This window comes from Streptomyces sirii (genome assembly GCF_045690365.1).
GTDB classification, from domain to species: Bacteria; Actinomycetota; Actinomycetes; order Streptomycetales; family Streptomycetaceae; genus Streptomyces; species Streptomyces sirii.
In genome coordinates this window covers 3,475,379-3,706,064 of the sequence record NZ_CP147982.1, presented here as the reverse complement: position 1 = coordinate 3,706,064, position 230,686 = coordinate 3,475,379, and the positions used below count along the sequence as shown (strand labels likewise).

General features: G+C 72.6%; 192 protein-coding genes, 6 tRNA genes, 1 other RNA gene, 4 pseudogenes and 1 riboswitch (2 of these 204 cut by a window edge). Of the genes and pseudogenes, 114 read left to right on the top strand and 89 right to left on the bottom strand.

All coding sequences use genetic code 11. From position 1 onward, the window contains the following. Positions 1-742, bottom strand: partial view of a YfhO family protein gene (locus tag WAB15_RS16580; RefSeq protein ID WP_407286729.1) — the 5' portion only. Its footprint begins 1,778 nt before the window's first position; 742 of the gene's 2,520 nt are visible here — the first part of the coding sequence; its start codon is at positions 740-742; its stop codon lies beyond the left edge, outside the window. Between the two features lie 271 nt (positions 743-1,013). On the opposite strand from WAB15_RS16580, the gene WAB15_RS16575 reads away from it, so the two are divergent. From WAB15_RS16575 to WAB15_RS16565, 3 genes are read left to right on the top strand one after another with little or no spacing between them, the layout of a single operon-like run. Continuing rightward, the gene (locus WAB15_RS16575; protein WP_399146997.1) at positions 1,014-2,627 is read left to right on the top strand and encodes a glycosyltransferase family 2 protein; all 1,614 of its coding nucleotides are present in this window, start codon (positions 1,014-1,016) and stop codon (positions 2,625-2,627) included. Positions 2,628-2,650: 23 nt separating this feature from the next. Continuing rightward, entirely contained in the window at positions 2,651-2,923 is a 273-nt protein-coding gene (locus WAB15_RS16570) for a DUF1876 domain-containing protein (RefSeq protein ID WP_399146996.1), read from the top strand. Positions 2,924-2,978: 55 nt separating this feature from the next. Next, the gene (locus WAB15_RS16565; RefSeq protein ID WP_407289235.1) at positions 2,979-3,644 is read left to right on the top strand and encodes a class I SAM-dependent DNA methyltransferase; all 666 of its coding nucleotides are present in this window, start codon (positions 2,979-2,981) and stop codon (positions 3,642-3,644) included. Positions 3,645-3,669: 25 nt separating this feature from the next. On the opposite strand, the gene galE is transcribed toward WAB15_RS16565, so the two are convergent. From galE to WAB15_RS16550, 3 genes are all read right to left on the bottom strand, one after another. After that, complete coding sequence (gene galE, locus WAB15_RS16560) at positions 3,670-4,647, bottom strand: UDP-glucose 4-epimerase GalE (protein ID WP_399146995.1); 978 nt, start codon at positions 4,645-4,647, stop codon at positions 3,670-3,672. Between the two features lie 45 nt (positions 4,648-4,692). Further along, entirely contained in the window at positions 4,693-6,342 is a 1,650-nt protein-coding gene (locus tag WAB15_RS16555) for a glycosyltransferase family 2 protein (RefSeq protein ID WP_399146994.1), read from the bottom strand. Between the two features lie 296 nt (positions 6,343-6,638). Next, positions 6,639-10,322, bottom strand: a complete 3,684-nt coding sequence (locus WAB15_RS16550) for a CDP-glycerol glycerophosphotransferase family protein (RefSeq protein WP_407286728.1) — start codon at positions 10,320-10,322, stop codon at positions 6,639-6,641. A gap of 250 nt (positions 10,323-10,572) precedes the next feature. Between WAB15_RS16550 and WAB15_RS16545 the strand changes: the two genes are divergently transcribed. Beyond that, entirely contained in the window at positions 10,573-11,298 is a 726-nt protein-coding gene (locus WAB15_RS16545; RefSeq protein WP_407286727.1) for a class I SAM-dependent methyltransferase, read from the top strand. A gap of 60 nt (positions 11,299-11,358) precedes the next feature. On the opposite strand, the gene WAB15_RS16540 is transcribed toward WAB15_RS16545, so the two are convergent. From WAB15_RS16540 to WAB15_RS16520, 5 genes are all read right to left on the bottom strand, one after another. Further along, a complete protein-coding gene (locus tag WAB15_RS16540; RefSeq protein ID WP_407286726.1) occupies positions 11,359-12,318 on the bottom strand; it encodes a class I SAM-dependent methyltransferase in 960 nt (319 codons plus the stop codon). A 416-nt stretch (positions 12,319-12,734) separates the two neighbouring features. Beyond that, complete coding sequence (locus tag WAB15_RS16535; RefSeq protein WP_407286725.1) at positions 12,735-13,652, bottom strand: carbohydrate ABC transporter permease; 918 nt, start codon at positions 13,650-13,652, stop codon at positions 12,735-12,737. Continuing rightward, positions 13,649-15,058 (bottom strand): carbohydrate ABC transporter permease, encoded by a 1,410-nt coding sequence (locus WAB15_RS16530; RefSeq protein ID WP_407286724.1) that lies wholly within the window; start codon positions 15,056-15,058, stop codon positions 13,649-13,651. Before WAB15_RS16530 ends, WAB15_RS16535 begins: the two co-directional genes overlap by 4 nt. 139 nt (positions 15,059-15,197) lie before the next feature. Next, on the bottom strand, positions 15,198-16,574 hold the full coding sequence (locus tag WAB15_RS16525) for an ABC transporter substrate-binding protein (protein WP_407286723.1): 1,377 nt from the start codon (positions 16,572-16,574) through the stop codon (positions 15,198-15,200). A gap of 669 nt (positions 16,575-17,243) precedes the next feature. Beyond that, entirely contained in the window at positions 17,244-20,645 is a 3,402-nt protein-coding gene (locus WAB15_RS16520; RefSeq protein WP_407289234.1) for an FtsK/SpoIIIE domain-containing protein, read from the bottom strand. Positions 20,646-21,121: 476 nt separating this feature from the next. Between WAB15_RS16520 and WAB15_RS16515 the strand changes: the two genes are divergently transcribed. From WAB15_RS16515 to WAB15_RS16500, 4 genes are all read left to right on the top strand, one after another. Beyond that, entirely contained in the window at positions 21,122-22,744 is a 1,623-nt protein-coding gene (locus WAB15_RS16515; RefSeq protein WP_407286722.1) for a protein kinase domain-containing protein, read from the top strand. Positions 22,745-22,958: 214 nt separating this feature from the next. Continuing rightward, positions 22,959-24,296 carry a serine/threonine-protein kinase gene (locus tag WAB15_RS16510; protein ID WP_399146986.1) on the top strand — a complete coding sequence of 446 codons (1,338 nt, stop codon included), beginning with the start codon at positions 22,959-22,961 and terminating at the stop codon, positions 24,294-24,296. 110 nt (positions 24,297-24,406) lie between these two features. Then, positions 24,407-25,513 carry a peptide chain release factor 2 gene (prfB, locus tag WAB15_RS16505; protein ID WP_399146985.1) on the top strand — a complete coding sequence of 369 codons (1,107 nt, stop codon included), beginning with the start codon at positions 24,407-24,409 and terminating at the stop codon, positions 25,511-25,513. A gap of 320 nt (positions 25,514-25,833) precedes the next feature. Then, a complete protein-coding gene (locus tag WAB15_RS16500; RefSeq protein WP_407286721.1) occupies positions 25,834-26,688 on the top strand; it encodes a hypothetical protein in 855 nt (284 codons plus the stop codon). A 146-nt stretch (positions 26,689-26,834) separates the two neighbouring features. On the opposite strand, the gene WAB15_RS16495 is transcribed toward WAB15_RS16500, so the two are convergent. Then, positions 26,835-27,029 (bottom strand): hypothetical protein, encoded by a 195-nt coding sequence (locus tag WAB15_RS16495; protein ID WP_407286720.1) that lies wholly within the window; start codon positions 27,027-27,029, stop codon positions 26,835-26,837. A gap of 249 nt (positions 27,030-27,278) precedes the next feature. Here WAB15_RS16495 and ftsE point away from each other — a divergent pair, with 249 nt between their 5' ends. From ftsE to WAB15_RS16460, 7 genes are all read left to right on the top strand, one after another. Next, a complete protein-coding gene (gene ftsE, locus WAB15_RS16490; protein ID WP_393499307.1) occupies positions 27,279-27,968 on the top strand; it encodes a cell division ATP-binding protein FtsE in 690 nt (229 codons plus the stop codon). A gap of 32 nt (positions 27,969-28,000) precedes the next feature. Further along, positions 28,001-28,912 carry a permease-like cell division protein FtsX gene (gene ftsX, locus WAB15_RS16485; RefSeq protein WP_399146983.1) on the top strand — a complete coding sequence of 304 codons (912 nt, stop codon included), beginning with the start codon at positions 28,001-28,003 and terminating at the stop codon, positions 28,910-28,912. A 90-nt stretch (positions 28,913-29,002) separates the two neighbouring features. After that, positions 29,003-30,217 carry a S41 family peptidase gene (locus WAB15_RS16480; RefSeq protein ID WP_399146982.1) on the top strand — a complete coding sequence of 405 codons (1,215 nt, stop codon included), beginning with the start codon at positions 29,003-29,005 and terminating at the stop codon, positions 30,215-30,217. Between the two features lie 18 nt (positions 30,218-30,235). Next, the gene (gene smpB / locus WAB15_RS16475) at positions 30,236-30,736 is read left to right on the top strand and encodes an SsrA-binding protein SmpB (protein WP_399146981.1); all 501 of its coding nucleotides are present in this window, start codon (positions 30,236-30,238) and stop codon (positions 30,734-30,736) included. Positions 30,737-30,872: 136 nt separating this feature from the next. Next, positions 30,873-31,242: a transfer-messenger RNA gene (gene ssrA, locus WAB15_RS16470) on the top strand. 111 nt (positions 31,243-31,353) lie between these two features. Further along, the gene (locus WAB15_RS16465; protein WP_407286719.1) at positions 31,354-31,551 is read left to right on the top strand and encodes a hypothetical protein; all 198 of its coding nucleotides are present in this window, start codon (positions 31,354-31,356) and stop codon (positions 31,549-31,551) included. Beyond that, positions 31,548-32,243 carry a hypothetical protein gene (locus WAB15_RS16460; protein ID WP_407286718.1) on the top strand — a complete coding sequence of 232 codons (696 nt, stop codon included), beginning with the start codon at positions 31,548-31,550 and terminating at the stop codon, positions 32,241-32,243. The genes WAB15_RS16465 and WAB15_RS16460 overlap by 4 nt, the downstream gene beginning before the upstream one ends. Here WAB15_RS16460 and WAB15_RS16455 read toward each other — a convergent pair. Further along, complete coding sequence (locus tag WAB15_RS16455; protein ID WP_407286717.1) at positions 32,224-33,618, bottom strand: MFS transporter; 1,395 nt, start codon at positions 33,616-33,618, stop codon at positions 32,224-32,226. The two genes, WAB15_RS16460 and WAB15_RS16455, sit on opposite strands and share 20 nt — an antisense overlap. Positions 33,619-33,739: 121 nt before the next feature. Between WAB15_RS16455 and WAB15_RS16450 the strand changes: the two genes are divergently transcribed. Further along, entirely contained in the window at positions 33,740-34,756 is a 1,017-nt protein-coding gene (locus tag WAB15_RS16450) for a LysR family transcriptional regulator (protein ID WP_399146977.1), read from the top strand. Here WAB15_RS16450 and WAB15_RS16445 read toward each other — a convergent pair. After that, entirely contained in the window at positions 34,713-36,716 is a 2,004-nt protein-coding gene (locus WAB15_RS16445) for an asparagine synthase-related protein (RefSeq protein ID WP_407286716.1), read from the bottom strand. The two genes, WAB15_RS16450 and WAB15_RS16445, sit on opposite strands and share 44 nt — an antisense overlap. Before the next feature lie 338 nt (positions 36,717-37,054). Between WAB15_RS16445 and WAB15_RS16440 the strand changes: the two genes are divergently transcribed. The 8 genes from WAB15_RS16440 to WAB15_RS16405 all read left to right on the top strand — a co-directional run bounded on the left by WAB15_RS16440 (position 37,055) and on the right by WAB15_RS16405 (position 47,289). Then, positions 37,055-38,491: a nitrate/nitrite transporter gene (locus WAB15_RS16440; protein ID WP_399146975.1), complete on the top strand. Its 1,437-nt coding sequence runs from the start codon at positions 37,055-37,057 to the stop codon at positions 38,489-38,491. A gap of 239 nt (positions 38,492-38,730) precedes the next feature. Next, on the top strand, positions 38,731-39,915 hold the full coding sequence (locus tag WAB15_RS16435) for a uroporphyrinogen-III synthase (RefSeq protein WP_407286715.1): 1,185 nt from the start codon (positions 38,731-38,733) through the stop codon (positions 39,913-39,915). Between the two features lie 219 nt (positions 39,916-40,134). Further along, the gene (locus tag WAB15_RS16430; RefSeq protein ID WP_407286714.1) at positions 40,135-40,803 is read left to right on the top strand and encodes a CGNR zinc finger domain-containing protein; all 669 of its coding nucleotides are present in this window, start codon (positions 40,135-40,137) and stop codon (positions 40,801-40,803) included. Between the two features lie 100 nt (positions 40,804-40,903). Continuing rightward, positions 40,904-41,443, top strand: coding sequence for a sigma-70 family RNA polymerase sigma factor (locus WAB15_RS16425; RefSeq protein ID WP_393499281.1), 540 nt, complete (start codon positions 40,904-40,906; stop codon positions 41,441-41,443). After that, positions 41,440-42,180: an anti-sigma factor family protein gene (locus tag WAB15_RS16420; protein ID WP_407286713.1), complete on the top strand. Its 741-nt coding sequence runs from the start codon at positions 41,440-41,442 to the stop codon at positions 42,178-42,180. Before WAB15_RS16425 ends, WAB15_RS16420 begins: the two co-directional genes overlap by 4 nt. Positions 42,181-42,311: 131 nt before the next feature. Then, a complete protein-coding gene (locus tag WAB15_RS16415) occupies positions 42,312-44,777 on the top strand; it encodes a HelD family protein (RefSeq protein ID WP_407286712.1) in 2,466 nt (821 codons plus the stop codon). A gap of 462 nt (positions 44,778-45,239) precedes the next feature. Beyond that, positions 45,240-46,673 carry an NAD-dependent malic enzyme gene (locus tag WAB15_RS16410; RefSeq protein ID WP_399146970.1) on the top strand — a complete coding sequence of 478 codons (1,434 nt, stop codon included), beginning with the start codon at positions 45,240-45,242 and terminating at the stop codon, positions 46,671-46,673. Between the two features lie 334 nt (positions 46,674-47,007). Continuing rightward, entirely contained in the window at positions 47,008-47,289 is a 282-nt protein-coding gene (locus tag WAB15_RS16405) for an HU family DNA-binding protein (RefSeq protein WP_006605312.1), read from the top strand. Positions 47,290-47,655: 366 nt separating this feature from the next. Here the strand turns inward: WAB15_RS16405 and murA are convergent, their stop codons facing one another. Further along, positions 47,656-49,002, bottom strand: a complete 1,347-nt coding sequence (gene murA / locus WAB15_RS16400) for a UDP-N-acetylglucosamine 1-carboxyvinyltransferase (RefSeq protein ID WP_393499270.1) — start codon at positions 49,000-49,002, stop codon at positions 47,656-47,658. A 317-nt stretch (positions 49,003-49,319) separates the two neighbouring features. Between murA and WAB15_RS16395 the strand changes: the two genes are divergently transcribed. The 11 genes and pseudogenes from WAB15_RS16395 (at position 49,320) to WAB15_RS16345 (ending at position 63,507) form a co-directional block, all read left to right on the top strand. Beyond that, positions 49,320-49,991: a YqgE/AlgH family protein gene (locus WAB15_RS16395; protein ID WP_399146969.1), complete on the top strand. Its 672-nt coding sequence runs from the start codon at positions 49,320-49,322 to the stop codon at positions 49,989-49,991. 178 nt (positions 49,992-50,169) lie between these two features. After that, positions 50,170-50,850 (top strand): hypothetical protein, encoded by a 681-nt coding sequence (locus WAB15_RS16390; RefSeq protein ID WP_407286711.1) that lies wholly within the window; start codon positions 50,170-50,172, stop codon positions 50,848-50,850. Between the two features lie 74 nt (positions 50,851-50,924). Next, positions 50,925-51,218: a DUF3039 domain-containing protein gene (locus tag WAB15_RS16385; RefSeq protein ID WP_026169910.1), complete on the top strand. Its 294-nt coding sequence runs from the start codon at positions 50,925-50,927 to the stop codon at positions 51,216-51,218. A 321-nt stretch (positions 51,219-51,539) separates the two neighbouring features. Beyond that, positions 51,540-51,731, top strand: a pseudogene (locus tag WAB15_RS16380) (carbohydrate ABC transporter permease); the annotation flags it as partial. Between the two features lie 4 nt (positions 51,732-51,735). Continuing rightward, positions 51,736-53,388: a beta-N-acetylhexosaminidase gene (locus WAB15_RS16375; RefSeq protein WP_407286710.1), complete on the top strand. Its 1,653-nt coding sequence runs from the start codon at positions 51,736-51,738 to the stop codon at positions 53,386-53,388. 263 nt (positions 53,389-53,651) lie between these two features. Continuing rightward, positions 53,652-54,548, top strand: a complete 897-nt coding sequence (locus WAB15_RS16370; protein ID WP_399146966.1) for an FAD binding domain-containing protein — start codon at positions 53,652-53,654, stop codon at positions 54,546-54,548. Positions 54,549-54,621: 73 nt separating this feature from the next. Beyond that, positions 54,622-56,718: a 2Fe-2S iron-sulfur cluster-binding protein gene (locus WAB15_RS16365; RefSeq protein WP_407286709.1), complete on the top strand. Its 2,097-nt coding sequence runs from the start codon at positions 54,622-54,624 to the stop codon at positions 56,716-56,718. Continuing rightward, positions 56,715-59,045 (top strand): xanthine dehydrogenase family protein molybdopterin-binding subunit, encoded by a 2,331-nt coding sequence (locus WAB15_RS16360; RefSeq protein WP_407286708.1) that lies wholly within the window; start codon positions 56,715-56,717, stop codon positions 59,043-59,045. Before WAB15_RS16365 ends, WAB15_RS16360 begins: the two co-directional genes overlap by 4 nt. A gap of 33 nt (positions 59,046-59,078) precedes the next feature. Beyond that, positions 59,079-59,582 (top strand): pyridoxamine 5'-phosphate oxidase family protein, encoded by a 504-nt coding sequence (locus WAB15_RS16355; RefSeq protein ID WP_407286707.1) that lies wholly within the window; start codon positions 59,079-59,081, stop codon positions 59,580-59,582. A 347-nt stretch (positions 59,583-59,929) separates the two neighbouring features. Further along, on the top strand, positions 59,930-61,981 hold the full coding sequence (locus WAB15_RS16350) for an ATP-binding protein (RefSeq protein ID WP_407286706.1): 2,052 nt from the start codon (positions 59,930-59,932) through the stop codon (positions 61,979-61,981). Next, positions 61,978-63,507 (top strand): ABC transporter substrate-binding protein, encoded by a 1,530-nt coding sequence (locus tag WAB15_RS16345; protein WP_399146961.1) that lies wholly within the window; start codon positions 61,978-61,980, stop codon positions 63,505-63,507. Before WAB15_RS16350 ends, WAB15_RS16345 begins: the two co-directional genes overlap by 4 nt. Before the next feature lie 193 nt (positions 63,508-63,700). On the opposite strand, the gene WAB15_RS16340 is transcribed toward WAB15_RS16345, so the two are convergent. After that, a tRNA-Cys gene (locus WAB15_RS16340) sits at positions 63,701-63,775 on the bottom strand. A 129-nt stretch (positions 63,776-63,904) separates the two neighbouring features. Beyond that, positions 63,905-65,524, bottom strand: coding sequence for a hypothetical protein (locus WAB15_RS16335; protein ID WP_407286705.1), 1,620 nt, complete (start codon positions 65,522-65,524; stop codon positions 63,905-63,907). Between the two features lie 204 nt (positions 65,525-65,728). Here WAB15_RS16335 and WAB15_RS16330 point away from each other — a divergent pair, with 204 nt between their 5' ends. The 4 genes from WAB15_RS16330 to WAB15_RS16315 all read left to right on the top strand — a co-directional run bounded on the left by WAB15_RS16330 (position 65,729) and on the right by WAB15_RS16315 (position 71,552). Continuing rightward, positions 65,729-67,195, top strand: coding sequence for an MFS transporter (locus WAB15_RS16330; RefSeq protein WP_407286704.1), 1,467 nt, complete (start codon positions 65,729-65,731; stop codon positions 67,193-67,195). Positions 67,196-67,826: 631 nt separating this feature from the next. Next, positions 67,827-69,623, top strand: a complete 1,797-nt coding sequence (locus WAB15_RS16325) for a DEAD/DEAH box helicase (protein WP_407286703.1) — start codon at positions 67,827-67,829, stop codon at positions 69,621-69,623. 333 nt (positions 69,624-69,956) lie between these two features. Next, positions 69,957-70,598, top strand: a complete 642-nt coding sequence (locus WAB15_RS16320; RefSeq protein ID WP_399146955.1) for an IclR family transcriptional regulator — start codon at positions 69,957-69,959, stop codon at positions 70,596-70,598. A 174-nt stretch (positions 70,599-70,772) separates the two neighbouring features. Continuing rightward, positions 70,773-71,552 carry a S16 family serine protease gene (locus WAB15_RS16315; protein WP_407286702.1) on the top strand — a complete coding sequence of 260 codons (780 nt, stop codon included), beginning with the start codon at positions 70,773-70,775 and terminating at the stop codon, positions 71,550-71,552. Positions 71,553-71,594: 42 nt separating this feature from the next. On the opposite strand, the gene WAB15_RS16310 is transcribed toward WAB15_RS16315, so the two are convergent. The 5 genes from WAB15_RS16310 to WAB15_RS16290 form a co-directional block, all read right to left on the bottom strand. Next, on the bottom strand, positions 71,595-72,587 hold the full coding sequence (locus WAB15_RS16310) for a glycine betaine ABC transporter substrate-binding protein (protein ID WP_407286701.1): 993 nt from the start codon (positions 72,585-72,587) through the stop codon (positions 71,595-71,597). Continuing rightward, the gene (locus WAB15_RS16305; RefSeq protein ID WP_407289233.1) at positions 72,584-73,381 is read right to left on the bottom strand and encodes an ABC transporter permease; all 798 of its coding nucleotides are present in this window, start codon (positions 73,379-73,381) and stop codon (positions 72,584-72,586) included. Before WAB15_RS16305 ends, WAB15_RS16310 begins: the two co-directional genes overlap by 4 nt. Positions 73,382-73,464: 83 nt before the next feature. Next, entirely contained in the window at positions 73,465-74,748 is a 1,284-nt protein-coding gene (locus tag WAB15_RS16300; RefSeq protein WP_399146952.1) for a betaine/proline/choline family ABC transporter ATP-binding protein, read from the bottom strand. Next, complete coding sequence (locus tag WAB15_RS16295) at positions 74,741-75,388, bottom strand: ABC transporter permease (protein ID WP_399146951.1); 648 nt, start codon at positions 75,386-75,388, stop codon at positions 74,741-74,743. The genes WAB15_RS16300 and WAB15_RS16295 overlap by 8 nt, the downstream gene beginning before the upstream one ends. A gap of 20 nt (positions 75,389-75,408) precedes the next feature. Further along, entirely contained in the window at positions 75,409-75,876 is a 468-nt protein-coding gene (locus WAB15_RS16290; protein WP_399146950.1) for an Lrp/AsnC family transcriptional regulator, read from the bottom strand. Between the two features lie 129 nt (positions 75,877-76,005). Here WAB15_RS16290 and hppD point away from each other — a divergent pair, with 129 nt between their 5' ends. From hppD to WAB15_RS16270, 4 genes are all read left to right on the top strand, one after another. Next, positions 76,006-77,163, top strand: coding sequence for a 4-hydroxyphenylpyruvate dioxygenase (gene hppD, locus WAB15_RS16285; protein WP_399146949.1), 1,158 nt, complete (start codon positions 76,006-76,008; stop codon positions 77,161-77,163). Between the two features lie 64 nt (positions 77,164-77,227). Next, positions 77,228-78,592 (top strand): FAD-binding oxidoreductase, encoded by a 1,365-nt coding sequence (locus tag WAB15_RS16280; protein WP_399146948.1) that lies wholly within the window; start codon positions 77,228-77,230, stop codon positions 78,590-78,592. A gap of 97 nt (positions 78,593-78,689) precedes the next feature. After that, the gene (locus WAB15_RS16275; RefSeq protein ID WP_399146947.1) at positions 78,690-78,980 is read left to right on the top strand and encodes a hypothetical protein; all 291 of its coding nucleotides are present in this window, start codon (positions 78,690-78,692) and stop codon (positions 78,978-78,980) included. 85 nt (positions 78,981-79,065) lie between these two features. Further along, entirely contained in the window at positions 79,066-80,511 is a 1,446-nt protein-coding gene (locus WAB15_RS16270) for a dihydrolipoyl dehydrogenase family protein (protein ID WP_407286700.1), read from the top strand. Positions 80,512-80,658: 147 nt separating this feature from the next. Here WAB15_RS16270 and WAB15_RS16265 read toward each other — a convergent pair whose 3' ends face one another. Next, on the bottom strand, positions 80,659-81,135 hold the full coding sequence (locus WAB15_RS16265; RefSeq protein ID WP_399147012.1) for an SsgA family sporulation/cell division regulator: 477 nt from the start codon (positions 81,133-81,135) through the stop codon (positions 80,659-80,661). A gap of 240 nt (positions 81,136-81,375) precedes the next feature. Here WAB15_RS16265 and WAB15_RS16260 point away from each other — a divergent pair, with 240 nt between their 5' ends. Both WAB15_RS16260 and WAB15_RS16255 read left to right on the top strand, forming a co-directional pair. Beyond that, positions 81,376-82,884 (top strand): RDD family protein, encoded by a 1,509-nt coding sequence (locus WAB15_RS16260; RefSeq protein WP_407286699.1) that lies wholly within the window; start codon positions 81,376-81,378, stop codon positions 82,882-82,884. Between the two features lie 149 nt (positions 82,885-83,033). Next, complete coding sequence (locus tag WAB15_RS16255; protein ID WP_407286698.1) at positions 83,034-83,747, top strand: RDD family protein; 714 nt, start codon at positions 83,034-83,036, stop codon at positions 83,745-83,747. 69 nt (positions 83,748-83,816) lie between these two features. Here WAB15_RS16255 and WAB15_RS16250 read toward each other — a convergent pair whose 3' ends face one another. Then, entirely contained in the window at positions 83,817-84,164 is a 348-nt protein-coding gene (locus tag WAB15_RS16250) for a hypothetical protein (RefSeq protein WP_399146943.1), read from the bottom strand. 386 nt (positions 84,165-84,550) lie between these two features. Between WAB15_RS16250 and WAB15_RS16245 the strand changes: the two genes are divergently transcribed. Then, a complete protein-coding gene (locus WAB15_RS16245) occupies positions 84,551-86,941 on the top strand; it encodes an immune inhibitor A domain-containing protein (protein WP_407286697.1) in 2,391 nt (796 codons plus the stop codon). Between the two features lie 123 nt (positions 86,942-87,064). Next, entirely contained in the window at positions 87,065-87,451 is a 387-nt protein-coding gene (locus WAB15_RS16240; RefSeq protein ID WP_407286696.1) for a hypothetical protein, read from the top strand. A 97-nt stretch (positions 87,452-87,548) separates the two neighbouring features. Here the strand turns inward: WAB15_RS16240 and WAB15_RS16235 are convergent, their stop codons facing one another. Beyond that, on the bottom strand, positions 87,549-88,145 hold the full coding sequence (locus tag WAB15_RS16235; protein WP_399146940.1) for an isochorismatase family protein: 597 nt from the start codon (positions 88,143-88,145) through the stop codon (positions 87,549-87,551). A gap of 328 nt (positions 88,146-88,473) precedes the next feature. Further along, complete coding sequence (locus WAB15_RS16230) at positions 88,474-89,802, bottom strand: nicotinate phosphoribosyltransferase (protein ID WP_399146939.1); 1,329 nt, start codon at positions 89,800-89,802, stop codon at positions 88,474-88,476. A 246-nt stretch (positions 89,803-90,048) separates the two neighbouring features. On the opposite strand from WAB15_RS16230, the gene clpS reads away from it, so the two are divergent. The 8 genes from clpS (at position 90,049) to WAB15_RS16190 (ending at position 96,293) form a co-directional block, all read left to right on the top strand. Further along, the gene (gene clpS, locus WAB15_RS16225) at positions 90,049-90,402 is read left to right on the top strand and encodes an ATP-dependent Clp protease adapter ClpS (protein WP_393500712.1); all 354 of its coding nucleotides are present in this window, start codon (positions 90,049-90,051) and stop codon (positions 90,400-90,402) included. Next, entirely contained in the window at positions 90,399-90,992 is a 594-nt protein-coding gene (locus WAB15_RS16220) for a DUF2017 domain-containing protein (protein WP_399146938.1), read from the top strand. The genes clpS and WAB15_RS16220 overlap by 4 nt, the downstream gene beginning before the upstream one ends. Positions 90,993-91,448: 456 nt before the next feature. Then, positions 91,449-92,900, top strand: coding sequence for an amino acid permease (locus WAB15_RS16215; RefSeq protein ID WP_399146937.1), 1,452 nt, complete (start codon positions 91,449-91,451; stop codon positions 92,898-92,900). 104 nt (positions 92,901-93,004) lie between these two features. After that, a complete protein-coding gene (locus WAB15_RS16210) occupies positions 93,005-93,430 on the top strand; it encodes a Mov34/MPN/PAD-1 family protein (protein ID WP_407286695.1) in 426 nt (141 codons plus the stop codon). Between the two features lie 176 nt (positions 93,431-93,606). Next, on the top strand, positions 93,607-93,780 hold the full coding sequence (locus tag WAB15_RS16205) for a putative leader peptide (RefSeq protein ID WP_399146935.1): 174 nt from the start codon (positions 93,607-93,609) through the stop codon (positions 93,778-93,780). Positions 93,781-93,912: 132 nt separating this feature from the next. Further along, on the top strand, positions 93,913-94,191 hold the full coding sequence (locus WAB15_RS16200) for a MoaD/ThiS family protein (RefSeq protein WP_399146934.1): 279 nt from the start codon (positions 93,913-93,915) through the stop codon (positions 94,189-94,191). Position 94,192: 1 nt separating this feature from the next. Beyond that, complete coding sequence (locus WAB15_RS16195) at positions 94,193-95,143, top strand: PLP-dependent cysteine synthase family protein (RefSeq protein WP_399146933.1); 951 nt, start codon at positions 94,193-94,195, stop codon at positions 95,141-95,143. A 397-nt stretch (positions 95,144-95,540) separates the two neighbouring features. After that, positions 95,541-96,293, top strand: a complete 753-nt coding sequence (locus tag WAB15_RS16190) for an MBL fold metallo-hydrolase (RefSeq protein ID WP_407286694.1) — start codon at positions 95,541-95,543, stop codon at positions 96,291-96,293. A gap of 215 nt (positions 96,294-96,508) precedes the next feature. On the opposite strand, the gene WAB15_RS16185 is transcribed toward WAB15_RS16190, so the two are convergent. After that, positions 96,509-97,780 carry a PTS transporter subunit EIIC gene (locus WAB15_RS16185; RefSeq protein ID WP_399146931.1) on the bottom strand — a complete coding sequence of 424 codons (1,272 nt, stop codon included), beginning with the start codon at positions 97,778-97,780 and terminating at the stop codon, positions 96,509-96,511. A gap of 298 nt (positions 97,781-98,078) precedes the next feature. Continuing rightward, entirely contained in the window at positions 98,079-99,392 is a 1,314-nt protein-coding gene (locus WAB15_RS16180; RefSeq protein WP_399146930.1) for a PTS transporter subunit EIIC, read from the bottom strand. Positions 99,393-99,639: 247 nt separating this feature from the next. Here WAB15_RS16180 and WAB15_RS16175 point away from each other — a divergent pair, with 247 nt between their 5' ends. From WAB15_RS16175 to rdgB, 4 genes are all read left to right on the top strand, one after another. After that, the gene (locus WAB15_RS16175; protein ID WP_018542266.1) at positions 99,640-99,873 is read left to right on the top strand and encodes a glucose PTS transporter subunit EIIB; all 234 of its coding nucleotides are present in this window, start codon (positions 99,640-99,642) and stop codon (positions 99,871-99,873) included. Positions 99,874-99,993: 120 nt separating this feature from the next. Next, positions 99,994-100,725 (top strand): ribonuclease PH, encoded by a 732-nt coding sequence (rph, locus tag WAB15_RS16170; protein WP_399146929.1) that lies wholly within the window; start codon positions 99,994-99,996, stop codon positions 100,723-100,725. Between the two features lie 220 nt (positions 100,726-100,945). After that, complete coding sequence (locus tag WAB15_RS16165) at positions 100,946-101,353, top strand: hypothetical protein (RefSeq protein WP_399146928.1); 408 nt, start codon at positions 100,946-100,948, stop codon at positions 101,351-101,353. 40 nt (positions 101,354-101,393) lie between these two features. After that, positions 101,394-102,029, top strand: a complete 636-nt coding sequence (gene rdgB, locus WAB15_RS16160; RefSeq protein ID WP_399146927.1) for an RdgB/HAM1 family non-canonical purine NTP pyrophosphatase — start codon at positions 101,394-101,396, stop codon at positions 102,027-102,029. Positions 102,030-102,084: 55 nt separating this feature from the next. On the opposite strand, the gene WAB15_RS16155 is transcribed toward rdgB, so the two are convergent. The 4 genes from WAB15_RS16155 to WAB15_RS16140 form a co-directional block, all read right to left on the bottom strand. After that, positions 102,085-102,159 (bottom strand) — tRNA-Leu (locus WAB15_RS16155). A 15-nt stretch (positions 102,160-102,174) separates the two neighbouring features. Next, positions 102,175-102,852 carry an HNH endonuclease gene (locus WAB15_RS16150; RefSeq protein ID WP_407286693.1) on the bottom strand — a complete coding sequence of 226 codons (678 nt, stop codon included), beginning with the start codon at positions 102,850-102,852 and terminating at the stop codon, positions 102,175-102,177. Next, on the bottom strand, positions 102,849-103,511 hold the full coding sequence (locus tag WAB15_RS16145; RefSeq protein ID WP_407289232.1) for an HNH endonuclease: 663 nt from the start codon (positions 103,509-103,511) through the stop codon (positions 102,849-102,851). Before WAB15_RS16145 ends, WAB15_RS16150 begins: the two co-directional genes overlap by 4 nt. 130 nt (positions 103,512-103,641) lie before the next feature. Next, positions 103,642-105,180: an MFS transporter gene (locus WAB15_RS16140; RefSeq protein WP_407286692.1), complete on the bottom strand. Its 1,539-nt coding sequence runs from the start codon at positions 105,178-105,180 to the stop codon at positions 103,642-103,644. A gap of 325 nt (positions 105,181-105,505) precedes the next feature. Between WAB15_RS16140 and WAB15_RS16135 the strand changes: the two genes are divergently transcribed. Continuing rightward, complete coding sequence (locus WAB15_RS16135; RefSeq protein WP_407286691.1) at positions 105,506-106,012, top strand: hypothetical protein; 507 nt, start codon at positions 105,506-105,508, stop codon at positions 106,010-106,012. Continuing rightward, on the top strand, positions 106,012-107,310 hold the full coding sequence (locus WAB15_RS16130) for a sensor histidine kinase (protein WP_407286690.1): 1,299 nt from the start codon (positions 106,012-106,014) through the stop codon (positions 107,308-107,310). The genes WAB15_RS16135 and WAB15_RS16130 overlap by 1 nt, the downstream gene beginning before the upstream one ends. Here WAB15_RS16130 and bcp read toward each other — a convergent pair. Then, the gene (gene bcp, locus WAB15_RS16125) at positions 107,291-107,758 is read right to left on the bottom strand and encodes a thioredoxin-dependent thiol peroxidase (protein ID WP_399146921.1); all 468 of its coding nucleotides are present in this window, start codon (positions 107,756-107,758) and stop codon (positions 107,291-107,293) included. The genes WAB15_RS16130 and bcp overlap by 20 nt on opposite strands. Positions 107,759-108,040: 282 nt before the next feature. Between bcp and WAB15_RS16120 the strand changes: the two genes are divergently transcribed. From WAB15_RS16120 to WAB15_RS16110, 3 genes are all read left to right on the top strand, one after another. Then, positions 108,041-108,358: a DUF3618 domain-containing protein gene (locus WAB15_RS16120; RefSeq protein WP_399147011.1), complete on the top strand. Its 318-nt coding sequence runs from the start codon at positions 108,041-108,043 to the stop codon at positions 108,356-108,358. A gap of 96 nt (positions 108,359-108,454) precedes the next feature. Further along, a complete protein-coding gene (locus WAB15_RS16115; protein WP_393500663.1) occupies positions 108,455-108,805 on the top strand; it encodes a GroES family chaperonin in 351 nt (116 codons plus the stop codon). Between the two features lie 63 nt (positions 108,806-108,868). Beyond that, positions 108,869-108,934, top strand: a riboswitch (guanidine-III (ykkC-III) riboswitch). A gap of 31 nt (positions 108,935-108,965) precedes the next feature. After that, the gene (locus tag WAB15_RS16110) at positions 108,966-109,286 is read left to right on the top strand and encodes a DMT family transporter (protein ID WP_393500660.1); all 321 of its coding nucleotides are present in this window, start codon (positions 108,966-108,968) and stop codon (positions 109,284-109,286) included. Between the two features lie 27 nt (positions 109,287-109,313). Here WAB15_RS16110 and WAB15_RS16105 read toward each other — a convergent pair whose 3' ends face one another. Next, entirely contained in the window at positions 109,314-111,563 is a 2,250-nt protein-coding gene (locus WAB15_RS16105) for a transglycosylase domain-containing protein (RefSeq protein ID WP_407289231.1), read from the bottom strand. Positions 111,564-111,804: 241 nt separating this feature from the next. On the opposite strand from WAB15_RS16105, the gene WAB15_RS16100 reads away from it, so the two are divergent. From WAB15_RS16100 to WAB15_RS16090, 3 genes are read left to right on the top strand one after another with little or no spacing between them, the layout of a single operon-like run. Then, positions 111,805-112,602, top strand: a complete 798-nt coding sequence (locus WAB15_RS16100; protein ID WP_399147009.1) for an ABC transporter permease — start codon at positions 111,805-111,807, stop codon at positions 112,600-112,602. Between the two features lie 52 nt (positions 112,603-112,654). Beyond that, entirely contained in the window at positions 112,655-113,419 is a 765-nt protein-coding gene (locus WAB15_RS16095; RefSeq protein ID WP_399147008.1) for an ABC transporter permease, read from the top strand. Positions 113,420-113,456: 37 nt separating this feature from the next. Beyond that, positions 113,457-114,440, top strand: coding sequence for an ATP-binding cassette domain-containing protein (locus WAB15_RS16090; RefSeq protein WP_399146920.1), 984 nt, complete (start codon positions 113,457-113,459; stop codon positions 114,438-114,440). A gap of 403 nt (positions 114,441-114,843) precedes the next feature. On the opposite strand, the gene WAB15_RS16085 is transcribed toward WAB15_RS16090, so the two are convergent. Next, positions 114,844-116,154, bottom strand: coding sequence for an SGNH/GDSL hydrolase family protein (locus tag WAB15_RS16085; RefSeq protein WP_399146919.1), 1,311 nt, complete (start codon positions 116,152-116,154; stop codon positions 114,844-114,846). 284 nt (positions 116,155-116,438) lie between these two features. Here WAB15_RS16085 and WAB15_RS16080 point away from each other — a divergent pair, with 284 nt between their 5' ends. Genes WAB15_RS16080 through WAB15_RS16065 form a run of 4 tightly spaced genes read left to right on the top strand, consistent with a single transcriptional unit; the run spans position 116,439 to position 120,432 of the window. Further along, entirely contained in the window at positions 116,439-117,791 is a 1,353-nt protein-coding gene (locus WAB15_RS16080; protein WP_407286689.1) for a DUF445 domain-containing protein, read from the top strand. Positions 117,792-117,851: 60 nt separating this feature from the next. Beyond that, positions 117,852-118,631, top strand: a complete 780-nt coding sequence (locus WAB15_RS16075; protein ID WP_407286688.1) for a class E sortase — start codon at positions 117,852-117,854, stop codon at positions 118,629-118,631. Between the two features lie 35 nt (positions 118,632-118,666). Further along, positions 118,667-118,912, top strand: coding sequence for a DUF3311 domain-containing protein (locus WAB15_RS16070; RefSeq protein ID WP_407286687.1), 246 nt, complete (start codon positions 118,667-118,669; stop codon positions 118,910-118,912). Continuing rightward, positions 118,909-120,432 (top strand): sodium:solute symporter, encoded by a 1,524-nt coding sequence (locus tag WAB15_RS16065; RefSeq protein WP_407286686.1) that lies wholly within the window; start codon positions 118,909-118,911, stop codon positions 120,430-120,432. The genes WAB15_RS16070 and WAB15_RS16065 overlap by 4 nt, the downstream gene beginning before the upstream one ends. Here WAB15_RS16065 and WAB15_RS16060 read toward each other — a convergent pair. From WAB15_RS16060 to WAB15_RS16050, 3 genes are all read right to left on the bottom strand, one after another. Further along, a complete protein-coding gene (locus tag WAB15_RS16060) occupies positions 120,413-121,375 on the bottom strand; it encodes an SCO0930 family lipoprotein (RefSeq protein WP_407286685.1) in 963 nt (320 codons plus the stop codon). The two genes, WAB15_RS16065 and WAB15_RS16060, sit on opposite strands and share 20 nt — an antisense overlap. A gap of 164 nt (positions 121,376-121,539) precedes the next feature. Continuing rightward, positions 121,540-123,078: an NADH-ubiquinone oxidoreductase-F iron-sulfur binding region domain-containing protein gene (locus tag WAB15_RS16055; protein WP_399146913.1), complete on the bottom strand. Its 1,539-nt coding sequence runs from the start codon at positions 123,076-123,078 to the stop codon at positions 121,540-121,542. Further along, a complete protein-coding gene (locus WAB15_RS16050) occupies positions 123,075-123,686 on the bottom strand; it encodes a hypothetical protein (protein WP_407286684.1) in 612 nt (203 codons plus the stop codon). Before WAB15_RS16050 ends, WAB15_RS16055 begins: the two co-directional genes overlap by 4 nt. Positions 123,687-124,442: 756 nt before the next feature. Between WAB15_RS16050 and WAB15_RS16045 the strand changes: the two genes are divergently transcribed. Next, positions 124,443-125,243: a PucR family transcriptional regulator gene (locus WAB15_RS16045; RefSeq protein ID WP_399146911.1), complete on the top strand. Its 801-nt coding sequence runs from the start codon at positions 124,443-124,445 to the stop codon at positions 125,241-125,243. Between the two features lie 209 nt (positions 125,244-125,452). Here WAB15_RS16045 and WAB15_RS16040 read toward each other — a convergent pair whose 3' ends face one another. Both WAB15_RS16040 and WAB15_RS16035 read right to left on the bottom strand, forming a co-directional pair. Next, entirely contained in the window at positions 125,453-126,580 is a 1,128-nt protein-coding gene (locus WAB15_RS16040) for a methyltransferase domain-containing protein (RefSeq protein WP_407286683.1), read from the bottom strand. A gap of 423 nt (positions 126,581-127,003) precedes the next feature. After that, a complete protein-coding gene (locus WAB15_RS16035) occupies positions 127,004-127,201 on the bottom strand; it encodes a hypothetical protein (RefSeq protein WP_407286682.1) in 198 nt (65 codons plus the stop codon). 635 nt (positions 127,202-127,836) lie between these two features. On the opposite strand from WAB15_RS16035, the gene WAB15_RS16030 reads away from it, so the two are divergent. After that, the gene (locus WAB15_RS16030) at positions 127,837-129,117 is read left to right on the top strand and encodes an XRE family transcriptional regulator (RefSeq protein ID WP_407286681.1); all 1,281 of its coding nucleotides are present in this window, start codon (positions 127,837-127,839) and stop codon (positions 129,115-129,117) included. Continuing rightward, positions 129,114-129,647, top strand: a complete 534-nt coding sequence (locus WAB15_RS16025; protein ID WP_407286680.1) for a GNAT family N-acetyltransferase — start codon at positions 129,114-129,116, stop codon at positions 129,645-129,647. Before WAB15_RS16030 ends, WAB15_RS16025 begins: the two co-directional genes overlap by 4 nt. Positions 129,648-129,803: 156 nt before the next feature. Here WAB15_RS16025 and WAB15_RS16020 read toward each other — a convergent pair. From WAB15_RS16020 to WAB15_RS16010, 3 genes and pseudogenes are all read right to left on the bottom strand, one after another. Then, a pseudogene (locus tag WAB15_RS16020) lies at positions 129,804-130,166 on the bottom strand (SAM-dependent methyltransferase); the annotation flags it as partial. A gap of 95 nt (positions 130,167-130,261) precedes the next feature. Further along, positions 130,262-130,810 (bottom strand): CchlQ, encoded by a 549-nt coding sequence (locus WAB15_RS16015; protein ID WP_407286679.1) that lies wholly within the window; start codon positions 130,808-130,810, stop codon positions 130,262-130,264. Between the two features lie 77 nt (positions 130,811-130,887). Then, positions 130,888-131,655, bottom strand: coding sequence for a hypothetical protein (locus tag WAB15_RS16010; protein WP_407286678.1), 768 nt, complete (start codon positions 131,653-131,655; stop codon positions 130,888-130,890). Between the two features lie 123 nt (positions 131,656-131,778). On the opposite strand from WAB15_RS16010, the gene WAB15_RS16005 reads away from it, so the two are divergent. Then, positions 131,779-133,230: a hypothetical protein gene (locus WAB15_RS16005; protein ID WP_407286677.1), complete on the top strand. Its 1,452-nt coding sequence runs from the start codon at positions 131,779-131,781 to the stop codon at positions 133,228-133,230. Positions 133,231-133,316: 86 nt separating this feature from the next. On the opposite strand, the gene WAB15_RS16000 is transcribed toward WAB15_RS16005, so the two are convergent. From WAB15_RS16000 to WAB15_RS15990, 3 genes are all read right to left on the bottom strand, one after another. Continuing rightward, positions 133,317-134,828 (bottom strand): DUF1996 domain-containing protein, encoded by a 1,512-nt coding sequence (locus WAB15_RS16000; RefSeq protein WP_407286676.1) that lies wholly within the window; start codon positions 134,826-134,828, stop codon positions 133,317-133,319. A 90-nt stretch (positions 134,829-134,918) separates the two neighbouring features. Continuing rightward, positions 134,919-135,566 (bottom strand): DUF4142 domain-containing protein, encoded by a 648-nt coding sequence (locus WAB15_RS15995; protein ID WP_393486537.1) that lies wholly within the window; start codon positions 135,564-135,566, stop codon positions 134,919-134,921. A 168-nt stretch (positions 135,567-135,734) separates the two neighbouring features. After that, positions 135,735-137,645: an AMP-dependent synthetase/ligase gene (locus tag WAB15_RS15990; protein ID WP_399146903.1), complete on the bottom strand. Its 1,911-nt coding sequence runs from the start codon at positions 137,643-137,645 to the stop codon at positions 135,735-135,737. A gap of 166 nt (positions 137,646-137,811) precedes the next feature. Here WAB15_RS15990 and WAB15_RS15985 point away from each other — a divergent pair, with 166 nt between their 5' ends. From WAB15_RS15985 to WAB15_RS15975, 3 genes are all read left to right on the top strand, one after another. Then, positions 137,812-138,117: a DUF6412 domain-containing protein gene (locus WAB15_RS15985; protein WP_407286675.1), complete on the top strand. Its 306-nt coding sequence runs from the start codon at positions 137,812-137,814 to the stop codon at positions 138,115-138,117. A gap of 138 nt (positions 138,118-138,255) precedes the next feature. After that, positions 138,256-139,068 carry a YidC/Oxa1 family membrane protein insertase gene (locus WAB15_RS15980; protein WP_407286674.1) on the top strand — a complete coding sequence of 271 codons (813 nt, stop codon included), beginning with the start codon at positions 138,256-138,258 and terminating at the stop codon, positions 139,066-139,068. Positions 139,069-139,205: 137 nt separating this feature from the next. After that, the gene (locus WAB15_RS15975) at positions 139,206-140,063 is read left to right on the top strand and encodes a fumarylacetoacetate hydrolase family protein (protein WP_407286673.1); all 858 of its coding nucleotides are present in this window, start codon (positions 139,206-139,208) and stop codon (positions 140,061-140,063) included. A gap of 366 nt (positions 140,064-140,429) precedes the next feature. Here WAB15_RS15975 and WAB15_RS15970 read toward each other — a convergent pair whose 3' ends face one another. Then, positions 140,430-140,672 carry a hypothetical protein gene (locus WAB15_RS15970; RefSeq protein WP_407286672.1) on the bottom strand — a complete coding sequence of 81 codons (243 nt, stop codon included), beginning with the start codon at positions 140,670-140,672 and terminating at the stop codon, positions 140,430-140,432. Further along, positions 140,669-140,914: a hypothetical protein gene (locus WAB15_RS15965; RefSeq protein WP_407286671.1), complete on the bottom strand. Its 246-nt coding sequence runs from the start codon at positions 140,912-140,914 to the stop codon at positions 140,669-140,671. The genes WAB15_RS15970 and WAB15_RS15965 overlap by 4 nt, the downstream gene beginning before the upstream one ends. 519 nt (positions 140,915-141,433) lie before the next feature. Between WAB15_RS15965 and WAB15_RS15960 the strand changes: the two genes are divergently transcribed. Next, the gene (locus WAB15_RS15960) at positions 141,434-142,762 is read left to right on the top strand and encodes an XRE family transcriptional regulator (protein ID WP_407286670.1); all 1,329 of its coding nucleotides are present in this window, start codon (positions 141,434-141,436) and stop codon (positions 142,760-142,762) included. Between the two features lie 3 nt (positions 142,763-142,765). On the opposite strand, the gene cutA is transcribed toward WAB15_RS15960, so the two are convergent. The 3 genes from cutA to WAB15_RS15945 form a co-directional block, all read right to left on the bottom strand. After that, positions 142,766-143,098, bottom strand: a complete 333-nt coding sequence (cutA, locus tag WAB15_RS15955) for a divalent-cation tolerance protein CutA (protein WP_399146896.1) — start codon at positions 143,096-143,098, stop codon at positions 142,766-142,768. A 211-nt stretch (positions 143,099-143,309) separates the two neighbouring features. Further along, positions 143,310-143,783 carry a heme-degrading domain-containing protein gene (locus WAB15_RS15950; protein WP_407286669.1) on the bottom strand — a complete coding sequence of 158 codons (474 nt, stop codon included), beginning with the start codon at positions 143,781-143,783 and terminating at the stop codon, positions 143,310-143,312. Further along, positions 143,780-144,919 (bottom strand): Gfo/Idh/MocA family oxidoreductase, encoded by a 1,140-nt coding sequence (locus WAB15_RS15945; RefSeq protein WP_407286668.1) that lies wholly within the window; start codon positions 144,917-144,919, stop codon positions 143,780-143,782. The genes WAB15_RS15950 and WAB15_RS15945 overlap by 4 nt, the downstream gene beginning before the upstream one ends. Before the next feature lie 56 nt (positions 144,920-144,975). Here WAB15_RS15945 and WAB15_RS15940 point away from each other — a divergent pair, with 56 nt between their 5' ends. The 12 genes and pseudogenes from WAB15_RS15940 to WAB15_RS15885 all read left to right on the top strand — a co-directional run bounded on the left by WAB15_RS15940 (position 144,976) and on the right by WAB15_RS15885 (position 156,050). Further along, a complete protein-coding gene (locus WAB15_RS15940; protein WP_407286667.1) occupies positions 144,976-146,106 on the top strand; it encodes an ROK family protein in 1,131 nt (376 codons plus the stop codon). An 84-nt stretch (positions 146,107-146,190) separates the two neighbouring features. Beyond that, entirely contained in the window at positions 146,191-146,961 is a 771-nt protein-coding gene (locus tag WAB15_RS15935) for a GntR family transcriptional regulator (protein WP_407286666.1), read from the top strand. 141 nt (positions 146,962-147,102) lie between these two features. Then, the gene (locus WAB15_RS15930) at positions 147,103-148,224 is read left to right on the top strand and encodes a TIGR03364 family FAD-dependent oxidoreductase (RefSeq protein ID WP_399146891.1); all 1,122 of its coding nucleotides are present in this window, start codon (positions 147,103-147,105) and stop codon (positions 148,222-148,224) included. Further along, complete coding sequence (locus tag WAB15_RS15925) at positions 148,218-148,931, top strand: phosphonatase-like hydrolase (protein WP_407286665.1); 714 nt, start codon at positions 148,218-148,220, stop codon at positions 148,929-148,931. Before WAB15_RS15930 ends, WAB15_RS15925 begins: the two co-directional genes overlap by 7 nt. Continuing rightward, complete coding sequence (locus WAB15_RS15920; protein WP_399146889.1) at positions 148,931-150,106, top strand: ABC transporter ATP-binding protein; 1,176 nt, start codon at positions 148,931-148,933, stop codon at positions 150,104-150,106. The genes WAB15_RS15925 and WAB15_RS15920 overlap by 1 nt, the downstream gene beginning before the upstream one ends. Further along, positions 150,096-151,028, top strand: a complete 933-nt coding sequence (locus WAB15_RS15915; RefSeq protein WP_407286664.1) for a 2-aminoethylphosphonate ABC transporter permease subunit — start codon at positions 150,096-150,098, stop codon at positions 151,026-151,028. Before WAB15_RS15920 ends, WAB15_RS15915 begins: the two co-directional genes overlap by 11 nt. After that, the gene (locus WAB15_RS15910) at positions 151,015-151,812 is read left to right on the top strand and encodes an ABC transporter permease (protein WP_399146887.1); all 798 of its coding nucleotides are present in this window, start codon (positions 151,015-151,017) and stop codon (positions 151,810-151,812) included. Before WAB15_RS15915 ends, WAB15_RS15910 begins: the two co-directional genes overlap by 14 nt. 39 nt (positions 151,813-151,851) lie before the next feature. Then, entirely contained in the window at positions 151,852-152,922 is a 1,071-nt protein-coding gene (locus WAB15_RS15905) for a 2-aminoethylphosphonate ABC transporter substrate-binding protein (protein ID WP_407286663.1), read from the top strand. 209 nt (positions 152,923-153,131) lie between these two features. Then, a complete protein-coding gene (locus WAB15_RS15900) occupies positions 153,132-153,911 on the top strand; it encodes an HAD-IIA family hydrolase (RefSeq protein WP_399146885.1) in 780 nt (259 codons plus the stop codon). Between the two features lie 133 nt (positions 153,912-154,044). Then, the gene (locus tag WAB15_RS15895; protein ID WP_407286662.1) at positions 154,045-154,419 is read left to right on the top strand and encodes a hypothetical protein; all 375 of its coding nucleotides are present in this window, start codon (positions 154,045-154,047) and stop codon (positions 154,417-154,419) included. Further along, a pseudogene (locus WAB15_RS15890) lies at positions 154,409-154,570 on the top strand (class F sortase); the annotation flags it as partial. The gene WAB15_RS15895 and the pseudogene WAB15_RS15890, both read left to right, overlap by 11 nt. Before the next feature lie 400 nt (positions 154,571-154,970). Further along, the gene (locus tag WAB15_RS15885) at positions 154,971-156,050 is read left to right on the top strand and encodes a glycoside hydrolase family 6 protein (protein WP_407286661.1); all 1,080 of its coding nucleotides are present in this window, start codon (positions 154,971-154,973) and stop codon (positions 156,048-156,050) included. A 273-nt stretch (positions 156,051-156,323) separates the two neighbouring features. Here WAB15_RS15885 and WAB15_RS15880 read toward each other — a convergent pair whose 3' ends face one another. From WAB15_RS15880 to WAB15_RS15870, 3 genes are all read right to left on the bottom strand, one after another. Further along, positions 156,324-158,285: a galactose oxidase-like domain-containing protein gene (locus tag WAB15_RS15880; protein ID WP_407286660.1), complete on the bottom strand. Its 1,962-nt coding sequence runs from the start codon at positions 158,283-158,285 to the stop codon at positions 156,324-156,326. After that, the gene (locus WAB15_RS15875; RefSeq protein ID WP_407286659.1) at positions 158,282-160,189 is read right to left on the bottom strand and encodes a glycosyltransferase family 2 protein; all 1,908 of its coding nucleotides are present in this window, start codon (positions 160,187-160,189) and stop codon (positions 158,282-158,284) included. The genes WAB15_RS15880 and WAB15_RS15875 overlap by 4 nt, the downstream gene beginning before the upstream one ends. 706 nt (positions 160,190-160,895) lie before the next feature. After that, a tRNA-Lys gene (locus WAB15_RS15870) sits at positions 160,896-160,969 on the bottom strand. A gap of 456 nt (positions 160,970-161,425) precedes the next feature. On the opposite strand from WAB15_RS15870, the gene WAB15_RS15865 reads away from it, so the two are divergent. From WAB15_RS15865 to WAB15_RS15855, 3 genes are all read left to right on the top strand, one after another. Further along, positions 161,426-161,845 (top strand): SsgA family sporulation/cell division regulator, encoded by a 420-nt coding sequence (locus WAB15_RS15865; protein ID WP_399146880.1) that lies wholly within the window; start codon positions 161,426-161,428, stop codon positions 161,843-161,845. Next, complete coding sequence (locus WAB15_RS15860; RefSeq protein ID WP_407286658.1) at positions 161,845-163,065, top strand: hypothetical protein; 1,221 nt, start codon at positions 161,845-161,847, stop codon at positions 163,063-163,065. The genes WAB15_RS15865 and WAB15_RS15860 overlap by 1 nt, the downstream gene beginning before the upstream one ends. A gap of 186 nt (positions 163,066-163,251) precedes the next feature. Then, positions 163,252-163,845: a lytic polysaccharide monooxygenase gene (locus WAB15_RS15855; RefSeq protein WP_407286657.1), complete on the top strand. Its 594-nt coding sequence runs from the start codon at positions 163,252-163,254 to the stop codon at positions 163,843-163,845. Between the two features lie 93 nt (positions 163,846-163,938). On the opposite strand, the gene WAB15_RS15850 is transcribed toward WAB15_RS15855, so the two are convergent. The 6 genes from WAB15_RS15850 to ehuB form a co-directional block, all read right to left on the bottom strand. Continuing rightward, positions 163,939-164,012: transfer RNA gene (locus WAB15_RS15850), tRNA-Lys, on the bottom strand. Between the two features lie 75 nt (positions 164,013-164,087). Next, positions 164,088-164,846, bottom strand: coding sequence for an IclR family transcriptional regulator (locus WAB15_RS15845; protein WP_407286656.1), 759 nt, complete (start codon positions 164,844-164,846; stop codon positions 164,088-164,090). Between the two features lie 436 nt (positions 164,847-165,282). Next, positions 165,283-166,110 (bottom strand): ectoine/hydroxyectoine ABC transporter ATP-binding protein EhuA, encoded by an 828-nt coding sequence (gene ehuA / locus WAB15_RS15840; protein WP_407286655.1) that lies wholly within the window; start codon positions 166,108-166,110, stop codon positions 165,283-165,285. After that, positions 166,100-166,717, bottom strand: a complete 618-nt coding sequence (ehuD, locus tag WAB15_RS15835; protein WP_399147006.1) for an ectoine/hydroxyectoine ABC transporter permease subunit EhuD — start codon at positions 166,715-166,717, stop codon at positions 166,100-166,102. The genes ehuA and ehuD overlap by 11 nt, the downstream gene beginning before the upstream one ends. Positions 166,718-166,749: 32 nt before the next feature. Further along, complete coding sequence (ehuC, locus tag WAB15_RS15830) at positions 166,750-167,481, bottom strand: ectoine/hydroxyectoine ABC transporter permease subunit EhuC (RefSeq protein WP_407286654.1); 732 nt, start codon at positions 167,479-167,481, stop codon at positions 166,750-166,752. Continuing rightward, on the bottom strand, positions 167,478-168,416 hold the full coding sequence (gene ehuB, locus WAB15_RS15825) for an ectoine/hydroxyectoine ABC transporter substrate-binding protein EhuB (protein WP_399146874.1): 939 nt from the start codon (positions 168,414-168,416) through the stop codon (positions 167,478-167,480). Before ehuB ends, ehuC begins: the two co-directional genes overlap by 4 nt. A gap of 129 nt (positions 168,417-168,545) precedes the next feature. Between ehuB and WAB15_RS15820 the strand changes: the two genes are divergently transcribed. Beyond that, positions 168,546-169,046, top strand: a complete 501-nt coding sequence (locus tag WAB15_RS15820; protein WP_399146873.1) for a DUF3830 family protein — start codon at positions 168,546-168,548, stop codon at positions 169,044-169,046. Between the two features lie 48 nt (positions 169,047-169,094). Here WAB15_RS15820 and WAB15_RS15815 read toward each other — a convergent pair whose 3' ends face one another. Both WAB15_RS15815 and WAB15_RS15810 read right to left on the bottom strand, forming a co-directional pair. Beyond that, entirely contained in the window at positions 169,095-170,510 is a 1,416-nt protein-coding gene (locus WAB15_RS15815) for an amidase (RefSeq protein WP_399146872.1), read from the bottom strand. A gap of 82 nt (positions 170,511-170,592) precedes the next feature. After that, complete coding sequence (locus WAB15_RS15810; protein WP_407286653.1) at positions 170,593-171,567, bottom strand: D-2-hydroxyacid dehydrogenase; 975 nt, start codon at positions 171,565-171,567, stop codon at positions 170,593-170,595. A gap of 207 nt (positions 171,568-171,774) precedes the next feature. On the opposite strand from WAB15_RS15810, the gene WAB15_RS15805 reads away from it, so the two are divergent. The 3 genes from WAB15_RS15805 to WAB15_RS15795 all read left to right on the top strand — a co-directional run bounded on the left by WAB15_RS15805 (position 171,775) and on the right by WAB15_RS15795 (position 174,781). Beyond that, positions 171,775-172,698 (top strand): decarboxylase, encoded by a 924-nt coding sequence (locus WAB15_RS15805; protein WP_399146870.1) that lies wholly within the window; start codon positions 171,775-171,777, stop codon positions 172,696-172,698. A gap of 138 nt (positions 172,699-172,836) precedes the next feature. Beyond that, positions 172,837-173,562: a decarboxylase gene (locus tag WAB15_RS15800; RefSeq protein ID WP_407286652.1), complete on the top strand. Its 726-nt coding sequence runs from the start codon at positions 172,837-172,839 to the stop codon at positions 173,560-173,562. 91 nt (positions 173,563-173,653) lie between these two features. Continuing rightward, complete coding sequence (locus WAB15_RS15795; protein WP_407286651.1) at positions 173,654-174,781, top strand: LLM class flavin-dependent oxidoreductase; 1,128 nt, start codon at positions 173,654-173,656, stop codon at positions 174,779-174,781. Positions 174,782-174,890: 109 nt separating this feature from the next. Here WAB15_RS15795 and WAB15_RS15790 read toward each other — a convergent pair whose 3' ends face one another. Continuing rightward, complete coding sequence (locus WAB15_RS15790; RefSeq protein ID WP_407286650.1) at positions 174,891-176,687, bottom strand: putative bifunctional diguanylate cyclase/phosphodiesterase; 1,797 nt, start codon at positions 176,685-176,687, stop codon at positions 174,891-174,893. Positions 176,688-177,047: 360 nt separating this feature from the next. Here WAB15_RS15790 and WAB15_RS15785 point away from each other — a divergent pair, with 360 nt between their 5' ends. Beyond that, entirely contained in the window at positions 177,048-178,286 is a 1,239-nt protein-coding gene (locus tag WAB15_RS15785; protein WP_407286649.1) for a M6 family metalloprotease domain-containing protein, read from the top strand. 98 nt (positions 178,287-178,384) lie between these two features. Here the strand turns inward: WAB15_RS15785 and WAB15_RS15780 are convergent. The 6 genes from WAB15_RS15780 to WAB15_RS15755 form a co-directional block, all read right to left on the bottom strand. Beyond that, a tRNA-Lys gene (locus tag WAB15_RS15780) sits at positions 178,385-178,458 on the bottom strand. A gap of 56 nt (positions 178,459-178,514) precedes the next feature. Then, on the bottom strand, positions 178,515-179,123 hold the full coding sequence (locus WAB15_RS15775) for a bifunctional DNA primase/polymerase (RefSeq protein ID WP_399146865.1): 609 nt from the start codon (positions 179,121-179,123) through the stop codon (positions 178,515-178,517). 255 nt (positions 179,124-179,378) lie between these two features. Continuing rightward, a complete protein-coding gene (locus tag WAB15_RS15770) occupies positions 179,379-179,705 on the bottom strand; it encodes a hypothetical protein (RefSeq protein WP_393486615.1) in 327 nt (108 codons plus the stop codon). A gap of 142 nt (positions 179,706-179,847) precedes the next feature. After that, entirely contained in the window at positions 179,848-181,212 is a 1,365-nt protein-coding gene (locus tag WAB15_RS15765; RefSeq protein WP_407286648.1) for an AAA domain-containing protein, read from the bottom strand. A 40-nt stretch (positions 181,213-181,252) separates the two neighbouring features. Continuing rightward, positions 181,253-182,803 carry a hypothetical protein gene (locus WAB15_RS15760; RefSeq protein WP_407286647.1) on the bottom strand — a complete coding sequence of 517 codons (1,551 nt, stop codon included), beginning with the start codon at positions 182,801-182,803 and terminating at the stop codon, positions 181,253-181,255. Next, the gene (locus WAB15_RS15755; RefSeq protein ID WP_407286646.1) at positions 182,794-184,056 is read right to left on the bottom strand and encodes a hypothetical protein; all 1,263 of its coding nucleotides are present in this window, start codon (positions 184,054-184,056) and stop codon (positions 182,794-182,796) included. Before WAB15_RS15755 ends, WAB15_RS15760 begins: the two co-directional genes overlap by 10 nt. A gap of 211 nt (positions 184,057-184,267) precedes the next feature. Here WAB15_RS15755 and WAB15_RS15750 point away from each other — a divergent pair, with 211 nt between their 5' ends. Further along, entirely contained in the window at positions 184,268-184,861 is a 594-nt protein-coding gene (locus tag WAB15_RS15750; RefSeq protein WP_407286645.1) for a histidine phosphatase family protein, read from the top strand. A 16-nt stretch (positions 184,862-184,877) separates the two neighbouring features. On the opposite strand, the gene WAB15_RS15745 is transcribed toward WAB15_RS15750, so the two are convergent. After that, positions 184,878-186,305 (bottom strand): tetratricopeptide repeat protein, encoded by a 1,428-nt coding sequence (locus WAB15_RS15745; protein ID WP_399146860.1) that lies wholly within the window; start codon positions 186,303-186,305, stop codon positions 184,878-184,880. A 214-nt stretch (positions 186,306-186,519) separates the two neighbouring features. On the opposite strand from WAB15_RS15745, the gene WAB15_RS15740 reads away from it, so the two are divergent. Then, complete coding sequence (locus WAB15_RS15740) at positions 186,520-186,990, top strand: hypothetical protein (protein WP_399146859.1); 471 nt, start codon at positions 186,520-186,522, stop codon at positions 186,988-186,990. Between the two features lie 45 nt (positions 186,991-187,035). Here the strand turns inward: WAB15_RS15740 and WAB15_RS15735 are convergent, their stop codons facing one another. From WAB15_RS15735 to WAB15_RS15720, 4 genes are all read right to left on the bottom strand, one after another. Continuing rightward, positions 187,036-188,346 carry an NAD(P)-binding domain-containing protein gene (locus WAB15_RS15735; protein ID WP_407286644.1) on the bottom strand — a complete coding sequence of 437 codons (1,311 nt, stop codon included), beginning with the start codon at positions 188,344-188,346 and terminating at the stop codon, positions 187,036-187,038. 65 nt (positions 188,347-188,411) lie between these two features. After that, positions 188,412-189,839 carry a glycosyltransferase gene (locus WAB15_RS15730; protein WP_407286643.1) on the bottom strand — a complete coding sequence of 476 codons (1,428 nt, stop codon included), beginning with the start codon at positions 189,837-189,839 and terminating at the stop codon, positions 188,412-188,414. 91 nt (positions 189,840-189,930) lie between these two features. Next, complete coding sequence (locus WAB15_RS15725; protein WP_407286642.1) at positions 189,931-191,433, bottom strand: sugar transferase; 1,503 nt, start codon at positions 191,431-191,433, stop codon at positions 189,931-189,933. A gap of 204 nt (positions 191,434-191,637) precedes the next feature. Next, positions 191,638-192,720, bottom strand: coding sequence for a hypothetical protein (locus tag WAB15_RS15720; RefSeq protein WP_399146855.1), 1,083 nt, complete (start codon positions 192,718-192,720; stop codon positions 191,638-191,640). Between the two features lie 266 nt (positions 192,721-192,986). Between WAB15_RS15720 and WAB15_RS15715 the strand changes: the two genes are divergently transcribed. Continuing rightward, positions 192,987-193,358 carry a chaplin gene (locus WAB15_RS15715; RefSeq protein WP_399146854.1) on the top strand — a complete coding sequence of 124 codons (372 nt, stop codon included), beginning with the start codon at positions 192,987-192,989 and terminating at the stop codon, positions 193,356-193,358. Positions 193,359-193,515: 157 nt separating this feature from the next. Further along, complete coding sequence (locus WAB15_RS15710) at positions 193,516-194,415, top strand: spermidine synthase (protein ID WP_407286641.1); 900 nt, start codon at positions 193,516-193,518, stop codon at positions 194,413-194,415. Between the two features lie 51 nt (positions 194,416-194,466). On the opposite strand, the gene WAB15_RS15705 is transcribed toward WAB15_RS15710, so the two are convergent. Beyond that, on the bottom strand, positions 194,467-195,030 hold the full coding sequence (locus WAB15_RS15705) for a hypothetical protein (RefSeq protein ID WP_407286640.1): 564 nt from the start codon (positions 195,028-195,030) through the stop codon (positions 194,467-194,469). Between the two features lie 118 nt (positions 195,031-195,148). On the opposite strand from WAB15_RS15705, the gene WAB15_RS15700 reads away from it, so the two are divergent. From WAB15_RS15700 to WAB15_RS15690, 3 genes and pseudogenes are all read left to right on the top strand, one after another. Then, positions 195,149-195,841 (top strand): response regulator transcription factor, encoded by a 693-nt coding sequence (locus tag WAB15_RS15700; RefSeq protein ID WP_393486639.1) that lies wholly within the window; start codon positions 195,149-195,151, stop codon positions 195,839-195,841. A gap of 180 nt (positions 195,842-196,021) precedes the next feature. Further along, positions 196,022-197,425 carry a sensor histidine kinase gene (locus WAB15_RS15695; RefSeq protein WP_399146851.1) on the top strand — a complete coding sequence of 468 codons (1,404 nt, stop codon included), beginning with the start codon at positions 196,022-196,024 and terminating at the stop codon, positions 197,423-197,425. A gap of 327 nt (positions 197,426-197,752) precedes the next feature. Next, positions 197,753-198,649: pseudogene (locus WAB15_RS15690) on the top strand (chitinase); the annotation flags it as partial. Positions 198,650-198,725: 76 nt separating this feature from the next. On the opposite strand, the gene WAB15_RS15685 reads toward WAB15_RS15690, so the two are convergent. After that, a complete protein-coding gene (locus tag WAB15_RS15685) occupies positions 198,726-199,664 on the bottom strand; it encodes an AraC family transcriptional regulator (RefSeq protein WP_399146850.1) in 939 nt (312 codons plus the stop codon). A 137-nt stretch (positions 199,665-199,801) separates the two neighbouring features. Here WAB15_RS15685 and WAB15_RS15680 point away from each other — a divergent pair, with 137 nt between their 5' ends. After that, a complete protein-coding gene (locus WAB15_RS15680; protein ID WP_407286639.1) occupies positions 199,802-200,452 on the top strand; it encodes an NAD(P)-dependent oxidoreductase in 651 nt (216 codons plus the stop codon). Between the two features lie 71 nt (positions 200,453-200,523). Here the strand turns inward: WAB15_RS15680 and WAB15_RS15675 are convergent. From WAB15_RS15675 to WAB15_RS15665, 3 genes are all read right to left on the bottom strand, one after another. Further along, positions 200,524-200,599, bottom strand: a tRNA-His gene (locus WAB15_RS15675). Positions 200,600-200,758: 159 nt separating this feature from the next. Next, the gene (gene orn / locus WAB15_RS15670) at positions 200,759-201,394 is read right to left on the bottom strand and encodes an oligoribonuclease (protein WP_407286638.1); all 636 of its coding nucleotides are present in this window, start codon (positions 201,392-201,394) and stop codon (positions 200,759-200,761) included. A 5-nt stretch (positions 201,395-201,399) separates the two neighbouring features. Next, a complete protein-coding gene (locus tag WAB15_RS15665) occupies positions 201,400-202,689 on the bottom strand; it encodes a GlxA family transcriptional regulator (protein WP_407286637.1) in 1,290 nt (429 codons plus the stop codon). 1,021 nt (positions 202,690-203,710) lie between these two features. Here WAB15_RS15665 and WAB15_RS15660 point away from each other — a divergent pair. After that, positions 203,711-204,232 (top strand): universal stress protein, encoded by a 522-nt coding sequence (locus WAB15_RS15660; protein WP_399146846.1) that lies wholly within the window; start codon positions 203,711-203,713, stop codon positions 204,230-204,232. A gap of 337 nt (positions 204,233-204,569) precedes the next feature. Here WAB15_RS15660 and glmS read toward each other — a convergent pair whose 3' ends face one another. Next, positions 204,570-206,396, bottom strand: a complete 1,827-nt coding sequence (glmS, locus tag WAB15_RS15655; RefSeq protein ID WP_399146845.1) for a glutamine--fructose-6-phosphate transaminase (isomerizing) — start codon at positions 206,394-206,396, stop codon at positions 204,570-204,572. 98 nt (positions 206,397-206,494) lie between these two features. Then, a complete protein-coding gene (locus WAB15_RS15650) occupies positions 206,495-206,785 on the bottom strand; it encodes a hypothetical protein (protein WP_384430972.1) in 291 nt (96 codons plus the stop codon). 202 nt (positions 206,786-206,987) lie between these two features. On the opposite strand from WAB15_RS15650, the gene WAB15_RS15645 reads away from it, so the two are divergent. Beyond that, complete coding sequence (locus WAB15_RS15645) at positions 206,988-208,598, top strand: beta-N-acetylhexosaminidase (RefSeq protein WP_407286636.1); 1,611 nt, start codon at positions 206,988-206,990, stop codon at positions 208,596-208,598. A gap of 118 nt (positions 208,599-208,716) precedes the next feature. Here WAB15_RS15645 and WAB15_RS15640 read toward each other — a convergent pair whose 3' ends face one another. The 4 genes from WAB15_RS15640 to WAB15_RS15625 are packed head-to-tail and all read right to left on the bottom strand — an operon-like array spanning position 208,717 to position 214,461. Further along, positions 208,717-209,874 (bottom strand): acyl-CoA dehydrogenase family protein, encoded by a 1,158-nt coding sequence (locus WAB15_RS15640; protein WP_399146843.1) that lies wholly within the window; start codon positions 209,872-209,874, stop codon positions 208,717-208,719. Positions 209,875-209,879: 5 nt separating this feature from the next. Next, complete coding sequence (locus tag WAB15_RS15635; protein WP_407286635.1) at positions 209,880-210,821, bottom strand: hydroxymethylglutaryl-CoA lyase; 942 nt, start codon at positions 210,819-210,821, stop codon at positions 209,880-209,882. Beyond that, entirely contained in the window at positions 210,818-212,803 is a 1,986-nt protein-coding gene (locus WAB15_RS15630; RefSeq protein WP_407286634.1) for an acetyl/propionyl/methylcrotonyl-CoA carboxylase subunit alpha, read from the bottom strand. The genes WAB15_RS15635 and WAB15_RS15630 overlap by 4 nt, the downstream gene beginning before the upstream one ends. 26 nt (positions 212,804-212,829) lie before the next feature. After that, positions 212,830-214,461, bottom strand: a complete 1,632-nt coding sequence (locus tag WAB15_RS15625; RefSeq protein ID WP_399146840.1) for a carboxyl transferase domain-containing protein — start codon at positions 214,459-214,461, stop codon at positions 212,830-212,832. Between the two features lie 134 nt (positions 214,462-214,595). Between WAB15_RS15625 and WAB15_RS15620 the strand changes: the two genes are divergently transcribed. The 3 genes from WAB15_RS15620 to WAB15_RS15610 all read left to right on the top strand — a co-directional run bounded on the left by WAB15_RS15620 (position 214,596) and on the right by WAB15_RS15610 (position 217,419). Next, positions 214,596-215,237 carry a TetR/AcrR family transcriptional regulator gene (locus tag WAB15_RS15620; RefSeq protein WP_399146839.1) on the top strand — a complete coding sequence of 214 codons (642 nt, stop codon included), beginning with the start codon at positions 214,596-214,598 and terminating at the stop codon, positions 215,235-215,237. Between the two features lie 123 nt (positions 215,238-215,360). Then, entirely contained in the window at positions 215,361-216,518 is a 1,158-nt protein-coding gene (locus WAB15_RS15615; RefSeq protein WP_399146838.1) for an acyl-CoA dehydrogenase family protein, read from the top strand. Between the two features lie 13 nt (positions 216,519-216,531). Further along, positions 216,532-217,419 (top strand): acyl-CoA thioesterase, encoded by an 888-nt coding sequence (locus WAB15_RS15610; protein WP_407286633.1) that lies wholly within the window; start codon positions 216,532-216,534, stop codon positions 217,417-217,419. 112 nt (positions 217,420-217,531) lie between these two features. Here the strand turns inward: WAB15_RS15610 and WAB15_RS15605 are convergent, their stop codons facing one another. Continuing rightward, positions 217,532-218,011 (bottom strand): pentapeptide repeat-containing protein, encoded by a 480-nt coding sequence (locus tag WAB15_RS15605; RefSeq protein WP_399146836.1) that lies wholly within the window; start codon positions 218,009-218,011, stop codon positions 217,532-217,534. Between the two features lie 150 nt (positions 218,012-218,161). Further along, the gene (locus WAB15_RS15600) at positions 218,162-218,959 is read right to left on the bottom strand and encodes a phosphatase (protein ID WP_407286632.1); all 798 of its coding nucleotides are present in this window, start codon (positions 218,957-218,959) and stop codon (positions 218,162-218,164) included. Between the two features lie 227 nt (positions 218,960-219,186). On the opposite strand from WAB15_RS15600, the gene speB reads away from it, so the two are divergent. Then, complete coding sequence (gene speB, locus WAB15_RS15595) at positions 219,187-220,170, top strand: agmatinase (protein WP_399146834.1); 984 nt, start codon at positions 219,187-219,189, stop codon at positions 220,168-220,170. 91 nt (positions 220,171-220,261) lie between these two features. Here the strand turns inward: speB and WAB15_RS15590 are convergent, their stop codons facing one another. The 4 genes from WAB15_RS15590 to WAB15_RS15575 all read right to left on the bottom strand — a co-directional run bounded on the left by WAB15_RS15590 (position 220,262) and on the right by WAB15_RS15575 (position 229,396). Beyond that, the gene (locus WAB15_RS15590) at positions 220,262-222,493 is read right to left on the bottom strand and encodes an SUKH-4 family immunity protein (RefSeq protein WP_407286631.1); all 2,232 of its coding nucleotides are present in this window, start codon (positions 222,491-222,493) and stop codon (positions 220,262-220,264) included. Between the two features lie 36 nt (positions 222,494-222,529). Further along, positions 222,530-227,083, bottom strand: a complete 4,554-nt coding sequence (locus WAB15_RS15585) for a toxin glutamine deamidase domain-containing protein (protein ID WP_407286630.1) — start codon at positions 227,081-227,083, stop codon at positions 222,530-222,532. Positions 227,084-227,204: 121 nt separating this feature from the next. Beyond that, positions 227,205-227,588, bottom strand: a complete 384-nt coding sequence (locus WAB15_RS15580; RefSeq protein ID WP_399146831.1) for a hypothetical protein — start codon at positions 227,586-227,588, stop codon at positions 227,205-227,207. A gap of 125 nt (positions 227,589-227,713) precedes the next feature. Further along, positions 227,714-229,396, bottom strand: a complete 1,683-nt coding sequence (locus WAB15_RS15575; protein ID WP_407286629.1) for a helix-turn-helix domain-containing protein — start codon at positions 229,394-229,396, stop codon at positions 227,714-227,716. A gap of 209 nt (positions 229,397-229,605) precedes the next feature. Between WAB15_RS15575 and WAB15_RS15570 the strand changes: the two genes are divergently transcribed. Beyond that, positions 229,606-230,686, top strand: partial view of a sodium:solute symporter gene (locus WAB15_RS15570; RefSeq protein WP_407286628.1) — the 5' portion only. It continues 434 nt past the right edge of the window; only the first 1,081 of its 1,515 coding nucleotides appear in the window; its start codon is at positions 229,606-229,608; its stop codon lies off the right edge, out of view.

Genomic DNA, 230,686 nt, shown 5'->3' with positions numbered 1-230,686 from the left:
GCGCCGCGAGCAGGATGCCGCACGCCGCCATGGACACCGCCCGGGCCAGCGCCCGCAGCCGGTCCGCCGCTGCCGTCCCCGGCGCCGTCAGCAGCCGCAGCCCGAGCACCATCGCCATCGCCAGGGTCGCCATCGCCGCCGTGTAGAAGTTGCCCGCCCAGGCCAGCGCGACCAGCCCGGTGCCGGCCACCCATCGGGTCCGGCGCAGGCACCACTCCGCCGCGATCCCGGTCATCGGCAGCGCGACCAGCCCCCACATCCACATCGGATCGGCGAACCCGTCGTTCAGCACCCAGGCGCACAGCCCGTACCCCACCGACACCAGCGCCCGCAGCACCCCGGGGCCCGGGTGCAGCCGCCCCAGGAAGACGGTCATCAAGGCGGCGGCCAGGCCGATGCTGAACAGCGTGACCAGGAAGACCGGCAGGTCGGTCAGCTCGCGGGGGAAGAGCCCGACCAGCCAGGAGAACGGGTTCATCAGATACGTGAAGAAGTCCGCGAGGAACGGAACGCCGTAGCCGCTGCTCCAGTTGAAGAACAGGTCCCCGGTGGTGTGGCCGTGCAGCAGGTCCCACAACCGGGCGTGGAACGGCACGAACTGGTTGCCCAGGTCGTTGACGGCCCGGGAGCGCGGCCCGAACGGATAGCTGCCGTACAGGGCCAGCGCCAGGCAGTACGCCCCCATGGACAGCGCCGCCGCGAGCCCCGGCGCGGCCAGCCGGCCCAGGGCCCCGCGTGCCACCGCCGGGTGTCCACTCGGGGGAAGGGGCCGGGTGACCTCCCGGGGCCGGAGGGCCTCTTGTGGGGTGGCGGGCGTCGGAGCCACCGGCAGTCCTCCACACTCGGCGAACATTCACCCAACGTTATATGTCTTAATAGTCCGTTTCGCTCCGCTGGGACGCGGGGCTTTCGGGGGATTGCTCCCACACGCGAGGCGGCACGGGACCACACGACGCGCTGCGCCGGGGCGGACCCCGGCCGACCGCGACGACACCGACCGAGGAAAGGGCGCCATGCCGGCATCCGACGACACCGCGGCCGCGGACACCGCCCCGCCGCCCACCGTCTCCGTGGTCATACCCGTGCACAACACCCGGCCCTACCTCGACCGCAGCCTCGGCTCGGTCTTCGCCCAGACCCTCGACCAGCGCCGCATCCAGGTGATCGCGGTCGACGACGGCTCCACCGACGGCAGCGCGCGGTACCTCGCCGAACGCGCCCGCCACCACCCCAACCTGACGGTCGTCCACCAGCCTGCCTCCGGCGGCGCCGGCCGCCCCCGCAACGTCGGCCTCGCCCACGCCACCGGCGACTACCTCTTCTTCCTCGACTCCGACGACCACCTCGGCACCGAGGCACTGGCCCGGCTCACCCGCATGGCCCTAACCCACGGGTCGGACATCGTCTACGGCCGCATCGTCGGCGCCGACGGCCGGGCCGCCCCCGTCGACCTGCGCACCACCGCCGCCGCCGTCACCCCCTTCGACTCCCCGGTCTACTGGACCCTGGCCGCCTACAAGCTCTTCCGCCGCTCCTTCGTCGAACACCACCGGCTGCGCTTCACCGAAGGCCGCCTCCTGGCCGAGGACCTCCCCTTCGGGATCACCGCCCTGCTGCGCGCCGAGACCGTCTCCGTCGTCGCCGACTACGACTGCTACTACCTCCACGGCCGGCCCGACGACAGCAACGCCAGCCGCCAGGACACCGACTGGTGCGAGTACCTCGACTACATCGGCGGCGTCCTCGCCGGCGTCGCCGCCGAAGTCCCGCCCGGCCCGCACCGCGACACCCTGATGGTCCGCCACTTCCACGGCGAGATCCTCATGCCCTTCGCGGCCCCCTACCTCGCCCGCGACACGGCCGGCCGCCGCGCCATGGCCGCCGCCGCCCGCCCCCTGGTCGACCGCTACCTCACCGACCGGGTCCTGGCCGCCCTTCCCCCCGGCCTCCGCCTGCGCGCCCACTGCCTGCGCCGCTCACTCGACGACGAACTGACCGCCGTCGTCCGCGCCGACACCGGCACCCGGCCCCGGCCCCCGCACATCGACACCGACGGACGGGTCTTCGCCCGCTACCCCTACTTCCGCGACCCCGCCCGGACCCTGCCCGACACCTGCTACGACCTCACCGACCGCATGGTGCTGCGCCAGCGGCTGACCGGCTGGCGGTGGAGCGGCGGCGCGGTCCGCCTGCGCGGCACCGCCGCCCTGCCCCACCTCGGCGGCGGCGCCGTCGAGGTCCTGCTGCACGGCAGCGGCGGCGACTACCGCATACCGGCCCGCTACGAGGGCGAGCACTGGCTGGCCGAGGTCGACCCGGCGACCGCGGCCGACGGCCGTCCGCTGCCCGACGGCACCTGGGGACTCAAGGTCGCCGTCACCGCACACGGCGGCGCCGGCACCACCGGACCCGCCCTGCGGCGCGAGGCCTGGCTCGTACCGGAGACACCGGCCGACCCGAAAGCCCCACCGGACGGCCGGGACGCCGCCGGCCTCGCACCGCGGACCGTCGCCCGCGGCCCGGCCGGCCCCGCCGTCGCCACCCTCTTTCGCTCCCGGCCGCACGGCCACCTCCACCTCCACCTGGGCACACCGTGCGCCGGTCCGCCGGTGGGCGCACTCTGGTAACAGCGGTTTCGGAGGTGATCGCGATGTTGCAGACCGCTGTCGGATGGCATGTAGAGCTGGAATTCGAGGAGGACACCCACCGCACCCGCGCCGCCGCGCTCGTACGGCTCCCCGACGGGAGCGAGGTCCGCGCGCACGGGTACGCCAGCCGCCACCCCGCCGACGCCAACCAGCCGAGGGTCGGCGAAGAGGTCGCGGGAGCCAGAGCGCTCAACGAACTGGCGATGAGGCTGCTGACGAAGGCACACGATGAGATCGACGAGGCGTCGGGCCGGACCTCGCACCCGCTGACCTGACCCACAAGGCCGCGGCACCCCGCCCGCGCCCCGCGGAGTAGGGTGCCCGGCCATGATCGAAGAGCCGGAGTTCCTGACCGACACCCGCACCTTCTACGACACCATCGCCACCGACTACGCCGAGCACTTCCGCGATCCCATGGCCACCAGGCACTGGGACCGGGCCGTGCTCGCCGCATTCGCCGACATCGTGCGGGCCGAGGACACCGGGCCCGTCGCCGACCTCGGCTGCGGTCCCGGATGGATCAGCGCCCACCTCGACGCCCTGGGGCTGCCCGTCTCCGGCGTCGACCTGTCCCCCGAGATGGTGGCCCTCGCCCGGCGGGAGTACCCCGGCCTGCGCTTCGACGTCGGGTCGATGCTCGACCTGGACCTGCCGGACGGCTCCCTCGGCGGCATCGTCGCCTGGTACTCGATCATCCACACGCCGCTGGAGCGGCTCCCGGAGCTGTTCGCCGAGTTCCACCGGATGCTCGCCCCGGGCGGCCATCTGCTCGTCGCCTTCCAGGCCGGCGACGAACCGCTGCGCCTGGCGCGGCCCTTCGGCCACCCCGTCTCGCTCGACTTCCGCAGGCGACAGCCCGACCGGATAGCCGAACTGCTGGCGGGCGCCGGGCTGGACGTACGGTCCCGGCTGCTGCGGGAGCCTGAGGAGGTGCTGGGGGAGTCGACCCCGCAGGCCTACCTCACCGCCCGCAAACCCGCCGCCGACGCCGGCTGACCGCACCCGGCGGCGGGCTGCCGCGTCAGCCCTGCGGGTGGTGGTGGCGCCACCCCGCCCACGCCGAAGTGATCATGTCGCGGACGTCGTGGTGCGCCTTCCAGCCCAGCTCCGCGGCGATCCGGTCGGCGGCCGCCACCACCCGGGCCGGGTCGCCGGCGCGCCGCGGGGTCACCTCGGGGACGACGCCCTCATAGCCGGTGATCTCGGTGATCAGGCCGATCAACTCGCGCACCGAGACGCCCTCGCCCCGGCCGATGTTCAGCGTCAGATCACCCACCGGGCCCGGCTCGGCGAGCTTGCGGGCGGCCGCCACATGGGCGTCGGCGAGGTCGGCGACATGGATGTAGTCGCGGATGCAGGTGCCGTCGGGGGTGTCGTAGTCGTCGCCGAAGATCCGCGGGGCGGCGCCCTCGGTGAGCTTCTCGAACACCATCGGCACGATGTTGAACACGCCGGTGTCGGCGAGCTCGGGGGTGGCCGCGCCGGCGACGTTGAAGTAGCGCAGACAGGCCGTGCCGATGCCGTGCGCCCGGCCCGCCGCACGGGCCATCCACTCGCCGACCAGCTTGGTCTCGCCGTAGGGGTTGATCGGCGTGCAGGGCGTGTCCTCGGTGACCAGGTCGACGTCCGGCATGCCGTAGACGGCGGCGGAGGAGGAGAACACGAAGCGGCCCACGCCGCCCGCGGCCATCGCCTCCAGCAGCGTCTGCAGGCCGTGCACGTTCTCCCGGTAGTACAGCAGCGGCATCTCCACGGACTCGCCGACCTGCTTCTTGGCGGCCAGATGCACCACATCGGTGACGCCGTGCGCGGCGATCGTCTCGTCGAGCAGGGCGCGGTTGAGGGTCGAGCCGACGACCAGCGGGACGCCCTCGGGCAGCCGGGCGGCCACGCCCGTCGTCAGGTCGTCCAGCACCACGACCTGCTCCCCCGCCTGCCGCAGGGCCCGTACGACATGGGAGCCGATATAGCCGGCACCACCCGTGATCAAGTAAGACATAGCGCCAATCCTAGGCTCGGGGTCGGACAACGAAAGGGGCGGCGGTCAGCGGCGCAGCCGGCGGGCGGCGATCCGCCACACGCTGCGCAGCCCCGACGCGACCCGCAGCGACAGTGCGCCGCCGGTCGTCGCGTACGGCTGCACCAGCAGCACCGCGTGCCGCCGGCTGGGCAGGACCCGGCGCCGCAGCCCCGGACCGGTGGCCCGCAGAGCGGCCCGGAAGCCGGCGCCGTCGGCGCAGCTGACCTGCGCCATCAGGTCCCACGGCTCGGGTTCGGCGCGGCCGCTGCCGCGCTCGGCCAGCGCCTCTATGTCCAGCACGACCTCGGCCGACCAGCAGGCCTCCGCCCCGGCGCCGCCCGCCGCGGGCGTCAGCGCCGCGGTGTGGACCGGACCGCGACGGTCGTCGCGCCGGCGCCGCAGCTCCACGTCGATGCTCTCCGGCCCGGCCGCCGCCAGCCGCCCGTACAGATCGTGGACACGCAGCCGCAGCACACCGCGGCCGGCCACCGCCGGCTCCGCGTCCACCGTCACCGGCAGCCGGTGCAGCGGTTTGCTGCCGATCGCCTCCAGCTCGATCCCCGGAAGGTCCGCCGACCACACCGCCCGCCCGTCGGCCTCCGCGTACGGCGGCAGCAGCCGGCCGGGCCGGCCCGCCAGCTGCGTGAGCCGGTCCAGGTCACGCGGGACGGGGGAGGCCAGCACGACCCGCGCCAGCCAGCGGGCCGGGGCCCGGGCCGCCCGCAGCTCCGCCTCGTCGAAGCCCGCCAGGTAGTCGCGGGTCAGCCGCCACCACTCCGCGCGGTAGTCGGCGCCGCGGGTGTGCAGCTCGCGGACGTACATCCGCAGATCGTGATCGAGGAACTTGGTGGCGGCGGCCTGCGCCAGCGCCTTGTGCCCGGCGTCCAGGAAGATCCGCACGCTGGTGCGGTGCGCCTCGATCCGCGCCTGCCAGTTGGCGACGTCCTTGCGGTCCAGGGAGATCGACTGCTTGGCGGCCGAGCGGCGCACATGCCAGACGTAGACGCTGTCGGGGATGGTCGCGATCCGCGGCGCGGCCGCCAGCACCCGGGCGGTGAAGACGAAGTCCTCGTAGGTGAAGCGGCCCTCGGGGAAGACGATGCCGTGCTCGGTCAGGAACGCCCGGTCGTAGAGCTTGTTGACGCAGAGGGTGTCGCGGACCAGCTGGGGACTGGACGCGGCCGACTCGTGCACCGCCGCCTCGCGGTAGAGCGCCGGCAGCCAGGGGATGTCCCGCCGCGCCGGCAGCTCACGGCGCACACAGGCGCCGGCCGCCACCGGGGCGTCGTGCTCCAGCGCGGCGGCCAGCAGCGCCCGCGCCGCGCCCGGCGGCAGCACGTCGTCGCTGTCCAGGAACATCACGAACCGCCCGGTGGCGGCGCGCAGACCGTCGTTGCGGGGAGTGCCGCAGCCGCCGCTGTTCTCGCTGCGGTGGATGACCCGCAGCCGCGGCTCGGTGCGGGCGAGGGCGTCCAGGGCGGCGCCGGTGCCGTCGGTGGAGGCGTCGTTCACCGCGATCACCTCGGTGACCGTCTCCCCGGGCGTCTCCTGCGTGAGCGCGGAGCGCACCGCATCGCCGACATGGACGGCATCGTTGAAGGCGATGACGACGATGCTGACCTGCGCGGATGGCGTGATGGTGGGCCCTGGCTGAGGCTCTAGGGCTTCTTTCACAGTCACTAAATCTACATTTCGTGTCGACAGCATCACTTGGCGCGAGCGGGATCCGTACCCATATCCGATGGGTCAGAGGGGGAATCCCGGCGCGCGGTTGCACCCGCCGCCTCGGTTTTCCGCCTCATTGCCATCCCATGACCGGACGGAGTCGGGAGCCGGGCGTGCGGACGCCCGCAAGGGAACCCGCACATGCTGTAACGACGCGAACGCCGTGCGATGCCGATCCGCGCGCCCTCACCTTGCCGCGCACCGGCCCGCCCACCGCTCCCTCGTGCCACCACCCCCTCGGAGCCTCACCGCTCCATCAGATCCGCGACCCGGCCGGCCGCCCCGCCGTCGTCCCGGTGGCAGAACGTCTCCCGGAAGTCCGCGTACGCGTCCGAGCCGGCCGCCGCGATCGCCTCCAAGTCGCCCAGCGCGTCGATCAGTTCACCGGTCGACGTCAGCAGCGGACCCGGCACCCGGGCCTCGAAGTCCAGCGTGAAACCGCGCAGCGCATCGCGGTAGTGCGGCAGATCGGGGGTCAGGAACAGCATCGGGCGGCCCGTGTTGGCGAAGTCCGCGGCCAACGAGGAGTAGTCGGTGACCAGGACGTCCGCGGCCAGCAGCAGCTCGGTGGCGTCCGGATAGCAGGAGACGTCCACGGCGAACGGCGCGTGATGGGCCGGCAGCCGGTCGGCGACCAGCGGATGACTGCGCACCAGCAGCACATGGCCGTCCGCCAGCTCCCGCCGCGCCAACTCCAGATCGAGCGGCAGATGCAGCCGGTGGTGCCCCGCGTCGTACGCCAGATCGTCCCGCGGCGTCGGCGCGTACAGCACCACCTTCCGGTCCGGCGCGATGCCCAGCCGCTCCCGCACCGCCGCCGCCCTCAGGTCGCGGTCGGCGGCGAACAGCGCGTCCGTACGCGGCAGACCGGTCTCCAGCAGCCGCCCCGAATAAGCCAGCGCCGACCGCAGCACCGGAGTGCTGTGCGCGTTCGGCGACAGCAGCACGCTCCACTGCCGGCTCACCCGCGGCCGCGGCGCCAGATGCGCCAGCCCCGCGCACAGCGTGCCCGCCAGATCCGCGCCGATCCGCTTCAGCGGAGTGCCGTGCCAGGTCTGGATGATGCGCTGCCCGCCGCGCCGGGTGAACCAGCGCGGCAGATGGGTGTTGGTGACCACCCAGCGGCTGTGCGCCAGCGCCCCGTGCCACTCGGCGCTGCCCACCACCACCGCCCGCGCCGTCTTCGGCACCGCGGCCTGCGCATCGCGCACCGCCCACAGATGCTCCACCTCCGCACCTCGGCGCACCAGCTCCTCGTGCACCGCACGCGGCGAGTCCCCGTACGCACGGCCCCCGAAACTGCTGTACAGGACGGTGTCCCGCAACGGGCGGGAGCGGTGCAGCGCATAGTGCTGCTCGCGCAGCACCCGTCGCCGGTAGGGGCCGCGGTCGGTGACCGGCAGCGCCGGACCCGCGATCACCAGCGCCTCGTCGTGCAGCTGCCGGTCCAGGGTCAGCGGCTTGCCGCCGACCGTACAGCCGGCCGGCAGCCCCTCCCAGACGGCCGGCGCGATCCGCACCGGCGCGTCCAACGGCGAGCCCGGCGCCCCCCGCTCCCGCAGATGCAGGCTCCAGCGGCCCTCCCGCAGCGGCACCGGCCCGGCGAGCGAAGGCAGCGCCCCCAGCGGCAGCGTGCCATGGAACCGGCCCTCGTCGTGCGTGGTGGCGAACGCCAACTCGGTCGCGTGCGCGGCGTGCTTGAGAACCAGCTCGGTGGCGTGCGGCGCGGCGTCCGGCAGCCCGCCCGCCACCAGCAGCGCGCCGTCGGGGCGCCACAGCACCCGGTCCAGATACGGCTGCGGAGTCCGGTCGTGCAGCACGACGTTCCCCGCCGCGGTGGCCGCCACCACCAGCTCACGGCCGTGCGAGAGCGGATACGCCACCGGTTCCAGCCCCGCCTCGCAGGCGATCGCCTCGGTGCCGCCGCCCGCCAGCACCAGCTCCGGCGACCAGCTCTCGGTGTGCACCGGGGCGATCGCCGCGGGCGCACCGTCGCGGACGGGCCGCGCCGCGGCCAGCGCGTCCAGACGGATGCGCACGGTCAGCTGCCCGGGCCCGGCGCCGTACGGGGCCGCGGCGCCCGCCGCCTCCCCAGGGGCCGCGGCACCCCCCGCCTCCCCGGGGCCCGCGGCCTCCCGAGCCGTCTCCACCGGGAACGACACCACCGTCCCCGTCCCCTGATGCGTCAGCCGCAGCGCCGACGGCGCCGGCCCCGGAGCCGCCACCGTCACCTCCAGCACCCCGGCCGCCACCCGATGCCCGGCCAGCCGCCGGGTACGGCGCGCCACCGAGAGCCCGAGCCGCCCCTGCCCGTACCCCGGCGTGATCCGCACCCGCCCCGCCGCACCCTCGTCGGCCACGTCGAAGGCGCCCGGCGCGGCACCCGACCCCGTCTGCGCCGCACCCAGCGCCGCCGCCCGCACCACACCCGCCGAGGTGAGCAGCACCCCGACCCGCCACTCGCCCTCCTCCCAGCGCCCGCCCCGGCGCAGCCGCGCCGGATCGAACCGCACCTCGAAGCCCGACCAGTCGTAGCAGTGCTGCTCCTGACCGGACTCGACGGTCGCCTCCGGCATCAGCAGCGGCCGCAGCGGCAGCAGGATCCGCCGCCGGCCGCACGACAGCACCGCCGTCCGCAGATAGCTGTGCCGGTGCGCGGCGGCCAGATTGCGGATATAGGCATAACCGCGCAGGCACCACACACCCTCGCGCCACACCGCCTCGGCGACCTTCGCCCGCACCGGGAAGTCGGCGCGCTCCAGCCGCGTCACACCGGGCGGCAGCTCCAGCGCCGGGGCCTCTCCCGCACCGCCGCGCCCGCCACCCGCCGCCGAGCCGCCCAGCGGCAGCACCGCCCGCTTGCGCAGCGGCGGACCGGCCACCGCGAACCCCGCCGGGTTGCGCGCCTCGTGCGCCAGCAGCGCCAGCAGATCGGCCATCCGCCCCGCGCGGATCAGATACCAGCGCATCCGCAGCTCCACCGGCAGCGCCGGGAACAACCGGGGATCGGCACCCGCCAGGAAGCCCCGGGCGCAGTCCAGGAACGCCGTCCGGGTCTCCGGCGCCGCGGCCGGCAGCGTCTCGACCAGATCCAGCAGCCCGTCGGTCAGCTGCGCCCGGTCGTAGTCGCGCTGATAGGCGTTCAGATGGGTACGGGCCGGATCGGCGAGGAAGCGGCGGACCGCGGCCACCGCCGCGAACCGCTCCCGCACACCCCGCGCATCGAGCCCCCGCTGCCGCCCCGGCCCCTCCGGCAGCCGCCAGTAGCACACGTGCTCATGCAGCACGTCGACCGTCCTGGCCAGGAAGTGCGCCGGCAGCGTCACCGCCGCGTCGTGGCACAACTCCCCTTCCGCAAAGGCCAGTTCATGCCGCTCCCAGAACGCGCGCCGGAAGACCTTGTTGCGCGCGAAGCAGTCCGACAGCAGCGACAGGTCCTCGGTGATGTGGGTGCGCAGCGCCGTCCCGTAGGTCTCCGGGTGGTACGTGGACTGGCTGCGGCCGGCTGCGCCGAGGCGGTAGACGTTGCCCGTCGCCAGATCCGAACCGGACTTGTCCAGCAGGCCCACCAGGTCCTCGTAGGCGCGCGGCAGCAGCACGTCGTCGGCGTCGAGGAACGCCAGGTAGTCGGTGTGCGGATAGCCGTGCCGGGCACCGGTGTTGCGCACCGCACCGCACCCGCCCGCCGCCTCGCCCCCCGGGTGGTGGACGATACGGAACCGCGGATCCCGCTCGGCGAACCGGCGGGCGACCGCGGCGGGCGTGCCCTCCGCCCCACCGGCCGGCCCCTCCGCGGGCCCGCCGTCCACCATCACCACATCCAGTTCGGTCAGCGTCTGAGCCGCCACCGAATCCAGGCACTCCTCCACATTCCGCTCGGAACCCTCCAGGCGATGCACGGGGACGACGACGGTGAGCCGAGGCTTCATACGCGGACCAAGCCTTTCCGGACTGGCGATGCACAAGACCGGACCGTTCAACTCACCACCGGCGGCACGGTCACCGGATCTGCGCTGAAAGGGTGAGACGCACCACCGACAGGACGTGTCCGGATGCTTACGCTCAGTGCCCAACTGTCGGCGCGCCGTAGCGCCGGGCGCACGTCGGATGCCGTAGACCCGATGCACAGCGTTATGGCGCCCCGCGCGCCGAGTCCCCAGGGAAGGTGACCGCGTCCCGATGCCCGGCCGTACCGACAGCTCCACCGCCACCGACAGCCCCGATGCCCAGCCGCCCGGCAGCGACCCCCGCACCGCCCCGGCCGCCTGCTCCACCGGCACCGCCCCGGCCGCCTCCACCGCCCGGCTGCCGGTCGACCGGGCCCGCAGTGGCCTCGCCCGGCTCCTGCCCGACCGCACCCCCTACCGCCGCCAACTGCGGCGCATCGGCGCCGGACGGGTACTGGAGATCGGCTGCGGACAAGGCGACACCCTCGCCGGATGCGCCCCCGGCAGCGTCGGAGTCGACCACGACCCGCAGTCCGTGGAACGCTGCCGCACCCGCGGACTGACCGCCTACACCGCCGACGCCTTCCTCGCCGGCCCGCACGCCAGACCCGGCGCCTTCGACGCGCTGCTGACCGCGCACGTCCTGGAGCACCTCGACGACGAACAGGTCGAAGAGCTGCTGCGCGCCTACGTCCGCTACGTACGGCCCGGCGGCGGCGTACTGCTGATCACCCCGCAGGAGGCCGGACACCGGGCCGCCGGCCCCGCCCCGGTCCGCTTCACCGACTTCCACCTGCTGCGCGCCTTCGCCGAATCCGCCGGCCTGGCCGTCCGCCGCACCTACTCCCATCCGCTGCCGCGGCCGGCCGGGATGCTGCTGCGGTCCAATGCCTTCGTCCTCGTGGCGCAGGTCCCGGGAGAGGGCGTGGGCAGGTTCACGGACTCGGTGCCGAGGTGACGCGCGACGCCGCGCCCGCGGGCCCGGGGCGGGCGGCGCGCCGCCCCCGGCCCGTCCGCCTCAGCGGGTACGCGCCCGCTTCCGGGCCCTGACGATCGCCCGGGTGACGATCGGCGGCAGCACATCCAGCGCCACCCTGCGCACCGTGCTCCGCGTCGGAACCGGCGGACGGGACGCCGGACGGGCCCCGGACGCCGCCGGACGGGTGGCCGACGGCCGCTGCGCGGCGCGGGGGGCGGGCACCGCCCGATGGCGCGAGACCGGCTGGGCGGGCTCCTCGGCGCCCTTGGCGCTCAGCCGGATCAGCGGGGCGTCGTTGACGTACTGCACCTCGTGCCAGATGTCGCCGCGCGCCGCCATCCACTCCAGCAGCGCCTTCTGCGCCGGCTCGGGGTCGCCCCACGTCCCGTAGAACTTGGTGCCGGTGATGCAGATCGGGCGCAGCCCCTCGTTCGCCACGGCCTGCCAGGTGGCGGCGGCCACTCCCGGGCAGTGCTCGGCGCGGTAGTCGTCCAGCACCACCACACCGCTGCCGGTGAGCAGCTCGCGCACCGCGAGGATGTCGCCGTGCACATGCTCGTACAGATGCGAGGCGTCGATATGCGCGAAGCGCACCGAGCCGGGCTCGACGTGGTCGCTCACGATCGAGCTGAGACCCTGCACGATGGTGGGCAACTCGTCGTGGAACGCGAGGTAGTTGGCCTCGAAGGCGCGGCGCGTCAGGGTCGCGTAGGACTTCCTCATCTCCTTGGAGTTGGAGGCGTCCTCGGCGGGGGAGTCGAAGAGATCGCAGACCGTGAAGCGCTCGTCCGGGCGCAGCCGCGCACCGAGGAAGATCGCGCTCTTGCCCATGTACGCGCCCAGTTCGAGCAGGTCACCCGACTCGGAACGGTCCTGCTGATGCGCCAGGAACCAGTCGAAGAGCAGCTGATCGGCGGTGAAGAACCAGCCTTTGACCTCGGACAGCCGGGTGGGGCGCGGGAGTTGTTCGGCACTCTGGTCTGCGATGGGGGCAGTCATGTGCGGTCCGTCTCCAGACGGTCGGGAACGTAGGGCGAAATGCACTCGGGGACAGGTGGTGGAGAGGGTGGGGACAGCGGAGACAAGGGATATGGATATGGGGGGATATGGGTGCTGTCTGGAATCTGTGCGATGTTCGTGCGGTATTCGTGCGATATCTGCAGTTATGAACGCGCCCGGCGTCATGGCCGCGGCACACCGGCGCGACCCGCGCGGGGCCCGGGCGTCATCGCTCGCACACCAGCGCGAGCACCGCTAGGCAGTCTCCACGACAAGGCGCCGACGCACCATGCCTTTCACGGCAATGCCCGACATCGTAGGGGGACCGACATGAACGCGGGATAACAACAAAAGACCCCGCGGCACCGGTCGTGCACCGGTTCTGCACCGGTCCCCCGGCCGCCCCCCCGGCGGGCCTACTTCACCGCGCCCGCCATCACACCCGAGACGAACTGCCGCTGGAAGGCGAAGAAGACGATCAGCGGCACCACCATCGACAAGAACGCACCCGGCGCCAGCACATCGATGTTGTTGCCGAACTGCCGCACCTCCTGCTGCAGCGCGACCGTGATCGGTGGACTGCCGCTGTCCGCGAAGATCAGCGCCACCAGCATGTCGTTCCACACCCACAGGAACTGGAAGATCCCCAGCGACGCGATCGCCGGACCGCCCAGCGGCATCACCACCCGGGTGAACAGCCGCAGCTCACCCGCCCCGTCCAGCCGCGCCGCCTCCAGCAGCTCGCGCGGGATCTCCGCGAAGAAGTTCCGCAGCAGGAACACCGCGAACGGCAGCCCGAAGGCGGTATGGAAGAGAATGACCCCGGCCGTCGTCTCGAACAGCCCCACCGCGCCGAACAGCTTCGCCACCGGGATCAGCGCCACCTGCACCGGAACCACCAGCAGCCCCACCACGACCAGGAACCAGCCGTCCCGCCCGGGGAAGTCCATCCACGCGAACGCATAACCGGCCAGCGACCCGATGACCACCACCAGCACCGTGGCCGGCACCGTGATCGAGGCCGTCGTCAGCAGCGAGCCCATCACCTTCTCGTTGGCCAGCAGCCGGCTGTAGTTGTCCCAGGTGATCTGGGCCGGCTCGGCGAAGACCTGCCACCAGCCGGACCCGGCGATCCGCTGCGGACCGCGCAGCGACGACAGCAGCAGCCCCACCGACGGCATCAGCCAGAACAGGGCGACCAGGACCAGGAAGATCCGCATGGCGCCGCCACCCGCCCGCGCCACCAGCCGCGCGGCGAGGGGCCGCCCGGCCCGCACCGCGCCACCCGAGGCGCCGGCCCGCCGGTCCCGTACGGCACCGTCCACGGTCGTCATCGGCGACGCTCCTTCCGTATGCGCCGGAGATTGACGTACATCACCGGCATCACCAGCAGCAGCAGGAACACGGCGATCGCGCTGCCCAGCCCCTCGTCCACATCCGTGCCGAACGACGACTGGAACAGCTGCAGCGCGAGCACATTGGCGGACCGGATGCTGGAGCCCGGCGCGATGATGTAGACCAGGTCGAAGATCTTCAGCACATTGATCATCAGCGTGACCAGCACCACCACCAGCACCGGCGCCAGCAGCGGCACCGTGATCCGGCGGAACACCTGCCACTCGCCGGCCCCGTCCACCCGCGCCGCCTCCAGCAGCTCACGCGGCACCCCCGCCAGCCCTGCGGCGATCAGCACCATCGCGAAACCGGCCCACATCCACACGTAGGAGCCGATGATGGCCGGGGTGACCAGCGCCGGCCCCAGCCAGTCGACACCGCCGTACGCCTCGGCGAAGTTGCTCGCGGGCAGCCGCAGCCGCGCACCGCCGGCCTGTTCCGCGGGCAGCGCGTACGTGCCGTCCGCCGCCGTCGTCGCCGCGGCCACCACCCGGCCGTCCCTGACCGCCTCCACCGTCAGACCCGCCAGCGCCCGCTCCCCGCCGTCGATCACATCGGGCCGGCCGCCGCCACCGCGGGTGAAGTCCAACCAGACGGTGCCGGTGACCTTCCCGGGCCGCGGCACGGCGGCGACCGCCGGCCTCGCCCCCCGCAGATCGTCCTGCCGCACCGCGACCAGCGGCAGATCCACCGCCGAGCCCGCCCGTACGGCCGACCGCGTGGTGAACGCGCCGCCACCGGACGGCCGGAGATCGGCGCGCGGCCGCGGCTTGGCACCGGGGAACGGCGCCGGATCGGCGAACGTGTCATGCACACCCACCCACACCGCGTTGGCGACCCCGCGCTCCGGGTCCTGGTCGTACACCAGCCGGAAGATGATCCCGGCCGCCAGCATCGAGATCGCCATCGGCATGAACACGACCAACTTGAACGCGGTGCCCCACCGGATCCGCTCGGTCAGCACCGCGAAGACCAGCCCCAGCGCCGTCGACACCGTCGGCGCCACCACCACCCAGACGACGTTGTTCCGCAACGCCGTACGGATGGCCTCGTCCGAGAACATCTCCCCGTAGTTGCCCAGCCCCACGAACCCGTCACCGGACGCGTCGAACAGACTGCGGTACACGGAGAACACGATGGGATAGACCACCAGCGCACCCAGCAGCAGCAACGCCGGCAGCAGAAACACCGCGGCGATCCAGCGGCGGGTGGCCGGCAGACCCTCACGCCCCCTGCGGCCGCCGCCGGTCGCGCCGGCCTTGCCGGCCACGCCGGCCTCGGTGGTCGCGCCGGCCCGAACGTCGCCCCGTACGCGGCTCTTCGGGTCGCGCTGTCGGTCGCTCATCGTGACGGTCCCCCGGTCCCGGTCGAAGCGGTCGGCGGCAGGCTCTCGGTGCCCGGACGGTGCCCTCTCATCGCCCGGACGACGCCTTCTCATCGCCCGGACAATGCACTCTCAACGACGTGGTCTCGCCCACACGTTCTCAACGCCCGAACGACTTGGCGGCGTCCTTCTCCAACCGCGCCTGCGTACCGGCGATGTCCTTCGGATCCTTCAGAAAGTCCTGCAGGTCCTTCCACTCGCCCTGCCCCGGCTTGCCGCCGAAGGACGCGGGCGCCTGATCGGACATGTCGAAGCGGAACTCGTCGCCCGCCGCGATCAGCGCCTTGGCGATCTTCCGCATCACGTCATCGGCATACGCCGCCTGGTCGAGCTCCTTGTTGGGCGAGATGAACCCGCCCGCCTGCGCCCAGATCTTCGCCGCGTCCGTCGACGCCAGGAACGTCAGCAGCGCCTGCGAGGCCTTGCCGTCCTTGAGCGCCACCGCCACATCACCGCCGGTCACCACCGGGGACCTGCCGCCCACCGCCGGGAACGCGAAGACCTTGGCGTCCGTACCGACCTTCGCCTTGGTCTGGGTGATGTTGGCGGCGGCGAAGTCGGCCGACGAGACCATCGCGGCCTTGGGAGCGTCACCGCCGCTGAAGGTCTGGGTCACCGACGTCGGGAAGTCCGTCTGCAGCGCACCGGAACCGCCGCCCGCCAGCAGGTCCTTGCGGCCGAAGAGCTGCGCCAGCGTGTTCAGCGCCTGCTTGACCGTCGGATCGGTCCACTTGATCTTGTGCTGCGCCAGCCGGTCGTACTTCTCCGGACCCGCCTGGGAGAGGTAGACGTTCTCGAACCAGTCGGTCAGCGTCCAGCCGTCCGCACCGCCCACCGAGACCGGCTCGACACCCGACTCGGAGATGACCTCCGCCGCCTTGACGAAGTCCGGCCAGGTCGTCGGCTCCTTGGCGCCGGCGTTGTCGAACGCCTGGGCGTTGTACCAGACCAGCGACTTGTTGCTGGCCTTGAAGTAGACCCCGTACGGGGTGCCCTTGTGGGCACCGAGATCCTGCCAGCCCTTGGAGTAGTTCTTGGCGAGCTGCGCCTTGGCGCCCGCGCCGAGCGGCTTGAGCCAGCCCTTCTCGGCGAACTCGTTGAGCACGCCGACCTGTTGGAGCATCGCCACATCGGGCGGGCCACCACCGGCGATCTTGGAGCCGATGAAACCGGCCATGTCGTCACCACTGGGCACGAAGGCGACCTCGGCGCCCGTGCGCCTCTCGAACTCGTCCAGAACCTTGACGAAGTTCTCCCGCTCCGGCCCGGTCCAGACCGCGGTGACCTGCAACTTCTGCCCGCTCAGCTTGGGCAGCCGCACGGTCGGGGCGGTGGAGCCCCCCTTACCGCCGCTGCCACCGCTGCCGCCGCCCTTCGCCCCGCCGGCGCTGCCACAGGCGGCCAGTGCCAGAGCCAGCCCCGCGGCCACCACCGCGGCGGACGCGCGTCCAGCCGTACGGTCGAGTCGTCTGCGCATCCCCGTAGCCCCCTGTCGCTGCGCCTGCCATGCCGGTGCCGTGCGGTGAGGTGGTGCCGTGGCGCTGTACTTCCGGTGTGGTCGCGGTGGTGCTGCGGTGCCCTGGTGCTCTACGTCGCCACGGCGCCGTCGTGCCGCGGCGCTCTTCACGACGCCGTCGTGCTGTGGCGCTCCTCGCGCCGCCGTGGCGCCGCGGTCCCGCAGTTGCCGTAATGCTGGGGCGCAGCCACGCAGCCACGCAGCCACGCAGCCACGCAGCCACGCAGCCACGCAGCCACGCAGCCACGCAGCCACGCAGTCACGCCGCGGTGCGGTTTCGGTGCCGTGCCATCGAGCTTCTGTGCGGTTGTGGTGTGCGACAGGTCTACGCCTCGGCCACGGGCTCCGCAATACCGCCTTCGCCGCCAACTCACCTTTCGTGATGGGGCTGTTACGGGATCACGTGATGGGGCTGTTGTGGAATCAGCAGCCACGGCCAGGGCCAGCGACACGGGACGGGGCCGGCGACACGGGATGGGACGGGCGCGACCGGGCGGTGACGGGCGACGTCACGCTTCAGCGATGCCCGCCAGCTCAGCGATGCCCACCAGCCGTCACGCAGCCGTCACGCCGGCGCGGGCGCCGGCGAGGCCTTCCGTTCCGCCGGCGAGGCTTCCCGCTCGGCCCCGCTCACACCAACGGCGGCGCCGACGGGGCCCCCGAGGACTGCGCCGCCCTCTGTAGCGCGCTGGCCAGCAGGGCCAGGTCCGTTGGGCCGTTGCCCAGCTCGCGCAGCGGGCGCCGGGCCGGGGGGTCGCCCATTCGCTGCCATTCGAGCGGTACGACCGTCGGCCGCAGCGTGGAGGTGCGGGGTATCCGGCCGGTGACCCGGCCCGCCTGGAACGGTGTCGAGGAGCCGTCCGCCACTCGGTGCAGCCGGCCCCGGCCGGTCGGTACCGGCTCCGAGGAGTCGGCGGCTGCGCCCAGTTCGACGCGCAGTCCGGCCCGTTCGCCGGTCGCGGTCTCGGCTGTGCGCTCAGGGTGGCCGGTCGCGGCTATCAGGTGGACGCCGAGCGCCGCCCCGTCGCGGGCGACGGCCTCCAGCGCCCGCACGACGGACCCGGCGGCGGGTCGGCCGGGGCTGCCCAGGGCCGGGGCGACCAGGGCGTCGAAGTCGTCGACGAGGACGAAGAGCCGGGGCATCGGTGCGGCCGGGTCCGGGGATCCGGTGGGGGTGTCCTCGGGGGTGGCTCCGCTGCGGGCGCGGAGCCGTAGTGTGCCGGACGTCGACGAGTCCGCCGGTGTGCCGCTCTCCTCCTCCTTGTTTCGGCAACGATTACGGAGAGTAATTGGTTCCTGCTCTCCGTGACCGCCTTCCGCCGAGCGGCGCGGGGCGATGATCCGCGGTGCCGGGAGGTGTTTGGCGCGCCATTCGGCGAAGGGCGCGCCGGCCAGTATCTCCGTCCGCCGCTTCAGCTCCGAGGACAGCGCCTGGGCGAACTCCCGCATCCGGACCGGGTCCGAGGCGGCGAGATACGTCGTGACATGCGGCAGGTCCGTGCACACCCGCAGTCCCTCGCCGCGTTCGCTGCCGCCGCCGTCCACCAGCACCAGCGACAGCAGGTCCGGGCGGTCGGCGGCGGCCAGCGACGCCGCCAGCGAACGCAGCAGCTCGGTCTTGCCGGTGGCCGGCGCGCCCTCCAGGAGCAGATGCGAGCCGTCGGCGGCCAGGTCGGCGTGGAGCGGGCCGTGCGGTCCCGCGCCGAGCACCGCCGCGGCGCCGGCCCGGCCGGTGTCCAGGGTGGCGGCCCAACGGGCCATCAGCGAGGCCGGGGTGGCGCGGGCCAGCCCCAACTCGTCCAGCAGCCGCGCCGAGTCGGGCAGCGGGACGGCCGCGCGGGGCACCGCGGAGCCGCCGGCGGTGGCCGCGGCGTCGGTCTCGCGCAGCGGCGCCAGCGCCCGCGCGAAGCGGTCGGCCCAGGCGCCGGAGACCGCGTCGACCGTCGCGACCGTGCCGTTCGGCCCGGAGCCCGGCTGGACCACGCGCAGCGCCGTGGCGACATCGCCGCTGAGCACCGCGACCGCTCCGCACTCGCCGAAGGCGGGTGACGCCGTCCGGGCCGCCTCGTACGTCGCGGTCAGCGGGAAGGCGGGGGAGGCGGCCGGGGTCTCGGCCAGGCAGAGGAGATGGATACCGGCCGCCGGGCCGCCCGACGCGAGGCGGGCGGTGGTCTCGCGCAGCGCGGAGGAGTCGGGGTCGCCGTCCACGATCACCAGGGTGTACGGGCCCTGGTGGCGGGCGGCGGCGGAGGCGATCTCGGAGCGCTCGGCGCTGGCCCAGCCGGGGCCCAGCGGGCTGTCGTCGAGCCGCCGTACCAGCTCGGAGGTGCGGGCCGCGGCCTGCTCCCGGTCGTAGGCGAGCAGCAGCCGGCAGTCCTGGCCGTGGGCGGGGCGGACGTGCGGCAGCCAGCCCAGCCAGGACCAGTCCGCCACCCGCTCCTCGGTGCCGCGCGCCCGGTCCGCGCTGATCAGCACGATTTCGAGGGTGCCGGGGGAGTGCAGGGCGGCGAGCTGGGCGACGGCGGAGCGGGCCAGGCCGGTCAGCCGGGCGCGCGGTCCGGCCAGGCCCAGGGAGCCCGCCCGGCGCAGCTCGACGGCGACCGGGACGGCGCTCCGGCCGCCGCCGCGGCTGGCCGTTCCCAGACGGACGGCGAGGGCGTCGGGGTGGTCCCGGCCGCGCTCCCAGAGCCGGGGCCCCGGACCCAGCGCGGTGAGCAGGATCGCGGCGGCGTCCGGCCAGCGCTCGTGTTCGGCGGGCCCGGAGGGGCCGGCGGCGCCCTCCGCGCCACCGGGAGCGCCGGCGGGGGAGAAGGCGGGGGTGCCGTCCGGCTCGTAGCGGGCGGCGATGTCGGTGCGGGCGTCGTCCGGGCGCTCCAAGGCGGGCCGGCCGCCGGCCAGCCGCCGCGCCCAGGCGCCGATGCCGCCCCGCCGGCCGCCCTTGCGGGGCGCGTCGTCGCCGGACGCCTCGTCGGCGGGCGCCAGCGCCCGCTGTCCGCCGTGCGTCAGGTCCTGCGCACCGCCGCCCCGGGCCGGCTCCTCGCGAAAGGCGGGGCCGAATCCGTCGGGGGTGCCGGTGGTGCGGTCGAAGCCGTGGCCGAATCCGTGGGCGGTGGCGGCGTCGGGGGGCGCGGCCGCGGCGCCGTCGTACGGGGCGCTGTAGCCGTGGCCGTCCGGGGTGCCGGCCGGTGGCCAGGTGTCCTGCGTGGGGGTGCCGCGCAGCGGCGTGTCGCGGCGCGCCGCCGGGCCGGTCGGCGGTGCGGTGCGGGGCGGGGGTACGGGGGCGGCCGGGGCGGCGCCCCGGGGGCCGTGGCCGTACGCGCCGGCTGCGGCGTCCGCGCCGCTCCCGGCGGGGGAGCCGTCCGTCCCCGGGGCGATGCGCAGCTGCCCCTCGCCGTCGGGGGTGGTCCGCAGGGCGGGGTCGGGGGTGCTGGGGGCGGGCTGGAGGCGGAGGGCGGATTCGCCGATGCGCAGCAGGGCGCCGGGGCGCAGCGGAGCGGGCCGTTCGCCGAGGTCGCCGCCGTCGACGGCGGTGCCGTTGGTGGAGCGCAGGTCGGCGACGTGCACCGAGCCGTCCGGCTCGACCGTCACGGTGCAGTGCAGCCGGGAGACGTCCGGGTCGTCGAGGGGGACGTCCGCGTCGGCGGAGCGGCCGATGCGGATCTGGCCGCCGTGCAGCAGATGGACGCCCCCGGCGTCGGGCCCGGAGACGACGCGCAGCCGCGCGGTGCCGTGGGGGAGGCCGTGGGCGGGGGCGGGGCCGGGGCCCTGGAGGGAGAGCACCGCGCCGTCGATCAGCGGGGGCTCGCCGATCGCGGCGCGCTGTGGGTCGAGGCGCTCGGAGCCGGCGTACAGCACGACGGGGCCGCTGCCGGCGCCCGCGCCGCCGGACTCCGCGCCGGTGCCCGCCACGGAGGCGGCGAGTGAGCCGGCCACGGCCGCCAGGGCGGTGCCGGCGGGGGCCGTCACGAGCACGTCGCAGGCCCGGGTGGTGTGGCCGCTGCGCGGCCCGAGGACGGTCAGCCGGATCTGCATCGCCGTCAACGGTCCCTTCTGCCGGGGCTCCGGCAGGGGGCCGCTCGCTCCCCCCGCCAGCCCGAGCACGTCGGCACGTACAAGTCCCAAGTGCACGCCGCGACAAAGACCGCGCCCCCACCGCTTCGTGCTGGGTGCATCCTCGCACCTGCCGCTGACAACACGCCCGCCGACCGTCAATCAGTGATCTTGATTGGTCTTCCAAGGACGAAAAAGTGCCTGCTTGTGCGCGGTGCCCGGCTGGATTCGCGCTTCCATGGTCATCCGGGAACCATCCCCGATCGGGTGGTACGGCCAGCCGGGCGGGCGCCGGCGGCGCCGGGCAACCATCTGTCCGAAACGCGCGTCTTCCCCACAAGCCCCGCCCGGTCCGCCGGACCGAAAAGCTTGTGCGACGGCACTACAGTGGATCGGACGGCCGCGGGCTGACCCAGCGGGCCGGGCAAGAGATCCATCACGACCAGGGAGCGCATGACGTGCGGCCGGTAGGCAGCAAGTACCTGCTCGAGGAGCCGCTGGGACGCGGCGCCACGGGCACCGTCTGGCGTGCCCGCCAGCGGGAGACGGCGGGCGCCGAGGCCGCCGTGGCAGGACAGCCCGGTGAGACGGTCGCGATCAAGGTCCTCAAAGAGGAGCTGGCGCACGACGCGGACGTGGTGATGCGCTTCCTGCGCGAGCGCTCCGTCCTGCTCCGGCTGACCCACCCCAACATCGTCCGCACCCGGGACCTGGTCGTCGAGGGCGATCTGCTCGCGCTGGTCATGGACCTCGTCGACGGCCCCGACCTGCACCGTTATCTGCGCGACAACGGACCCTTCAGCCCGGTGGCGGCCGCCCTGCTGACCGCCCAGATCGCCGACGCGCTGGCCGCCAGCCACGCCGACGGCGTGGTGCACCGCGACCTCAAGCCCGCCAACGTCCTGCTCGCCGGGTCCGACGGCGGCGAGATGCATCCGATGCTGACGGACTTCGGCATCGCCCGGCTCGCCGACTCCCCGGGCCTGACCCGCACCCACGAGTTCGTCGGGACTCCCGCCTACGTGGCGCCGGAGTCCGCCGAGGGCCGCCCGCAGACCTCCGCGGTGGACGTCTACGGCGCCGGCATCCTGCTGTACGAGCTGGTCACCGGCCGTCCCCCGTTCGCGGGGTCGACCGCCCTGGAGGTGCTGCACCGGCACCTGAGCGAGGAACCGCGCCGCCCCAGCACGCTCCCCGAGCCGCTGTGGACGGTGATAGAGCGCTGCCTGAGCAAGCGCCCCGAGGAGCGGCCCAGCGCCGAGAACCTCGCCCGTGCGCTGCGCGCCGTCGCCTCCGGGATCGGCGTGCACGCCACCCCCGCGCAGGCCGAGGCGGCGCTCGGCGTCGCCGCGCTGCTCGCCCCGGACCCGGCGCCCGCGTCCGTCCCCGGAACGGGCCCGGACGGCGGCCAGGCCGCCGGAGGCGACGCCGATCCCACCCAGGTGCTTCCCTCGGGCGCCGGCGGGTACGACCCGGCGGCGGCCACCAGCGTGCTGCCGTCCACCGGCGGCCCCGGTGGCCCGGACGCCGACCCGACCCGCGCGATGCCGCCGATGCCCATGGGCGCGCCGGCCGGCGGTCCGCAGCAGCCCGACGGCCCCCATCCGTGGGAGTCCCAGATGCGGGCGGCCCGCGACCGCAACGAGCAGACCCAGGTGCAGTACCTGGACCCCAACCAGGACCCGCTGCGCCGCCGTCCGCAGCGCCGCCCGGCCGCCCCGCAGCAGCCGCCGCAGTACCGCCAGCAGCCCGCTCCGGTGCCGTACGCGCAGCAGCCGCCGCAGGCCCCGCAGCGCCGCCAGGAGCCGCCGCCGCAGCGCTACGAGCCGCAGCGGCCGCCCGCGCCGGAGCCCCGGCCCCGGCGCGAGCCCCGTCAGCGCAGCGCCAACCCGATGAAGATCCCGGGTCTGGGCTGCCTCAAGGGCTGTCTGTTCACGCTGATACTGCTGTTCGTTGCCGCCTGGCTGATCTGGGAGCTCACCCCCCTCCAGGAGTGGATCGGCACGACCCGCGGCTTCTTCTCGCAGATCGGGCACATGTACCGCGACGTCGAGCAGTTCGTGAACAAGCTCGGCAGCTGACGCCGGCCGCCCGTGGTCCCCGTGTACAACACGGCGGTTCCGCGGGCGGCTTCGTTGATTTGTCGACTTCTTAGGGGTTCTTGCGGGCAATTTCGCTCACAGAAGTGAAGGTTGCCGCCGTCCGGGGCAATGAACCCCGTGGCATCCGCGTAGCTTTGACGCCAACCTCAGCCCCCGCAGAGGACGCTCGGGGGCCCGACACGTCGGAGCAGTCTTGGCACGGAAGATCGGCAGCCGGTACACCGCCCACCAGATCCTGGGGCGCGGCAGCGCCGGCACGGTATGGCTGGGCGAGGGTCCCGAAGGGGCCGTGGCCATCAAGCTGTTGCGTGAGGACCTCGCCTCCGACCAGGAGCTGGTCGGCCGCTTCGTGCAGGAGCGGGCGGCGCTGCTGGGCCTGGAGGACCCGCATGTCGTCGGCGTCCGCGATCTGGTCGTCGACGGCAACGACCTGGCGCTGGTGATGAACCTCGTACGGGGGACGGACCTGCGCACCCGTCTGGAGCGCGAGCGCCGGCTGGCCCCGGAGGCCGCGGTGGCGATCGCCGCGGACGTCGCCGACGGGCTGGCCGCCGCGCACGCCGCGCGCATCGTGCACCGCGACGTCAAGCCCGAGAACGTCCTGCTGGACATGCAGGGCCCGCTCGGCCCCGGTGGTGCGCACCCAGCCCTGCTGACCGACTTCGGCATCGCCCGGCTCGTCGACTCGCCGCGCCGGACCCTCCCCCTGGGGGCACCTCCCGGCGGTAGCCGGGGGACTCCGGCCGGGGGGACCCCCGTACCGCTTCGCTCGGCCAAGGTCATCGGCACCCCCGACTACCTCGCCCCGGAGATCATCGAGGGCCTGCCGCCGCGCGCCTCCGTGGACGTCTACGCGCTGGCGACGGTCCTGTACGAGATGCTCGCCGGGTTCACGCCCTTCGGGGGAGGCCACCCCGGGGCGGTGCTGCGCCGCCATGTCACCGAGAGCGTGGCGCCGCTGCCCGGCATCCCCGACGAGCTGTGGCAGCTGCTGCTGCAGTGCCTGGCCAAGGCGCCCGCCTCCCGGCTGCGCGCCCCGGAGCTCGCCGCCCGGTTGCGCGAGCTGCTGCCCGGACTGGTCGGGATGCCGCCGCTGGACATCGACGAGCCGGACGACGACCAGCCGGAGGACGAGCAGGAGGGCGCGGCCGGCAGGTCCCGCGAGGAATCGTTCTACTCCCCGGCGGCGGGTGAGGCCACGCCGCCGCGCGGCGCGGTCCCCCTGGTCCAGGGCTCGGCGCCGGACTCCAACCGGGAGACGCACACCAGCATGCGGGTCCCGGGCCCGGACGAGCTGGCCGGCGGCGCGCACGGCACCGCCCGCGCCCCGCGCGCCGCCGGTGAGCGCCGGGCGGGCTCGGCCCGGCACCGCGCGTCGCCGGAGGCGGTGCGCCGGCGCCGGACCCGGCTCGGCGCGGCCGCCGCCGTGGTGGTCGTGGCGGCGGGGCTGGGCGGCTGGCTGGCCTCGGGGGACGACGACTCCGGTGACGCCACACCGGGTGTCCACCAGTCGGAGCCGGACGCTCCGTGACCGTGTGATGACCCCGGGTGGGGCGTGTCCCGGTGGCCGGGACACGCCCTCCGCGGGCCCGGTCCGCCGGGGCGGGTCAGGTTGCCGGTGGTAGCCGTTAGGCTGGGTGCGTGGCAGTCGTCGATGTATCCGAAGAGCTGAAGTCCCTCTCCTCGACCATGGGGTCGATCGAGGCCGTCCTGGACCTCGACAAGATGAGGGCCGACATCGCCGTGCTTGAGGAGCAAGCGGCGGCGCCGTCCCTGTGGGACGACCCCGAGAGCGCTCAGAAGGTGACCAGCCAGCTGTCCTACCTCCAGGGCCAGCTGCGCCGCGCCGAGGAGCTGCGCGGCCGGGTCGACGACCTCGAGGTGCTCTTCGAGCTGGCCGAGGCCGAGGGCGACGAGGAGACCCGCGCCGAGGCCGAGGCGGAGCTCACGGAGGTCCGCAAGGCCGTCGAGGAGCTGGAGGTGCGCACCCTCCTGTCCGGCGAGTACGACTCCCGCGAGGCGGTCGTCAACATCCGCGCCGAGGCCGGTGGCGTGGACGCCGCCGACTTCGCCGAGAAGCTGCAGCGGATGTATCTGCGCTGGGCCGAGCGGCACGGCTACAAGACCGAGCTGTACGAGACCTCGTACGCGGAAGAGGCCGGCATCAAGTCGACCACCTTCGCGGTCAACGTCCCGTACGCCTACGGCACGCTCTCCGTCGAGCAGGGCACGCACCGCCTGGTGCGCATCTCGCCGTTCGACAACCAGGGCCGCCGCCAGACGTCGTTCGCCGGTGTCGAGGTGCTGCCCGTCGTCGAGCAGACCGACCACATCGAGATCGACGAGTCGGAGCTGCGGGTGGACGTGTACCGCTCCTCGGGCCCCGGCGGCCAGGGCGTCAACACCACCGACTCCGCGGTCCGGCTGACCCACATCCCCACCGGCATCGTCGTCTCCTGCCAGAACGAGCGCTCGCAGATCCAGAACAAGGCGACCGCGATGAACGTCCTCCAGGCCAAGCTCCTCGAGCGCCGCCGCCAGGAGGAGCAGGCCAAGATGGACGCGCTCAAGGGCGACGGCGGCAACTCCTGGGGCAACCAGATGCGTTCGTACGTCCTGCATCCGTACCAGATGGTCAAGGACCTGCGGACCGAGTTCGAGGTCGGCAACCCCACCGCTGTGCTGGACGGCGACATCGACGGCTTCCTGGAGGCCGGAATCCGCTGGCGCAAGCAGCAGGAGAAGTAGCGGCACGGGCCGGAAATCCCGCGGAACAACTGTCTCCCCCGGGGAGGCAGTTGTTTTTGCTGTGGCGGTTTGGTCACAGTCGTATGTCCATGTACCGCACATCTCTCAGCAATTCGGGCATCGGGACTTTATTCGACCTTGACGATGTCGGCCTGACTGGGAAGGCTGAGCGCGGCATGCGTATGTTCTGGGGCGCGTGTATGAACGGGGGAAGAGTGGCCAGTCGGCATTCCGTGGCCGGAACTCGCGTACCCCCATCGGCTCGTCGCCCCGTACAGCGGTGCTCCAATGACGAGTTCAGCTACTGGGGGTAGCAGTACATGACGAAGAAGACGCGGCTGCGCGTAGCGCGCATTGCGGCCGGTGCGGTGATCGCGGCGGGTGCGTCGCTCACCGCGGCCGGCGCCGCCTCCGCGGCCAGCCCGGGTGAGTCCGGCGGCTCGGACGGCGGGATCATCGGCGGCATCATCGGCGGGATCATCGGCGGCGGCGACTCCGGTGGCGACACCGGCGGCGACACGGGTGGCGACACCGGCGGCATCGGCGGCGAGATCGGCGGTGACTCCGGCGGCACCGGCGGTGAGATCGGCGGTGACTCCGGCAGCACCGGCGACAGCGGCAGCACTGGCGACTCCGGCAGCACCGGCGACAGCGGCAGCACCGGTGACTCCGGCAGCACCGGTGACTCCGGCAGCACCGGTGACTCCGGCAGCACCGGCGACAGCGGCAGCACCGGTGACTCCGGCAGCACCGGTGACTCCGGCAGCACCGGCGACAGCGGCAGCACCGGCGACTCCGGCAGCACCGGCGACAGCGGCAGCACGGGTAACTCCGGCAGCACCGGAAACTCGGGCGGCACCGGAAACTCGGGCGGCAACGGGAACTCGGGCGGCAACGGGAACTCCGGTGGCAACACCACCGGCGACTCCACCGGCACCGGCACCGACAACGAGGGCTCCAAGCCGATCGAGCAGCCCGGTCAGGGCAAGGAGCAGATCGGTGACACCCCCGGCCAGGCCAAGCAGCAGGCCAAGGGAGGTGAGCTGGCGGAGACCGGTTCCTCCGGTACCACCTTCCTGCTCATCGGTGCGGCCACGATGATCGCGGGCGGTGTCGGCTTCCGTATGCTGCCCCGTCTGATCAACAAGAACGGCGGCGGCGCGGCAGCGGCCTGACGCTGACGCGGCACCACAAGGGGCCCGGGACGCAACAGCGTCCCGGGCCCCTCGGCGTTCGTGTGGCCCCGCGTCGTGGTGACCCGGGGCGGAGTCGTTGTCGGTTGCGGTGAGTGCAATCCCGATTTCCGGCGCCGCTACGCGCGTCAGACGGTCTGGTGGAGCAGCACACCGACCGCGAACAGCGCGATCATCAAAGCCACCAGCATCGCGGGGCTGAGCTGGGCGAATATACCGCCCGCCTGCTGCTGGAGCCGTTCTCTGCTCGCCCGGCACACAGGGCAGCGGCCCTCGCTCACAGGGGCCGCGCAGTTGGCGCACACCAGTCGGTCGTACGTCATGCGACCTCCTTCTCCACTGCACCAACGCACCGGACGGCGCATTGGTTCCCTCTACCACTGTGCCAGCTCCCGGGCGGAACGGCGCGCCCCGCGGGATTGTGCGCCTTTTGTCCCGTAGGTGCCGTGAATAAATGCACCAACCCTCCACGCCGACTGCACCGTCCTGCGAGGTTCGCGTATGGTCACGCACACCGACGGGCGCCGCAACTCGGCAACCGTGCCCCTATCCAGGTCGACCGTGGTGCATCTGTGATCCGATTCGACAACGTCTCCAAGACCTACCCGAAGCAGAACCGTCCCGCACTCAGGGACGTCTCGCTCGAGATCGAGCGCGGTGAGTTCGTCTTCCTGGTGGGCTCCTCGGGCTCCGGCAAGTCCACCTTCCTGCGGCTGCTGCTGCGCGAGGAGCGGGCCAGCCATGGCCATGTGCACGTGCTCGGCAAGGACCTCGGCAAGCTCTCCAACTGGAAGGTCCCGCAGATGCGGCGCCAGGTGGGGACGGTCTTCCAGGACTTCCGGCTGCTCCCCAACAAGACCGTCGGGCAGAACGTCGCCTTCGCCCTGGAGGTCATCGGCAAGCCGCGCGGCCAGATCCGCAAGACGGTCCCCGAGGTCCTCGAACTCGTCGGCCTCGGCGGCAAGGAGGACCGCATGCCGGGCGAGCTCTCCGGTGGTGAGCAGCAGCGCGTCGCCATCGCGCGGGCCTTCGTCAACCGCCCGATGCTGCTCATCGCGGACGAGCCCACCGGCAACCTCGACCCGCAGACCTCGGTCGGCATCATGAAGCTGCTGGACCGGATCAACCGGACCGGTACGACGGTGGTCATGGCCACCCACGACCAGCAGATCGTCGACCAGATGCGCAAGCGGGTCATGGAACTCGAGAAGGGCCGACTCGTCCGCGACCAGTCGCGCGGCGTGTACGGCTACCAGCACTAAGCGTGTACGGCCCCCAGCACTGAAAGGACGCCATGCGCGCCCAGTTCGTCCTGTCGGAGATCGGCGTCGGTCTCCGCCGAAACCTCACGATGACGTTCGCCGTCATCGTCTCCGTAGCCCTCTCGCTGGGCCTGTTCGGCGCCTCGCTGCTGATGCGCGACCAGGTCAGCACGATGAAGGGCTACTGGTACGACAAGGTCAACGTCTCCATCTTCTTCTGCAACAAGAACGACGCCGAAACCGGTGCCAACTGCGCCAAGGGTGCGGCCACCCAGCAGCAGAAGGACGACATCAAGACCGAGCTGAACAATCTGCCGATCGTGCAGAACGTGACCTACGAGTCCAGCGACCAGGCCTACAAGCACTACAAGGAGCAGTTCGGCGACACGCCGGTGGCCGGCCTGGTGACGCCCGACCAGCTGCCGGAGTCCTTCCGGGTCAAGCTGAAGGACCCGACGAAGTTCACGGTCATCAAGTCGGCGTTCTCCGAGCGGCCCGGTGTCCAGGAGGTGCAGGACCAACGGGACACCGTCGAGCCGCTGTTCAACCTCCTCAACGGCATGAACATCGCCGCGCTGTGCGTGATGGGGCTGATGCTCGTCGTCGCGCTGATGCTGATCGTCAACACCGTCCGGGTGTCGGCGTTCAGCAGGCGGCGGGAGACCGGGATCATGCGGCTGGTGGGGGCGTCCAGCTTCTACATCCAGATGCCGTTCATCCTGGAGGCGGCGATCGCGGGCCTGCTCGGCGCGGCCTTCGCCTGTGTGCTGATCGTCGGCGGCAAGTACATCCTGGTCAACAACTGGCTGGCGGAGAAGATCCAGGTGATCAACTTCATCGGCTGGGACTCGGTGGTGGCGGTCCTGCCGCTGGTGCTGCTGATCGGTCTGCTGATGCCCGCGCTCGCCGCGTTCTTCGCGCTGCGCAAGTACCTCAAGGTGTGAGCCGCAAGTACCTCAACGTGTGAGCTTTGCCAAGGGCGCCGTACGGTCAACTCGCCGTGCGGCGCCCCTTTGTCCCCTAGACTCACCGGCATGTCGGGCCCGTGTTCGTACGACCGGCCCCGCCGCATTCGCCGCGGGGCGGCCCTGACGTTGTTTCTCGCCGGCGTGCTCGCCACCGGTGCGGCGACCGGCACCTGGAGCGATGGGGCCGACGGCGCCGCGAGCCGTCCCGCCGCGGACCGCACGACCTTCGGGGCGCACGCACCCGACGCCGCCACCGCCGACCGCGCGGCCGTCGAGCGCGCCGCGAGCGAGGCCATCGAGGACGGGAAGTCCGGTTCCCAGGCGGCCGCCGAGGTCGTCAGCCGCAGCGGCGACCGCTGGTCGACGATCTACACACCGGGCGAGTTCGAGTCCTTTCAGGAGCAGTTGGACGGTGCGTACGTCGGCGTCGGCCTGTGGGTGCGGCAGCCCGCCGGCGGCAGGGCCGAGGTGTCCCGGGTCCAGCCCGGCGGCCCGGCCGCACGGGCCGGTGTCGAGGTGGGCGACCGGCTGCGCGCCGTCGACGGCCGGGACACCCGGGGGCGGCCGGTCACCGAGATCGTCGCCCGGCTGCGCGGGTCCGCCCCGCGCGGCACCGGCGGGTCGGCCGCCGGCACACCCGTACGGCTGGATCTGGAGCGCGGCGCCCGCCAGTGGAGCGTGACCCTGCACCGCACCCGGCTGCGGACCCAGAACGTCGTCACCGACCGGCCCGCCGGAGCGCACGGGCCGACCCGGGTCAAGATCTCCGCGTTCGCCAAGGGCACCGGTGGCGAGGTCCGCCGCGCGGTGCGCCGGGCCTCCGAGCACGGCGGTCTGCTGCTCGACCTGCGCGGCAACACCGGCGGTCTGGTCACCGAGTCCGTCGCCACCGCCTCCGCGTTCCTCGACGGCGGACTGGTCGCCACCTACGACGTACGGGGCAGCCAGCGCGCCCTGTACGCCGAGCGCGGCGGCGACACCCGCCTGCCGCTCGTCGTGCTGGTCGACGGCGGGACGATGAGCGCCGCCGAGCTGCTGGCCGGCGCGCTGCAGGACCGCGGCCGGGCGGTCGTGGTGGGTTCGCCGACCTTCGGCAAGGGCTCGGTGCAGATGCCCAGCCGGCTGGCCGACGGCTCGGTCGCCGAGCTGACCGTGGGCCACTACCGCACTCCGTCCGGCCGGGTCGTGGACGGCGCCGGCATCACCCCCGACCTCGTCGTCGGCGATCATGCCGAGAAACGGGCCCGCACAGTATTGAGTGGCCTCGGGACCGGCGCTTAGTGCGAAAATGGCGACACTATGAGCAAGCAGACCAAGGACAAGGACAAGACGCCCGGGCGCAAGCTCGTGGCGCAGCACAAGAAGGCGCGGCACGACTACCACATTCTGGACACCTATGAGTGTGGCCTGGTGCTGACCGGCACCGAGGTGAAGTCGCTGCGCCAGGGCCGGGCGTCGCTGGTGGACGGTTTCATCCAGATCGACGGCAATGAGGCCTGGCTGCACAACGTACATATCCCCGAATACGCCCAGGGCACCTGGACCAACCACGCGGCCCGGCGCAAGCGGAAGCTGCTGATGCACCGCGCCGAGATCGACAAGCTGGAGGCCAAGAGCCAGGAGTCGGGGCACACGATCGTGCCGCTGGCCCTGTACTTCAAGGACGGCCGGGCCAAGGTCGAGATCGCGCTGGCCAAGGGCAAGAAGGAGTACGACAAGCGGCAGACGCTCCGTGAGCAGCAGGACCGCCGCGAGGCGGATCGCGCGGTGTCGGCGGCTCGGCGCCGGCAGCGGGACTGAGGTGCGCGGGCCGGTCGGCCCGGCCGTCCGGCCGCGGGGAAATACGCTGGCGACCTCGCGCGTTGTTCACGTACGATGGCTCCGCACCCCACGAGGGGCGCAGGCATCACCTTGATGCAGTTTGTTAATTCAACATGGGGATGATCGGTTTCGACAGCGGATGTCGAAGCAGGGGAAGCGAGTCGAGGAAGCGGCAATGATCTCGTAAACCATATGCCGAAACCAATAATCGCCAACACCAAGCGCGATTCCTTCGCCCTCGCTGCCTAAGTAGCGACTTGCGAAGTGTCAGCCCGGGGATGTTCCCGACCCGGATCCTGGCATCAGCTAGGGAACTAAACTTCTAGACCCGGTCACGGGGTGTAGAAGGAAATCAAACAGTGACTGAGCCCGTCGGAGACTTGTCCGTGTGATCTCCGGGGCTGAGAAAATCGCAGCGGACTGCACTCGGAGAAGCCCTGGTTCTGCACCGTTGGACGCGGGTTCGATTCCCGCCATCTCCACAATTCCCATGTGACGGCCCAGGCCTCGTTCGTCCGACAGGACGAGCGGGGCCTGGGCCGTTTTGCGTGCGCTCTCCGCCCGCACCCCGACGCCCGGTGGTGTTTGACTGATCCATGACCAAGAAGCTGGCCAAGGGCGTCCTGGGCGTCGATCCCGGCGGTGCGGTGACGGGTGCCGCGCAGGAGGGCGCCCCGGCGCTCGCGGAGGAGGCCGTGGAGTACCGGACGCGCCCGGATCCGAAGAGTTTCGACGCGCGCATGGATCGGTCTCCGGAGCAGGCGAAGAGGTCGGTGCGGGAGGCCTTCGGGTGACATTCGCCGACGAGCTGTGGTCGGGGCTCACGTCCGCGCTGGTGCCCACGGACCGGCATGCGCTGGCCCGCGCGGCCAAGGAGCGGGCGGCTGCCGTGCTGCCGCCCGGGGAGCGGGTGGTCGCCGGCCATCCGGTCGAGGCGGGCGAACGGCTCCCCGAGCCGCCGCGGCGGTTCCGGCGGGAGGCGTTCTCGGCGCAGCGCACCACCGGTGACCGGCTCGTCGACGGTATGGGCCGGGCCGAAGGGGCGCTGCACCGCCTGAATCCGGTCAATGCCGTGGTGGACGGCCGGGACGACCGCCACCACCGCGAGGGTCCGCAGCTGTCGGGTGGCTGGGAGAGTCTGGGTGGGCAGCTGGCGGCCGTGCTGCGGCCTCGCGCCTCGTTCCGTTATCTGTCGGTGCTGCTGGTGACCGACCACCGTCTCCATGTGGTGCGGGTGCGGCTGGCCGCCGACAGGCGGGAGCCGAGGGCCGGTGCGGACGCGGTGGAGTACGCGTGGCGGGTGGAGCGGCGGCAGGTCTCCTGGCTGCGCAACCGTACCGACGTGCGGCACGGCACGCACGAGGTCGGCTTCGTGGACGGCTCCTGGATGACGTTCGCGTTCACGGTCGGGGGGTACGGCCCGGTCGTGGAGACCTTCCCGCGGCGGCTGCGGCACACCGACCCGATCAGCGGCGGTGGCGCGTGAGCAGGGCCGCGGCCAGGGCGAGCGCGGCCGCAGCGGCGGGTACGAGGTAGCCGGACCCGGGGCCCGCCAGGTGCTCCACGGCCCAGCCGCCGGCCGCCGAGCCGGCCGCGATGCCGCCCAGCAGGGCCGTCACGGCGAGCGTGAGCCCCTCGTTCAGCCGGCTATCGGGGGTGCGGGACTGGACCAGCCCCATACCGGTGACCATGGTCGGCGCGGTGGCCATACCGGCCGCCAGGAGGGCGGCCGCCAGCACCGCCGGGCTCCCGGTCGCAGCGGCGAGCGCGGGCAGCAGCATCAGGGCGGCCATCGCGCCGACGCACAGCGCGAAGCGGTGCGTGGCGCGGGCCGCCGGGCGCAGCAGGCCGTAGAGCAGTCCGGCGGCGCCGGATCCGGCCGCCTGGAGGGCCAGCAGGCCGCCCGCGGCGGAGCGGACGCCGTGGTCGTCGGCGTAGGCGACGGTGACGACCTCCAGTGAGCCGAAGATCGCGCCGGTGCACAGGAAGGTGAGCAGCAGCGGCGCAAGGCCCGACCGGCGCAGGGACGGGGGCCGGGGAGCCCGGTCGCCGGCCGGGGTGCCGCCCACCGCCCGCGCGGCCACCGGTGGTTCGGTGCGGCGCTGGGCCGCGAAGAGCAGCACGCCGGTCAGCAGCAGCGCCGCGGCCACCGCCGTGCCGGCCTCCGGGAAGAGCGCGGTGCACAGCAGTGTCGCCAGCACCGGCCCGAGCATGAAGCACAGCTCGTCGGCGGCCTGCTCGAAGGAGTTGGCGGTGTGCCGGGCGGCCGGGTCGTCGCGGAAGAGGTGCGCCCAGCGGGCGCGGGACATCCCGCCGGTGTTGGGGGTGGTGGCGGTGGCGGCGTACGAGGCGAACAGGGTCCAGTCGGGCGCGCCGTGCCGTACGCACAGCAGCAGCGAGAGCGAGCCGAGGACGGCGAGCGCGGTGGCCGGGACGGCGATCCGGGCCTGGCCGTGGCGGTCGACGAGTCGGGCGGTCCACGGCCCGACGAGCGCCGTCGCCGCCAGCCCGGTCGCGGTGACCGCACCGGCCAGCGCGTAGGAGCCGCGTGCGCCGGCGATCATCAGCACCGCGCTGACGCTGAGCATCCCCATCGGCAGACGGGCCGTCAGGTTGGCGGCGGTGAAGGCGCGGGTGCCCGGGACGGCGAAGATCCGGCGGTAGGGGGCGAGCAGGCCGGGCCGGCCGCGGCGGCGCGGGGCCGGGCGTACCGGCGGTCGGGGGCCTGCCGCGCCGGGGGGTCCCCCGGCGCATGGGGGTCCCCCCGCGCGAGCGTGGCCGAGCCTGGGGGAGTGGCCGAGCGTGGGGGAGGGGCCGGGCGCGGGGGAGACCACCGGTCGGGCGGCGAGGAAGAGGATCATGCCTCTACGGTCGTGGCGGACCCCGATGCCGGTCCAACACCTGATCGGCGCCCATTGACGCGCCTGCGTTGTCAATCGGGGCGAGGGGTGCGGCGGGTGCGGGCACTGCCAGGATGTCCGGATGCCGTCCGCCATCGATCCGCGTCTGCTCCGGGCGTTCGTCGCCGTCGCCGAGGAGCTGCACTTCACCCGCGCCGCGGGGCGGCTCTACGTCGCCCAGCAGGCGCTCAGCCGCGATATCCGGCGCCTGGAGCGGGAGTTGGGCGCGACGCTGTTCGTGCGCACCACCCGCCAGGTGGCGCTGACCGTGGACGGCGAGCGGCTGCTGCCGTACGCGCGGCGGGTGCTGACCGCGCACGAGGAGCTGGCGGCGGCCTTCGGCCCGGCTCCCGAGCGGCCGCTGCTGGTCGACGTCGGGGTCCCGATCGGCACCGCCCACCGGGTGCTGGAGGAGGCCAGGGGCCGGGTCCCGGACAGCTGCGAGCTGGTCGCCCGCTTCCACAGCGGGCTGACGGGCGCGGCGGCGGAGCTCGCGGACGGGCGGCTCGATGTCTCCTTCGGGCGGTACGCGGGCCTGCCGCCGGCCGTCCGGGCCGGCCTCGAACACCAGCCGGTGCGGCTGGAGCCGATGGCGGTGCTGCTGCGCGCGGACCATCCGCTGGCCGGTGCCTGTGCGGTCCGGCTCGCGGAGTTGGCCGGCGAGACGCTGTACGCGGCGGCCGGGAACCCGCAGACGGCGGAGTGGACGGAGCTGGCGGCGCGGCTCTTCGCCGGGCGCGGGATCGCGATGGCCGAGCCGTTCCCGGAGATCGAGGGTTCGCAGGAGTTCGTGCGGGTGGTGCGCAAGCGCGGGTGGTCGGTGCTGGCGAGTGTGGAGTTCATCGACGTGCCGGGGATGGTGCTGCGGCCGCTCGTCGACCCCGTACCGCTGTCACCGGTGTCGATGGTGTGGCGGCGGGGGCTGCGGCACCCCGGGCTGGGCGCGCTGCGGGCGGTGGCCGGGGAACTCGCCCGGCGGGGCGGGTGGTTGTCCGTCCCCTCCGGCGGATGGCTGCCGCCGGAGGACGCCCGGGTGATGGGGGTGGCCGGGGCGGTCAGCTCCGGGCCGCGGGACGCGGAGGCCGCGCCGGGACGCTGAGGGCCGGGCGCGCTACCTCGGGTGCGGGCGGGGGGACGGGGGCCTGCGCGCGGAGCCAGTACTCGGTGGCGAGCGTGGGGTCCAGGGCGTGCGGGGGCGGCTGGCGGGAGGTCAGGTGCTGCCGCAGCACGCCGGGCCGGATCAGACCGCGCCCCGCCAGCAGCGAGTCGTCGCACAGGGCGGCCAGGGCGCCCCGGTGGGTGCGCAGCCCCGCCCGGACCTCGGCGTCCTGCATGGCCGCGGTGCCGGGGGAGAGCGCCGCGCCGGGGACGACGCCGCGCAGGGCGCGGGTCAGCAGTGGTGCGTGGACGCCGGCCCGGGCGCGGTCGGCGAGCCGCAGGGTGAGCGCCGCCTCGATGACGGCGTCGTCCAGGAACGGCGCCTCGTAGCCGATGCCGTGGGCCAAGGCCAGGGCGCCGATGCCGCGGACGGTCTCCCCGGCGCGGACGGCGGCGCGGACGGTCTCGTGCTGGGAGCGCAGCGGCGCGAACGGCTCGGGGGCCTCGGCCGCGGCCTCGCGCAGCAGCCGGCGGACGGTGGCGACGGCGTCCGGGTGCGTCCAGGGCGGCAGGGCCGCCCGGATCTCCCAGTCGGCGCCGGTGGTCCGGGGGCCGGTGGCGGCCACCCGCGGTGCGCCGCCGGCCAGCCACCGCGGGTAGGAGCGGCCGCCCAGCAGGGTGCGCAGGGTGTCGCGGGCCTTCCAGTGGCACAGGTGGTGGGCCGTCCAGGCGCGCCGGGCCGCGGTGCGCGGGTCGCTGCGGGCCAGGGAGTTCAGGGCCGCCGGGCGGTGGGCGAAGAGCGCGTCGCCGCCGATGCCGGCCAGGTGCAGCCGGGAGCCGCGCGCGGCGAGCAGGCGGGCGAGGTGGGCGAGGCGGACGGCCTCGCGGAAGGCGGCGAGCGGGGCGGCCGGGTCGGCGGGGGTGGTGTGGTCGGGGTCGTCGGGCGGGGTGTACCAGGTGGGGGCGCCGGCGTACGGCACGGCGAGGTGTTCGCCGTCGCAGGGGCAGGACCGCCGGCAGCCGTCCCGCCCGGTCGGCTGGGTGCGCTGGTGCGGCACGGCGCCGGGGCGGGCCGCGGCGCGGGCGCCGCCCGCCGGGTCGGCGCCGCCGCGGTGGCACCGCCCCCAGGACGCGGTGAGCAGGGGGACGTCCTCCCGGGCGGCGAGGAAGCACAGGCCGGCGGAGTCGGTGGTGCCCAGGAGGTCGGCGCTGAGCGTGCCGCGGCTCCCGGCCGTGTCGTGGGCGGCCCGCGTCACGCGGTGGGCGCGGGCGGCGACCGCTTCGGTCAGGGCCCGGCGCACGGTCTGCGCGGCCTGCTCCAGCGGGGCGTCCGGCTCCGGCGGCTGCCACCAACGGGCCACGCTGTGGCGCCCGTTGGCGTACAGGGTGAGGTGATGGCCCGGGGGGACGGCGCGTACCGAGCGCCACATCGGTCGCAGGGAGAGGGGGAGCGGCGCGAAGGGGAACAGCAGGCGCAGCGCCAGCGACTCCTCGTCGATCAGGCCGGCACCGGGGGCGCCGGACGGCAGTCGCGCGCCGACCGCGGCGCGGGCCAGCGCGGCCAGGTCCTGGGGCCGGTTGCCGGCGACGGTGACGCCGCCGATCCGGGCGTGGTGGATCTGGTGGACGGTGGCGAGGTCGCCCCGGCAGCGCAGATCGCCCTCGGCGGCGGTCAGCAGGACGTAACTGCCCGGGATGCGGCGGGCGCGCTGCCCGACGCCGTCGAGGTGGCCGGGGCCGGGCAGCAGCCGGGCCAGTGCGCCGGGGTCCGCCGAGGCGGTGCCCAGCAGCACCGCGCGGCGCGGTCCCGCCTCGGCCGTCAGCGCCTCGTCGGCGCTCCAGTGACCGACGATCCAGGGGCGCCCCGAGGGGTGGTGGAGGACGTGCGCGGGCGGGCCGGCCGGCAGGAGGCGGCACAGCGCGTCGCCGGCGGGGTGATCGGGGAAGACGAGGAAATCCACGGTGGGGGAGCACTCCACTTGGTGCGCGGTGTACGGAGCCCAAGTGCCGCACACCGGCGGGCGGGACCCGTACCGACGGCATGAAACGGCGCATGGGACCAAAATCCTGACAGTGTCCACGTCAATTGCCATTGCCCCGAACGAGTGGTGAAAGGGAGCATGCGAGGCATTTCGGGGCGCCTGCCGCCGACGCGTACGCCGTGGTGTCCGCCGTCGCTCACGTACCGTCCCCGCTCCCGGTGAGCGCAAGGTTTCCCGGCGGTCACCTCCCCGCCACGACACCGGAAACCGGCCGTCCCTACCTTCGGGGCAGATGACCCGACTCCCTGGGAGGCGCGATGACGGCCGAGGCCGCGGGCACCCGTAGCGACAGTTCTGACCACGGCGGTAACGAGGCACGCACGCGGCGCGGCGGGCGGTGGATCGAGCACTGGGAGCCGGAGGACGAGGGGTTCTGGCGGGATACCGGCGAGCGCGTCGCCCGGCGGAACCTGGTGTTCTCCGTGCTCTCCGAGCACATCGGGTTCTCCATCTGGAGCATGTGGTCGGTGATGGTGCTGTTCATGGGCCCGCAGTACGGCATCGATCCGGCCGGGAAGTTCTTCCTGGTGGCGATGCCGACGCTGGTGGGCGCGGTGCTGCGGGTGCCCTACACCTTCGCGGTGGCGCTGTTCGGGGGGCGCAACTGGACGGTGATCAGCGCGGCGATGCTGCTGGTGCCGACCGCGGCGGCCGCGGCGGTGATGGAGCCGGGCACCTCGTACACCACGTTCATGCTGGTCGCCCTGCTGGCGGGGGTCGGCGGCGGGAACTTCGCCTCGTCGATGACGAACATCAACTCCTTCTTCCCGCTGCGCAAGAAGGGCTTCGCGCTGGGCCTGAACGCCGGCGGCGGCAACATCGGGGTGCCGGTGATCCAGCTGCTGGGGCTGCTGGTGATCGGGACCGCCGGGGCCGGGCACCCGCGGGTCGTGCTGGCCGTCTACGTGCCGCTGATCGTGCTCGCGGCGGCGCTCTCGGCGCGGTTCATGGACAACCTCGCCCCGGTGACGAACGACACCGGAGCGGCCCGCGACGCCGTCAAGGAGCCGCACACCTGGGTGATGTCGCTGCTGTACATCGGCACGTTCGGGTCGTTCATCGGCTACAGCTTCGCCTTCGGCCTGGTGCTGCAGATCCAGTTCGCCCGCACGCCCCTGCAGGCGGCGTCGCTGACGTTCATCGGGCCGCTGCTGGGGTCGCTGATCCGGCCGGTCGGCGGGCGGCTCGCGGACCGGTTCGGCGGCGCCCGGATCACGCTGGGGAACTTCGCGGCGATGGGGCTGGCCACCGGCGTGGTGATCTACGCCTCGGCGGCGCGGTCGCTGCCGGTGTTCCTCGTCGGGTTCATCGCGCTGTTCGTGCTGTCGGGGCTCGGCAACGGCTCCACGTACAAGATGATCCCGGGGATCTTCCAGGGCCAGGCGCTGCGGCGGGGACTGGTGGGCGAGGCGGCCGAGGCCCACGGGCGGCGGCTGTCGGGCGCGGCGATGGGGCTGATCGGGGCGGTCGGCGCGCTGGGCGGACTGGGCATCAACCTCGCCTTCCGCCAGTCGTTCGCGGCGACCGGCTCGGGCACGCCCGCGTTCGTGTCGTTCCTGGCCTGCTACGTGGTGTGCGCCGCGGTGACCTGGGCGGTCTACCTGCGCCCCGCCGCCCGCGCGCGGCGTACGGCGCCGGCGGCGACGGTGGCGGCCGCCGACGGGGAGCGCCGCCCGGTCTACGCGGAGGTCTGAGCCGGCCGGCGCGGCACGGCGGTCGTATCCAGGCCGCCGTGCCGCGCCGTTCGCCGGGCCTTGTCCGCGGCGGCCGGAGCGGCCGGCCGCGCGCGGTGCCGTAACCGCGGGGAAATACTGGAGGACCGAGCCTGTCACGTGCCGTTGGCAGCCTTGGCATCTTGGCACCCCGTGCCGCCCGAGCCGCGGCGGCCGGTGCGCAAGCACGCAGCACAACCACTCTGGGCGGAGCGGTCACCATGCACGATCAGCAGCACAAGCAGGGCGAACAGGGTCGGACGGAGCCGGAGCCGGAGGTCCGGCCGCTGGACGGGTTCACGGTCGGGGTGACCGCCGCCCGGCGGGCCGAGGAGCTGGGCGCGCTGCTGGAGCGGCGCGGCGCGCAGGTGCTGCACGCGCCCGCGCTGCGCATCGTCCCGCTGCCGGACGACGCCGAACTGCTCGCCACGACCCGGGACCTGATCGACGACGCCCCCGACGTCGTCGTGGCGACCACCGCCATCGGCTTCCGCGGCTGGATCGAGGCCGCGGAGGGCTGGGGCCTGGGCGAGGTGCTGCTGCACCGGCTGGCCGGTGTGGAGCTGCTGGCGCGCGGACCGAAGGTGCGCGGCGCGATCCGGGCCGCCGGGCTGACCGAGAAGTGGTCACCGGCCTCCGAGTCGATGGCCGAGGTGCTCGACCGGCTGCTGGCGGAGGGCGTCGACGGCCGCCGGATCGCCGTCCAGCTGCACGGGGAGCCGCTGCCGGGGTTCGTCGAGGCGCTGCGGGCCGGCGGTGCGGAGGTGGTGGGCGTCCCCGTCTACCGCTGGATGCCGCCGGAGGACATCGGCCCGGTCGACCGGCTGCTGGACGCGGTGGTCTCCGGCGCCGTGGACGCGGTGACCTTCACCAGCGCGCCGGCCGCCGCGTCGCTGCTGAACCGCGCCGCGGAGCGCGGCATCCAGCCGGAGGTGCTGACGGCGCTGCGGCAGGGGGTGCTGCCGGTGTGCGTGGGGCCGGTGACCGCGCTGCCGCTGGAGGCGGCCGACGTCGCCACGCTCCAGCCGGAGCGCTTCCGGCTCGGGCCGCTGGTGCAGCTGCTGTGCCGGGAACTTCCGGGCCGAGTACGGCCGTTGCCGGTGGCCGGGCGGCGGCTGGAGATCCGCGGGCGGGCCGCCGTGGTGGACGGCGCGCTGCGGCCGGTGCCGCCGGCCGGGATGGCGCTGCTGCGCGCGCTGGCCCGCCGCCCGGGCTGGGTGGTCTCCCGCGCCGAGCTGCTGCGCACGCTGCCGGGCGCGGGCCGCGACGAGCACGCGGTGGAGACCGCGATGGCCCGGCTGCGGGTGGCGCTGGGCGCGCCCAAGCTGATCCAGACGGTCGTCAAACGGGGCTACCGGCTGTCGCTCGATCCGCACGCCGACACCGACAAGTACGACGGCGCGTAGGGCGCTTCCGCCACGTACGACGGCGCGTAGGGGGTGTCTTCCCGAACGCCCCGTCGTCCGCCCGCGCCGGGCCGCCGTGGCGGCGGCCGGGCGGCGGCCGCCTTCCGGAGGGTTCCGGCCGGACCGCGCGCCGGGCACTCTGGGAGCACACGCGTGGTGGGTTCCCGGGCCGGCTCCGGCCCCGACCCGCCGGAGTAGGCCTTAAGGAGTGACAGGCACATGGCGGCGCCTTGCGACCTGCGGTTCGACTGCGGGCGGATCTGCCTGGACCTGGTGGCCACGGCCGGTGGTGCCCCGGCCGAACGCCTCACCGGCCCCGATCAGTTGGCGGCCTGGCTGGTCGGCGCGGGGCTGGTGCCGCCCGGCGCCCCGCTGGAGGGCGTCGACGGCCGCTGGGTCGCCCGCTTCCGGGCGCTGCGCGAACTGCTGCGCCGGGTGGTGCACGACGAACTGCGGGGCCGGGCGGCGGACGGCGACCTGACGCTGCTCAACTCCGCGGCCGCCTCCGGGCAGCCGCCCGCCGCCCGCGCCGTGCGCACCGCCGACGGCGCTCTGGCCCGTACGCTCCCCGGCCCGCCGGACTGCGCCGGGCTGCTGGCCGCGGTGGCCCGCGACGCGGTCGGGCTGCTGACCGACGTGGAGGCGCGGGGGCAGTTGCGCCAATGTGCGGGCGAGAGCTGCTCGCTGGTCTACCTGGACACCTCGCGCGGCCGGCGCCGCCGCTGGTGCTCCAGCGAGGTGTGCGGCAACCGGGCGCGGGTGGCGCGGCACCGCCGGCGCACGATGGTGCGCCGGGGCGAGGCCGCGCCGACCGCCCCGCCGTCCCGGGCCGCGGTCCCCGCCCCGGCTCCCGCTCCCGCCGCGAAAAATATTTCGGCCGACCGCTGAACACCCCGCCCGTAGCGTCCGTACTCCTCACCGCAAGTCCGATTCATGGCCAGGTCCCCGGCGATCTTGGGCGATCCGCGCTATCGACCCGGGAGTTGGAGTGCGTAAGGATGCCGTCGTGGCAGACAGGACGACACCTGACGAGGAGCTCATGCGAGCCCTCTATGACGAGCACGCGGGCCCGCTCCTCGCCTTCGTCCTGCGACTGGTGGCGGGCGACCGCCATCGCGCGGAGGACGTGGTGCAGGAGACGCTGGTGCGGGCCTGGCGCAACGCCGAGCAGCTGCAGCGCGCCACCGGCTCGATCCGGCCCTGGCTCGTGACCGTCGCGCGGCGGATCGTGATCGACGGGCACCGCAGCCGCAAGGCCCGGCCCCAGGAGGTCGACCCGACGCCACTGGAGATGATGCCCGCCACCGATGTGATCGACCGGGCGCTGCGCCTGATGACGATCTCCGAGGCGCTGGGCGACCTGAGCCAGGCCCACCGAGAGGCCCTTGTCGAGACGTACTTCAAGGAGCGTACGGTCAGCGAGGCGGCGGAGGTGCTGCGTGTGCCGGCCGGGACCGTGCGGTCCCGGGTCTTCTACGCGCTGCGCTCCCTGCGGCTCTCGCTTGAGGAACGAGGAGTGACGGAGTGACCCCGCCCACGCAGCCGGACCGGCACACCGACGTCGGCGCCTATGCGCTGGGCGTCCTGGACGCCGCCGACGCGGAACGGTTCGAGGTGCATCTGGTCGGCTGCGACCGGTGCGCCGCCGAACTGGAGGAGCTGATGGGCCTGCCGCCGGTGCTGGCCGAGTTCAAGGCTTCCGCCCCCACTCCGGAGACGATCACCGCCGTGCCCGGCCCCGGAATGCTGGACGGGCTGCTCGACGAGGTCACCGCGGCGCGCCACGGCCGGGCCCGGCGCCGGCTGTTCCTGGTCGCCGCCGCCGCGGTGCTGATCGTCGGCGGACCGCTCGCCGCGCTCTCCCTGAAGGGCGGCGAGCCGGAGAAGCCGGCGCCGCCGCTGGCGAGCGCCGTCCGGGCCCAGTACGCCGAGGGCGAGCAGGTCCGCTCCGTCGACCCGGTCACCAAGGTCGCGGCGGGCGTGTCCATGGCGCCCCGCACCTGGGGCACCCAGGTCGTCCTCGAACTCGCCAACGTCAAGGGCCCGCTCAGCTGCGACCTGGTCGCGGTCGGCAAGGACGGCCGGCGGCAGACCGTCACGACCTGGGCGGTCCCCGAGGGCGGCTACGGCATCGAGGGCAGCGCGGCCAAGTGGAACCGCGAGCCCCTCTACGCGGCCGGCGGCGCGGCCCTCAACCGCGGCGACATCGACCATTTCGAGATCAACACGCTGGAGGGCAGGCGACTGGCCACGGTGAAGGCCTGAGACGCCCGACGTACCGGTCCGAATCAACATCCGACCAAATCCGCCCGACTTTGTCCCTTTCACCAGGTGCGCACGGTCCCTGGTTCGCGTACGGTTGACGGCTGCCCTACGCACAGCAGAAGGGGGCCTGGGTGGCCGCGCAGAACGCCACGCACGCACCGGATCACGCATCGGATTCCGTTCGCGACCGCGAGATCGAGGCCGAGCAGACGCATCTGGACCGCGTCTACCGGCGCCTCGAGGAGAAGATCCACGAGGCGGAGTTCCTGATGGACGACGCCGCCAGGCGCGGCCAGGTCGGCACGCCCGGCGCGCTCGCCGAGCGCGACGCGCAGGTCTTCCAGGCCGGCGTCCATCTCCACCGCCTCAATTCCGAGTACGAGGACTTCCTCTTCGGCCGGATCGACCTGCTCCTCGGCAAGGACGGCAAGAAGGGCCCGGACGGCGCCTACACCTCCGTCGAGCCCGCCGACGGCGCCATCGAGGACAACCGCGCCGAGATCGCCGAGACGCTGCACATCGGCCGCCTCGGCGTGCTCGACGCGGACTACTCCCCGCTGGTCATCGACTGGCGGGCGCCGGCCGCCGCGCCCTTCTACCGCGCCACCCCGGTCGCCCCCGGCCGGGTCGTCCGCCGCCGCGTGATCCGCTCCAAGGGCCGCCGGGTCCTCGGCGTCGAGGACGATCTGATGCGCCCGGAGGTCACCGCGACGCTGGACGGCCGGGAGCTGCCGGCGATCGGCGACGGCGCGCTGATGGCGGCGCTCGGCCGGGCCCGCAGCCACACCATGCGGGACATCGTCGCCTCCATCCAGGCCGAGCAGGACCTGGTCATCCGCGCCCCCGCCGCCTCCGTCACCGAGGTCGAGGGCGGGCCCGGCACCGGCAAGACCGCGGTCGCCCTGCACCGCGCCGCCTACCTCCTCTACCAGGACCGGCGCCGCTACGCGGGCGGCATCCTGATCGTCTCCCCGACGCCGCTGTTGGTCGCCTACACCGAAGGCGTGCTGCCGTCCCTCGGCGAGGAGGGCCAGGTGGCCATCCGGGCGCTCGGCTCGCTCGTCGACGGCGCCGAGGCGACCGCCTACGACCCGCCGGCGGTGGCCCGTATCAAGGGCTCCTCGCGGATGCAGAAGCTGCTGCGCAAGGCCGCCCGCGGGGCGCTGGAGCTGGCGGCACCGGCGGCGGAGCCGGCGCCGGCCGCGGGCGACACCCAGCTGTCCCTGGAGGACCTGGCCGCGGCCGCCCCCGAGGCCGCAGGGGGCCGCCGCACCCGCGGCGGATCCGTGCGGCCCGCCCCGGCCCGGCTGCGGGTCGTCGCCTTCGGCGGCCGTATCGAGCTGGACGCCGACGAGCTGCACGCCATCCGGCAGTCGGCCCTCGGCGGCACCGCCCCGGTCAATCTGCTGCGCCCGCGCGCCCGCCGGCTGATCCTGGACGCCCTGTGGGCCAAGTCCGGCGCCGGCCGCCGCTACACCGACCCCGAGCTGGCCGCCGAGGTCCGTGAGGGCTTCGACGAGGACATCAGCACCGAGACGGACTTCCAGGAGTTCCTTCAGTCCTGGTGGCCGGAGCTGACCCCGCGCGCGGTACTGGCGTCGATGGCCGACGAGCGGCTGCTGGGCCGCTTCGCGCGCCGCCTGCTCAACCCGCGCGAGGTGCGCCAACTCGCCCGCTCCCTGCGGCGGTTGGACGAGCGGGGCCAGGGCCCGCTGTCGGTGCACGACATCGCGCTGCTGGACGAGCTGCAGCTGATCCTCGGCGCGCCCGCGCGCCCGCCCCGCCCGCGCGAGGCCGACCCGCTGGACCACCTGACGGGCCTGGAGGAGCTGACGACCTTCGCGGACCGCAGCGGCGGCGGCCGCGGCCGGCGCGAGCGGCTGGAGGAGGAGCGCACCGACTACGCCCATGTCATCGTCGACGAGGCGCAGGACCTGACGCCGATGCAGTGGCGGATGGTCGGCCGCCGCGGCCGGCACGCCACCTGGACCGTCGTCGGCGACCCGGCGCAGTCGTCGTGGTCCGATCCGGACGAGGCCGACCTCGCGCGCCGCGAGGCCCTCGGCACCCGCCCGCGCCGCCGCTTCACGCTCACCGTGAACTACCGCAACCCCGCGGAGATCGCCGACCTGGCCGGCAGGGTGCTGGCGCTGGCGATGCCCGGCATGCAGTCGCCGAAGGCGGTCCGCTCCACGGGCCTCGAGCCCCGCTTCGCGGTCGCCGGGGACGGGGACCGGGCGGGCCGCGGCGGCGACGAGGAAGCGCTGGCGCGGGCCACGGTGGCCGAGGCCGAGCGGCTGCTGGGCGAGGTGGACGGCACGGTCGGCGTCGTGGTGGCGATGAACCGCCGCGAGCAGGCCCGCCGTTGGCTGGCCCCGCTGGGGGAGCGTGTGGTGGCGCTGGGCTCCCTGGAGGCCAAGGGCCTGGAGTACGACGCCACGCTGGTGGTCTCGCCGGCCGAGATCGCCGACGAGTCGCCGGCCGGCCTGCGGGTGCTCTACGTGGCGCTCACCCGGGCCACCCAGCAGCTGACCGTGCTCTCCGCCGGGCGCGACCAGCCGGACGCGGCCGGGGTACCGGACCTGCTGCGGGACTAGGGCGTGTCCGACGGGTCGGGGTCGGACCGCCGTACGGGCGGTCTTGAAATCGGTGCCCCGCGACGGGATTCGCTTCCCGAGATGGTTTGTTAGCCTGGGTGACGGCACCGGCTCGATCCAAGCCCCCGGGCCCAACCATCGTCGCTACGAGCGACCACTTGCCGCGAGGCGAGCATGGCGGGTCGGTGTCGCCAACGTCGGCTGTGGGCGTCTCTCCACTGGGAGGGGCGCCCACAGCCGTTTTCGCGTGGCGGTCCTCATATTTCGCGTGGCGGAACTCACGCCGGCGTCGGAGGGGTTCCGCCCGCCCGATCATCTCTCGTATGGTGGAAGTCGTTTTCCGGCTCCACCTATCGTGCGCGAACAAAACGTTCGCAATACGGGGCGGCTACCAAGTACTCAGCGGTAGGTGCGACGATCGGACGCGATCCAGCGACACGGTGAAAGCAGAGGAAGTCGGCCATGGCAACGGCGCCCAGCGTCTCCTACTCGATGACGGTCCGGCTGGAGGTGCCCGCGAGCGGAACCGCGGTCTCCCAGCTCACCACGGCCGTAGAGTCCCACGGAGGCTCGGTGACCGGCCTCGACGTCACCGCGTCCGGACACGAGAAGCTCCGCATCGACGTCACGATCGCGGCGACCTCCACCGCCCACGCCGACGAGATCGTCGAGCAGCTGCGCGGCATCGAGGGCGTCTCGCTCGGCAAGGTCTCCGACCGTACGTTCCTGATGCACCTCGGCGGCAAGATCGAGATGTCGTCCAAGCACCCCATCCGCAACCGCGACGACCTGTCCATGATCTACACCCCCGGCGTCGCCCGGGTCTGCCAGGCCATCGCCGACAACCCCGAGGACGCCCGCCGCCTGACCATCAAGCGCAACAGCGTCGCGGTCGTCACCGACGGCTCCGCCGTGCTGGGCCTGGGCAACATCGGCCCCAAGGCCGCGCTGCCCGTCATGGAGGGCAAGGCGGCGCTCTTCAAGCGCTTCGCCGGCATCGACGCCTGGCCGATCTGCCTGGACACCCAGGACTCCGACGCGATCGTGGAGATCGTCAAGGCCATCGCCCCCGGCTTCGCCGGCATCAACCTGGAGGACATCTCCGCCCCCCGCTGCTTCGAGATCGAGGCGCGGCTGCGCGAGGCCCTGGACATCCCGGTCTTCCACGACGACCAGCACGGCACCGCCATCGTGGTGCTCGCCGCGCTCACCAACGCGCTGCGCGTCGTCGGCAAGAAGATCGAGGACGTCCGGGTCGTGATGTCCGGCGCCGGCGCGGCCGGCACGGCCATCCTCAAGCTGCTCATCGCCGCCGGCGTCCGGCACGCCGTCGTCGCCGACATCCACGGCGTGGTGCACGCCGGCCGTACGGACCTGGTCGACGCCGACCCGGACTCGCCGCTGCGCTGGATCGCCGACAACACCAACCCCGAGGGCGTCACCGGCACCCTCAAGGAGGCCGTGGTCGGCGCGGACGTCTTCATCGGCGTCTCCGCGCCCAACGTCCTGGACGGCGACGATGTCGCGAGGATGGCCGACGGCGCGATCGTGTTCGCACTTGCCAACCCCGACCCCGAGGTCGACCCCGCCATCGCCCGGCAGACCGCCGCCGTGGTGGCCACCGGCCGCTCCGACTTCCCGAACCAGATCAACAACGTCCTGGTGTTCCCCGGGGTCTTCCGGGGCCTGCTCGACGCCCACTCCCGTACGGTGAACACCGAGATGATGCTGGCCGCGGCCGGCGCCCTCGCGGACGTCGTCCTGGAGGACGAGGTCAACCCGAACTACATCATCCCCAGCGTCTTCAACGAGAAGGTCGCGGGCGCGGTGGCCGGGGCGGTGCGCGACGCGGCCAAGGGCGGCGACGCGGCTGTGACGGCCACCACGGCGCTCTGAGAACGGCGCGTCGCGCGACACGCCCTCGTTGGGGGCCCCATAGGGTGGCGGACAAATGTGTGGCCGCCGCCTTCTGGGGCCGGTACGGAGCGGGATCGGTACGGAGCGTCACCGCGTGCAGTCAGTGGCGCTTTTCGTGTGACCCTGCTGGGTGCCGGATTGGCTTTACCGCCGCAGGTAGGGGCAGGATGCGTAACCGGGCGAGAGGGTCTGGCACCAGACCTGGGTCCGGAGAGTGTCCGAGGACCCTGGCAGCATCGGCTTCGCTGTGCCCTACATGCGGCTAATGCCGCGTGGCACGCCTCATTGGCAAGAAGAACACGGGAGTACAAACATGAACCGCAGTGAGCTGGTGGCCGCTCTGGCCGATCGCGCCGAGGTGACCCGCAAGGACGCCGACGCCGTTCTGGCCGCCCTCGCCGAGGTGACCGGCGAGGTTGTCGCCAAGGGCGACGAGAAGGTCACCATCCCCGGCTTCCTCACCTTCGAGCGCACCCACCGTGCCGCTCGCACCGCGCGCAACCCGCAGACCGGTGACCCGATCCAGATCCCGGCCGGCTACAGCGTGAAGGTCTCCGCGGGCTCCAAGCTCAAGGAAGCCGCCAAGGGCAAGTAAGGCCCTCCGCACGGCACAACAGGGCGGCCATCCCTTCCAGGGGGTGGCCGCCCTTGTGCATGCGCGGGAGCGGGGCGGGGGTGACCCGCAGGGGAGGCGCCCCTCGGAGCCCGCCACGGCCGTCTGGGCGACGCCGGCGGGCGCCGTGGAGGCGGGCGGCCACCGGGGGCGGCCGGGGCCGCCGTGCGGCGTGCTGCGGCCCTCGCCGGCCATGGCGCGACGCGCGGGGCCGTCCGACCCGTCGCACCCGCAACGCCCGGGCGTCCCGGCGCCCGCCGCGACGCCGTCGAGGGGCGTCCCGGAACGTGCGAGGGGCGGCCACCCGCCTCGGGTGACCGCCCCTCCTCACGTCGGCCGGCGGGCCGCTCAGTTGCGCAGCGCGCCGTTCGGCAGTTCCACCTTGGCGCCGAGCTCGACCAGCTTCTCCATGAAGTTCTCGTAGCCGCGGTTGATCAGGTCGATGCCGTGGACCCGGGAGGTGCCCTGGGCGGCCAGCGCCGCGATCAGGTACGAGAAGCCGCCGCGCAGGTCGGGGATGACCAGGTCGGCGCCCTGGAGCCGGGTCGGGCCGCTGACGACCGCGGAGTGCAGGAAGTTGCGCTGGCCGAAGCGGCAGGCGGAGCCGCCCAGGCACTCGCGGTAGAGCTGGATGTGCGCGCCCATCTGGTTGAGCGCGGAGGTGAAGCCGAGCCGGGACTCGTAGACCGTCTCGTGGACGATCGACAGGCCCGACGCCTGGGTCAGCGCGACCACCAGGGGCTGCTGCCAGTCGGTCTGGAAACCGGGGTGGACGTCGGTCTCCAGGGCGATGGCGTTGAGCGAGCCGCCCGGGTGCCAGAAGCGGATGCCCTCGTCGTCGATCTCGAAGGCGCCGCCGACCTTGCGGAAGGTGTTGAGGAAGGTCATCATCGACCGCTGCTGCGCGCCGCGGACGTAGATGTTGCCCTCGGTGGCCAGCGCCGCGGACGCCCAGGAGGCGGCCTCCAGACGGTCCGGGAGGGCCCGGTGGGTGTAGCCGTTGAGCTTGTCGACACCGGTGATCCGGATCGTCCGGTCGGTGTCCATGGAGATGATCGCGCCCATTTTCTGCAGTACGCAGATCAGGTCCTCGATCTCCGGCTCCACGGCGGCGTTCGACAGCTCGGTGACGCCCTCGGCCAGTACGGCCGTCAGCAGCACCTGCTCGGTCGAGCCGACCGACGGGTAGGGCAGGCGGATCTTGCAGCCGCGCAGCCGCTGCGGGGCCTCGAGGTACTGCCCGTCGTCGCGCTTTTCGATCTTCGCGCCGAACTGGCGGAGCACGTCGAAGTGGAAGTCCACCGGGCGGCCGCCGATGTCGCAGCCGCCCAGGCCCGGGATGAAGGCGTGGCCGAGGCGGTGCAGCAGCGGGCCGCAGAAGAGGATCGGGATCCGCGAGGAGCCGGCGTGCGCGTCGATGTCGGCGACGTTGGCGCTCTCCACGTGCGAGGGGTCGAGGACCAGCTCGCCGGGCTCGTCACCCGGGCGGACCGTGACGCCGTGCAGCTGCAGCAGCCCGCGCACCACGCGGACGTCCCGGATGTCGGGGACGTTGCGCAGGCGGCTGGGGCCGCTGCCGAGCAGGGCGGCGACCATGGCCTTGGGTACGAGGTTCTTCGCACCGCGAACCCGGATCTCGCCCTCCAGCGGGGTGCCGCCGTGGACAAGCAGTACGTCGTCAGTAGAGACGGTCATGGATCTCGCGTTCCTGGAGACGGGCAGGGCCAAGCAGAAATGGTAAGGGCGGCCGAGGGTGTCTCCGTAGGCCCGTGCAGGCTCTGAGCATGTAATGGCTTTGTCACAACACACTCCGCTACGGTCCGCCTTTGATTCGTAATCGCCTTATGGGTGATGCGTTGCGGAATGTCGTGAATGTGAGCCCGAGTGGCGCGCGGCGGCCGTCGGCGGGCAAACCCGTGCGCCCGGTGCTGCCGCCGTACGCCCTGCCCTGCTTTCGCACGGTCGTGGGCTTTGACTCCCCGCATCGGCCGGAAGTGCGGGATCATGTGCCCATGACCGAGGTGTCCTCGCTCACAGGCCGGCTGCTCGTCGCGACGCCCGCGCTCGCCGACCCGAACTTCGACCGCGCGGTGGTGCTGCTCCTCGACCACGACGAGGAGGGCTCCCTCGGCGTGGTCCTCAACCGCCCCACGCCGGTCGGCGTCGCGGACATCCTCGCGCCCTGGGCCGCGCTGGCCGGGGAGCCGGGCGTGGTCTTCCAGGGCGGCCCGGTCTCGCTGGACTCGGCGCTCGGCGTGGCCGTGGTGCCCGGCGGCCTGTCCGGTGAGGGCGGCGCCGCACCCACGGACGGCGGCGCGCGCTCCGCCGGCGACGGCGAGGAGACGGCCGGTGTGCAGGCCGCGGACCGCACCGGCGTCCAGTCGGGTGACGAGCCGCTGGGCTGGCGCCGGGTGCACGGCGCGATCGGCCTGGTCGACCTGGAGGCGCCGCCCGAACTCCTCGCGGCGGTCCTCGGCAGCCTGCGGATCTTCGCCGGCTACGCGGGCTGGGGGCCGGGCCAGCTGGAGGACGAACTGGTGGAGGGTGCCTGGTACGTGGTCGAGTCCGAGCCCGGCGACGTCTCCTCGCCCGACCCCGAGCAGCTGTGGCGCGCGGTGCTGCGGCGGCAGCGCAACGAGCTGGCGATGGTGGCGACGTATCCGGACGATCCGTCCCTGAACTGAGCGCCGGGTGCACGGGCGGGTGAACGGCCCCGGCGCGAGCCAAATTTTGTTGAGCGCTGGATTATTGTGACGGCTTCGTCATGGGGAATTGTCAGTCCTCGTCGCTATGGTTCGAGATGGCAGGGGACGGTGCGCGGCCGCGTCGGCGGGGCCGCGCTGGACGACGGGGGAGAGCGCCATGCACAGGCCGAGTGTGCCCGAGGACCTGGACCGCCCGGAGCGGCTCTGGGCGCGCGCCGCGACGCTGGCGGTGGTGGCGGCCGCCATGGACGACGGGGACGAGTTCTCCTGGGGTGAGCAGGGGCTGCAGTGCTGGAACGGCGGCGGCAGCTACTGGTGGCGGCTGACGCCGTGCGCCGACGGCCGGGCGGTGCTGTGCGGCCAGGACTCGGACGGCAGCCATACGCACAGCGGGGGCCGGCAGGTCGACTTCCTGGCCGGCGGTCCCGCGTGGCTGCCCTGGGAGCGGCTGCGCGAGGACGCCGAGGGCAATCTCCTCGGGTTCGTCTACTGGTGGCAGGACGACGCCTGGGCCCGCGCGCCGTATCCCGCGAAGCTGCCGGACGACGGCCTGGCGATGGCCATGAGCTGGGTCGCGCAGGGGGACGCCGCGGTGGCGAAGATCGTGGAGGACCTCGTGGCGCTCACGGAGACCGAGCGGGACGCCGCACCCGCGGTCCGCGCCTTCCTCGCCGCGGCCGAGGCCCGCACGGTCGGCGCGGCGGACATCGCGGCGCTGCTGGACGCGGTCTGCGACAAGGACTCCTGGTACGAGGTCCGGCCGGACGCCGCGCTGGCCTTCGCCGCGGAGCTGGGCCTGACGGCCGGTGACCGGGGCGGCGTCGCGGTGGCGTCGTAGGGCCGGTCCGCCGCTCCGCACGGCGGTGGGCCGACGCTCCCGGGTTGCGGCGGGCGTGAGTACCCTTGGCAGTTATGAGCACTCTTGAGCCCGAGCGCGGGGCAGGTACGGGGACCCTCGTAGAACCGACACCGCAGGTGTCGCACGGCGACGGCGACCACGAGCGCTTCGCCCACTATGTCCAGAAGGACAAGATCATGGCGAGTGCGCTCGACGGTACCCCCGTCGTGGCGCTGTGCGGCAAGGTCTGGGTCCCGGGTCGCGACCCGAAGAAGTACCCGGTCTGCCCCATGTGCAAGGAGATCTTCGAGTCCATGGGCGCCGGCGGCGACAAGGACAAGGGCGGCAAGGACGGCGGCAAGAAGTAGCGGCCGCGGGCCGTCGTGCCCGAAGACCGGCCGCATGACCTGGCCGCCGGTCGTGCGGTGACGGTGCCCCGCCGTGGCCGCGGGCCCGGGTTCCTCGTGGACCCGGGCCCGTCGTCGTTCCCGGGCGGGTGAGCGGGCGGCGGCACCTCCCGCGCGGACGGCCTCTCGTCGGGGCGCACAACCGCCCCTGCCCTCCTGGGAATTACCGGAACCTTCGGTGCGACGCCGGCGCCGCCGTACCGGGCATCGGCCTGAACACCCTGGGCGCGCCGAGCCTGCCGCATCCGGCCTTTCTCCCCGCCGTTCGCCGTCCGGACGCTGCGGTCCTTCATCGTCGGCGCCACCGAGCACTCCACCCTCTCCACGGCGCCGGTGGTCTTCTTCCGGCCGGACGACAACGACCGGGGCGGGATCATGGCAGCATCGACCGTGACGACCATCCCCGTGCTGGTCTTCTTCGTACTCGTACAGCGCCGACTGGTCTCGGGCCCGGGTGGCGCGGTGAAGGGCTGACGGTATGCCGGACACGGACACCCCCACCGGACCGGGCGGCGGCCTGATCCCGGCCCCGCTGAGCATCGACGGCCCCGGCCGCGGCGCCGTCCGCCTCGGCGAGCACACCGCGCTGGCCGCCGTCCCCGGCACCGAGGACACCGCGCGCTGGCTGCGCGCCACCCTCGGCGCGGCCTTCGGCCTCCCGCTGCCGCCCGGCTCCGCCGACGCGACCGACACCCTCGCCCTCGCCGTCGACGGCGTCCTGCCGGCCGAGGGCTACCGCCTGGAGGCCGACGCCCGTTGGGGGGTACGGATCACCGGCGGCGGCCCGGCCGGCGTCTTCTGGGGCGCGCAGACGCTGCGTCAGCTCCTGGGCCCGCAGGCCTTCCGCCGGGCCCCGCTCACCCCGCGGGCGGCCGCCGCCCTGCCGCCGCAGACCATCGAGGACGCGCCCCGCTTCGGCTGGCGCGGCATGCTGCTCGACGTCGCACGGCACTTCTTGCCCAAGGACGGGGTGCTGCGCTACCTCGACCTGCTCGCCGCCCACAAACTCAACGTCCTGCATCTGCACCTGACCGACGACCAGGGCTGGCGCATCGAGATCCACCGCTACCCCAAGCTGACCGAGACCGGCGCCTGGCGCGAGCGCACCAAGCTCGGACACCGCGCCTCCCCCCTCTGGGACGAGCGCCCGCACGGCGGCTACTACACCCACGACGACATCCGCGAGATCGTCGCCTACGCCGCCCAGCGGCACATCACCGTCGTCCCCGAGATCGACGTCCCCGGACACTCGCAGGCCGCCATCGCCGCGTACCCCGAACTCGGCAACACCGACGTCATCGACACCACCTCCCTGAAGGTCTGGGACACCTGGGGCGTCAACCCCAACGTACTGGCGCCCACCGACAACGTGCTGCGGTTCTACGAGCACGTCCTCGACGAGGTCCTCGACCTCTTCCCCTCGACCTTCGTGCACCTGGGCGGCGACGAGTGTCCCAAGGACCAGTGGCGGGCCTCAGCCACCGCCCAGGCCCGGATCGCCGAGCTGTCCCTCGCCGGCGAGGACGAGCTGCAGAGCTGGTTCATGCGGCACTTCGACCGCTGGCTCGCCGACCGCGGCCGGCGGCTGATCGGCTGGGACGAGATCCTCGAAGGCGGCCTGGCCGAGGGCGCGGCCGTCTCCTCCTGGCGCGGCTACGCCGGCGGGATCGCCGCGGCGAAATCCGGCCACGACGTCGTCATGTGCCCCGAGCAGCAGGTGTATCTGGACCACCGGCAGCACGCCTCTTCCGACGAGCCGGTGCCGATCGGCTTCGTGCGCACCCTGGAGGACGTCTACCGCTTTGAACCGGTGCCGCCCGAGCTGACGGGCGACCAGGCCGCGCACGTCCTGGGCACCCAGGCCAACGCCTGGAGCGAGGTCATGGACACCCGGGCGCGCCTGGACTACCAGGTCTTCCCGCGGCTGGCCGGGTTCGCCGAGGTCGCCTGGTCGCGGCTGCCGGCCCCGGCCGACCGCGACTACGAGGACTTCACCCGGCGGATGGCCGTCCACTACGCCCGCCTCGACGCCCTCGGCGTCGACTACCGCCCGCCCGGCGGCCCCCGCCCCTGGCACAAACGCCCCGGCGTGCTCGGACGCCCGATCGACGGGGCGCCCCCAAACGTGTGAGCCGCCGTCCAAGCGGGGCGCTCGTGCGGCCGGACCCTGGGACGGTGGAGTGCGCCACGACGGACCCCGCGCCGCAGTCCCGCCCGGTCGTCGCGGCGATGGACGAAACCGGACCAGCACCCCGTTCGGGGACGGAACGTCGCTTGGCGGACCCTCGCGCCGAGGGCCCGGGAAGATGTGCCAGAGTTGCCACGTCCGGGCAGTGAGCACGTACCGTACGGCGGAGCGGAACTGCCGGGACACCCGGGGAAGGGGCAGCTGGCTTGACCACGCACGCACCGCACGCGTCGCACACGGTGACGTTGCCGGCCTCGCTCGACGAGGCGGTGGCGGCGCTTACCGCCATGCCCGCCGCCGTGCCCGTCGCGGGCGGCACCGATCTCATGGCGGCGGTCAACGCCGGACTCCTCAGACCCGCGGGCCTGGTGGGCCTCGGCCGGATCAGCGAGATCCGCGGCTGGCAGTACCTGGACGGCCATGCGCTGCTCGGCGCCGGACTGACCCTCGCCCGCATGGGGCGCCCCGACTTCGCCGCCCTGATCCCGGGCCTGGCCGCCGCCGCCCGCGCGGCCGGCCCGCCGCAGATCCGCAACGCCGGCACCCTCGGCGGCAACATCGTCAGCTCCGCCCCCACCGGCGACACCCTTCCGGTGCTCGCCGCCCTGGAGGCCACGCTGGTCATCGCCGGCCCCGGGGGCGGCCGCCGCGAGATCCCGGTCAGCCACCTCCTGGCCGGCCGGGAGATGCTGCAGCCCGGCGAACTCGTCGGCTTCGTACGGGTTCCGCTGCTGCACGCCCCACAGGCCTTCCTCAAGGCCACCGCACGCACCGGCCCCGGTCGCGCCACCGCCTCGGTCGCGCTGGTCCTGGACCCCGCCCGGCGCGGTGTGCGCTGCGCGGTCGGCGCGGTCGCCGCCATGCCGCTGCGCCCCCTGGAGGCCGAGCAGTGGGTGGCCTCGATCATCGACTGGGACGGCGAACGCGGCCTGGTCCCCGAGGCGCTGACCGCCTTCGGCGACTACGTGGCCGCCGCCTGCATCCCGGACCCGGCACCGCCGGAGGACGGCTCGGAACCGACCGCCCTGCCGCCGGCCGCATTGCATCTGCGCCGTACGGTGGCAGCCCTGGCCCGCCGCGCACTGGGGAGGGCGCTGTCGTGAGTGAGTGCGCCGAGCGAACCATCAGCAGGTGCGCGCCGCGCGCGTGCGAGGTCGAGCGAAGTGAGGTGTCGGCATGAGCGAGGCAGACCACCGCAACCCGCAGCAGCCGCACCCCGACCAGGGCTGGCAGCCGCTGCCGCAGGGCGGCGAGTACGAGTCGGAGGCGACGGCCTTCGTGCAGCTCCCGGAGGGTTTCACCACCGGGATCTACGGCCGCCGCACGCCCGGCTACACCCCGGGCGCCGACCCGCTCGCCGCGCCCGGCCACGGCTACACCCCGCCGGCCTCCTTCGCCTCGCACACCACCGCGCCGCAGGTCCCGGGGGCCGACACCGACCCGGCGGCCACCGGCCAGTGGACGATGCCGTTCGCGGACCCCGCGGCCGGCTACGCCGACCCGTCCGCCGGGTACGCCGACCAGATGGACACCGCGGCCCACCAGGGCCGGCCCGCGGCCTACCAGGGCGGCGCGCCCGAGGCGGCCCAGCCGTGGAGCGGCGAGCCGGCGGACTGGCCGGTGGCGGGCAGTCCGGAGGCGGGCGGCACCGGCAGCTGGTCGGTACCGGCGGCCGCCGACGACGGCCTGGAGGAGTCCGGCGAGTACCTGGTCGGCGACGGCGGCCTGACGGGCCGTACGGGAGTCAGGGGCGGCCGGCCGAACCTTCCGGGCCATCCGGAGCATCCGGGGCACGCGGGCCATCAGGGACTTACCGGTCCCGGCGGCGCCGGCCACCAGGGCGGCGGCTACCCGGGCGCCGGCGCGTACGACGCCGTGGACCCCGCCGAGGCCGCCCAGACGGGCCACTGGAACTTCACCGCCGGGCTGAGCGCCACCAACGGGGCCCAGACGCACGCCACACCGGCGCAGGAGGCCCCGCAGGGGCCGGGGGTGCCCGATCGGTTCGGCGGCCCCGCCGGCGACCCGTACGCGCGCGACGGCGGCCTCGCGGACCACGACCGCGCGATGCCGGGCCACGGCACCGCGCCGACCGGCGAACCGGCCGGCGACGCCGCCGACCCGTACGGCACGGGCGCGGGCGCGGGTGCCTCCGCCACCGGGCACTGGTCGCTGCCCGCCGACGCGCTGGCCCAGTGGCCCCCGGCCGACGACGCCGCGCCGCGGCACGAGGCGGCGGACCGGCACGACGCGGCGGTGGACGTGCCCGCTCCGGCCGGCGCCGGCGGATGGGACGCCCCGGCGGCCGAGGGCGAACGGCCGGAGCGGTCCGGCGAGTTCGCGCCGGGCGACGGCGCGGCCGAGCCCGCCGAGCCGGCTTCCACCGCATCCGTCGACCCCGCGGATTCCGGCGCGCCCGACGACCCCGCCGGCCACGGTGGGCCCGCGGAGCCCGGCGACCCCACCGGCCTCGCCGCCGCGGCGGCCCCCGCCGGTGGCACCGCGCCGTCCGGCGCCCCCGCCCACGAGGGCGCGGTCCCCGCCGACGATCCCGGCCCCGCGGACACCGAGGCTCCCGTAGGCGCGCCCGACGCCGCCGCGGACCACGACCCCGCGGCGGCCGCCGACGCCCACGACGAGCACCCCGCCGCCTCCTACGTCCTGCGGGTGAACGGCATCGACCGGCCGGTCACCGACGCCTGGATCGGCGAGTCGCTGCTCTACGTGCTGCGCGAGCGCCTCGGCCTGGCCGGGGCCAAGGACGGCTGCTCCCAGGGCGAGTGCGGCGCCTGCTCCGTCCAGGTGGACGGGCGGCTGGTCGCGTCCTGCCTGGTGCCCGCGGCGACCACCGCGGGCAGCGAGGTCCGCACGGTCGAGGGCCTCGCCCAGAACGGCGTGCCCTCCGACGTCCAGCGCGCGCTGGCCGCCTCCGGTGCGGTGCAGTGCGGCTTCTGCGTACCGGGCATGGCGATGACCGTGCACGACCTGCTGGAGGGCAACCACGCCCCCAGCGAGCTGGAGACCCGTAAGGCGCTGTGCGGCAACCTGTGCCGCTGCTCCGGCTATCGGGGTGTGCTGGACGCCGTCGAGGAGGTCGTCAAGGCGCGTACGGAGGCCGCCTACGCCCAGGAGGACGACGCGTCGGACGGTCCGGACGGGCCGGCCGAGGCGGCGCCGGCGGACACCGCCCGTATTCCCCACCAGGCGGGCCCTGCCGACCCCATGGGCCACGCCCCGCACCACCAGGATCCGCAAACGGGAGGCTCCGCATGAGCGGCACGTCCGATGGCGCAGGTGCCGTCACCGCGACCCCCGCGGCGGGCGTCCAGATCCCCGTCGAACCGCCGCTGCACGGCCTGGGCGTCTCCCTGCCGCCCGCCGACGCGCCGGCGAAGACCGAGGGCACCTTCCCGTACGCCGCCGACCTGTGGGCCGAGGGGCTGCTGTGGGCGGCGGTGCTGCGCTCACCGCACCCGCGCGCCCGGATCCTGTCCATCGACACCGCGCCCGCGGCGCAGATGCCGGGCGTGCGCGTCGTCGTCACGCACGAGGACGTCCCCGGGGACGCGGGCCACGGCCGGGGCACCGCCGACCGCCCGGTCTTCGCCAAGGACGAGGTCCGCCACCACGGCGAGCCGATCGCCGCGGTGGCCGCCGACCACCCCGACACGGCCCGGCTGGCCGCCGCCGCCATCGCCGTCGAGTACGAGATCCAAGAGGCCGTCACCGACCCCCAGCTCGCCTTCGAGGCCGAGCCGCTGCACCCCGACGGCAACCTGATCCGGCACATCCCGCTCCGCTTCGGCGACGCCGACGCCGTGGGCGAGGTGATGGTCGAGGGGCTCTACCGGATCGGCCGCCAGGACCCCGCGCCCATCGGGGCCGAGGCCGGGCTCGCGGTGCCGCGCCCCGATGGCGGCGTGGAGATCTACACCGCCTCCACCGACCCGCACACCGACCGCGATCTGGCCGCCGCCTCCTTCGGCCTGGAACCGGAGCAGGTCAAGGTCGTGGTGACCGGCGTGCCCGGCGCCACCGCCGACCGCGAGGACCCCGGCATCCAGCTCTCGCTCGGCCTGCTGGCGCTGCGCACGGGCTGCCCCGTCAAGCTCGCCGCCACCCGCGAGGAGTCCTTCCTCGCGCACGCCCACCGCCACCCCACGCTGCTGCGCTACCGCCACCACGCGGACGCCGACGGCAAGCTGGTGAAGGTCGAGGCGCAGATCCTGATGGACGCCGGCGCCTACGCCGACACCTCCGCCGACGCGCTCGCCGCCGCGGTGTCCTTCTCCTGCGGCCCGTACGTCGTCCCGCACGCCGTCGTCGACGGCTGGGCGGTGCGCACCAACAACCCGCCCTCCGGCCACGTACGCGGAGAGGGCGCGATGCAGGTCTGCGCCGCCTACGAGGGCCAGATGGACAAGCTGGCCGCCAGCCTGGGCCTGGAGCCCGACGAGATCCGGCGGCGCAACGTCATGGCCACCGGCGACCTGCTCCCCACGGGGCAGACGGTCACCTGCCCCGCCCCCGTCGCCGAACTCCTGCGCGCCGTGAAGGAGGCACCGCTTCCCGAACTGCCCAAGGACGCCCCCGAGGCGGAGTGGCTGCTGCCGGGCGGCCCCGAGGGCGCCGGCGAGCCGGGCGCGGTGCGCCGCGGCGTCGGCTACGCGCTGGGCATGGTGCACATGCTCGGCGCGGAGGGCACCGACGAGGTCTCCACCGCCACCGTCAAGGTCAGCGGCTCGGTCGCCACCGTCATCTGCGCCGCCGTCGAGACCGGATCGGGCTTCTCCACACTCGCGCGGCAGATCGTCCAGGAGGCCCTCGGCGTCGAGGAGGTGCACGTCGCCGGCGTCGACACCGACCAGCCGCCCGCCGGCCCGGCCTGCCACGGCCGGCACACCTGGGTCTCCGGCGGCGCCGTCGAGCGCGCCGCGAAGATGGTCCGCACCCAGCTCCTCCAGCCGCTGGCCCACAAGTTCGGCATGTCCACCGAACTCCTCCAGATCAACGACGGCAAGATCACCTCGTACGACGGCGTGCTCAGCACCACCGTCGCGGAGGCCCTGGACGGCAAGGAGCTGTGGGCCACCGCCCAGTGCCGCCCGCACCCCACCGAGCCGCTGGACGACGAGGGCCAGGGCGACGCCTTCGTCGGCCTCGCCTTCTGCGCCATCCGCTGCGTCGCCGACGTCGACATCGAGCTGGGCACCATCCGGGTCGTGGAGATGTCCGTCGCCCAGGACGTCGGCCGGGTGCTCAACCCGCGCCAACTGCGGGCCCGTATCGAGGCCGGCGTCACCCAGGGCCTGGGCGCCGCCCTGATGGAGAACCTCCGCACCACCCGCGGTCAGGTCCGCCACCCCGACCTGACCGGCTACGCCCTGCCGACCGCCCTGGACGCCCCCGACATCCGCATCGTCGAACTCGTCGAGGACCGCGACGTCATCGCCCCCTTCGGCGCCAAGCCGGCAAGCGCCGTCCCGGTCGTCACCTCTCCGGCCGCCGTGGCCTCCGCCGTCCGTGCCGCCACCGGCCGCCCCATCGGCCGCCTCCCGATCCGCCCCCAGGCGGCGGTGGCCCAGGTGGTGCGGCAGTAGGGTCCACGGACCCGCCTCTGGCAGCCTGGTGCCATGCATGAGAACCCGGAAGATCTTGCCTGGTTACAGCGCCTGCTAGCCGACTCGTACGCCGCGGCGGGCCGGCACCTGCGCTCCATCGTCACCGAGGAGCGCCGCCTCGACGCCGCGGGGGTGGTCGCCGAGATGGGCGCCATGCGCGTGATGGCGCTGGCCACCACGACGGCCGGAGGCGAGCCCCGGGTGGGTCCGGTCGACGGACTCTTCTACCGGGGTCGCCTCCACTTCGGTTCGGGCGCCGATTCGCTCCGGTTCCGGCACCTCCGCGCCCGCCCCGCCGTCTCCGCCTCGGTCATCGACGGCGAACGGCTGCAGATCACGGTCCATGGCAGGGCCCGCGAGGTGTCCCCGGCGAACGACCCGGCACTGACGTCGTTCCTGATCGAGGTGTACGGGCGCGAGGCATGGGACGGCTGGATGAGCGCCCTGCCGTGGGCCCGCATCGAGCCCGACCGGATGATCACCTTTCGCAACGCCCAGGTCCCTGAAGGGGCATGAGGGGGCGTCAGGGGGCGCCGGGTCTGCCCGGCATGGAGGCGGTCCCCGCGGATGCCGGGGCCGCCACCAGGTGCGCAGGTGCGTAGGTGTGTCCTGCGTTTCGAGGCCGTGGCGGAAGGTGAACTCACCTCCGGGCATTCACTCTCAGTGATGGAAATTATCGGCCTGGTCACGTACAGTGATTTTCGGTGGATGGGGAGGGTGCGGGTGAGGGGGGGAGGGAGGGGCGAAGGGGGCAAAGTGCTTGCGGTGCACGGGAATTGGAGGATCCTGGGGCGGCCGGAGAGAGCCGACCGGCCGTGGGGGTCGCGGGGGCGACGGGGATCGCGAGGCCGAGGGGGAGCGGGATGCCGCAGGAATGGGCGGGCGAATCGGGGCGGGACCGGGCCGTGGAGCGGTACGTCCGGGAGCTGTTGGTACGCCGGCCGGGCAGCCGGCCGGAGTTGCCCGCCACCTTGCTGTTGGGGCCGCGTGGCAGCGGTAAGACGACGGTGCTGCGGCATCTGGCGGACTGGGGCCGGCGGGCCCCGGTGGCCCGCCTCGACCTGGCGGCGCTGGGGCAGGAGGGACGTAAGCCGATCGATGTGCTGGCCGCGCTGGTCTTCCAGCTCAATGAGAGGAAGAAGGACTTCGCGCGGCTGCGGTTTCCGGCCTTCGGCCTGCTGACGATCGCCGTTGCGGCCCGGATGGATGCGGCCGACCGGGACGCCGCCGTACGGCAGATGGAAGAGGCGCTGGTCGGGCCGCCCAGCAGCCGGACGGAGGTCATCAACCAGCTGGCCACCTACGCCGCCACGGTCCTGGGTGCCCCGACCGCGGTGACCGCGGCGCTGCCCCTGCTCCCGGAGTGGCGGCGCCACTGGGTGCGGCGCCGGGTGCGCTGGCAGCTGGCGCGTATCGGGCGGCGCAGCCGTGACGGCGGCTCCGTCGACGGCTTTCTGATCGATCTGAACCAGCGCTACGGCGACCGCGAGGAGGCCGAGCGGCAGCGCGCCGAGGCGGTGCTGTTCGACGCCTTCCTGGACGATCTGCGCCGGGCGTACGGCTCGCGCGGCGGTGACAAGCGGCGTACGACCCAGTGCCTGGTGCTGCTGGACAACGTCGACAGCCCGTTGGGCAACGACTTCCTCAAGGCGCTGCTGGACGCCCGGAGGAAGGGCGGGGCGCCCGACCCGCTGCTGGTTCTTGCCACGGCGGGGAGCTATCCGGTGGCGTTGGAGAGCTTCGCGTTCGGCGGGCCGCGGCGGCCCGGTGTGCTGCCGGGCCGGTGGCCCGCGGATGCGGAGGTGTTCGTTCCGGAGCGGGTCGTCAAGGGGCTGGTGGTGGGCCGGCTGCGGGACCTGGTGCGCCATGAGGTCGAGCAGCAGGCCGAGGAGGTGCTGCGGTCGGCCGGCCGCCGGGCGTCGGTGCCCGCCGCCGACAACGGCGTCCAGTGGCTGGGCTGGGTGGTGCACGAGCTCACCCGCGGACATCCGGCGGGCACCGCACTGCTGCTGGCGGCCCTCCTGGAGCGTCCGGCCGAGACCCCTTGGGAGGAGCGGCTGCGGCACGTCCTGCAACCCTCCTCGGGCCTCGTCGACGCCCTGCTGGAGCGGTTGTTGCCGATCGGCGCGAGCGCGGAGCTGACACAGGCTCTGGCGCATGCCGCGGCCGCGGCCGACCTCGCCCAGACGCAGGCCGGACGGGTGCTGTGGGACGAGTCGAGCGCCCGCGTCCAGGAGGAGTTCAACGACTTCTGCGCGGACGTGTTGCGCACCATGCACCTCGACGGCCAGGACGAGGAGACCGACGGCCGTACGGAGACGCCACACCCCCTGCTGCGCCTTCTGCTGTTGCGACGGCTCGCCGCGATCCCCGAGGACGGGCCGCCCGGCGCGGTCCGCGGGAGGCGGGCCGTGCACCACGCCCTGCGGGAGCGGGCGGGGGCCGCCGGCGAGCACGGCATCGCGGCCTACCACGCCCTGGCGGGCGGCGATCTGGCCGCGGCGGCCGCCTATCTGGACGAGGTCTTCGACCGGCTCACGCCCGAGGAGTGGTGCGCAGAGCTGTGCAGACTGCGCCGCGCCCCGCTCGCCGAGGCGGGCGGGACCCTCGACCAGCCGCTGTGGGAGCGCTACGAGCGGCTGGTGGAACACCTCAACGACGGCGCCGTGGAACAGCGGCTGCGGACCATCACCCGGCTGCTCGCCGCGGTGTGGATCGGCCCCGAGCCGCCCGACGACCCGCACACGGACCTGGTCGGCGACCCCTATCGCGATCCCCTGGGCGATCCCGGCGCCGAACTGTACGGCGAGATACAGGCTCGCTTCCACACCCTCGCCGTGCACGCCGACAGCGTGCCGTGGACCTCCGCACTGCTGCGGAAGGCCAAGCAGTACGGAAAGGAGCCGTGGCTGTGAGCACCCGAGTCTTCGAACCGCCCAGGCCGCCTAGGCGCTGGGGGCTGTGGATCGTCTCGGCGTTGGCGGTGGCCGCGGTACTGGCCGGCGTCACGACGCGGATCGTCGACACGGCGGGCCGGTGCGGCGAGGGCGTGCGGCAGGCGGCCGGGGGCGAGTGCGTGGGCGTGACGGACGGCGCGTACGCCTTCGAGAACATGCACGGCCTGAGCGGCAAGATCCGCGCCGAGAACGACGACGTCGCCAAGTCCGGTCAGCCGTCGGTCGCCATCGCCTACCTGGAGGCCATGGCGGGTGGCTCCGCCGACCGGGGCCCGGAAGCCACCCGGCAGGCCGTCAGCGGCGCCTACCTCGCCCAGCGCGCGCTGAACGCCGAGCGCTCGACGCTTCCCAAGATCCGGCTGCTGCTCGCCAACACCGGCCGCGGCGACCGTCATTGGAGACAGGTCGTCGACCAGCTCGTCGCGATGAAGGACAGGGAACACCTCGTCGCGGTGGCGGGCTTCGGGCAGAGCAACGAACGGACGGCCGCCGCCGTGAAGCGGCTGCGCGCCGCCGGACTGCCGATGGTCGGGGCGACGGTCGCGGCGGACGGACTGAGCTCCGACACGGCCGGGTTCTACCGGGTCTCCTTCCCCAACCGCGACCAGACCGCGGCCGCCGCCGGCTACCTCAAGGAACAGCAGCGACGACACCCCGGCTACCGCGTCCAGGTGATCAGGGACGGCAACGAGCAGGACGACTACAACACCTCGCTCTACGAGGACTTCTCGACGGCGGCACGGCGCGCGGGACTGGACGTCGACGACGAGGTGGTCCCGTTCCGCTCGGGGGAGGGCGAGGAGGCGACGGCGGGCAATGCGCTGTCCCTGGTCGCCGACAAGGTCTGCGACGACCCCGAGCCGCCGGACGTGGTGTACTTCGCCGGCCGTGGCCGGGAGCTGCGCCGGTTCATCGAGGCGGCCGGCGAGGGCGGCAGACACTGCCGTACGACGGTGCTCTCCGGCTCCAGCGCGCTGGGCGTCTACTTCGACACCGGCGGCGACGGACACCGCGCCGAGCTCGCCCTGCTCGCCAAGCGCTGGAAGTACAGCCAACTGACCGTCTACTACACGGCGTTCACGCACCCCGAGATATCCAAGGAGGTTTACGGCGGCACCCGGACCGGGCCGTTCGCCGACTTCGAGCGGGCCTTCGGCGAGGAGGTGGGCGGCCCCGTCGCCGCCCTCGCCAGCGGCCAGGCGATGCTCGGCCACGACGCGACGTACACCATCGGCAAGGCGGCCCGGAACGCCGTCGGCGTCTACGGCACCCGCCGGGTCACCGCCGGGATGGTCCTGGCCATGCTGGAGCAGACCAACGGCAGATCCCGGGTCCGCGGCATCAGCGGCCACATAGCCTTCGACCCGGACACGGGCGAGCCGGTGGACCGCCCGCTGGCCCTGGTCGAGCTCCGCCGCCCGACGGATACGGGAGAGGCCGGGGACATCTACCGCTTCGTGACCGCGCTGCGCACCGGCCGGTGAGGCCCGGCCGGCCCCCTACGCACCCGGAGGTGGCCCCACGGAATCGACCTGCTCGGCCCGGTGCGGCGGATCCTCGCCCGCACCCCCAAGGCCGAAGGGACACCCGGCCGCCGGCCCCGAACCACGAGACGGACGACGAAGAGGGCGGCACCCCGCACGAGGCGCCGCCCTTTCGTTCGTCTCTTCCGGACACTGGAGGCCGTGGCGGGATTCGAACCCACGTAACTCGCTTTGCAGGCGAGCCCCTGAACCACTCGGGCACACGGCCGGGTTGGTGTGCTGTCCCGACTGTAGGCCGCGTGGTGGGGGAGGGGGCAAGGGTGTGGGGCGGGCCGCCATGGACTCGCAATGCGGGGCAATGTGACGTTCATGAAGGCCCGTAGGGGCGGCCCGTCGGTCAGGGGCGCGGTCGGGTGTCCCGTACGGCGACCAGGCCGTTGAAGACGCCGATGTAGGCCGTGCCGTCCGGGCCGAGGGTGATCGGGGCCCAGTTGTTGTCGTAGAGCGGGCCGGTGCCGGTCAGGCGTTTCCAGCGGGTGTGGCCGGTGCGGAAGTCGACGGCGGTCAGGTACCAGGCGTCGATGCCCAGGCGGTGGGGGTCCTTTGTGTAGTAGTAGAGGAGGCCGTTGGCGGTGGAGAGCTTGGCGACGGTGGAGGGGGAGCGCTCCTTGCTCTCCCAGACGGTGTCGCAGCCGCCGCCGTCCGGCCGGATGTCGATCCTGGTGATGCCTCCGACGACGGACTTCCCCAGGAGCAGCGAGGTGACGTTCTCGTAGCCGTAGTTGTTCTCGACGACGAGGCTGTTGCCGTAGCCGATGAGGGAGTTGTCGGTGGTGGAGGCGCCGGAGGTGAAGACCGGAACCTTGCAGACCAGGCGGTCGGCGTCCGGTCCGGTGCGGCGGTAGACCAGCACGTTCATCCGGTCGTCCGCGTTGTCGGTGATGGCCGCGTAGGGGTGGGCGGCGTCGCCGAGCAGGGTGGGCGTGGTGCCGGACCCCTGGTTGATGGAGCCCGGTTTGCCGCCCGTACCGCGGTCGTAGGCCTGCCGCCACTGGATCCGCGGGGTGCCCGAGGAGTCCGCGCGCAGGCTGTACAGGGCGTGGTCGGAGACGAGGGAGACGCCGTCCTCGGCCGCCGAGAAGCTGTTCTGGATCTCCTCGCCGGGCAGCCGGATGGTGCGTATCGTGCCGCGGTCCGGGGCGATGGTGCCGATCCGTCCCTTACGGGTCACCCACCAGATCCGGCCGTCCCAGTCGGGCTGGACCGAGGTCACCGGATCGCACTGCCCGCGCGGGTAGAGGTTGGTCCAGCCGACGCAGTCGTGCGGGACGTACGGGGTCAGGTCCCAGTCGCGGTCGACGGTGAAGTGCCAGCGGCCGTCGGCGGACCGGCCGTGCGAGAGCCGCAGGACGTGCTGGCGGGAGTCGGCCAGCACGACGCGGTCCTTGTTGTCGAGGTAGAAGTAGGCGCCGCCCGAGGTGTCCTTGAAGATCTTGGAGAAGTCGAGGCGGGTGACGGCCTCGACGGTGGAGGGGCGCTGCGGCAGCCGGTACTCGGCGAGCGTGTCCAGGCTCGCCGGGTCCAGGAGCTTGAGCCGGAAGCCCTGGAAGGTGCCGCAGACCGTCAGTATCCGGCCGCCGGAGTCGAAGGTGACGGTCGCGCACTCGCCGCCGAGCGTCGCCATCCGCTCGCTGCCGACGGCCGGGTGCGCGCCGAGCGGCCCGGGGAAGGGGTGGGTGTCGCTGCCGGCGCCGTCCCCGTGCATACCGGCCCGCCCGTTGGGCGCCAGATACGGGTGCTGCGGCGGCGCCTGGTCGGCGGGCAGCGGGGCGGCGGTGGCCGGGGCGCCCTCGTACTGCGGGACCAGCCGGTGGCCCGGGGCGGGCGGAATCGGTGCCGCCCGCGCGGCCGGGGCGAGCGCCGCCGAAGCCGGCAGCGCGAGTACCAGGGCCGCCAGAGCGGTGGCCGCGCGGGCCCTCGATCCACTCCGGTCGGGCCCAAAGAGCCTGTGTCGCATGGGAGTTCCTCATCCATCCGTCGGCAACGGCGGCCGAGGCTAAGGCGGCGGGGCGCAGGAGTCCATGGCTTCCGGGGCGCTGCCACGGAGTGTTCATACGGCCGAACGGCCGGCATCGGGACCGCGCGGCGTAGGACCGACGACCGACCCGATCCCCGTCTCCCGACAGGGGCGCACCCGCCCTACGACCCTTACGCTGGCCCGATGACCGCTGACCGCCCCGCCCTGACCGCGCCCCCCGGCAAGGCAACCGCCGACGGCACCGACGGCGTCCTCGGCCGCGCCCACCGGGCCCTCACCCTGGGCATCATCTCCGTCGTCTCCCTCGTCGCTTTCGAGGCCAGCGCCGTGAACACCGCGATGCCCGTCGCCGCGCACGCCCTGGACGGCATCGGCCGCTACGCCTTCGCCTTCTCGGCCTTCTTCACCGCGAGCCTGTTCGCGATGGCGCTCTCCGGCGAGTGGAGCGACCGGCGCGGGCCGCTCGCGCCGCTGTTCACCGGGATCGCCGCGTTCGGGGTGGGGCTGCTGATCGCCGGCGGCGCGCAGACCATGGGGATGTTCATCGCGGGCCGCGCGGTGCAGGGCATCGGCGGCGGGCTGGTGGTGGTCTCGCTGTACGTCGTCGTCGGTCGCGCCTACCCCGAGCGGCTGCGCCCGTCGATCATGGCGTCGTTCTCGGCGGCCTGGGTGGTGCCGGTGATCGTCGGCCCGCTGCTCGCCGGGACCGTCACCGAACAGCTCGGCTGGCGCTGGGTCTTCCTCGCCATCCCCATGCTGATACTGCTGCCGCTCGCGGTGATGCTGCCGGCGCTGCGCAAGCTGCCGCGTACGGAGCCGGGCCCGCGCGGCGGGGTGCGGCACATGCTGACCGACCGGCGCTGCCGGCTCGCGCTGGCCGTCGCGGTGGGCGCGAGCCTGCTGCAGTGCGCGGGCCAGCATCCGGCCTGGTCCGCGCTGCCGCTCGCGGCCGCCGGGTTGGCCCTGCTGGTGCCGGCCATCGTGCGGCTGCTGCCCCGCGGCACGTTCCGGGCGGCGCGCGGACTGCCGACCGTCGTGCTGATGCGCGGTCTGGCGGCCGGTGCGCTGGTCGCCGCCGAGAGCTTCATCCCCCTGCTGCTGGTCACCCAGCGCGGACTGTCCGCGACGCTCGCCGGGCTCTCCCTCACCGGCGGCGGACTGACCTGGGCGCTCGGCTCGTACGTCCAGAGCCGCCGACGCCTCGAACCGCACCGGGAGCGCCTGATGGGCCTGGGGATGCTGCTCCTGGCGACGGCGATCGCCATGGTGCCGCTGGCCCTGCTCGACGGGGTCCCGGTCTGGATCGTCGCGGCGGCCTGGACGGTCGGCGGTTTCGGCATGGGCCTGAACATCTCCAGCGGCGGCGTGCTCCTGCTCAAGCTGTCCCGCCCGGAGGAGGCCGGCAGCAACTCCGCGTCCCTGCAGATGTCGGACGCGCTGGGCAACGTCACCTTCGTCGGCATCAGCGGCGTCCTCTTCGTCGCCTTCGGCGGTGGCGCGGTGGCTGCACATGCCCCCGCGACGACTGCCTCCGCGAGCTCGGCCGCCCATCCGGCGGCCTTCGTGGCCGTGTTCGCGGCGATGGCCGGGGTCGCGGTGGCGGGGGCGGTGGTCTCCTTCCGTCTGCGCCCGTCCGCTGCGCTTGGCTGACCTCCCACGTTGTCGGCTGTCCCGCCGTGGGGGTTTCGCGTGGTTCGCCTGCGGCGGGCGGGGTCCGCTGCGCGGGGCTTTCGGGTGGCGGTGACGGGCCTGCGGGGCAGGGGTGTGGGACTGCTGCGCTTTACGTCCCACACCCCTGCCCCTCCGGCCCGTCCCCTCCCGTGGGTGGGTGGTGAGGGTCGGTTGCGGTGGTCGTGAATGCTGCCGGACCCTCACCGTCGTGGCCGAGCACCGCGGCGGCAGGGGGAGAGCCGTGAGTGGGGGACTGGACCACTCGGGCGCGCTCCCACCGGCCCTTTTCCCTTCCCACCCACGGGAGGGGGCGGGTCTGCGGGGTTGGGTGTCCGGACGTAAAGCGCAGCAGTCCGGACACCCAACCCCGCAGGCCCGTCACCGGCAGCCGAACAGCCCCGCGCAGCGGCAACAGCCCGCCGCAGGCGAACCGACAACAACCCCCACGGCGGGACAGCCGACAACGTGGGAGGCGGGCCAAGCGCAGCGGACGGGCCGCGGGCGAACGGTGAGAAGGCACACGGTGCCGCAGCCGACAACGTGGGAAGCCGGCCAAGCGCAGCGGATAGGCTTGCGCGGTTGCCGACCGCCGACCCAGCCGACGGAGACCGTGACTACCACCACCAGCGCCACCAACAGCCATCACCTGTCCCCGGCCTTTCCCGGCCGGGCGCCTTGGGGTACCGCGAACAAGCTGCGTGCCTGGCAGCAGGCGGCCATGGACCGCTACATCCAGAGCCAGCCGAGAGACTTCCTCGCCGTGGCGACGCCCGGGGCCGGCAAGACGACCTTCGCGCTCACGCTCGCCTCGTGGCTGCTGCACCACCACGTCGTACAGCAGGTCACGGTCGTCGCGCCGACGGAGCACCTGAAGAAGCAGTGGGCGGAGGCGGCGGCCCGGGTGGGGATCAAGCTCGACCCGGAGTACAGCGCCGGGCCGCTGGGCCGCGAGTACCACGGCGTCGCGGTGACCTACGCGGGCGTGGGCGTACGGCCCATGCTGCACCGCAACCGGATCGAGCAGCGCAAGACGCTGGTGATCCTCGACGAGATCCACCACGCCGGCGACTCGAAGTCCTGGGGCGAGGCGTGCCTGGAGGCGTTCGAGCCGGCCACCCGGCGGCTCGCGCTGACCGGTACGCCCTTCCGGTCGGACACCAACCCGATCCCGTTCGTGACGTACGAGGAGGGCAACGACGGCATCCGCCGGTCGGCCGCCGACTACACCTACGGCTACGGCAACGCGCTGGGCGACGGCGTGGTCCGGCCGGTCATCTTCCTCTCCTACAGCGGCAACATGCGCTGGCGGACCAAGGCCGGCGACGAGATAGCGGCGCGGCTCGGCGAGCCGATGACCAAGGACGCGGTCTCGCAGGCCTGGCGGACCGCGCTGGATCCGCGCGGCGACTGGATGCCCAACGTGCTGCGGGCCGCCGACCAGCGGCTGACCGAGGTCCGCAAGTCCATCCCGGACGCCGGCGCGCTGGTCATCGCCTCCGACCAGGAACAGGCGCGGGCGTACGCCAAGCTGATCCGGGAGATCACCGGACAGGGCGCCACCCTCGTCCTGTCCGACGACTCCGGCGCCTCGCAGCGCATCGACGACTTCTCGCACTCGCAGGAACGCTGGATGGTGGCGGTGCGGATGGTGTCGGAGGGCGTCGACGTACCGCGCCTGGCGGTCGGGGTGTACGCCACCACCATCTCGACGCCGCTGTTCTTCGCGCAGGCCGTGGGGCGCTTCGTCCGCTCCCGCAAGCGCGGTGAGACGGCCTCCGTCTTCCTTCCCACCGTTCCGACCCTGCTCGGCTTCGCCAACGAGATGGAGGTCGAGCGCGATCACGTGCTCGACAAGCCGAAGAAGGACGGCGAGGAGGACCCGTACGCCGAATCCGAGAAGGAGATGGAGGAGGCGAACAAGGAGCAGGACGAGGACACCGGGGAGCAGGAGCAGTTCTCGTTCGAGGCGCTGGAGTCCGAGGCGGTCTTCGACCGGGTCCTCTACGACGGCGCCGAGTTCGGTATGCAGGCCCATGCGGGCAGCGAGGAGGAGCAGGACTACCTCGGCATCCCCGGGCTGCTGGAGCCCGACCAGGTGCAGATGCTGCTGCAGAAGCGGCAGGCCCGGCAGATCGCCCACAGCAGGAAGAAGCCGGACGCGGAGGCGGATCTGCTGGAGATCCCGGCCGAGCGGCGTCCGGTGGTCACGCACAAGGAGCTGCTGGAGCTGAGGAAGCAGCTGAACACGCTGGTGGGGGCGTATGTCCATCAGAGCGGCAAACCGCACGGCGTGATCCACACCGAGCTGCGCCGGGTGTGCGGCGGGCCGCCGAGCGCCGAGGCCACCGCCGGGCAGCTGAGCGAGCGGATCAAGAAGGTACGGGAGTGGGCGACGCGGATGCGCTGAGCGCGTCCCCGCCGTGCGGGTGGTGCTCCGCGGACGCGGGGTGCCACCCGCTTCCTGTGCTGTGACGGACCCGTGACCTTCAGCCCAGGCTGAAGCACAACACGCCCTCATGAGCGGGCTAATCGGGATATTCCAGGCGTGGTAGCCCGGATTCTGGACGGACTCTTCCGCTGACCGGACTGGCTCGCTACTGTCCCGGTCACGCACACGCCCCGTGGCAGCGCCGCCGCGGAGCGCAGCCGGTGCCATGCGGCCGGCGGCCTCTTGCGCGCGCTGCTCCGGGACCCGCAGCGCGTCGCGCCCGAGTGCCGCCACTCACCCAGGAGGGGCGTCGTGACCGCAGAGACCTCCCAGACACTCGACCGTGGACTGCGCGTCCTGAAACTTCTCGCCGACACCGACCACGGGCTGACCGTCACCGAGCTGTCCAACAAGCTCGGCGTCAACCGCACCGTGGTCTACCGACTGCTGGCCACGCTGGAGCAGCACGCCCTGGTGCGCCGCGACATAGGCGGCCGGGCCCGGGTGGGCCTGGGCGTACTGCGCCTGGGTCGTCAGGTGCATCCGCTGGTCAGAGAGGCGGCGCTGCCCGCCCTGCGCTCCCTCGCCGAGGACGTGGGGGCCACCGCGCACCTCACCCTGGTCGACGGCACGGAGGCCCTGGCCGTCGCCGTCGTGGAGCCCACCTGGACCGACTACCACGTCGCCTACCGGGCCGGCTTCCGCCATCCGCTGGACCGGGGGGCCGCCGGGCGGGCGATCCTCAAGGCCCGTCAGGGCCGGCTCCAGGACGCCGGACTCGCCCTGACGCACGGCGAGTTGGAGGCCGGCGCCAGCGGTGCGGCGGCGCCGCTGCTGGGGGTGAGCGGGATCGAGGGGAGCGTGGGCGTGGTGATGCTCGCGGACAACGTCTCCGAACGGATCGGCCCGCGGGTGGTCGACGCGGCCCGGGAGGTGTCCGAGGCGCTGCGGTGAGGCCGGGGCGGTGCGGCGGGGCCGGCGGCGCCACCACGGTGACCGCGGCGGCGGCCCCGGTGCCCGCCCGCCGCCACCCGGCCGCGTCCACGGAGTGTGAAGGGCCCGTGGGCGTGCGGTGAGCCCGTAGCGCCATAAGGGCCTGGTGGGGCGGGGGTCAATTAGGGTGGCGGGGTGTCTTCCCGCGCTCGCGCCCTGGCGCTCTGCACCGCCCTGGTCCTCGGCCTCGTCGTCACCGCGATCCTCGCCCCGCTGCCGTACTCGGTGGCGTATCCGGGGATGACGGCGAACGTGCTCGGCGACGACAAGGGCAAGCCGGTGATCACCGTCACCGGTGCCGGGACCCGCCGGACGAGCGGGCAACTGCGGATGACCTCGATCGTCGCCACCGGCCCGGAGGCCTCGGTCCACCTGCCGGACATCGCCAAGGCCTGGTTCCGTACGGACGAGGCCGTGATGCCGCGGGAGGCTGTCTACCCGGTGGGCGACAGCACCGAGGAGATCGCCGAGCACAACGCCGAGCAGATGGAGCACTCGCAGGACACCGCCACCGCGGCCGCCCTCGACCAGCTGGGCAAGTCCTCCAAGGGCATCAAGGTCAAGCTGAGCCTCGCGGACGTCGGCGGGCCCAGCGCCGGGCTGATGTTCGCCCTCGGCATCGTCGACAAGCTCGACGGGGACGGCGCGGGCCACGACCTGACCGGCGGCCGGACCATCGCCGGTACGGGCACCATCACCGCCGGCGGCAAGGTCGGCGCGGTCGGCGGCGTCCCGCTGAAGACGCAGGCCGCGCACCGCGACGGCGCCTCGGTCTTCCTGGTGCCCCGCAAGGAGTGCGCGGAAGCGCAGGCGGAGCTGCCGAAGGGGATGCGGCTGATCCCGGTCACCACCCTCGACGGCGCGGTGGACGCGCTGAAGGCGCTGCGGGCCGGCGGCAAGCTCCCCAGCTGCTGAGCCGGGGAGCCGGCAGCGGCCCGTCGCGCCGAGGGAGTGTCCCTACCCCTCCTTGATGAACCCCTCCTGCAGCAGCCAGTCCTTGGCGACCTCGTGCGGGTCCTCGCCGTCCACGTCGACCCTGCGGTTGAGCTCCCGGGCGACGGTGTTGTTCAGGGCCTTGGTGACCGGGGCCAGCACCTCGGCCATCGCCGGGTGCTTCTTCAGCGACGCGGCGTTGATCTCGGGGGCGGCGTTGTAGTTGGGGAAGAAGTGCCGGTCGTCGGCGAGCACCCGCAGATTCATCGCCTTGATCCGGCCGTCGGTGGTGTACACCTCGCCGAACGTGCAGCTGCCGCCCTGCTCGATCTGGGTGTAGATGACACCGGCGGCCATCCGCCGCACCTGGGCGGGCGGGATCTTCATGCCGTACTTCCGGGTCATGCCGGGCAGCCCGTCGTTGCGGGTGGCGAACTCGTTCTCCACGCACAGGGTGACCGCGCCGGGGTCCTTCTTCAGCAGTTCGCCCAGGTCGGAGAGTGTCTTGGTGCCGTGCTTCGCGGCGTCGGCGGGGCTCAGCGCCAGCGCGTAGGTGTTGTTCAGTGTGGAGGGCGGCAGCCAGACGACGCCGTTCTTCCGGTCCTCGTCGCGGACCACCCGCCACTGCTCCTGCGGATCGACGACCGGCGTGGTGTGGCCGAGGTAGGTGATCCAGCCGGTGCCGGTGTACTCGTACGCGGCGTCCGCGGTGCCGGACTTGACGGCCTCCCGCGCGCCGATCGAGCCCTGGATGCTGGTCTTGTCGATGACCTTGGCGCCGGCCGCCTCGAAGACCAGTCCCATGATCTGGCCGAGGACGATCTGCTCGGTGAACTCCTTCGAGGTCACGGTCAGCTGTGCCCCGGTGAGCGGCCGGTCCGGGTAGCTGGCGTTCGGCCCCGGCAGGACGTTGTCGGTCATCGCGCTGCCGCTGACCAGGCCGCAGCCGCCGAGGGCGAGCGCCGCCAGCAGCGCGACGACGGTGATCAGCCGGCCGGGCCCCCGGCGGGCGCTCATGCGGCCACCTCCAGGCCGCGCGGCCGCAGCAGCAGTTCGGCGAGCGAGGCCAGCCACTCGACGAGCAGAGCGAGCATCACGGTCAGCACCGAGCCGAGGATGAGCACGGGCATCCGCTGGGTGACGATGCCCGCCGAGATCAGATCGCCCAGGCCGCCGCCCCCGCCGAAGGTGGCCAGCGTCGCGGTGCCGACGTTCAGCACCAGCGCGGTCCGCACGCCCGCCAGGATCAGCGGCACCGCCAGCGGCAGCTCGACCGTGGTCAGTACGCCGGTGGCGGACATGCCGATGCCCCGGGCCGCCTCGGTCAGCGTCGGGTCGATCCCGCGCAGCCCCGCGATGGTGTTGGCCAGCACCGGCAGCACGGCGTACAGGACCATGCCGACGATCGCCGAGCGGGGGCCGATGCCCAGCCAGATCACGAGCAGGATCAGCAGGCCCAGGGCGGGCACGGCCTGGCCGAGGTTGGCCAGCGCCATCGCGAAGGGGGTGGCGCGGCGCAGTCGGGACCGGGTCAGCGCGATGCCCAGCGGGATCGCGATGATCAGGACGAAGAACGTGGAGATCACGGTGAGCACGATGTGCTGGCGCAGCGCCAGCCACACCTTGCCGTCGTCCACCGCCTGGTGGGCGATGGAGTCCAGCCGGGCGCCGCTGAACCACAGCCAGGTGGCCAGCAGCACGGCGAGCAGGAACGCCGGCATGAAGGTCCACTTCTGCCAGCTGATCCGGCGCTCACCGGGCGGGGCGGAGGGAACGGGCGCCTCGCCGGCCGCCATCTCCCGCTGCTCCATCTCGACGCCGTCGCGGAAGGCGAGGGCCTCATGGGTGCTCGGCCGCTGCTCGCCCGGCCGCGCACCGCTGCCGTCGCCGGCGCTCACGCCCGGCTCCCGGGAACGCCCTCGGGGCCGCCCGCGCCGCCCAGGCCCTCCTGTTCCTGCTGCGTGCGGCGGCTGTGCTGCTCCTGGAGGCGGTGCTGCTGGTCGGCGGCCTCCAGCCGGTCCGCCTCCAGCAGTTCATGGACGTTGTTCATCAGCGTCTCCATGTCGACCACCCCGATGAACTCGCCGCGCCGCCCGGTGACCGCGACCCGGCCCGCGTTGTCGGTGAGCACCGCCTCCAGGGCGTCGCGCAGCGTCGCGTCCCGGGTGACGGTGTCGGCGACCAGGGTGCCGGCCCGCGCCAGCGACCCCTTGGCACGGGCGAGATCGCTGCGGCGCAGCCACTTGTAGGGGCGGCGGTTGCGGTCCAGCAGCAGCAGTTCGTTGTGCGCGCCGGAGCCCAGCAGGTCGAAGACGGACTGCAGCGGATCGTCGATCCCGGCGGTGGGGAAGTCGACCACGCCCACGTCCCGTACGCGGGTCAGGTTCAGCCGCTTGAGCGCCGCGCCCGCGCCGACGAAGCCGGAGACGAAGTCGTCGGCGGGGTTGGTCAGGATCGCCTCGGGGGTGTCGAACTGGGCGATGTGCGAGCGCTCGCGGAGCACCGCGATCCGGTCGCCGAGCTTGATGGCCTCGTCGAAGTCGTGGGTGACGAAGCAGATGGTCTTGTGCAGCTCGTGCTGGAGCCGGATCAGCTCGTCCTGGAGGTGGTCGCGGGTGATCGGGTCGACGGCGCCGAACGGCTCGTCCATCAGCAGCACCGGCGGGTCGGCGGCCAGCGCCCGGGCCACGCCGACGCGCTGCTGCTGGCCGCCGGAGAGCTGGCGCGGGTAGCGGTCGTGGAACTCGCCGGGGTCCAGGCCGACCAGGTCGAGCATCTCCTCGACCCGGCCGGCGATCCGGCTCCTGGACCAGCCGGTCATCTTGGGGACCAGGGCGATGTTCTGGGCGACCGTCATGTGCGGGAAGAGGCCGGAGGCCTGGATGGCGTAGCCGACCTTGCGGCGCAGCCGGACCGGGTCGATGCCGGTGACGTCCTCGTCGCCGATCCGGATCCGGCCGGACGTCGGCTCGATCAGCCGGTTGATCATCTTCAGGGTGGTGGACTTGCCGCAGCCCGAAGGCCCCACGAAGATCACCGTCTCGCCGGCCTTGATCTCCATGTTGACGTTGTCCACGGCCGGGTTGGGGTTGCCCGGATAGACCTTCGTCAGGTTCTCCAGCTGGATGCTCGCGCCCGAGGCGGCGGCGCTCTTCGGCTTTCCGGTCGACTCAGGCACGGATCCCCCTGGAGATGGTCAGGCGTCCGATCAGGACGTACGCGGCGTCGAAGAGGAGGGCGAGGACGGCGATCCCGAGGGTGCCGGCGAGCACCTGGTTGAGGGAGTTGGCGCTGCCCAGCGAGGCGATCCCGCGGAAGATCTCGTTGCCGAGACCGGGACCGGAGGCGAAGGCGGCGATGGCGGCGATGCCCATCAGCATCTGGGTGGCGACCCGGATGCCGGTGAGGATCGGCGGCCAGGCCAGCGGCAGTTCGACCCGCAGGAGCCGGGCGGTGCGCGACATCCCGATGCCCTTGGCCGCGTCCACCAGCGCCGGGTCCACCCCGCGCAGCCCGACGATGGCGTTGCGGACCACCGGCAGCAGCCCGTACAGGGTCAGCGCGATGACCGTCGGCAGGACGCCCAGGCCCACCAGCGGGATCAGCAGGCCGATCATGGCCAGCGAGGGGATGGTCAGGATGGTGGCGGTCGCGGTGGTGGCGAGGCTGCCCGCCCATCCGCTGCGGTAGGTCACGACCCCGACGAGGACCCCCAGCACGGTGGCGAGCACCATGCACTGGAAGACCGCGCTGGCGTGCTGATAGGTGTCCATCAGCAGCTGGGCGTGCCGGTTCTCGACGTACTCCCAGAAGCTCACCCGTCGCTCTCCTCGGTCGGTCAGTCTCCCGAAGCCTGCTGCACCAACGGGATGATCCGCAATGGAACCGGGTTTTCCATCACGATCGCCGTCGATGCCCGCACAATGCCATCAAAGCCCACGACCCGGTCGATCACCCGCTGCAGATCGGCGTTGGAGCGGGCGACGAGCCTGCAGAGCATGTCCCCATGTCCCGTCGTTGTATGCAGCTCCAGCACCTCGGGAACGGTGGTCAAGTGCGCCCGTACGTCGTTGCCTTGACCCTGTTTGATCTCCAGGGTCGCGAACGCGGTGACGGGATAGCCCAGCGCGGCGGGGTCCACGTCCGGCCCGAAGCCCCGGATCACTCCATTCGACTGAAGCCGGTCGAGCCTGGCCTGGACCGTCCCGCGCGCCACCCCCAGCCGCCGCGACGCCTCCAGCACCCCGATCCGCGGCTCCTTCGCCAGCAGCTCCAGCAGCGCCCCGTCCAAATGATCGATCGCCATCGCCGACTCCTTCGATTTCGATGGTCATCATGTACAGATAGCTCGAAGTAACTGCCCTATCGCTATGCATAATGCCCAGTAGATTCGGAAACTATTGCGCACCTTGTGGATCGGAGGGACTCTGCGGCCATGGCAGACACCACGATGCACACCCAGCCCACCACCCCCAGCTCGGCTCGGCAGGCGGACCCCTTCCCGGTCAAGGGGATGGACGCGGTCGTCTTCGCCGTCGGCAACGCCAAGCAGGCCGCGCACTACTACTCCACCGCCTTCGGTATGAAGCGCGTCGCCTACTCCGGGCCGGAGCACGGCAGCCGCGAGACCGCGAGCTATGTGCTCGAGTCCGGCGGCGCCCGGTTCGTCTTCACCTCCGTCATCAAGCCCGTCACCGAACGGGGCCGCTTCCTCGCCGACCACGTCGCGGCCCACGGCGACGGCGTCGTCGACCTCGCCATCGAGGTCCCCGACGCCCGCGCCGCCTACGAGTACGCCGTCGCCCACGGCGCCACCGGCCTTCAGGAGCCCTACGAACTCAAGGACGACCACGGCACCGTCGTCCTGGCGGCCATCGCCACCTACGGCCAGACCCGGCACACCCTCGTCGAGCGCACCGGCTACGACGGCCCCTACCTGCCCGGCTTCGTCGCCGCGCCGCCCGTGGTCGAGCCGCCGGCGAAGCGCTTCTTCCAGGCCGTCGACCACTGCGTCGGCAACGTCGAACTCGGCAAGATGAACGAGTGGGTGGCCTTCTACAACCACGTCATGGGCTTCACCAACATGAAGGAGTTCGTCGGCGACGACATCGCCACCGAGTACTCCGCGCTGATGTCCAAGGTCGTCGCGGACGGCACCAAGAAGGTCAAGTTCCCGATCAACGAGCCCGCGATCGCCAAGAAGAAGTCGCAGATCGACGAGTACCTGGAGTTCTACGGCGGCCCCGGCGTGCAGCACATCGCCCTGGCCACCAACGACATCGTCGCCACCGTGCGTCAGATGCGCGCCGCGGGCGTCGAGTTCCTCGACGTGCCCGACTCCTACTACGACACCCTCGGCGAGTGGGTGGGCGACACCCGCGTGCCGATCGACGAACTGCGCGAGCTGAAGATCCTCGCCGACCGCGACGAGGACGGCTACCTGCTGCAGATCTTCACCAAGCCGGTCCAGGACCGCCCGACCGTCTTCTTCGAGATGATCGAGCGGCACGGCTCCCTGGGCTTCGGCAAAGGCAACTTCAAGGCGCTGTTCGAGGCGATCGAGCGCGAGCAGGAGCGCCGCGGCAACCTCTGACCGGGCGGTCCCGTGGGCCGTAGGCGATCTTCCCTGTACGGCCCACGGATGCGAGGCTTGAGGCATGGACCTCATCGCACACCTGCGCGCCGGGCTCCCCGAGGAAGCCGTCCTGACCGACCCGGACGTCACCGGCTCCTACGCCCGCGACATGGCCAACTTCTGCGCGGCGGGCGCCCCCGCGGTCGTCGTGCTGCCCCGCACCGTCGAACACGTCCAGCATGTGATGCGGACGGCGACCGAGCTGGGCGTCCCGGTCGTCCCGCAAGGCGCGCGCACGGGAGTGTCCGGTGCCGCCAACGCCACCGACGGCTGCATCGTGCTGTCCCTGGTGAAGATGGACCGCATCCTGGAGATCAACCCCGTCGACCGGCTCGCGGTCGTCGAACCCGGCGTCGTCAACGCCGTGCTCTCCCGCGCGGTCAACGAGCACGGCCTCTACTACCCGCCGGACCCCTCCAGTTGGGAGACGTGCACCATCGGCGGGAACATCGGCACAGCGGCCGGCGGCCTGTGCTGTGTGAAGTACGGCGTCACCGCCGAGTACGTCCTCGGCCTGGACGTCGTCCTCGCCGACGGACGCCTGCTGAAGACCGGCCGCCGCACCGCCAAGGGCGTGGCGGGCTACGACCTCACCCGCCTCTTCGTGGGCTCCGAAGGCAGCCTCGGCGTCGTCGTGCGCGCCACCCTCGCCCTCAAGCCCAACCCGCCCCGACAGCTCGCCCTCGTCGCCGAGTTCGCCTCCGTGGCCGCGGCCGGCCGGGCCGTCTGCGAGATCATGGCCCGCGGCCACGCCCCCTCGCTCCTGGAACTGATGGACCGCACCAGCGTCCGCGCCGTCAACGACATGGCGCAGATGGGTCTGCCGGAGTCCACCGAGGTGCTGCTGCTGGCCGCCTTCGACAGCCCCGACCCGGCCGCCGACCTCGCCGCCGTCGGCGCGCTGTGCGAGGAGGCCGGCGCCACCCAGGTCGTCCCCGCCGAGGGCCCCGCCGAGTCCGACCTGCTGCTGCAGGCCCGCAGGCTCGCCTTCACCGCGCTGGAGCGGATCAAGCCCGCCATGCTGATCGACGACGTGTGCGTCCCGCGCTCCCAGCTCGCCGCCATGCTCGAAGGCACCACCGCCATCGCCGAGAAGTACGGCCTGACCATCGGCGTCTGCGCGCACGCCGGGGACGGCAACACCCACCCCCTGGTCTGCTTCGACCCGGCCGACGAGGACGAGGAGCGCCGCGCCCACGAGTCCTTCGACGAGATCATGGCGCTCGGCCTCGCGCTCGGCGGCACCATCACCGGCGAACACGGCGTCGGCATCCTGAAGAAGGAGTGGCTGGCCCGCGAACTGGGCGAGGTGGGACTGGAGTTGCACCGCGGCATCAAGCAAGTCTTCGACCCCCACGGCATCCTGAACCCCGGGAAGGTCTTCTGACCGCGACGCGTTGCAGGAACGACAGGGGGCGCACCCTCCTGTCGTGTCCATGGCCCCGCTCCCGCGGCCCGCACCCCCCGCCTCGTAGAGTCCCCGCATGGAAACCTTGCTCCCCGGAATAGCCCTGCTCGTCCTCGCCATCGCCACGATGGCCGCCGGCACCGACCGCCGCTCCAAGACCCTCGACCGCCGCCTGAAGCGGCTGGAGCAGAAGGTCGACCTGCTGCTGGCCCACGCCGGCGTCGAGCAGCCCGACGACCCCCGGATGGCCGAGATCGACGACCTGCTGGCGCAGGGCAAGACGATCCAGGCGATCAAGGTCCACCGCGAGCTGACCGGTTCCGGGCTCGCCGAGGCCAAGGAAGCGGTCGAACGCCGGATGCGCTGACGGCCCCCTGGGCAGAGGATGTCCGAAAGGACCGCCGGAGCCCGTCCACCGGGCGACCTCTGCCCACCCCAGGGAGCGAGAGCCGATGGCAGCGACCGAAGCGAGGAGAGCCTCCGTTGAGGAGTACGACGTCATCGTGCTGGGGGCGGGACCGACCGGCGAGAACCTCGCCGACCGGGCGCACGCCGCCGGACTGAGCGCCGCGATCGTGGAGAGCGAGCTGGTGGGCGGCGAATGCTCCTACTGGGCCTGCATGCCCAGCAAGGCCCTGCTGCGCCCGGTCACCGCCCGCTCCGAGGCACGTCGGGTGCCCGGCCTCAAGGAGGCCGCCGACGTCCCCCTGGACGCCCCCGCCGTCCTCGCCCACCGCGACGCCTTCGCCTCCTACTGGAAGGACGACGGCCAGGTCCGCTGGCTGGACTCGGTCGGCATCGACCTGGTCCGCGGACAGGGCCGGCTGGCCGGGCCCCGCCGGGTCGTCGTCGACGGCGGCCGGGTGCTCACCGCCCGGCACGCGGTCGCGGTGTGCACCGGCAGCCGCGCGGTGCTGCCCCCCATCCCCGGACTCGCCGCGGCCCGCCCCTGGACCAGCCGCGACGCCACCAGCGCCAAGGCCGTACCGGGCCGGCTGGTGGTGGTCGGCGGCGGCGTGGTGGGCGTCGAGATGGCCACCGCCTGGCGGGCCCTGGGCGCCTCGGTGACCCTGCTCGTACGCGGCGACGGACTGCTGCCCCGCATGGAGCCGTTCGCCGGCCACCTCGTCGCCGAATCGCTCGCCGAGGCGGGCGCGTTCCTGCGCACCGGCGTCGAGGTGCGCGAGGTGCGCCGGGAGGCCCCGGGCGGCGCGGTGACCGTCGTACTGGACTCCGGCGACGAGATCATCGCCGACGAACTGCTGATCGCCACCGGCCGCGCGCCGCGCACCGAGGACGTCGGTCTGGAGACGGTCGGCCTGACGCCCGGCTCCTGGCTGGAGGTCGACGACAGCTGCCGGGTGACGGGCGTGACCGGCGGCTGGCTCTACGGCGTCGGCGACGTCAACCACCGCGCCCTGCTGACCCACCAGGGCAAGTACCAGGCCCGGATCGCCGGCGCCGCGATCGCCGCACGGGCCCGGGGCGTCCCGATCCTGGAGTCCGACCCCTGGGGCGCGCACGCCGCCACCGCGGACACCCTCGCCGTCCCGCAGGTCGTCTTCAGCGACCCCGAGGCCGCCTCGGTGGGCCTGACCGCCGCCGCGGCGGAGCGGGCCGGGCACCGGATCCGGGTGGTCGACCAGGACCTGGGGGCGGTGGCCGGCGCGTCCCTGTACGCCGACGGCTACCGCGGCCGCGCCCGCATGGTCGTCGATCTGGACCGCGAGGTGCTGCTCGGCGCCACCTTCGTCGGCCCCGGCGTCGGCGAGCTGCTGCACTCCGCCACGGTCGCGGTGGCCGGCGAAGTCCCCCTCGAACGGCTGTGGCACGCGGTGCCGGCCTACCCGACGATCAGCGAGGTGTGGCTGCGGCTGCTGGAGGCCTACCGCGGCTGACCCCCCGGCCGCGCGGCCCTGCCGACCCGGTGGCGTCCCCCGCCGTGCACACGATCCGGCCCTTCGTCGGTGGGCGGGGACCGGACCGGCCCCCGCCCACCGGACACGCGCTGACCGCGCACTCCCCGAGTGCCTCCCGGGCACCCGCTACGCCCCGGGCTCCGGCGACTCGTCCGAAGGCCAGGTGCCGCCCGGCCACTGATCGTCCCGCGACGTCAGCGCCAGCAGCTCGCTCAGCCCTTTGTCCAGGCCCAGATGCGCCTGCTCGCTCCCCGGCGGGACCACCCGCAAGGTGCGCTCCAGCCACGCCGAGACCGCCGCGGCCGGCGCCTGCAGCAGGGCCTCGCCGTCCGGGGAGTTCAGCGCCATGCAGACCAGGCTGCGGCCGTCCACCTTCGTGGGCCACACCCGCACATCGCCCTGGCCGCACGGCCGGAACACGCCCTCGACGAGCAGTTCACGGGCGAACGTCCAGTTGACGGGCGAGTCCGAACCCACGTGGAAGGTGACATGGACGGCATAGGGGTCGTCCGTCCGGTATGCCAGCCGGGCCGGCACCGGAATGCTGCGCTCCGGCGACAGCACCAGACCCAGTTCCAGTTCTCGTTCCACCACGGTGTGCATCATGAGGTCCGCCTCTCATCTGTCTTCTCCGCGGACCTGGGACGGGCCCGCACACAGGAGAGAGGCGCCCGACCCCGGACCCTTACGCGACTTCGTACAACTTTTTTCCGAAACCTCTTCCAGGTGGTCGTGGCGGGCAGGAGCACCGTTGTGACCCGGGGTCTGATAGATGTGGACGCCGCGTTGCGGCAGACTGCTGCCCACACCCACCAGGCCGAGTACAGATACGGGACTTCGGACATGAGCGCCCCTACCTCAGGATCCGCCGGCGGCAGCCCCACGCCAGGCTTCTACCCGGACCCGTCCATCCCCGGCTACATCCGGTACTGGAACGGTGCCGCATGGGTGCCGGGCACCAGCCGGCCCGCCCCCGCCGAGGGCGAGGCGATGCCCGCGCCGCCGCCCGGTGCGGCCCCGCCGCCGGTCCCGGCCACCGTCGAGGAGACCGGGCCCGTCTTCCTCGACGAGGAGGCGGCCGGCGACGCCCAGGTCCCCTCGGTGCGCGGCGGCGAGGCCGCGCCCGCCGCCGCGAGCTGGGACGACCCGGCCCGCCTGCACGGCACCAGCCCCGAACCGGCCTCGGCCTGGCAGGCCGACGCCTCCCGGCAGAGCGGCTTCGGCGGCGAGGCCGACCGCCGGATCTCCTGGGGCTCGCCGGACCAGGCGCCCTCGGGCAGCCCCTCGGGCGCCGCCGCCTGGGGCACGGTGCCGCCGCAGCGCGACGAGCAGAGCGGCGCCGGGGCCGCAGCGGGCGAGGCGCCCGGCGCGGCGGGACCGGCCGCTCCCGCGTCGCGCCCGCCCGAGGCCCCGTCCGACGGGACGGTCACCATCCGCGCCGTCAACCCGTCGGCCCGCCGCGGCCCGGCCTCCGGCGACCAGGGCACCACGGCGATCCGCGCGGTACGGCCCCACACCGATCAGCCCGCCCAGCCCGCCCAGCCCGCCAAGGCCAACGAGACCATGGCGATCCGCGTCGCGGGCGCCGGGCAGCCGCAGTCCGCCGCGCCCGGTGGCGGCGCCCCGCAGTCGCTGCCGTCCGTCGGCGGCCGCCAGCAGGGCGGTACGGCCCCTCAGCAGGCCCCGGCCCAGCAGACGCCGGCCCCGCAGAACCCCGCCCCGCAGCATCCGGCACAGCAGCACCCCGGCCGGCAGGCGCCCGCGCCCTCGGCCGGCCTCCCCGCGCAGGGCGGCGGCGCCGACGGCGTCATCCCCTGGAAGCCGCCCACCGACTCCGACCCCTTCTTCGCCGCCGCGCAGGCCGCACAGGGCCATCCGGCCGGGCTCGGCCGCCGGCTGGCGGCCCGCCTGATCGACACACTGGTGCTGGGCGCGATCACCGCCGCGGTGGCCGTCCCCATGTGGGGCACCGTCACCGACCACATCGACGCCAAGGTCGAGGCGGCCAAGCAGTCCGGCCGCCAGGTGACGGTCTATCTGGTCGACGGCACCACCGCCCCGGTCTTCGCCACGATCCTGGCCGTCCTGCTGATCGGCGGTGCGCTCTACGAGGCGCTGCCGACCCTCAAGTGGGGCCGCACCCTGGGCAAGAAGCTGTGCGGCGTACGGGTCATCGACATCGAGAGCCACGACACCCCGAGGCTGGGCGCCGCCCTCAAGCGCTGGTTCGCCTACAGCGTGCTCGGCGTGCTCGTCGTCGGCGTGGTGAACGTGCTGTGGTGCGTCTTCGACCAGCCGTGGCGGCAGTGCTGGCACGACAAGCTGGCGCGTACCTTCGTCGCGTCCGACTGACCGCCCGTCGCGTTCACCGCGTCCGCCCGACCGCCCGGCGGGCGGAACACCCGCCGGAACACCCGCCGGAACACCCGCCGGGACCGCCCCGGTAGCCCGAACGGACCGCGCCGGATGCGGGCCGCCCCGACAAGGGGTCGACTCGGGCCATGAGTACCGAGCAGCCCGGCAACGGCTCCCCCGGCAACAGCTCTCCGCAGGGCGGCGGCACGGGCGGTGGCGAAGGCGCCCCGCCGCCGGGAGGCCCGCCTCCGGAGGGACCACCGCCGGGCGGCCCACCTCCGGGAGGCCCGCCACCTCCGCCGCCCCCGCCGCCTCCGGGAGGCACGCCGTACGGCGCCGGCCCGTACGCCGGCGATCCCTACGGCGGGCAGTACGGGGCGGCCGATCCACTGGCCGGGATGCCGCCGCTGGCCAACCGCGGCCGGCGGCTGGTGGCGCGCATCATCGACGCGATCCTGATCGTGGTGCCGGTATCACTGATCATGAGCGTGGTCGTCGGGGGTGTGAACTACTACAGCACCAACAACGTGGAGGCCGGCAAGCAGTCGACGGTATCGGGCGTCACGATGCTGGCCTACCTCGTCTACGAGGGGCTGATGCTCTCCAGCCGCGGCCAGACCGTCGGCAAGATGGTGATGAAGGTCCGGGTGGCGATGCTCGCGAACGGCTCGATCCCGACGCCCCAGGCGGCCTGGATCCGCGCCGCGGTCTACACGCTGCCCGAGATCGTGCCGTGCTGCGGCTTCGTCTTCTGGCTGGTCAACGTCCTGTGGTGCACCTGGGACAAGCCCTATCAGCAGTGCCTGCACGACAAGGCGGCGAAGACCGTCGTGGTGTCCACGCAGACGGACACCGCCTAGCGACGAGACGACGGGCCCGCATGGCCTGATTCACCGGACAGGCCCCTCTCGCCCGTAAGGCCGCCCGCTTCAGCGCGCGTGCTCGCCGGCCTCCGCGGCGCCGGCCGCCGACGCCACCCGGGCCCGCGGCACCCCGCCGTACGGCGAGGAGGCCGGCGCCGGCGTCTGCGTCGGCACGGACTGCAACTCCCCGGGCGCGGCAGGCGACGTGGCCCGTACGACATGCCGCCGGACCACCCGCGACACCCCCGGAATCGGTGCCGTCATGGCGACGAGCAGGCCGAGCCCGAGCCCGGCGATGGCGATGACCGCGACCCCGACGCCGGTCTCCGTCTGGGAGAGCAGCAGCATCGCGAGGGTGGAGAGAAAGACGGTGGCCGAACCGTAGACGAGCTGGGTGGCGGTCGGACGAGGCATGGCGGAATCCGTCCTCGGAGGGTCGGCAGGGGGTGTCGGTCAAGGGCGCGCCATCACACGAGCCTACGGTCCTTACTGCCCGAGCGGAACGCCAAGTAAGCGTGACCTAACCCACGGGCGGAGGCACAGGGGGCGCACGGGACACCGCATGCTCGAACACCCGGGCGTGTCACGGCTGTTCGGGGCGGGGGCGCATGTCCGGTGGGCATATACGCCCGGCCCCTGCCCGCCCGAATGCCGTCATCGGACCGGTGTCCGATAGCCGCCACGTGCGAACCGGTTAACGTACTGGCCTGACGTGACCAAGTCAAGACCTGTCTTTTCCCCCGTACTTCCGGTCGAATGCCCTCCAAACAACGACCGCGTCTAGGGGAGGACAGCGCCAAGTGAGAGACCACAGAAAGGTGTTCAGACCGGCCGCTCTGGCCACGGCGATCGCCGTGATCGGGGCGGCCGCTTTGTCGTCGGGGGTGGCCACCGCCGACCCCCAGGGTCCGTCGTCCGTCGCCAAGCGCCATGACCCGGCGCCCGAGCGGACCGTGGACCACGACCTCAAGGGGCCCTTCAGCGACAAGCAGGAGGCCGCGCGCAAGGAAGCACTGCAGCAGGTCATCTCCGGCGACGCCAAGGCCACCGAGCGCGACGGCTCCCAGGTCGTCAAGCTCGGCAGGAGCAAGTACGTCGAGCTGGCCCGGGAGAAGACCGACAAGATCTTCACCGTCCTCGTGGACTTCGGCGACAAGGTCGACGACACCACGATGTTCGACCCGGACGGCGACGGCCCCAAGCCCCCGGTGAAGAAGTACGGCGGCGACGTGGGCCCCGCGCACAACCGGATAGCCGAGCCGGACCGTGCCAAGGACAACAGCACGGCCTGGCAGAAGGACTACAACCAGAAGCACTTCCAGGACCTGTACTTCTCGCACGACAAGAAGAAGCAGTCGCTCGCCAAGTACTACGAGAAGCAGTCCTCGGGCCGCTACTCCGTCGACGGCGAGGTCTCCGACTGGGTCAAGGTCGACTGGAACGAGGCCCGCTACGGCTCCAACTACTGCGGCCAGACCAACTGCGCCAACGCCTGGGACCTGATCCGCGACGGCGTCAACCAGTGGGCCGAGAACCAGAAGGCGGCCGGCCGCACCGACGCCCAGATCAAGACCGACCTCGCCAAGTACGACCAGTGGGACCGCTACGACCACGACGGCGACGGCAACTTCAACGAGCCCGACGGCTACCTCGACCACTTCCAGATCGTGCACGCCGGCGAGGACGAGTCCGCGGGCGGCGGCGTCCAGAAGACCAACGCCATCTGGGCGCACCGCTGGTACGCGTACGGCACCGACGCCGGCAAGACCGGTCCCCAGGACAACAAGGCCGGCGGCACCCAGATCGGCGACACCGGCATCTGGGTCGGCGACTACACCATGCAGCCGGAGAACGGCGGACTCGGCGTCTTCGCCCACGAGTACGGCCACGACCTGGGCCTGCCGGACGAGTACGACACCACCAGCACCGGCGAGTCCTCGGTGGACTTCTGGTCGCTGATGTCGTCCGGCTCCTGGCTCGGCACCGGCAAGGACTCCATCGGCGACCTGCCCGGCGACATGAGCGCCTGGGACAAGCTGCAGCTGGGCTGGCTCAACTACGGCAAGGCGAAGGCCGCCACCAAGTCCACCCACAAGCTGGGCGTCGCCGAGTACAACACCAAGAACAAGCAGGCGGTGGTCGTCGAACTGCCCGCCAAGGCGGTCAAGACCGACATCGTCGCGCCCGCGGAAGGCTCCAAGCAGTGGTGGAGCGACATGGGCAACGACCTGAAGAACACCCTGTCCCGGCCGGTGGACCTCACCGGTAAGGCCAAGGCGTCGCTGACGCTCAAGGGTTGGTGGGACATCGAGAAGGACTACGACTACCTCTACGCCGAGGTCTCCACCGACGGCGGCGCCGACTGGACGGCCCTGGACGGCACCGCGGGCGGCAAGGCCATCCCGCGCGACGGCAGCGACAAGCCCGCACTGACCGGCACCGTCGACGCCTACCAGGACCTCGTCTACCCGCTCGACGCCTACGCGGGCAAGAAGATCGACCTGCGCTTCCGCTACCAGACCGACGGCGGCGCGGCCCAGAAGGGCTTCGCGGCCGACACCGTCAGCGTCGTCGCCGACGGCAAGCCGCTCTTCAGCGACAACGCCGAGGGCGACGACAACGGCTGGACCAGCAAGGGCTTCTCGCGGATCGGCGGGTCCTTCACCAAGGACTACCCGCAGTACTACATCGCCGAGAACCGCCAGTACGTGTCGTACGACAAGACCCTCAAGGTCGGCCCGTACAACTTCGGTTGGCGGACGGACAAGCCGACCTGGGTGGAGCACTTCCCCTACCAGAACGGTGTGCTGATCTGGCTGTGGGACACCTCGCAGCCCGACAACAACGTCGGCCAGCACCCGGGCTACGGGCAGATCCTCCCGGTCGACGCGCACCCCAAGGCCGAGCGCTGGGCGGACGGCAAGCTGATGCGCAACCGCTTCCAGTCCTACGACTCGACCTTCACCCGCTACCGGACCGACGCCCTCACGCTCCACAACGACGGCAAGCCGGTCACGATCAAGTCCAAGCGCGGTGTGACGCTCTTCGACGACCGGCACGGCGTCTACTACGACAAGGCGAACCCGACGGGCGGTGTGATCGTTCCTGACACCAACACCCGGATCAAGATCACCAAGGAGGCCGGCGATGGCTCCACGGTGACGGTCAAGGTGAGCCCCGCAGGTAAGTAAAAGATAAAATTCGCAGGTCAGAGCCGAATCGGCCGTTGCCCACTAGCGGGCGGCGGCCGATTCGCGTTTAGATGCATCTCGCAGTTCCTTGTTGACGCCGAGTCTCACGGGGGAGATATGTCCATGTCCGGTGGCGGCTTCATCAGGCTTCCCGGCGGAAGCGTGGTGGTCGCCCTCTCGCTACCCAGACCGCCCCACGGGGCGCGGTCCGGCCCGTACGACTGCGGCTGCCGGGTCCGGGTCCTGGTCCACGCCGTGAACCGCCAGCGCGCCCTGACCAGGCTGCGCAACCTCGGTCTGCGCGCCGTCTACCTCCGCGGCAACACCGAGCCGCCCACCCCGGACGAGGTCACGGCCGTGCTCCACCACCCCGACGGCCTGGTCTGGCGCGAGACCCCGGGCGACGACACGGAGTCCTGGCACCCCATACGCGCCCTGTGGCGCCCCCGGGCCGCCCCGGCACCGCCCCCCTCGGCCGCCGGGCCGGCGGGCAGCGGACGGGCGGCGTAGGCCGGCTGCCGCGGGACCCGGTCAGATGCCGCGAGTCGCGGACCGAGGGCGCACCCTCGGTCCGCGACTCGCGGGCTCACCGGCGACCACCCGCCGCCTACCGGTTGGCGAGCACCGGCTTGCCGGTCAGCTCGGCGCCCGCGGCCCGCATCTCCTCGACGGCCTGCTCGGTGGTGCGCGCGAGGACGCCGGCCGTCAGGTCCAGCAGGACGTGGGTGCGCAGCCCGGCCTGGAGTGCGTCGAGGGTGGTGGCCCGTACGCAGTGGTCGGTGGCGATGCCGACCACATCGACCTCGGTGACGTCCCGCTCGCGCAGCCAGTCCGCGAGCGGGGTGCCGTCCTCGTCCGTCCCCTCGAAGCCGCTGTACGCGGCTTCGTAGGCGCCCTTGTCGAAGACCGCGTCGATCGCGCCGGAAGCGAGGGCTGGGGCGAAATTCGGGTGGAAGCTGCTGCCCTCCGTGCCGGCGACGCAGTGCGGCGGCCAGGAGTGTTCGAAGTCGGGGTGGTCGGAGAAGTGATCGCCCGGGTCTATGTGGTGGTCCCGGGTGGCGACGACATGGCGGTAGCCGCCGCCTGCCGCCTGACCGATCAGGTCGGTTATGGCCGCCGCGACATCCGCGCCTCCCGCCACCGCGAGGCTGCCGCCCTCGCAGAAGTCGTTCTGCACGTCAACGACGATCAGTGCCCGATGCATGGCGCGTGCCTTCCGGCTGGGAGTTGGGGGGAGGGGCGCGAAGTGATGGTGTGACCGAGGGTAGCCACTTGAGGGTGCTTGCGGGAGTGGATGACCGAACTCGCCTCCATGCCCGCCCCCTCCCTTCGCGTTACGTCATGTGATAAAACCAAGGGAACTAGTCACTCTCTGTAATCGTTGCCGAATCAAGGGGCGCGGAGTCAAGGCGAAGTCACACCAGGCGCACCCCCGTGACCTCTGTCATGCCAGGCGTACTCCACGACCCCTCCTGTGCGGGGCCGCTTGGCCGGCCTGCACGACACGTCTCGGGCCGCACCCGGCCGTCGCTCTACACGTACTCGGTGGGAAGGACCGCTTCCCCCCGGGACAGCTGGGTCGCCGACAGCGGCAGCCCGGCGCGGGCGGCGATGTGCCGGTCGCGGGCGGCGTCCAGCGGCTCGCGGGCCACCACCACGCCGGCGCTCACCAGCGGGATCTGCAGCTGCTGGTCCGCCAGCTCCGCCGGGACCGGCCCGGTGCCGACGACCTCGGCGGCCGCGACGCCGTCCTCGTCGAGCCGACGGGCGGCCCACTTGCGGCCGCCCGTCGAGGTCTTGGCGCCCATCGACTTCTTCGCGACGGACCGCAGCGGGGCGCCCGGCTCGTTGCTGTCGGCGCGGGCGACCAGCTTGTAGACCATCGAGCAGGTCGGGTGCCCGCTGCCGGTCACCAACTGGGTGCCGACGCCGTACGCGTCCACCGGGGCGGCGGCCAGCGAGGCGATGGCGTACTCGTCCAGGTCGCTGGTCACCACGATCTTGGTCTTCTCGGCGCCCAGCTCGTCCAACTGCTGGCGCACCCGGTGGGCGATCAGCAGCAGATCGCCGGAGTCGATCCGTACGGCGCCGAGGCCGGGGCCGGCCACCTCCACGGCGGCGCGCACCGCCTCGGTGACGTCGAAGGTGTCGACGAGCAGGGTCGTGCCGCTGCCGAGGGTGTCGACCTGTGCGGTGAAGGCGTCCCGCTCGGTGTCGTGCAGCAGGGTGAAGGCGTGTGCGCTGGTGCCGACGGTGGGGATGTTGTAGCGGAAGCCGGCCGCCAGGTCGGAGGTGGTGTGGAAGCCGCCGACGTAGGCCGCGCGGGACGCGGCCACCGCCGCGAGTTCGTGGGTGCGGCGGGCGCCCATCTCCATCAGCGGGCGCTCGCCGGCCGCCACCGACATCCGGGAGGCGGCCGCGGCCACCGCGGAGTCGTGGTTGAGGATCGAGAGGATCACCGTCTCCAGGAGGACCGCCTCGGCGAAGGTGCCCTCGACCCGCATGATCGGGGAGCCGGGGAAGTAGACCTCGCCCTCCGGGTAGCCCCGGATGTCGCCGCGGAAGCGGAAGTCGGCCAGCCACTGGAGGGTCGGCTCGTCGAGGATGCCGCGCTCGCGCAGGAAGCCGAGGATCGTCTCGTCGAAGCGGAAGTTCTCCACCGCGTCCAGTACCCGGCCGGTGCCGGCCACCACGCCGTAGCGGCGCCCCTCGGGCAGCCGGCGGGTGAAGACCTCGAAGACCGACCGGCGGTCCGCGGTGCCGGACCGCAACGCGGCCTGCAGCATGGTGAGTTCGTACTGGTCGGTGAAGAGCGCAGTCGACGGCACGGCCACCGGCAGCCCCAGGTCTGCTGTGTTCATGCAGAAGATGCTACCCCCATTACTCGTCACTTTGACGATAGTGAGATGGGGGCCTCCGCTTATCCCCTGGAGCGGGCGTGCGTCACCCCCCTGGGGCAGGCGTGCGTCACCCCCTGGGGCGGGTGCGCGTCACCGCTCTGGAGGGGATGCGCCTCGCTCCCTGGAGCAGGTGTGCGCAACGCGCCGACGCGGCGCGCGCGAGGGGCGTTTGTGCACCGCCCGCCCCCGGGTGGCAGCATGGGGCCTGTGAGCGCCCACCCGTCCCCCACGATCACGCTCCGACCGCATCGCTGCACGCTCAGCGTCCCGGTCGAGATCGAGCGTCCCGAGTCGAGCGAGGCCCCCTTCGAGGCCACCGAACCCGACGTCCCGTGGGTCACGATCGTCCACAACGACCCCGTCAACCTCATGAGCTACGTCTCCTATGTCTTCCAGACGTACTTCGGCTACTCGAAGGACAAGGCGCACCAACTGATGCTCGACGTCCACCACAAGGGCCGCGCGGTGGTCTCCAGCGGCAGCCGTGAGGAAATGGAACGGGATGTGCAGGCCATGCACGGTTACGGCCTGTGGGCGACCCTTCAGCAGGACCGCCGATGACCGGGCACTTCGAGCCGCTGCCCGACGGCGGCGCCGCCGTCCCCCTCGACGAGGTCGAGATCTCCATCCTGCGCAGCCTGGCCGTCCAGCTGATGGAGCTGATGGGGCCGGGCGAGCAGCCCGCCGAGGACGAGGGCGAGGACCTGCTGGCGTCGATCTTCAACGACGGCCCCAGCGAGCCGCCCGCCGACCCGGTCCTGGCCCGGCTCTTCCCCGACGCCTACGGCGGTCCCGACCTCGTCCCCGATGACGACGTGCGTGCCGCCTCCGCCGAGTTCCGCCGCTACACCGAGAACGACCTGCGCTCGCGCAAGCGGGAGGACGCCCTCGCGCTGATCCGCGGGCTGGACACGCTGGCGCCGGCCGGGGGAGACGCCGTGCTGCGGCTGAAGCCCGACGAGTGCCGGCAGTGGCTGGGCGCCCTCAACGACCTCAGGCTGGCCATCGGCACCCGCCTGGAGGTCACCGACGAGGACGACGGCGGCGAGCTGCTGCGCCTGCCGGACAGCGATCCGCGCAAGCCGATGGTGATGGCCTATCTCTGGCTCGGGGGTCTCCAGGAGACTCTCGTCGAGTCGCTGACGGGTTGAGTCGAGCCGGTCGGCGGCCGGTCGACGGTGAGCGGCCGAGCCGACGGGGGACGGGCGACGCTCGGCGGCCGAGTCGACGGTGATGAGTCGAGCCGGGCGAAGCGGTGGCTCGGATTCCGGCACATCGGGGCGTATCGTCTGGAAGTCGGCGCGGGGTGTTCGTGCGGTGTTCGCTCAGCGGATGCTCAAATCCGGATAACGATCGCGTTACACCAACCCGGACATCCTGTAGGTTTCTGCGGCTTTTGCCCCGCTCTGTGGGTCTTGTGACGCATGCCGTCCCTAGGCGATCAACGAAGTTGCGTGATAAATGTTCACGACCTGCCGCAAGTGACACCACCCCTGTCGCTGCGGGAGTGCTGAGCCGGCCGACCGTCGGCGTGCAGGAACTCCATCCGGGGGGATCGGGACCCGATCCGGACAGACCGGGTCGGTATGGAGAAAGGCACACCATTCATGACCTCTGTGCAGGTCGACAAGCAGCACGACGGCAACGAGGCAGCTGGAAACGCCCCTGAAGAGGGCTATCAGCGGGGGCTGGGAAACCGTCAGATCCAGATGATCGCCATTGGCGGCGCCATTGGCACCGGCCTCTTTCTGGGCGCCGGAAAGGCGATCTCGAAGGCCGGACCGAGCATCATCCTCGCCTACGCCATCGTGGGTCTGGTCATCTTCTTCATCATGCGGGCCCTGGGCGAACTGCTCATGTACCGGCCCGTCTCCGGATCTTTCTCGGAGTACGGCCGGGAATTCCTCGGCCCGTTCATCGGCTTTGTGACCGGATGGACGTACTGGCTGTTCTGGGTGGTCACCGGCATCACGGAAGTGACCGCCGCCGCCACGTATGTGCAGTACTGGAACGAGGGCATACCGCAATGGGTCTCGGCGCTCGTCTTCACGTGCGCGCTCTTCGGTATCAACCTGATCTCCGTGAAGATCTTCGGTGAGCTGGAATTCTGGTTCTCGATGGTCAAGGTCACCGCGATCATCGGCATGATCCTGATCGGCCTCGGCGTGATCCTGCTCGGCTTCTCCGACGCCGGTGACACCGCCTCCTTCGCCAACCTCTGGTCCGACGGCGGGTTCTTCCCCAAGGGCATCGGCGGCACGCTGATGACGCTGCAGATCGTGATGTTCGCCTTCCTCGCCGTCGAGCTCGTCGGCGTCACCGCGGGCGAGGCGAGCAACCCGAAGAAGGTCCTGCCCCAGGCCATCAACACCGTGCCGTGGCGGATCGGCCTCTTCTACGTCGGTGCGCTGATCATCATCCTGTCCGTCGTCAGCTGGACGGTCTTCGAGCCGGGTGTCAGCCCGTTCGTCCGCGCCTTCCAGGAGATCGGGCTGCCCGCCGGCGCCGGCATCGTCAACTTCGTCGTGCTGACCGCCGCGCTCTCCTCGGCCAACTCCGGCATGTACTCCACCGGCCGGATGCTGCGCGACCTCGCGCTCAACGGCCAGGGTCCGAAGCTCTTCACCAGGCTGAGCAAGAACGGGCTGCCCACCTGGGGCACCGGCGTCTCGGTCGGCATGATGCTCTTCGGCGTGTGGATCAACTACCAGTGGCCGGGTGAGGCGTTCAACTACGTCGTCTCCTTCGCCACGATCTCCGGCATGTGGGCCTGGATCGTCATCCTGGCCTCGCAGCTGCGCTACCGCGCCAAGGCGAACCGCGGCGAGCTGCCGCAGTCCGACTTCAAGGCTCCCGGCGCCCCGTACACCTCGATCTTCGCGCTGGCCTTCATCGGCATGGTGATCGTGATGATGGGCATCGACAAGGACGCCCGGATCTCGCTCTACGCGGCCCCCGTGTGGGCGATCATCCTGGGCGTCGGCTACCTGGCCATCAAGCGGCGGGACGCCGGCGGCAAGCCGGAGGCCGTATCGGCCGGGCAGGACTCCAAGAGCTGAGGCACCATCCCGGACGAACGGGGTGAATCCCCCGACTGTCCAGCATGCGGGCCCGCGCGTACCACTCTTCGGTACGCACGGGCCCGCTGTCTATTCTTGGCGCCATGCTGACCCTCACCAAGGCCCTCTACGACCAGATCGTCGAGCACGCCCGCCAGGACCACCCCGACGAGGCCTGCGGCGTGGTCGCGGGTCCGGCCGGCACCGGTCGCCCCGAGCGGTTCGTCCCCATGCTGAACGCCGCCCGCTCGCCCACGTTCTACGAGTTCGACTCCTCGGACCTGCTCAAGCTCTACCGCGAGATGGACGACCGGGACGAGGAGCCGGTGATCATCTACCACTCGCACACCGCCACCGAGGCCTACCCCTCGCGCACCGACATCTCCTACGCCAACGAGCCCGGCGCCCACTACGTGCTGGTCTCCACCGCCGACACCGACGACGCCGGGCCCTTCCAGTTCCGCTCCTTCCGGATCGTCGAGGGCGAGGTCACCGAGGAGGACGTCGAGGTCGTGGCGGAGTACTCCTGACGCGCTCCGGGCGTGCTCCGGACGTACTCAGGGCGCGCTTGCGACGTGCTCCGGGCGCGCCCCGCGGTGGCGCCCCCGGGCCGTATCCAAGATCGCGTCCCAACTGGCGTACACCGAACGTCCGCATCATGGGACGAGGTTCCAATACCCGGACCGGGAATCGATACGATGACCGCATGGTTGACCACGACGTGAGCGAGAAGAGGACGGGCATGCTGCTGCACGCTCCGCTCGCCACGCGTCGCTCCGCATCCGCCCTGCTGGGCGCGTTCGGCTGCGGAGCCGCACGGCTGCACGTCGATCTGTGCCGCCTGTCCAGCGCCATGTGTCCGCGCTGCGCCGCCGCCTGACCCGGCCCGCACCAGGCGCGCGGCGCGCGCCACCGGCACCGAAGCACCCTCCCCGCCACCCGGCACGCCTGCCGCCGTGCGACGGGACGTACAGCACCTGCCACCGCACCCACTCCCACAGGAGCACTCACCATGGCCATCGAGGTCCGAATCCCGACCATCCTGCGCACCTACACCGACGGGCAGAAGGCCGTCGAGGGCAGCGGAGACACCCTCGCCGACCTCTTCACCGACCTGGAGAGCCGGCACGCCGGCATCCGTGAGCGCCTCGTCGACGGTGAGCAGCTGCGCCGCTTCGTGAACGTCTACCTCAACGACGAGGACGTCCGCTTCCTGGAAGGCATCTCCACCAAGCTGGCCGACGGCGACAGCGTCACGATCCTGCCGGCCGTGGCCGGCGGAATGGTCTGACGTGCGCTACGACTCGCCGCTGGCGGCGGTCGGGAACACGCCTCTCGTCCGCCTCCCGCGCCTCTCGCCCTCCGAGGACGTCCGTATCTGGGCGAAGCTGGAGGACCGCAACCCCACGGGTTCGGTCAAGGACCGCCCGGCCCTGCACATGGTCGAGCAGGCCGAGAAGGACGGCCGGCTGACCCCCGGCTGCACCATCCTGGAGCCGACCTCCGGCAACACCGGCATCTCGCTGGCCATGGCGGCCAAGCTCAAGGGCTACCGCATGGTGTGCGTCATGCCGGAGAACACCTCCTCCGAGCGGCGCGAGCTGCTCGCCATGTGGGGCGCCGAGATCATCTCCTCGCCCGCCGCCGGCGGCTCCAACACCGCCGTCCGGGTAGCCAAGGAGCTCGCCGCCGAGCACCCCGACTGGGTGATGCTCTACCAGTACGGCAACCCCGACAACGCCGGTGCGCACTACGCCACCACCGGCCCCGAGATCCTCGCCGACCTGCCCTCGATCACCCACTTCGTCGCGGGGCTGGGCACCACCGGCACCCTGATGGGCGTCGGCCGCTATCTGCGTGAGCAGGTGCCCGGCGTGCAGATCGTCGCCGCCGAGCCGCGCTACGACGACGTGGTCTACGGCCTGCGCAACCTCGACGAGGGCTTCATCCCCGAGCTCTACGACGAGTCCGTGCTCACCACCCGCTTCTCGGTCGGCTCCGAGGACGCGGTCCGCCGTACCCGCGAACTCCTCGCCGAGGAAGGCGTCTTCGCGGGCATCTCCACCGGCGCGGCGCTGCACGCCGCGATCGGTGTCGGCAAGAAGGCGGTCAAGGCGGGCCGGAGCGCCGACATCGTCTTCATCGTCGCCGACGGCGGCTGGAAGTACCTCTCCACCGGCGTGTACACCGCCGAGTCGACGGAGGCGGCGATCGCCACCCTGCAGGGCCAGCTCTGGGCGTAAGCCACCGAACGCCGCGGCGACCGCCCGCCGCCCCTCCCTCCCGGACCCTCGCCGCCGCGGCCGATCGCCGCGGCGGCGGACTTTGTGCGGCGGCGCGCCGCCGGGGTGATCGGCCACGAGGGCCGCGGCGCGGTGCGGGACACGGTGGCGGCGCCCTACGTACGGGCGTACGGGCCGTCAGCCCGGACTGGTGATTCCGCCCACAGCTCGCCCCGCTGGAGGAGCCACGCGACCTTTTGCGCCTTACGCTCGGGAGCACCGCACAGACCGCTCAAGGACCCGGCACCGACCCGGTAAGGCCGCCGGGCCACCCGCATGGACCCTTCCCCGAGCTCTCCACGGCGTTCGAGCAGGGGAGGCTCCCATACCGCCCCCGCCCACGGAGGTTCACGCCCGTATGAAGCTCACCGTCGTCGGATGCTCGGGGTCGTTCCCTTCCATGGAATCGGCCTGCTCGAGCTACCTCCTGGAGGCCGACGGCTTCAGGCTGCTCCTCGACATGGGCAACGGCGCCCTGGGCGAGTTGCAGCGCCACTCCGGCCTCTACGACCTCGACGCCGTGGTCCTGTCGCATCTGCACGCCGATCACTGCATCGACCTGTGCGGATACTTCGTGGTGCGCTACTACCGGCCGGACGGTGGGCGGTGCGAGCCGATGCCGGTCTACGGGCCGGCCGGCACCGAGCGCCGGCTGACCGTCGCACACGCCGATCTTCCGCACGACGGCGCGATGAGCGAGGTCTTCGAGTTCCGCACGCTGGAGCCGGGCACCTTCACCGTCGGGCCGTTCACGGTCCGTACGGATCGGGTCAGCCACCCGGTGGAGGCGTTCGGCTTCCGCATCGAGCACGACGGCAGCTCCCTGACGTACTCGGGTGACACCGGCCCCTGCGACGCGCTGGACGACCTGGCGTCCGGGACCGACTTCTTCCTGTGCGAGGCGTCCTTCACCTACGGCAAGGAAGAGATCCCCGATCTGCACCTCAACGGCCGGGAGGCCGGCGAGCACGCGCGGCGGGCGGGCGCCGGCCGGCTGGTGCTGACCCACATCCCGCCGTGGACCGACCCGGACATCAACATCCGCGACGCGCAGAAGGTCTACGACGGCCCGGTCGAGGTCGCCAAGGCGGGCGCGGTGTACGAGATCTGAGCGGCGGGCGCCGGGGGGCCGTGCCGGTGTGGGCCATTAGGGGGCGTGCGAACGCATTCCGTAGGGGATGCGAGGGCCCCCTGTGGGGCGACAACGGGGTGGGGTCGGGGCGGTATTCCCGGGTGTCGGGGGCCATGAGAGCCGCGAACCGACGCCGAAGGGCCCCGGAACCAGTCGGTTCCGGGGCCCTTCCAGCGTTTCCCGCCCGGGGTGGATCAGGCCTTGAACTGGGCCTTTTCCAGCTCGGCGATCTCCTCGTCGGACTCGCGGCCCGGCGTGGGGATGTTGAACTTGGTGATGGCGAAGCGGAAGACCACGTAGTAGACGACGGCGAAGCACAGGCCGACCAGGGCCAGCATCAGCGGTTTGGTCGCGATGCCCAGGTTGAGTACGTAGTCGATGGCGCCGGCGGAGAACCCGAAGCCGTCCTTCATGCCCAGTGCCCAGGTCAGCGCCATCGAGACGCCGGTCAGTACCGCGTGGATCGCATAGAGCACCGGGGCGATGAACATGAAGGTGAACTCAATGGGCTCGGTCACGCCGGTGACGAAGGCGGTGAGCGCGAGGGAGAACATCATGCCGCCGACGGCCTTGCGGCGCTCGGGGCGGGCGCAGTGGGTGATCGCCAGGCAGGCGGCCGGGAGGGCGAACATCATGATCGGGAAGAAGCCGGTCATGAACTGCCCGGCGCTCGGGTCGCCGGCGAGGAAGCGGGCGATGTCGCCGTGCTTGCCGTCGTAGTCACCGGCCTGGAACCAGGGGAAGGAGTTCAGCAGGTGGTGCATGCCGACCGCGATCAGACCGCGGTTGGCGACGCCGAAGATGCCCGCGCCGACGGCGCCGGAGCCGACCAGCCACTCGCCGAAGGTGTGCAGTCCGGCGCCGAGGACCGGCCAGACGTAGCCGAAGACGATGCCGATCAGCAGACCCGCGAAGGACGACAGGATCGGGACCAGGCGGCGGCCGCTGAAGAAGCCGAGCCAGTCGGGGAGCCGCTTGCGGCTGTAGCGCTGGTAGAGCAGGGCGACCACGATGCCCATCACCACGCCGCCGAGGACCTTGGCGTCGGCGGGTTGGGCGACCTGGACGATCTTCCCGTCGACCACCTTGTCGACCTTGGCGAGGCTGTCGTCCGAGAACGTCGCCAGCACCTTGCTGAAGACCAGGTAGCCGACGACGGCGGCCAGTCCGGTGGAGCCGTCCGCCTTCTTGGCGAAGCCGATGGCGATGCCCACCGCGAACAGCAGCGGCATGTTGTCCAGGAGGGCGCCGCCGCCGGCCGCCATGAACTCGGCGATCTTGTTGAGGAAGGCGGGGAGCGACTCCCGGCCGAGCATGTCGTCCTGGCCCAGGCGGACCATCAGTGCGGCGGCGGGCAGCGTGGCGATCGGCAGCATGAGGCTGCGGCCGATGCGCTGGGCCACTGCCATGGCGTTGGAGCCGCGGCCCTTCTTATCGGGGGCCGCCGTGGCGGTGGCCGAACTCATCGGATTCCTCCTGGAGAGGCGGGCGCTCGAAAAGGGGGGACGGCCCGCTCGTTGGTCTACACCTTGGTCTACACCACCGGTGGTTTAGACCATTCTTAGCACGGAGGCCCGGCGCAAAGGAATCCATTCTTCCAAGTGGTGTGGACCACATGGCGACCGGCCCCTTGGCCGGGCCGCGCAAGGGCCGCGGGGCGCGCCACAGAAGGCCAGGTGGGAGGCCGTAGAGCCGTCACCGGCGGGAAAACGGGCCCGGATTCCGCCGAAGTCGCGGAGGCCTTACTCGCTCGCTGTTCTCCCGCTACTTGATGTTCTCCCGCTCCATCGCATCGCCGATCTCGTCCGGTTCGCGGCCCGGCGTCTGCAGATCGAATTTCGTGATCACAAAGCGGAAGACGGCGTAGTAGAGCGCCGCGAAACACAGGCCGATGGGAATGATCAGCCAGGGCTTGGTCGCCAGACCCCAGTTGATGACGTAGTCGATCAGCCCCGCCGAGAAGCTGAAGCTGTCGTGCACCCCCAGGGCCCAGCTCACCGCCATCGACACACCCGTCAGCACGGCGTGCAGGACGTACAGCGCCGGTGCGACGAACAAGAACGCGTACTCGATCGGCTCGGTCACGCCGGTCACGAACGACGTCAGGCCGACCGAGAGCATCATGCCCGCGATCTCCTTGCGGCGATGCCGATGGGCGCAGTGCGCGATCGCCAGGGCCGCCGCCGGCAGCGCGAACATCATGATCGGGAAGAAGCCCGTGGTGAACTGCCCGGCGCTCGGGTCGCCCGCCAGGAAGCGGTTGATGTCGCCATGGACGACCGTGCCGTCCGGCTTGGTGAAACTGCCGAACTGGAACCAGACGAAGGTGTTCAGGAACTGGTGCAGGCCCACCACCAGCAGCGCGCGGTTGGCGACGCCGAAGATTCCCGCGCCCCATGAGCCGAGGTCCGTGAGCCACTCGCTGAAGCCGGTCAGCGCGTCACCGATCGGCTGCCAGACCAGCAGGCACACCACCGCGAAGACCAGGCCGACGAACGCCATGAGGATCGGGACCAGCCGGCGGCCGTTGAAGAAGCCCAGCCAGTCCACCAGCTTCACCCGGTGGAAGCGCATCCAGAAGTAGGCGGACGCAAAGCCCATGACGATGCCGCCGAAGACCCCCGGATTCTGGAACGCGGCCTGCGTCACCTGCGCCTTGGTGTCCACGCACACCCCGCTCCACAGACCCGCCTGGGAGTACGTCTGGCCCGCCGCGCAGCCCGCCGGGAACGCGTGCATCACCGAGAAGTAGACGAGGAAGCCGGTCACCGCGGCCAGTGCGGTCGAACCGTCCGCCTTCTTCGCCATGCCGATCGCCACGCCGACGCAGAACAGCATCGGCAGCCCCAGCCCCGAGTCCAGCAGCGCGCCGCCGGCCGCCGCGAACACCGTGCCGACCGCGTCCCAGCCCAGCCCGTCCTTGCCGAACACATCGGGCTGGCCCAGGCGGTTGAGGATGCCCGCGGCGGGCAGGACGGCGATCGGCAGCTGCAGACTGCGCCCCATCTTCTGCAGTCCCTGGAAGAGGCCCGCCCACCGGCTCCTCCCCGGAGCCGAGGCCGCCGCGTTCGCGCTCATCTGCCTCCTCCCGGCGGTCGGCCCGTCGGCAACCGCCCGGGCGCTTGCCGCATACTGATGGTGTAGACCACTTGGTGCGCACCGGACGCCTTTCCGGTCGTCCGGTGCGCACCGCGGTGATCGCCATCCGTGATCGCCATCCTTCGCCAGAAAGCGGACGAACGCCCGCAATGTTGGGCTGAACGTGCGTTACGGTGTGAAATCCGCGCGGCTGAACCGCCGGCGGCCGAGACAAGCAGGAGTGGACATGGCCAGCAAGGCTGAGAAGATCGTCGCCGGGCTCGGTGGACTCGACAACATCGAAGAGGTCGAGGGCTGCATCACCCGCCTCCGCACCGAGGTCAACGACGCCTCCCTGGTCGACGAGGCCGCCCTCAAGGCCGCCGGCGCGCACGGCGTCGTCAAGATGGGCACCGCGATCCAGGTCGTCATCGGCACCGACGCCGACCCCATCGCCGCGGAGATCGAAGACATGATGTGAGCGGCCGAGCGCGACCGCCCGGCTCCCGCCGCGCCGACTGCGCTCACCCCCGAAGGCCCCGCCCCGGACGGTCCACCGCCCCGGAGTGGGGCCCTCGTCATTGCCGATAGGGTCTACGCCATGTCTCGCATCGACGGCCGCACGCCCGAACAGCTCCGCCCGGTCACCATCGAACGCGGCTGGAGCAAGCACGCCGAAGGCTCCGTCCTGATCTCCTTCGGCGACACCAAAGTCTTCTGCACCGCCTCGGTCACCGAAGGCGTACCGCGCTGGCGCAAGGGCACCGGCGAAGGCTGGGTCACCGCCGAGTACTCGATGCTGCCCCGCTCCACCAACACCCGCGGCGACCGGGAGTCCGTCCGCGGCAAGATCGGCGGCCGCACCCACGAGATCAGCCGCCTCATCGGCCGCTCGCTGCGCGCCGTCATCGACTACAAGGCCCTCGGCGAGAACACCGTCGTCCTGGACTGCGACGTCCTCCAGGCCGACGGCGGCACCCGCACCGCCGCCATCACCGGCGCCTACGTCGCCCTCGCCGACGCCCTGACCTGGGCCAAGGACAAGAAGCTGATCCGCCACGGCCGCCAGCCGCTCACCGGCACGGTCTCCGCCGTCAGTGTCGGCATCGTCGACGGCACCCCGCTGCTCGACCTGTGCTACGAGGAGGACGTCCGAGCCGAGACCGACATGAACGTCGTCTGCACCGGCGACGGCCGCTTCGTCGAGGTCCAGGGCACCGCCGAGGCCGAGCCCTTCGCCCGCGACGAACTCAACGCCCTCCTCGACCTCGCGGTCGCCGGCTGCGCCGACCTCGACGGCGCCCAGCGGGCGGCACTGGCCCGCACGCTCTGAGGACGGCCGGGACGGCGCGTCGCCGGCGGGTGCGCCGGCGACCCGCTGCCGGGCCGGGAAGGCGTCGCGCAGGGCCGCGCGCCCCCGGTCCGCCCGCAGGGCGCCGGCGCACCCCCGGTGTCCGAACTCCCACCCCCGGCTTGCCGGTTCGGGCAACCAAACAACCCCACCCCGCGTTTCTTCCTTTGCCCGCGCATGACCCAAGGGAAGGAACCGCTCCATGGCCGCCCGCACCGCCCGTACGCGCCGCCCCGCCCCCACCGCGCTCGCCGTCTTGGCCGCCGCCGCTCTCGCGATACCGCTGCTCTCCTCCTGCGGGGCGATCCAGAAGGCCACGGACTGCGCCAAGACCGCCACCTCCGTCGTCAACGCCGTCGACAAGCTCCAGCAGGCCGCGGACAACGCCCTGACCGACCCGCAGGAGTCCGAGCAGGCCCTCGACAACATCGACAAGAACCTGCAGAAGCTCAGCAAGGACGCGAACGACCCCGAGCTGTCCAAGGCCATCGACAAGACGAACAAGGGCATCAAGGACGCCCGCAAGGCGCTGGCCGACAACAAGGCCCCCGACATCCAGCCGATCGTCGACGGCACCAGCGAGATGACGAAGATCTGCACCCCGGGGTAGCCGGGATCACCGGGTGGGGCAGCCGGGATAATCGGGTCCCATGCAGCCAGACACCGCCGGACGCCCCGCGACCCCCCGCCGCCTCATCCTCGCCACCCGCAACGCGGGCAAGGTCCGCGAGCTCCGCGCCATCCTCGACGCGGCCGGCCTCGACGTGGAACTCGTCGGGGCCGACGCCTACCCCGACATCCCCGACGTGAAGGAGACCGGCGTCACCTTCGCGGAGAACGCCCTGCTCAAGGCGCACGCCCTCGCCCAGGCCACCGGCCACCCCGCCGTCGCCGACGACTCCGGCCTGTGCGTCGACGTCCTCGGCGGCGCCCCCGGCATCTTCTCCGCCCGCTGGGCCGGTAGCCACGGCGACGATCAGGCCAACCTGGCCCTGCTCTTGGCCCAGCTCTCCGACATCTCCGACGCGCACCGCGCCGCCCACTTCGCCTGCGCCGCGGCCCTCGCCCTCCCCGACGGCACCGAGCGCGTCGTCGAGGGCACCTTGGACGGAACCCTGCGCCACACCCCCGCCGGCACCGGCGGCTTCGGCTACGACCCGATCCTGCAGCCGGACGGGGACACCCGGACGTGCGCCGAGCTGACCGCCGAGGAGAAGAACGCGATCAGCCACCGGGGGAAGGCGTTTCGCGCCTTGGCGCCGGTGGTCCGCGAACTCCTGGGCTGAGCGCCCCTACACACCACAGCCGCCCCCCTCCGAGAGGGGAGCGGCTGTCTGCGTGTGGGCCCGGTGGGACTCGAACCCACGACACACCGGACCTAAACCGGCGTCCTCTAGCCAGCTGGGATACGGGCCCGCAGCGCTGCCTACTCTACTGGTCGCCGTCGGGTTGCCGGTGGCCGTCTCCCCCACGGCACCAGGTGCTCGTGACCGCGTGACAGTTGGGGCACAGCAACCGAAGGTTCTCCCGCCGGTTGTCCTGCCAGTCCCCGTTGATGTGATCGATCTCCAGTGTCATGGGCCTACCGAGCCACTGAGGGGCGACGCCGCACCTGGCGCAACGCTCCGGTACGCCGACTTCGCGCAGAGCGCGACGCAGGCGGCTGGTTGCGATCCGGTGCCTTCCGCTGTGCCGTACCAGCACGTCTTCCGGCCGCATGGCGTTCGTACTTGGTTTCCCGCGCTGATGTGCCTGTCCCAGGAAGTGGGCCGTCGAGAGCTGTTCTTCGGCGATCCATTCGCGGAGCATCGCGCGCTGGCCCCCGTTTTCTGGACGATCTAGGCGACGGAGCACTTCAGCGAGGGAATTCGACTCGGCTACTGCGGCGCGCAACACCTCGGGTGTGGGGCGGGTCTTGCGCCGGGGCATGCTGCCGCAGTGACGGAAGTGTGAGATGTCAATCTCGAAGTGGTCGAAGCGTCGGCAGAGGTAGCGGCAGAGGCTGTCGTACGGGCGGGTGCCGAAGAAGGCGATGACCTCGTCGATGCTGGAACACAGCGCAGCGGCTTCGGCCAGCCGCTCGCGGGTGTACTGCACTCCGCTCGTCATACGGCGTCATTCCTGGTGCGCCCCTTGCCGCGCCCCCGGTAACCGTCCGTTGTCGAGTGGCAGTTGGGGCAGAGTAGTCGAAGATTCTCGATCCGGTTGTCGCGCCAGTTGCCGTCGACGTGATCGACCTCCAGGGGGAGCGGCTCGCCCAGCCATACCGGTTCGATTCCGCACAAGGCGCAGCGCTCCTCTACACCCATCTCGTTCATCGCCCTCTTGAGCCGGGTGTTCGGCATGCGACTGGCGTGTGCTGACGTGGCCTGGACGAGGATCTCTTCGGCGGTCCGGCGGCGCTGGTTGTACCTCATGTTCTCCGTACGGACCACTGATGCGAAGTGGGAGGTATCGATTCCGTACGCCTTGATCCGGCGGCTGATGTGGGTGTGGTGCCCACCGACGACATCGAGCCCGAGGTGGCGCAGTACCTCACACATGTTCGTCGAGGCCGAAACCGCGGCTTCAAGGATCTCTCTCGTCCACCGCACCCCCTCCCGCTCGAAATGCGACGTATCCACCCCGAGCTTCTTCATGCGCTCATGCACATACCGCCGCTGCGAACCCCGTGGATCCACCCCCAACTTCCCCAACGCCTCCGACAGCGTCCGCGACGACGACGACGCGGCCGCGAGCCGCTCCCGGGTGTACGGACTGACCGGCATGCTTCCCCCCTCAAAGCCCGCGCACCAGGCCCACCCCGTGCGCTCCATCGACTCTCGAACATGTCAACGAGCGCGCGGGGTGGTGGTTACGCAGAGCGAGGGAGGCCGGGCGAGGACGGCGCGGAAGGGGTCAGAAGCGGGGTTCGGTCGTCTGGGCGGTGATGAGTTCCACCGCCTCTTCCTTGGTGGCCACCGAGGGCGGGGAGCCCTCCAGGGGCTGTTGGGCGGTCTCCTTCATGCAGGCCACGGCGACGACGCCGACGAGGGCGGCGCCCATCGTGTAGTAGGCGGGGACCATGACGTTCTTGCCGAAGGCGTCCATGAGGGCGGTGATCACCAGGGGGGTGGTGCCGCCGAAGAGGGAGACGGCCACGTTGTAGCCGATGGACAAGGAGCCGTAGCGGACGTGGGTGGGGAAGAGGGCGGGCAGGGCGGCGGACATGGTGCCCAGGAGGCAGACCAGGCTGAGGCCGAGGAGGGCCATGCCGAGGCAGACGGCGACCAGTGAGCCCTGCTTGACGAGGAGGAAGGCGGGGATCGCGAGCAGGAAGAAGCCCAGCATGCCGGCCATCAGCAGGGGCTTGCGGCCGTAGCGGTCGTTGAGCCTGCCGACGGTGCTGATGACGCACATCAGCGCGACCATGGTGCCCAGGAGGATCAGCAGGCCGTGGGACTCCTGGTAGTGGAGGGTGTCCGTGAGGTACGTCGGCATGTAGGACAGCAGCATGTAGTCGGTGATGTTGTAGGCGCCGACCAGGGCGATGCACAGGATCAGGGTGGGCCACTGCTGGGCGAAGATCTCGCCCAGCTTCTTCTTGGGGGTGTTCTCGGAGAGGTGGGAGAACTCCGCCTCCGCCTCGACGAGGGAGCCGGTGGCGCTGTGGGTGCGGGCCGCCTCGAACTTCTGGAAGGCGGGGGTCTCGTCGAGTCTGATCCGCAGGTAGAGGCCGACCAGGCCGAGCGGGCCGGCGATCAGGAAGGGCAGCCGCCAGCCCCAGGCGAGCATGGCGTCGTCGCCGAGGGCGGTGTTCAGCACCAGGACGATGCCGGCCGCGCCGGTGTAGCCGATCAGGGTGCCCAGTTCCAGGAAGCTGCCGAAGTAGCCGCGCTTCTTGTCGGGGGCGTACTCGGCGATGAAGGTCGAGGCGCCGCCGTACTCGCCGCCGGTGGAGAAGCCCTGGATGAGGCGGAAGGCGATGAGCAGGACCGGGGACCAGAAGCCGATGGTCGCGTGGGAGGGGATCAGTCCGATGCAGAAGGTGCCCGCGGCCATCATGATCATGGTGAGGGCGAGGACCTTCTTGCGGCCGACGCGGTCGCCGAGGGGGCCGAAGTAGGCGCCGCCCAGGGGCCGTACGAGGAAGGCCACGGCGAAGGTCGCGAAGGACGACAGCAGGCTGGTGGTGTCGCTGCCGCCGGGGAAGAAGACCTTGCCGATGGTCACCGCGAGGTAGCTGTAGATGCCGAAGTCGAACCACTCCATGGCGTTGCCGAGCGCCGCGGCCTTCACCGCGCGCTTGACGACGCGTTCGTCGGTGACGGTGATGTCGGTGCGGCGCAGCCGGGGGTTCCTGCGGCGGGCGACGGCGCGGAAGAGGGCGCGGTGGCGTTTGAGCGCTGCCGGGTCCTGATCGGGGGCGTGGTCGGCTTCGGTGCTGCCGGTCGGCACTGGGCGGTCCTCTCGGTCGGGCAGCGCGCGGTGCGCTAGGGGGGTGGCCTACGACAGATAACGCCTGCGCGGTGGCGCGCGGATCAAACCCGTCCGGCCCGACGACGTGCGGTGCGTCACCCTCGCCAGGGTCGCGCGGGGCGTGGTGGCCGGGCGCGCCAAGGGGTGTCGCAGGGCTTGTTACAGGACTGGTACACAGCCGCGCGGTCACCGCAGTATGCGGGCAACCAGCCTGTGTGGCAGGGGCGGGAGAGTGTGGGCGCCGGGCGCGGCATTCGTGTTTGCTGGTGGGGGTACGGGGCGTGGCTCCCGGGAGGAGATCGTGATGACGGACCGCGAAGGGTCCCGCTGGGTCCGGGGCCGTACCGCGCTGCTGGCCTTCGTCGGGGTGACGGCGCTGGCGGCCGGCGGGGTGTGGTTCGGTCAGGCGCCGGACCGTGCGTCGGCGGTGGACACGGCGCCGAAGACCTCCGCGGTGCAGGACGTCAAGGAGGACGCCGAGGAGGCGCGGGGCCTGCCGGGGGTGCGGGACTGCGGGATCGGCGAGCCGGAGATCAAGCCCCAGGTGATTACGCTGACCTGCGCGGACGCGGGGATGGTGGCGACCGCGATCACATGGCGGAAGTACGGGTCGCGGGACGCGTTGGGGACGGGTGTGGTGCAGGTGGTCAAGACCGCCGCGGGTGCGGGCGCGGACGCGGGGTTCCCGGCGACGTTCCGGCTCTTCGGGGCGAAGCCGGTCGACGGTCGGCTGGCGTTCACCGGTCTTGAGGTCACCTACGAGGGCTCGACGCCGCTCGGTGACACGACGGAGATGTACAACCTCGCGTGATGGGCATTCGAGGCCGGATCGCGCTGGCCATTTCCTGTCTGACGGCGCTGGCCGTGGTGGTGCTCGGTTTCGCCGTGCACCACATAGCCGATGCCGAACGGGAGCGCGCGGCGCGGGCGTATCAGGACGACCGGCTGAGTTCGGCGCTGCAGATCTACGAGCGGGACGGCAAGCTGGTGCTGGGCGCGCAGCTGGACGACGCGGTCCTGCCGCTGCCGCTGCGCGAGGCGGTGTTCAACAACCAGTCGGGGACGTATGTCAGCGGTGGTGAGGATCCGCGGGTGTGGGCGGCGACCGGTGTCGGCGAGGGCGACGGGAGTGCCCCGAAGCGGTCGCTGTCGGTGTCGGCGGCGTATCCGGACGACGATCCGACGCAGGTGGCGCTGGACCGGGCGCTGCTGATCGCCGGGTGCGGCACGGTCGTGCTGATGGCGGTGGTGTCGTGGTTCGTCGCGCAGCGGCTGTCGCGGCGGCTGCGGCTGAGCGCGGCGGCGGCGCGGCGGATCGCGGCGGGGGAGCCGCCGGACGCGGACGCGCTGGCGAGCAACGGTCGGGACGAGGTGGCCGAGTTGGGCCGCAGCGTGCACCACATGGCGACGTCGCTGGCGGCACGGGTGGAGGCGGAGCGCGAGTTCACCGCGGATGTGGCGCATGAGCTGCGTACGCCGGTGGCCGGTCTGGTGGCGGCGGCGGAGCTGCTGCCGCAGCCGCGGGCGGTGGAGCTGGTGCGGGACCGGGCGCAGGCGATGCGGCGGCTGGTGGAGGATCTGCTGGAGGTCTCCCGGCTGGACGCGGGGGTGGAGCGGGCCGATCTGGACGCCTGTGAGCTGCCGTCGTTGGTGCGCGGGATCGTCAAGCGGGCGGCGCGCCAGCGCGGGGTGGACGAGGTGTCGGTGACCGTGGAGGGTGAGCCGCGGATCGTGGAGACCGACCGGCGGCGGGTCGAGCGGGTGCTGGTGAACCTGCTGGCGAACGCGGCCAAGCACGGCAAGCCGCCGATCGAGGTGGTGGTGGCCGGGGCGCGGATCGTGGTGCGCGACCACGGTCCGGGCTATCCGCCGGAGTTGTGTGCGGAGGGGCCGCGGCGGTTCCGTACGGCGGCGCCGGAGCGGGGGACCGGGCACGGTCTGGGGCTGACGATCGCGGCCGGCCAGGCGGAGGTGCTGGGTGCGCGGCTGGACTTCGGCGCCGCCGCGGAGGGCGGCGCCGAGGCCGTGCTGGAGTTGCCGGACCGTACGGCGACGGCGCCGGGAGTCGGAGCGGTGGTGGATCCGGTGGTTACAGCCCCAGGTCCTTGATGATCTTGGCGACGTGGCCGGTGGCCTTGACGTTGTACAGCGCCCGCTCGACCTTGCCGTCCTCGCCGACGATCACGGTGGAGCGGATCACGCCGGTGACGGTCTTGCCGTAGAGCTTCTTCTCGCCGAAGGCGCCGTAGGCCGTAAGGACCGCCTTGTCGGGGTCGCCGAGGAGGGTGACCTTGAGGTCCTCCTTCTCCCGGAACGTGGCGAGCTTCTCGGGCTTGTCGGGGGAGATGCCGATGACCTCGTAGCCGTGGCCGGCCAGGAATGCGAGGTTGTCGGTGAAGTCGCAGGCCTGCTTGGTGCAGCCGGGGGTCAGTGCGGCCGGGTAGAAGTAGACGATGACCTTGCGGCCCTTGTGGTCGGCGAGCGAGACCTGCTTGCCGTCCGCGTCGGGCAGGGTGAAGGCCGGGGCGGTGTCGCCGGGCTGCAGTCGCTCGCTCATGCCGAAACCTCGCTTCGCTGGGCCCCGCACTGGCGAGGCGCGGCCATGACGCGCTCACTGCGCTCGCTCATGGCTCTCCTTGTGGGTGGATCCGTACGCCCCCGACATTAGCCAGCCGGGGCGGGCGGGGGGACCGGGGGCGGTGCGGGCGCGCGGAGCCGGGGGCCGGTCGGTGCTGGTGGGGCGCCCGTGATGCGCGAAACGGGGGTGCTGTGGGGCGTACGGGGGTGTGAGCTGACAGACTGTCCATCACGAATGGCGCGAGACGACGGAGGCAGCGCGGTGGCGGAGGCCAGGACCCCGGCGCAGATCGAGGCGGACATCGCCCGCAGGCGGCAGGAGCTCGCCGTCACGCTCGACGAGATCGGGGTGCGGCTGCACCCGCAGACGATCATGGACGAGGTGAAGGCGAAGGCGGCGGCCGCCGTGGACCGTACGGCGGGGCGGGCGTATGTGGTCGTCAATCGCGCGGTCTTCGACGTCCGGGCGCAGTTGGTGTCGCCGGACGGGGCGCCGCGGCTGGAGCGCATCGTTCCGGTGGCGATGGTCGGCGTGGCCGTGGTGGGGCTGCTGACGCTGCGCGCCAGGCGGCGCCGCTGACCGGCGGGCGGTCGGGGCGCCGGTGGACCGGTTTCGGCGCGGCGCGACCCGGCCCGCGATGCGTGGCGGGCTCCGCCGGGCAGGTACGGTCATGCCGTGACCCCGAATAACACCAAGGACACCCACGACAAGCTGCCGATCCGGATGCTGCACGACCGCGTGCTGGTCCGGACGGACATCCCCGAGGGCGAGCGCCGCTCGTCCGGGGGCATCGTCATCCCCGCGACCGCTGCCGTCGGCCGCCGTCTGGCCTGGGCCGAGGTGGTCGCGGTCGGGCAGAACGTGCGGACCGTCGAGGTGGGCGACCGGGTGCTGTACGACCCGGAGGACCGGGCCGAGGTCGAGGTGCGCGGTGTGGCGTATGTGCTGATGCGCGAGCGCGATCTGCACGCGGTGGCCGCGGAGCGGCTGGAGGGCGCGGACGACTCGACGGGGCTGTACCTGTAGAACGACGGGCTGGTACCTGTAGGGGCGGCGGGCGGTGACGGGTGTCACCGCCCGCTTCGCTGTCCTTTGCTAACCTCGGGAGCAACCCGACGAGACGCGCCGTACCGGGTCAGGACAAGACGACGCACCCCTGTTGAAGCTCTTTCACGGAGGTGCCGTCATGGCATGGATCCTGCTCGTGGTCGCCGGTCTGCTGGAGGTCGGCTGGTCGATCGGGATGAAGTTCACCGACGGCTTCACCCGGCTGTGGCCCAGTGTGTTCACCGGCGCGGGCATCGTGGTCAGCATGGTGCTGCTCTCGTACGCGGCGCGGACCCTGCCGATCGGTACCGCCTACGGCGTGTGGGTCGGCATCGGGGCGGCCGGTGCGGCGGTGGTCGGGATGATGGTGCTCGGCGAGCCGGCGACGGCGGCCCGGATCTTCTTCATCTGCCTGCTGCTGGTGGCGGTCGTGGGCCTCAAGGCGACCTCCGGCCACTGACGAGACACCCCGCCCGCCGCCCGGGGGCTAGCCTCTTCGCCGCTGCCAGTACGGTTCCTCGTCACCCGGTCCCACGGTCGGGAAGTCCTCCGTGGGCTCGCTGGTCGGCGGGGTCTCGGTCGGGAAGGTGGGGGAGGGCGGCACGGTGGCCGGCGGGGTCGTCGGGGCGCCGGTGGGCGGCACGGTGTTGCCGGGGGGAGTGCCGGACGGGCCGGGGGCCGGGGCGTCCGAGGTGCCGGGCGACGGCGACCCGCTGTCGGACGGTTCGGCGGACGGCGAGGCCGACTCGGCCCCCTCCGCGAGGTGCAGGTCGAAGTCGCGCACCGGGTGCCCGCGCAGGGCCGCCGCGGTGTAGTCGGCCCAGATCTGGGCGGGGAAGTCGCCGCCGTTGACCCGGGGCAGCCCCGCCGCTCCGTACAGCGGCTGCTGGGCGGCGCTCTCCGGGTGCTGGCCCAATACGGCGACGACGGTGGCGAGATCGGGGGTGTAGCCCGCGAACCACGCGGCCTTGTCCTCCTCCGCGGTGCCGGTCTTGCCGGCCGCGGGCCGCCCGGCCTGCTGGGCGGCGGTGCCGGTGCCGCCGTCGACGACGCTGCGCAGGATCGAGGTGGTGGTGTCGGCGGCCTCGCGAGTGAGGGCGGTGGTCCGTTCGCGCTCGGGCAGCTCGATCTCCTCGTCGCTCTTGGTGACCTTGTCGACGAGGGTGTACGGCCGCAGGCTGCCGTGCTGGGCGAGGGTGGCGTAGACCTGCGCCATGTCCAGGACGCTGGGGGTGGCGGTGCCCAGGGAGATCGCGCCCTGCGAGGAGGCGAGGCCGGGGGTGCCGGCGGGGATGCCCAGGTCGACGGCGGTGTCCTTGACCTTGCCGGGGCCGACGTCGATGCCCATCTGGGCGTAGACGGCGTTGACGGACTTGTCGGTGGCCTCGGTGACGGTGATCGGGCCGTAGGAGCGGTCGTCCTCGTTGGCGGGGGCGAAGCCGGTGGAGCGGCCGTGGCTGACCGCCATCCGCTTGTTGGTGCCGTCGTAGAGGGTCTGGGGGGTGATGCGTTCGCCGTCCTGGGTGGTGGAGCGGTTCTGCAGGGCGGAGGCGAAGACGATCGGCTTGAAGGTGGAGCCGACCTGGTAGTCGCTGCGGGTGGCGCCGTTGACGTACTGCTTGGCGTAGTCGATGCCGCCGTAGAGGGCGACGACCCGGCCGCTCTTGGGGTCGATGGAGGCGCCGCCGGCCCGGACGTAGCGGTCGACCTCGCGGGAGTCGTCGAGCCGGTCCATCAGCCGGTCGTCGACCGCTTCGACGAAGGCGTTCTGGCGGCGCTTGCCGAGGGTGGTGGTGATGCGGTAGCCGCCGGAGCGCAGGGTGTTGTCGTCGAGGATGTGGTGGTCGGTCAGGTAGTCCCTGACGGCCTCGACGAGGTAACCGCGCTGGCCGGTCAGGCCGGCGGAGGTCTTGGCGGGCCGGGGCGCGGGGAAGCGCATCGCGGCCCGCTCGCCGGGGCTGAGCCACTTCTGCTCGACCATGCCGTCCAGGACGTAGTTCCAACGCGCCAGCACCCGCGAGCGGTTGCCGGGGTGGGCGGTGATGTCGTAGGCGCTGGGGGCGTTGAGCAGGGCGGCGAGGTAGGCGCCCTGAGCGGTGGTCAGCCGATGGGAGTCGCGGCCGTAGTAGGCCTGGGCGGCGGCCTGGATGCCGTAGGCGTTGCGGCCGTAGTAGCTGGAGTTGAGGTAGCCCTCCAGGATGTTGTCCTTGCTCACCTCGCGGTCCAGCTTGATCGCGATGAAGAACTCCTTGGCCTTGCGGGTGAGGGTCTGTTCCTGGCCGAGGTAGTAGTTCTTCACGTACTGCTGGGTGATGGTGGAGCCGGACTGCTTGCCCTTGCCGGTGACGGTGTTCCAGGCGGCGCGCAGCATGGCTGCGGGGTCGATCGCGGACTCGGCGTAGAAGTCGCGGTCCTCGGCGGCGAGTACGGCCTGCTGGACGTGCCGGGGGACCTGGCCGAGGTGCACGTTCTGCCGGTTGACCTCGCCGTCGCGGGCCAGCTCGGAGCCGTCGGAGTAGAGGTAGACGTTGCTCTGGGCCTTGGCGGCGCTGTTGGCCGGGGGGATCTCGACGAGGAGGTAGCCGCCGACCAGGCCGCCGATGACGATCAGCAGGAACAGCAGCACGGTGCCGAGCATCGTGCGCCAGCTGGGCAGGGCCCGGCGCCAGCCTGTGCGTTGTCCGCTCATGTCTGTATGGACTCCTCGGCCGCCGCCGAAGGTTGTACCGCGGCGGATCGGTGTCGTGTCGGGGATTTCGCGCCGTACGCCGGAAATGTAACTGTGGCCCGCTGGGCAACTCTCGCATCATGCGCCCCGGTCAGAAGGGGTGGCGCGCACCCGGGTCCGCCACCTGACCGGCTGAATGGCGCCCATGGCTCACCCGAACGGGTGGTAAATCGATGGTGCCCGCCGTGGCCGCCGCTTAGGCTCCGGTGTTTGCCGTCCGGCGAGAACGGGACCAGGGGGGGAGCGCGGCGTGTGGTACGTGGCGGTGGCGGCCGGCAGCTTCCGGCGGTATGCCACCTATCGGGTCGCCACCGTGGCGGGCGTCTTCACCAACACCGTCTTCGGCTTCATCGTCGCCTACACCTACATCGCGCTGTGGGACGCCCGGCCGCATCTGGGCGGCTACGACCAGGCGCAGGCGCTGACGTTCGTATGGACCGCGCAGGCGCTGCTGGCGGCCTCGTCGCTGATGGCCGGCGGGGGCCTGGACGAGCTGCAGGAGCGGATCCGCACCGGCGACATCGCGGTGGACCTCTACCGGCCCGCGGACCTTCAGGTGTGGTGGCTCTCCGCGGACCTGGGGCGGGCCGCGCTGCAGCTGATCGGCCGCGGGGTGGTGCCGATGGCGGTGGGCGCGCTGGTCTTCCCGCTCGCGCTGCCCGCCGACCCGGCGACCTGGGGCTGGTTCCTCGTCTCGGTGACGCTCGGCGTGGTGGTCAGCTTCGCCCTGCGCTATCTGGTGGCGCTGGCGTCGTTCTGGCTGCTGGACGGCACGGGGCTGGCTCTGATCAGCGGCCTGGCCTGCCTGTTCTTCTCGGGGATGGTGCTGCCGCTGCGGGTCTTCCCCGGCGGCTTCGGCGAGGTCGCCCAACTGCTGCCGTGGGCCGCGATCCTTCAGGTACCGGTCGATGTGCTGGTGGGCGCGCGCGGCGGCGGCGCGCTGCTGCGGGGGCTGGCGTTCCAGGCGGTGTGGGGTGCGGTGCTGCTGGCGCTGGGCCGGCTGGTGCAGTCGGCGGCGACCCGCAAGGTGGTGGTGCACGGTGGCTGAGGCGGGCGGCCGGGTGGCTCAGGGGCTCTTCGCGTACGGGCTGATCGTGCGGATGTGGGTGCGCTCGACGCTCGCCTACCGGGCGTCGTTCGTGATGATGACGGTCGGCAACTTCGCGGCCTGCGCCCTGGACTTCGTCGCGATCACGCTGATGTTCTCGCAGATCGACGCCCTCGGTGGCTTCTCGCTGCCCGAGGTTGCGTTCCTGTACGGCACGTCCGGTGCCGCGCTGGGCCTGGCGGATCTGCTGCTGGGCAGCATGGACCGGCTGGGACGGCGGGTGCGCGACGGCACCCTCGACACCCTGCTGCTGCGCCCCGCACCGGTCTTCGCGCAGGTCGCCGCGGACCGCTTCGCGCTGCGCCGGCTGGGCCGGATCACCCAGGCGCTGCTGGTGCTCGGCTGGTCGCTGACCCGCCTGGAGGTGGACTGGACGGCGGGCCGGGTGCTGATGGTGCCGCTGATGATCGGCTGCGGTACGGCCATCTTCGGGGCGGTGTTCACCACCGGCGCCGCCTTCCAGTTCTGGGCTCAGGACGCCGCCGAGGTGCAGAACTCCTTCACCTATGGCGGCAACGCGCTGCTGCAGTACCCGCCGACCGTGTTCGCCCGGGACCTGGTGCGCGGGGTGACCTTCCTGGTCCCGCTGGCCTTTGTGAACTGGCTGCCGGCGCTGCGGCTGCTGGGCCGCGAGGACCCGCTGGGGCTGCCCGGCTGGGTGGACTTCCTGGGGCCGGCGGTCGCGGCGCTGATGTGCGCGGGGGCCGCGCTGGCCTGGCGGCGCGGGCTGCGCGCGTACCGCAGCACCGGCAGCTGACACACCATCGAAGAGCGGATACGGAAGGAGTCGTGGGGTGAGCGGTGACGGGGCCGCGGCGGAGCCGCTGATCGTGGTGGACGGCGTCGAGAAGGCCTTCACGGTGCGGCGCAAGGCGGGCCGGCTGCGCCGGGTCCGCCAGGAGGTGCGGGCCGTGGACGGCATCACCTTCCAGGTGCCGCGCGGCGAGATGGTCGGCTACATCGGGCCGAACGGCGCGGGGAAGTCCACCACGATCAAGATGCTGACGGGCATTCTGGTGCCCAGCGGCGGCCGGCTGCGGGTCGCCGGCATCGACCCGGCACGCGAACGGACCCGGCTCGCCCACCGGATGGGGGTGGTCTTCGGCCAGCGCACCACGCTGTGGTGGGACCTGCCGCTGAAGGACTCCTACGAGCTGGTGCGCCGGATGTACCGGGTCCCCGACGCGGCCTACCGCGCCAACCTCGACCGCTGCGTGGAACTGCTGGACCTCGCCCCGCTGCTGGACGTACCCGTACGCCAGCTCTCCCTGGGGCAGCGGATGCGCGGCGATATCGCGGCGGCGCTGCTGCACGACCCCGAGGTGCTCTATCTGGACGAGCCGACCATCGGCCTCGACGTCATCAGCAAGGCGAAGGTCCGGCAGTTCCTCCGCGAGGTGAACGCCGAGCGCGGCACCACGGTCCTGCTGACCACCCACGACCTGACCGACATCGAGCAGCTGTGCCGCCGGGTGATGGTCATCGACCACGGTCACCTGGTCTACGACGGCGGCCTCGACGGGCTGCGGGCGGCCGCCGACGGCGAGCGGACGCTGATGGTCGACCTGGAGCGGGAACTGCCGCCCATCGAGGGCGTCCCGGGCGCCCGCACGGTCCGGGTCGAGGGCCCCCGCCAGTGGCTGGCGTTCGGCGCCGCGCAGAGCGCGGCCCCACTGGTCGCCGCGATCGCCGAGCGCTATCCGTTGGTGGACCTGTCGGTCCGCGAACCGGACATCGAGGCGGTTATCGCCTCGATGTATGTGAAGCGGGTGCGGTAGCGGTTTGCCTCCCACGTTGTTGTCTGCGGCGCCGTGGTGGTTTGTCGCCGTTGCTCCCCCACTGCCTAAAGGGCGTGGGAGGTACCCCCTGCGGCGGGCGGGGTCCGCTGCGCGGGGCTTTCGGGTGGCGGTGACGGGCCTGCGGGGCAGGGGGAGAGACGTGAGTGGGGGACTGGACCACTCGGGCGCGCTCCCACCGGCCTTTCCTCCTCCCACTCACGGGAGGGGGCGGGTCTGCGGGGTTGGGTGTCCGGACGTAAAGCGCAGCAGTCCGGACACCCAACCCCGCAGGCCCGTCACCGGCAGCCGAACAGCCCCGCGCAGCGGCAACAGCCCGCCGCAGGCGCAACGGCGACAAACCAGCACGGCGGGACAGCCGAAAACGTGGCAAGCGAACCGAGCGCTACAGGGAGGCGGGAGCCGACTGTCGCAAGAAGTCCAGGTCGAGCGCGTTGGCCATCGCGCGGTAGCCCTCGTCGCTGGGGTGCAGGTGGTCGCCCGAGTCGTAGACGGGGCGGAGGCGGACCGGGGAGGCGGGATCGCGCAGCGCCTTGTCGAAGTCGACGACCTCGTCGTAGACCGCGCCGGCGCGGATGACGCGGTTGACCTGCTCGCGGACGGAGTTCAGCTGGGTGGAGTAACCGCGGTGCCCACCGAACGGCGTAAGCGTCGAGCCGGTGACGCGCAGGCCGCGGGCGTGCGCCTCGCGGACGATCTGCCGCATGCCCGCGACGATCTTGTGCGGGTCGAGCTGGCGAGGGGTCTTGAAGAGGTCGTTGAGGCCGATCTCGACGACCACGGCCTTCACGCCGGTACGGGACAGGGCGTCGCGGTCCAGGCGGGAGAGCACGCTGGGCCCGTTGTTCGGGGAGAACCTGCTGCCGTTGACCAGCAGGCGGTTGCCGCTGATGCCCTGGTTGAGGACGCCGTAGCGGGGCGCGCCGGGTTCGGTGCGCAGCCGGGCGGCGAGGAAGTCCGTCCAGCGGTGGTTGGCGCCGGCCGTGGAGGTGATGCCGTCGGTGATGGAGTCGCCGATCGCGACGACCGTGCCCGTCGCCTCGGTGCTCCAGACGTCCACGCCGGTCAGATAGCGCCAGTACGGGCTCTGCTCGGTGTAGGCGGCGCCGGTGGCGTCCTCGGTGCGGTCGCCGCGCGCCAGGTAGGAGGTCTGCCGGGCGTAGGGGTGGTAGGTGGCGGGACCCGAGGGGGAGGGCGAGTACGTGGTGACCAGGAGGTCGGCGTCGGCGGGCACCTTCAGCCGGGCGGGGTCGCTGGTGACCGCGCCGCCCGCCGGAATGGTCACCGCGGGCTTGCCGCCGAAGGACAGCCGGCGCATGGTGCCGTCCGCGGCGGTGGGGTTGCTGGGGGCCGCGGCCAGCGCCACCGAGGCGTGGCTGACCACCAGCGGGCGGGTGCCGAAGAGGTTGGAGAGCTGGATGCGGGCGCCGGACCCGCCGACGCTGGTGTGGACGACATTCCGTATCGACATGCCCGCATAGCCGTCCAGCGTGCCGGGCTCGGCCGCGGCCGCGGCCGCCGACCAGGTGCCGACCCACTGCCCGGAGACCGCGGGTGCCGCGGGGTCGCGGGGCTTGTGCGAGGAGGCGCGCGGCTCGTCGTCCTCGCCGCCGAAGCCGACGAATATCGCCGTCGAGATCAGCACCACCAACGCCGCCAGACCGGCGAGCAGCGCGTAACCCACACTTTTCTTCATGCGGGAGTGGTCTCCTGAGGAAAGCGGAGCGGCAGGCTCCGGGCGGGCAAGGGCAGCGGATGATCAGCGGCACCGTTGCGGTCCGATCGGTCCCTCATGATCCCACGGACCCCTGGGAGGGCGCCCGGCGGGCCGCTCGATGTCGCCTTGGCATGGACGTGGGGAACTCGTGGTTCGTTCCGGGAGTAGGTCACAGTGGGACATACGGCCGGATCGGCGGCCGGACGCGCGGCGCGCGAGGAGCCGTACGGAGGGCGGGGGGCACGGTGGGAGCGGTGGAACGGATGGAAAGCACAGCAGCGGACAATGCGCCGAACGGGTCAACGGCCCCTCCGTCGGGTGCCGCCCCGGGCGGCCGGGCGGTGCCCGGCGGCGGATTCGCCTTCGGGGCGGCCGACGAGGAGCGGCGGCGCGGCGTACGCAGGATGAAGACGCTGGCCACCGGCCTGCTGCTGGCCGTCGCCCTGGTCTACGTCCTGGCGAAGGCGGCCCAGAACGCGGGGGCGGGCGGCTGGACGGGGTTCGTCGCGGCGGCCGCGGAGGCCGGGATGGTCGGTGCGCTGGCCGACTGGTTCGCGGTCACCGCGCTGTTCAAACGGCCGATGGGGCTGCCGATCCCGCATACCGCGATCATTCCGACGAAGAAGGACCAACTGGGTCGGAGCCTGGGTGATTTCGTCGGGGAGAACTTCCTGTCCGGCGACGTCGTACGGCTCCGACTGCGCTCCGTCGGCATCGGCCGGCGGCTCGGCGGCTGGCTCGCCGAGCCGAAGAACGCCGACCGGGTCACCGCCGAGGTGTCCACCGCGCTGCGCGGCGCGCTGACCGTGCTGCGCGACTCCGATGTGCAGGCGGTGGTCGGTGAGGCGATCACCCGGCGCGCCGACGCCCAGGAGATCGCCCCCGGTATCGGCACGATGCTGGAGAAGGTCGTCGCCGAGGGCGGCCACAAGCGGGTGGTGGACCTGGTTGTCGCCCGAGCCCACGACTGGCTGGTCGAGCACGGCGACTCCGTCATGTCGGCGGTCTCCGGCGGCGCTCCCGGATGGACGCCGCGGTTCGTCGACCGCAAGGTGGGCGACCGGGTCTACAAGGAGCTGCTGCGCTTCGTCACCGAGATGCGGGACATGCCCGAGCATCCGGCCCGCGGCGCGATCGACCGCTTCCTGCGGGACTTCGCGGGCGATCTGCAGTCCGACCCGGACACCCGAGCCCGGGTCGAGCGGCTGAAGTCGGAGGTGCTGGGCCGCGGCGAGGTGCAGGACCTGATCGCCTCGGCCTGGGGCTCGGTCCGCGCGATGATCGTGGCCGCCGCCGAGGACGAGCGCAGCGAACTGCGGCTGCGGGTGCGGGCGGCGCTGTTGTCCCTGGGGCGGCGGCTGTCCGACGAGGAGCGGTTGCAGGGCAAGGTGGACCGCTGGCTGGAGGGCGCGGCCGTCTATGTGGTGACGACGTATCAGGGCGAGATCACCGCGCTGATCACCGACACCGTCGCGGGCTGGGACGCCGAGCACACCTCGAAGAAGATCGAGGCGCACATCGGCCGCGACCTGCAGTTCATCCGGATCAACGGCACGGTCGTCGGCGCGCTGGCCGGCCTCGCCATCTACACCGTCTCCCAGGCGCTCGGCGGCTGACCCCAAGGCGGGGGCGCGCCGTCTCTGGCGGCCTGCGGCCCGAGGGCCTACCGTGCCCGCGTGCGGGAGCGGATACCGGTGGTCGTACAGGGGCGGCGGACCCGTCGCCCCCGCGCCGTGCGGGCGCTGTGGACGGGCGCGGAGCTGGCCGTGACGCTCGGCGTCGTCACTCTGCTGCTCGTCGCCCATCAGCTGTGGTGGACCAACCGCCAGGCCCGGCACGCGGCGCGGGACCAGGTGGCGCGGCTGGAGCGGCAGTGGCAGACCCGGCCGCCGGCCTCGGCCGTGACCCCGGCGCCCGACGGCGACCGGGCGCGGGCACCGCGGTCCGGCGCGCGCACCCCGCCGCCCGGTGCGCTCCACCGCCGCACCGCCGACCGGCCCCCGCCGGACCTGGCCTACGCCGTCCTGCGCATCCCGCGGATCGGCCTCACCGCACCGGTCGCCGAGGGCACCGGCAAGGCCGCGGTCCTCAACCGGGGCCATGTCGGCCACTATCCGCACAGCGCGCAGCCGGGCGAGGCCGGGAACGTCGCGCTGGCCGGGCACCGCAACACGCACGGTGAGCCGTTCCGCCACCTCGACCGGCTGCGGCCGGGCGACACCGTCGTCCTCGACACCGCCGAGGCCCGCTACACCTACGCCGTACGGCGCATCCTGCCGCGGACCACGCCCGGCGACGGCACGGTGCTGGCCGCCGTCCCCCGCAGCGGTGTGCACCCCGCCTACCGCTTCACCGCGCCCGGCGCCTATCTGACCCTGACGACCTGCACGCCCGACTACAGCTCCGCCTACCGGCTGGTGGTCTGGGGCGTGTTGCGGTCGACACGGTCGCGGTGAGCGCCGCTATGGGACAGCCCTTAGGCTCTGCTCACGTGCGAAACGAGTCCTCCGGTGGGCGAACCCCGGGCTCCCGAAAGCGCCCGGCGCTGCTGTGGCTGCTGCTGCCCTATGTGCTGTTCCTGGCGGTGCTGCCGCTGGTGAACCGAGTGACACCGACCGTGATGGGTCTGCCGTTCCTGATCTTCTGGATGCTGCTGGCGACGCTCGCCACGCCGCTGTCGGTGTGGCTGGCGCGGCGCGGCGACCTCCGGCGGGGCCTGGGCGAGGAGGGCTCGTGAACTCCGCGGTCGCCACCGCCGTGTTCGGCGGCTTCATGGTGCTCACCGTGGTCCTGGGGCTGCTCGCGGTGCGCGGGAGGGGCGCCGGCGGCGGCCTGACCGAGTGGTCGGTGGGCGGCCGCAGCCTGGGCACCGTCTTCATCTGGGTGCTGATGGCCGGCGAGAGCTATACGAGCTTCAGCTACCTCGGCGCGGCCGGCTGGGGCTACAACTTCGGCGCCCCCGTGCTCTTCGTGCTGGCCTACATGTCCTGCGGCTACGCGCTCGGGTACGTCGTCGGGCCGATGCTGTGGGCCTACGCCCGCCGGCACGGCCTGGTCGGCATCACCGACATCGTCGCGCACCGCTACGGCCGGCCCTGGCTCGGCGCCGCCGTCGCCCTGCTCGCCACGGTCTGCCTGCTGCCCTACATCCAGCTCCAGATCACCGGCATGGGCGTGGTCGTCTCCACGATCTCCTACGGCGCGATCAGCCTCGACTGGGCCTACTTCCTCGGCTTCGCGGTCACCACCGGCTTCGTCGTGGTCAGCGGGCTGCGCGGCAGCGCCTGGGTCTCGGTGCTCAAGGACGTCCTCGTCATCGGCACCCTGGGCTTCCTCGTCGTCTACGTGCCGCTGCACTACTTCGACGGCTACGGGCCCTTTCTCGACCGGATCGTCGCCGAGAAGCCGCAGTGGCTGACCTTCCCCGGCCATGCCTCGGGCGGACTGGGGCAGCTGTGGTTCGCCACCACCACCCTCGTCAACTCCCTGACGGTGGTGATCTTCCCGACGACCGTGGCGGGCTATCTGGGCGCCCGCAACGCCGAGGCGCTGCGCCGCAACGCCATGTACCTCCCCTTCTACAACGTGCTGCTGTTCGTGCCGATGCTGCTGGGCATGGCGGCGCTGTTCGTGGTGCCGGGGCTGACCGGGGCGGACTCGAATCTGGCGCTGTTCAGGTTGGTGGTGGACTCCCTTCCGGCCTGGGCCGTGGGCCTGATCGGGGCGGCCGCCGCCCTCTCCTCCATCGTGCCGATGGCCGTGTTCATGCTGGTCATCGGCACGATGTGGGGGAGGAGCGTGCTGGGGGCGATGCCCCGGCTGGCGGCCCGTCAGAAGCTGTGGTCCCAGCTGGTGGTGGTGGCGGCCGGCGCGGTGGCGCTGCTGCTGACCTACACCGCCCCCGACACCCTCGTCCGGCTGTCGCTGATCTCGTACGAGGGCATGGCGCAGCTCGTGCCGATGCTGCTGCTGGGGCTGGTGTGGCGGCGGCTGACGCTGCACGCCGCGGTGAGCGGCCTGGTGGCGGGCTTCGCTCTGGTCTGTGTCCTGGTCTTCGGGGGACACGACCCGGTGTGGGGGATGAACGCCGGGATCGTCGGGCTCGCCGTGAACACGGCGGTGGCGCTGGCGGTCACCTGGCTGGGGCCGCGCGAGCGCGACGAGCGGCCGGACGCCGAAGTGCTGGCGCTGGACGACGAGTTCCCTCAAGGCGGTGGCACGGTGCGCCACGCCCCGGTCAGTTCGCCGGCGTCGTGATCTTCTTGCCGTCCTTGGAGACCGCGAACCACAGGCCCATCTTGCCCTGGCCGGTGATGTCGCCGGGCTGCTTGTCGCCGGTGAACCAGTAGACCGGCCAGCAGTCCACGGCCAGCTGCTTGATGCCGTCGGGGCGGGTGACGGTGGAGATCAGCTTGGGGGCGATCCCGGTGAGCTTGGAGCGGTCGGCGGGCTTGGCGGGCTTCCAGGTGTCCAGGCAGGCGTCGTTGCAGGCGAACTTCATCGGCCAGGCGCTGTCCTTGTTGAAGCGGTAGAGGGTCCGGCCCTTGCCGTCGACGAGGATCTCGCCGAGCTCGGGCTGGTTGAGCACCGAGACGTCGGCGGGCGGCTGGACGCCGGCCTTCTTGCCGTCGGCGGCCAGCGCGTTCCAGGTGCCGCCGACGCCGTGGCCCTTGGTGTCGCCGGCCTTGGTGTCCTTGACGTAGCGGTAGGCGGGCCAGCCGCCGATGGTCAGCTGCTTGACGCCGTCGGCGCGGGTGACCGAGCCCAGCGCGCTCTTGGCGATGCCGGCGGGGGCCGTGGCGCCGTCGGCGGGGACCGGCGGCCAGGTGGTGGCGCAGGAGCCCGAGCAGTTGGACTTGGCGGGATCGGGGGTGTCCTTGTCGAAGCGGTAGAGCGTCATGCCCTTGGCGTCGGTGACGACCGGGCCGAGCTTGGCGTCCTGGTGCAGCGCCAGCGTCCCGGCGCTCGGCCCGGCCTTCGTCTCCTTGCCGCTGTCGCCGCCGGCCTGGCCGCCGTAGCCGTCGTCGCCCTGGCCGGAGCCGGAGGAGCCGTAGCCGTAGTCGCTGGTGCCCTGGCCGGCCGGCTGGACGGTGTCGGTGGTGGGCGTGCCGGCGCTCTGGTTGCTGCTGCCGCAGGCGGCGGTGAGCGCCAGGGTGGCGACCGCGGCGGCCGCGAGTCCCGCACGACGTCGAGTGATCATGGTGTCTCCTCTGCCGGTTGCTGATGGTGTCGATTTGCTGGGCGGGTCGCCGAAGCCTGTTCGCCGGCGGGTGCCGTCGCCCGGGAAGTACGCGGTGCGGGGTGCCCGGTGTTCAACCGGTGCCGAGTTTTTTGCCGGTCCGCCGAAAAACCCTGCGGGACCCGTCAGTTGCCGCCCTGCACCCGCAGCGCCAGGGCGGGGCAGCGGCGCACCGCGAGCTGCGCGCGGCGCCGCATCCGGGCCGGCAGCGGCATGCTGGCCCGCTCCGGGTAGCCGTCCGGTCCGAGCTTGACGACACCGGGCACCACATCGGCGCACAGGCCGTGGCCGCGGCACAGCGTCCAGTCGACCAGCAGCCGCTCCTGCGGCGGGGCGGCCGTGGGCGCCGGCGCGGGCGTGGTGGGCGATGGCGGCTGGTGCCCGGTGACCGGCAGCGCCCCGGTCACCGGGCGGCCGCACCCGAACCCCTGCGCATGGCACTCGAACTCCTCGGGGAAGGCGGCGAGGGCCGAGGCGACGAAGCGCGCGGTTCCGTCCGGGTGGCTGCAGGCGCCGCGCTTCTCCACGGCCCGCATCCGGGCCCGCACGGCGTCCAGGGCGCCCGCGCCGCCGCCCCGTACGGCGCGGGCGAGTTCGTCGGCGAGGGCGGGCAGGCCCAGCACGCAGGGGCCGCACTGGCCGGCCGACTCGGCGGCCATCCACTGCGCGACCCGTACGGTCTCGCCCGCCGGGCAGGTGTCGTACGGGATCGGCAGCACCGCGCCGGCGCCGAGCACCGCGCCGTAGGCGGTCAGCGCCTCCCGGGAGAGGGTCGCGGTCTGGGCGTCCTCCGGGGAGATGAACGTGCCGTGGTAGCCGCCGAGCAGGACGCCCAGCCCCGGGTCGGACCCGCAGAGCGCCAGGACCCGGTTGAGCTGCACCCCGTAGGGGACCTCCACGACCATGCTGCCGCCGACCGTCAGCAGCAGCGTGCCGGGCTCCGTGGGCAGCCCCGCGTTGCGGTAGCCGAGCGCGCCGAGCCGGGCGGCCACGGCGAGTTGGGCGTAGGTCTCGGTGTTCGACAGCAGGGTCGGCACACCGTTCAGACCGCGCTCGCTGGAGCGGACCTTGCGGCCCGAGGGCAGACCGGGGCCGCCGCCCAGCCCGTTGGTCATCGCGGTGCCCTCGCCCGTGACGAACCGCTCGGTCAGCAGGGTGACCCTTAAGGCCGGCCGGACCGGACCGCGTTCGTCGATCGCCTGCCGCACCGACCGCTCGACGTCCCTGCGGGTCACCCCGATGGCGATCTCCTGCGCGCCCAGCGCCTCTGCGGCCAGCAGGGCGCCGTCGAGCATCAGATGGGGCGCGTGCAGCAGCAGCGCGGTGTCCTTGAGGCAACTGGGCTCGCCCTCGCTGCCGTTGACGACCACGGCGCCCTTGCCGTCGGCGCGCCGCATCCCGTCCATCACGGCGGTCAGCTTGCGGGCGAAGGGGAAGCCCGCGCCGCCGCGGCCGCGCAGATCGGTGTCCTCGGCCAGCGCCACCAGCTCCTGGGCGGTGAGCTTGGGCAGGCTGCCGTGCCGGGCCAGATGTGCCACCCGGTCCATGCGCGGGGTCTCGTCGAGCCCGGCCAGCAGCCGCGGCGGGCCGAAGGACGCCAGCGTCGGAACGGGTTCGGGTCCGGTCAGCGCCGGCAGTAGTTGGGTGGGGGCGGGGGCGGTCATGAAAGTTCTCCTGAGTTCCTGCGGGAATCACGCAGCCGCAGCGCCAGCCGTACGGCGACCGCGGCCAGGCATATGGCGTATCCGGCGACGGCCCATCCGGCCGCCGCACGGCCCGACTTCAGGCCGTGCACCAGGGCCAGGCCCCAGGCGAGATACGCGCTCATGTGCAGCGCCCGCCACCAGCGGGACGCGGTGATGCCGGTGAACGCGCCGCGCACCGCGCCGGTCACCGCGACGGCGACGAACACATACGCGGCGAGCGTGCCCAGCCCGATGAGCACCGGCCGCGCCCCGTCGGTGAAGGGCACCGCGACGGAGGTCGTGCCGACGTGCCCTTCGGCGACCTTCACCCAGATGTGCAGGCCCAGGAAGCCCAGTCCGGCGACGCCGGTGCCGCGGTGCACGGCCTGGGCGAGCAGCCGGTGCCCGGAGTGCAGCACCATGCGGTCGGTGGCGGCCAGCCCCCACAGCACGGTGACGGACAGCGAGACCAGGGCGAGCACGCCGGCGCCGAAGTCCAGGAACTGCATCAGGGTGTCCATCGCGCCGGAGTGCAGGGTGACGGCGATGAAGAGCAGCAGCGCGGCCGGAAGGGCGGGGCGCAGCACGGTGGTTGAGGCGAAGCCGCCGGACGAACGGCCCGGCGGCCCGGGTTCCTTCGGCGGGCGCCGGGGGCGGGGCACGGTCGGCGAGGGGCGGGCCCGGTGTGCTGCGCGGCGGCCCTGGCGACTCTGGCGACTCTGCAAACGCGGTGCGGACATCGGACCTCCCGGTGTCGGAGCACGGGTGCGGGATGCGAATTTCGTTGAAATTTCCCTGCGGTGGTATTTGCCCGACGGCTTTTGTGCGGGTGACCCCCGGTAACACTAAACATTCCGTAACCGGGTGGATACGCAGGGCGTTATCTTGCCGTGATCCGGCTGTGATCCGGATGCGGAAAAGCATCTCCGAGCGCGTTCAGGCTTTCGTAAGGTTTATCGCGCTGTGACAAATTCCTGCACCGGCGTCGCGGGCGCACGGCGTCACTCCGGATGATGCCGAGTCAGGCGCACGGGGGCGCCCGCCCACTGAACTGAACAAGCCGCATCCCCGCCAGGATCGAGGTAGCGATGTGTGATCTGCTGAACCGCATCTGGTCGCGTCCCCGAGGCGAGTGGACCCGGGTAGTCAGAAATGAACTCCCGGACCTCGCCGAGAAGGTGGTCGCGGAGTTGCAACGCGGATTTCCCGCATTGGCCGCACTTCTCGGAGATACCCCCATAGAAGAGGCCGAATGGGCCCTGGAACAGGCCCTGCTGACAGTACTGGGTTACCAGAAAGAGTCGGAAAGTAAACGTCCGGCCGTATCATCCGTAGTCACCCCGATGCCCGTCGCACGGGCCCGCCAGGATCTGTTCGACGTCCTCGCCGGCCAACGCGAGCTGCCGGACGACGGGTTGCACGAACTGGCCCGGGCGGCCGGCTGGCCGGTCCCCGACACCCTCCAGGCGGTCGTGCTGGCCACCCCCGCGGAGGCGCCCCAACTCGCCGCGGCGCTGGGGCACGCACTGATCGGCACCGTCGAGGGCTACACCTGCCTCTTCGTCCCGGACCCGGCCACCCAGACCAGGCCCCGCCTGGAGGCGGCCCTCAAGGGCCGCGCCGCGGCCGTCGGCCACGTCGTACCGGCCACCGACACCGCCTCGTCCCTCCGCTGGGCCCGGTACCTGCTCACCCTGGCCCCCGGCCGGGTCGGCCCGGAGACCCGCCCCGCCTTCGTGGACGACCATCTCTCGGCGCTGCTGCTCCTGCAGGACGAGTCCCTGGCCGACGCCCTCACCTCGCGCTGGCTCGGCCCCCTGGAGGAGTTGACCCCGCGTCAGAGCGAACGTCTCGAAGTGACCCTGCTGGCCTGGCTGGAGGGCGGTGGTGCGCCCGAGGCCGCCAAGCTCCTGCACGTCCACCCGCAGACGGTCCGCTACCGCCTGCGCCAGATCGAAAAGCTCTTCGGCCCGGTCCTGCGCGACCCGCGCACCCGCTTCGAACTCGAAATGGCGCTCCGCAGCCGCCGGCTGATGGCCCATGTCCGCTCCTACCGCGCCCGCGCCGGGCGCCGGGCCCGCACCGTCGCCTCCTCCATCCGACCACTCGGCGTGGCCCGGGAGGCCCGGGTGAACGGGCTATGAGGAAACGGGGGGTGTCCTCACGGTGCTGTTCGTGAGAGGGCCTACGGCCCGTGGGCGTCATTGCCTCTTGGGGCATGGCGCCCACCCCCACCCCCACCCCGGCGCCGTGCCGGGGACGAGGTGGGGGCCGCGTCGCACCACCGCACCGCGGGAAATGCCAAGGCCCCGCTCGGTCGGCCGAAGCGGGGCCCGTTGGTGCTGGTGCGCGACTAGAGCGGTCTGGTCCGCGACAGTGGAGGATGCTCGACCGGCACCACGACGTCGGTGGATCTCCGGACCCAAACGCGTTCACTGATCTTGGTGACCGTCAGCCCCATGTCACTGTCGACCGGGCGATCCAACGTGTCCCACTCGCGCCAGCGCGCCTCCACATCGCCCCACATATTGCGGTGCCCGAACTCGGTGACCGATCCGTCGGCGTCCGCGATCGCACCCGACCCTTGACCGTCATGCACCCACACGCGCAGGTCTGCGCCTTCCCTCCCTTCAGTGAGCGTGACCCCTGGAAGACGGGCCCCCGCGTACAGCGCGAATCCGGGCGTGAGCATCTCCTGTGGCAAGACCTCACCGGCCCGCGAACGTGGCAAGGAGGTGTCCGGGGTGACGCGGGTAGTGCCGCGATGCGAACGCATCGGCATGAAAGTGGCGGTTCCCGCGAACGAGCCCGACGCTGTGCCGTCATCGCCGACAGTGAGACGGACCAGGGCGCCGCACCAGAAGTCGCTCATCCGGGGCGCCACCAGTACCCCACCCGGCCGGAGTTGCTCGATCAGTTCGTAGGGGATGTGCCGCAGGGCGCAGGTCACCACGATCCGGTCGTACGGTGCACCGGCCCGCCATCCGTGTTCTCCGTCGGTGACGACCAGATTCGGCCGGTACCCAGCGGCCGACAAGAACCTCTCCGCTTGCGCTGTCAGAGACGCGTCGATCTCCACGCTCGTGACGTTCTGATCGCCCAGGCGCGCCGAGAGAAGTGCGGCGACGTAGCCGGTGGCGGTGCCGATCTCCAGAACCTGGTGCCCGTCACGCACGTCGAGCATGTGCAGTATCTTCGCCACCATCGACGGCATGGAGTTGGAGGCGGTCGCGACACCGGGACCGTTCTCAGCTCCGTCATCGACCTGTGTGACGACAGGTTCGTCGGAACACGCGAAGGCGGTTCTCTCCTCGGCGGTGGTGATCGGGCGGCACCGGTCGCGGTCCTGCCGCCATACCTTCTCCGGCAGATACGCCTCGCGTGGGGTGTGCTCCCACACCGCACGCCACTCGGGGGCCAACAGGCCGTGCTCGTCCAAAGACTGGACGAGCACGGCGTGCCCCTGTTGGGGATCGGTCATCGGCTCATGCCACCTTGGGACGGTCGCCGTCGGGGCTCGGCGTCGGCGGCGTCCACGGCTTGTCCTCCGGCTCACCGCCGTGTTTGCCGCCGTCGGACATGTGCAGGGTGTTCATGATCTCCTCCGTCTGGTCGAGATATCAGCGGAACTGCCTGCCGAAGCAGGTATGGCGGATGGTGCTGCCGACCGCAGTTCTCAAGGCGAACAGCGGTGGTCGGCTTCCCGCAGTGCCGCGGGACCGCGGCGCGGTGGGAGTCTCAGGTGCGCGGGCGGGGGATCACGGTGGCCCTGATCCCCATTCCCCGAACGCGCCATCAGCTGGTCAAGGAGGCGATGTTTTGTGGGTCCGGCGGGAGCTTGAAGGCGCACGGCCAGGGGGAGCCCAGGGCCCTTCAGGGCCAGTCGCGCGGCGCATGACCCCACTCACCAGAAGTCACCAGCCGCGATCCGCTCCTCGCGCGTCCGCTTCACAGGCAACGCGTCGGAGTCCGGTGCCGGCCACTCACTGACTGCTGATCTCCGTAGGTAGGGACGGCCTTCGCGGATGTCGGTGACGATCGCCAGCCGCCCTGGTGCGTACTCGACCTCGTCACCGACCTTGGGAAGCTTGCCGGAACTCACCGGGCGGCCTCCGCCCCGGTGGGAATGTGGAGCGCTTGCGCGCATTCCCCGCACACGTGCTGTCCACCAGGGCCGGTGATCTTCTCCCGGACCAGGCTGTAGACGTGGTGACAGCGTGGGCACGCGTTACCTGTGATCTCGTCGACCGTCCACGCCTTCGGGGCCGCAACGGCGTCCCACCCAGGGGTCACGACGCGCCTCCCGGGTTGAGGTAGGAGGCCCACTCGCCGGAGTCCCAGCCGAGAGGGTCGCCGTGCCGGCGACGGAAGGCGCGGGCTGCGGGAGGTAATGGTTTCGGGTGGGGCAAGGTGGCGTGTGCCGACCGGGGGTGCCGTGTGGCATCCATGAGTTGGCCACGAGGGGTGGTCGGTGCAGTCGGCGGCATCTTGATCAGTCCTCCGGGTCGCTGCTGGCACAGGCGTCGGTGAGGCGTCACCGGCGGGTCCGCGAAGCCGTCGCAACGCCGGGGAATGCCTCACGGATCCCGAACGCGCCGCAGGCGGCTCATGACCAGCTAACGCGATGCCAGGGCAGTCTGATGAGGGCGATCAGGCGGCCTTCGCATCGAATTCCCTAGGGCGATTTGACCTTTCGCTTACCTGACGGTGCGTGGGGTCCGGCGCTACTGTGCGTAGATGGACACCACGCGAAATACGGTCCTCGAAGCGTGGATGGACGAGCACGGCCACAGCTCCAATTCGCTGGCCGAGGCGGTGAATGCCGCAGTCGGTGACCTCACCGGAAGGGTCGGGGGACTGGATGGCTCATCGGTTCGCGACTGGAAGGCGGGTCGCGTGCGGTGGCCGAAGTCGGCGACCCGGGCAGCGCTGGAGAAGATCACCGGGCTGCCTGCCACGGCCTTAGGGTTCGTGCCTCGGGGCCGGGCCTCGTCTCGCCCCGCACCACCGCAGGAGGACCCCGTGAATCGCCGCCGTTTCGTTACAGCCGGGACAGCCGTCGCTGCCGTCACCGCCACGTCCGCGTTCGCCTCTCCCCGCCGCATCGGCACGACCGATGTCGAGCGACTGCAGCACCGGTTTGCCGAGATCATCGCAAGTGACCATCGTCACGGCGGCCAGCTCGGCATTGAACACAAGGCCGCCGCTCTCGCCGATGAAGCCCTGGCTCTCCAGAACTCCGGGAGCGCGAGTCAGCGAGTCCGCGCCCACTTATACGGGTGCGCGGCGGCCTTCCGGTCCTCGGCGATGTGGGCGGCGATCGACGGCCGGCGCTACCACGACGCGATCGGCCACATGTGTGAAGCCCAGGCACTCGCCGAGCTGGCAGCTGACCCCGCGATCAAATTCCGCATCTGGTCGCATGCCGGAACGCTGTACCGGCACATGGGGCGTCCCACCGAAGCCATCGCCGCGAACGATGTCGCCCGCAACCTGTCCCTCACCCGCCGCGACCCCATGTTCGCCTCCCTCGGGCTGGCCAGACAGGCAGCCATCCATGGCGTGGCCCACAGGGCTACGGCCACTCGGCGCAGTTTCGACCAGGCCCAGGAAGCGATGAACCGCGCTGATCCTGCCGCCTACCGGCCGGTGTGGATGACCTCGTTCTATGACCAGGCGGAGCTGGATTCGCTCGCGCTCTGCGCGCACCTCGCGCTCGGTGATTTCGAGACGGCCGAAGCGCACGCGCATCGGTGTCTGGCAGCTCTTCGCCCCCACATGCAGCGGTCGAAGGCGATTGCCACAACTCGGCTTGCGAGCGCTCAACTCGGGCAAGGCGATCTGGAACCAGCCGCTGTCACCGCTATGTCGGTCCCGGTCAAGGCCGCTGCCCATCACCCTCGCGTCGCTCAGATGCTCCGAGACTTCGACACCCAGATCCGTACCGTCGCGCCGAACAGCCCGGCCACTCGCACGTGGCGCCAGTACGCCCGCGCCACCTGGAAGGAAACGCTATGACGTCCGTGATCGAGCTACGCACATTCCCCACACTTGAATCGGCTCGGCAGGACCTCCTGGACGTGTACGCCGATGTTCGCGCGGACCTCCTGCACCTTCCGAACTATGCGGTCGCCACCTTCGCCGAGCGTCTCGACCGTCACTCCGAGGAGGCCGGATGGGTAGCGATTCTCGGCTATGACCAGGGCGAACCCGTCGGCTACGCCTATGCCAACACCATCGACGCTGAAGACCGGTGGTGGAGGCGTGTAAGTCCTGCCCCGGCAGCCGAATACACCGACCGGAACGCCGTGGCCCTCAAAGAGATCGGCGTTCGCGCTCCGTGGCGCGGCACCGGAACGGCCCGTCGCATCCATGACGCCCTCCTCGTCGGGCGAGATGAGCCGTACGTCACCCTGATGGTCAACCCGCTTGCCGGAGAGGGAAAGGTGCACCGGCTGTATGAGGCCTGGGGCTACAGGGACATCGGCAACAGCCGGCCGTCAGCCGCCTCACCGGTCCTGACCGCGATGGTCCGGGCCGTTCGCTGATTCCTCGGCAACCTGATCCAAGGTGACACCACCCCACACGGCCCCGGCGCCCGCACACGTCGCCGGGGCCGGCGCGGTGGGCCGCCTCGCGACGATACGGCCCGAAAAGAGCCCCGGCCGCGGAGGTTTCTTCCCTCCCCGCCGCGAGCGCCCGCTTCAGCCGACTCCCGGGCGGGCGCCGCCGCCCGCCCGGGGGCGCGGTGGGTCGCGGCGGAACAGGGCGGTCCACAGGAAGGGCTCCCCGAAGTGCGGGGAGTCGGCCGGCTCGTCGCGCATCCGGCGCAGCTCCCGCTCCGTCAGGTCGTTGAAGATCCGGCGCAGATCCGCGGGGGTGTAGGCGAGGCCGCCCTGGAGGCCGGAGGTGCGGTAGAAGTCGCCGTCGGGGAGTTCGGAGCCCATCGCGCCGGCCGCGAAGCAGGCCAGGGCGAGATGGCCGCCGGGGGCGAGGACCCGGTCGAGCAGGGCGAGGTAGCTGATCCGGCGGTGCGGCGGGAGATGGTGGAAGCAGCCGGAGTCGTACGGTCGGCCTCCGGCGCGAACAGGCCGTCCAGAAGCCTCAGTACGTCGTCCACGGTGCGGATGTGGCGGTCCATCCCGTTCCTTTCGCTGTCCGCTTAAACGCCCTGGACGGCGGTCTGCCGGCAGACCGCGCAGCGGTCCGTGCCGTCCCAGTCCGCCCAGCCGAACTCCGCGGGGGACAGCGGCTGTCCTTCGAGTTCCCGCCGTACGGCCACCCGGTAGGCCCAGACCGCGCCGATGTAGGGGTGGTAGGCGTCGTGGAAGGCCGGTGAGTCCTGCGCGGCCCCTTCGGCGACGACCCGCCGCAGGGTGCGGAGCCGTTCGAACATCGTCTGGCCGGCGCCGGCGACGGCGGTGGTCGCTTCGAGGAAGAGGCTCTCGCGCACCTCATGGATCCCGGCGTCGTCCATCGCCGCCCGGGTGGCGGCCTCCAAGTCGACCTCGGCGTCCGGGTCCTGGGCGATCCGCCGCAGCCGCGCATGGCACACTCCGGCGGCGCGGATGAAGTCGAGGTACAGCGCGCGTCGGCGCGCTCCCGCGCCGCGGTCGTCCTCGCGGCGGTGCCGCAGATAGTCGGCGAGTACGGTCCCGGATATGGCGATCGAGCCACCGCTGACCGTCGCCACTAGCGTCCCCCAGTCCACGTCTGGAATCTACGCGGGGGCGGCCGCGAAGAACAGAAAGAACAGGCCGATGTGGCGATCGCCGCACGGTGCGGGAATCAGAAGCCGGGCCAGTGCGGATCGTCCCAGCGGTCGGATTCGGTGAGGCCGAGCAGCCGTATCCGGTGCAGCAGGTCGTCGGGGGCGCCGTGGGACCGCAGACGGGCGGGGGCGTGGCGCAGGAGCCAGGCCGCAAGCTCGGCGCGGGTGGCTTCCTTGTCGTGCCAGGTGTCCCAGGGCAGTTCGTCGCGCAGCAGCTCGGACTCCCACTGGTCCACGGCCTGGGCCAGATGCCGGTCGGCCGTGGGGTGGGTGTGGGCCTCCCAGGCGCGCAGCCAGGGGGCGAGGGTGCCGGACGCTTCGGCGGTCAGGGCGAGGACTTGGTACGAGGGCACGGAGGGGTCGGGGTCGGTGAGGGTGCGCTCCCACCAGGCGTCGAGGAACTCCCGTACAGCCGCGGCCTGTTCGGCGGGCCACTGCTGCCACCCGGCGCGGTGGAAGACGAGTCCGGCCTCCTCCAGGCCGAAGAGGGGCTTGATGCGGCCGTCGGTCAGGGCGGTGGCGAACTGAGGCAGGATGCGGCGCAGCATCGCCGCCTTGTAGGTCCAGTCGACGGCCTGCCAGGTGCGCTTGAGCAGGTCGGGGTCGAGCTCCACGTCCGGCACCTTCAGCAGGGCGAGCTCTTCCGCGCCGCCCCAGTGGCACGTGCAGTTGTCCTCGTCGGGGTGGGCGGTCATACCACGGAAGACGGCGGTGAGGCGGTCCAGTGCGGCGGTCAGACGGTGCTGTGCGCCGGTCGCGTCGGGGGTCTGGCCGGGATGGGTCATGGCGTACGCCTTCGGGGACTCCGGGGCGTGGGCGGCCCGAAGAGCACCACGCTACCGGGCCGTGCCGGGAGATGCCGATCGGGGTGGTGATGTTGATGGGGACATGGCGCATAATCGGCCCGCATGAGAGCGATCAGTGCGGTGGTCGTGGGTGTCGTGGCCGTGCTCACCCTTGCGTCCTGCGGTACGGGCGGAAAGGCCCCGAGCGCCGGCGCCGGCTGCCCCTCGGGGGCCGCCGACTCCCGGAAGCGGGCCGAGGGTTGGGACCGCCCGGCGGACTTCGACGACGACGGCTACCCCGACGCGGTGGACATCGTGCGGGGGGAGCCGATCACCGCCGGGGCCGTCCCGCCGGTCGTCCTGAGGGACGGCATCGGCCCGCTCGCGGTCTTCATGGGCGGCCGGGGCGGGCTGCGGCCCACCGGGCGGCCACTGGCCGACGGTGTGGTGCCGCCGGGCTCCGGCGGCAGGTGGAAGGAGGGCTTCGTCGCCACCTACCCCGCCGACCTGGACGCCGACGGCTATACGGACGTGCTCGCCGAGCAGCGGATCCCGAAGAACGAGTACGTCGACAAGTACACCGGTTCCATGGTGCTGTTCCGGGGCGGCCCGCGCGGGCTCGGCACCGAGCCGGTCGCCGTCCCGTACCCGAAGGGCCCCGCGCACACCCAGTCCGCGCCCACCGCGATCGGCGACTTCAACGGCGACGACCGTGCCGATGTGCTCGCCCCGGTCCCGGGCAGGGCGCCGGGCGAGCTGGGGCGGATCCTCTACGGCCCGTTCGCCGCCGACGGCCGCCCCGCCGCCACCCGCGCCGTCACCGTGCGGGGCGAGGCCCCCGACCTGGGCTACTACTCCTCGCTGCGGTCCGCCGACATCGACGCCGACGGCCGCACCGACCTGCTGCTGGCCACCGAGACCGACGACCCCGAGGACGACGACGAGGGCGGCATCCACCACCGCCTGCGCTGGCTGCGCGGTACCGCCGGGGACGGCATGGTCGAGGCCGCCGCGCCCCCGGGGGAGTACAGCGCGGAGGTCTGGACCGGCACCGACTACGACGCGGACGGCTACCCGGACACCCTGCTGCCCGAAGCGGCCCCGAAGGGCGGCGGCCGGGCCATGGTGCGCGGCGGCCCGCACGGGTTCCGCCCCGGCATCCGCAGCCTGCACGTCGACCACATGGGCGCGTCCATGGTCACCGGCGACCTCACCGGCGACGGACGGGCCGAGGCCGTGTCCACCCTCGGCACCGGCAAGTACCGCACCACCCGCAATCTCCTGGTCTCCCGGTTCGAGGCGACGAAGGACGGCGCCCGGATGCGCGCCGTGCAGCGCATCACGTACCACGACAAGCACCTTCCGGGCGCGGCCGACAGGACCCGGTTCGGCGCCACCCTCCAGCTCCTGGACGGTGAGCGGGACGGCTGCGCGGACCTGCTGACCGGCTCCGCGTTCAGCGGTCCGGCCTACCGCCGCGGCGGCTTCTGGGTGCTGCGCGGCGGCGCGGCCGGACTGCGTACCGACGGCATCCGCCACTACGGGCTGCGGGAGCTGGGCCTGCCGAGGAAGTGACGGCCCGCTGCGCGCCCGTGCCGCCGGCGGCCACGCGCAGGGGCCGGTCCGCCGCACGGCGGACCGGCCCCTGCTTTTGGGGTGTGTCAGCGGCACTCACGCCCGCTGTTGATGCAGTTGACGGCCTTGTTCATCAGGTCGTCCGGCATCACGTTGATGAAGTCGCCGTGGTCGGTGACCGGTTTGTGGAGCTGTTCGGGGAAGCTGTCGACGGCGAAGCTGTTGCCCTGCGGGACGTCGTAGGTGATGCGCTGGACGAGCTGCGGGACGGGTGTGAAGCCGCTCGGGCAGTTGCCGTTCTGGTCCGAGAAGGTCATGTGGTCGCGGTGGTTGGCGCTGTCGATGTCGCGGCCGTTCCAGCAGTTCTGGAAGGCGAAGGTGCGTACGACCTGGGAGCCTTGGGGGCAGAGCGGGTACTTGTCCTTGAGCTGGCGGTCCTCGAAACCGGTGCAGCTCCAGGAGGCGTTGGCGTTCTTCGTGCCGTTGGTGAACGCCTTGGCGTCACCGGTGATGATCTTCAAGAAGCGCGGCATCGCCCGGACCTGGCCGCTCTGGCTGCCACGGAAGGTGAGGTTGACCGAGGCCGGGGTCAGCACCGAGCCGTTGTTGCCGTCGTGGCCGGCGCCCGGCTTCTGCTCCGAGGTGCCGTCCAGCTTGCGCAGCACCGGCCAGTAGTGGGTGGACTGGTCGCCGTTCTGGCAGGTGGTGTCGGAGTCGGCGAGCTTGCGGTCGTCGGCGAAGGCGTCGGTGGCCTTGTTGCCGACGTAGTCGTGGGTGTGGTGGGCGCCGTTGCTGACGCCCGGCGTGACGATGACGTTGTCGGAGTTGAAGTGCCCGTCCTCGTTGCGGCCGCACTCGGTGGTGAAGGTGCCGGTCGAGGCGTTGTTCCCCTGGGGAGCGGCGAAGGGCGGGTCGCCCGCGTTGGGCTGGACGGTGGTGATGTCGACGAAGTCGTCGGGGGAGGGGCCGCCCACCTGCCCCGGCTGCTGCTGCCCGCCGTCCTGCCCCTGGACCTGCCCCTGCTGCTGGTTCTGGTTCGGGTCCTGCGGCTGGCTCTGGTTCGGGTCCTGGGGCTGGCTCTGATTGGGGTACTGCTGCTGGTTCTGGTTCCAGCCGTCGTTGGTGGACTTGGCGGCGGCCTGGCCGTCCACGCCGGTGGGCTTGGTCGTACAGCCGCTCATCTTCAGCAGATAGTCCGGCCGGGTGGCGTCCTTGGCGATCGCCGTCACCATCGTGCCGATCGTCCTGGACCGCTGCTTCTTGAGCCGGGCGAGGATCTCGTCGCCCGCGCCCTCGGTCATCCTGTGGTACGCGTCGGAGACCTGGCGGTCGAGCGAGGCCAGCCCCTTGGAGACCTGGAGCTGGGCGCTGCGCGGCACCTTCCGCAGCTTCTGGCCCACGTCGGGGCAGGAGACGGTGGTGGCGGTCACCATGTGCGGATGGCCGGCCGCCGCGTCGGGCGCGTTGTTGCCGGCCAGCGCCGTGGTGGCGACCACGGCCAGACCACCGCCGCCGAGCAGGAGCGCGGCCGCGGCGACCAGCATTCTGTTCGTCAGGCGCGAGCGTTTATGGGACTGGGCCTGCTGCCGTTGCCTCATGAGATCACTTCGCTTCGTCCGAGGAGATGAGGGGGGTGAGGGGATGAGAGGGGAGGGGAGGAGCGCCGTCGCCCGGGGCCTCGCGGGGGCTCAGCTGCTGTGCAGCGTGTGGAAGTCGACCCGGCCGGTCTTCTCCAGGACCGTGATGTGGTCCAGCACCACCGTGTTGGCCCGGTTGGCCAGGGCGCGCACCATGGAGTTCTGGGTCTGGTCGCGGACCATCGCCACCAGGCCGAAGACCTTGCCGTGCGCCCGGCGCAGCAGCTCCGCGAAGACCGGCGGGAAGTCGTCGCCCTGAGCGGCGCTCATCTGGGCCAGCCAGCCCTGCTGCTGGGGAGTGGGCTGGTTGGCCAGCTGGATGCCCAGCGCCCGCCCGGCCTCGATCGACCGCCGGTCCAACTCGGTGTGCCCGGCGACGAGATGGTCGCCCGCGGTGCGCACCGCGGCGGTCGTGCCGCGCTCCTGCGCCTGCCGGCCCGCGGGCAGCTCCCACAGCCCGGCCAGTCTGACCTTGCGCACGAAGTCGCGGTCCATCGCGGTCAGCGGACCGTAGCGGGTGTTCACCGTCCCGCCGCCGTCGTCGTCGTACGCGACGGTGTTGGTCGCCGCGGACGCGGTCTCACCGAAGAGCTGCACGGGCAGCAGCACCGCCGCGAGCGTGGCCACGAGCGCGGCGACGACCAGTCCGGTGGCGATGGTTCGCCCGGATGCTGCGGAGTTGCTGAGGATCGACCGCACACGGCCTCCCGGTTCGTCCCTACTGGAATGCCACCGGACGCTAGGGGCCGGACCGGGGCTTTAGGCCGGGGTTCTCACCCCTGGACAAATAACGGCCGGGCCCGCCGCGACACTGCTACGGTGCCGCGTGCGGGCCCGGACCCGTCCGTGCGGGGGACGCCCCTGCGCTCAGCGCGCGTACAGGCCTGCCGCCGCCCACCGTCGGCGCTCGCTGCGGGTGTCGGGCGCCTCGCGCTCCCCGCGCGCGTACAGGGCGTCGATCTCCGCCGCGTAGGCCCGTACGATCGCCGCTCTGCGCAGCTTCATCGACGGCGTCATCAGCCCGGACTCCTGGCTGAACTCGCCCGGCAGCACCCGGAACGCCCGGATCGACTCGGCCCTGGACACCGACGCGTTGGCCCGGGCCACCGCCCGCCGCACCTCGGCCTCCAGCTGCTCCTGCGGCGACGGCCCCGAGCCGCTGCCGCCGTCCTCGCCGGTGTCGCCCCGCAGCCGCCGCCAGTGCGCGAGCGCCTCCGGATCCAGGGTGATCAGCGCGGTCACATACGGCCGGTTGTCGCCGACCACCACCGACTGCGAGATCAGCGGATGGGCGCACAGCCGCTGCTCCAGTCCCTGGGGGGCGACGCTCTTGCCGTTGCTGGTGATGATGATGTCCTTCTTGCGCCCGGTGATGACCAGGTAGCCCTCCTCGTCCAGATGCCCGAGGTCGCCGGTCGGCAGCCAGCCGTCGTACAGCCCGCTGCCCGGCGTGCCCTCCCCGCCGTCGAGGTAGCCGGCGAACACCACCGCACCGCGCACCCACACCTCGCCGTCCAGCGCCAGATGCACCGCGCTGCCCGGCAGCGGCAGTCCCACCGTCCCGAACCGCACCTTCCCGGGCGGCTGCACGGTGATCGCGCCGCTGGTCTCCGTCAGGCCGTAGCCGTCGTAGACGGTGATCCCGATGCCGGCGAAGAGCAGCGCCAGCTCCGTAAGGAGCGGTGAGCCGCCGGAGACGGCCGTGGCCACCCTGCCGCCCAGCAGCTCCCGGATGCGGCAGTACACCAGCCGGTCGTAGAGGGCGTGCCGGGCCCGCAGGACCGGGTCGGGGCCGCGCCCGGTGCCCTGAGCCTCTGCTGCGAGCGCCTCGGCGTAGCGCACCGCCACGGTCATCGCCGCGTCGAACGTCCGCCGCCGGCCCGCCTGTTCCGCGGCCCACCGGGCGTGCGCGCAGATCTTCTCGAAGACGTACGGGACCGCGAAGAGGAACGTCGGACGGAACGACGCCAGGGCCGGCAGCAGTTCGTCCGAGGACGCGTCGGGCTGGTGGGCGAGCTGTACCCCGCCGCGCAGGCACGCCACCTGCACCATCAGCCCGTAGACGCCCGCGAAGGGCAGGAAGGCCAGCAGCGAGGGGCGTTCGCCGGGCGGGGCCAGTAGCCCGCCCCAGCCCGCGTAGAGGGTGTCGCACTGGGCGGCGAGATTGGCGTGCGTGATCACACAGCCGCGCGGCCGCCCGCTGGTGCCCGAGGTGTGCACGATCGCGGCGGTGCTGCGCGGGGTGACCGCGTGCCGCAGCCGGTGCACATCCGCCTCGGGCAGCCGGGTGCCCTCCTCCGTCAGCCGCGCCACGCAGTCCAGGTCCAGCTGCCACAGCCGGCGCAGCCGGGAGTGCTCGTCGCAGGCCTCCGCCACGGTCATGGCGTGCGCCTCGTGCTCGACGACGATCGCGGTCACCGCCGACCCGTTGAGAATGCAGCGCAGCTGCTCGGCCGACGCGGTCGGATAGACCGGGACCAGCTGGGCGCCGATCGCCCACAGCGCATAGCTGAACAGCGTCCACTCGTAGCGGGTGCGGGACATCAGCGCGACCCGGGCGCCGGGCCGGACGCCCTCCGCCAGCAGCCCCCTTGCCAGCGCCATGATCTCGTCGCGGAATGTCTTCGCCGACACCTCCTCCCAGCCGCCCGGCGCGCGGTCCTCGCGACGGGCGAGCTGGACGAAGTCCGGCTGGTGAGCGGCGGTGTCGAAGACGGAGTCGGCCAGACCGCCGGTCCGCAGTGGAGCCGCCAGGGCCGGAACGCTGATGTCGCGCACAGCACCTCCTAGGTGTTCCCCCTTGATTCCCCCCTGGTCCCCTGCCGTCCCGACGGCAGGGAGGGGGCAAGTTACCGGTCGGTCCGCCCGCTGCCCAGATCTCCGGTTACTCTTGAGCGGAAGACGACAAGTCTTGCCGGCCGGCCGGACGCGGGGAGGGGACCGGATGTATCGCATCGTCGACGCCTGGCGCCTGTACACCTGCGCGCTCTTCTTCTTCCTGGGCGGGCTCCTGCTCGCGCAGAGCGGGCTGGCGACGGCCCTGACCGCCGCCGCGACCACCGCCGCGGTGCTGCTGCTGTGCAGCGCCTTCCTGATCGCGGCGGGTGCGCCGCCGGTCCCACCGGGCCGGATCCGTACGGCGATCCGCGATCGCGAGCGGCGTACGGCGTTCCTGCCGCAGCGCGATCCCGATGCGGCCGGGCGCCCGCGGCCGAGGGCACCGGGCCGCGCCCTCCCGACGACCGCGTAGACGCACGTCCGGACCGCGCTCCTCTCTTTCTTCACCGCGCTCCTCTTCCTTCTTGCTTCCGGACCGCTTTCCGCGTCCGCGCGGCTCGTCACGCCGAATCCACATCCCGGTACGACGAGACCCGTGGAGGGCTCACCCATGTCCGTTTTCGGCTTCCTCGGCGATGCGCTGGCGCGCGGCGCCCAAGCGATCGAACCGTTCTTCGGCACCGCGGCCACGGCCGTGGCCATCGTCCTGTTCACCCTGGCCGTACGCGCCGCGCTGCACCCGCTCGCCCGCGCAGCGGTCCGCGGCGAGAAGGCCCGGGCCGCGCTCGCCCCGCAGCTCGCCGAGTTGCAGCGCAAGCACAAGCGCGACCCGGAGCGGCTGCAGAAGGCGATGGCCGACCTGTACGCCAAGACGGGCTCCTCGCCCCTGGCCGGCTGTCTGCCGACCCTGCTCCAGCTGCCCGTCTTCTTCGTGATGTACCACCTCTTCTCCACCGCGGGCGGCGGGCTGCTCGACCACACGCTGCTGGGCGCGCCGCTCGGCGGCCACTGGAGCCAGGCGCTCGCCGACGGCGGCCCCTTCGGTCCGCACGGGCTGGTCTACCTCGCGCTGTTCGCGCTGATCGCGGCGGTCGCCACCTGGAACTACCGGCGTGCGCGGGCCGCGGCGGCCGCGGCACCGACGCCGGCCGCGGGCCCGGCCGCGGCCCCGGGGATGGCCGCCATGGGCAAGGTGCTGCCGTTGCTGTCCTTCGGCACGCTGATCACGGTCGCCGTGCTGCCGCTGGCCGCCGGGCTGTACATGGTGACGACGACGACCTGGACGGCGTGCGAGCGGGCGCTGCTCCAGCGGGGCAGGCAGGGCAAGCAGGGCGAGCAGGGCGAGCGAAGCAGGCAGGGCGAGGCGGCGGCCCCCGGTCCCCGGTCGGCAAAGGAGCGCGGCATCGTTACTACCCCTCAGTAACGGTCCAGTCCGTGAACGGGGTCTTGCAGACTGGACCTCGTTCTTGGAGGATCGACCAAATTGCCCGATGGCCGTCCCCCATCGGCCGGCCCGGAAGGCCCTTCCGGGCCGACCCTTCGACCACGGGAGTTGAACCGATGAAGCTGCTGCGTGTCGGACCGGTGGGGGCGGAACGCCCGGCGCTGCTCGACGAGGCGGGAGTCCTGCGGGACCTGTCGGGCCTGGTGCCGGACATCGACGGAGCGCTGCTCGCGGACGACGCGGCGCTGGCACGGCTGCGCGGCGCCGCCGCGTCCGGCGAGCTGCCCCGGCTCGACGCCGCCGGGCTGCGCACCGGTCCGCCGGTGGCCCGGATCGGCAAGATCGTGTGTATCGGGCTGAACTACCACGACCACGCCCGGGAGACGGGGGCGGCGCCCCCCGAGGAGCCGATCCTCTTCATGAAGGCCCCGGACACCGTCGTCGGCCCCGATGACACGGTGCTGGTGCCGCGCGACAGCGTGAAGACCGACTGGGAGGTGGAGCTGGCGGTCGTCATCGGCCGGACCGCCCGCTACCTGGAGAGCGACGAGCAGGCGCTGGCGGCGGTGGCCGGCTACGCGGTGGCGCACGACGTCTCCGAGCGCGCCTTCCAGATCGAGCGCGGCGGCCAGTGGGACAAGGGCAAGAACTGCGAGACGTTCAACCCGCTGGGCCCCTGGCTGGTGACCGCCGACGAGGTGCCCGACCCGCAGGCGCTCGGGGTGCGGCTGTGGGTCAACGGCGAGCTGAAGCAGGACGGCACGACCGCCGACCAGATCTTCCCGGTGGCCGAAGTGGTCCGCTATGTCAGCCAGTTCATGACCCTGTACCCGGGCGATGTCATCAACACCGGTACACCCGCCGGTGTCGCCATGGGGCAGCCGGAGCCCAAGCCGTATCTGCGGGCCGGCGACGTCGTCGAGCTGGAGATCGACGGCCTGGGCCGCCAGCGGCAGGAGCTGCGCTCGGCTTGATTCCCACGTTGTCGGCTGTCCCGCCGTGGGGGTTTCGCGTGGTTCGCCTGCGGCGGGCCCGTCCGCTGCGCTTTGCTGCGGCCGACGTGTTCGGCTTACGCGCCGTGGCGCCTGCGGCGGGCTGTTGCCGCTGCGCGGGGCTGTTCGGCTGCCGGTGACGGGCCGGAGGGGTAGGGGTGTGGGACTGCTGCGCTTTACGTCCCACACCCCTACCCCTCCGGCCCGCCCCCTCCCGGGGTGGGTGGGGAAGGGGGACCGTGGGGGTGCGCCTGCGTGGTCCCCATCGCGTCGTTTCGGTGGCACGGCCCGAACTCTCCCGGGGACGGGAGTCCGGGCCGTGATGATTGGCGGGCAGCCCCGCCTGGCCTACGTCGCGGGAGGAGCGCCGTCTGCCGCCGCGTTGGTCAGGTAGGCGGTAAAGAGCTGGAATCCCTTCATCTCGAAGCGCCGATCTCCGGTGAGTCCGGCATGCTTGAGGCACCACCCCTGCGCATCATCGGCAGACTCGGTATCGACGCAGCGTTCCCCGCAGTCCAGACACTCACCGATGAACCGCACTTCCGAATGGGCCGCCAGCGCCCACTCGGCGAACCGGTATCGCGCCCTCATACCAGCCACTCCGGATGTTCCGGGGCATCTCCGCCTGCCGTCTCCATGGCGTCGATGCACTCGGCGAGACCGCGCAGCATCGCCGCCGTCTCCTCTTCGGTCAGGTCATCCATCCACGCGGTACGGGCCTTGAGGTCCGCCCGCATCTGATCGAGCTGCCCGTACAGCTCCCGGTACCTGACATGCCGGTTCCACGCTTCCTCGGCCCGGTCCCGCAGCCGCGACCACACGCCCGCGCTCACGACCGCGTCGCCTTCGTGTGGGGGTGGCGGCCGATTTCGATGCTGCAGTCGATCGCCTTCGACGTGTCCCCGACAGCACGCGCCGCCGCGCGCTGCCCGGCCAGGGCCGTGCACACATCGCACCCGGCAACCGGCTCAGGCTCCGCCATCGGAACCGGGTCCATCAGGTGAACGGGGCGGCAGTTGCGGGGCATCAGCCCACCACCTCCACAAGCGTCGGCGCGTCCGTCCACCTGACGGCGGGCACTGTGCCGGCGGACCGGTGACGCCCCCGCGCGGGTAGTAATGCCCGCAACAGCAGTTCGAAGATCCACGCGCTATGTTTGCGCATGTCGTCAACCTCCCAGGGGTTGGTGGCCATGCCCCCGGACCGGTCGCACGGTCGCGGGGGTCTGATCGGTCCAACTGTCCACGCTGGTAGAGCCGGTGGCTTCCCGGCCACGGGTATCCCCATCATGGGTAGGCTGAGGCTCCGGCCGATGCGGCACACTGTCACCACCAGGCGCGACGGGGCACTTCATGACCGGTTATGTACCGCCGACCGCGCTCCCGCGCGGACTCCTGGACCATGTGGACATGAGAGCCGCGCTTGCGGCCCATGACTTCGGCACGGTGTTCCGTCTCGCTCGCAGCGAGGCAGGCATCAGTTACTCGAAGATCGCGGCCGAGTGCGACATCAAGCCGGAACGTGTCGGGTTACTGGCACGCGGCATCGGCAGCGTGACGACTTTCGAGAAGGTCGCGCGGATTGCCGACGCACTGCGCATTCCCGGAGCGCTGCTCGGTCTCGCGCCCCGCGAATGGGAGGCCCCGGCCTGCCGCGTGCTCCCCACGCCTGCACGTGCCACCGCTACGGACGGAGACGGAGACGAAGTGCGGCGCAGAGAGTTTTTCAAGACAACGGCCATGACCGGCCTCGCCGTCGGATTGCCTGACCTAACGCGTCCTCAGGTTGGCCGCCGAATCGCGAGCAATCTCCCTGATCAACTCCGGGAGCGTACGGCCAGACTGCGGCGCCTTGATGACGTGCTCGGCGGAGGTGACACCTACCGCGTCTACCTCGGCGAGTACCAGGTCACGAAGGCCCTGATGCGTGATGCCACATATGCGGAGGGGACGGGGCAAGCCCTCCTCTCCGTGCTTGCCGAGCAGGCGCAGCAAGCCGGTTGGGCCGCATTCGACGGCGGCAAACACGCCATTGCGAGCCGCCTGTACGAGGCCAGCCACGAAGCCGCGACGGAAGCAGGAGACAAGGCTCTGGCGGGCAACGCGCTCGCCTTCCTCGCCTACCAGAAGGTCAATGGCGACCGACAGGTCGGAATCGAGACCGCCGCCCGCTCGTGTGCAACGGCGGGCCCCGACGCGGCCCCGGGTGTCCGCGCCCTCCTGTACGAGCGGCTCGCATGGGCATACGCCGTCGCCGGGCTTGCCACCGAGACGGAACGCGCGCTCGACTCCGCCGCATCCGCCCTGGCCGAGGACGACGACACTCCGCAACCGGATTGGGTGGCGTGGGTCGACCGCAACGAGTTGGAGATCATGAGCGGTCGGTGCTGGACGGAACTGCGGCGTCCGCTGCGGGCCGTTCCTGTTCTGGAATCAGCACTCGCCTCATACGAGGACACCCACGCACGCGACAAGAGCCTCTACCTGTCGTGGCTCGCCGCCTCCTACCTGACAGCCGGGGAGGTTGAGCAGGCCGCGACCGTCACTGGCCGAGCCCTGGAACTCTGCGCCGGGGTGGCTTCGGTACGCCCACGGGAACGGCTCGCTCCCGTCCTGCGACGGCTCGGCGAGCACCGGACCGTCCCTGGCGTCGCTGAGGTCTTGGAGAAGGCCCGCCCATGACGCTTACTCGTCGGAGACCGGCCCGGCGGTAGTGGCGATCCAGCGGAGGTACGCATCCGACCCGGTCACGAGGGGAACGGCCGAGACTTCGGGGTTCTTCCACGGGTGATGTTTCAGGAGGTGCGCCTCCAGCGCGGCGTATCCGTCGGCCCGGCTCTTGAACAGGAGTTGCCACTCCTCGCCCGTCCCGAACTCGCCCTCATGCCAGAAGGCGGAGACCACAGGGCCAACGATCTGGGCGCCAGCCGCGAGACGACCTGTCACTACGGAACGGGCCAGCTCTACCGCTTGCTCGCGCGTCTCCGTCGCTGTGGAGACCTGCAGGAAGTCAGCCATGCGGCGAGCATAGCCGTCGGTCGTTGGCGTTCGCCGCAGCTACGGATACTGGCCCCGGAGCGAGCGGCTGCCGTCGTCGGCGAATTCGAGGGGCCGTTGCTGTGTCGGCACGTTCACCTTGGGGAACGAGTCGTTCGCCGAAGTTGCCGCCAATGGCCGACCACTCCAGAACTGTCCGTCTGGAGCATCGGGAACCCCGCAACGTGGCAACCTACGCCAAGTGCCAACGCACCGCTTCGACCACCAGGGCGTGATCCTCCGCCTGCGGCAGCCCCGACACCGCAACCACCCCCACCACGCCCGTGCCGCGCACGCGGATCGGGAACGCCCCGCCGTGGGCGGCGTAGTGCTCCGGGTCCAGCCGCGAGGAGTCCTCGAACGTACGGCCCTTGGCGCGGAAGCGGGCGCCGACCAGGAACGAGGACTCGCCGTAGTGCTCGACGACGGCGGACTTGCGGGCGATCCAGACGTCGTTGTCGGCGGAGGTGCCCGGCAGTGCGCAGTGGAACAGCCGCTGGGTGCCGCGCCGGATCCCGATCGTCACCGCGGCGCCGCGCTCGCGCGCCAACGCCACGAGGCGTGAGCCCAGTTCCCAGGCGTCGTCATTGCTGAAGGTGTCGAAGACCAGGCGCTGTTCGTGCCCTTCAAGGGTGCGCACCTCGTCCGTGGTGGTCTGGTCGGTCACGCCCCCGCCTCGATCCGGACCGTACGGCCCTCGGCCGCGGAGAGCTTGGCGGCCTCCAGGACGCGCAGCGCGGCCGCGGCCTCGGCGGCGCTCACCGGCGGCGCGCCGCCCTCGCGCAGGGCCCGTGCGATCGCGGTGTAGTACGCGGGGTAGTCGCCGGGCAGGGTCGGTACGGGCTCGCCGCCCCCGGACCGCGGGGAGGTACCGGCGCCCATCCGGCCCCAGCCGGACTTCGGCTCCACGCCCCACTCCACGCCCTCGGCGCCGGGCCGCAGGCCCTCGCGCAGCGCGGCCTCCTGGGGGTCCAGACCGTGCTTGGTGTAGCCGGCCTTGGTGCCGAGCACCCGGAAGCGGGGGCCCAGCAGCGGGGTGGTGGCGCTCACCCACAGATGGGAGCGGACGCCGCTCGCGTGGGTGAGGGCGATGAAGGTGTCGTCGTCGGCCTCCGCGCCCGGGCGGCGGACGTCGGACTCGGCGTAGACGGAGACGACCGGGCCGAAGAGGGTCAGCGCCTGGTCGGCGAGGTGGCTGCCCAGGTCGTAGAGCAGCCCGCCGATCTCCGCCGGGTCGCCGGACTCGCGCCAGCCGCCCTTGGGCTGCGGCCGCCAGCGCTCGAAGCGGGACTCGAAGCGCGTGATGTCGCCGAGCGCGCCGTCCTCGATCAGCTTGCGGACGGTGCGGAAGTCGTTGTCCCAGCGGCGGTTCTGGAAGACCGACAGCAGCAGTCCGCGCTCCTCGGCGAGCGCGGCGAGCTTCTCGGCCTCGGCGGCGGTCGCGGCCAGCGGCTTGTCGACGACCACCGGCACACCGGCCTCCAGGGCGGCGGTGGCGAGCGGCACATGGGTCTTGTTCGGCGTCGCGAGCACGATCAGATCGAGGTCCGCGGCGCGGTCGAGCACCGCCTCCGGGGTGTCGACCGTACGCACCTGCGGATGCTCGGCGCGGGCCTGCGCCTGCCGCTGGGGGTCGGAGGTGGAGACGGTGTCGAGCAGCAGGTCGTCGGTGGCGGCGATCAGCGGGGCGTGGAAGACCGAGCCCGCCAGGCCGTAGCCGAGGAGGCCGACGCGCAGCGGGTCGCCGGGGGCGGGGGTACCGGTGGGGCGGCTCATCGCACTCTCCTCGCTCGTCTCACTCATGCCCCTACTTAAGCAACGCTGTTGCCAAAGTGCAAGCCACTGCCGACAATGGGCGGGTGAGCAGCGATGACATCCCCTCCCGCGCCTCCCGTCAGGGCGGCTTCGCCGGCAGTCCGGGCGCCAACCTCCCCGCGCTGCGCGGTCACAACACCGCGCTGGTCCTGGGGCTGCTGCGGGCGGCCGGCGAGGAGGGGGTCAGCCGGCTGGAGCTCGCCGCGCACACGGGGCTCACCCCGCAGGCCGTCAGCAAGATCACCGCGCGGCTGCGGGTCGAGGGCCTGGCCGCCGAGGCGGGCCGCCGCGCCTCCACGGGCGGTAAGCCCGCCACGGTCCTGCGCCTGGTCCCCGGCGCCCGGCACGCGATAGGCCTGCACCTGGACCGCGACGAGCTCACGGCCGTGCTCGCCGACCTCGCCGGCCGTGCGGTCGCGGTGCGCCGAGCGCCGCTGGCCTTCGAAGCGGGCGCCGAGCAGGTGCTCACCACCGCCGAACGCGAGGTCGCGGAGCTGCTCGCGCAGGCCGGCGGGCCGCTGGTGCTGGGGGCGGGGGTGGCCTGCCCCGGGCCGCTGGACCACGCCGCCGGAGTGCTGCACCGCGTCACCGGCGCCCCCCAGTGGGACGGCTTCCCGCTGCGGGACGCCGTCGCCGCCCGGCTCGGCCTGCCCGTCGCGCTCGACAAGGACACCAACGCCGCGGCGCTCGGCCTGGCCCGTGCCCTGCCCGCCGGCGCGGGCTCCTTCGGCTATCTGCATCTGGGCACCGGCCTCGGCGCCGGGCTCGTGCTGGACGGCGGCCTCTACCGCGGCCCGCGCACCGGCGCCGGTGAATTCGGCCACCAGATCGTCCAGTTGGACGGTCCGCGCTGCGGCTGCGGACGGCGCGGCTGCATCGAGGCGCTGTGCCTGGCGGCGGTGGCCGGCGGCGATCTGCCGGCCGCGGCCGAGGCGTTGGGCGTCGGCGCCGCCAACCTCGTCGAACTGCTGGACATCGACCGGGTGCTGCTCGGCGGGCGCACGGTGCTCGACGCCCCCGAGCCGTTCCTGAGCGGAGTGTCCCGGGCGCTGGCCGAGCAGGCCCGCACCCGCGGCAGCGCCGGGGCCCGGGCCGCGGTGTCGGTCGCGCTCGCCCCCGGGCGGGCGGTCGCGGACGGCGCGGCCGAGCTGGTCCTCGCCCCCCTCTTCGGATGACGCCGCCCCGCCTCGGGTGAGCCGTGGCCATCCGGCCGCACCCCGCTCCCCGGCCGCCGCGCCCGCGGGTGCGAGGATCGCGCCGTGGAGTTCCCCTACGGCCAGGATCCTGGCGCACCCGTCCGGTCCGGCGTCCCCGAGCACGGGCGCATCCCCAAGTACTACGCGGCCAAGGTCGAGATCGCCGCGCTGCTCGACGAGTTGGGCGAGGGGGAGGTGCTGCCCACCGAACGCGAGCTGGCAACGCGCCTGGAGGTCTCCCGCGAGACGCTGCGCCAGGCCCTGCGCGAGCTGGTCCTGGAGGGGCGGCTGCGGCGGCTGGGGCGCGGCACGGTCGTCGCCGGGCCCAAGCTGGCGCAGCCGCTCTCCCTGGCCAGCTACACCGAGGGCGTCCGCGGCCAGGGCCGCAGGCCCGGCCGGCACCTCGTCGGCCTGGACCGCTTCCCCTGCCCGTCCGCGCTCGCCGGTGATCTGGGCCTCGCGGTCGGGGACGCCGTATGGCACATGGAGCGGGTGCTGCTCGCCGACGACGAGCGGGTCGGACTGGAGAGCACCTATGTCGCGGTCGAGCGGGTCCCGGACCTGGCCGCCGACTTCGTACCGGACTCGTCCTTCTACGCCTACCTCCACGAGCGGCTGGGCATCGGCTTCGGCGACGCGGACGAGCGGCTGGAGACCGTGCTCGCCACCCCGCGCGAGGCGCTGCTGATCGGCACACCGGGCGCGCTGCCCATGCTGCTGATCCACCGGCTGTCCCGGGACACCCGAGGCCGCCCGCTGGAGCGGGTGCGCTCGCTCTACCGGGGCGACCGGTTCTCCTTCACCACCCACCTGGGCACACCGGCGCAAGGCTGAGGCGGGGACCGCGAAGCGCGTACACCACGCCCGCAATTGTCACGAGTAGATAACGGGTCTAGGCCAAGTTTGGGGCCCCGTTCACCCCCGCGTCGCCGAACGCCCCCTCATGGGCCACCCGCCGCCAGGACCGTCTGGGGCATGCGAGTCATAGTTGTCGGAGCCGGCGTGCTGGGCACCATGCACGCCTGGCATGCCATCGAGCGGGGCCACGAGGTCCTGCACCTCGAACGGGAGGCCGAGGCCCGCGGCGCCTCGGTCCGTAACTTCGGACAGATCTGGGTCAGCGGCCGGGCCGGCGGCGAGGAGCTGGAGTGTGCCCTGCGCGCCCGCGAACTGTGGGAGGGCATCGGCGCCCGCGTCCCCGCACTCGGCTTCCGCGCCATCGGCTCGCTGACCGTGGTCAGGAACGACGCCGAACGGGCGGTCGCCGAGGCGGCCGCCCGCCGCCCCGACGCCGCCGACCGCGGCTACCGGCTGCTCGACGCCGACCGGGCCCGCGCCCTCAACCCCGCCCTGCGCGGCGACTTCACCGGCGCCCTGTGGTGCGAGCGGGACGCCGCCGTGGAGCCGCGCACCGCCCAACGCGCCCTGAAGGAAGCCCTGCTGGCGTCCGGCCGCTACACCTACCTCGGCGGCCGCGAGGTCCGCGAGGTGGTCGGCGAGCGCGCCGTACGCGACGACCACAACGAACTCCACCGGGGCGACGCGGTGGTCCTGTGCACCGGCGCCTGGCTCGGCGGCCTGGTCCGCGAGCTGGTCCCCGACCTGCCGGTGCGCCGGGTGCGGCTGCAGATGATGCAGACCGATCCGCTCGGCGAGGCGCTGACCACCTCCGTCGCCGACGCCGACAGCTTCCGCTACTACCCGGCGTACCGAAGCGACGCCCTGGACGCGCTCAACGCCGGCCAGGCCCAGGCGCCGACCGCCGCCGAGCACAGGATGCAGCTGCTGATGGTCCAGCGCGCCGACGGCGGCCTCACCATCGGCGACACCCACGAGTACGCGACGCCGTTCGCCTTCGACACCGTCGAGGAGCCCTACGAGCATCTGACCGGCGTCGTCGAAACACTGCTGGGCCGCCCGCTGCCGCGAATCCGCCGCCGCTGGGCCGGGGTCTACGCCCAGTGCACCGACACCGGCCGGGTCGTCCACCGCCAGCGGGCCCGCGACGGCGTCTGGCTGGTCACCGGGCCGGGCGGGCGCGGGATGACCTGCTCCCCGGCCATCGCCGAGACCACCGCGAACGAACTGGGATGGTGAGCGAGTTGTCGCAGTACACCCCCGGCCACGACATCCGGCTGGTCGTCCTCGACATGGCCGGTACCACCGTCGCCGACGGCGGCCTGGTCGAGCAGGCCTTCGACGCCGCCGCCCGGCACATGGGTGTCGAGCCCGGCAGCGCCGAGCACGCCGAGCAGCTCGCCCATGTGCGCGCCACCATGGGCGAGTCCAAGATCTCCGTCTTCCGCCACCTCTTCGGCGACGAGGCCGCCGCCCGCCGCGCCAACACCGCCTTCGAGACGGCGTACGGCGAGCTGGTCGACGGCGGGCGGATCGCCCCCGTCCCCGGCGCCCGCGAGGCCATCGAGGCGCTCCGGGCGGCCGGACGCACCGTCGTGCTCTCCACCGGCTTCGCCCGGGTCACCCAGGACGCGATCCTCGCCGCGCTCGGCTGGCAGGACCTGGTCGAGCTCACCCTGTGCCCGGCCGACGCCGGCGGCCGCGGCCGCCCCTACCCCGACCTGGTCCTCACCGCGCTGCTGCGCACCCGCGCCACCGACTCCGTCCAGCGGATCGCGGTGGCCGGCGACACCTCGTACGACATGCTCTCCGGCCGCCGCGCCGGCGCCTCGGTCGTCGCCGGAGTGCTCACCGGGGCGCACGGCGCCGATCGGCTGACCGCCGCCGGCGCCACCCACGTCCTGGGCTCGGTCGCCGAACTGCCCGCGCTGCTGGGGGTGGTGTGATGACCGCCCCCGCCCCCGCCCCCGCCGCCGCGTCTGCCAGGACCGCCGGCGCGCCCCCGGCCCGGCCCGCGTCGGGCATCCGCTTCGACCGCGTCACCGTCGGCTACGGCAGGCGCGCCGAGCACACCGTCCTGGACTCCTTCGACCTGACCGTCGAACCGGGCGAGGTGATGGCGCTGCTCGGCCCGTCCGGCTCCGGCAAGACCACCGCGCTGCGGGCGGTCGCCGGATTCGTCCAGCCGGCCTCCGGGCGGGTGCTGATCGGCGGCCGGGACGTGACCGGGCTGCCGCCGTACCGGCGCGGCATCGGCATGGTCGTCCAGCAGTACGCGCTCTTCCCGCATATGAAGGTCGCCGAGAACGTCGCCTTCGGCCTGCGGGCGCACAAGACCCCGCGCGCCGAGATCCCCGGCCGGGTCGCCGAGGCGCTTGCGATGACCGGCATGGCCGCCTACGCCGGCCGGCACCCCCGGGAGCTCTCCGGCGGCCAGCAGCAGCGGGTCGCCATCGCCCGGGCCCTGGCCATCCGCCCCGGCGTGCTGCTGCTGGACGAGCCGCTCTCCGCCCTCGACGCCCAGCTGCGCTCCGGCATGCTCGCCGAACTCGCCCGGCTGCACCGGGAGTTGCCGGACGTCTCGATCCTCTACGTCACCCACGACCAGGTCGAGGCGCTGACCCTGGCCGACCGGATCGCGGTGCTGGAGGGGGGCCGGCTGCGCGAGTGCGGCACCCCGCAGGAGCTCTACCGGCGCCCGCGCAGCGAGTTCACCGCGTCCTTCGTCGGCACCGCGAACCTGCTGCCGGTCACCGTGCGCGGCGACGGCGTCGACTTCGGCGGGCGTCGGCTGACCGTGCCGGTGCCGGAGGGGCTGGCCGAGGGGGCCGGCGCGACGCTGTGCGTGCGCCCGCACCTGGTCGGCCTGGGCGCCGGCGACGCCCCCGGCAACGCGCTGTGCGGCACCCTCACCGACGTGCAGTGGCGCGGCGCCACCCACCGGCTTCAGGTGTCCGTCGACGGCCACCGCGTCCTGGCCGACGTGCGCGAACTGCGCCGGCCCCCGGCGCCGGGCGACGAGACCGTGCTGCACTTCGCGCCGCAGGACGCGGTGCTGATACCGGCCGGCCTCACACCGGCCGCCCCGGGGCGGCCGGACGGCGGACGCCATGGCCGCTGACACCACGGCGGTGCCGGCGCGCGGTCCGGCGGCGCCGGAGCGGCGCACCCGCCCACCGAAGGCCGGGGCCGCCCTGTGGGCCCTGCCGCCCGTCGCCGCCCTCGGCGTGGTCTTCCTCTACCCCCTGGCCCTGGTGGTGTGGCAGTCCTTCACCCCCGACGGCGCCGGCCCCTCCACCGCCCCGTACGCGGAGGTCTTCGCCGAGGCGTCCTTCCGCGACGCGCTCGCCACCACGGTGCTGATCGCCGCCGGCGCCACCGCCGGTGCGCTGCTGCTGGGCCTGGCGCTCTCCCTCGTGATCGCCTTCGTCCCGCTCCCCGGCGGCCGGGCGCTGGGCCGCTTCATCGACGTCTTCCTGGCCTTCCCCTCCTTCCTGATCACCCTCGCCCTGCTGTTCCTCTACGGCAGCGTCGGCATGGCCAACGGCCTGTGGACGGAGGTGACCGGCGCCGCCCACGGGCCGCTTGCGTTCCTGCACACCCCCTGGGGGGTCCTGCTGGCCGAGGTCACCTACTTCACCCCGTTCGTGATGCGCCCGCTGCTCGCCGCGTTCGCGCAGATGGAGACCGGTCAGCTGGAGGCCGCCGCGTCGCTGGGCGCCCGGCCGTGGCGGATCGTGCGGACGGTGATCCTGCCCGAGGCGCTGCCGTCGCTGGCGGCGGGCGGCGCGCTGGTGCTCGTCCTGTGCCTCAACGAGTTCGGCATCGTGCTCTTCACCGGCGCCAAGGACGTCGTCACCCTCCCGATGCTCGTCTACACCAAGGCGATCCTCGACGGCGACTACACCGGAGCCTGCGTCGTCGCCGTCGCCGACATCGCCCTGTCCGTCGCGCTCTACGCCCTCTACCGGACCGTGATGTCCCGTACGGGCGGCCGAGCCGGCTCGCACACCGGAGGTGCCCCCCGCCGTGCTGGTGCATAGCAGGCCCGCCCGCCGGGCCGTCCACATCCTCTTCCTCGCCCTCTTCGTCCCCGTCTTCGCGCTGCCCCTGCTGGTGATCGTCGGTGCGTCGCTCGCGACCGGCTGGAGCGGCGCCCTGCCCTCCGGCCCGACCCTGACCCACTATCAGGACATCGCCCGGGGCGACGCGCTCGACGCCCTGCTCACCAGCGTCCTGACGGCCCTGGCGGCGAGCGCCGCCGCACTCACGGCCGGCACCTGGGCCGCGCTGGCCTTCGCGAGGCTGGGCCGCCGCACCCGCCGCCTGCTCGACGGCCTCTTCCTCCTGCCCGTCGCGGTGCCCTCCGTCGTAGTGGGCCTCTCCCTCCTCGTCGCCTTCTCCCGGCCCCCGTTCCTGCTCAACGGCACCCCCCAGATCGTGGTCATCGCGCACGGCGTGCTGGTCACCGCGTTCGCCTACCAGTCCGTGACGGCCGCGCTGACCCGCCTCGACCCGGCGTACGAGCAGAGCGCGGCCGGCCTCGGCGCCCGCCCCGCCGTCGTCCTGTGGCGGATCAAGCTGCCCCTGCTGCTGCCGTCCCTCACCGCGGCCGCCGGCCTCTGCTTCGCCCTGTCCATGGGCGAGGTGAGCGCCACGATGATGCTCTATCCCCCCGACTGGATGCCGCTGCCGGTGCAGATCTTCGCCGCCACCGACCGCGGCTCCCTCTTCGCGGGCGCGGCCCTCGCGGTGACCTTGATGGCCACCACGCTGCTCGCCCTGTTCGCCGTCTCCCGTATCCGCACCAAAGCCACCTACCGCTGACCGCCCCACGCCCGTGACCTGCTTAGGAGTTACCTCGCCATGTCCGCACACCGCCCGCTCGCCCAGCCGCTCGCCGCCTGCTGCGGCGCCCTCGCCCTCGCCGCCGCGCTCACCGCCTGCGGCGCCTCCGGCGCCGATCCGAACGCCAAGGAGATCACCGTCTACAGCGCCGACGGCCTCAAGAGCGAGCAGGGCGACGGCTTCTACGACCAGGTCTTCAAGGACTTCGAGAAGAAGACCGGCATCAAGGTGAACTACGTCGAGTCCGGCTCCGGCGCGGCCGTCCAGCGCCTGGCCCGCGAACGCGCCAACACCAAGGCGGACGTCGTCGTCACCCTCCCGCCCTTCATCCAGCAGGCCGACGGCAAGGGCCTCCTCCAGGCCTACCGCCCCAAGGGCGCGGACCAGGTGGCCGCCGGCGACAAGAGCCCGGCCGGCACGTGGACCTCGATCGTCAACAACTACTTCTGCTTCATCTACGACAAGAAGGAACTGGCGAAGGCCCCCGCCACCTGGAACGACCTGCTGGACCGCAGGTTCGAGCAGAAGCTCCAGTACTCCACGCCCGGAGTCGCCGGCGACGGCACCGCCGTCCTCATCAAGGCCCTGCACGACTTCGGCGGCCGGGAACCGGCCATGAAGTTCCTCGGCAGACTCCAGGCCAACAACGTCGGCCCGTCCTCCTCCACCGGCCAGCTCGCCCCCAAGACCGCCAAGGGCGAACTCCTGGTCGCCAACGGCGATGTCCAGATGAACTACGCCACCATGAAGTCGATGCCGGACCAGGGCATCTTCTTCCCCGCCGCGAAGGCCGGCGGCCGGCCCACCACGTTCGCCCTGCCCTACGCCGCCGGCCTGGTCAAGGAAGCCCCGCACCGCGCCAACGCCGAGAGGTTCCTGGACTACCTGCTCTCCGAGCCCGTCCAGCGCCAGGTCTCCGCCGTCGGCGGCGGCTTCGCCGCCCGCAAGGACATCAAGCCCACCGACCCCAACGCCAAGGCCCTCGCCCGGCTCATGGACGGCGTGGAGGTCTTCCAGCCCGACTGGAACGACATCGACAAGAACCTGGACTCCTACGTGACCGCCTGGAAGACGGCCACGAACAGCTGACACCCGGCCCGTGGCCCGTGCCCCCTGCCCCCCGCCGGCGGGGGGCACGGGCCTCCTCGGGACGGTGATCGCCGGGGTCGGGAGAACGGCCGCTGACTTAGGGTGGGGGCGTCGGCCGTACGTACGACACGTGGGACGGGCGGATGGCCCAGCGCGCGTACGGGAGGCGGCCGGCGCACCTGGTCATCACGCACGGCAGGAGTCCGGCAGTGGCAGAGCGCAAGCCGATCGAGTCATGGCTCACCGACATGGACGGCGTCCTGATGCACGAGGGCGTCCCGGTCCCCGGGGCGGACGCCTTCATCAAGCGGCTGCGCGAGTCGGGCAAGCCCTTCCTCGTGCTGACCAACAACTCCATCTACACCCCGCGTGACCTGCACGCCCGGCTGAGCCGGATCGGGCTGGACGTGCCCTGGGAGTCGATCTGGACGTCCGCGCTGGCCACCGCGAAGTTCCTGGACGAGCAGCGGCCCGGCGGCACCGCGCACGTCATCGGGGAGGCCGGCCTGACCACCGCCCTGCACGACATCGGCTACGTCCTGACCGACCACGCCCCCGACTACGTCGTCCTCGGCGAGACCCGTACGTACAGCTTCGAGGCGCTGACGAAGGCGATTCGACTGATCGACGACGGGGCCCGGTTCATCGCGACGAACCCCGACGAGACCGGCCCCTCGCCCCAGGGGCCGCTGCCCGCGACCGGGTCGGTGGCCGCGCTGATCACCAAGGCGACGGGCGTCGAGCCGTACTTCGTCGGCAAGCCCAACCCGCTGATGATGCGGCACGGGCTCAACGTCATCGGCGCTCATTCGGAGACCTCCGCGATGATCGGCGACCGGATGGACACCGATGTGCTGGCCGGCCTGGAGGCGGGGATGGAGACCTTCCTCGTGCTGACGGGACTGACCCGCCCCGAGGAGGTCGACCGGCATCCCTTCCGGCCGTCCCGGGTCGTGGACTCGATCGCGGATCTGGTCGACCTGGTCTGACGCGGCCCGGCGGCCATACGGGGCCCGGCGCCGTCTCTTGCGCCGGGCGCCACCCGAACGGCGCAGCCTCGGGCCGCACCGGGATGCGGCCGGGCTCGTGCGGGCGGACCTTCGGAATTATCGGAGGTTCACCATGCGCGCACCGCAATTTGCTCTCTGTGCCGCGGTCGCGGCCTGCGCGGTGACGACGGCGCCCGCGTACGGCGAGGACGCACGCGGAGCCGGGACCGAAGCGGTCAACGTCACCCCGGCCCCGGCCACGGCCGCCCCCGCCCCAGGGCGCGAGGTCGCACCGCGCGCCGAGGACGGCTCCGCGGGGCCGGCCGGCGGCGACCGGACGCGTACCGGCCCGGCCGCCAAGGTCACCCAGCGCGGCGAACTGAGCAGCACCTCGGCCGTCGGCCTGGTGCTGGCCGGCGGCGCCGTCCTCGTCGTCGCGGGGCAGCTGCTGCGGCTGCGGCTGCGACTGCGCCGCGAACGGCAGGGCGGCGAGGCCGATGAGAGCTGAGGAGGACAGGCGCCGCGCCACCGCGAGGCTGCTGGCCGGTGCGGCCTGGGCGGTGCTGCTGCTGGGAGGGTGGCTGTGGGGGCGCGGCACGCCGGACGGGCCGGCCGCGCGGCACGCCACGACCGGCGATGTCGCCGCCGTGGGACGCCCGTCGCCCCACCGGAGCACCGTACGCCGCTTCGACCCCCACAAGGCCTGCGCGGACCACCGACGCGGCCCCTCCGCACTCCGGTTGTTCAGCGTCGGCGGCGACGGTGGTGGTGGTGAGGGCATTCGCGGTCAACGGGCGGGCGATCCGGACCTGGTCCTGCTGTCCGCCTGCCTGACGGGACGTGAGGATCGGCCCCGGGCGCCGGAGCCGACCCGCGGCTGAGCCGGTGCGGCTCCCTACGACCGGCAGCCGCGACCTCCTACGACCGGCATTCGTCAAGCGCGGTAGCCGCCTGTGGACGGGTTGTCCACAGCCCGACTCCGGCGGGCGGCCGTGTGCCACGATGGATTCCGGCCGGTGGTCTCGCGCCGGTCGGATCAGTGCTCCGAGGGGGGAGTGGATGTACGGCGATCTTCGATGGGCTGCCGGGAGCGGGCCATCGGACCCGGGCCGCGACCGGTGGCGTACGGCGCGCCGCGGCGCGGTGTCGCGCACGGCGACGGTGGGGGCGCTGGCCGCGCTGCTGCTCGCCGGCTGCTCCTCGTCGGGCGGTGACGGCGACGACCGGGTCCCCGGCAGACCGGGGCAGCGCCCCAAGTCCGTCGCCCCGTACTGGGTCAACCCCGACAGCAAGGCGGCCCGCCAGGTCTCCGCGTACGGCAAGGACGGCGAGGCCGCCGACGCCCGGCTCGTCGACCGGATCGCCGCGCAGCCGGTCGCCGAGTGGATCGGCGTCGACGACCCGCAGGGCGAGGCCCGCGGCTTCACCCAGGCGGCCGCCAAGGCCGACCGCGAGGCGCTGCTCGTCCTCTACAACATCCCGCACCGCGACTGCGGCAGCTACTCCCAGGGCGGCGCCGCCGACGGCAACGCCTACCGCGCCTGGCTGGACGGCGTCCTCAAGGGCATCGGCGACCGCGCCACCACCGTCGTCCTGGAGCCCGACGCGCTGCCGCACATCGCGGACAAGTGCACCCCGCAGCAGTTCCACGAGGAGCGCTACGCCCTGCTGACGGAGGCCGTCGGCAAGCTCAAGGCGCTCCCGCACACCAAGGTCTATCTGGACGCCGGAAACCCCCACTGGATCAAGGACCCGGGCGCGATGGTCGAACCGCTCAAGCGGGCCGGTATCGACCGCGCCGACGGCTTCGCGCTGAACATCTCCAACTACCAGACCACGAAGGACAACGCGAAGTACGGCAAGCGGCTCTCCGCCCTCGTCGGCGGCAAGCCCTTCGTCATCGACACCAGCCGCAACGGCAACGGCCCGGCCCCCGGCGGCGACGACCGGGAGAACTGGTGCAACCCACCCGGCCGCGCCCTGGGCACCCCGCCCACCACCAAGACCGGTGATCCCCGGATAGCCGCCTACCTCTGGATCAAGCGCCCCGGAGAGTCCGACGGCACCTGCAAGGGCGGCCCGAAGGCGGGGGACTGGTGGCCGAAGTACGCCCTGGAGCTGGCCCGTCGGGCGAAGTAGCCGGCCGGGCGCCGGGCGCGGTGGCCGACCGCGTCCGGCCGCGACGGAGGTGGGGGCGGCCGCCGGCGACCGCCCCCACCCCGTACACCGCGGCCGCCTCGGGACGCCCTAGGGGGTGTCCGATGGGTCAGGGTTGGATAGGCCGCGGCGTCTGGTGCGGTGCATCGCAAGGCGCCGGAGCGTCTTGATAGCGGAGCTATCGGGACGTTTCGGCAACGCCGCGAGGTGCCGTGCCAGACGCCGCGGACCCGGCCATGACCCATCGGACACGCCCTAGTTCTGCCCCGCCACGGGAACCCGGACCCACACCGCCTTCGACGGTGTGCCCGCTCCGTCGACCGCGTTGAGCATGTACCATCCGGGCGGCACCAGCGACGGGTCCTTGGGCAGCGTGACCGTCACACCGTCCTTGCCCTTCGTCACGGTGAAGTCCAGCGCGATCGACCGCTGTTCGATGTTGGTGACATGGGTGAAGGAGCCGGGCCGGATCAGCCGCATCTTCTTGATCGCGTCGGCGTGCGGGGCGCCGAACGTCGCGGTGCCGCCGAGCGGGACGGTCTTGGCGGCCCCGCCCGAGGACGTCAGCTCGGGGCGCGACTTCCGGAAGAGGTAGGGCGGCGTGTAGAGGTCGATCTGCTGCTGGAAGACGCCCGGCTTGGTGTTGTCCTTGTCGGCGTACAGCGAGTCGGAGCCGAAGGTCATCACCCGGCCGTCCGGCAGCAGCAGCGCGCCGGAGTGGTAGTTGCGGCCCACCAGCGGGTCGGCCACCTGCCGCGCGGTGTTGGCCGCCGGATCGTAGATCTCCGCCTTCAGGACGTTGGAGTCGCTGCGCCCGCGGTAGTCGCCGGAGCCGTTCGTGGTCAGCACCGAGTCGTCCGGCATGATCACGCTGCTCGGGTAGCGGGCCTTGGCGTACAGCGGCGGCCCGTCCTTGAAGCGCGGTGCGGGGGCGTGCAGATCCACGATCCGGGTCTTGTCCGTCGACCGCGGGTCCTCGCCGACCCCGCCGCCGCCCAGCACCATGTACCGCTGGTTCTGGGCGGGCGGCAGCAGCACCGACATCGACGTCTCCAGGATCTTCGGGTCGCTCATCCCGGGCACGACCTGGAAGGTGTTGGACTTCAGGTCCCAGATGCCGGGCGTGCGGCCGATGTTGTCCGGGCCGTAGCCGGCGTTGGAGCCGGTGTAGAAGATCCGGCCCCGGTCGGTGAGGAAGAGCGCGGGGTAGGTCGGGAAGAAGCGCTGCCGGGGGAGGTAGCTCCACTTCTTCGTCGCCGGGTCGTAGACCTCCTGCTTGCCGGGGACGACCTGCCCGATCTCGTCCAGCCCGGAGACGGAGAGGACCTTGCCGTCCTGCAGGGTCGTCAGCGTCGGGTACCAGCGGGCCTCGTTCATCGGGTCGACGGGGACGTAGCGCTCGGCCACGGGGTCGAACTCGAAGGAGTCCTTGATGCCCTGGAAGTCCTTCTTGTCGAAGGACAGCTTCTGCGCGATGCCGTAGAGGTTGTGGGCGTCGGTGCCGGTCAGGCCGTGGATGCGGTAGTTGTCCTGGGCGCCCGTGGAGTGCGCCGGGCCGTCCTTGAGCGCCTCGACGTAGACCCGGGCCTCGCTGTGGGTGACGGTCACCTTGCCGGTCACCGGGTCCTTGGTCTTCTTCGCCCGCGGCACCACGACCGGGTCCTTCGAGGTGAAGGTCTTGCCGTTCTGCTTGCCGGTGAAGAGCGTGCCGGCCGGGAAGGTTCTCGGGCCGTCCGGGTTCTCGTTGTAGATGATCATGAGGCCGCCGGCCTTCTTCACATCGCCCTGCAGCTTCTCGTAGCGCTGCGTACCGCCGGCGACCAGCAGCTTGCCGTCCGGGAGCTGGGTGTGCCCGGCGCAGAAGAGGTCCTTGGGCGTGGGGATGTTCTTGAAGGTGTTCTTCTCCGGGTCCCACAGGACCGTGCGGAAGGACTTGGCCCTGAAGTTCGCGGCGTTGTTGCCCGAGCCGGCGACCAGCAGCACCTTCCCGGTGTTCAGCAGGGCCGCGTGGATGGTGTTGATGCGGTACTTGTCGGGGACGTCGACGACGTCCCAATGGCCGTTCGCCGCCTTGTACTCGGGCTTGTTGATCTTGTACTCGTGGTACTGCTCCGAGGCGAAGCCGTAGAGGGCCGGCCCGTTCATCCCGGCCAGCGCGAGCACCACCGCGGTCGCTATCGCCACTCTGCGGGTGCGACGGCTCGGACGGTACTTCATGTGTGACGTCCCCCAAGGGCGATCTGCATGGTCTGTTCGGTGGAGGCGGGCTGGTCGGCGGCCGGGTCCGCGGGGTTCGTACCGTCCTCGGCGGCGCCGTCGCGGGCGGCCGCCTTCAGCCGTGCCCCCCGCACGCCCAGCCGCCAGGCCACGATCGGCGCCGCCGTGATCAGCAGCGCCAGCGACGCCCAAGTGATCATCGCCGGATGGCTGTGCCCCAGGACGAAGGAGGCACCCAGCGAGCCCCCGAAGACGAGCAGGAAAAACAGGTGCACCCGGAAGGTGCCGAAGAGGGTGTCCGGACTGGAGGAGTCGCCCTTCGGCGTGACCACGAACTTGCTCTTGCGGCGCAGTACGGCGTCGAACAGCGACCGGGCGTAGATCGGCGCCGACAGCGCGGACATCACCATGCCGGCGACGCCGCCGGACCCCTCCGGCTCGTGCGGCGAGACGTTGTGCCGGCGGTTCCAGACGTACAGCCCGATCTGCAGCGCCGAGGCGTTGCCGTAGAGCATCATCCACACCGACGGGTCGATCTGGACACCGGAGGCCCCCAGGCCCAGGAACAGCGCGCAGCTCAGCGCCGCCAGAATCCAGTTCAGCGCCGACATCGGGTAGAAGATCACCATCATGGTGTAGTTGAAGAGCCGGCCCGGCGGCAGCGTGAACGGCGCCTTCCAGAACTGCTTGAGGATCGTCTCGTACGTCCCGCGCGACCAGCGCAGCTGCTGGGTGAAGAAGTCCGTCCAGGCCGTCGGCCCCTCGCCGACCGCCAGCACGTCCGGCGTGTACACCGAGCGCCACTTCTTACCGGTCGCCGGGTTGCGGTGCCGGTGCATCTCGAAGCCCGTCGCCATGTCCTCGGTGATCGAGTCGTACAGCCCGCCGATCTGCTTGAGGGCGCTGATGCGTACGGCGTTGGAGGTGCCGACGAACATCGGCGCGCCGTAGCGGTTGCCGGCCCGCTGGATCAGCGCGTGGAAGAGGAACTGCTGGGACTCCGCGGCCTTGGTGACGAAGGTGTCGTAGTTGCCGTACACCTGCGGGCCGATGACGAAGCCGACGTCCGGGTCGCGGAAGAAGCCGAGCATCCGCTCCAGGTAGTTGGGCAGCGGGACGTGGTCGGTGTCGACCGAGGCGAAGTAGTCGTAGGCGTCGCCGTGGGCGTCCAGCCAGGCGTTGTAGTTGCCGTGCTTGGTCTTGGCGCGGTGCGGGCCCTTGGCCTGGTTCCACTCCGGCACGCCCTTGCGGGTGAAGTGGTGCACTCCGAGGCGCCGGCAGACCTCCTTGACCTCGGGGTCGTCGCCCTCGTCCAGCAGCCAGACGTGCAGCAGACCGCGGTGGCGCACCCGGACCGCCGCCTCCAGCGTCTTGGTGACCATCGCCAACGGCTCCTTGCCGGGCACGAAGGAGGTCAGGAAGGCGACGCGGGTGCCGCTCTCGGGTATGACCGGCACGGGGTCGCGGGCGACGAGCGTGGCGTGCGCGTTGGAGAGCACGTTCATGCACCGGAAGAACTCGATCAGCGCGATCGAGACCAGCATGACGGTGTCCAGCACCGGCAGGAACTCATACGCGGGGTAGTCGCGTTGAGTCCAGTGATCGGGTTGCAGCAGCCAGGCGAGCAGGCCCAGCGAGAGCAGCGGGGCCGCGCCGAGCAGCAGCGCCGCCCGGATGCGGTGCGGCTCGCCGGCGAGCAGCGAGCGGTAGCGGACCTGGTAGGGCTTGTCCGGGTCGGGCTGGGTGAGCGGTCCGGCCAGCCGGCTGTAGTGCTCGTAGTCGTAGCGCGGCAGCGGCTTGCGCTGGATCCGCCGCTGCCAGTGCTGGCGCGGCACGCGCAGGCGCGCCGTGGCGGACGGGTCGTACGGTGGCTGCGGCCGGGCGCCGTCATGCGGCGACGTCATGAGTCCATCCCCCCGCACGCAGCGGAGGCTGCGTGCCGATTGCTGATGGCCCGAGTCTCGGTCCCCCTCGACCGACTCGGGCTCACTGGTGTCGGCCGCCCACACCGTCAGACGGTGACGGCCGTCTTCCGGTTGCATGATGAACGCCCCGTCGATCCTGCCAAGCGGCGGGCTCCCCGCGTCCACATCACGCCAACCGGCGTTTCCTGTCCCCAACTCGCCGGAACCCCGCCACTTTTCAGCCGAGTTCCCAGGTCAGGGTCCCGAACCGGCCCCATGATCGCAAGACGGACCGAAGGGTATACGGACAAGAGTGTGCAAGGCGGGACGATGTATGGCGCAGCGCGCAAGACTTGAGTCCGACGGTGACTGCAACTGTCCGCTTTCCAGCGCACCTTGACGCGATGGCCGAGAGGCCCCACTCGACGCCGCGATCGAGTCCGGTTCGTCACTCCATGACGGGTTCGGCCGGTTCGCCACCTCCGGAGGGGTGGCCTCCGCCTGTCCGGAAATCGGCCGAACGCATGACTGTCACCCTGTCGTGCGATAGGGGCGTCGCCGCCCGCCCCGCCCCGCTCCGTGCGGCTCCCGCCGGGCCGGGTGTACGGATCGCCGGCGCCGGCGATGTGATCAAGGAGCCGCCGGCCGTCGCCGGGACATAGCGAAGTGGGCGTTCCCGGAGAACCGGAAACGCCCACTTCGTACGTGCGCCGCCAGGGACTCGAACCCCGGACCCGCTGATTAAGAGTCAGCTGCTCTAACCAACTGAGCTAGCGGCGCGCGCTGACCTGAAGAACTTTACACGAACTCGGAGGGTGCTCCGTACCCAGTGCCCGGCCGCTCACGCGCTCGGCTCATGTGATCCCCGTCACTTGCCCCCCTTCCGTCCGGGTGTCCTACCGCACCGGGCCCTCTCCGCGTACGGGCCGTAAGTCCCGTGATCTTGGGACCTTCGGCCGCCGGACCGCCCGAATTGCTCTGTGAGGATCGAGTTCGGCGCGTGTGTGCTCGTAGGGCATCGGTTGCCCCGTCAACATGCGATATCTCCCGCCGGTTGAGAGGCTGAGGCCGGCGCCGAGGCGAAGGAACGCACGCGAGCGAGGAGGGAGCCGGCCATGGCGTCCGTCACTCCTCTCACACCTCCCGCAACCCCACCCACCACAGCAACGTCTGCCAGGACGCGCGCCCCGGACCGGGTCACCGGGACTCGCCCCTCCGTCGGAAAGGTTGATCGTCATGGTGTCGACAGCCAAGCGCACCCTTGAGATGCAGCTCCTCCTCGGGCCGGACGACGCCGTTCCGGTGGCCGGCCGGTTCGGCTACCGCAGCGACCGCCCGTACGAGGTCGAGGTGGCCTTCCTCAGCCGCGGCCGCACGGTCTCGACCTGGCGGTTCGCCCGCGACCTGCTGCTGGCGGGGCTGTCCGGCGAAGTGGGGGAGGGGGACGTACGGGTGTGGGCCTTCCGCCGGCCGGGCGATGTGCGCCGCGTCCACTTGGAGCTGTGCACCGGCGACTCGGTGTGCGAGCTGTCCGTGCGCGCGACGGAGCTGACCGCCTGGCTGGAGCAGACGGCGGCGATCGTGCCGCCCGGCCGCGAGGACCGCTTCCTCGACATGGACACCCACCTGGCCCGACTGCTGGCGGGGAAGTGCTGATGGGGGGCACGGCGATGATGACGACGGCCATGGACGAGGTGGCGGCCGAGGCCGCGCGGGCGACGGAGGCCGGGCCGCGGGCGGTGACCGCTCCCGGCCCGGAGGCCGGCGCCCGGTCCGGCGTGCCCATACCCGCCCCCGGCATACCGCCCGCCGCCACCGCGGACCCCGCCGCACCCGCGCCCCACGACCCCTGCGCACACGGCTTCCTGCCCGAGCGGCCGCCGGTCCGTTCCATGATCGGTACCTGGACCAGGCTGGACGCCATGGCGCGGGCGGCCGCCGTCGCGCCCGACCGGGAGGCCGCGATCGCCCTGGTCGAACGCGCCCGCCGGGACGACGAGTTGGCCGCCCTGCGGCAGCGGGTCTCCCGCCTCTCCCTGCGCAACGCCGAGGCGGCCGCCATGCGGATCGCGGTCGTCGCGGTCTCGTGCGGATGGTGCGGGCTCGACCCGCAGGCGCCGGCCGCCCGCCAGGTCGCCGACGAGGCGTTCCTCGACCTGTGGGCGGCGATCGCACACCGCATCGACCACGACCAGTTCGTCGCGCTGCCCACCCTCGCCCTCCACAACTGGGCCCCCGAACGCAAACCGCGCCGCCATATCCCCATCGACCAGCTGGCCCGCACCGAAGCGCTCGTGCCGATCGTGCGCTGGGCCCCGGAGGGCCAGCCGCTCAGCCGCCTCGACCGGCTGATGCTGGCCGCGACCCGGCTGGAGGCGCACGGCATCTGGCTCTTCCGGCTCGCCGAGACCCTCGCGGGCCGCTCGCCCGACGACTGCTCCACCCCCACGGCGCTCCGCCGCCTGGTCCGTGTCCAGCACGCCCTGCGCGCCCAGCTCCACGCCGAGGCGGCCGAGCTGGCGGCCGCGCCGGCGACGCCGCAGCAGCGGGCCGTGCTCGGCGCGCTCGCCGAGCACGGCGCCCTGGAGCCCCCGGTGCTGCAGGCCGCCGACGCGGTGCTGGGCATCGGCGGCCGCCGCGTGGGCGAGGGCCGGCGCCAGCTGCTGCGCCGCCATCTGCCGGCGCAGCACCGCGCCTGGCTCAGCGCGATGGACCGACACTGCGCCCCCGTACGCACCCTCGCCCACCGCGGCGGTCCCGACGCGGCCGTCTACCGCGAGGCCCAGGAGTCGCTGATCGCCCTGCGTCGCACCTACACGGCGCTGGTGCAGGCCGCCGCCCGCCCCGCGACGGACCCGTTCCCGGCGGCTGCCTGACGCCCCCGGCCGCCCGCCCCGCCCGCCGATCGGACGGAGTTCGGGCGCACGTCGGCACACCGGACACTGTCATTGGTCTGGACATGACCAGTGGCAGTGTCTAGTGTGCCGTTTGGTCTAGACCGCGCTTCCCGCACCTCCCTCCTCAGCTCACAGAACCTCCCCCACGTTCTTCAGGAGCGAAGCATGCGCAAAAAGATCAGCGCCGCCATGATCGGCCTCGGCGTCCTCGGCGTCTCCCTGCTCTCCACGGGCAGTGCCGCCGGCCACGGCTACAGCGACGCACCCCCCAGCCGGCAGGCGCTCTGCGCCCAGGGCACCGTCAAGGACTGCGGCGCGATCCAGTACGAGCCGCAGAGCGTCGAGGCCCCCAAGGGATTCCCGGCGGCCGGCCCCGCCGACGGCAAGATCTGTTCCGGCGGCCATGAGAACTTCGCCGAGCTGGACGACCCGCGCGGCGGCAAGTGGCCCGGCACCAAGCTCTCCCCGGGCCAGGGCTACACCTTCACCTGGCGGCTGACGGCACGTCACGCCACCACCGACTTCCAGTACTTCATCACCAAGGACGGCTACGACCCGAGCAAGCCGCTCACCCGCGCCGACCTCGAACCCGAGCCGTTCATGACGGTCCCCATGGGCGGCGCGCGACCGGGCGAGACCGTCCAGCACCAGGGGACCGTCCCCACCCAGAAGTCCGGCCGGCACCTGATCCTGGGCGTCTGGAACATCGCCGACACCGGCAACGCCTTCTACGCCTGCTCGGACGTCGACCTCTCCTGACCCCCGGCGGCCTCCCCGCCTTCCCCCGGGAGCAGGATCCCGGACAAAGCGAAGTGGGCGTTCCCGGAGAACCGGAAACGCCCACTTCGTACGTGCGCCGCCAGGGACTCGAACCCCGGACCCGCTGATTAAGAGTCAGCTGCTCTAACCAACTGAGCTAGCGGCGCGCGCTGACGAAAGAAATACTACCTGGTCGAGAGGGGTGCTCGTGACCACCGCCCGCCGGGGCGCGCGTGCACCGCTCAGATCGCCAGCGACAGCAGCACCGGCGCGGCCTTGCGGTTGAGGGTGTCGGCCGCCTGGCGCAGGCGGTGGGCGTGCTCCAGCGGCATGGACAGCGCGAGGCAGCCGACCGTCGCGCCGGCCGTGATCGGTACGGCCGCGCAGACCGTGCCGACGGCGTACTCCTGAAGATCCAGGACGGGGACCGTCGGCGGCTGACTGTCGAGCTTGTGGAAGAGGACCTTCTCGTTGGTGATCGTCCGGGACGTGAGCCGGGCGGTCTTGTGCCGTGAGAGGTGGTCCTTGCGCCCGTCGTGGTCGAGCTGGGCGAGCAGGCACTTGCCGATCGCGCTGGCGTGCGCCGTGCGGTGGAACTCGGCCCACTCGTTGACCTTGGGGGCCAGCGGTCCGTCGGCGTAGTGGAGGATCTTGACCTCGCCGTCGATGTACCGGCTGATGTAGACCGCCGCGCCGACCGAGTCGCGCAGCTGGTCGAGGGTCACCTGCAGCTTGTCGCGCAGGGCCCGGTCGCGGTCGCCGCCCGACCCCAGGAGCAGGAGTGATGCACCGACGATGTACGCGCCGTCGGTGAGCTGCTCGGCATAGCCCTCGCGCCGCAGCATCGACAGCATGTGGGCGAGCTGACCCGGGGGCAGGCCGGTCTCCCGGGCGATCTGCGCATCCGTCACGCCACCGGCGTGCCGGGAGATCGTTTCGAGCACGCGAAGGGCGTACTGCACCGAATGGAACGGCGCGGTCGGCTCGGGCTTCAGCGCCACGGTGTCCCCCTAGCAGGTTGTTACCGCTTGCGTCGTGACCACGCTGAGCGGCACGGTCGCACATGCGCGACCGCGCCCGGACAGTGAGGCTGCTATCACGATAGCGGTCAACGGCCCTCGATGGAGGGGGTCTTGACTGAAAAGCAGTGCGTCTCGGTTTTCTGTACTGGGGCTTGAGACTCTGGCATATGCCAAGGTCACGAAGCCAGGCACGGGGGTGCTGCACACACCGGTGTCACCCGGTCGCGCCGGGGCGTAACCGGGAGAGGACCCCTGCGAGGGGGCGGAATCGGCCATTCTCGCGGCTGGTTCCGTCAGGTGCCGCGAGCGCCGGCTCAGGACGTCGTCATCGCCTTCTCGCCATGGGCGCAACGCGAGAGGTGGTGCGCCCCGGCCGGGACGCACCACCTCACTCACCGCGCCCATGGCGCGCGGTTCACAGCACCGCGCTCAGGAACTCCCGGGTGCGCTCGTGCTCCGGCTCGGTGAAGATCTTCTCCGGGGAACCGGACTCGATGACCCGGCCGGCGTCGAACATCAGGACGTCGTCGGAGATGTCCCGGGCGAAGTTCATCTCGTGGGTGACGCACAGCATCGTGATGTCCGTGGTGTGCGCGATGTCCCGCAGCACGTCCAGCACCCCGGCCACCAGCTCCGGGTCGAGCGCCGAGGTCACCTCGTCCAGCAGCAGCACCTGCGGGCGCATCGCCAGCGCGCGGGCGATGGCGACCCGCTGCTGCTGCCCGCCGGAGAGCTGGGTGGGGTACTTGTCGAGGTGCTCGGTCAGCCCCACCAGGTCCAGCAGTTCGCGGGCCCGCTCCTCGGCGGCGTCCTTGCTCATGCCCAGGACGTGCACCGGCGCCTCGGTGATGTTGCGCAGCACCTTCATGTTGGGGAAGAGGTTGAACTGCTGGAACACCATGCCGATGTTCTTGCGGACCTCCCGGGTGTGCTTCTCGCCGGCCGGTACGAGCTTGCCACCCTTCTCCTCGTGCGTCAGGTACTCGCCGCCGACCTTGATGGTGCCCTCGTCCGGCTTCAGCAGCGTCATCAGCAGCCGCAGGATCGTGGTCTTGCCGGATCCGGACGGGCCGATGAGGGTGACGTGCTTGCCCGAGGAGACGGTGAAGTCCAGTGAGTCCAGGACGGTGTTGGCCCCGAAGCGCTTGGTGACGTTGTCGAAGCGGATCAGCTCGGTGCCCTCCGCCGCGAGGACGGCCGCTTCCTCGGAGTGGTCCTTGGGGGGATTGCTGTCAGCGGACAAGACGACGCTCCAGGGCTCGCAGAAGCAGGGAGGTGGGGTAGGAGATGACGACGAAGAGGATGCCGACGACGGTGATCGGCTCCAGGTAGTCGAAAGTGGTGGCGCTGATGCTGTTCGCCTGGAAGAGCATGTCGGCGACGGTGATGCCGGCCAGCAGCGGCGTGTCCTTGAACATCGCGATGACGTAGTTGCCGAGCGCGGGCACCACCCGGCGGAACGCCTGCGGCAGGATCACCGCGATCCAGGTGCGCCGGCGCGGCAGGCTCAGCGCCGTGGCGGCCTCCCACTGGCCGGGCGGCACGCCGTCGATGCCGGCGCGGTAGACCTCGGCGGTGTACGTCGAGTAGTGCAGGCCCAGACCGATCACGCCCGTGGTCAGCGGCTCGAAGGTCAGCCCCCAGCTCGGCAGCACGAAGAACAGGAAGAACAGCTGCACCAGCAGCGGGGTGTTGCGGATGAATTCGACGACGGCGCTGACCGGCCAGGTCACCCAGCGGCTCGGCGAGCGCAGGGCCAGCGCCCACACCAGCCCGAGCGCGAAGGCCACCAGCGAGCCGTAGATCGTCGCCTGGACGGTGATCCACAGCCCCTTGAGGAGGTCGGGCATGATGTCGCCGATGTAGCTCCACGACCAGTTGTTCACGGCTTACCTCCGGTGGCCAGCGCCTCGGGGCCCTGCTTCTCGACGGGCAGCTTGCGGGAGAACCAGCCCTCGCCCTTGGGCACCGCCCGGCCGACCGAGGCCTTGGCGCGGCGCTCCAGCACCCGCATGACCCGGGTCACCAGGAACGCGACCACGAAGTACAGCACGAGGATGATTCCGTAGACCTGGGCGCTCTGGCCCGTCGACAGCCGGGCCAGCTTGGCCTGGAAGGTGAGCTCGCCGATGGACAGCAGCGACGCCAGCGCGGTGCCCTTGAGCAGCTCGATCAGCAGGTTGTTGAACGGCGGCATCATCTCCGGAACGGCCTGCGGCAGCAGCACCTTCCGCAGCCGCTGCCAGGGCGAGAAGCTCAGCGCGATGGCCGCCTCCCGCTGCGCGGCCGGCACCGCCTGGAGGGCGCCGCGCACGATCTCGGAGCCGTACGCGCCGTACGACAGGCCCAACGCCAGCGTGCCCGCCCAGATACCGACGAGCTGCCAGCCCAGCAGGGGCAGCGCGAAGAACAGCCAGAACATCAGCACCAGCGCCGAGGTGCCGCGGAAGAACTCCACGTACACACCGGACAGGAAGCGGACGATCCAGAAGCGCGAGGTGCGCGCCAGGCCGATGCCGAAGGCGACGGCGGCGGCCAGGGCGGCGCTGTAGACCATCAGCTGGACGGTGATCCACAGCCCCTCGAAGAAGAGTTCCCACAGCGCAGAGGTCACTTGTTACAGAGCTCCTTCGCGGTGAGGTCGGTCATGAACTCCTCGGTGAAGCCGTACGGCTTGGCGATCCGCAGCAGCTCGCCGCTCTTCTTCATCTTGTGCAGCTCGCGGTTGAAGGCGTCCCGCAGCCTGGTCTCGCCGATCCGGAAGCCGTAGCCGCCGCCGTCGCGCTGGAGCTTGCCGTCGACCTTCGGGGTGAACGGCGCGGTCATCTCCACCTTCGGGTGCTGACCGGTCTTCAGGGCCTCGATCATGGTCAGGGCGGTGCCGGCGAAGGCGTCGATCCGGCCCGCCTCCAGGGCCTCCATGCCGGCGATCTGGTCGCCGTAGGTCTGGATCGTGCCCCGCTTGACGCCGTTGCCGACCGCGTAGTCGATCTCCGCATAGCCGATACCGGTGCCCATGCGCAGGCCCTGCTCGGCGATGTCCGGATAGTCCTTGATCTTCTTCGGGTTCCCCTTGGGGACGAGGAAGGCGTCCTTCGACTCGTAGTCCGGATCGGAGAAGAGCACCGCCTGGCAGCGCGCCTTGTTGATGAACATGCCCGCGACGATCACGTCGTACTGGAAGGAGTGGAGGCCCGGCACGAGCGCGCCGAATTCGACCGGTACCGGCTCGAAGTGCTTGATCCCCAGCCGCTGGAAGATCGTCTTGGCCACCGCCGGCGCCTCGCCGGTCAGCTCGCCCTTGCTGTTGATGGAGGCGTACGGCGGTTCGCTGGCGATGCCCATGCGGACGGTGCCCTTGCTGCGCAGATCCTCTAGTAGATGACCGCCGCCCGTCGCGCCGGTGACGTCGACCCGGGAGCAGCCGCCGGTCGCCCCGACCGCACCCGCTGCGCCGAGCGCCGCTACCCCCGCGAGCAGCGACCGGCGGCGGATGCCGCGTGTCAATTGGCTTGTGATCTCTGTGGTGTTCCATGGTGGTGGAGCCATGGGCGCGCGGCTACCCGAACGCCTGGCGAGTATGCCGATCGTTTCCGGCCCTTGATACAAGCGGTTGGGAGTTGTGCCGTACTGTTCCATGCCGTTCCGTACGCCGGGATTGCCCCCTACGATCCGAGCATGACCGATCGCTTCATCGAAGTCTCGCTGGACAAGCGCGGCGTGCGCTGCACGGCGAAGTTGCTCGACGACCGCGCCCCGATCACCTGCAACGCCGTATGGGACGCCCTCCCGCTCGGCGGCGACGTCTACCACGCGAAGTACGCCCGCAACGAGATCTACGCCCTGCTGGCGCCGTTCGCGCCCGAGGAGCCGCCGCTGGAGAACCCCACGATCACCCCGATCCCCGGCGACCTGTGCTACTTCACCTTCAGCGACACCCAACTGGGCACCGCGTCCTACGGCTACGAGAGCCAGGCCGAGCACCAGGGCCGCGCCACCGTCGTCGATCTCGCGCTCTTCTACGAGCGCAACAACCTGCTGATCAACGGTGACGCGGGCTGGGTGCCCGGCATCGTGTGGGGCAGCGTCGTCGACGGCCTGGACCGGATGGCCGACGCCTGCCAGGACCTGTGGCGGGCCGGCGCCCTGGGGGAGACCCTCAACTTCCGGCGGGTCTAGGGGGCGTCCGCCCCGGGGGGTGCCCGACCCTGAGTCACCGGACCGGCCCTAGGGGGCCGGTGGCGCGGGGATCCGTGCGGCCCCCGCCTCGTAGAGGGCGTGCGCGGCGCGCAGCACCAGCGCGTCCGCGTGCCGGGCACCGACCAGCTGGACGCCGATCGGCAGCCCGTCGCCGTCCACCCCGCAGGGCAGCGACGCGGCCGGCTGCTGGGTGAGGTTGAAGGGGTAGGTGAACGGCGTCCAGCCCGTCCAGCGGGTGTGGCCGGATCCGGACGGCACTTCCACGCCAGCCTCGAAGGCGGTGATCGGTTCGGTCGGGGTCACCAGCAGGTCGTAGGCGCTGTGGAAGCGCCCCATCGCCTGGCCGAGCGCCATCCGGGTGTCGACCGCGGCCAGATAGTCCAGCGCGCTGTAGCGGGCGCCCTGCTCGCAGATCTCTTGCAGCCCCGGATCGAGCAGCGCACGGTCCGCGTCGTCCAGGTGCTGCACCACCCGCGCGGCACCGCTGAACCACAGCGTGTGGAACGCCTCCACCGGGTCCGCGATGCCCGGGTCGATCTCCTCGACGGACGCGCCGAGCCCGGCGAGCGTCTCGACGGCGCCCCGCACCGCCGCGGCGACCTCCGGCGCGACGGCCACGTCCCAGCCGAGCGACGGACTGTAGGCCACCCGCAGCCCGGAGACCGGACCGGCCAGCGCGTCCCGGAACGAGCCGGCGGCGGGGCCGAGCTGCGACCAGTCCCGCCAGTCCGCGCCGGTGACCACATCCATCAGCAGCGCCGCGTCCGCCGCGTCGCGGGTCATCGGGCCGACGTGCGCCAGCGTCCCGAACGGGCTCGCCGGATACAGCGGCACCCGCCCGTAGGTCGCCTTCAGCGCGAAGATCCCGCAGAAGGACGCCGGGATGCGCACCGAGCCGCCGCCGTCCGTGCCCAGACTCAGCGGCCCGGCGCCCAGCGCCACCGCCGCCGCGCTGCCGCCGCTGGAGCCGCCCGCGGTGCGCCGCGGGTCGTACGGATTGCCGGTCACCCCGTGCCGCGGGCTGTCGGTGACCCCCTTCCAGCCGAACTCCGGGGTGGTGGTCTTGCCGACGAACACCGCGCCGGACTCCCGCAGCCGGGCCACCGCCGGCGCGTCCTCCTCCCACGGCCCCTCGGTCCGCACCGTCCGCGAACCGCGCAGCGTCGGCGCGCCCCGCGTCAGCAGGATGTCCTTGACGGTGACCGGCACCCCGTCCACCGGCCCGGCCGGCGCACCGGCCCGCCAGCGCTCCGCCGACTCCTTGGCGCCCGCCAGCGCCTCGTCCGCGTCGATCAGGGTGAAGCAGTTCGTGGCGGCCTGTGCGGCCTCGGCGCGTGCCAGGACCGCGTGGGCGGCCTCGACGGGGGAGAACTCGCCGGCGGCGTACCCGGCAGTGAGTCGGGTGGCGGTCAGATCGGCGAGGTCGGTCGGTTCGGTGGTCATGCGTCCTCCGCGCGTTGGCCGCCCCGGGGCGGGGCGGTGGGTGGGGGCGGGGCGCCGCGCCGCGGCCCGGCGGTCCGCGCCGTCACTGCACCGGTACGTACCCGAGCCGCTTGTCGACGACGTTGTGCAGCGGCTTGCCGGCCGACCACTGGTCGAAGTTGTCCTGGAACTGCTCGGCCAGCGCATCGCGCCAGCCCAGCGTGTCGCCGCTCATGTGCGGCGAGATGATCAGATGCGGCACGTCCCACAGCGGGCTGTCCGCCGCCAGCGGCTCGCGCTCGAAGACGTCCAGCGCCGCCGCCGCGATCCGCCACCCGCGCAGCGCCTCGACCAGGTCGTCCTCGACGACCAGTGGGCCGCGCCCGACGTTGATGAACCGCGCCCGCGGCGGCATCCGCGCGAACGCCGCCCGGTCGAACAGGCCGCGGGTGGCGTCCGTCAGCGGCGCCGCGCAGACCACCCAATCCGCCTGGGGCAGCAAGTCGTTCAGCGCGTCACTCGGGTGTACGAGGCCGAATTGCGGATCGCCGGCCCGCTCCCGTCGGCCGACCAGATCGACCTTGACACCCAGTGCCAGGAGGGTGGTGCCGATGGCCCGGCCGATCGGCCCGGAGCCCACCACGACCGCGCGGGTGCCGGCCAGCCGCAGTGTCTCGCGGTGCTGCCAGCGCCGCTGCCGCTGCAGCTCCCAACTTCCGTAGAAGTCCTTGGCCATGGCGATCACCAGGCCGGCCACGTACTCGGCGATCGGCTGCTCGAAGACGCCGCGGGCGTTGGTCACGATCGTGTCGTCGGCGATCAGGGCGGGGCACAGCAGCCGGTCCACGCCCGCGCTCGCCGTGTGCACCCACCGCGGCCTGGGGCCCTCGCGGGGCCAGGCCGCGCGGATCGCGTCGGAGGTGAAATCCCAGGCCAACAGCACGTCGGCGGTGGGCAGTAGGCCGGCCAGGGAGGACTCGTCAGCGAAGATCACCCGGGCCCGGCCGGCCAGCCGGTCGAGCTTGGGCGGCGGGTCGGAACCCAGGACGAGGACCGTGGTTCCGGTGCTTTCGGACATAGGCCAGAAACCGTTCTGAAACGTGAGCCCCTTTCACTGGAAAGGGGCGCCGACAGATGCCTGAGATGCGAGGATTGACCACGCTAGGAAGTCGTATCTACCGTGTCAACAACGGCATCTGTCCCGACGTCCCGGCTTGATCCGGCTGCACAGCCTTCCCCCCGGCCACTGGCCTGGCCATCAGCCCTTCGTTTCTAGGGGCCTTCAATGGACGTCTCCTTTCTGGGTGGTCCCCAGCCTCAGCTCGGTGTGGGCGTTGTCGCCCCTTTTGACTTCGCGCTCGACCGCGAGCTGTGGCGCTGGGTTCCCGACGACGTGTCCCTCCACCTCACCCGAACTCCGTTCGTGCCCGTCGAGGTCAGCCTCGACCTGGCCCGTCTGGTCAGCGAGCACGAGACACTGGACGCCGCCGTCCAGGCACTGTGTGCGGTATCACCGCAGGTCATCTGCTATGCCTGTACCTCCGGCAGCTTCGTCGGCGGGGTCGCGGGCGAGCGGGCCATGTGCGCTGCCATGGTCCAGGCGGGGGAGGTTCCCTCCCTCACCACCTCGGGCGCGCTGATCGAGGCGCTGCGCGAGATCGGCGCGCGGCGCATCGCGGTGGTCACGCCCTACACCAAATCGGTCACCGACTCCCTGGAGGACTATCTCGGCGAGGCGGGCATCACGGTCACCGGCCGCGCCTACCTCGGACTGACCCGGCACATCTGGAAGGTGCCCTACCGAGACGTCGTCGACATGGCCCGCGCGGCCGTGATCGGCGCCGCCGACGCCCTCTTCATCAGCTGTACGAACCTGCCGACCTACGACGTCATCCCGCAGCTGGAGGCCGAGCTGCGGATGCCGGTGCTGTCCGCCAACCAGGTGACGATGTGGGCCGCGCTGCGCGCCATCGGCGTGCCGGCGGTGGGCCCGTACCAGGCCCTGCTCGATCCGGTGGCGCGCCGCGGCCCGGCCGCCATGACCGGGTCGGAGCCGGTGGTACCGGGAGGACCGGGAGCAGACGTACCGCGGGCGACCCCCGAGGCGGCCTTCGCCGGACCGCCCGCGCCGCCGGAGGGGGATCCGGTGGACGGCGTCGATCCCAAGCCCTACCCACCCGAGGATCCCGGCCCGCTGCCCCCGGTTTGACGGCCCCGGTCCCGGACGCTGCCGGCGCCGCCCGTGTCGCCGGCAGCGCTCCTCCCGACAGCTCACCGCACCACCGAAGAGCGCACCCGCACCATGAACACCACGGCACCCGCAGTCGTACACGCAAGGGAGACCCGCATGGCATCGGTCGGCTTCCTCTACCCCGGCCACTCCGCCGAGGACGACTACCCCCGGCTGGAGGAGATCCTGGGCGGCGCGGTCCGCCTGCCGCTCGTGCACACCGACATCGGCGAGGACGCCCACCGGGTCGACGCGCTGCTGGAGATGGGCTCCGCCGCCCGGCTGGCGGCCGGCGTCGCGGAACTCAAGGAGCGCGGCGCCCAGGCCGTCGTATGGGCCTGTACGAGCGCCAGCTTCGTCTTCGGCTGGGAGGGCGCCCAAGAACAGGTCAGGGAGCTGTCCGCCACCGCGGGCCTGCCCGCCTCCAGTACGTCCTTCGCCTTCGCGCACGCCGTGAGGGCGCTCGGCGTCCATCGAGTCGCGATCGGCGCGACGTACCCGGAGGACGTGGCCGAGCACTTCCGCTCGTTCCTGAAGTCCGCCGGTGCGGAGGTCGTCGCCACCCGCGGCAGCGGCATCATCACCGCCGCCGAGGTCGGCACCTGGGGCCGCGAGGAGGTGCTCGCGCTCGCCCGCGCCGGCGACCACCCGGACGCCGAGGCCGTGCTGCTGCCCGACACCGCCCTGCACACCGCCGCGCATCTGCCCGCCCTCGAAGCGGCACTGGGCAAGCCGGTGCTCACCGCCAATCAGGTGACGGCCTGGGAGGGGCTGCGGCTGTTGGACCGGACGCTGTCCTGCCCGCAACTGGGGGCGCTGTTCTCGCCGGCCGCGCAGGAGTAGCGGGCCGCGGTACGCCGAGCCGGGAATAAGTGGAGAACCTCTCCGGTTGTCGACCTCGCAGACCCAGCGCCAAGCGAGGAGGACCCGCACTGTGAGCGGCGTAGACGACGAGACCCGGGCCGGCCGCGAGGCGGGCCACGACGCCGGAGACGGGATACGGGGCAGTGCCCAGGGCAGCGCCCCGGTCCCGCTGTCGGTGCTCGACCTGGTGACGGTGGGCGCGGGCAACACCGCATCCGGCGCGGTGCGCACCGCCGTCGACCTCGCCCGTACGGCCGAACGCCGCGGCTTCCACCGCTACTGGGTCGCCGAGCACCACTCCATGCCCGGCGTCGCCTCCTCCTCGCCCGCCGTGCTGCTCGCCCACCTCGCCGCGCACACCCGCCGGATCCGGCTCGGCTCCGGCGGTGTGATGCTGCCCAACCACGCCCCGCTGGTCATCGCCGAGCAGTTCGGCACCCTGGAGGCGATGGCTCCCGGCCGGATCGACCTGGGCCTGGGCCGCGCTCCGGGCACCGACGGCGCCACCGCCGCCGCGCTCCGCCGGACCGAGCAGCTGCACGAGGGAGCCGATGAATTCCCGCAGCAGCTGGTCGAGTTGACCCGCTTCCTGGACGGTTCCTTCCCCGACGGGCACCCGTACGCCAAGATCCACGCGGTCCCCGGCCCGGTCCAGGCCACCTCGCCCGGCGGCGTCCAGTCGCCCCACCGGCCGCCGGTGTGGCTGCTGGGCTCCTCCGGCTTCAGCGCCCGGCTCGCCGGCACCCTCGGACTGCCGTTCGCCTTCGCGCACCACTTCTCCGCGGCCAACACCGTCCCCGCGCTCGACCTCTACCGCGCCTCCTTCCGCCCCTCCGAGGTGCTCGCCGAGCCGTACGCCCTGATCGGGGTCGGGGCGCTGGCCGCCGAGGAGGAGCGCGAGGCCCGCCGGCAGGTGATGACCGGCGCCCTGGCCATGGTCCGGCTGCGCACCGGCCGCCCCGGCCTGGTCCCCAGCCCGGAGGAGGCCGAGGCCCACCGCTTCAACGAGTTGGAGCGCGGCTTCGTCGACAGCTGGCTCGGCAACGTCGTCCACGGCACCCCCGACGCGGTCCGCCAGGGCCTGGACGACCTCGCCAAGCGCACCGGCGCCGACGAGCTGATGATCACGGCCAACGTCCACAGCGGCGCGGCGCGGCTGCGCTCGTACGAGCTGATCGCGGACGCCTACGGCATATAGCCCCGCCCATGGCGTGGTGGCGGCCGTCGGTCGTCGCGCCGGCCGCCACCACGCCGTACGGCTCGGGGGAGGCGTCCCTCGGATGGGGGAGCCCCCTCGGAGTACCGCCCTAGATGAAGAGCGCCGCCACCCGTTCCGGGGCCACCGGCCGGGAGTACAGCCAGCCCTGGCCGGTGTCGCAGCCGATCCGCCGGAGGCGCTCGGCCTGCTCGGCGCTCTCCACGCACTCGGCGGTGACGGTCAGGCCCAGCCGGTGCGCCAGCGCCACCAGCGCCTCGACGATCATCTCGTCCGCCGGATTGGGGTGCTCCTGGGAGCGGAAGCCGTGGACGAAGGAGCCGTCCAGCTTCAGTACGGACACCGGGAGGCGACTGAGGTAGGCGAGGTTGGAGTAGCCGGTGCCGAAGTCGTCGATGGCGATGCGCACGCCCATGTCGCTCAGGGCCTGCAGGGCCTGGAGCGGCCGGCCGGCCGAGCCCATGACCGCCGACTCGGTCAGCTCCAGCTGCAGCAGCTCCGGCGGCAGCCCGGTCTCGGCGAGGATCCCGGCCACGTCCGCGACCAGGTCTGAGTCCCACACCTGACGTACGGCCACATTGACGCTGACGAACAGCGGCTGGCCGCCGGGGTGCGCCAGCTGCCAGGCGCGCGCCTGATGGCAGGCCCGCTCCAGGACCCACCGGCCCAGCTCGACGATCGCGCCGTTCTCCTCCGCCAGCGCGATGAACCGATTCGGCGACAGCGTCCCGAACTGCGGATGCCGCCAGCGCACCAGCGCCTCCACGCCCTGCGCCCGGCCGTCACCGAGGCCGACGAGCGGTTGGTACTCCAGGGTGAACTCGCCGCGGTCGACGGCCGGGCGGAGCGTGCTGGAGAGCGCCTGGCGCGTCATCCGGTGCGCGTTGCGCTCCGGGTCGAAGAGCGTCCAGCGGGCCTTGCCGTCCTCCTTGGCCCAGTACAGCGTGGTGTCCGCGGCCTGCATCAGACCGGTCGCGGTGGTGCCGGTGGCGGCCCGCTCCACGACGCCGATGCTCGCCGACACCGACAGCCGCTGCCCGGCCAGGTCGAACGGGCGCTGCAGCGCGTCGAGCACGCACTGGGCCAGCTCGGCCAGCTGGTCGGTGCCGGTGGAGTCCTCCACCAAAAGAGCGAACTCGTCACCGCCGAGCCGCGCCACCAGATGCTCGCCGCGCCCCGTCGCGCGCTCCACGGCGCTCTGCGCGCAGCGCGTCAGCCGCTGTGCCACCGCGCTCAGCAGCCGGTCGCCGACGCGGTGTCCCAGGGTGTCGTTGACGGCCTTGAAGCCGTCCAGGTCGAGGTAGCACAGCCCGATCCGGCCGGTGCCGGTCGGCTCGAAGGACGCCGTCTCCAGCGCCGCGGAGAGCCGCTCGAAGAACAGTGCGCGGTTGGGCAGGCGGGTCACCGGGTCGTGCATCTGCAGATGCCGCAGACGGGCCAGCAGATCGTGCCGGTCGCTGATGTCCGCCACCGACAGCAGCAGCCGCTCCTCGCCGCTGAGCGGCTCCGGGGTGAGCGGCTCGACGGTCACCTCCACCCAGACCGAGTGCCCCTCGGGGTGTTTGAGGCGGCGGGTGCAGCGCAGCCGTTCGCTGCGGCCGCACAGCACCTCGCGATAGGCGGTCCACACCCGGGGGTCGGCGCCGAGGTCGGTGAGGTCCGCCGCGGTGGCGGCGACCAGCTGGTCGGGGTCGGTGCCGACCAACTCGCCGAAGGCGGGGTTGGCCGCGAGGACCAGCCCGTCGCGGTTGAGGACGGCCATCGCCAGTCGTCCGGCGTGGAAGGCGGCGCGATAGTCGCCGAGTGAGGCCGCCGAGTCGTCGCAGCGGCCGGTGGGGGTGTGCCGGGCGTCGGCGGATTCTTTGGTCGTGCCGTTACGTTCCGTCACTGAGGGCAGTGTCGCTCCCGGTGTGCGGCCCGGGCCGTCGGGGTGTCCGCTCACTGCTCGCTCCCGCATGGCGCTTGTCTCGTATGGAGGGTGCTTCTCGCGCTGGAAAGTGTGGCGATCATAGAGGCTGGCACAACGGCCGATCCAGCGACGCAGCCGTGATCGTCGGTACCCATGACGGAACTTCAGCCATTTCTGCCCGGCTCTGTTCGTACCGATTGCCCCCTTGGTCGTTTGTGACTTTCCGTTACGGGGGGACGGAGACGCGCCGGTCACTCGTCTGGGCCTCCGAAACAGGACGAATAGCCTTAAATCCCGACAGGGTAGATGAGGTCTCCGAATCCGTCCCTGGAGGTATATGTGCCGCGCGCCCTGACGCCCGACGGGGCGGACCACCGCCTACGGCGCGTCGCGGCCGTCATCACGTCCCTGAGCGCGCTGATCGCCACCTCCGTCGTCGCCGGCCCCGCCACCGCCTCCGAGGCCGCGCTGTCCTGCGCGCTGGGGCGCAGCGACGCGCACCACTCCGAGGGTGTGGACAGCTGGAACGGCTCCTATACGCGCCCGGACCGCCCGCTCAGCGCCGTGATGATCTACCTCTCCTTCCCGGACTCCCGGCCCGCCGCCGCCCCCCGGGCGCTCTCGCGCGACTACTTCCCCGCCACCTCCGCCTTCTTCGCGCGCGCCTCCTACGGGAAGTTCCGGCTGCGCGCGGATGTGCACCCCGCCTGGGTGAAGATGCCGCGCTCGTCGGCCTCGTACGGGATACGGCGCGACTGGGACGCCGCCCGGCGCGCGTCCTATCTGCGCGACGCGGTCGCCGCCGCGGATCCGTCGGTGGACTTCAGCCGCTACGACATGGTCTATTTCGTCGCCGATCCGGACGCTCCCGGCGTCGATTCGGACGCCACCAAGGTCGTCAATCTCGACCAGCCGATGCATGCCGACGACCGTGACCTGCACCGATTCGTCACCGTCTTCGAGCAGAGCCCCCCGGACCGCAACGTCCTCGCCCACGAGACCGGTCACGTCTTCGACCTGCCGGACCTTTACCACCGTCCGCGGGACGGCAAGGGTGACTGGGACACCTATGTGGGTGACTGGGACCTCATGGGCAGCCAGTTCGGGCTGGCGCCCGACCCCTTCGCCTGGCACAAGTGGAAGCTCGGCTGGATCGCCGACAACCAGGTCGACTGCGCCGACCTCACCGGCCCCACCATGCATTCGCTCCGCACCCTGTCCGCCCCCAGGGAGCCCCGCAGCCAGCGCCGGCCGCGGCTGCTGGTGGTCCGTACGGGGGAGGACAGCGCGCTGGTGATCGAGGCACGCGGTGCCATGGGCAACGACCGCGGTGTGTGCACCGAGGGCGTCCTGGTCTACCGCGTACGCAGCGAGACCCCCTCCGGGGCGGGGCCCGTACAGGTCCTCGACGGGCACCCCGGCACCTCCGCCTGCTGGGGCACGTCCGTCTACCCGCCGCTCGCGGACGCGCCGCTGGGCGTGGGGGAGAGCATGGACGCCTCCGAGGACGGTGTGCGTATCCAGGTCGCCGGGCGGTCGAGTGACGGGGACTGGGCGGTCAAGATCGGCCGCGGCTGAGGCGCGCGCCAGCGGCGGCGCGCGAGCGGCGGCACGCCGGACGGGCGCGGGCGCACACGACGAAGGCCCCCACCGGAGTGAGGGCCTTCGACTGTCTGTGCGCCGCCAGGGACTCGAACCCCGGACCCGCTGATTAAGAGTCAGCTGCTCTAACCAACTGAGCTAGCGGCGCCTGCTGACGGGGAAAACATTAGCATCCTGGTCGGGGAGGACGAAAATCGGTTTCCCTCAGCCCGGCATCAGCGCCGAAACAGGGTGCTGAGCTGCGGCTTCCCGCTCCGCCCCGGCCACCCCGCGCGCGGCGCGGACGCAGGCCCACAGCAGGACGTCGGGCCCGGGGAGCCAGGGGGTGCGGGTGCCGGGGGCGACCAGCCAGCGGGAGGCCGCGGGGCCGACGGGGTCCTCCAGGACGTCGGCCGGGTCGGAGCGGGGGTGCAGCGGCGGGATGGTCACCGCGTCGCCGCTGCCGTGGCAGAGCAGCGGCGGGACGGCGGCGGACCACTCCTCCCAGACGAGCAGGGCGGGCAGCCGCTGGGCCGTGCCGGGCGCGGCGAAGAGCAGGATCCGGCCGCGGTGCACGGCGACCGGCCCCGAGCCGGGGCCGTCGGACCATAAGCGGTCCACCATGCGCCGCCCGAAGAGCGCCGGGGCGTTGATCACGTCGAAGGCGGTGCCGCACGGCAGCGCGCTGGGCGCGGTCGGCTGCAGCGCCCACAGTGCGTGCATCTCGTCCGGATGAGGGCTGGCGGACGCGAGCCATTCGGCGCCCGCGAGCGTGACGTATGAGGTGGTCGGGAAGTCCAGGGTGCGGGGAGTCTCGGGCAGCCAGTCGCTCATGCCGAAACCTCGCTTCGCTCGGCCTCGGATTCGCGACGCGCGCACCTTGTCATGATTCGCTCCCTGCGCTCACTCATGGGGACAGGTCTACCGATACGGCGCGTACGGTCTTGGCTGATTGGCGGAAACCGGGACAGGGCGGTGCGTGACCGGGTATCTTGCCCCCCTCGCATATGCCAGCGGCTCATGGTCACGGACCATGAGCCGCACAGAGGGGTGGCAGGGCGTGCGCGCCGTCCGGCGCGACCGGGTCGCTCAGTCCATGTCGCCCGGCAGGGTGCTGCCGCTGCGCATCAGGCTGCGGCCGAACTCGACCATCTTCCGGGCGTAGTCCTCGGTCCACTCCGCCTGCTCGGCCAGCACGGCCAGCGGCAGCCGGTCGAACCTGCTGGGGTCGGACAGCTGGGCTGCGGCCAGCGCCTGGAACTCCGTGGCGCGGTCGGCCGCGGCGCGGAAGGCCAGGGTCAGCTCCGTGGCGCGGCTGAGCAGCTCGCGCGGGTCCTCCATCGACTCCAGATCGAAGAAGTGCTCGGGGTCGGCGACGGCCTCGGGGGGCTCGAAGAGCAGTTGCGCGGGCCTCATGCGCCGGGGTCCCGGCGCCGTACCACGTGGGTCGGGAGCCGGTCGCGGCTCGGACATGTACCTACCTCCAGATCGTGTGCCGCATTCCATTGTCCCGCCCCGCGCAAGGGGGCCGAAAACCGTGCGCCCGCGGGGACACGCCCTACGGGCGCCAGGCGACGCGATGTTCGTTGAGATGCGCCAGGACGGAGTGGTGGGCCTCCCAGCCGTCCGGGAACTTGACCGCGACGCCCAGGCTGACCGGCTCGGTCGAGGGGTGCTCGTCCAGGAGGTCGGTGACGCCGGCGCGGCAGACGACGATGCAGGCGTGGCGGTGCCGGGAGGCGAGCACGCACAGCCGGCCGGCCTCCAGATGGAAGGCGGTGGCGTCGGGGCGGCCGGAGAGCGGGTGGAGCACGACCGTGACGTCGAATTCGCGGCCCTGGAGGCGGTTGGCGGTGTCCACCGTGACGTCGGAGACGCCCAGGCCGGCGAGCGCGGCGCGGACCGCAGCGGCCTGGTCGCGGTGGGCGGTGCCGACCGCGATCCGGTCCGCCGTGAGCGGCGCCGGATCGGGCGAGAGCTCGCTGGTGGCCGCGCCGCCGCGGTCCAGCAGCCGGCGCACCACCAGGGCCATCGCGCGGACCGCCTCCGGGTCCGTGCGCGGCGTACGGCGGGCGGGGAGCTCCAGCAGGCCCCAGCCGGACTCGGCGGCCTCGTCCAGCACGCGGTCCACGCCCGAGCCGTCGCCCGGCACGCCGAACGCCAGCCGGCGGTCGCCGTGGCCGGTGCCGCTGCGGAACGGGGTATAGGGGTAGAACGCGGCGGAGACCAGCGGCGCCGCCGAGGCGGGCAGGCGCCAGGAGACCGGCAGGCGGTGCTGCGGCAGGTCGGGGTTGTGGGCCAGGAGGGTGGCGACCGCGCTCGACGAGGGGTCGTAGGAGAGCCCGGCCCACTGCTCCGCGCCGACGACGCTGAACGGGTCCAGCTGCCCGGGGTCGCCGACGAACAGCGCCCGCTCGAAGAGCCCGGCCACGCCCAGCAGCGCGTCCGACCGCATCTGGTAGGCCTCGTCCACGATCGCGTGCCCCCAGGGCTCGGCGACCTTGGTGTAGGCCCACTTCGCGGCCGTCGAGACGACGATGTCCATCCCGGCCAGATCGGCGACCTTCGCCGATGTACGGACCGCCGGCAGTTCGGCCAGCGCCGGGTCGAACGCGCCGGGCTCGCTGCTGTGCAGCCGGCCGACGGGCAGCTCGGGGTCCTTGTCGGCCAGCCGCAGGACCAGGTCGTCCACCTGGGCGTTGGTCTGCGCCACGACCATCAACGGGCGCCCGGCGGCGGCCAGTTCACGGGCCGCGCGGACCACCAGGGTGGACTTCCCGGCGCCGGGAGGGGAGTCGACGACCACGCCGCGCCGGGTGCCGTGCAGCGTGTCGTGCAGGATCGCGTCGGTGGCCGCGGCGGCCGCGGCGCCGGGGTCGAAGGCGGATCGGGCGGTGGCGGACGGGTCCTGGGGGGCCGTCATACGGCGGGGTGCTCCGGGCCGGTCCAGCAGCGGGCGCGCATCACAGGAAATCCTCCGCGGTCACGGGGTCGGGGGTCTCGTTCGGCGCGTCCCCGGCGGCGGGCGGCGGGCCGCCGTGCGTCCAGGGCGTGTCCTCGGGGTCCGGCAGCTCCGGGCCGCCGCGCGGGGCGTGTTCGAACAGCGTCCAGCACACCGCGTCGTCCGGCTCCGGTACGGAACCGGGCTCGGGGGTCTTGCCGCGCCCCATCCCGCCCGTCAGCCGCACCACCAGCCTGCCCGGCTCGCCGTCCGCGTACGCCAGGAACTCGGCGGGCTGGGTCTTTCCGTCCGCCAGGGCGCGGTGGAGCCTGCTGCCCCGGGACAGCTGCGGGAGGTCGGCCGTCTCCAGCGTGACCAGCGGGCGCGGCATCGGGCGCCGGCCCTCGGACATCGCCATCTCCACGTCCGTGACCGTGCCCTCGAACGCCTCGCCGGCCAGCCGGCGCCCCGCCATCACCAGCGGGTCGTCCAGGGCCTCCTGGGCGTCCAGTTGGGCCTGCGCGGTCTCCCGCGCGGACAGCTTCTGCGCGGCGGTGACCGCGTCGTCCCGCTTGGGCTGCGGCGGCTCCCCGGCGCGCACCCGGTCGCGGTGCGCCGTGTACGACCAGCGGTCGCGCTTGAAGCGGTCGGCGACATGCGCGCCCTCCGGGAGCGCGCGCAGCAGGTCGACGCCGTGCCACACGGCGTCCCAGGTCGGCCGCAACTGGCTTGCCACCAGGTCCCGGAGCGCGTCCTCGGCGCCGGGCAGCCCGGCGTCGTAACGGGCCATCGCGGGGGCGAGCAGCCGGTTGTCGAACGCCGGGTCCGTGGCGGGGCCGGCCGGCGGGCACCGCAGCTGCCCGTCCGCGTCCCGCGCCGACTCCGCACGCTCGGCCGCCTCCCGGCCCGACAGTCCGCCGGGAGGGTCGATCCAGGCGAGCAGCGCGCCCAGATGCTGGTCCTCCAGCGCGCTCTGGCCGGTCACCCAATGGCGGGTCAGCAGGCCGGTCATGGACTGCAGGAGGCCGGATCCGGGGACCCTGGCCCGCTCGCCGAAGTGCGTCAGCCAGCGGCCCAGCAGCGGGACGTGCGGCGGCGCGGGATACGGTGCCTCCGGCTCCTGCTCGGCCGTCCGCCTAAAGCGCATCGAACGGCCCAGCAGCCGGACGTAGTCGATGCCGGCGGTGCTGGGCACGAGCAACTGCGGTGCGTCCGCGCACAGTTCGACCTGCACCGGGACCTTCTTGCCGGTCTCCGGGTCGGTCTCCTTGCGCTCCTCCCACTCGACGGCGTCCGCGAAGCCGTCCACGTAGGGCAGCATCGCGTCGGCGAGTTCGGCCAGGAACGCGAAGCGCAGATCGCGGTCGCGCGGCTGCGGGACGACCAGCAGCGCGGGCTTGTCGCGGTCCGTGCCGACCAGCGCGCCCAGCGGGGCGCCGGCCTCGCCCGCGGTGGTCAACGGGACGAGGACCAGCGGACGTTCGGACAGATGGCGGTGGCGGACCGTGCACCGCGGCTGGGCGCGGCCGGCCGCCACCGCCTCCATCCGGGCCAGCGTCTCGATCATCGACATACCGGCTCCGGTGCCCGCGATGCCGCGGCGGCCAGCGCCTGGGCGCGCAGCGCGGCCGCCCGGCGCAGGGCGAGGACCGCCGGGTCGTCCACCTGGTCGGCGTCCGTCGAGGCGGCTGCGGCCAGCACCTCCTCGACGGTGCCCAGCCCGCCCAGCTCGCCCCGTACGCCGCGCCCCAGCGCCTCCACCGCGCCCTCCTGGCGCGACCGCTTGCGGCAGTGGAAGGCCAGCTCGCAGGCGGCCAGGCACTCGGGGGCGTAGGCCGCGCCGACCGCCTCGACGGCCTCGGCCAGCTCCTCGGGCGGGCGGGTCGGGGTCCGGCCGTCGTCCGTGAGCCGGAGGTCGAACGTCGTGCCCTCCGGCAGGGCCGCGGCGATCTCCTCGACCCGGGTGAGGCGGGCCAGCTGCCGCCGGGTCGTGGCCAGCTGCTTGCGGACGTCGACGGCGGCGGCCGCGGGGAGATTGGAGAAGTCCTTCGGGCACACCAGCAGCGCCCGGTCGCGCACCCGCACCGCGCGGCCCGTGTGCGCGGCGGCATGCTCGGCGACCTGCTCCAGGGCGAGCACATAGACCGCCGCCTGACGGGCCGCCGCTCCCACCTTGGCGGCGTCGGCCGAACCGTCGATCATCGGGAATGACTTGATCTCGACGACGGTCCAGCCGCCGTCCGGATGCACCACCACCGCGTCCGGCTCCACATAGGCGGGAGAGCCGGCCACGTCGAGGACCAGCATCGGGTGGTCCAGCAGCGCCCAGCCGCCGGCCGCGGTCGCCTCGCGCAGGGCCAGCGCCGTACGCGCCGCCCGGCCCTCGGGTCCGGCCGCGGACAGATCGGGGGCGGCGATCTCCTCGGGCCCGGGCGGCGGGGTGCCGGGCGCGAGCCGCTCGTGCAGCAGCCGCAGCAGCTCCGTGCCGCCGTCGGCCTTCACCCGGGCCTCGAACGCGTTGCCCCGGATGAGCGCGAACTGGGACTGGCCGTACGACGCGGGCGAGCCCAGCGCCTGGGCCAGCGCGCCCTTGTCGATGCCCGCGCCGTCCAGCAGCGCGCGGCGCCGGCAGCCCGGGTTGGCGGCCAGCGCGGCGAGCGCGCGGGCGTCCAGCGAGCGGGGGCGTACGCCGGGGCCGCGGAGTTCGGTGAGCCTGGCCCGGCTCACACCGGGCGGGGGCGTCCCTGGCCGCAGGCCCGGCGCCGGCGCCTGCCGCCCCGCCTCAGGGGCGGCCGACGCGGGTCGGCTGTCGCGGAAGGTGTTCACCCGCCGAAGTCTCGCATCCCGCACTGACACCGGCCGATCCCGTCCGCGATCCGGCCCCCTCCCCGCCCGTGAGCCGTCCCCACCCCGTCCGTGAACCGGCCCCCTCCCCGCCCGCGGACAAAACGCCCCCGTGCGCGAGAATGGGAGTCCCGCGGTCAACGTTGCCCGCACCGAGCAACGATCAGCCGAGCGATCGGCGAGAGGTACGACCATGGCAGCGCGCATATTCCTGGCCAGGCACGGGCAGACCGAATGGTCCGTTTCCGGCAGGCACACCGGCCGTACGGACATCCCGCTGCTGGACGAGGGGCGGCGCGGTGCCAAGCTCCTGGGCGAGCGGCTGCACCACGCCCCCTGGGGCGGCCTGCCGGGCGTCGAGGTCCGCACCAGCCCCCTGGTGCGCGCGAAGGAGACCTGCGAGCTGGCCGGCTTCGGCGACCGGGCGCAGGAGTGGGACGCGCTGATGGAGTTCGACTACGGCGCGTACGAGGGCCTGACCCCGCACGAGATCAAGGCCGGGCGGCCGGGCTGGCTGATCTGGCGCGACGGGGTGCCCGAGGGCGAGACGCTCGCCGAGGTGTCCGCGCGGGCGGACGAGGTCGTCGACTGGGCGCGGTCGGCCGACCGCGATGTGCTGGTCTTCGCGCACGGCCACATCCTGCGCGTCCTGGGCGCCCGCTGGCTGGGCCTGGACGTCTCCTTCGCCGCCCGCATCCGGCTGGAGCCGACGTCCCTGTCGGTGCTCGGCTGGGCCTACGGGGAGCCGGCGATCGAGCGCTGGAACGACACCGGGCACCTGGGCTGAGCCGCGCCGCCGCCGGTCAGCCGCCCGAGGGGACCGCGACCGAGGCCGCGTGCCGCTCCAGGAACGCGGCGACCGGCGCGATCCCGCGGTGCGGCCGCAGCGTACGGGCCGTGCGGTCGAGCATCGTACGGATCCGGGCCGAGTGGACCTGCTCCAGCAGCGCCAGCACCCGGGTACCGGCCGCGGCGGCCTCCTCGGGAGCACCGCTGTCGGCGAGGTCGCCCGCCAGCTCCGCGGTGAACAGGGCGATATTGCGGGTGAAGTGCGGATCCTGCAGGGCCACCGCGCGCTGCGCGTACTCCGCGGCGCGCTGCGCGTCGCCCAGCGCCGACCAGCACTGCGCCTCCAGGCCCGCCAGCTCCGCCTCGCCGTAGAACGTCATCCACTCCGGGTCGCCGTCCCGCGACCCGCTCGCGAACAGCCGCTCCGCCGTGGCCAGCGCCTGCTCGCAGCCGGCCCGGTCGGCCAGCCCCGCCCAGCCGCCCGCCTCCCGCAGCGCCAGCAGCGACAGCAGCCGCGGCGAGGACAGCCGCTTGGCGGCCTGCTGCGCGGCCTGCGCGGCGCGCACCGCCTCACGCGGCCGGCCGGCGTCCCGGGCGAGGAAGGCGGTGTTGCAGAAGGCGTGCGCCTCCAGGGCGGCATCGCCGCAGACCCGGGCGGTGGCCAGCGCCTCGGCGTAGTGCGAGCGGGCATCGTCGAAGCGGCCCGAGTCGTGCGCCAACCAGCCGACGGTGATGGCGAGTTCGCCCGCCCCGGTGTGCAGCCGGTCGGACACCGAGCGGTGTTGGACGCCTGCGTCCAGCAACTCGTAGGCGGCGCGCAGCGGCTGGGTGGCGCGGCGGTAGATGCTCTCCGCGCCGTGCCGGTCGTCCAGCAGCCGGATCCGGCGTACGGCCTGCTCGACGGCGGTGGCCTCGGCCGCGCCGGCCCGGCCGCCGACCGGATTGCGCGGCGGCGGGACATGGGCGGACGCGGCGACGGCAGCGGCTTCGATGGGGTGCAGGGCGGCGAAGCCCAGGGCTGCCGCCGGGCCGCCGGTGATGAACGCGCGACGCAGCACGTCGCTCTCCTCGTGGATCTGGATACAGGTATCGCGGTTGTCGGGTTCGGTTGCCAGGGGCGCGGCGCTGACCGCCGCGGTACGCGCCCCCCGTCCGCGTACCGCCTCGCGCGGCGCGAAGCCCATGTCGGGCAGCGTCAGCCCGGGGAACATGTGCCGGAACACCCGCTCGTAGGCGTAGTTCGGACACCGGATCTCCCCGGACTCGACGCGGCCCACATAGCGGGCGTCGCACGAGACCTGCTCACCGATCTCACGGGCGGCCCGTCGGACCGCCGCCGCGAACTCGCCTGGTGACAGCCGGCCGCGCAGCTGCCGGAATGCGGTGTTCGGGCGAGCGGGTACGGTGCGGGACGACGCTGAACGTGCTGCTGGCGACGCCATGGCGGACCCTCTCCGTGCCATCTTGTGGCGATTGCCGCCTCCTGGCGGTGCGGCGGGACGACCGTACCGGCTGCCCTGGCTCCGATACACACACTTTGGCTACAAATCGGATATCTCACGCGTGATCTGCCATGAACTGCCATCCTTTGCAGCGTTACGCCGCCGTAGCTGTTGACGTGCCCGACCGTTGAACTCGGTGTAAAGGGTGCGGCGCGTGCAGGAGGAGGGGTTCTCCGTGTGGGAGACCGGCGTGAGCAGGGGCGGCAACAGGTCCGCGGGCCAGGCCCAGGGCCGTCGCAAGCAGGTCGTCCCCGGCGGCATGGCCGCCGTACCGGTCCAGCCCTGTGACCTCGTCACGGTGCCCGCCCGGCAGGGGTTGGAGGCCGTCGACATCCTCCGGCTGCGCGACGGCGTCGGCCCCGTGCTGCACGACGGCACCTGCGACACCCTCGGCTTCCTGGTGCCCGCGGGCACGGCCGACGGCTGGGACGTGCCGGGCAGCGCGTGCACCCAGACCTACGGGCGGGCCGGCGCGCCGGGCGGCGTGGCGGAGCCACCGGTGACCGGCACCGGCTGGCTGGTGCCGCCGGAGGGCGCGGGCGCCGCCGCCACCGACCCGGCCGTACTGCGCGCGGCGCTCGGCGAGGCGGCGCGGACGATCGAGGCCGTCGACCGCTGCCAGTGAGCGCCGGGCCGGTGGCGGCCGGGCCGCTGTGCCCGGCGGGGCCGGTCAGTGCGCGGGCTCGCCGGCCGCCGCCTCCGATGCCGGGCCGCTCGTGGCGGCCGGAGCGCCGTCCCGTGCCGGGCGCGGGATGGTGGTGGCGCCCCGCCGGTCGCCCCGCCGGTCGTTCAGCCGGCGCTGTACGCCGCGCAGCAGCCGCGCCGCGGTGAAGCCCGCCCCGTGCACGACGTGCATCGACGGGCCGAACGACGGCGCGCTGAGCAGCCCCGCGAAGAACAGCCCGGGCCAGGACGATTCGAAGCCGGGGCTCAACTCGGGCGCGCGGCTGCCGGCCACGGTCCGCAGGGTGGTGCGGACCCGGGGGTGCAGCAGCCGCAGCCGCCGCAGGTCGGGGGTGAAGCCGGTCGCCGCCACCACATGGTGGGCATCCACGGTCTCCGAGCCGCCATCCGTATGGGTGAGATGGAGCCGCACCCCGTCGCCGTGCGGGACCGCGGCCCGGACCCGGTGGCCGAGCCGGGCCGCCACCGCGGGCTCGAAGCGTCCCCGCAGCCACCAGGCGCCGGCCGGGGCCGGCCCGGTCTCGGCGATCCGGACCCGGGTCGCCGCGGGCAGCCGGCGCACCGCCCATGGGAGCTGCGACCACACCCAGTTGGGCCAGCCGGCGCCGAGCCCGGAGTGCGGGGCGCGCAGCGCGCGCAGCCGGCCGCGGTCCAGCGGCTGCGGCGGGCCGTGCCAGTGCAGTCGGTCCGCGCGGGCCACCAGCGTGGGCCGGGCGCCCTGTTCGGCCAGCAGGGCCGCGGTCTCCAGCGCGGACTGCCCGGCGCCGATCACCGCGACGTCCCGGCCGGCGAAGCGGCGCAGATCGCGGTGGTCGCTGCTGTGCGAGGCGAGTTCCGGGGGCAGTTCGAGCAGCGGCCAGGGGCGGTGGGCGAACGGCACCATGCCGACGGCGAGCGCGACGGTCCGGGCCGCGATCAGCTCGCCGGTCTCCGTCTCGACCTGGAAGCCGTCGTCGCCGTCGGGGCGTACGGCGGTGACGGCGACCTCCTCGACCTGCGGCACCGCCCGCTCGCCGAACCACCTGCCGTAGGCGACGTAGGTGTCCAGGGCCAGCGGGACGCCATGCTCGGCGGTCAGGTCGTGGACCGCGCAGTACTCGGCCAGGTTGTGGCGGTTGGACGGGGCGGAGAGGCTGGAGGACCAGGGCTCGGACCTGAGCAGCATGCCGTCGGGCATGTGCGCGCGCCACGAGGCCATCGGCATGCCCAGGACCCGCAGCCGCAGCCCGGCCGCCGCCGCGTGCGCGGCGATCGAGAGTCCGTAGGGGCCGGCGCCCACCACCACGAGGTCGTACATGGATGCTCCCTGCGCTTGGTCATCGGTGCGGACTCATCGGTGCGGACGGCTCGCCATGACGCCGCCTATCTGTTCGAGAGCGGGGACGGGGCCGGCGACCGGGGCGCGTCGGGCAGCGGGACGACCGCGGAGGGGTGGGCCGGCACGGGGCGGCGCCACCGGGGCGGGGCGGCGGTGGCCACCGCCTGCTCGTACACGCTCATCAGCGCCTCGGCGCTGCGCGCGATGTCATAGCGCCGCACCACCGGCGGCACCGGCAGCCGGCCCGGTTCGTTGCGCCGCAACTCCCTCAGGGCGGTCCCCAGTTCGTGCACGCCGGGGCTGAAGCGCCGGGCGCCGGGCGCCTGGTCCGCGGGCAGGTCCTCGACCGCCGGGCAGCTGCCGTAGAGCACCTGCAGCCCGGACGCCAGCGCCTCCACGACGGCCAGCCCGAACGCCTCGTCCGGGGACGGCGAGACGAAGACGTCGAGGGCGGAGAGCAGACCGGGGATGTCCGGCCGGCAGCCGGGTGTGGCGCTTGGCGGCGCCGCGCCTGCCGACGCCGCCTGGACGCCGGCCGCGTAACGGACGGCGCCTGGTGGCGCTGCCGAGACGCGCGATGCGTCACCCACGGCGCCTGGTGGCGCTGCCGAGACGCCCGATGCGTCACCCACGGCGCCTGGTGGCGCTGCCGAGACGCCCGATGCGTCACCCACGGCGCCTGGTGGCGCTGCCGAGACGCCCGATGCGTCACCCACGGCGCCCAGCAGGTGAATGCGGTCCCCCGACCCGAACTGCTCCGCCGTCCGCCGCAGCGTCTCCCGCTCCGGTCCCTCGCCCGCCAGCAGCAGGTGGACGCCCGGGAGTTGGGTCACCGCCCGGACCAGGACGTCGAACCGCTTGCCGGGCACCAGCCGGCCGGCGCCGCCGACCACGAAGGCGTCCAGCGGCAGCCCGAGGCGGGTGCGGACCAGGGCGCGGGCGGCCGGGTCGAAGCCGAAGCGGTGCGCTTCGATGCCGCTGTGCACCACGTGGACCCGCCGCTCGGGCACGCCCCAGCGCAGCAGCCGGGCGGCGACCGTGTCCGAGACGGCGACCGTCGCCGCGCCCAGCCGCTCGGTGGCCCGGTAGAGCGCGCGGACGCCGCGGGTCAGCCGGCGGCCCTCGATGACCGCGTCGCCCAGGGAGTGCTCCGTTGCGACCACGGCCCGTACTCCGGCCATCCGGGCGGCGATCCGGCCGTAGACACACGCCCGGTAGAGGTGGGTGTGCACCAGGTCGTAGCCGCCGGCGCGGATCAGTGCGGACAGGCGGGGGAGCACGGTCAGATCGCGGTCGCCGGTCATGCCGAGGTGGGTGACGGGGGTGCCGTCCGCCTCGATGCCGTCGGCGACCGGTCCCGGACCGGTCAGGGTGACGACCTCGCACTGGGCGGGCAGTCGGCGCAGCAGCAGCCGCAACTGCTGCTCGGCGCCGCCCATGTCGAGGCCGGTGATGACATGCAGAACCTTCACCGGGTGCCTCCAGGAGTGGGGGTAGCGACCGGGGTGGTGGTCTCGTCGGTGGGCCGCGCCGGGAGCCGGCCGCCGGCCGCCGCGCCCGCGCTCATCCGCCCTCCGGCCGGAGCGGCGAGGCAGCGGTGCGCAGCAGGATCCGGAGGTCCTGCCACAGCGACCAGCTGTCGATGTAGAGGTTGTCGAACCGGGCCCGGTCCTCGGCCGAGGCGTCCCGGCCGAGCCCGTGCACCCGGGCGAGTCCGGTGATGCCCGCCGGCATCCGGTGCCGGGCGGCGTACTCCGGGCAGTGCCGGGTGAACCGCCGGACGCGGCAGGGCGACTCCGGGCTCGGCCCGACCAGGCTCATCTCGCCCCGCAGCACGTTCCACAGCTGCGGCAGCGCGTCCAGCGAGGTGCGCCGCAGCAGTCGCCCGACCCGGCTCGCCGGGGCGTCGTCCGCCGCGCTCGGCGGCGCCATCGCCCCGTGCCCGTCGCCGCGGCGCACGGTGCGGAACGTCAGCCGGACGAAGGTGCCGCCGCCGCGGCCGGTGCACTCCTGCCGGAGGAGTACGCCGGGCCCGTCGGCGAGCCGCAGCGCCAGCGCGCAGCCCAGCAGCACCGGTGCCAGGGCCGCCAGCGCCGGCCCGGCCAGCGCGAGGTCCAGCGCCCGCTTGCCCCAACTGCCGTACCGGGGCGGGGCGGTGTCCAGCGGCCGGCAGGCGAAGCCCCACAGATGGTCGGTCTCCGGGTGGGGCGGGTGGCCCTCGCGGGCGGCCGCGGCGCCGGCCAGCCAGATCGCCGACCCCTGGTCGACGAAGCTGCGCAGCAGCGCGGCGGTGTGCGGATCGGCGTACGGCGGCAGGGTGAACACCGCGTCCCGCACGGTGTGCTGGATGACGGCCCGGGCGATGTCCTGGGGCGAGCCGAGCCGCGGCAGCGCGGAACGGCTCGCGGCGGCCTCGGGCGGGCCGGGCGGTCGCTGAGCCGGATCGACCACGCCCACCGGGCGCATCCCGTACTCGGGGTGGGCGGCGAGCACCGCGGCCAGTTGCCGGGCGGCCGGGTCGGTGCCGACGATGAGCGTGGCGCGCGGCCGGCGGCGGGCGAGGTTGCGGTGCGCCCGGTAGACCGCGGCCCGGCCGCCGCACACCAGCACACCGTGCGCGGACACGGCGAGCACCAGCAGTACGGGCGACAGCGCCCGGTCGGGGCGTACGGCGGCGAGCACCGCGGCCGTCGCGCACCAGCAGACGGCGCCCCGGCCCAGCAGCGCCGGCAGATCGCCCAGCGCGGTCGGCGCGGGGCCGGGGCGGTAGAGCCCGGCCCGGGCGTGGAGCAGCAGCAGTCCCAGCAGCATGGCGGCGGGCAGCGCCGGCGGCGCACCGGGGCCGGGGCCGAGGACGAGGAGCGCGGCGCCCGCGGCGGCCAGGCAGTCGGCTGCGATCAGCGGGGCGACGGTGCGCCGCCGTACGCCGCGACCGGGCCGGGGCGGCGGCAGGGTCGCCCGCCCCGGCCCGCGCGGCGGACCGACCGCGGCGGCCGGTGGGCGGGGGACCGCCGACGGGGGCCGGACCGGGGCGGAGCGGGGTGCGTTGGCGCTCTCCGTCGTCATCGCCTGATCCGCCCCCCGCGCCTGGGGTACGGCACACCGGGGAGCCCGCGGTACACATGGAGCACCGCGGGCCGCTCCTGCCACGGCACGTCTTGGGCCGGCACGCACTGCTCCCCTGACTCCGAGCGGACAGAACTCTCAGCGGATTCTCTACGGACTGCGGGTCTCTCGGCGGTCTCTGCGGACAATTCCGGGGCGCGTGGCTCAGCGCCCGGCGTCGAGCTGGAAGAAGAGCGCGCCGAGCAGATATCCGGGATCGCGAGTGGTGAAACGGAAAGTGAGCCGATCGCCGCCGGGCCGCAGCGCGGGCTTCAGGTCGAATACATCGGAATCGATTCCGAAGGTATTGCGGTAGGCCGGTTTCCGGGCGGCCTCCCGGCCGAAATCAGTGATGGTCGAATTCATCACATCATTCGCCGGGTTGGCGGTGTCCCGTAGCGCGTGCGGGCGGCGCCGGCCGTTTTGGACGGTGAGCCCGTCGGCTCCCACGCCCCGCTTCGCGCCGTAGGCCACCGCCCCCAGCCGGCCGCTCGCGTTCGCCGGGATCCGCAGCCCCGCCGGCCGCACCGACAGCGTGCGGCGCCCCGCGCCCAGCGGCTCGAAGCCGTCCCACAGCGCGAGGCTGCGCAGCGGCAGCCGCGGGTTCTCGTACGCGGCCACCAGCGTCCAGCCGCCCCAGGCACCGGCCGTCGACCGGCCGGTCGCGACGTTGATCCGGCCCACCGTGTAGCCGCCCGGACCGCTTCTGCGCACCAGCTCGGTGACGTCCGCGGACGCCTGGAAGCCGTCGGCGGCGGCGAGGGCGGTGCGGCGGCCGGTCACCGAGTCGGCGCGTACCTCCTGGTAGCGGCCGCCGGGCCCGGCGATCAGCACCCGGCCGTTGTCCTCGGCCGCCTTGCGCCCACCGACCCGAAGGTTGCCGCCCCAGTACAGCCGGGCGTAGCTGACCTTGGAGCCGGCCGGGAGCCGCAGGTCCGCGGCGCTGGAGTTGGCGGTGCCGCGGTCGGCGTCGACGTCGACGTACGCCAGCCGGTGGTGGCCGCCGGCGCCGCCCTGCCGTTCCGCCACACAGGCCGCCGCCGCCCGGCGGTCCGTCCCGCCGCAGGTGACCGCGGAGTTGGCGGCGCGTGCGATACCGCCGTGCTGGGTCGCATGAAACCGTTCGGCGAAGGGAATGCGGACGGATTCCCGGGGAGTCGGCGCGGCCGCCGAAGCCGGGGCGGCCGACAATGCCAAGGAAGCCAGCGCGCACACGCCGCGCCCGGTGCGGTCCATCGACTTCCGCATGTCTTCCTCTCCGACTTCTATCAGTCAAACAGGAGAGCACTCTGACAGAAATCATGTTGGAAACCGCGACAGGCACGCCGGATACCCCGCGGGGATCCCGATCGGCGGAATGGCGGATTTCCCTGGCGAGGCGGCTTGCTGCCAGAAGGACTAACGATTACTGCCAGAAGGACCAATGATTTCCCGTAAGAGGGAATGCCCGCATCCCCGCCTCATTCGGCTCGTTGTGACCGGGTGCCCCATTCGCGAACTGAAAGGAGAATGGGATGAAGCGGTTCGTCCAGGCCGCCGTGATGACTGCGGCCAGCTGCACCCTGGTGGTCAGTGGCGCAGGCATCGCCTCTGCCGGTGGTGGCAGCTACGGTCAGAGCGCCGGCACCCAGCAGGCGCGTCACGGCCACGGCAGCTACGCCGTCCAGCAGTTCGGTCGCGGTGGCCACCGCCACCGTCACCACCACCACGACCACCACAGCGGCGCCTTCGCCAAGGGCTACGCGGTGGGCTCGCCGGGGTTCCTCAGCGGCAACGTGGTCCAGGTGCCGATCAACATCCCGATCAATGTGTGCGGGAACTCCGTCAACATCTTCGCGCTGCTGAACCCGGCGTTCGGGAACCGCTGCGCCAACATCACCAAGTGACCGGTGGCCGGTCCGGATCACCATCGGACCGGCAGTGCAGTCGGCGGACCGCCCCGGCCGTGAGGCCGCGGGTGGTCCGCCGCTCTGCCGTCCCCGTACCGTCGCACCGCCCTGACCAGGGGGTAGGGCATGCGGTACGACAGTCATACTGGAGGGCATGGCAAGGAGCAGGCGCGGACGCGGCGGAGCGGAGGCCGTCACCGAGACGGTGGACGGCGGGCTCGCGGAGCTGCGGCCCGACCGGGACCGGCCGCGCGGGTGGACGCTGCTGCTCGACGGCGCCCCGCAGTCGCATGTGGACCTCGACGACCCGGCCTTCCTCGACTTCCCCTACCAGCGCCGGCTCGGGCACATCGCCGATCTCGCCGGGCCGCCCGGCGCCCCGCTGCGCGTCGTCCACCTCGGTGGTGGCGCGCTGACCCTGGCCCGCTACGTCGCCGCGACCCGACCCCGCTCCACCCAGCAGGTGGTGGAGATCGACGCGCCCCTGGTGCAGTTCGTCCGCCGGCAGCTGCCGTGGGACAGCGGCTGGCGGATCCGGGTGCGCGGGGGCGACGCCCGCGCGGGCCTGGCGAAGATCCCCGACGGCTGGGCCGACCTGATCATCGCCGATGTCTTCGGTCGGGCGCGCACGCCCGCGCATCTGACCAGCACCGAGTTCGTGGCGGAGGTCCGCCGGGCGCTGCGGCCGGGCGGGTTCTACGCGGCCAACCTCGCGGACGGGCCCGGGAGCGCACGGGGGGCCGGGGAGGCGCGCAGCGAGGCGCCGCTGAGCTTTCTGCGCGGCCAGATAGCCACCGTCGGTTCCGCATTCGCCGAACTCTGCCTCACCGCCGATCCGGCCGTACTGCGCGGCAAGCGCTTCGGCAACGCCGTGCTGCTGGCCTGTGACACCGCACTCCCGCTCGCCGAACTGACCCGCCGCGCGGCGAGTGACCCGCAGTCCGGGCGGGTCGAACACGGCCGCGCGCTATCGGACTTCACCGGCGGCGCGGCACCGGTCACCGACGCCACGGCCGTCGCGTCCCCGGCCCCGCCGGCGAAGGCCTTCGACTGAACCGGCATACCGGGGCGGGGCCCGGCCGACCCGGCGCGGGGCCGGCCCGGCTCAGGTCGACTGGTTGCTGATCTGCACCGTCGGCGGATGCCCGTTCCAGGTGCAGAACACCGACGTATGCGCCCCGGAGCCCGTGAAGTCGACGCGGATCCACTGCTCCTGCTTCCAGACCTGCATCTCCCAGCCCGAGTTCGGGGTCGCCGACACCAACTCCGCGGAGGAGCCGGCCACGCTGAAGACGACCCGGCCGCCCGCCGTGGAGTAGCTCTTGATCTCGCCGCGGGACGGGTACCCGGAGCCGCCCGGAGGGGCGGCCGACCGGCCCGGCCGGGTCGCGCCGCCGGTCGAGGGCGTGGCCGGTTTTGACGGCTTGCCGTCGGCGGGCGACGGGCTGCGCCCCGCCGTGGCGGACGGTTTGGGGCGGTGGGTCGAGGAGGCCTGCGGCGTCGCCTCGCCGTCCGTCCCCGAGGAGGCCACCTGGCCGGAAAGGGGCAGCGCGCGGGGGGCGTCGTACGCGGTGCCGGACAGCACGGTGTGCACGCCGAACCACGACAGGGTGACCGCGGCGCCGGTCGCCAGCGTCCAGGCCGCCGCGTGAACCAGTCCTCGTTGCATTTGGCTCATACTGCACCACCGGCCCGTCCGGTTGCAGCCGCCCTGCGAGGGCGGAAGGCACCGCTCCGGCGTCAACCTCGGGTAAAGGGACTGGCCCGAATGGCGTACGGTGCCGCCCATGGCACGTGTGCTCGTGGTCGAGGACGACCAGTTCGTCCGCTCGGCCCTCATCCGGCATCTGACCGAGGCCGCCCACACGGTGCGCAGCGTCGGGACCGCACTGGAGGCGCTGCGCGAGGTGGCGCAGGTCGGCTTCGACGTGGTCATCCTCGACCTCGGCCTGCCCGACCTGGACGGGGGCGAGGCGCTGAAGATGCTGCGCGGCATCACCGACGTCCCGGTGATCATCGCCACCGCCCGGGACGACGAGGCCGAGATCGTCCGGCTGCTGAACGACGGCGCCGACGACTACCTCACCAAGCCGTTCTCCGTCGAGCACCTCTCGGCCCGGATGGCCGCCGTGCTGCGCCGCTCGCGGGCCGGCTCGGCCGGCGCGGAACCGCCCTCACGAGTGATCCGGGTCGGCGGCCTGGCCATCGACCCGCTGCGCCGGCAGGCCGAACTCGACGGCGTCGCGCTCGATCTGACCCGCCGCGAGTTCGATCTGCTGGCCTTCCTCGCCGGCCGCCCCGGCGTCGTCGTCCCGCGCAAGGAACTGCTCGCCGAGGTCTGGCAGCAGTCCTACGGCGACGACCAGACCATCGACGTCCATCTGTCCTGGCTCCGCCGCAAACTGGGCGAGACCGCCGCGCGGCCCCGGTATCTGCACACCCTGCGGGGTGTGGGGGTGAAGTTGGAGCCGCCCCAGTGAGCGTCGCGTGCGAGGCCGCCGGGCCGCGGACGACGCGGAGAGCCGCACCTCTGCGCCTCGCGGGCGGAGAAGCGAAGGATGAGACACCGTGAGCGTCGCGTGCGAGGCCGCCGGGCCGCGGACGACGCGGAGAGCCGCACCTCTGCGCCTCGCGGGCGGAGAAGCGAAGGATGAGACACCGTGAGATGGGCTTTGGTGAAGGTGGCGCTGGCGGTCACCACCATGGTCGTGGTCGCCTTCGCCGTCCCCCTCGGACTGGTCGTCAAGGAGCTGGCCCGCGACCGCGCCTACTCCAATGCCGAACGGCAGGCCGCGACCATCGGCCCGGTTTTGGCCATCACCACCGACCGCGCCCAGCTGGAGCGGGCGGTCGCCAGCGCCGAGACCGGGCCGGGCGGCCGGATCGGCGTCCATGTCCCGGCGGCCGGCAAGAACGGCGCACCCGCCGAGATCGGCTCCCGGCGGGCCGCCCCCGCCGATGTCGCGGCCGCCGTCCGGCTCGGCCGGGCCTCCATCTCGCCGGTCCCCGGCGGCTCCTCGCTCCTGCAGCCGACCGCCGTCGCCTCCGGCATAGCGGTCGTGGAGGTCTTCGTCCCCGACGCCGCGCTCACCAACGGCGTCACCACGTCCTGGGTCGTGCTGGCCGGCGTCGGCCTGGCGCTGATCATCGGCTCGGTGGCGGTCGCCGACCGGCTCGGCACCCGGATGGTGCGGCCCGCGGAGCGGCTCGCCGGCGCCGCCCTCGACCTCGGCAAGGGCAAACTCGGCGTACGCGTCCAGGAGGACGGCCCCAAGGAGCTGCGGTCCGCGGCCAGCGCCTTCAACTCCATGGCCGACCAGGTCGTCCAACTGCTCGCCAACGAGCGCGAACTGGCCGCCGACCTCTCGCACCGGCTGCGCACCCCGCTGACCGTCCTGCGGCTCAACACCGCCTCGCTCGGCGACACCCCGGCGGCCGAGCAGACCCGGGCCGCCGTCGAGCAGCTGGAGCGCGAGGTCGACCAGATCATCCGCACCGCCCGCGAGCAGAAGGCACAGACCCGGCAGGCGGCGGCCGCGGCCGGCTGCGACGCCGCCGAGGTGATCCGCGAGCGGATGGACTTCTGGTCGGCGCTCGCCGAGGACGAGGGCCGTACCGTGCGCGTGGCCGGCGCGGAGCACCCCGTACGCATCCCGGTCGCCCGCCCCGAACTCGCCGCCGCCCTGGACGCGATGCTCGGCAACGTCTTTCGGCACACCCCCGAGGGCACCGCCTTCGCGGTCGACGTGCACAACGCCGAGGAGGCCGTGATCGTGCTGGTCTCGGACGCCGGGCCGGGCATCGCCGACCCCGACGCGGCGCTGCGCCGCGGCCACGGTGGCGGCGGGGCCGGCTCCACCGGACTCGGCCTGGACATCGTGCGCCGGCTGGCCGAATCCACCGGCGGCGATGTGCGTCTGGGGCGCTCGGTCCTGGGCGGCACCGAGGTGCGGGTCTGGCTGGCGCTGGACGGCGGCCGCGACCGGCACGGCGTACGCCGCGGCCACCGGCTGCGCCGCACGCTCGGCGGCCGGGGACGGCGGGCCGCCCGCGCCGGCTCCTGAGCGAGTGGGCGCGCGGCATAGGCCGGTGGTCTTAACCACCCCCTTCCGCTTCCTTAAGGCAGCCATAATTCCGCCAACCGCCGTACGGATACCGGCATTTGTCCGTTTCGCTGCCGCTAGCGTGCGGGACGCACCACGGTGCACCCACCCCCCCATGTGACGACAGGCAGGCACCAGATGACCCCCTCGGTACACCGCCGGCGCAAGAGCGGTACCACCAAGCTGATCGTGACCGGCGCTGCCGTGGCCGTCGCGGCCGGCGGCGCCTTCGCCATCGCCGGATCCGCCATGGCCGGCAAGGCGCCCCGGACCCCCGGCTCCGCGAAGGCCGCGGCCGGTTTCGCCCCGTACGTCGACACCTCCCTCAGCCCCGCCTACGACCTGACCGGCACCGCCGAGAAGACCGGGGTGAAGAACTTCCACCTCGCCTTCGTCACCTCCGGCGGCGGCTGCACTCCCAAGTGGGGCGGCACGGGCGAGCTGGGCGACAACCCGGTGGCTCGGCAGATACCCCGGCTGCGCAAGGCGGGCGGCGACGTGCGGGTCTCCTTCGGCGGCGCCAACGGCTCCGAACTCGGCCTGGCCTGCGGCTCGGCGGACGAGCTGGCCGCCGCGTACGGCAAGGTCATCGACCAGTTCAAGCTCACCAAGGTCGACTTCGACATCGAGGGCGGCGCGCTGCCCGACACCGCCGCCAACACCCGCCGCGCCCAGGCCATCACCCAGCTCCAGAAGAAGCACCCCGGCCTGGACGTCTCCTTCACCCTCCCGGTCATGCCCGAGGGCCTGACCCAGGACGGCGTGAACCTGGTCGCCGACGCCAAGAAGAACGGCGTGAAGGTCTCCGCCGTCAACATCATGGCGATGGACTACGGCCCCTCCTACGACGGCGACATGGGCACCTACGCCGTCAAGGCCGCCACCGCCACCCAGGGCCAGATCAAAAAGGCCCTCGGCCTGAGCGACGCGGCCGCCTGGAAGGCCGTCGCGGTGACGCCCATGATCGGCGTCAACGACGTCCAGAAGGAGGTCTTCAAGGTCGAGGACGCCACCCAGCTGGTGAAGTTCGCCAAGGACAAGCACCTGGGCTGGCTGTCGATGTGGTCCTCGACCCGCGACAAGGCCTGTGAGGGCGGCCCGGCCCCCTCCGCACAGCCGACCTGCAGCTCCATCGCGCAGGGCCCGCTGGACTTCACCAAGGCCTTCGGCGCCTACACCGGCTGATCCGAGGCCCCACCCCCACCGGAGGTCCGGCCCGTCGTCCCGGACCACCGTCCCCCAGGGCGTGTCCGCACGCGCCCTAGGCGGGGCGCGGCGGCCCACCCCCCACCCGCTGCGCCCCGCCCCGCACCGCCACCCGGAAGGCGATCGGGGTGCTGCCGGTCTGCCGCTGGAAGAACTTGCTGAAGTTGGTGGCGTCGGCGAAGCCCAGCCGGTCCGCTATCCGGGCCGCCGACTGGTCGCCGTGCGCCAGCAGCCGCTTGGCCTCCAGCGCCACCCGGCGGTCGATGAACTCCTTCGCCCCGGTCCCCGCGGCGGCCTCGGTGGCCCGCGAGAGGGTGCGCGGCGCGTACCCCAGCGCGCGGGCGTAGTCGGCCACCCGGCGGCTGCGGGTGAAGCCCCGCTCCACCGCGTCCCGGAAGCGCAGATAGGTCTCGCTCGCCTCGCAGCCGGCGGCCTCGCCGTCCGCCGGCCCGCCCGCGTGCGAGACCCGCAGCACCAGTACGGCCAGCAGATGCCGCAGCACCTCCAGATGGATCTCCAGCGGCAGCCCGCCCAGCGCCCCGAACTCCTGGTGCAGCTGGCGCATCGCCTCCTCCACCCGGCGCGCCGCCGCGCCCCGCGGATGCCGTACGGGCGGCCCGTACCAGTCCTCTATCCGGGCCGCGGCCGCGGTCGCCGGATCCAGGAAGCCGGGCTCGAAGAGCACCAGCCGCCCCTGCGCACCGGTCAGATCGCCGAAGTGCTGGACCTGCCCGGGGCGCGACCACAGCAGATCGCCCGGGGCGAGCGGATGCTCCCGGAAGTCGACGCTGTGCAGCAGCCGGCCGCCGTCCAGGATCAGCAGATGGTGGAAGCCGGGGCGGTGCGGGGTGGCCAGCCGGCAGGCGTCCGCGCGCTCGCGCAGCTCGGCGAGCGTCATCACCTCCAGGCCCGCGGGCCGCCCGGCCGGCGCGGCGAACGCCACCTCCCGGATCTCCGTAACGGGCTCCGGCTCCTGCTGTCGCATTCTGACCATCCCTGGTCCCTTCGCCACCCCGAAATGTCCCGCTACCAGCTCTAGCGTAGAAGACGTCAGCAAGAGCGCTGACCGAAAACGGAAGTCCGCAGTACCGGCCACGCCGACCACCGGACACAGCACAGCTGGGAGACACCATGTCCACGATCGCCCTCTTCGGAGCCACCGGCACCATCGGAAGCCGCATCCTCGACGAGGCCCTCCAGCGCGGTCACCAGGTCACCGCGGTCGTCCGCGACCCCGCGAAGATCACCACGACCCACCCGAACCTGACCGTGACCACCGGCGACATCCTCGCCCCCGCCTCCGTCGCCGCGGCGGCCAAGGGCCAGGACGTCCTGGTCAGCGCGGTCGGCGGGGGTGACGGGCCGGGCCACATCGCCACCATCGAGCCCGCCGCCGAGTCCCTGGTCGCCGGTCTGCGCACCCTCGGCGACGCCGCGCCCCGGCTGATCGCGGTCGGCGGCGCCGGCTCGCTGCGCACCCCGGACGGCACGCAGGTCTGGGACGCCGAGGGCCTGCCCGAGTTCCTGCTGCAGATCATGCACGCCCACGGCGACGCGCTGGACTTCTACCGGACCGTCTCCGATGTGCGCTGGACCAACCTCAGCCCGGCCGCCACCATCGCGCCCGGCGAGCGCACCGGCGGCTACCGCACCGCCACCGACGAGCTGGTCACCGCCGCCGACGGCAGCAGCCGGATCTCCACCGAGGACTACGCCGTCGCCGTCCTCGACGAGATCGAGCGGCCCCGGCACATCGGCGAGCGCTTCACCGTCGGCTACTGATCCGCGCCGCCTGGCCCCCGTCGTCCCGCATAACGTTCAAGGCCCCCGACCTGAGGTCGGGGGCCTTGACGTGGGGTGAGTAACGGGACTTGAACCCGCGACATCCTGGACCACAACCAGGTGCTCTACCAGCTGAGCTATACCCACCATGACCGGTGCTGTGTGGTTCCTTTTCCCCACCGGCTGAGAAAAAGTGTACAGGGTCCGGAGGGGTGCTCGCGCCCAGGTTTTCCACCTGCCGGGCGCGGGCGTGTCTTTCGGGTCACGGCAGGTCAGGCCATGACCCGAAAGACGGCCCCGGTCGCCTTACGACGACGGTGCGGACTGCGGCGCCGGCTGAGGTTCGACCGGCAGGACGTGCTTGGCGGCGATCGCCTTCGCGGTGTCCGAGTCGGGCCCGGGCTGCGGCACGAACACCGCCTCCCGGTAGTAGCGCAGCTCCGCGATGGATTCGCGGATGTCCGCCAGCGCCCGGTGGTTTCCGTTCTTGTCCGGACTGTTGAAGTAGGCCCGCGGGAACCAGCGCCGGGCCAGCTCCTTCACGGACGACACATCGACGATCCGGTAGTGGAGGTAGCTCTCCAGCGTCGGCATGTCGCGCAGCAGGAAGCCACGGTCGGTGCCGACGGAGTTGCCGCACAGCGGCGCCTTCCCCGGCTCCGGCACATGCTGCTTGATATAAGCGAGCACCTGCGCCTCGGCCGCCTCCAGTGTCGTCCCGCCGTCCAGCTCCGCCAGCAGCCCGGAGGCGGTGTGCATCTGGCGCACCACCTCCGGCATGGTGCTCAGCGCCTCGGCCGGAGGGCGGATCACCACATCCACCCCGTCGCCCAGCACATTCAGCTCGGAGTCGGTGACCAGTGCGGCCACCTCGATGAGCGCGTCATTCGCCAGCGAGAGTCCGGTCATCTCGCAGTCGATCCACACCATGCGATCGTTCATACATCTCACCCTACGGGGCGCTCGCGCTGTCCGGGCAGCACGGGGCGTCCCACTCCGCGGCCGACCGGGGTCTCCGCCAGCCGGGACGCATACGCATCCGACTGGGGTTTGCCCACTTCGCCCGCTTCGGCCGTCGCCAGGCCGTGGCCGGCCAGCGCGGCGGCGGAGAACCGCTCCGCCCCACCGGCCCCCAGCGCCGCCCGCTCGCGCTCGGGCCGCTCGGCGCGCTCGGCCCGCTCCGGTCTGAGCGCGGGTTCGGGTGCCCCGTTCTGTGGCCGGCGCGCACGGTAGGCCGCCCGGTAGGCGGCCGGCGAAGCGCCCAGCTGCCGACGGAAGTGGCCGCGCAGGGCGACCGGCGAGCGGAACCCGCAGCGCCCGGCGACCTCGTCCACCGAATAGTCGGAGGTCTCCAGCAGCCGCTGGGCCTGCAGCACCCGCTGAGTGATCAGCCACTGCAGGGGAGCGCTGCCCGTCAGGGAGCGGAAGCGCCGGTCGAAGGTGCGCCGGCTCATATACGCGCGCGCGGCGAGGGTCTCCACGTCGAACTGCTCGTGGAGGTGCTCCAGCGCCCAGGCGACGACCTCGGCGAGCGGGTCGGCGCCGATCTCTTCTGGTAATGACCTGTCCAGGTAGCGCTGGTGCCCCAGGTCGGAGGCGGTCCGGCGGGGCGGCACGACGAGCCGGCGGGCCAGCGCGTTCGCGGCGTCCGCGCCGTGGTCGGTGCGCACGATGTGCAGGCACAGGTCGATGCCCGCCGCGGTCCCCGCGGAGGTGAGCACATCGCCGTCGTCGACGAAGAGCTCGCGGGGGTCCACATGGACGGACGGATAACGCTTGGCGAGCGTCGGCGCGTACATCCAATGGGTCGTGGCCGGTCGGCCGTCCAGCAGTCCGGCCGCGGCGAGGACGAACGCCCCCGTGCACAGCCCGACGATTCTGGCCCCTTCTTCATGTGCCCGGCGCAGCGCGTCGAGCGCGGCGGGCGGTGGGGCCTGCGTGATGGAACGCCAGGCCGGTACGACGACCGTCCCGGCACGGGAGATCGCCTCCAGCCCATAGGGGGCTGACAGTTCCAGCCCCCCGGTCGTGCGCAAAGGCGCGTCTTCGCCCGCGCACACAAGTAGCCGGTACCTCGGAACGCCGGCGTCCTGTCGGTCGATGCCGAAGACCGAGAGCGGAATGGAGCTCTCGAAAATAGGTCCGCCGCTGAAGAGGAGCACCGCGACTATTTCGCGGCGTCGTCGGGCGGCGAGCTTGCGTGCGGCATCTGGTACGGCAGCGGAGTCCTGGCTCATGGCACTTAAGCCCCCCTCGGTCGTCTCGCCCTCTCGGTCCTGCACAGTTCCCCCGCCGTAACTACCAAGATCGAATCTACTGTGTTCCGTGAGGATGGAGTGCCAAGTTCACCACCCACTGGTATGTCGATATGGCAACTTGGCGCGAAGCATTCGATCACGAAGCGTTCCACTCGTCGGGCCTGCATGGGAAGTACGCGTCTCGGCTCTGCCCGTTCGCAGTAGGACACAACCATGCCCACCGGTCCTTTCCTCCCTGCTCACACAAGGGTTGAGGGGGGTCCGGGGCAAGGTGGGGGACCCGGCCGGAAGTTGGCTGAAAACGGTCGCGCGCAGACTTGCGAGCGCCTCAATCGACCGGCGTACGCCCTTCGGAATGGCGTCCGCCCCTGCGCGCCGCTACCCCTGAACGCCCCCTTTTGTCCCGATGACGTCCGGTGTCGCGGATACGCTTCCGGGCCGCCGTCCGTTCGGATCGCCGCAGCAGTGCGCGGCAGGCGCAGGTCAGCGCCGCGAGACCGGCGGCGGTGCCCACCGCGCCGGCCCAGGAGGCACCGCTGGCGATCAGGACGAGGGGCACCAGGGCGCAGCCGAACGCGCCCCAGCGCACGACATCGCTCACTGGGTCGGGTGATCTGTCCGGCCGCGACGGCATCTCGTACTCCCCTCGGACGGGCTGCTACTACAACGCCGCCGACGATCACGGGTCACCGCGAGGGGTACGTACGGGGGCAGGGCGGGGCATTGCCTTCCGCGCCACGCTCCGGCATGCTCCGGGGAACGTTCGAGCCCCCGCACCGGCCTCGCACGGGCGCCCGGTGCCCGCGGCGGGCTCTGGGCAGCGGGGGAGTGGAGCCGTACTCTTGGGGTATCGACTTGGAAAGATGATTCCCAGTCGTATCGTTCCTCTTTGAACTAAGGCTCCCGCGCCTCGATAGACCCAGCTCAGTCAACTGCCGGATCAAGTCAATCGCCGTTCCCCGTTCGCCCCTCCGCAAGAGGACGCCTTCGCCGAGACACCATGGCCGGTCACGAATTCCCCGAACCCGCGGACCGCAAGCAGGTCGCCGATCCGACGGCGGACCTCGAAGCGGCGGAAGAGCCACGACACTCCTGCGACCCCGTGTTCCGGCACGGCGTCGTGGTCGGCTTCGACGGATCCATGTCGAGCGAGCGAGCGTTGGCGTATGCAATCGGTATCGCACGGCGCCACAGCGCCGGATTGATCATCGTCCATGTGGCCAACCGGCTGCCGACGACGGTCTGGGCGGGCTGCGAGCCCCCGGTCTTCGTCGACGTGCCGGACCACCGCACCGAAGTGCTCGGCCTGGAGCTCGCCTGCGCCGACCATCTCGGCGAGGTGCCCTGGATCCTCGTCGAGCGCGGCGGCGACATCTGTCATGAGCTGGAGGAGGTCGGCCGGGAGTACGAGGCCGACGCGATCGTGGTCGGCTCCACGCACGGCATCGTCGGCCGGATCTTCGGCTCGGTCGCCGGCCGGCTGGCCCGCCGGGCGCAGCGCCCGGTGATCGTGATTCCCTGACCCGCGCCGGCGGCCCGCCGGCGGTCATCTCTCCTCGCTCCACTCACAGTTGAGGGGCGTGAGGGACGTCACGCGCGGCGATGTCTCCCTCTCCGCCGCCGTGCGGAGGTGGATTGCGCGCTTGTGAGGGGTAGAAAACGGTCACGTGGGCGCACCGCGTCACGGTCCGGGCGGCCGCGCGCACGGCAACTGCGTGCTGCCGGCCGGGAGGTGACGGTTCCCGGGGCGGCGGCATCCCGCCGGCGTTTGGGCGATGCCGGCGCAGGGGAGGCGGTGCTCCGCGCGTATGGTGGCACGCGCGGGCCACCGCCCCCTCTTTGCGTCCTTGGGGCCGCGACTACTCCACGGTCACCGACTTGGCGAGGTTGCGGGGCTTGTCGATGTCCCGGCCGAGGGCCAACGCCGTGTGGTAGGCGAGCAGTTGGAGCGGAATACCCATCAGGATCGGGTCCAGCTCGGGCTCGTTCTTCGGGACGACGATGGTGTGGTCGGCCTTCTCCTGCTCCTGGTGCGCGACGGCCAGGATGCGGCCGCTGCGGGCCTTGATCTCCTCCAGCGCGGCGCGGTTCTTCTCCAGCAGGTCGTCGTCCGGGACGATGGCGACGGTCGGCATGGCGGGCTCGATGAGCGCCAGCGGGCCGTGCTTGAGCTCGGAGGCCGGGTAGGCCTCGGCGTGGATGTAGGAGACCTCCTTGAGCTTCAGCGAGGCCTCGCGGGCCACCGGGTAGCCGCGCACCCGGCCGATGAACATCATCGACTTGGCGTCGGCGTAGTGGGCCGCCAGCTTCTTGACCTCGTCCTCGCCCTTGAGGATCTCGTCGATCTGTCCGGGCAGCTTGCGCAGGCCCTCGATGATCCGCTTGCCGTCGGCGACGGACAGGTCGCGGATGCGGCCCAGGTGCAGGGCGAGCAGCGCGAAGGAGACCACCATGTTGGTGAAGCACTTGGTGGAGACCACGCAGACCTCGGGGCCCGCGTGCACGTAGATGCCGCCGTCGGTCTCCCGGGCGATCGCCGAGCCGACCACGTTCACCAGGCCCAGCACCCGCGCGCCCTTGCGCTTGAGCTCCTGGACGGCCGCGAGGACGTCGTAGGTCTCACCGGACTGGGAGACCGCCACGTACAGGGTGTCGGGGTCCACGACCGGGTTGCGGTAGCGGAACTCGGAGGCCGGCTCGGCGTCCGAGGGGATCCGGGCCAGCTCCTCGATCATCTGCGCGCCGATCTGGCCGGCGTGGTACGAGGTGCCGCAGCCCAGGATCTTCACCCGGCGCACCCCGCGCGCCTCGCGGGCGTCGAGGTTCAGGCCGCCGAGGTGCACGGTGGAGAAGCGGTCGTCGATCCGCCCGCGCAGCGCGCGGTCTACCGCGTCGGCCTGCTCGGAGATCTCCTTGTGCATGTAGGTGTCGTGGCCGCCCATGTCGTAGGACTCGGCCGCGTACTCGACGGTCTCCGGCGTCGCCGTCGTGCGGGACCCCTCGGTGGTGTACGTGCGGTAGTCGTCGGCCTTGAGGGTGGCCATCTCGCCGTCGTCGAGGGTGACGACCTGGCGGGTGTGCGAGACCAGCGCGGCGACGTCGGAGGAGACGAACATCTCGTGCTCGCCGATGCCCAGGACGACCGGGGAGCCGTTGCGGGCGACGACGATGCGGTCGGCGAAGTCGGCGTGCAGCACGGCGATGCCGTAGGTGCCCTCGATGTGCCGCAGCGCCTCGCGGACCCGCTCCTCCAGCGTCTCGGCACCGGAGCGGCCGATCAGGTGGGCCAGCACCTCGGTGTCGGTCTCGGAGGCGAACTCCACGCCGTCGGTGATCAGGCGGGCGCGCAGCTCGGCGGCGTTGTCGATGATGCCGTTGTGGACGACCGCGACCTTGCCGGTGGCGTCCTGGTGCGGGTGGGCGTTCTCGTCGGTCGGTGCGCCGTGGGTGGCCCAGCGGGTGTGCGCGATGCCGGTGGTGCCCGCGAAGCGCTTGGGCAGACGGGACTCCAGCTCGCGGACCCGGCCCTTGGCCTTGGCGGTCTTCAGGCCCCCGGCCTTTCCGGTGCCGCTCGCGTGGATGGCGATACCGGCCGAGTCGTAGCCGCGGTACTCCAGGCGCTGAAGGCCTTCGAGGAGCAGCGGAGCGACATCACGCTTGCCGATATATCCCACGATCCCGCACATACAGTGACCCTCCGAGAAAGACGTTGTCGTCGGTTGAAGACGGTGTGCCGATGAAAGGCGTTGCGTCGGTCGTCGTGCCCGGCGCGCTTTCGTGGGCGTCAGCCGTAGACCATGCGGCGCAGCTGGCGGGGCGAGAGATCGGGCGGAGCCACCGCGCGATGCGGCATCTCCTGGCGGATCCGTTCGAAGATCGCCTCGTTGCGCAGCCCCTGGGACTGCAGCTCGCGATGGCGTCTGCGGACGAACTCCTCCGTCGTCTCGTCGAAGTACGCCAGCACGTCGAGCACCACCCGGGCGGCCTCACCGCGCTGCAGCGGTGTGCTGCGCACCAGGTGGTCCACCAGGTCATCGTGCGGCGCGTCAGCGCTGCGGTTACGGCGTTCGAGCACCCGTAGATACTGCGGGGCGGCGCGAGGATTCGCAAGAAATCTGCCCGGAATCGGGCAGGTCCCCGGTTTGGGTGCGGGAAAGTGGTCTACACCTTGACCCCTGATCCAGGCTCGCGGTACGCATGGTCACCGCTCGGTCGCTCCATGCCATGCACGGTGTCACGCACGCTGCCATGAACGACGTTCGCCGAAGGGACCGTCGATGAGACGACGCAGACTGCTCTTCTCGCTGCTGCTGATCGCGGCCGCGGGGCTGGGAACCGCCGCCGCAGAGCCTCCGGGCGCCGCCGGCGGCGGCGCCACCCCGGCAGCCACCCCGCTGGACCAGGTGGTCCCCGCGCCCGCCTCCGTGCGCGGCGGCGGGCGCGCCTTCACCCTCGGCGAGGGCACCCGGATCCGGGTGCCCGGCGGCTCCGGCGAGGCGAAGCGGATCGCCGGCTATCTGGCGGGGCTGCTGCGGCCCGCCACCGGCTACGACCTGCCGGTGACCACCAAGGGCGGCCCGGACGGCATCGTCCTGCGGCTCGGCGGCCGCGGCACCGGGCAGCTGGGCGCGGAGGGCTACCGGCTGACCTCCGGCAGCCGCGCGGTCACCATCAGCGCCGCCCGCCCGGCCGGCCTCTTCCACGGCGTGCAGACCCTGCGCCAGCTGCTGCCCGCCGGCGTCGAGCGGCGAAGCGCCCAGCGCGGGCCCTGGCGGATCGCCGGCGGCGCCATCGCCGACTCCCCGCGCTACGACTACCGCGGCGCGATGCTCGACGTCTCGCGGCACTTCTTCACCGTCGAGCAGGTCAAGCGCTATATCGACCAGCTCGCCGCATACAAGATCAACAAGCTGCATCTGCATCTTTCCGACGACCAGGGCTGGCGGATCGCGATCGACTCCTGGCCGCGGCTGGCGACCTACGGCGGCTCCACGCAGGTCGGCGGCGGCCCCGGCGGCCACTACACCAAGGACGACTACCGCGAGATCGTCCGCTACGCCGCCGACCGCTACCTCACCGTCGTCCCCGAGATCGACATGCCGGGCCACACCAACGCCGCGCTGGCCTCCTACGCCGAGCTCAACTGCAACGGCCAGGCGCCGCCGCTCTACACCGGCACCAACGTCGGCTTCAGCTCGCTGTGCGTGCCCAAGGCGGTGACGTACGACTTCATCGACGACGTGATCCGCGAGATCGCGGCGCTCACCCCCGGCCCGTACCTCCACATCGGCGGCGACGAGGCGCACTCCACCAGCCATGAGGACTACGTCGCCTTCATGGACAAGGCGCAGCCGGTGGTCGCCAAGTACGGCAAGACCGTGATCGGCTGGCACCAGCTGACCGGAGCGCACCCGGCGAAGGGCGCCGTCGCCCAGTACTGGGGCTACGACAAGACCGGCGCGCAGGAGCAGGCCCAGGTGGTGGACGCGGCCCGCAACGGCACCCGGCTGGTCCTCTCGCCCGCCGACCGCGCCTACCTCGACATGAAGTACGACAAGAACACGCCGCTGGGGCTGTCCTGGGCCGGCTACGTGGACGCCAAGCGCTCCTACGACTGGGACCCGGGCGGCTACCTCAAGGGCGCCCCCGAGGCATCGATCCTGGGCGTCGAGGCGCCCATGTGGACCGAGACCCTCTCGACCTCGGCGCACCTGGAGTACATGGCCTTCCCGCGGCTGCCGGGCATCGCGGAGCTGGGCTGGTCCCCGGCGAGCACCCACGACTGGGAGGCGTACAAGTACCGGCTGGCGGCGCAAGCCCCCCGGTGGGAGGCGCTGGGGATCAACTACTACCGGTCGCCGGAGGTGCCGTGGCCTCATCGGGGGTGAGCCGATGAGGCCCACCGGGCCGCGGTGGGTTTCGTCGCCGGCTGCGGCCCGGTGGGACCCGGGGTCCGTCCTCAGACTCCCCCAGCTACCGCTGGGAGGTGCCCCCAGACGGGCTGGATTATGTGAGGCCCAACTCCCGGGCGATCAGCATCCGCTGGACCTCGCTGGTGCCCTCGCCGATCTCCAGGATCTTGGCGTCCCGCCACATCCGGGCGACCGGGTACTCGTTCATGAAGCCGTAGCCGCCGTGGATCTGGGTGGCCTCGCGGGCGTTGTCCACCGCGATCTCGGAGGAGTAGAGCTTGGCGAGCGCGGCCTCCTTCTTGAACGGCTCGCCGTGCACCAGCCGGGAGGCGGCGTCGCGCCAGGCCAGCCGGGCGGTGTGGGCGCGCATCTCCATGTCGGCGAGCTTGAACTGGATCGCCTGGTTGGCGCCGATCGGCCGACCGAAGGCCCGCCGCTCCTTGGCGTAGGCGACCGACTCGTCCACACAGCCCTGCGCGAGGCCGGTGGCCAGCGCCGCGATGGCGATCCGGCCCTCGTCGAGGATGCGCAGGAACTGGGCGTAGCCGCGGCCCTCCTCGCCCAGCAGGTTGCCGGCCGGCACCCGGACGTCGGAGAACGACAGCTCGCGGGTGTCCGAGGCGCTCCAGCCGACCTTGGAGTACGGGGCGCCGACCGTGAAACCGGGCGTGCCGGACGGCACCATGATCGAGGAGATCAGCGGACTGCCGTCGTCCTTGCGGCCGGTCACCGCGGTGACCGTCACCAGGCCCGTGATGTCCGTACCGGAGTTGGTGATGAAGCACTTGCTGCCGTTGATCACCCAGTCTCCGCCGTCGCGCACCGCGGTCGTCCGGGTGGCGCCCGCGTCCGAGCCGCCGTCCGGCTCGGTCAGGCCGAAGGCGCCGAGCATCTCCCCGCTGCACAGCTTGGGCAGCCACGCGCGCTTCTGCTCCTCGGTGCCGAAGCGGTAGACCGGCATGGCACCCAGGGAGACGCCGGCCTCCAGGGTGATGGCCACCGACGAGTCGACCCGGGCCAGCTCCTCCAGGGCGATACCGAGCGCCAGGTAGTCGCCGCCCATCCCGCCGTACTCCTCGGGGAACGGCAGGCCGAACAGGCCCATCCGGCCCATCTCCTGCACGATCTCGTACGGGAACGCATGCCGCTCGTAGTACTCGCCGATCTTCGGGGCGACGACGTCATGCGCGAACGCCTCGACCGTGCGCCGGAGTTCTTCCAGCTCAGCGGGCAGACGGTGGTCCAGTGACATGGGGGTCACTCCTTGTGGGAGAGGGCTCGAAGGGTGCGCGAGGGGCTCGGCCGGCCCAGGGCCTCGGCCATCCACACGCTCGTGGCGACCAGCCGGTCCAGGTCGACGCCGGTCTCGATACCGAGGCCGTGCAGCATCCACACGAGGTCTTCGGTGGCGAGGTTGCCGGTGGCGCTCTTGGCGTACGGGCAGCCGCCGAGGCCGCCCGCGGAGGCGTCGACGGTGGTGACGCCGTGCTGGAGCGCGGCGAGGGTGTTGGCGAGGGCCTGCCCGTAGGTGTCGTGGAAGTGCACGCCCAGCCGGGAGCTGGGCACGCCGGCCTCGTTGAGCGAGGCGAGCAGGTGCTGGACGTGGCCGGGGGTGGCCACGCCGATGGTGTCGCCCAGGCTCAGCTCGTCGCAGCCCAGCTCCAGCAGCTCCCGGCAGACCCGTACGGTCTGCGCGAGGGGCACCGGGCCCTCCCAGGGGTCGCCGAAGCACATCGACAGATAGCCGCGGACATGGACCTTGGCGTCCTTGGCGCGCGCGACGACCGGGGCGAACATCGCCAGCGCCTCGTCGACCGTGCGGTTGAGGTTGGCCTTGGCGAACGACTCGGTGGCGCTGGCGAACACCGCGATCCGGCGGGCGCCCAGCGCGAGCGCGCGGTCCAGACCGCGCTCGTTGGGCACCAGCACCGGCAGCCGATGCGGGTCGAGATCGCCCAGCAGCGGGAACAGCCGCTCCGCGTCGGCGAGTTGGGGCACCCACTTGGGGTGCACGAAGCTGGTGGCCTCGACCGTCGGCAGGCCGGCGTCGGCGAGCCGGTGGATGAACTCGGCCTTGACCTCCGTCGGGACGACGGTCTGCTCGTTCTGCAGCCCGTCGCGCGCGCCGACCTCATGGATCCGTACGCGGGTGGGCAGCCCCTCCGCCCGGATCTCCATCGGCAGTCCGGCCGCGGTCATGACGCGTCCTCCCGCTCGCCCTCGGGCGCCTCATGGGGCGCGATCACGGCCAGGATCTGGTCCATGGCGACGGTCGTGCCCACGCCGACGTCCAGTTCGGTGACGGTGCCGGCGTGCGGTGCGGAGATGATGTGCTCCATCTTCATCGCCTCCACCACCAGCAGGCCCTGCCCGGCGGCCACCTCGTCGCCGACGGCGACCTTGACGACGGTGACGGTGCCCGGCATCGGGGCCGCCAGGGTGTCCGCGCCCGCCCCGCCCGCGGCCCCGCGCAGCGCCGCCGCCACCGGGTCGTGGTCGGTCACCTGCCAGGAGTCGCCGTCCCTGCCGAGCCAGTCGCCGCTGCGGTGGAAGGAGTGCAGCACCCCGTCGACGGTGATCCGCACGCGGTCCGGCTCGACCCGGCCGGCCGCGGAGCCGGGCGTGACGTCGTAGGGCACCGGATCGCGGCCCGGCACCCGCAGCCAGTGGCGGACCGGCGCCGGCTCGCCGCCGAGCCGGAAGCCGCTGGGCGCGGCGAACGGGTCGCGCCAGCCGCCCTCGGCCGCCGCCGGCTCCAGGGCGGCCTGCCGCACCGCCGCGGCCGCCGCGTACACCTCGTCGGGCACCTCGCCGTCGACCAGGCCGGCCGCCTCGCGCTCCACCAGCCCGGTGTCCAGGTCGCCGGAGACGACATCCGGGTGGGCCAGCAGCCGCCGCAGGAAACCGGCGTTGGTGGTCACGCCCAGGGTGACGGTCTGCGCCAGCCCGGCCCGCAGCCGGCGCAGCGCGCTCGCCCGGTCCGGGCCGTGCGCGATGACCTTGGCGAGCATCGGGTCGTAGCGGCTGCCGACCTCCACGCCCTGCGTCAGACCGGAGTCGGTGCGCAGTCCGCCGCCCTCCACCTCGTGCAGCGCCAGCACCGTGCCGCCGGTCGGCAGGAAGTCGCGGGCCGGGTCCTCGGCGCACAGCCGGGCCTCGATGGCGTGCCCGGTGAGGGTGACGTCCTCCTGGGCGTACGGCAGGCGCTCGCCGGCCGCGATCCGCAGCTGCCACTCCACCAGGTCCAACCCCGTGACCAGTTCGGTGACCGGGTGCTCCACCTGGAGGCGGGTGTTCATCTCCATGAAGAAGTACGAGGCCGGGTCCTTGCCGGGGACGATGAACTCGACGGTGCCGGCGCCGCGGTAGCCGCAGGAGCGGGCCGCCTGGACGGCCGCCTCGCCCATCGCGGCGCGGGTGGCCTCATCGAGCAGGACCGACGGGGCCTCCTCGATCACCTTCTGGTGCCGGCGCTGCAGGGAGCACTCGCGCTCGCCGAGGTGGATGACGTTGCCGTGGCCGTCCGCCAGCACCTGGATCTCGATGTGCCGGGGGCGGTCGACCCAGCGCTCGACGAGCAGGGTGTCGTCGCCGAAGGAGGAACGGGCCTCGCGGCGTGCGCCGGCGATCTCGTCGGCCAGCAGCGCCTCGTCGCGCACCAGCCGCATGCCCTTGCCGCCGCCGCCCGCGGACGGCTTGAGCAGCACCGGCAGGCCGATCTCCCGGGCGGCGGCGGCCAGTTGGCCGTCGTCCAGCCCGCTGCCCGAGGAGCCGGGGACGACCGGGACGCCGGCCGTGCGCACCGTCTCCTTGGCGCGGATCTTGTCGCCCATCAGCTCGATGGACTCCGCGGACGGGCCGATGAAGACCAGCCCCGCCGCCGCGCAGGCGCGGGCGAAGCCGGCGTTCTCGGCGAGGAAGCCGTAGCCGGGGTGGACCGCCTGCGCGCCGGTGCGCGCCGCCGCCTGAAGCAGCCGTTCCACCGACAGATAGCTCTCCGTGGCGGGGGCCGGGCCGATCCGTACGGCCGTGTCGGCCTCGCGGACGTGCCGGGCGTCGGCGTCCGCGTCGCTGTAGACGGCGATGGAGCGGATGCCGAGGGTGCGCAGCGTGCGGATCACGCGGACCGCGATCTCGCCGCGGTTGGCGATCAGGACGCTGTCGAACATCGTCGTTGCCATGGGTGTGGGCATTCCCCTCATGAAGATCACATCCGGAAGACGCCGTAGCCGGGCGCCGCGGGGTCCCTTTGGGGGAGCGGGGCGTTGGCGCAGGCGGTCAGCGCCAGCCCCAGCACCTGCCGGGTCTCCAGCGGGTCGATCACGCCGTCGTCCCACAGCCGCGCGGTGGCGTAGTAGGCGTTGCCCTGGGTGTCGTACTGCTCGCGGACCGGCGCCTTGAAGGCGGCCTCCTCCTCGGCGCTCCACTCCTCGCCGCGCGCCTCCAACTGGTCGCGCTTGACGGTCGCGAGGACGGAGGCGGCCTGCTCGCCGCCCATCACCGAGATCTTGGCGTTCGGCCACATCCACAAGAAGCGCGGTGAATAGGCCCGGCCGCACATCGAGTAGTTGCCCGCCCCGTACGAGCCGCCGATGACGACCGTCAGCTTCGGGACGCGGGTGCAGGCCACCGCCGTCACCATCTTCGCGCCGTGCTTGGCGATACCGCCCGCCTCGTAGTCCCGGCCCACCATGAAGCCGGAGATGTTCTGCAGGAACAGCAGGGGGATGCCGCGCTGGTCGCACAGCTCGATGAAGTGCGCGCCCTTCTGGGCGGATTCGGAGAACAGGATGCCGTTGTTGGCGACGATGCCGACCGGATGGCCGTGGATGTGGGCGAAGCCGGTGACCAGCGTCGTGCCGTACTCGGCCTTGAACTCCGCGAAGCGCGAGCCGTCCACGATCCGCGCGATCACCTCGCGGACGTCGTAGGGGGTGCGGGAGTCCACCGGCACCGCGCCGTACAGCCCGGCCGGGTCGAGCTCGGGCTCGTCCGCCTTGCGCACCGTCCAGGGCAGCGGGGGCCGCTCGCCGAGCGTGGCGACGATGGTCCGCACGATCCGCAGCGCGTGCGCGTCGTCCTCGGCGAGGTGGTCGGTGACGCCGGAGACCTTGGAGTGCACCTCGCCGCCGCCCAGCTCCTCGGCCGTGACGACCTCGCCGGTCGCGGCCTTCACCAGCGGCGGTCCGCCCAGGAAGATCGTGCCCTGGTTGCGGACGATCACCGCTTCGTCGCTCATCGCGGGGACGTAGGCGCCGCCCGCCGTGCAGGACCCCAGGACGGCGGCGATCTGCGGGATGCCGGCACCCGACATCCGGGCCTGGTTGTAGAAGATCCGCCCGAAGTGCTCGCGGTCGGGGAAGACCTCGTCCTGCATGGGCAGGAACGCGCCGCCGGAGTCGACGAGATACAGGCAGGGCAGGCGGTTCTCCAGGGCGATCTCCTGGGCCCGCAGATGCTTCTTGACCGTCATCGGGTAGTACGTGCCGCCCTTGACCGTGGCGTCGTTGGCGATGATCAGCGCCTCGCGGCCGCTGACCCGGCCGATGCCCGCGATCACCCCGGCTGCGGGCGCCGCGCCCGCGTACATGCCCTCCGCCGCCAGCGGCGCCACCTCCAGGAACGGCGAGCCGGGGTCCAGGAGGGCGTCGACCCTGTCCCTGGGCAGCAGCTTGCCGCGTGCGGTGTGCCGCGCCCTGGCCTTCTCGCCGCCGCCCAGCCGGGCCGCCGCGAGCTTCTCGCGCAGCTCGGCGGCCAGCTCGCGGTGCGCGGCCTCGTTGGCCCGCCAGGAGTCGGACGCCGGAACGGCCGCGCTCCCCAGCACCGGTGCCTGTTCCATCAGTACGAGCCCCCTTGCTCGATCGCCTGTCCCGGCGCCACGATCGGCGGCTGCCGGGCCATCCGGGTTAATGGCCGTTAACCTCATTTCCCTCAGGTTAACGAGCACTAACCCGGCTGTCTACAATCGACGTCATGAGTAATGCGCAGGCCTCCGCCCCGAACAGCCGCCGCGAGCAGATCCTCAAGGAGGCCGCCCGGCTCTTCGCCGAGCGCGGCTTCCACGGTGTCGGCGTCGACGAGATAGGGGCGGCCGTGGGCATCTCCGGCCCCGGCCTCTACCGGCACTTCGCCGGCAAGGACGCGATGCTCGCCGAGCTGCTGGTCGGCATCAGCGAGCGGCTGCTCGCCGGCGGCCGGATGCGGGTCGCGGAGGGCGGTGAGAGCCCCGAGGCGGTGCTGTGCGCGCTGATCGACGGCCATATCGACTTCGCGCTCGACGACCGGCCGCTGATCACCGTGCACGACCGCGAGCTGGACCGGCTGCGCGAGGCCGACCGCAAGCGGGTGCGCCAGCTCCAGCGGCAGTACGTCGAGCTGTGGGTGGAGGTCGTCCGCCAGGTCCACCCCGGGCCCTCCGAGTCCCAGGCCCGTGCCGCGGTGCACGCCGTCTTCGGCCTGCTGAACTCCACCCCCCACCTGGGCCGTCCCGGCTCCCTGCCGGGCCGTACGGAGATGGCGGAGCTGCTGCACCGGCTGGCCCTGGGGGCGTTCGGCGCGGTGGCCGGGGAGTCGGAGGCCGGTGACGCGGTGGCTCTGGGGGTGCCGGGCGCATAGGGGGCTCCCCGGTCCGCACAGGTTTTCGTTGACCTCTGGACAGCTTTGGTGACCGGCCGGTAGCTTTCGCTGAGCAAGCGCTTAGATATGGGCTAGGCCGGTGAGCTGGAGGAGGCGACGCAGATGCGCCGTACGGTGTTCAACGAGGACCACGAGGCGTTCCGGGAGACCCTGCGGGCCTTCATCGAGGCCGAGGTCGTCCCGGTCTACGACGAGTGGTTCGCCGCGGGCCAGGCGCCGCGCGACTTCTACTACAAGCTCGCCGAGCTCGGCGTCTTCGGTATCCGCGTCGGCGAGGAGTACGGCGGCGCGGGCATCGACTCGTACAAGTTCGAGGCCGTGATGTACGAGGAGACCGCGCGGGCCGGCGTCTCCTTCGGCGGCTCCGGCGTCCATGTGCTGCTCGGCCTGCCCTACCTCAAGATGCTCGCCACCGACGAGCAGAAGAAGCGGTTCCTGCCGAAGTTCGTCTCCGGTGAGGAGATGTGGGCGCTGGCGATGACCGAGCCGGGCACCGGCTCCGACCTCGCCGGCATGAAGACCACCGCCAAGCTCTCCGAGGACGGCACGCACTACGTCCTCAACGGCGCCAAGACCTTCATCACCGGCGGCGTCCACGCCGACCGCGTCATCGTCTGCGCCCGCACCGCCGCCCCGCGCGAGGACGACCGCCGCTTCGGCATCTCCCTCTTCGCCGTCGACACCAAGGCCGAGGGCTACTCCGTCGGCCGCAAGCTGGACAAGCTGGGCCTGAAGGTCTCCGACACCGCCGAGCTGGCGTTCGTCGATGTCGAGGTGCCGGTCGAGGACCTGCTGGGCGAGGAGAACAAGGGCTTCTCCTACCTCGGCCTCAACCTCGCCTCCGAGCGCTGGGGCATAGCCTTCGGCGCCTACGCGCAGGCCGCCGCGGCCGTCCGCTTCGCCACGCAGTACGTGCAGGAGCGCACCGTCTTCGGCAAGCCGGTCGCCGCCTTCCAGAACACCAAGTTCGAGCTGGCCGCCTGCCAGGCCGAGGTGGACGCCGCCCAGGCCGTCGCCGACCGCACCCTGGAGGCCCTCGACGCGGGCGAGCTGTCCCCGGCCGAGGCCGCCAGCGCCAAGCTGTTCTGCACCGAGGTCGCGCACCGCGTCATCGACCGCTGCCTGCAGCTGCACGGCGGCTACGGGTTCATGAACGAGTACCCGATCGCCCGCCTCTACGCCGACAACCGCGTCAACCGCATCTACGGCGGCACCAGCGAGATCATGAAGTCGATCATCGCCAAGTCGATGGGCCTGTAAGGGTCCCCCGCACGTGAACGACGCACTGCAGTCCCTGCTCGGTCTGCTCGCCCTGGAGCGGATCGAGCAGGACATCTTCCGCGGACAGTCCCAGGCCTCGGTCGTCCCCCGGGTCTTCGGCGGCCAGGTCGCCGCCCAGGCCCTGGTCGCGGCCGGGCGCACGGCCCCCGCCGACCGCCCGCCGCACTCCCTGCACGCGTACTTCCTGCGCCCGGGCGACCCCGGCGCGCCCATCGTCTACACCGTCGACCGGATCCGCGACGGGCGGTCCTTCACCACCCGCCGGGTCGTCGCCGTCCAGCACGGCCAGCCGATCTTCCACCTCTCGGCGTCCTTCCAGGCGCACGAGGAGGGCATGGAGCACCAGGAGCCGATGCCCGCGGCGCCGGACCCGCTGCAACTGCCCACCGCCGCCGAGATGCTGCCCCGCTACGCCGACCGGTTCGCCGGTCCGGGCGTCGTCGACCGGCTGCTGGAGGCCCGGGCCGCGATCGATCTGCGCTACGTGGGCGAGCCGCCCTTCGGCACCGTCGGCGAGGTACGCGAGCCCCGTTCCCAGGTCTGGTTCCGCACCCACGGCAAGCTGGAGGACGACGGGGAGATCCCCCGCCCCCTGCTGGACATCTGCCTGGTCACCTACGTCTCCGACATGACCCTGCTGGACTCCATCCTGCTCGCGCACGGCCGCGGCGGCTGGGCGGTCGGCGACGTGGTCGGCGCGAGCCTGGACCACGCGATGTGGTTCCACCGGCCGCTGAGCGCCGACGAGTGGCTGCTGTACGACCAGGAGTCCCCCACCGCCCAGGGCGGCCGGGGACTGGGCAAGGGCCGGATCTTCACGGCCGACGGCCGGCTGGCGGTCTCGGTGATCCAGGAGGGCGTGATCAGGGTTCCGCGCTAGGGGTGTTCGCCGGGGCGCGGAGCACTCGGCCGGTGAGCGGCCCGGTGGGCACGGCACCAGGCGGGCGCGCGGTGCCGTGCCCCGGCCGACGCCATCCCCTGCGCGTCGGCAGTTACCCCTTGCAGGCCTGATGGCCCTTGCAGCCCAGCTTGGCGCCGTCCAGATAGGCGCCGCCGAGATCGGCCCGGGTGAGGTCGGCATGGGTGAGATCGGCCTCGGCGAGGACGGAGCCGGAGAGGTCGGCGCCGGTGAGATCGGCCCCCGAGAGGTCGGCCCGGCGCAGGTCGGCGCCGCGCAGGCGGGCGCCGGACAGATCGGCGCGGCGCAGGTCGGCGTGGTGGAGGTACGCGCCGGCGAGGGCCGGCCTGACGCCGCGATGCGCCCCGCGCCAGTGGTTCCACTCCGCCACGCTGCGCTTGAGCATGGCGATCTGGGCGGCGTCGGCCGGTGGCTCGTCGGCGGCCCGGGGGGCGGGGGCGGGGGCGCTGTGTGCGGTGACCGCGGGGCTCGGGGCGGAGGTGCCCAGCACACAGGCGGCCGCGGCCAGAGCGACGGCCGCGGCCCGCAGGCCGGTGGGGGGAAGCGCGCGCATGGCTCATCCTTTCTGCCGGTGAAGCACGGACAGTCACGATGGGAACACACTCCGCCGCCGATTTCTCGTCGGGTCGATCGGGCCGGCCGACGGCCGACGGGGTCCCTCAGGCCCGGCCCCCTCGGCCCGGCGCCGCGGCGCCCGGCGTCCTCAGCCCAGCCCCGCCGCGTCCAGCAGGTAAGAGGTCAGCGGGTCGTAGTAGCGCGGGCTGCGGACGTGGTCGTCCAGCGGGATGGTCACCTGCAGCGTGCCCTCCGCCTCGGCGAGGAACAGCGCCGGGTCGTTGCAGTCCGCGAAGCCCACCGCGTCGAGGCCGCGCTGGCCCGCACAGCCCGCCCAGCCGTGGTCGGCCATCACCAGATCCGGCTGCGGCCGGCCCTCGCGCTCCAGCCCGTCGAGGATCGCGGCCATCGGCTCGGGGGAGTGGGTGTGCCACAGCGTCGCACCGCGCTCCAGCATCGCCACATCGCCGAACTGGAAGACCAAGCCGTCGTCCGCCTGCAGCCCGTCGGGAATGACGATGATCTCGCAGCCGGCCGTCCGCAGCGCCTCGGCCGTCGCACGGTGCACATCGAGCAGCCCGCCCGGGTGGCCGGTCGCGAACAGCACGCTCTGCCGGTCGGCCGCCGCCTTGCGCAGCACCGCCGCCGTACGGTCCAGCGCGTCCACCGTCAGCTCCGGGTCGATGGTGTCCTGGCCCTGCCGGTGGTGCGGATCGTCGCTCACCCCGCAGCGCTCCGCCATCACGGCCAGCACGTCCTGCTCGTCCGACCATCGGTCGCCGAACTCCAGGCCGAACCAGTAGTGGCGGTCGCCGTTGGCGAGTCTGCGGTAGTGGGAGAGGTTGTTCTCGCGGGGAGTGGCGACTTCACCGGCGATGCGGGTGCGGACGAGATGGTCGACGAGTTCGGCGCGCGAGGGGACGGCGGCTGCGGAGGCTATCGGCATAGCGCCATTGTGCCCGGACGGGTGATGCGGGGCGGGGCACTTCCACACCCCGGACGCCCGGGCGTCCGCCGGGCGGGCGCACCGCGGTCCGGACGCCCGGACGGGCGACGGCGGCGGGGCGCCGGGAGCCACCCGCTCCACCCGCTGTCCAAAACGTCGAACGAGGTCGATCTCCCTGCCGCAAATGTCCATGGGCCGGACCGGCGCCCGTCCGTAACCTCACCCTCATGACCACCGCAGCCAGCGCATCTCCCGAGCCCGTCGGCCCCGTCGACTCCTCCCGCATCCCCCGCTACGCCGGGCCCGCGACCTTCGCCCGCCTGCCGCGCCTCGACGAGGTCGGTGGCCGCGCCGACGTGGCCGTCGTCGGTGTCCCCTTCGACACCGGTGTCTCCTACCGGCCCGGCGCCCGCTTCGGTGGCAACGCCATCCGCGAGGCCTCCCGCCTGCTGCGCCCGTACAACCCGGCCCAGGACGCCTCCCCCTTCGCGCTCGCCCAGGTCGCCGACGCCGGCGACATCGCCGCGAACCCGTTCAACATCAACGAGGCCGTCGAGACCATCGAGGCCGCGGCCGACGACCTGCTCGGCACCGGCGCCCGCATGATGACCCTCGGCGGCGACCACACCATCGCCCTGCCGATCCTGCGTTCGGTCGCCAAGAAGCACGGCCCGGTGGCGCTGCTCCACTTCGACGCCCATCTGGACACCTGGGACACCTACTTCGGCGCCGAGTACACCCACGGCACGCCGTTCCGCCGCGCCGTCGAGGAGGGCATCCTCGACACCTCCGCGCTCTCGCACGTCGGCACCCGCGGACCGCTGTACGGCAAGAAGGACCTCGACGACGACGAGAAGATGGGCTTCGGCATCGTCACCTCCGCGGACGTCATGCGGCGCGGCGTGGACGAGGTCGCCGACCAGCTGCGCCAGCGCATCGGCGACCGCCCGCTGTACATCTCCATCGACATCGACGTGCTGGACCCGGCGCACGCGCCCGGCACCGGCACCCCCGAGGCGGGCGGTCTGACCTCCCGCGAGCTGCTGGAGATCGTCCGCGGGCTGTCCTCCTGCAACCTGGTCTCGGCGGACGTGGTGGAGGTCGCCCCGGCCTACGACCACGCGGAGATCACCTGTGTGGCCGCCTCGCACACCGCCTACGAGCTGACGACGATCATGTCGCGACAGATCGCCGCGGCCCGCCAGGGCTGACGGCCACCGTGCCGCCGGGCGCGGACACGCCCCAGCGCGGCAGCCGACTCCGGCCCGCCACGGAACGACCGTGGCGGGCCGTCCGGTGGTGTCACAACGTGTCGAAGTTGTCCGGGTCGAGGACGTGCTGCCAGGGTTCGGACTTCCCCGCCGCGGGGTCGATCCCCTTGAGCCAGTCGGCCAGTTCGGCCAGCAGCTCCTCGGAGTCCAGATTTCCCGACTGGTCGTAGACCACCATCCGCTGCCAGTGCAGACTCACCATCGCGGTGAAGTGGGCCAGACTCGTACCGACCAGGGTCTGGGTGCCCGCCCCGGCGTCGAGCGCGGTGGCCTTCGGCGCCCGGTGGACCGCGCCCGAGGCGCCGTCCAGGCAGAGCACGCCTTCGATCCATTCGCCCAGGAGATGGAACGGGCCCTCGCCGTCCGGGAGTCGGGCGCCCTGGGACCTCTCCCAGTCGACTTCCTCAAGCCCCGTCTCCGACAGCGGCAGAGTGCTGAGGCCGAAGAAGAACTCGACCTCCGGGAAACCGACTTCCCGCAGGAAGTCGCGTGAGGGCTGATGGGCGAGACTGTCCGGGATGCGGGAATCGGTCAGCCGGTGGGTGCGGTCCGCGCCGAAGACCGCACTCAGGCGCTCGTGCGTCGGCCGGTAGTCGTCGTCTCGGCGGTAGGGGCGGGTGGCGATGAAGCCGTGCGGAGCGAGCATCGGCAGTGCGAAGGCCGGTGTCGGTGCTGGTGCAGATGTCGTTGCCGTTGCCGAGGGAGGCGCCGTACTCGCGCCGTTCTCGGGGACGGTCACGGCGTAGAGGCCCTGGGTGCCGCCCAGCACCACGACATCCCCCACCGTCGCTGCCGCGTTCAGCCCCGGGACGCGCAGCGTGAGGCGGCTGTCGTCCGTGGCCGAGGACGGGGAGCGGCGTAGGTCCACCTTGTTCCAACCGGTGTCCGCGTCCCAGACGGGTGCGGGCGCGGGGGCTGTCGTCGCACCCCGCGAAGCGGCCGGCGCATCGGCGGTCGCCTCGTCCGGTGCCTCGGCCGGGGCCCCGGTCAGGGCGTTCCACCGACGCCGGGTGCCGGTGCCTCCCGTGCTCTCCACCAGGACCGAACCGGGTACGGCCACCAGGGACTCGACCTCGCCGACATGGTCGGGCGAAGGGGTGAACTGGCCTCCGCGTCGCCAACGCGCCCATTCCGTCCGCCAGGGAAGGTCGACGGCCCGGCCGAGGGTCTGTGCTGTCTCGAGGTCGTTCCGGCACACGGCGTTGCGGTGCAGGAACGCGATCCACTCCTCGTGCGCATCCGGCGCGACGCCCAGCTTGTCGAGATAGTGGATATCCGCGGCGAGCGATCCCACGGGGATTCCGTCGGGAAAGGCGAGCGGAAGCGGTTCCAGTAGGGCGGTGCGGTCGCAGGTGGCCATCACGCGCGGGTCGGCGATCACCTCCTCGAAATTCCCCGCTCGGGCCGAATGGGCGGGCAGTGAGCGTTCCGCGTACGCGGTGAGCGGTCCCGGCGGCAGGTGACGCAACGCTGCCACGATCCGGTCGTTCAGTTCCCGTCCTTCGTCCGCCATGGCGCGCCGGATGCCGTGCGCATATCCCTCGTGGCGGAAACGAACCGTATCGCCGTCGAGCGACAGTGAATCGAGTTCGGTGGCGATGCGCCGCATGTGCTCGATGTCGAGCCGGACGCCGATGATTTCGCCCAGTGCGCACCATTCCTCAAGGTGCAGGGTGCGAATTTCGGCCTGCGCCAGTGTCCGGAGGGCGGCACTTTCCGCGGAGTTCGGGTCGGGGAACGGCGGGGTTTTTGCTTTCGCCGCCCCGGTGCCGTCGAGGGAAATGGTCGGGGCCTTCTCCGGCAGCGGTGCGACGGAGGAATCCACCTCCGCGATCAGCCGGACGCCGGTCCGGGCGGCGCCGGCGCCGAGCGACCAGACGACGGACCGCATGACGCGGCCGGGTTCGGACGAGGTCCGCACGCCGCCCGCCAGATGCACATTGCTCACCGCGACGACCCGCTTGATCTTGGCGCGTCGCAGCGCGTTGGCGTACGGGACGGGATTGCGCTCGTGCAGGTCGTACGGGACGTCCAGCAGTTCGACGATCTTGAGGAAGACCTGCTCCGCCGAGAGTCCCGCCGCATCGACGAGGAGCATCGCATCGGACCGAGAATCCAGGGACCGCAGCAGGTGGGTCTTTCCCGAACCGGTCGCCCCGGTGAGGAAAACAAATCCACTCGTCTGGGCCGCGCCCTCGACCCATTCCTGTACTTCTTGGCGGGGCGAGGTGCTGCCTGATTTCCCGGATTCAAGGTCCGTCATGCTTCGCCTTTCAAGTGTTGCCGTCAGATGACGCCACTACAGGCCGCCCTGATGCTTGACTTTGACCCACAGCTTACCAATTTCCAGCATATTGGCGACATGGGCCCCGTCGTTCAGCTTTTTGCGCGTGGTGCCGGCGGGCACTTCTTCGGGTACGGTCTCCGCGTTCTTCCGGTACTCCGTCGCGTAATAGACGTCCACCCCGGGAATTCTTTCCCGCAGCGTATCCGAGCAGTTTGCCAACCCCTGGCCCCTGCCGCACGGCTCGCGATCCGTATAGAGACTGAGGCGCTCGTACTTCTCTCCGTCTTCTCGGCCCGCGTCGAGCGAGTCCAGGTAGTCGAGGATGTGTGGTTCGGAGTGCTTTCCGGGAATGGGGGCGTCATTGCCGAAGGAGGAGTCGACCACGAAGCTCGTTTCCTTCGTCTTCGGGTCGTAGACCTCGACGACGGCGTAGTTCCGGCCGGTGAAGTCGGGGCGGTGGTCGCCGGACGCATTGAGCGCTCCGGAGAATCCCGCCTGGCCGAAGGCGTCCTTGATCGCCTGCTTGAGGTCGGCGTCCTGACGGCTGGCGGTAGGCCATTGGTTCGACTGGTGTGCCACGACAGGGGGCGAGGTCGTGACGTTCGCCCCCTGCGGGATGGGGTTTCCGTCCTTGTCCTTGTCGTTGGCGTAGGGGTGGTCGCGAGGCTCCGGGCTCATTCCGACGGCGTGCGCGGCGTGGTAGGAGTGGCTCATACGGGCCATGGCGGCGACCACCGCGCCCTGTTCACCCGGGTGCAGGGTGTCGAAGCCGGGCAGGGCGTCGATGAGGTCGCGCCGGCGGAGCAGCGGGTACCGCGGCACTCCGTTCTCGTCCGGCGTGGGCACACAGCGGTTGAGGACGGCCGCCAGCGGGCTCTGGGTCGCCGGCGGCTTGGCGTTCTTCGGGATTTCCGCCCATTCGCTCATGCGCCGGTAGGGGACGTCCGTGTCCACCTGGCGAACATCGTTGCTGTCGCGCAGATTCGCCTGATGTTCCATCGGATACATGCCGTGGTGCCTTGAGTCGGCCGTCTCCGCCGGGCCGATCCGGGGGTGCAGCTCCTCTTGGCGGTGCGGCTCGTTCCGTGCCGCCTCCGCGTTCTCCGGCTCGTCCTTCGGGACGACCGGCGGGGGCTTCGGCTGAGCGCCGGCGGGTTCGGCGGCGGGTCGGCGGTCGCTCTCGCTGCTGTGGTTGTCGGTGGTGGGGGTGTTGGGGGTGGTGGGGAGGGGGCGGCGGTTGGGGTCGAGGGGGATGGCGTGGACGCCGTTGGTGCCGTCGTGGAGGGGGGTGTCGCTGCGTTGGCCGGTTTGGGCGTCGACGTAGGTGATCTTGCCGTTGTGGTTGACGACGTTCCAGGCGTGGGCGCGGCCGTTGTTGTCCTGGGTGATGATGACGGCTTGGGAGCCGTGGCCGGCGCTGTGGAGGTCGTTTTCGAGGCGGTGGAAGGCGTCGGGGCCGTTGCCGTAGTCGTTGAAGCGGGCGCCGAGGGTGTTTTCGATGCGGTCGCGGCCGTTGTTCTCGCCGCGGTCGGAGGGGGTGCCGTCGGGGTGGGTGTCGGGGGTGCGGTGGGCGGCGGCGGTGGGGTTGCCGGAGTAGGTGTCGGCGGTGGCGAGGGCGGCGTCGACGCAGTTGTTGTTGCGGCCGGGGGTGTCGGGGCCGGGGTCGTTGATGGAGTCGACCCAGTTGCCGTTGTCGGGGTCGGGGTGGCGTTGGGGGGTGCCGTCGTCGTTTCTGGGGATCGAGTCCTCGACGTGCTGCTGGTGCTCGTCGGTGGGGCCTTCGAGACCGCCGGGGCGCTCGCGGTTGCGGGTCTCGGAGGCGGGCGGGTGATCGTCCCGAGGGTCACTGTGACCGTCGGCGTCGTCCCTGTGGGGCTGGGGCGCGTCGGTGTGGGACGAGTCGGTGTGGCCGTCCCCGTTCGGGGGAGTTCCGGTGCGGTCCCGCTGGTTGTCGGTGTGGTCCGGCTGGTTGTCGGTGCGGTCCGGGGCGGCCGGCCGGTCGGAGTCGGTGGGGCGGTTGGGGTCCGCGGGCCGACTGGGGTCGGTGGTCCGTGGGTCCGGCCGCGTCGTGTCGGGCCTGGTGGCGTCAGGCCGTGTGGTGTCCGGGCGGGTGGTGCCGGGCCGTGTGGTGTCCGGGCGGGTGGGCGACGGGGTGGGGCGCTGCCGGCGCGGGTCGGGGCGGCCGTTGTCCGGGGTCGACGGGCTCTGCGGGGCCTGCGGGCGGCGTGGTCCGTCGAGGCGGGGGTCGTAGGCCGGGCGGTCGGGACGGCGCTGCCGGGTGACGTCGTGGATCGGCTGGGAGCCGTCCGGGCGGCGGTTGGGCGGGGCGGTGGGGCTTCCAGCGGACGGCGGTGTGCCGCCGCGCGGTGGAGCGGTGTTCGGCGTCGCCGGCCCGCCCTGCGGAGGCACGGCGGTGGGCACGCCCATCGGGCCCGGGGTCTGCGGGGTGCTCTGTGACGGCTGCTGCTGCGGGGTGGCGGGGTTGCCGGGCCCGGGGTCCGTCGCCGGGTGCGTGGTGGGCGGTGGTGCGGTCACGGCGTCGGCGGACTGGGTGGTGACGGTGGTGTCGTCCTCGTCACGGACATGCGGCATCGGGTCGCCGGGTGAGGGGTCGCGCTGTCCGACGGGCGGCCCCGACGAGGGGGAGTGCTGCACCGGAGCGCCCTGGGAGGGCACGCCCACATGCGGGGTGGCCGGACGCCCGCCGCCCGCTCCGCTGTGGGAGCCGTCCCCGTTGTGCGTGCCGCTTCCGCCGTCGGTGTTGCCGCTGCCGGAGGGGGTGGGGTCGGTGGTGCCGGGCGCGTGGCCGGGGACCGGGTCGGAGGCGGGGCCGGGGGAGGACTGCTGTGGGGACGGGCCGGCGTCCGGGTGGGACGGGCCGTCGGGAGCGGCCGCGGCCGGCTGGTTCGCGGCGGCGTGGTCCGGGGCGGGCCCGGAGGCGTGCTCGGGGGTGGGCCCGGAGCTGTGTGCCCGGCCGGGGGCCGCTCCCGAGTCGGGCGACGGTCCGGGGCCGGCCGCCGGTGACGTGTCCGGGGCCGGCTGCGTACGGATCGCGTCCGGCCCGGAGTCCGGACGGGCGGCATCCGGGGTGTTGCCCGGGGTGTTGCCCGGGGCGTTGTCCGGGGCGTTGTCCGGAGCGGGCTGGGTGCTCACCGGCCCCGGGTCGGACGCGGGGCCGGACGCCGGGGTGTGCCCGGAGTCCGAGGTGGGGCCGCCCGATGCCGGGGTGTTGCCGGAGTCCGAGGTGGGGCCGCCCGATGGCCGGTCGGAGCCCCCGTACGGGTTGTGGTCGCTGCCGCCGGTGTAGCCCTCGTCGAAGGCGGTGCGCTGGCTCGGGGGCGGCAGGGGCTGGGCCTGGGGGACTTGGCGACCACCGTCCTGGCCGGGGGAGTCGGCGTGGGAGGGATCGGACGAGGTGCCGCCGGAGCCGGTGTCCGTGGAACCCGAACCTCCCGCCGCATGACCGGAGTCGGTGCCGCCGCCGGTTCCACCGGCGCCGCTCCCGCTCCCGCCACCGGTACCGCTACTTCCTCCCGCACCCGCATGCGTCCCCGTACCGCCTCCGCCCGACGTACCGGTGCCGGACCCACCGCCGTCGGAGCCACTGCCGGAACCGCTCCCCGTGCCACTCCCGGAACCGCTGTCGGAACGCGAACCGCTCCCGGAGCCGCCCCCGCCGTCCCCGCTCCCGGACCCGGAATCGCTCCCGGAACCCGACCCGCTCCCCGAGCCGGATCCGCTTTCGGACCCGCTGCCGGACCCCGACCCCGCGGACTCGCCGGACCCCCCGCCGTCCCCGTCCCCGCCGTCGCCGCCCCGTCCGGCGGCGTGGTCCAGGCCGCCGCGGGCATGGTGACCGGCCCTGCCGCCCGCGCCGTCGCGCAGCGCCTCGGTGAAGGTCTGACCGGAGTTCTTGGCCGCCTCGATGCCCGCGTCCGCGCCGGTCTTGAGGCTGCGGCCGACGTCGAAGCCCTGCTGGGCCCCGAAGTTCATGTTCATGCCCTGGGCGATGGCGTCGGAGATCATGGCTTCCAGCGCGGAGACCGCGGGCTCCTTGACCGTCTCGACGATGGCCTCCACCAGGGCCTCGCGCGCTTCCTTGAGGATCCGGCGCACGATCAGCCGGGTGGCCTGGGTGGCGCCCGCGGCACCGATCTCGGACAGGCCGAGGGTGAACGGAGCCGCGGCCTGAGCCGCGATGATCTCCGCCGCGAGGATCGCCAACTGGGCGATCACGGCGACTTTCATCCCGATGATGACCACCGACCCCGCGTCCATCGCGAAGGCGATCAGCTCGGCGGCCGTACGGGCGTCGTCGAGGTAGCCGGAGCCGTTGCCGGAGAACTTCTCCCAGGTCTTGCTGAAGCCCTCGATGCTCTCGCCGGAGTTGGCCGACAGGACGCCGCCGGCGGCGGAGACTCCCTCGGACTGCAACTGCTCCACGGCGCCGGCGAACTCCCGCCAATGGTCGGCGGACTCGTTCATCTTGTCCTCGTCGCCCGTCGGCCAGTCGTAGCCGAGCATCTCAAGGACCCACTCCAGCCAGTCCGGCAGCATGAGCGACATAGCGGCGATCCCCCGTAGAGCGTCGAGACGATGATGAGGCGAGCGGAGAAGGAGAGCTGGTGCCGGTCTTCGTGCGGGCGCGAGTGCGGGTGCGGGCGCGGGCGGTGGTGCCGCGAACGCGTCAGACCTGCGGCGCCTTGAAACTGCTGATCATCTGGCTCTGTGCCTCGGCGTTGGCGACGTGCTGCTTCATCAGGGACTCGTTGAAGTCCTCGTCGGCCTGGTGGTTGTCGGCCATGGTGTTCAGGGCGCCGCCGATCTCCTGGAGCTTGGCGGCCAGATGCCCCATCGACTCGTACATCCCGTCGCGCAGACCCTCGTAGACCACACCGAACTTCTCGCCGATGTCGTCGTCGCCCCACGGCGGTGTGTCCTGGCCCTCCAGCCCGGTCAGCGCGGTCTTCAGCTTGCCGACCGCGGTCTGGTAGCGCTGCCCGACACCGGTGAAGTCCTTGCCCCCGGCCTTCAGCGACGGGATGTCGGCCTGCAGTCCATCTCCGGCCATCGCGGCCCCCGTTCCACATGCTCGTCGTGACGTGCAGTACAACGCGGGAGAAAGTTTAGTGGCGTACTCCCTTGTCCCATCAAGGAGTTGACTGTCACAACGGTGTCACCGAGGGGCCGCCCGCGTCACCGGCCGGGGCCGGCGCCCCGGTCGAGGCAGCGCAGCGCGAACCACAGCTCCATACGGACGTCGGCGTCGTCCAGGTCCGCGTCCAGGAGCGTGCCGATACGGGCGATGCGCTGGCGGACGGTGTTGCGGTGGATGCCCAGGGCGTTCGCCGTGCGATCCCAACTGCCGTGCAGTGAGAGCCAGTTGTGGAGGGTGTCGAGCAGGGGTGGGGAAGCGTCCAGCGGGGCGAGCAGCGCTTGGGCGTGCTGACGGGCGTCGCCGGGGGCGATGAGGGAGGTGAGGCTGTGGGGGTCGGGGGTGTGGTGGCGGACGAGGGGTGCCCGATGGGCGAGGGCGCGGCGCAGGGCGGTGGCGGCGTGCCGGTCGGCGGCCGGCAGCTCCTCGACCGGTACGGGCTCGCTGACGCCGAGCGTCCAGCCGGGCTGCGCGGCGATCTCGTGGCCGGCGGGGACCAGCGCCCGCAGCGCGCTCGGGGCGGGAACGGCGGTACCGGGTGCGGTGTTCGGGGTGCTCGGTGCGGTGACCGCAGGGGCAGGGGCAGGGGCAGGGGCGGTGGCCGGGGCGTCGCCGTCCGGGCGCGCCCCGTCGGCCGCCGCCGTCCCCTCGGCACCAGGGGCCGGGGCGACCAGGGAAGTACCGAGCGCGGCGGCCAGCGACGCCGCCGACTCCGTCGTCTCCCGGCGGCGCTCGGCATGGACGACGGTCCACAGGGGATGGCCGAGGAGCGGGGCGACATCGGCCGGGCGGGCGCCGAGGAGCAGGCGCACCAGGGCCGCGGAGTGCTCGGCCCCGGCCGGGCCGCGGTCGGCGGTGGGTGTGGTGATCAGTGAGAGCAGTACGGCGGCGACGCCCGCGATGGTGTACGCGGGCGGATCGTGCGGGTCCGCGGCGACCACGAGGGCCGGCGCCTGGGGGTCGGCGGTGCGCCCCGTCAGGGCGTACGCGGACAGCTGGGTACCGGGCAGCGCGTCGGTGGCCGAGGACGGTCCGCCGGCGCCGACGACCTGTGCGAGCCGGGCGGCCGCGGCGCGTACGGCACCGGCGGGGCGGGGGCCGGCCGCGCCGTGCTCCGTGCCGTCCGGTGCGAGCAGCGCGGTCCAGCCGTGGACATGGCGGGCCAGGGCGCGCAGTACGGCGCCGGCCGGCTCGGGGCGGGCGGCGGCCGTGGCCAGGGCGCGCTGCGCCTCGCTGAGCCGGGTCAGCTCGCGGTGCCGGGCCTCCGTCACGGCCTGCCAGACGGCGCTCTCCACGGCGGTGAACGGCGTGCCCGCCGGGACCTCGACCAGCGGCAGACCGTGCCGGTCGCAGGCCGCCACCAGGGCGGGCGGGACGGTGTCGTGCACCGGCGCGATCCCGAACCCGAGGGCCGCGGCGCCGGCCGCGACCGTACGGGCCGCATAGCCGTCGAGATAGGCGTCCCGCGCCCGGGCGCCCCCGCTCACCTCCGCCAGATGCACCCCCGCCGTCAGCAGCATCTCGCCGCCCAGGAGGTACGGCACCGGGTCCGCCATCTCCGAGGTGTGCACCCAGTGGATGGCGACGCCCTCGCGGGGGCCGGCGATCTGGCGCAGGCCCAGGTCCGTCCGCGCCAGGAGATCCACCAGCGGGACCGGCGGGGTGGACGGCGGGTTGGACGCCGGGGCGGACGGTGGAGGCGTCGGGTGCGGCCTGTGCGACATGTGCGGACCATCCACATCCTGGGGCGGTGAGTGGAGGAAACGTACACTTCAGCGTCGCCTTCCCGCCTCCTAGGGTCAACCCCCAGACGCGGTGCCCGCCGGGACCCCCGCCCGCCGGGCGCCCGTCTTCCCCCACCCCCTCTCGTCCTCCCTGATTCCTCCCTGTTTCCCTCCCCCCTCTCCCTCGGCGCAGTTGGAAGGGATGGCCCATGGCTGTCGACTACGCGGTGATCGTGCTCTATCTGGCCGGAATGCTCGCCATGGGCTGGTGGGGGATGCGGCGCGCCAAATCCAAGAGCGAGTTCCTGGTGGCGGGGCGGCGCCTCGGCCCCGCGATGTACTCGGGAACCATGGCGGCGATCGTGCTCGGCGGCGCCTCCACCATCGGCGGGGTCGGCCTGGGCTACCAGTACGGCCTCTCCGGGGCCTGGATGGTCTTCACCATCGGACTCGGGCTGCTGGCACTGAGCGTCTTCTTCTCCGCCCGGATCGCCCGGCTGAAGGTCTACACGGTCTCCGAGATGCTGGATCTGCGCTACGGCGGCTCCGCCGGGCTGATCTCCGGCATCGTGATGTGGGCGTACACGCTGATGCTGGCGGTCACCTCGACCATCGCCTACGCGACCATCTTCGATGTGCTCTTCGGCCTGGACCGGTCGCTGTCGATCGTCCTCGGCGGGGCGATCGTCGTCGCCTACTCGACGCTCGGCGGCATGTGGTCGATCACCCTCACCGACATGGTCCAGTTCGTCGTCAAGACGATCGGGGTGCTGCTGCTCCTGCTGCCCATCGCCGTCGTCAAGGCGGGCGGCTTCGCCGCGATGAAGGCACAGCTGCCGGACGACTACTTCGCGCCGCTGGGCATCGGCGGACAGACCGTCTTCACCTACGTGCTGATCTACTCCTTCGGCATGCTGATCGGGCAGGACATCTGGCAGCGGGTGTTCACCGCGCGCGGCGACAAGGTGGCGCGCCTGGGCGGCACCGCGGCCGGGACGTACTGCCTGGTGTACGCGCTCGCCGGTGCGGTCATCGGCACCGCGGCCAAGGTGCTCTACCCGCATCTGGGCAGCCCGGACGACGCCTTCGCGACGATCGTCAAGGACGCGCTGCCGATGGGCGTGCGCGGGCTGGTGCTGGCGGCGGCGCTGTCCGCGGTGATGTCCACGTCCTCGGGGGCGCTGATCGCCTGTGCCACGGTCGCCAACAACGACATCTGGGCCCGGTTGAGGGGCGCGGTGCGCAAGCCGGAGGCCGCGGGCGAGGAGGCGCACGAGTCGGCGCACGACG

Bases quoted from the DNA above. Each gene is read 5' to 3' on its own strand.
- WAB15_RS15765 (WP_407286648.1), bottom strand. From the start codon at position 181,212: ATGACGGCCCCCCAGGACCCGTCCGCCACCGCCCGATCCGCCTTCGAC.
- WAB15_RS16440 (WP_399146975.1), top strand. From the start codon at position 37,055: ATGACGGCCGAGGCCGCGGGCACCCGTAGCGACAGTTCTGACCACGGC.
- WAB15_RS16280 (WP_399146948.1), top strand. From the start codon at position 77,228: ATGGACCTCATCGCACACCTGCGCGCCGGGCTCCCCGAGGAAGCCGTC.
- WAB15_RS15635 (WP_407286635.1), bottom strand. From the start codon at position 210,821: ATGACCGCGGCCGGACTGCCGATGGAGATCCGGGCGGAGGGGCTGCCC.
- WAB15_RS16040 (WP_407286683.1), bottom strand. From the start codon at position 126,580: ATGACCGATCCCCAACAGGGGCACGCCGTGCTCGTCCAGTCTTTGGAC.
- WAB15_RS16355 (WP_407286707.1), top strand. From the start codon at position 59,079: ATGCATGAGAACCCGGAAGATCTTGCCTGGTTACAGCGCCTGCTAGCC.
- WAB15_RS15715 (WP_399146854.1), top strand. From the start codon at position 192,987: ATGAAGCGGTTCGTCCAGGCCGCCGTGATGACTGCGGCCAGCTGCACC.
- WAB15_RS15720 (WP_399146855.1), bottom strand. From the start codon at position 192,720: ATGCGGAAGTCGATGGACCGCACCGGGCGCGGCGTGTGCGCGCTGGCT.
- WAB15_RS16375 (WP_407286710.1), top strand. From the start codon at position 51,736: ATGCCGGACACGGACACCCCCACCGGACCGGGCGGCGGCCTGATCCCG.
- WAB15_RS16525 (WP_407286723.1), bottom strand. From the start codon at position 16,574: ATGCGCAGACGACTCGACCGTACGGCTGGACGCGCGTCCGCCGCGGTG.
- WAB15_RS16150 (WP_407286693.1), bottom strand. From the start codon at position 102,852: ATGACGAGCGGAGTGCAGTACACCCGCGAGCGGCTGGCCGAAGCCGCT.
- WAB15_RS16080 (WP_407286689.1), top strand. From the start codon at position 116,439: ATGGAAAGCACAGCAGCGGACAATGCGCCGAACGGGTCAACGGCCCCT.
- WAB15_RS15805 (WP_399146870.1), top strand. From the start codon at position 171,775: ATGGACGTCTCCTTTCTGGGTGGTCCCCAGCCTCAGCTCGGTGTGGGC.
- WAB15_RS15775 (WP_399146865.1), bottom strand. From the start codon at position 179,123: ATGAGCGACTGGCTGCCCGAGACTCCCCGCACCCTGGACTTCCCGACC.
- WAB15_RS16130 (WP_407286690.1), top strand. From the start codon at position 106,012: ATGGGCATTCGAGGCCGGATCGCGCTGGCCATTTCCTGTCTGACGGCG.
- WAB15_RS16010 (WP_407286678.1), bottom strand. From the start codon at position 131,655: ATGACCCATCCCGGCCAGACCCCCGACGCGACCGGCGCACAGCACCGT.
- WAB15_RS16240 (WP_407286696.1), top strand. From the start codon at position 87,065: ATGTCCGGTGGCGGCTTCATCAGGCTTCCCGGCGGAAGCGTGGTGGTC.
- WAB15_RS16330 (WP_407286704.1), top strand. From the start codon at position 65,729: ATGACCGCTGACCGCCCCGCCCTGACCGCGCCCCCCGGCAAGGCAACC.
- WAB15_RS16185 (WP_399146931.1), bottom strand. From the start codon at position 97,780: ATGAGTTCGGCCACCGCCACGGCGGCCCCCGATAAGAAGGGCCGCGGC.
- ehuD (WP_399147006.1), bottom strand. From the start codon at position 166,717: ATGCCCGACCTCCTCAAGGGGCTGTGGATCACCGTCCAGGCGACGATC.
- WAB15_RS16235 (WP_399146940.1), bottom strand. From the start codon at position 88,145: ATGCATCGGGCACTGATCGTCGTTGACGTGCAGAACGACTTCTGCGAG.
- WAB15_RS15660 (WP_399146846.1), top strand. From the start codon at position 203,711: ATGGCCGGTCACGAATTCCCCGAACCCGCGGACCGCAAGCAGGTCGCC.
- smpB (WP_399146981.1), top strand. From the start codon at position 30,236: ATGAGCAAGCAGACCAAGGACAAGGACAAGACGCCCGGGCGCAAGCTC.
- WAB15_RS15575 (WP_407286629.1), bottom strand. From the start codon at position 229,396: ATGTCGCACAGGCCGCACCCGACGCCTCCACCGTCCGCCCCGGCGTCC.
- WAB15_RS16530 (WP_407286724.1), bottom strand. From the start codon at position 15,058: ATGAGCGACCGACAGCGCGACCCGAAGAGCCGCGTACGGGGCGACGTT.
- WAB15_RS15760 (WP_407286647.1), bottom strand. From the start codon at position 182,803: ATGTCGATGATCGAGACGCTGGCCCGGATGGAGGCGGTGGCGGCCGGC.
- WAB15_RS16360 (WP_407286708.1), top strand. From the start codon at position 56,715: ATGAGCGGCACGTCCGATGGCGCAGGTGCCGTCACCGCGACCCCCGCG.
- WAB15_RS16275 (WP_399146947.1), top strand. From the start codon at position 78,690: ATGGAAACCTTGCTCCCCGGAATAGCCCTGCTCGTCCTCGCCATCGCC.
- WAB15_RS16335 (WP_407286705.1), bottom strand. From the start codon at position 65,524: ATGCGACACAGGCTCTTTGGGCCCGACCGGAGTGGATCGAGGGCCCGC.
- WAB15_RS15600 (WP_407286632.1), bottom strand. From the start codon at position 218,959: ATGCCGATAGCCTCCGCAGCCGCCGTCCCCTCGCGCGCCGAACTCGTC.
- murA (WP_393499270.1), bottom strand. From the start codon at position 49,002: ATGACCGTCTCTACTGACGACGTACTGCTTGTCCACGGCGGCACCCCG.
- WAB15_RS16495 (WP_407286720.1), bottom strand. From the start codon at position 27,029: ATGACGTACGACCGACTGGTGTGCGCCAACTGCGCGGCCCCTGTGAGC.
- WAB15_RS15925 (WP_407286665.1), top strand. From the start codon at position 148,218: ATGGTGAGCGAGTTGTCGCAGTACACCCCCGGCCACGACATCCGGCTG.
- WAB15_RS16480 (WP_399146982.1), top strand. From the start codon at position 29,003: ATGTCGGGCCCGTGTTCGTACGACCGGCCCCGCCGCATTCGCCGCGGG.
- WAB15_RS16250 (WP_399146943.1), bottom strand. From the start codon at position 84,164: ATGCCTCGTCCGACCGCCACCCAGCTCGTCTACGGTTCGGCCACCGTC.
- rdgB (WP_399146927.1), top strand. From the start codon at position 101,394: ATGCAGCCAGACACCGCCGGACGCCCCGCGACCCCCCGCCGCCTCATC.
- WAB15_RS16430 (WP_407286714.1), top strand. From the start codon at position 40,135: ATGGCGGCGCCTTGCGACCTGCGGTTCGACTGCGGGCGGATCTGCCTG.
- WAB15_RS16200 (WP_399146934.1), top strand. From the start codon at position 93,913: ATGGCCATCGAGGTCCGAATCCCGACCATCCTGCGCACCTACACCGAC.
- ehuB (WP_399146874.1), bottom strand. From the start codon at position 168,416: ATGGCTCCACCACCATGGAACACCACAGAGATCACAAGCCAATTGACA.
- WAB15_RS15725 (WP_407286642.1), bottom strand. From the start codon at position 191,433: ATGACGACGGAGAGCGCCAACGCACCCCGCTCCGCCCCGGTCCGGCCC.
- WAB15_RS16190 (WP_407286694.1), top strand. From the start codon at position 95,541: ATGAAGCTCACCGTCGTCGGATGCTCGGGGTCGTTCCCTTCCATGGAA.
- WAB15_RS16405 (WP_006605312.1), top strand. From the start codon at position 47,008: ATGAACCGCAGTGAGCTGGTGGCCGCTCTGGCCGATCGCGCCGAGGTG.
- WAB15_RS16255 (WP_407286698.1), top strand. From the start codon at position 83,034: ATGAGTACCGAGCAGCCCGGCAACGGCTCCCCCGGCAACAGCTCTCCG.
- WAB15_RS15640 (WP_399146843.1), bottom strand. From the start codon at position 209,874: ATGTCACTGGACCACCGTCTGCCCGCTGAGCTGGAAGAACTCCGGCGC.
- WAB15_RS15970 (WP_407286672.1), bottom strand. From the start codon at position 140,672: ATGAGGGCGCGATACCGGTTCGCCGAGTGGGCGCTGGCGGCCCATTCG.
- WAB15_RS15915 (WP_407286664.1), top strand. From the start codon at position 150,096: ATGGCCGCTGACACCACGGCGGTGCCGGCGCGCGGTCCGGCGGCGCCG.
- WAB15_RS15820 (WP_399146873.1), top strand. From the start codon at position 168,546: ATGACCGATCGCTTCATCGAAGTCTCGCTGGACAAGCGCGGCGTGCGC.
- WAB15_RS16545 (WP_407286727.1), top strand. From the start codon at position 10,573: ATGCCCGGCCGTACCGACAGCTCCACCGCCACCGACAGCCCCGATGCC.
- galE (WP_399146995.1), bottom strand. From the start codon at position 4,647: ATGTCTTACTTGATCACGGGTGGTGCCGGCTATATCGGCTCCCATGTC.
- WAB15_RS16465 (WP_407286719.1), top strand. From the start codon at position 31,354: ATGACCAAGAAGCTGGCCAAGGGCGTCCTGGGCGTCGATCCCGGCGGT.
- WAB15_RS15770 (WP_393486615.1), bottom strand. From the start codon at position 179,705: ATGAGGCCCGCGCAACTGCTCTTCGAGCCCCCCGAGGCCGTCGCCGAC.
- WAB15_RS15590 (WP_407286631.1), bottom strand. From the start codon at position 222,493: ATGACGGACCTTGAATCCGGGAAATCAGGCAGCACCTCGCCCCGCCAA.
- WAB15_RS15620 (WP_399146839.1), top strand. From the start codon at position 214,596: ATGAGTAATGCGCAGGCCTCCGCCCCGAACAGCCGCCGCGAGCAGATC.
- WAB15_RS16435 (WP_407286715.1), top strand. From the start codon at position 38,731: ATGCACGATCAGCAGCACAAGCAGGGCGAACAGGGTCGGACGGAGCCG.
- WAB15_RS15855 (WP_407286657.1), top strand. From the start codon at position 163,252: ATGCGCAAAAAGATCAGCGCCGCCATGATCGGCCTCGGCGTCCTCGGC.
- WAB15_RS15735 (WP_407286644.1), bottom strand. From the start codon at position 188,346: ATGTACGACCTCGTGGTGGTGGGCGCCGGCCCCTACGGACTCTCGATC.
- WAB15_RS16110 (WP_393500660.1), top strand. From the start codon at position 108,966: ATGGCATGGATCCTGCTCGTGGTCGCCGGTCTGCTGGAGGTCGGCTGG.
- WAB15_RS15605 (WP_399146836.1), bottom strand. From the start codon at position 218,011: ATGCGCGCGCTTCCCCCCACCGGCCTGCGGGCCGCGGCCGTCGCTCTG.
- WAB15_RS16385 (WP_026169910.1), top strand. From the start codon at position 50,925: ATGAGCACTCTTGAGCCCGAGCGCGGGGCAGGTACGGGGACCCTCGTA.
- bcp (WP_399146921.1), bottom strand. From the start codon at position 107,758: ATGAGCGAGCGACTGCAGCCCGGCGACACCGCCCCGGCCTTCACCCTG.
- WAB15_RS15750 (WP_407286645.1), top strand. From the start codon at position 184,268: ATGGCAGCGCGCATATTCCTGGCCAGGCACGGGCAGACCGAATGGTCC.
- WAB15_RS16450 (WP_399146977.1), top strand. From the start codon at position 33,740: ATGCCGTCCGCCATCGATCCGCGTCTGCTCCGGGCGTTCGTCGCCGTC.
- WAB15_RS15645 (WP_407286636.1), top strand. From the start codon at position 206,988: ATGAGACGACGCAGACTGCTCTTCTCGCTGCTGCTGATCGCGGCCGCG.
- rph (WP_399146929.1), top strand. From the start codon at position 99,994: ATGTCTCGCATCGACGGCCGCACGCCCGAACAGCTCCGCCCGGTCACC.
- WAB15_RS15960 (WP_407286670.1), top strand. From the start codon at position 141,434: ATGACCGGTTATGTACCGCCGACCGCGCTCCCGCGCGGACTCCTGGAC.
- WAB15_RS16215 (WP_399146937.1), top strand. From the start codon at position 91,449: ATGACCTCTGTGCAGGTCGACAAGCAGCACGACGGCAACGAGGCAGCT.
- WAB15_RS15710 (WP_407286641.1), top strand. From the start codon at position 193,516: ATGGCAAGGAGCAGGCGCGGACGCGGCGGAGCGGAGGCCGTCACCGAG.
- WAB15_RS15680 (WP_407286639.1), top strand. From the start codon at position 199,802: ATGTCCACGATCGCCCTCTTCGGAGCCACCGGCACCATCGGAAGCCGC.
- WAB15_RS16455 (WP_407286717.1), bottom strand. From the start codon at position 33,618: ATGATCCTCTTCCTCGCCGCCCGACCGGTGGTCTCCCCCGCGCCCGGC.
- WAB15_RS16290 (WP_399146950.1), bottom strand. From the start codon at position 75,876: ATGGCGATCGATCATTTGGACGGGGCGCTGCTGGAGCTGCTGGCGAAG.
- speB (WP_399146834.1), top strand. From the start codon at position 219,187: ATGACCACCGCAGCCAGCGCATCTCCCGAGCCCGTCGGCCCCGTCGAC.
- WAB15_RS16060 (WP_407286685.1), bottom strand. From the start codon at position 121,375: ATGATCACTCGACGTCGTGCGGGACTCGCGGCCGCCGCGGTCGCCACC.
- orn (WP_407286638.1), bottom strand. From the start codon at position 201,394: ATGAACGATCGCATGGTGTGGATCGACTGCGAGATGACCGGACTCTCG.
- ftsX (WP_399146983.1), top strand. From the start codon at position 28,001: ATGCGCGCCCAGTTCGTCCTGTCGGAGATCGGCGTCGGTCTCCGCCGA.
- WAB15_RS15585 (WP_407286630.1), bottom strand. From the start codon at position 227,083: ATGTCGCTCATGCTGCCGGACTGGCTGGAGTGGGTCCTTGAGATGCTC.
- WAB15_RS16180 (WP_399146930.1), bottom strand. From the start codon at position 99,392: ATGAGCGCGAACGCGGCGGCCTCGGCTCCGGGGAGGAGCCGGTGGGCG.
- WAB15_RS15920 (WP_399146889.1), top strand. From the start codon at position 148,931: ATGACCGCCCCCGCCCCCGCCCCCGCCGCCGCGTCTGCCAGGACCGCC.
- WAB15_RS16165 (WP_399146928.1), top strand. From the start codon at position 100,946: ATGGCCGCCCGCACCGCCCGTACGCGCCGCCCCGCCCCCACCGCGCTC.
- WAB15_RS16390 (WP_407286711.1), top strand. From the start codon at position 50,170: ATGCACAGGCCGAGTGTGCCCGAGGACCTGGACCGCCCGGAGCGGCTC.
- WAB15_RS16045 (WP_399146911.1), top strand. From the start codon at position 124,443: ATGCCCGTCGCACGGGCCCGCCAGGATCTGTTCGACGTCCTCGCCGGC.
- WAB15_RS16550 (WP_407286728.1), bottom strand. From the start codon at position 10,322: ATGAAGCCTCGGCTCACCGTCGTCGTCCCCGTGCATCGCCTGGAGGGT.
- WAB15_RS15865 (WP_399146880.1), top strand. From the start codon at position 161,426: ATGGTGTCGACAGCCAAGCGCACCCTTGAGATGCAGCTCCTCCTCGGG.
- WAB15_RS16395 (WP_399146969.1), top strand. From the start codon at position 49,320: ATGACCGAGGTGTCCTCGCTCACAGGCCGGCTGCTCGTCGCGACGCCC.
- WAB15_RS15685 (WP_399146850.1), bottom strand. From the start codon at position 199,664: ATGGTCAGAATGCGACAGCAGGAGCCGGAGCCCGTTACGGAGATCCGG.
- WAB15_RS16210 (WP_407286695.1), top strand. From the start codon at position 93,005: ATGCTGACCCTCACCAAGGCCCTCTACGACCAGATCGTCGAGCACGCC.
- WAB15_RS16175 (WP_018542266.1), top strand. From the start codon at position 99,640: ATGGCCAGCAAGGCTGAGAAGATCGTCGCCGGGCTCGGTGGACTCGAC.
- WAB15_RS16265 (WP_399147012.1), bottom strand. From the start codon at position 81,135: ATGCACACCGTGGTGGAACGAGAACTGGAACTGGGTCTGGTGCTGTCG.
- WAB15_RS16260 (WP_407286699.1), top strand. From the start codon at position 81,376: ATGAGCGCCCCTACCTCAGGATCCGCCGGCGGCAGCCCCACGCCAGGC.
- WAB15_RS16220 (WP_399146938.1), top strand. From the start codon at position 90,399: ATGACCGGGCACTTCGAGCCGCTGCCCGACGGCGGCGCCGCCGTCCCC.
- WAB15_RS15875 (WP_407286659.1), bottom strand. From the start codon at position 160,189: ATGACGTCGCCGCATGACGGCGCCCGGCCGCAGCCACCGTACGACCCG.
- WAB15_RS15930 (WP_399146891.1), top strand. From the start codon at position 147,103: ATGCGAGTCATAGTTGTCGGAGCCGGCGTGCTGGGCACCATGCACGCC.
- WAB15_RS15630 (WP_407286634.1), bottom strand. From the start codon at position 212,803: ATGGCAACGACGATGTTCGACAGCGTCCTGATCGCCAACCGCGGCGAG.
- WAB15_RS15580 (WP_399146831.1), bottom strand. From the start codon at position 227,588: ATGGCCGGAGATGGACTGCAGGCCGACATCCCGTCGCTGAAGGCCGGG.
- WAB15_RS15895 (WP_407286662.1), top strand. From the start codon at position 154,045: ATGCGCGCACCGCAATTTGCTCTCTGTGCCGCGGTCGCGGCCTGCGCG.
- WAB15_RS15745 (WP_399146860.1), bottom strand. From the start codon at position 186,305: ATGGCGTCGCCAGCAGCACGTTCAGCGTCGTCCCGCACCGTACCCGCT.
- cutA (WP_399146896.1), bottom strand. From the start codon at position 143,098: ATGGCTGACTTCCTGCAGGTCTCCACAGCGACGGAGACGCGCGAGCAA.
- WAB15_RS16005 (WP_407286677.1), top strand. From the start codon at position 131,779: ATGAGAGCGATCAGTGCGGTGGTCGTGGGTGTCGTGGCCGTGCTCACC.
- WAB15_RS15615 (WP_399146838.1), top strand. From the start codon at position 215,361: ATGCGCCGTACGGTGTTCAACGAGGACCACGAGGCGTTCCGGGAGACC.
- WAB15_RS15705 (WP_407286640.1), bottom strand. From the start codon at position 195,030: ATGCAACGAGGACTGGTTCACGCGGCGGCCTGGACGCTGGCGACCGGC.
- WAB15_RS16205 (WP_399146935.1), top strand. From the start codon at position 93,607: ATGGTTGACCACGACGTGAGCGAGAAGAGGACGGGCATGCTGCTGCAC.
- WAB15_RS15625 (WP_399146840.1), bottom strand. From the start codon at position 214,461: ATGGAACAGGCACCGGTGCTGGGGAGCGCGGCCGTTCCGGCGTCCGAC.
- WAB15_RS16145 (WP_407289232.1), bottom strand. From the start codon at position 103,511: ATGCCGGTCAGTCCGTACACCCGGGAGCGGCTCGCGGCCGCGTCGTCG.
- WAB15_RS16305 (WP_407289233.1), bottom strand. From the start codon at position 73,381: ATGGAGCAGCGGGAGATGGCGGCCGGCGAGGCGCCCGTTCCCTCCGCC.
- WAB15_RS16350 (WP_407286706.1), top strand. From the start codon at position 59,930: ATGCCGCAGGAATGGGCGGGCGAATCGGGGCGGGACCGGGCCGTGGAG.
- WAB15_RS16410 (WP_399146970.1), top strand. From the start codon at position 45,240: ATGGCAACGGCGCCCAGCGTCTCCTACTCGATGACGGTCCGGCTGGAG.
- WAB15_RS16135 (WP_407286691.1), top strand. From the start codon at position 105,506: ATGACGGACCGCGAAGGGTCCCGCTGGGTCCGGGGCCGTACCGCGCTG.
- WAB15_RS16575 (WP_399146997.1), top strand. From the start codon at position 1,014: ATGCCGGCATCCGACGACACCGCGGCCGCGGACACCGCCCCGCCGCCC.
- WAB15_RS15800 (WP_407286652.1), top strand. From the start codon at position 172,837: ATGGCATCGGTCGGCTTCCTCTACCCCGGCCACTCCGCCGAGGACGAC.
- WAB15_RS15860 (WP_407286658.1), top strand. From the start codon at position 161,845: ATGGGGGGCACGGCGATGATGACGACGGCCATGGACGAGGTGGCGGCC.
- WAB15_RS15810 (WP_407286653.1), bottom strand. From the start codon at position 171,567: ATGTCCGAAAGCACCGGAACCACGGTCCTCGTCCTGGGTTCCGACCCG.
- WAB15_RS15880 (WP_407286660.1), bottom strand. From the start codon at position 158,285: ATGAAGTACCGTCCGAGCCGTCGCACCCGCAGAGTGGCGATAGCGACC.
- WAB15_RS15945 (WP_407286668.1), bottom strand. From the start codon at position 144,919: ATGAGTGAGACGAGCGAGGAGAGTGCGATGAGCCGCCCCACCGGTACC.
- hppD (WP_399146949.1), top strand. From the start codon at position 76,006: ATGGCAGACACCACGATGCACACCCAGCCCACCACCCCCAGCTCGGCT.
- WAB15_RS16520 (WP_407289234.1), bottom strand. From the start codon at position 20,645: ATGCAGATCCGGCTGACCGTCCTCGGGCCGCGCAGCGGCCACACCACC.
- WAB15_RS16230 (WP_399146939.1), bottom strand. From the start codon at position 89,802: ATGAACACAGCAGACCTGGGGCTGCCGGTGGCCGTGCCGTCGACTGCG.
- glmS (WP_399146845.1), bottom strand. From the start codon at position 206,396: ATGTGCGGGATCGTGGGATATATCGGCAAGCGTGATGTCGCTCCGCTG.
- WAB15_RS15975 (WP_407286673.1), top strand. From the start codon at position 139,206: ATGAAGCTGCTGCGTGTCGGACCGGTGGGGGCGGAACGCCCGGCGCTG.
- WAB15_RS16055 (WP_399146913.1), bottom strand. From the start codon at position 123,078: ATGACCGCCCCCGCCCCCACCCAACTACTGCCGGCGCTGACCGGACCC.
- WAB15_RS16000 (WP_407286676.1), bottom strand. From the start codon at position 134,828: ATGAGGCAACGGCAGCAGGCCCAGTCCCATAAACGCTCGCGCCTGACG.
- WAB15_RS15700 (WP_393486639.1), top strand. From the start codon at position 195,149: ATGGCACGTGTGCTCGTGGTCGAGGACGACCAGTTCGTCCGCTCGGCC.
- WAB15_RS15980 (WP_407286674.1), top strand. From the start codon at position 138,256: ATGTCCGTTTTCGGCTTCCTCGGCGATGCGCTGGCGCGCGGCGCCCAA.
- WAB15_RS16570 (WP_399146996.1), top strand. From the start codon at position 2,651: ATGTTGCAGACCGCTGTCGGATGGCATGTAGAGCTGGAATTCGAGGAG.
- WAB15_RS16310 (WP_407286701.1), bottom strand. From the start codon at position 72,587: ATGAGCGCCCGCCGGGGGCCCGGCCGGCTGATCACCGTCGTCGCGCTG.
- WAB15_RS16270 (WP_407286700.1), top strand. From the start codon at position 79,066: ATGGCAGCGACCGAAGCGAGGAGAGCCTCCGTTGAGGAGTACGACGTC.
- WAB15_RS16095 (WP_399147008.1), top strand. From the start codon at position 112,655: ATGTGGGTGCGCTCGACGCTCGCCTACCGGGCGTCGTTCGTGATGATG.
- WAB15_RS15905 (WP_407286663.1), top strand. From the start codon at position 151,852: ATGTCCGCACACCGCCCGCTCGCCCAGCCGCTCGCCGCCTGCTGCGGC.
- WAB15_RS15985 (WP_407286675.1), top strand. From the start codon at position 137,812: ATGTATCGCATCGTCGACGCCTGGCGCCTGTACACCTGCGCGCTCTTC.
- WAB15_RS16535 (WP_407286725.1), bottom strand. From the start codon at position 13,652: ATGACGACCGTGGACGGTGCCGTACGGGACCGGCGGGCCGGCGCCTCG.
- WAB15_RS16025 (WP_407286680.1), top strand. From the start codon at position 129,114: ATGACGTCCGTGATCGAGCTACGCACATTCCCCACACTTGAATCGGCT.
- WAB15_RS16085 (WP_399146919.1), bottom strand. From the start codon at position 116,154: ATGAAGAAAAGTGTGGGTTACGCGCTGCTCGCCGGTCTGGCGGCGTTG.
- WAB15_RS16540 (WP_407286726.1), bottom strand. From the start codon at position 12,318: ATGACTGCCCCCATCGCAGACCAGAGTGCCGAACAACTCCCGCGCCCC.
- WAB15_RS15885 (WP_407286661.1), top strand. From the start codon at position 154,971: ATGTACGGCGATCTTCGATGGGCTGCCGGGAGCGGGCCATCGGACCCG.
- WAB15_RS15665 (WP_407286637.1), bottom strand. From the start codon at position 202,689: ATGAGCCAGGACTCCGCTGCCGTACCAGATGCCGCACGCAAGCTCGCC.
- WAB15_RS16365 (WP_407286709.1), top strand. From the start codon at position 54,622: ATGAGCGAGGCAGACCACCGCAACCCGCAGCAGCCGCACCCCGACCAG.
- WAB15_RS15815 (WP_399146872.1), bottom strand. From the start codon at position 170,510: ATGACCACCGAACCGACCGACCTCGCCGATCTGACCGCCACCCGACTC.
- WAB15_RS16030 (WP_407286681.1), top strand. From the start codon at position 127,837: ATGGACACCACGCGAAATACGGTCCTCGAAGCGTGGATGGACGAGCAC.
- WAB15_RS16500 (WP_407286721.1), top strand. From the start codon at position 25,834: ATGACGAAGAAGACGCGGCTGCGCGTAGCGCGCATTGCGGCCGGTGCG.